At 51.1% G+C, this 230,686-nt stretch carries 208 protein-coding genes, 7 tRNA genes and 1 riboswitch (2 of these 216 only partly in view); of the genes, 92 read left to right on the forward strand and 123 right to left on the reverse strand.

Going from position 1 to position 230,686, the window contains the following annotated elements; all coding sequences use genetic code 11:
* Window positions 1-124 carry the final stretch of a MalY/PatB family protein gene (locus GBAG_RS05025; RefSeq protein WP_034493928.1) on the forward strand. Its footprint begins 1,058 nt before the window's first position, so only the last 124 of its 1,182 coding nucleotides appear in the window; its start codon lies beyond the left edge, outside the window; its stop codon occupies window positions 122-124.
* Between the two features lie 65 nt (window positions 125-189).
* Here the strand turns inward: GBAG_RS05025 and GBAG_RS05030 are convergent.
* Window positions 190-266: transfer RNA gene (locus GBAG_RS05030), tRNA-Arg, on the reverse strand.
* A gap of 187 nt (window positions 267-453) precedes the next feature.
* Between GBAG_RS05030 and folD the strand changes: the two genes are divergently transcribed.
* The 6 genes from folD (at window position 454) to GBAG_RS05060 (ending at window position 10,867) form a co-directional block, all read left to right on the forward strand.
* Window positions 454-1,320 (forward strand): bifunctional methylenetetrahydrofolate dehydrogenase/methenyltetrahydrofolate cyclohydrolase FolD, encoded by an 867-nt coding sequence (folD, locus tag GBAG_RS05035; RefSeq protein WP_034493929.1) that lies wholly within the window; start codon window positions 454-456, stop codon window positions 1,318-1,320.
* 1 nt (window position 1,321) lies between these two features.
* Window positions 1,322-1,534 carry a ribosome-associated protein YbcJ gene (gene ybcJ / locus GBAG_RS05040; RefSeq protein WP_034493931.1) on the forward strand — a complete coding sequence of 71 codons (213 nt, stop codon included), beginning with the start codon at window positions 1,322-1,324 and terminating at the stop codon, window positions 1,532-1,534.
* 89 nt (window positions 1,535-1,623) lie between these two features.
* Window positions 1,624-2,151: a metal-dependent hydrolase gene (locus GBAG_RS05045; RefSeq protein ID WP_034493933.1), complete on the forward strand. Its 528-nt coding sequence runs from the start codon at window positions 1,624-1,626 to the stop codon at window positions 2,149-2,151.
* Window positions 2,152-2,348: 197 nt separating this feature from the next.
* On the forward strand, window positions 2,349-3,848 hold the full coding sequence (locus GBAG_RS05050) for a PTS transporter subunit EIIC (protein ID WP_034493934.1): 1,500 nt from the start codon (window positions 2,349-2,351) through the stop codon (window positions 3,846-3,848).
* A gap of 86 nt (window positions 3,849-3,934) precedes the next feature.
* Window positions 3,935-4,951 carry a Mal regulon transcriptional regulator MalI gene (malI, locus tag GBAG_RS05055; protein ID WP_034493936.1) on the forward strand — a complete coding sequence of 339 codons (1,017 nt, stop codon included), beginning with the start codon at window positions 3,935-3,937 and terminating at the stop codon, window positions 4,949-4,951.
* Window positions 4,952-5,299: 348 nt separating this feature from the next.
* Complete coding sequence (locus tag GBAG_RS05060; protein WP_034493937.1) at window positions 5,300-10,867, forward strand: DUF3320 domain-containing protein; 5,568 nt, start codon at window positions 5,300-5,302, stop codon at window positions 10,865-10,867.
* A gap of 53 nt (window positions 10,868-10,920) precedes the next feature.
* Here the strand turns inward: GBAG_RS05060 and rnk are convergent, their stop codons facing one another.
* Together rnk and GBAG_RS05070 are read right to left on the reverse strand one after the other, a co-directional pair.
* Window positions 10,921-11,331: a nucleoside diphosphate kinase regulator gene (rnk, locus tag GBAG_RS05065; RefSeq protein WP_034493939.1), complete on the reverse strand. Its 411-nt coding sequence runs from the start codon at window positions 11,329-11,331 to the stop codon at window positions 10,921-10,923.
* Window positions 11,332-11,487: 156 nt separating this feature from the next.
* A complete protein-coding gene (locus GBAG_RS05070; protein WP_034493941.1) occupies window positions 11,488-12,864 on the reverse strand; it encodes a GntP family permease in 1,377 nt (458 codons plus the stop codon).
* 289 nt (window positions 12,865-13,153) lie between these two features.
* Between GBAG_RS05070 and GBAG_RS05075 the strand changes: the two genes are divergently transcribed.
* On the forward strand, window positions 13,154-13,984 hold the full coding sequence (locus tag GBAG_RS05075) for an alpha/beta fold hydrolase (RefSeq protein WP_034493942.1): 831 nt from the start codon (window positions 13,154-13,156) through the stop codon (window positions 13,982-13,984).
* 45 nt (window positions 13,985-14,029) lie between these two features.
* Here the strand turns inward: GBAG_RS05075 and GBAG_RS22900 are convergent, their stop codons facing one another.
* The 13 genes from GBAG_RS22900 to citC form a co-directional block, all read right to left on the reverse strand.
* A complete protein-coding gene (locus GBAG_RS22900) occupies window positions 14,030-14,179 on the reverse strand; it encodes a hypothetical protein (protein ID WP_167333330.1) in 150 nt (49 codons plus the stop codon).
* A gap of 181 nt (window positions 14,180-14,360) precedes the next feature.
* Window positions 14,361-15,071: an ArsR/SmtB family transcription factor gene (locus GBAG_RS05080; RefSeq protein ID WP_034493944.1), complete on the reverse strand. Its 711-nt coding sequence runs from the start codon at window positions 15,069-15,071 to the stop codon at window positions 14,361-14,363.
* Window positions 15,068-15,460: an amino acid-binding protein gene (locus GBAG_RS05085; RefSeq protein ID WP_034493945.1), complete on the reverse strand. Its 393-nt coding sequence runs from the start codon at window positions 15,458-15,460 to the stop codon at window positions 15,068-15,070. The genes GBAG_RS05080 and GBAG_RS05085 overlap by 4 nt, the downstream gene beginning before the upstream one ends.
* The gene (locus GBAG_RS05090; protein WP_034493946.1) at window positions 15,453-15,776 is read right to left on the reverse strand and encodes an antibiotic biosynthesis monooxygenase family protein; all 324 of its coding nucleotides are present in this window, start codon (window positions 15,774-15,776) and stop codon (window positions 15,453-15,455) included. Before GBAG_RS05090 ends, GBAG_RS05085 begins: the two co-directional genes overlap by 8 nt.
* Window positions 15,777-15,916: 140 nt before the next feature.
* A complete protein-coding gene (locus GBAG_RS05095; protein ID WP_034493948.1) occupies window positions 15,917-16,951 on the reverse strand; it encodes an aldo/keto reductase in 1,035 nt (344 codons plus the stop codon).
* A 334-nt stretch (window positions 16,952-17,285) separates the two neighbouring features.
* On the reverse strand, window positions 17,286-18,086 hold the full coding sequence (rna, locus tag GBAG_RS05100; RefSeq protein ID WP_034494568.1) for a ribonuclease I: 801 nt from the start codon (window positions 18,084-18,086) through the stop codon (window positions 17,286-17,288).
* Between the two features lie 96 nt (window positions 18,087-18,182).
* On the reverse strand, window positions 18,183-19,646 hold the full coding sequence (locus GBAG_RS05105; RefSeq protein WP_034493949.1) for an anion permease: 1,464 nt from the start codon (window positions 19,644-19,646) through the stop codon (window positions 18,183-18,185).
* Between the two features lie 26 nt (window positions 19,647-19,672).
* Window positions 19,673-20,563, reverse strand: coding sequence for a triphosphoribosyl-dephospho-CoA synthase CitG (gene citG, locus GBAG_RS05110; protein ID WP_051873640.1), 891 nt, complete (start codon window positions 20,561-20,563; stop codon window positions 19,673-19,675).
* Window positions 20,535-21,086 (reverse strand): citrate lyase holo-[acyl-carrier protein] synthase, encoded by a 552-nt coding sequence (gene citX, locus GBAG_RS05115; protein WP_034493951.1) that lies wholly within the window; start codon window positions 21,084-21,086, stop codon window positions 20,535-20,537. Before citX ends, citG begins: the two co-directional genes overlap by 29 nt.
* 3 nt (window positions 21,087-21,089) lie before the next feature.
* Entirely contained in the window at window positions 21,090-22,610 is a 1,521-nt protein-coding gene (gene citF, locus GBAG_RS05120; protein ID WP_034493953.1) for a citrate lyase subunit alpha, read from the reverse strand.
* A gap of 9 nt (window positions 22,611-22,619) precedes the next feature.
* Entirely contained in the window at window positions 22,620-23,528 is a 909-nt protein-coding gene (citE, locus tag GBAG_RS05125; protein WP_156104858.1) for a citrate (pro-3S)-lyase subunit beta, read from the reverse strand.
* A complete protein-coding gene (citD, locus tag GBAG_RS05130; protein WP_034493957.1) occupies window positions 23,525-23,821 on the reverse strand; it encodes a citrate lyase acyl carrier protein in 297 nt (98 codons plus the stop codon). Before citD ends, citE begins: the two co-directional genes overlap by 4 nt.
* A complete protein-coding gene (citC, locus tag GBAG_RS05135; RefSeq protein WP_034493959.1) occupies window positions 23,818-24,894 on the reverse strand; it encodes a [citrate (pro-3S)-lyase] ligase in 1,077 nt (358 codons plus the stop codon). Before citC ends, citD begins: the two co-directional genes overlap by 4 nt.
* A 381-nt stretch (window positions 24,895-25,275) precedes the next feature.
* On the opposite strand from citC, the gene dpiB reads away from it, so the two are divergent.
* Together dpiB and dpiA are read left to right on the forward strand one after the other, a co-directional pair.
* On the forward strand, window positions 25,276-26,937 hold the full coding sequence (gene dpiB, locus GBAG_RS05140) for a sensor histidine kinase DpiB (RefSeq protein ID WP_034493960.1): 1,662 nt from the start codon (window positions 25,276-25,278) through the stop codon (window positions 26,935-26,937).
* On the forward strand, window positions 26,906-27,586 hold the full coding sequence (gene dpiA, locus GBAG_RS05145) for a two-component response regulator DpiA (protein ID WP_034493962.1): 681 nt from the start codon (window positions 26,906-26,908) through the stop codon (window positions 27,584-27,586). The genes dpiB and dpiA overlap by 32 nt, the downstream gene beginning before the upstream one ends.
* Before the next feature lie 18 nt (window positions 27,587-27,604).
* Here the strand turns inward: dpiA and dcuC are convergent, their stop codons facing one another.
* On the reverse strand, window positions 27,605-28,987 hold the full coding sequence (gene dcuC, locus GBAG_RS05150; RefSeq protein WP_034493964.1) for an anaerobic C4-dicarboxylate transporter DcuC: 1,383 nt from the start codon (window positions 28,985-28,987) through the stop codon (window positions 27,605-27,607).
* Window positions 28,988-29,430: 443 nt separating this feature from the next.
* Between dcuC and GBAG_RS05155 the strand changes: the two genes are divergently transcribed.
* The 7 genes from GBAG_RS05155 to cspE all read left to right on the forward strand — a co-directional run bounded on the left by GBAG_RS05155 (window position 29,431) and on the right by cspE (window position 37,194).
* Window positions 29,431-29,784 carry a hypothetical protein gene (locus tag GBAG_RS05155; RefSeq protein WP_051873641.1) on the forward strand — a complete coding sequence of 118 codons (354 nt, stop codon included), beginning with the start codon at window positions 29,431-29,433 and terminating at the stop codon, window positions 29,782-29,784.
* Between the two features lie 66 nt (window positions 29,785-29,850).
* Entirely contained in the window at window positions 29,851-30,198 is a 348-nt protein-coding gene (locus tag GBAG_RS05160; protein WP_051873642.1) for a copper-binding protein, read from the forward strand.
* An 11-nt stretch (window positions 30,199-30,209) separates the two neighbouring features.
* Complete coding sequence (locus GBAG_RS05165) at window positions 30,210-31,466, forward strand: TolC family protein (RefSeq protein WP_034493968.1); 1,257 nt, start codon at window positions 30,210-30,212, stop codon at window positions 31,464-31,466.
* The gene (locus tag GBAG_RS05170) at window positions 31,466-32,920 is read left to right on the forward strand and encodes an efflux RND transporter periplasmic adaptor subunit (RefSeq protein ID WP_034493971.1); all 1,455 of its coding nucleotides are present in this window, start codon (window positions 31,466-31,468) and stop codon (window positions 32,918-32,920) included. Before GBAG_RS05165 ends, GBAG_RS05170 begins: the two co-directional genes overlap by 1 nt.
* Complete coding sequence (locus GBAG_RS05175) at window positions 32,917-36,036, forward strand: efflux RND transporter permease subunit (RefSeq protein WP_034493973.1); 3,120 nt, start codon at window positions 32,917-32,919, stop codon at window positions 36,034-36,036. The genes GBAG_RS05170 and GBAG_RS05175 overlap by 4 nt, the downstream gene beginning before the upstream one ends.
* Before the next feature lie 190 nt (window positions 36,037-36,226).
* Entirely contained in the window at window positions 36,227-36,784 is a 558-nt protein-coding gene (gene pagP, locus GBAG_RS05180) for a lipid IV(A) palmitoyltransferase PagP (protein ID WP_281629741.1), read from the forward strand.
* A 200-nt stretch (window positions 36,785-36,984) separates the two neighbouring features.
* Window positions 36,985-37,194 carry a transcription antiterminator/RNA stability regulator CspE gene (gene cspE / locus GBAG_RS05185; protein WP_004100146.1) on the forward strand — a complete coding sequence of 70 codons (210 nt, stop codon included), beginning with the start codon at window positions 36,985-36,987 and terminating at the stop codon, window positions 37,192-37,194.
* A 212-nt stretch (window positions 37,195-37,406) separates the two neighbouring features.
* Here the strand turns inward: cspE and crcB are convergent, their stop codons facing one another.
* Window positions 37,407-37,790, reverse strand: a complete 384-nt coding sequence (crcB, locus tag GBAG_RS05190; protein WP_034494575.1) for a fluoride efflux transporter CrcB — start codon at window positions 37,788-37,790, stop codon at window positions 37,407-37,409.
* A gap of 103 nt (window positions 37,791-37,893) precedes the next feature.
* Between crcB and GBAG_RS05195 the strand changes: the two genes are divergently transcribed.
* Entirely contained in the window at window positions 37,894-38,682 is a 789-nt protein-coding gene (locus GBAG_RS05195) for a deaminated glutathione amidase (protein ID WP_034493975.1), read from the forward strand.
* 127 nt (window positions 38,683-38,809) lie between these two features.
* Window positions 38,810-39,013, forward strand: a complete 204-nt coding sequence (gene tatE, locus GBAG_RS05200) for a twin-arginine translocase subunit TatE (protein ID WP_034493977.1) — start codon at window positions 38,810-38,812, stop codon at window positions 39,011-39,013.
* A gap of 97 nt (window positions 39,014-39,110) precedes the next feature.
* Here the strand turns inward: tatE and lipA are convergent, their stop codons facing one another.
* From lipA to GBAG_RS05255, 11 genes are all read right to left on the reverse strand, one after another.
* Window positions 39,111-40,076: a lipoyl synthase gene (lipA, locus tag GBAG_RS05205; protein ID WP_034493979.1), complete on the reverse strand. Its 966-nt coding sequence runs from the start codon at window positions 40,074-40,076 to the stop codon at window positions 39,111-39,113.
* A 224-nt stretch (window positions 40,077-40,300) separates the two neighbouring features.
* A complete protein-coding gene (locus tag GBAG_RS05210; RefSeq protein ID WP_034493981.1) occupies window positions 40,301-41,224 on the reverse strand; it encodes a YbeF family transcriptional regulator in 924 nt (307 codons plus the stop codon).
* A gap of 176 nt (window positions 41,225-41,400) precedes the next feature.
* Window positions 41,401-42,042, reverse strand: coding sequence for a lipoyl(octanoyl) transferase LipB (gene lipB, locus GBAG_RS05215; protein WP_034493983.1), 642 nt, complete (start codon window positions 42,040-42,042; stop codon window positions 41,401-41,403).
* Window positions 42,043-42,117: 75 nt separating this feature from the next.
* Window positions 42,118-42,381: a DUF493 family protein YbeD gene (gene ybeD / locus GBAG_RS05220; RefSeq protein WP_034493985.1), complete on the reverse strand. Its 264-nt coding sequence runs from the start codon at window positions 42,379-42,381 to the stop codon at window positions 42,118-42,120.
* A gap of 106 nt (window positions 42,382-42,487) precedes the next feature.
* Window positions 42,488-43,699, reverse strand: coding sequence for a D-alanyl-D-alanine carboxypeptidase DacA (gene dacA / locus GBAG_RS05225; protein ID WP_034493987.1), 1,212 nt, complete (start codon window positions 43,697-43,699; stop codon window positions 42,488-42,490).
* Window positions 43,700-43,842: 143 nt separating this feature from the next.
* Window positions 43,843-44,934 carry an endolytic peptidoglycan transglycosylase RlpA gene (gene rlpA, locus GBAG_RS05230; protein WP_034493989.1) on the reverse strand — a complete coding sequence of 364 codons (1,092 nt, stop codon included), beginning with the start codon at window positions 44,932-44,934 and terminating at the stop codon, window positions 43,843-43,845.
* A gap of 16 nt (window positions 44,935-44,950) precedes the next feature.
* A complete protein-coding gene (mrdB, locus tag GBAG_RS05235; protein WP_034493991.1) occupies window positions 44,951-46,063 on the reverse strand; it encodes a peptidoglycan glycosyltransferase MrdB in 1,113 nt (370 codons plus the stop codon).
* Between the two features lie 2 nt (window positions 46,064-46,065).
* Window positions 46,066-47,967 (reverse strand): peptidoglycan DD-transpeptidase MrdA, encoded by a 1,902-nt coding sequence (gene mrdA / locus GBAG_RS05240; RefSeq protein WP_034493993.1) that lies wholly within the window; start codon window positions 47,965-47,967, stop codon window positions 46,066-46,068.
* Between the two features lie 27 nt (window positions 47,968-47,994).
* Complete coding sequence (gene rlmH / locus GBAG_RS05245) at window positions 47,995-48,465, reverse strand: 23S rRNA (pseudouridine(1915)-N(3))-methyltransferase RlmH (protein ID WP_034456714.1); 471 nt, start codon at window positions 48,463-48,465, stop codon at window positions 47,995-47,997.
* 3 nt (window positions 48,466-48,468) lie between these two features.
* Complete coding sequence (gene rsfS / locus GBAG_RS05250; RefSeq protein WP_034493995.1) at window positions 48,469-48,786, reverse strand: ribosome silencing factor; 318 nt, start codon at window positions 48,784-48,786, stop codon at window positions 48,469-48,471.
* Between the two features lie 254 nt (window positions 48,787-49,040).
* Window positions 49,041-49,652, reverse strand: coding sequence for an adenosylcobalamin/alpha-ribazole phosphatase (locus GBAG_RS05255; RefSeq protein ID WP_034493997.1), 612 nt, complete (start codon window positions 49,650-49,652; stop codon window positions 49,041-49,043).
* 68 nt (window positions 49,653-49,720) lie between these two features.
* On the opposite strand from GBAG_RS05255, the gene cobD reads away from it, so the two are divergent.
* Window positions 49,721-50,815, forward strand: coding sequence for a threonine-phosphate decarboxylase CobD (cobD, locus tag GBAG_RS05260; RefSeq protein ID WP_034493999.1), 1,095 nt, complete (start codon window positions 49,721-49,723; stop codon window positions 50,813-50,815).
* On the opposite strand, the gene nadD is transcribed toward cobD, so the two are convergent.
* From nadD to leuS, 4 genes are read right to left on the reverse strand one after another with little or no spacing between them, the layout of a single operon-like run.
* A complete protein-coding gene (gene nadD, locus GBAG_RS05265) occupies window positions 50,787-51,440 on the reverse strand; it encodes a nicotinate-nucleotide adenylyltransferase (protein WP_034494001.1) in 654 nt (217 codons plus the stop codon). The genes cobD and nadD overlap by 29 nt on opposite strands.
* The gene (gene holA / locus GBAG_RS05270; protein ID WP_034494003.1) at window positions 51,433-52,464 is read right to left on the reverse strand and encodes a DNA polymerase III subunit delta; all 1,032 of its coding nucleotides are present in this window, start codon (window positions 52,462-52,464) and stop codon (window positions 51,433-51,435) included. Before holA ends, nadD begins: the two co-directional genes overlap by 8 nt.
* Window positions 52,461-53,078, reverse strand: coding sequence for an LPS assembly lipoprotein LptE (gene lptE, locus GBAG_RS05275; protein WP_034494005.1), 618 nt, complete (start codon window positions 53,076-53,078; stop codon window positions 52,461-52,463). Before lptE ends, holA begins: the two co-directional genes overlap by 4 nt.
* 14 nt (window positions 53,079-53,092) lie before the next feature.
* Window positions 53,093-55,675, reverse strand: coding sequence for a leucine--tRNA ligase (gene leuS / locus GBAG_RS05280; RefSeq protein WP_034494007.1), 2,583 nt, complete (start codon window positions 55,673-55,675; stop codon window positions 53,093-53,095).
* Window positions 55,676-55,925: 250 nt separating this feature from the next.
* Between leuS and GBAG_RS05285 the strand changes: the two genes are divergently transcribed.
* Complete coding sequence (locus tag GBAG_RS05285; protein WP_034494009.1) at window positions 55,926-56,408, forward strand: zinc ribbon-containing protein; 483 nt, start codon at window positions 55,926-55,928, stop codon at window positions 56,406-56,408.
* 27 nt (window positions 56,409-56,435) lie between these two features.
* A complete protein-coding gene (gene dctP, locus GBAG_RS05290) occupies window positions 56,436-57,482 on the forward strand; it encodes a TRAP transporter substrate-binding protein DctP (RefSeq protein WP_034494011.1) in 1,047 nt (348 codons plus the stop codon).
* Between the two features lie 56 nt (window positions 57,483-57,538).
* On the opposite strand, the gene GBAG_RS05295 is transcribed toward dctP, so the two are convergent.
* From GBAG_RS05295 to miaB, 9 genes are all read right to left on the reverse strand, one after another.
* Window positions 57,539-58,264 (reverse strand): amino acid ABC transporter ATP-binding protein, encoded by a 726-nt coding sequence (locus tag GBAG_RS05295; protein WP_034494013.1) that lies wholly within the window; start codon window positions 58,262-58,264, stop codon window positions 57,539-57,541.
* Window positions 58,264-58,938 (reverse strand): glutamate/aspartate ABC transporter permease GltK, encoded by a 675-nt coding sequence (gltK, locus tag GBAG_RS05300; protein WP_034494015.1) that lies wholly within the window; start codon window positions 58,936-58,938, stop codon window positions 58,264-58,266. The genes GBAG_RS05295 and gltK overlap by 1 nt, the downstream gene beginning before the upstream one ends.
* Window positions 58,939-58,940: 2 nt before the next feature.
* Complete coding sequence (locus GBAG_RS05305; protein WP_034494016.1) at window positions 58,941-59,681, reverse strand: amino acid ABC transporter permease; 741 nt, start codon at window positions 59,679-59,681, stop codon at window positions 58,941-58,943.
* 202 nt (window positions 59,682-59,883) lie between these two features.
* A complete protein-coding gene (locus GBAG_RS05310) occupies window positions 59,884-60,795 on the reverse strand; it encodes an amino acid ABC transporter substrate-binding protein (protein ID WP_034494018.1) in 912 nt (303 codons plus the stop codon).
* Window positions 60,796-61,153: 358 nt separating this feature from the next.
* Window positions 61,154-62,695: an apolipoprotein N-acyltransferase gene (gene lnt, locus GBAG_RS05315; RefSeq protein ID WP_034494020.1), complete on the reverse strand. Its 1,542-nt coding sequence runs from the start codon at window positions 62,693-62,695 to the stop codon at window positions 61,154-61,156.
* A gap of 7 nt (window positions 62,696-62,702) precedes the next feature.
* Window positions 62,703-63,581 (reverse strand): CNNM family magnesium/cobalt transport protein CorC, encoded by an 879-nt coding sequence (gene corC, locus GBAG_RS05320; protein WP_034494022.1) that lies wholly within the window; start codon window positions 63,579-63,581, stop codon window positions 62,703-62,705.
* Between the two features lie 100 nt (window positions 63,582-63,681).
* Window positions 63,682-64,149 carry an rRNA maturation RNase YbeY gene (gene ybeY, locus GBAG_RS05325; protein ID WP_034494024.1) on the reverse strand — a complete coding sequence of 156 codons (468 nt, stop codon included), beginning with the start codon at window positions 64,147-64,149 and terminating at the stop codon, window positions 63,682-63,684.
* The gene (locus GBAG_RS05330; RefSeq protein ID WP_034494025.1) at window positions 64,146-65,207 is read right to left on the reverse strand and encodes a PhoH family protein; all 1,062 of its coding nucleotides are present in this window, start codon (window positions 65,205-65,207) and stop codon (window positions 64,146-64,148) included. Before GBAG_RS05330 ends, ybeY begins: the two co-directional genes overlap by 4 nt.
* Window positions 65,208-65,415: 208 nt before the next feature.
* Window positions 65,416-66,843 carry a tRNA (N6-isopentenyl adenosine(37)-C2)-methylthiotransferase MiaB gene (gene miaB / locus GBAG_RS05335; protein WP_034494027.1) on the reverse strand — a complete coding sequence of 476 codons (1,428 nt, stop codon included), beginning with the start codon at window positions 66,841-66,843 and terminating at the stop codon, window positions 65,416-65,418.
* 135 nt (window positions 66,844-66,978) lie between these two features.
* On the opposite strand from miaB, the gene ubiF reads away from it, so the two are divergent.
* Entirely contained in the window at window positions 66,979-68,154 is a 1,176-nt protein-coding gene (ubiF, locus tag GBAG_RS05340; protein WP_034494029.1) for a 3-demethoxyubiquinol 3-hydroxylase, read from the forward strand.
* 112 nt (window positions 68,155-68,266) lie between these two features.
* Here ubiF and GBAG_RS05345 read toward each other — a convergent pair.
* The 11 genes from GBAG_RS05345 to nagB form a co-directional block, all read right to left on the reverse strand.
* Window positions 68,267-68,341, reverse strand: a tRNA-Gln gene (locus GBAG_RS05345).
* Between the two features lie 6 nt (window positions 68,342-68,347).
* A tRNA-Met gene (locus GBAG_RS05350) sits at window positions 68,348-68,424 on the reverse strand.
* Between the two features lie 40 nt (window positions 68,425-68,464).
* Window positions 68,465-68,539: transfer RNA gene (locus GBAG_RS05355), tRNA-Gln, on the reverse strand.
* 54 nt (window positions 68,540-68,593) lie between these two features.
* A tRNA-Gln gene (locus GBAG_RS05360) sits at window positions 68,594-68,668 on the reverse strand.
* 19 nt (window positions 68,669-68,687) lie between these two features.
* A tRNA-Leu gene (locus GBAG_RS05365) sits at window positions 68,688-68,772 on the reverse strand.
* 16 nt (window positions 68,773-68,788) lie between these two features.
* A tRNA-Met gene (locus tag GBAG_RS05370) sits at window positions 68,789-68,865 on the reverse strand.
* A gap of 250 nt (window positions 68,866-69,115) precedes the next feature.
* The gene (asnB, locus tag GBAG_RS05375) at window positions 69,116-70,780 is read right to left on the reverse strand and encodes an asparagine synthase B (protein WP_034494031.1); all 1,665 of its coding nucleotides are present in this window, start codon (window positions 70,778-70,780) and stop codon (window positions 69,116-69,118) included.
* Window positions 70,781-71,183: 403 nt separating this feature from the next.
* The gene (locus GBAG_RS05380) at window positions 71,184-71,936 is read right to left on the reverse strand and encodes an HAD-IIA family hydrolase (protein WP_034494033.1); all 753 of its coding nucleotides are present in this window, start codon (window positions 71,934-71,936) and stop codon (window positions 71,184-71,186) included.
* 75 nt (window positions 71,937-72,011) lie between these two features.
* The gene (nagC, locus tag GBAG_RS05385; protein WP_034494034.1) at window positions 72,012-73,232 is read right to left on the reverse strand and encodes a DNA-binding transcriptional regulator NagC; all 1,221 of its coding nucleotides are present in this window, start codon (window positions 73,230-73,232) and stop codon (window positions 72,012-72,014) included.
* 7 nt (window positions 73,233-73,239) lie between these two features.
* Window positions 73,240-74,388, reverse strand: coding sequence for an N-acetylglucosamine-6-phosphate deacetylase (nagA, locus tag GBAG_RS05390; protein ID WP_034494035.1), 1,149 nt, complete (start codon window positions 74,386-74,388; stop codon window positions 73,240-73,242).
* 25 nt (window positions 74,389-74,413) lie between these two features.
* Window positions 74,414-75,214 (reverse strand): glucosamine-6-phosphate deaminase, encoded by an 801-nt coding sequence (gene nagB / locus GBAG_RS05395; protein ID WP_034494036.1) that lies wholly within the window; start codon window positions 75,212-75,214, stop codon window positions 74,414-74,416.
* Between the two features lie 333 nt (window positions 75,215-75,547).
* Between nagB and nagE the strand changes: the two genes are divergently transcribed.
* The 4 genes from nagE (at window position 75,548) to chiQ (ending at window position 81,792) form a co-directional block, all read left to right on the forward strand.
* Entirely contained in the window at window positions 75,548-77,572 is a 2,025-nt protein-coding gene (nagE, locus tag GBAG_RS05400; protein WP_034494037.1) for an N-acetylglucosamine-specific PTS transporter subunit IIBC, read from the forward strand.
* A gap of 302 nt (window positions 77,573-77,874) precedes the next feature.
* The gene (glnS, locus tag GBAG_RS05405) at window positions 77,875-79,542 is read left to right on the forward strand and encodes a glutamine--tRNA ligase (RefSeq protein WP_034494038.1); all 1,668 of its coding nucleotides are present in this window, start codon (window positions 77,875-77,877) and stop codon (window positions 79,540-79,542) included.
* 472 nt (window positions 79,543-80,014) lie between these two features.
* Window positions 80,015-81,412, forward strand: coding sequence for a chitoporin ChiP (gene chiP / locus GBAG_RS05410; RefSeq protein WP_034494039.1), 1,398 nt, complete (start codon window positions 80,015-80,017; stop codon window positions 81,410-81,412).
* A gap of 47 nt (window positions 81,413-81,459) precedes the next feature.
* Window positions 81,460-81,792, forward strand: coding sequence for a ChiQ/YbfN family lipoprotein (gene chiQ / locus GBAG_RS05415; protein ID WP_034494040.1), 333 nt, complete (start codon window positions 81,460-81,462; stop codon window positions 81,790-81,792).
* 88 nt (window positions 81,793-81,880) lie between these two features.
* Here the strand turns inward: chiQ and fur are convergent, their stop codons facing one another.
* The 4 genes from fur to ybfF all read right to left on the reverse strand — a co-directional run bounded on the left by fur (window position 81,881) and on the right by ybfF (window position 84,494).
* Window positions 81,881-82,333, reverse strand: coding sequence for a ferric iron uptake transcriptional regulator (gene fur, locus GBAG_RS05420; RefSeq protein ID WP_034494041.1), 453 nt, complete (start codon window positions 82,331-82,333; stop codon window positions 81,881-81,883).
* A 285-nt stretch (window positions 82,334-82,618) separates the two neighbouring features.
* Complete coding sequence (gene fldA / locus GBAG_RS05425; protein WP_034494043.1) at window positions 82,619-83,149, reverse strand: flavodoxin FldA; 531 nt, start codon at window positions 83,147-83,149, stop codon at window positions 82,619-82,621.
* Between the two features lie 151 nt (window positions 83,150-83,300).
* Window positions 83,301-83,582, reverse strand: a complete 282-nt coding sequence (gene ybfE, locus GBAG_RS05430; RefSeq protein WP_034494044.1) for a LexA regulated protein — start codon at window positions 83,580-83,582, stop codon at window positions 83,301-83,303.
* 135 nt (window positions 83,583-83,717) lie between these two features.
* A complete protein-coding gene (gene ybfF, locus GBAG_RS05435) occupies window positions 83,718-84,494 on the reverse strand; it encodes an esterase (RefSeq protein ID WP_034494046.1) in 777 nt (258 codons plus the stop codon).
* Between the two features lie 184 nt (window positions 84,495-84,678).
* Between ybfF and seqA the strand changes: the two genes are divergently transcribed.
* Together seqA and pgm are read left to right on the forward strand one after the other, a co-directional pair.
* On the forward strand, window positions 84,679-85,227 hold the full coding sequence (gene seqA, locus GBAG_RS05440; protein ID WP_034494048.1) for a replication initiation negative regulator SeqA: 549 nt from the start codon (window positions 84,679-84,681) through the stop codon (window positions 85,225-85,227).
* Between the two features lie 25 nt (window positions 85,228-85,252).
* Complete coding sequence (gene pgm, locus GBAG_RS05445; RefSeq protein WP_034494049.1) at window positions 85,253-86,896, forward strand: phosphoglucomutase (alpha-D-glucose-1,6-bisphosphate-dependent); 1,644 nt, start codon at window positions 85,253-85,255, stop codon at window positions 86,894-86,896.
* 50 nt (window positions 86,897-86,946) lie between these two features.
* Here the strand turns inward: pgm and kdpE are convergent, their stop codons facing one another.
* From kdpE to kdpF, 6 genes are all read right to left on the reverse strand, one after another.
* Window positions 86,947-87,624 (reverse strand): two-component system response regulator KdpE, encoded by a 678-nt coding sequence (gene kdpE, locus GBAG_RS05450; protein WP_034494051.1) that lies wholly within the window; start codon window positions 87,622-87,624, stop codon window positions 86,947-86,949.
* Window positions 87,621-90,308, reverse strand: a complete 2,688-nt coding sequence (kdpD, locus tag GBAG_RS05455) for a two-component system sensor histidine kinase KdpD (RefSeq protein ID WP_034494053.1) — start codon at window positions 90,306-90,308, stop codon at window positions 87,621-87,623. Before kdpD ends, kdpE begins: the two co-directional genes overlap by 4 nt.
* Before the next feature lie 82 nt (window positions 90,309-90,390).
* Window positions 90,391-90,966, reverse strand: coding sequence for a potassium-transporting ATPase subunit KdpC (kdpC, locus tag GBAG_RS05460; protein ID WP_034494054.1), 576 nt, complete (start codon window positions 90,964-90,966; stop codon window positions 90,391-90,393).
* Window positions 90,967-90,978: 12 nt separating this feature from the next.
* The gene (gene kdpB / locus GBAG_RS05465) at window positions 90,979-93,027 is read right to left on the reverse strand and encodes a potassium-transporting ATPase subunit KdpB (RefSeq protein WP_034494055.1); all 2,049 of its coding nucleotides are present in this window, start codon (window positions 93,025-93,027) and stop codon (window positions 90,979-90,981) included.
* A gap of 13 nt (window positions 93,028-93,040) precedes the next feature.
* Window positions 93,041-94,729, reverse strand: a complete 1,689-nt coding sequence (gene kdpA, locus GBAG_RS05470; RefSeq protein WP_034494056.1) for a potassium-transporting ATPase subunit KdpA — start codon at window positions 94,727-94,729, stop codon at window positions 93,041-93,043.
* Window positions 94,729-94,818, reverse strand: a complete 90-nt coding sequence (gene kdpF / locus GBAG_RS22485; protein WP_081908377.1) for a K(+)-transporting ATPase subunit F — start codon at window positions 94,816-94,818, stop codon at window positions 94,729-94,731. Before kdpF ends, kdpA begins: the two co-directional genes overlap by 1 nt.
* Before the next feature lie 307 nt (window positions 94,819-95,125).
* Here kdpF and GBAG_RS05480 point away from each other — a divergent pair, with 307 nt between their 5' ends.
* The 8 genes from GBAG_RS05480 (at window position 95,126) to menE (ending at window position 102,986) form a co-directional block, all read left to right on the forward strand.
* The gene (locus GBAG_RS05480) at window positions 95,126-95,332 is read left to right on the forward strand and encodes a YbfA family protein (RefSeq protein ID WP_034494057.1); all 207 of its coding nucleotides are present in this window, start codon (window positions 95,126-95,128) and stop codon (window positions 95,330-95,332) included.
* Between the two features lie 177 nt (window positions 95,333-95,509).
* A complete protein-coding gene (elaB, locus tag GBAG_RS05485) occupies window positions 95,510-95,809 on the forward strand; it encodes a stress response protein ElaB (protein WP_034494058.1) in 300 nt (99 codons plus the stop codon).
* Window positions 95,810-95,974: 165 nt separating this feature from the next.
* Complete coding sequence (gene menF, locus GBAG_RS05490; protein ID WP_034494059.1) at window positions 95,975-97,276, forward strand: isochorismate synthase MenF; 1,302 nt, start codon at window positions 95,975-95,977, stop codon at window positions 97,274-97,276.
* A gap of 80 nt (window positions 97,277-97,356) precedes the next feature.
* A complete protein-coding gene (gene menD, locus GBAG_RS05495; protein ID WP_034494060.1) occupies window positions 97,357-99,027 on the forward strand; it encodes a 2-succinyl-5-enolpyruvyl-6-hydroxy-3-cyclohexene-1-carboxylic-acid synthase in 1,671 nt (556 codons plus the stop codon).
* Complete coding sequence (menH, locus tag GBAG_RS05500) at window positions 99,024-99,806, forward strand: 2-succinyl-6-hydroxy-2,4-cyclohexadiene-1-carboxylate synthase (protein WP_034494061.1); 783 nt, start codon at window positions 99,024-99,026, stop codon at window positions 99,804-99,806. Before menD ends, menH begins: the two co-directional genes overlap by 4 nt.
* Complete coding sequence (gene menB / locus GBAG_RS05505; protein ID WP_034494062.1) at window positions 99,803-100,660, forward strand: 1,4-dihydroxy-2-naphthoyl-CoA synthase; 858 nt, start codon at window positions 99,803-99,805, stop codon at window positions 100,658-100,660. The genes menH and menB overlap by 4 nt, the downstream gene beginning before the upstream one ends.
* The gene (menC, locus tag GBAG_RS05510; RefSeq protein WP_034494063.1) at window positions 100,660-101,625 is read left to right on the forward strand and encodes an o-succinylbenzoate synthase; all 966 of its coding nucleotides are present in this window, start codon (window positions 100,660-100,662) and stop codon (window positions 101,623-101,625) included. The genes menB and menC overlap by 1 nt, the downstream gene beginning before the upstream one ends.
* On the forward strand, window positions 101,622-102,986 hold the full coding sequence (gene menE, locus GBAG_RS05515) for an o-succinylbenzoate--CoA ligase (protein ID WP_034494064.1): 1,365 nt from the start codon (window positions 101,622-101,624) through the stop codon (window positions 102,984-102,986). Before menC ends, menE begins: the two co-directional genes overlap by 4 nt.
* Before the next feature lie 45 nt (window positions 102,987-103,031).
* Here the strand turns inward: menE and GBAG_RS05520 are convergent, their stop codons facing one another.
* The 3 genes from GBAG_RS05520 to GBAG_RS05530 form a co-directional block, all read right to left on the reverse strand.
* Window positions 103,032-104,549, reverse strand: a complete 1,518-nt coding sequence (locus tag GBAG_RS05520) for a tripartite tricarboxylate transporter permease (protein ID WP_034494065.1) — start codon at window positions 104,547-104,549, stop codon at window positions 103,032-103,034.
* Between the two features lie 93 nt (window positions 104,550-104,642).
* The gene (locus tag GBAG_RS05525; protein ID WP_034494066.1) at window positions 104,643-105,074 is read right to left on the reverse strand and encodes a tripartite tricarboxylate transporter TctB family protein; all 432 of its coding nucleotides are present in this window, start codon (window positions 105,072-105,074) and stop codon (window positions 104,643-104,645) included.
* A gap of 12 nt (window positions 105,075-105,086) precedes the next feature.
* A complete protein-coding gene (locus GBAG_RS05530) occupies window positions 105,087-106,067 on the reverse strand; it encodes a Bug family tripartite tricarboxylate transporter substrate binding protein (protein WP_034494067.1) in 981 nt (326 codons plus the stop codon).
* A 132-nt stretch (window positions 106,068-106,199) separates the two neighbouring features.
* On the opposite strand from GBAG_RS05530, the gene tctD reads away from it, so the two are divergent.
* The 4 genes from tctD (at window position 106,200) to GBAG_RS05550 (ending at window position 110,273) form a co-directional block, all read left to right on the forward strand.
* Window positions 106,200-106,874: a transcriptional regulator TctD gene (gene tctD, locus GBAG_RS05535; protein WP_034494068.1), complete on the forward strand. Its 675-nt coding sequence runs from the start codon at window positions 106,200-106,202 to the stop codon at window positions 106,872-106,874.
* Entirely contained in the window at window positions 106,861-108,267 is a 1,407-nt protein-coding gene (locus GBAG_RS05540; protein WP_034494069.1) for a sensor histidine kinase, read from the forward strand. Before tctD ends, GBAG_RS05540 begins: the two co-directional genes overlap by 14 nt.
* Before the next feature lie 165 nt (window positions 108,268-108,432).
* Window positions 108,433-108,975, forward strand: a complete 543-nt coding sequence (locus GBAG_RS05545) for a YfaZ family outer membrane protein (RefSeq protein ID WP_034494070.1) — start codon at window positions 108,433-108,435, stop codon at window positions 108,973-108,975.
* Between the two features lie 101 nt (window positions 108,976-109,076).
* Window positions 109,077-110,273 (forward strand): nicotinamide mononucleotide deamidase-related protein YfaY, encoded by a 1,197-nt coding sequence (locus GBAG_RS05550; RefSeq protein WP_034494072.1) that lies wholly within the window; start codon window positions 109,077-109,079, stop codon window positions 110,271-110,273.
* A gap of 3 nt (window positions 110,274-110,276) precedes the next feature.
* On the opposite strand, the gene glpC is transcribed toward GBAG_RS05550, so the two are convergent.
* The 3 genes from glpC to glpA are packed head-to-tail and all read right to left on the reverse strand — an operon-like array spanning window position 110,277 to window position 114,348.
* Window positions 110,277-111,476: an anaerobic glycerol-3-phosphate dehydrogenase subunit GlpC gene (gene glpC, locus GBAG_RS05555; RefSeq protein ID WP_034494073.1), complete on the reverse strand. Its 1,200-nt coding sequence runs from the start codon at window positions 111,474-111,476 to the stop codon at window positions 110,277-110,279.
* On the reverse strand, window positions 111,473-112,732 hold the full coding sequence (glpB, locus tag GBAG_RS05560; RefSeq protein WP_034494075.1) for a glycerol-3-phosphate dehydrogenase subunit GlpB: 1,260 nt from the start codon (window positions 112,730-112,732) through the stop codon (window positions 111,473-111,475). The genes glpC and glpB overlap by 4 nt, the downstream gene beginning before the upstream one ends.
* Window positions 112,729-114,348: an anaerobic glycerol-3-phosphate dehydrogenase subunit A gene (gene glpA / locus GBAG_RS05565; protein WP_034494077.1), complete on the reverse strand. Its 1,620-nt coding sequence runs from the start codon at window positions 114,346-114,348 to the stop codon at window positions 112,729-112,731. The genes glpB and glpA overlap by 4 nt, the downstream gene beginning before the upstream one ends.
* Window positions 114,349-114,585: 237 nt before the next feature.
* On the opposite strand from glpA, the gene glpT reads away from it, so the two are divergent.
* On the forward strand, window positions 114,586-115,944 hold the full coding sequence (gene glpT / locus GBAG_RS05570; protein WP_034494079.1) for a glycerol-3-phosphate transporter: 1,359 nt from the start codon (window positions 114,586-114,588) through the stop codon (window positions 115,942-115,944).
* 71 nt (window positions 115,945-116,015) lie between these two features.
* Here the strand turns inward: glpT and yfaE are convergent, their stop codons facing one another.
* From yfaE to ubiG, 4 genes are all read right to left on the reverse strand, one after another.
* Window positions 116,016-116,270: a class I ribonucleotide reductase maintenance protein YfaE gene (gene yfaE, locus GBAG_RS05575; protein WP_034494081.1), complete on the reverse strand. Its 255-nt coding sequence runs from the start codon at window positions 116,268-116,270 to the stop codon at window positions 116,016-116,018.
* Window positions 116,271-116,273: 3 nt separating this feature from the next.
* The gene (nrdB, locus tag GBAG_RS05580) at window positions 116,274-117,404 is read right to left on the reverse strand and encodes a class Ia ribonucleoside-diphosphate reductase subunit beta (protein WP_034494083.1); all 1,131 of its coding nucleotides are present in this window, start codon (window positions 117,402-117,404) and stop codon (window positions 116,274-116,276) included.
* A gap of 59 nt (window positions 117,405-117,463) precedes the next feature.
* On the reverse strand, window positions 117,464-119,749 hold the full coding sequence (gene nrdA / locus GBAG_RS05585) for a class 1a ribonucleoside-diphosphate reductase subunit alpha (RefSeq protein WP_034494085.1): 2,286 nt from the start codon (window positions 119,747-119,749) through the stop codon (window positions 117,464-117,466).
* A gap of 353 nt (window positions 119,750-120,102) precedes the next feature.
* Complete coding sequence (gene ubiG / locus GBAG_RS05590) at window positions 120,103-120,822, reverse strand: bifunctional 2-polyprenyl-6-hydroxyphenol methylase/3-demethylubiquinol 3-O-methyltransferase UbiG (protein WP_034494086.1); 720 nt, start codon at window positions 120,820-120,822, stop codon at window positions 120,103-120,105.
* Between the two features lie 149 nt (window positions 120,823-120,971).
* Between ubiG and gyrA the strand changes: the two genes are divergently transcribed.
* The 3 genes from gyrA (at window position 120,972) to rcsC (ending at window position 127,093) form a co-directional block, all read left to right on the forward strand.
* Window positions 120,972-123,620 carry a DNA topoisomerase (ATP-hydrolyzing) subunit A gene (gene gyrA, locus GBAG_RS05595; RefSeq protein WP_034494088.1) on the forward strand — a complete coding sequence of 883 codons (2,649 nt, stop codon included), beginning with the start codon at window positions 120,972-120,974 and terminating at the stop codon, window positions 123,618-123,620.
* Window positions 123,621-123,741: 121 nt separating this feature from the next.
* A complete protein-coding gene (locus GBAG_RS05600; protein WP_034494089.1) occupies window positions 123,742-124,128 on the forward strand; it encodes an ASCH domain-containing protein in 387 nt (128 codons plus the stop codon).
* Between the two features lie 112 nt (window positions 124,129-124,240).
* Complete coding sequence (gene rcsC / locus GBAG_RS05605) at window positions 124,241-127,093, forward strand: two-component system sensor histidine kinase RcsC (RefSeq protein WP_034494091.1); 2,853 nt, start codon at window positions 124,241-124,243, stop codon at window positions 127,091-127,093.
* A 151-nt stretch (window positions 127,094-127,244) separates the two neighbouring features.
* Here the strand turns inward: rcsC and rcsB are convergent, their stop codons facing one another.
* Together rcsB and rcsD are read right to left on the reverse strand one after the other, a co-directional pair.
* Window positions 127,245-127,895 (reverse strand): response regulator transcription factor RcsB, encoded by a 651-nt coding sequence (gene rcsB / locus GBAG_RS05610; protein ID WP_034494092.1) that lies wholly within the window; start codon window positions 127,893-127,895, stop codon window positions 127,245-127,247.
* Between the two features lie 16 nt (window positions 127,896-127,911).
* Complete coding sequence (gene rcsD, locus GBAG_RS05615) at window positions 127,912-130,569, reverse strand: phosphotransferase RcsD (RefSeq protein WP_072011144.1); 2,658 nt, start codon at window positions 130,567-130,569, stop codon at window positions 127,912-127,914.
* 865 nt (window positions 130,570-131,434) lie between these two features.
* Here rcsD and GBAG_RS05625 point away from each other — a divergent pair.
* The 9 genes from GBAG_RS05625 (at window position 131,435) to modC (ending at window position 141,475) form a co-directional block, all read left to right on the forward strand.
* On the forward strand, window positions 131,435-132,544 hold the full coding sequence (locus GBAG_RS05625; RefSeq protein WP_034494098.1) for a porin OmpC: 1,110 nt from the start codon (window positions 131,435-131,437) through the stop codon (window positions 132,542-132,544).
* 140 nt (window positions 132,545-132,684) lie between these two features.
* The gene (gene apbE / locus GBAG_RS05630; RefSeq protein ID WP_034494100.1) at window positions 132,685-133,725 is read left to right on the forward strand and encodes an FAD:protein FMN transferase ApbE; all 1,041 of its coding nucleotides are present in this window, start codon (window positions 132,685-132,687) and stop codon (window positions 133,723-133,725) included.
* 81 nt (window positions 133,726-133,806) lie between these two features.
* Window positions 133,807-134,877 (forward strand): bifunctional DNA-binding transcriptional regulator/O6-methylguanine-DNA methyltransferase Ada, encoded by a 1,071-nt coding sequence (ada, locus tag GBAG_RS05635; protein ID WP_034494102.1) that lies wholly within the window; start codon window positions 133,807-133,809, stop codon window positions 134,875-134,877.
* Window positions 134,877-135,518 (forward strand): DNA oxidative demethylase AlkB, encoded by a 642-nt coding sequence (alkB, locus tag GBAG_RS05640; protein ID WP_034494104.1) that lies wholly within the window; start codon window positions 134,877-134,879, stop codon window positions 135,516-135,518. The genes ada and alkB overlap by 1 nt, the downstream gene beginning before the upstream one ends.
* Before the next feature lie 84 nt (window positions 135,519-135,602).
* Complete coding sequence (locus tag GBAG_RS05645) at window positions 135,603-137,249, forward strand: multidrug ABC transporter permease/ATP-binding protein (RefSeq protein WP_034494106.1); 1,647 nt, start codon at window positions 135,603-135,605, stop codon at window positions 137,247-137,249.
* A 152-nt stretch (window positions 137,250-137,401) separates the two neighbouring features.
* Window positions 137,402-138,829 (forward strand): magnesium transporter, encoded by a 1,428-nt coding sequence (gene mgtE / locus GBAG_RS05650; protein ID WP_034494107.1) that lies wholly within the window; start codon window positions 137,402-137,404, stop codon window positions 138,827-138,829.
* A gap of 122 nt (window positions 138,830-138,951) precedes the next feature.
* On the forward strand, window positions 138,952-139,725 hold the full coding sequence (gene modA, locus GBAG_RS05655) for a molybdate ABC transporter substrate-binding protein (protein ID WP_034494109.1): 774 nt from the start codon (window positions 138,952-138,954) through the stop codon (window positions 139,723-139,725).
* The gene (gene modB, locus GBAG_RS05660; protein WP_034494111.1) at window positions 139,725-140,417 is read left to right on the forward strand and encodes a molybdate ABC transporter permease subunit; all 693 of its coding nucleotides are present in this window, start codon (window positions 139,725-139,727) and stop codon (window positions 140,415-140,417) included. Before modA ends, modB begins: the two co-directional genes overlap by 1 nt.
* Window positions 140,417-141,475 carry a molybdenum ABC transporter ATP-binding protein ModC gene (gene modC, locus GBAG_RS05665; RefSeq protein WP_034494112.1) on the forward strand — a complete coding sequence of 353 codons (1,059 nt, stop codon included), beginning with the start codon at window positions 140,417-140,419 and terminating at the stop codon, window positions 141,473-141,475. The genes modB and modC overlap by 1 nt, the downstream gene beginning before the upstream one ends.
* 50 nt (window positions 141,476-141,525) lie before the next feature.
* Here the strand turns inward: modC and GBAG_RS05670 are convergent, their stop codons facing one another.
* Window positions 141,526-142,344, reverse strand: coding sequence for a pyridoxal phosphatase (locus GBAG_RS05670; protein WP_034494113.1), 819 nt, complete (start codon window positions 142,342-142,344; stop codon window positions 141,526-141,528).
* Window positions 142,345-142,486: 142 nt separating this feature from the next.
* Here GBAG_RS05670 and pgl point away from each other — a divergent pair, with 142 nt between their 5' ends.
* Window positions 142,487-143,485, forward strand: a complete 999-nt coding sequence (gene pgl / locus GBAG_RS05675) for a 6-phosphogluconolactonase (RefSeq protein WP_034494114.1) — start codon at window positions 142,487-142,489, stop codon at window positions 143,483-143,485.
* A gap of 99 nt (window positions 143,486-143,584) precedes the next feature.
* Here the strand turns inward: pgl and GBAG_RS05680 are convergent, their stop codons facing one another.
* The 4 genes from GBAG_RS05680 to bioA all read right to left on the reverse strand — a co-directional run bounded on the left by GBAG_RS05680 (window position 143,585) and on the right by bioA (window position 147,543).
* A complete protein-coding gene (locus GBAG_RS05680; RefSeq protein WP_034494121.1) occupies window positions 143,585-144,883 on the reverse strand; it encodes a putative acyl-CoA thioester hydrolase in 1,299 nt (432 codons plus the stop codon).
* A 127-nt stretch (window positions 144,884-145,010) separates the two neighbouring features.
* Window positions 145,011-145,487, reverse strand: a complete 477-nt coding sequence (locus GBAG_RS05685; RefSeq protein WP_034494122.1) for a kinase inhibitor — start codon at window positions 145,485-145,487, stop codon at window positions 145,011-145,013.
* Window positions 145,488-145,502: 15 nt separating this feature from the next.
* On the reverse strand, window positions 145,503-146,183 hold the full coding sequence (locus tag GBAG_RS05690) for a type 1 glutamine amidotransferase domain-containing protein (protein WP_034494126.1): 681 nt from the start codon (window positions 146,181-146,183) through the stop codon (window positions 145,503-145,505).
* A gap of 70 nt (window positions 146,184-146,253) precedes the next feature.
* The gene (bioA, locus tag GBAG_RS05695; RefSeq protein WP_034494128.1) at window positions 146,254-147,543 is read right to left on the reverse strand and encodes an adenosylmethionine--8-amino-7-oxononanoate transaminase; all 1,290 of its coding nucleotides are present in this window, start codon (window positions 147,541-147,543) and stop codon (window positions 146,254-146,256) included.
* An 89-nt stretch (window positions 147,544-147,632) separates the two neighbouring features.
* Between bioA and bioB the strand changes: the two genes are divergently transcribed.
* The 6 genes from bioB (at window position 147,633) to GBAG_RS05720 (ending at window position 152,210) form a co-directional block, all read left to right on the forward strand.
* Window positions 147,633-148,673: a biotin synthase BioB gene (gene bioB / locus GBAG_RS05700; protein WP_034494130.1), complete on the forward strand. Its 1,041-nt coding sequence runs from the start codon at window positions 147,633-147,635 to the stop codon at window positions 148,671-148,673.
* On the forward strand, window positions 148,670-149,821 hold the full coding sequence (gene bioF / locus GBAG_RS05705; protein WP_034494132.1) for an 8-amino-7-oxononanoate synthase: 1,152 nt from the start codon (window positions 148,670-148,672) through the stop codon (window positions 149,819-149,821). The genes bioB and bioF overlap by 4 nt, the downstream gene beginning before the upstream one ends.
* Window positions 149,805-150,563 carry a malonyl-ACP O-methyltransferase BioC gene (bioC, locus tag GBAG_RS05710; protein WP_034494134.1) on the forward strand — a complete coding sequence of 253 codons (759 nt, stop codon included), beginning with the start codon at window positions 149,805-149,807 and terminating at the stop codon, window positions 150,561-150,563. Before bioF ends, bioC begins: the two co-directional genes overlap by 17 nt.
* Window positions 150,556-151,239, forward strand: coding sequence for a dethiobiotin synthase (gene bioD / locus GBAG_RS05715; protein WP_034494136.1), 684 nt, complete (start codon window positions 150,556-150,558; stop codon window positions 151,237-151,239). Before bioC ends, bioD begins: the two co-directional genes overlap by 8 nt.
* A gap of 171 nt (window positions 151,240-151,410) precedes the next feature.
* Window positions 151,411-151,674, forward strand: a complete 264-nt coding sequence (locus GBAG_RS22000) for a hypothetical protein (protein WP_072011145.1) — start codon at window positions 151,411-151,413, stop codon at window positions 151,672-151,674.
* A gap of 17 nt (window positions 151,675-151,691) precedes the next feature.
* Window positions 151,692-152,210 (forward strand): helix-turn-helix transcriptional regulator, encoded by a 519-nt coding sequence (locus GBAG_RS05720; protein WP_034494138.1) that lies wholly within the window; start codon window positions 151,692-151,694, stop codon window positions 152,208-152,210.
* Window positions 152,211-152,253: 43 nt separating this feature from the next.
* Here the strand turns inward: GBAG_RS05720 and GBAG_RS05725 are convergent, their stop codons facing one another.
* The gene (locus GBAG_RS05725) at window positions 152,254-152,964 is read right to left on the reverse strand and encodes an ABC transporter ATP-binding protein (protein WP_034494140.1); all 711 of its coding nucleotides are present in this window, start codon (window positions 152,962-152,964) and stop codon (window positions 152,254-152,256) included.
* 815 nt (window positions 152,965-153,779) lie between these two features.
* Between GBAG_RS05725 and uvrB the strand changes: the two genes are divergently transcribed.
* Window positions 153,780-155,795 (forward strand): excinuclease ABC subunit UvrB, encoded by a 2,016-nt coding sequence (uvrB, locus tag GBAG_RS05730; protein ID WP_034494142.1) that lies wholly within the window; start codon window positions 153,780-153,782, stop codon window positions 155,793-155,795.
* A 30-nt stretch (window positions 155,796-155,825) separates the two neighbouring features.
* Here the strand turns inward: uvrB and yvcK are convergent, their stop codons facing one another.
* Entirely contained in the window at window positions 155,826-156,734 is a 909-nt protein-coding gene (gene yvcK / locus GBAG_RS05735; RefSeq protein ID WP_034494145.1) for a uridine diphosphate-N-acetylglucosamine-binding protein YvcK, read from the reverse strand.
* A gap of 325 nt (window positions 156,735-157,059) precedes the next feature.
* A riboswitch (molybdenum cofactor riboswitch) is annotated at window positions 157,060-157,191 on the forward strand.
* On the opposite strand from yvcK, the gene moaA reads away from it, so the two are divergent.
* From moaA to GBAG_RS05765, 6 genes are all read left to right on the forward strand, one after another.
* Window positions 157,179-158,168, forward strand: coding sequence for a GTP 3',8-cyclase MoaA (gene moaA / locus GBAG_RS05740; RefSeq protein ID WP_034494147.1), 990 nt, complete (start codon window positions 157,179-157,181; stop codon window positions 158,166-158,168). Its footprint overlaps the riboswitch before it by 13 nt.
* Window positions 158,169-158,201: 33 nt before the next feature.
* On the forward strand, window positions 158,202-158,714 hold the full coding sequence (gene moaB, locus GBAG_RS05745) for a molybdenum cofactor biosynthesis protein B (RefSeq protein ID WP_034494150.1): 513 nt from the start codon (window positions 158,202-158,204) through the stop codon (window positions 158,712-158,714).
* A gap of 3 nt (window positions 158,715-158,717) precedes the next feature.
* Complete coding sequence (moaC, locus tag GBAG_RS05750; RefSeq protein WP_034494151.1) at window positions 158,718-159,227, forward strand: cyclic pyranopterin monophosphate synthase MoaC; 510 nt, start codon at window positions 158,718-158,720, stop codon at window positions 159,225-159,227.
* Window positions 159,220-159,465: a molybdopterin synthase sulfur carrier subunit gene (gene moaD / locus GBAG_RS05755; RefSeq protein ID WP_034494153.1), complete on the forward strand. Its 246-nt coding sequence runs from the start codon at window positions 159,220-159,222 to the stop codon at window positions 159,463-159,465. The genes moaC and moaD overlap by 8 nt, the downstream gene beginning before the upstream one ends.
* A 1-nt stretch (window position 159,466) precedes the next feature.
* Window positions 159,467-159,919, forward strand: coding sequence for a molybdopterin synthase catalytic subunit MoaE (gene moaE / locus GBAG_RS05760; protein ID WP_034494155.1), 453 nt, complete (start codon window positions 159,467-159,469; stop codon window positions 159,917-159,919).
* A gap of 87 nt (window positions 159,920-160,006) precedes the next feature.
* Window positions 160,007-160,717: a Bax inhibitor-1/YccA family protein gene (locus tag GBAG_RS05765; RefSeq protein ID WP_034494157.1), complete on the forward strand. Its 711-nt coding sequence runs from the start codon at window positions 160,007-160,009 to the stop codon at window positions 160,715-160,717.
* Here GBAG_RS05765 and GBAG_RS05770 read toward each other — a convergent pair.
* From GBAG_RS05770 to GBAG_RS05780, 3 genes are read right to left on the reverse strand one after another with little or no spacing between them, the layout of a single operon-like run.
* A complete protein-coding gene (locus tag GBAG_RS05770) occupies window positions 160,714-161,763 on the reverse strand; it encodes a lysylphosphatidylglycerol synthase transmembrane domain-containing protein (protein WP_081908379.1) in 1,050 nt (349 codons plus the stop codon). The genes GBAG_RS05765 and GBAG_RS05770 overlap by 4 nt on opposite strands.
* Window positions 161,763-163,049: a cardiolipin synthase ClsB gene (clsB, locus tag GBAG_RS05775; RefSeq protein ID WP_051873644.1), complete on the reverse strand. Its 1,287-nt coding sequence runs from the start codon at window positions 163,047-163,049 to the stop codon at window positions 161,763-161,765. The genes GBAG_RS05770 and clsB overlap by 1 nt, the downstream gene beginning before the upstream one ends.
* Window positions 163,046-163,804, reverse strand: a complete 759-nt coding sequence (locus tag GBAG_RS05780) for an endonuclease/exonuclease/phosphatase family protein (RefSeq protein ID WP_034494159.1) — start codon at window positions 163,802-163,804, stop codon at window positions 163,046-163,048. Before GBAG_RS05780 ends, clsB begins: the two co-directional genes overlap by 4 nt.
* A gap of 132 nt (window positions 163,805-163,936) precedes the next feature.
* Here GBAG_RS05780 and GBAG_RS05785 point away from each other — a divergent pair, with 132 nt between their 5' ends.
* Window positions 163,937-164,347 (forward strand): YbhQ family protein, encoded by a 411-nt coding sequence (locus tag GBAG_RS05785; protein WP_034494161.1) that lies wholly within the window; start codon window positions 163,937-163,939, stop codon window positions 164,345-164,347.
* Here the strand turns inward: GBAG_RS05785 and GBAG_RS05790 are convergent.
* The 5 genes from GBAG_RS05790 to cecR are packed head-to-tail and all read right to left on the reverse strand — an operon-like array spanning window position 164,309 to window position 169,978.
* Window positions 164,309-165,415, reverse strand: coding sequence for an ABC transporter permease (locus tag GBAG_RS05790; RefSeq protein ID WP_034494163.1), 1,107 nt, complete (start codon window positions 165,413-165,415; stop codon window positions 164,309-164,311). The two genes, GBAG_RS05785 and GBAG_RS05790, sit on opposite strands and share 39 nt — an antisense overlap.
* Window positions 165,416-165,424: 9 nt before the next feature.
* Window positions 165,425-166,564: an ABC transporter permease gene (locus tag GBAG_RS05795; protein WP_034494165.1), complete on the reverse strand. Its 1,140-nt coding sequence runs from the start codon at window positions 166,562-166,564 to the stop codon at window positions 165,425-165,427.
* Window positions 166,551-168,299 (reverse strand): ATP-binding cassette domain-containing protein, encoded by a 1,749-nt coding sequence (locus GBAG_RS05800; protein WP_034494167.1) that lies wholly within the window; start codon window positions 168,297-168,299, stop codon window positions 166,551-166,553. The genes GBAG_RS05795 and GBAG_RS05800 overlap by 14 nt, the downstream gene beginning before the upstream one ends.
* The gene (hlyD, locus tag GBAG_RS05805) at window positions 168,292-169,293 is read right to left on the reverse strand and encodes a secretion protein HlyD (RefSeq protein WP_034494169.1); all 1,002 of its coding nucleotides are present in this window, start codon (window positions 169,291-169,293) and stop codon (window positions 168,292-168,294) included. The genes GBAG_RS05800 and hlyD overlap by 8 nt, the downstream gene beginning before the upstream one ends.
* Window positions 169,283-169,978, reverse strand: a complete 696-nt coding sequence (gene cecR / locus GBAG_RS05810) for a transcriptional regulator CecR (RefSeq protein ID WP_034494171.1) — start codon at window positions 169,976-169,978, stop codon at window positions 169,283-169,285. Before cecR ends, hlyD begins: the two co-directional genes overlap by 11 nt.
* Window positions 169,979-170,230: 252 nt before the next feature.
* Between cecR and rhlE the strand changes: the two genes are divergently transcribed.
* The 5 genes from rhlE to GBAG_RS05835 all read left to right on the forward strand — a co-directional run bounded on the left by rhlE (window position 170,231) and on the right by GBAG_RS05835 (window position 177,016).
* Window positions 170,231-171,598, forward strand: coding sequence for an ATP-dependent RNA helicase RhlE (rhlE, locus tag GBAG_RS05815; RefSeq protein ID WP_034494173.1), 1,368 nt, complete (start codon window positions 170,231-170,233; stop codon window positions 171,596-171,598).
* 68 nt (window positions 171,599-171,666) lie between these two features.
* Window positions 171,667-172,605: a tRNA dihydrouridine(16) synthase DusC gene (gene dusC, locus GBAG_RS05820; protein WP_034494175.1), complete on the forward strand. Its 939-nt coding sequence runs from the start codon at window positions 171,667-171,669 to the stop codon at window positions 172,603-172,605.
* 152 nt (window positions 172,606-172,757) lie between these two features.
* The gene (gene bglG / locus GBAG_RS05825) at window positions 172,758-173,600 is read left to right on the forward strand and encodes a transcriptional antiterminator BglG (RefSeq protein WP_034494177.1); all 843 of its coding nucleotides are present in this window, start codon (window positions 172,758-172,760) and stop codon (window positions 173,598-173,600) included.
* Window positions 173,601-173,751: 151 nt separating this feature from the next.
* Window positions 173,752-175,638, forward strand: coding sequence for a PTS beta-glucoside transporter subunit IIABC (gene bglF, locus GBAG_RS05830; protein ID WP_034494179.1), 1,887 nt, complete (start codon window positions 173,752-173,754; stop codon window positions 175,636-175,638).
* On the forward strand, window positions 175,622-177,016 hold the full coding sequence (locus tag GBAG_RS05835) for a glycoside hydrolase family 1 protein (RefSeq protein ID WP_034494181.1): 1,395 nt from the start codon (window positions 175,622-175,624) through the stop codon (window positions 177,014-177,016). The genes bglF and GBAG_RS05835 overlap by 17 nt, the downstream gene beginning before the upstream one ends.
* Window positions 177,017-177,031: 15 nt before the next feature.
* On the opposite strand, the gene GBAG_RS05840 is transcribed toward GBAG_RS05835, so the two are convergent.
* The 6 genes from GBAG_RS05840 to GBAG_RS05860 all read right to left on the reverse strand — a co-directional run bounded on the left by GBAG_RS05840 (window position 177,032) and on the right by GBAG_RS05860 (window position 183,743).
* A complete protein-coding gene (locus tag GBAG_RS05840) occupies window positions 177,032-177,955 on the reverse strand; it encodes a LysR family transcriptional regulator (RefSeq protein ID WP_034494183.1) in 924 nt (307 codons plus the stop codon).
* A 148-nt stretch (window positions 177,956-178,103) separates the two neighbouring features.
* Window positions 178,104-178,187 carry a small membrane protein YohP gene (yohP, locus tag GBAG_RS23160; protein ID WP_072011146.1) on the reverse strand — a complete coding sequence of 28 codons (84 nt, stop codon included), beginning with the start codon at window positions 178,185-178,187 and terminating at the stop codon, window positions 178,104-178,106.
* A 106-nt stretch (window positions 178,188-178,293) separates the two neighbouring features.
* Window positions 178,294-179,031, reverse strand: a complete 738-nt coding sequence (locus GBAG_RS05845) for a class I SAM-dependent methyltransferase (RefSeq protein WP_034494185.1) — start codon at window positions 179,029-179,031, stop codon at window positions 178,294-178,296.
* A 99-nt stretch (window positions 179,032-179,130) separates the two neighbouring features.
* Window positions 179,131-180,714, reverse strand: a complete 1,584-nt coding sequence (locus tag GBAG_RS05850; protein ID WP_034494187.1) for a carbohydrate porin — start codon at window positions 180,712-180,714, stop codon at window positions 179,131-179,133.
* 50 nt (window positions 180,715-180,764) lie between these two features.
* Entirely contained in the window at window positions 180,765-182,144 is a 1,380-nt protein-coding gene (locus GBAG_RS05855) for a glycoside-pentoside-hexuronide (GPH):cation symporter (protein WP_034494189.1), read from the reverse strand.
* 24 nt (window positions 182,145-182,168) lie between these two features.
* Entirely contained in the window at window positions 182,169-183,743 is a 1,575-nt protein-coding gene (locus tag GBAG_RS05860) for an alpha-L-rhamnosidase-related protein (protein WP_034494191.1), read from the reverse strand.
* Window positions 183,744-183,955: 212 nt separating this feature from the next.
* On the opposite strand from GBAG_RS05860, the gene GBAG_RS05865 reads away from it, so the two are divergent.
* From GBAG_RS05865 to GBAG_RS05875, 3 genes are all read left to right on the forward strand, one after another.
* Window positions 183,956-184,780, forward strand: coding sequence for a helix-turn-helix domain-containing protein (locus GBAG_RS05865; protein WP_425591292.1), 825 nt, complete (start codon window positions 183,956-183,958; stop codon window positions 184,778-184,780).
* Window positions 184,781-184,967: 187 nt separating this feature from the next.
* A complete protein-coding gene (gene mdtQ / locus GBAG_RS05870) occupies window positions 184,968-186,416 on the forward strand; it encodes a multidrug resistance outer membrane protein MdtQ (RefSeq protein ID WP_051873645.1) in 1,449 nt (482 codons plus the stop codon).
* 64 nt (window positions 186,417-186,480) lie between these two features.
* Window positions 186,481-187,254 (forward strand): SDR family oxidoreductase, encoded by a 774-nt coding sequence (locus GBAG_RS05875; RefSeq protein ID WP_034494194.1) that lies wholly within the window; start codon window positions 186,481-186,483, stop codon window positions 187,252-187,254.
* Here the strand turns inward: GBAG_RS05875 and GBAG_RS05880 are convergent.
* Together GBAG_RS05880 and GBAG_RS05885 are read right to left on the reverse strand one after the other, a co-directional pair.
* The gene (locus GBAG_RS05880) at window positions 187,251-187,820 is read right to left on the reverse strand and encodes a DedA family protein (RefSeq protein ID WP_034494195.1); all 570 of its coding nucleotides are present in this window, start codon (window positions 187,818-187,820) and stop codon (window positions 187,251-187,253) included. The genes GBAG_RS05875 and GBAG_RS05880 overlap by 4 nt on opposite strands.
* 71 nt (window positions 187,821-187,891) lie before the next feature.
* The gene (locus tag GBAG_RS05885) at window positions 187,892-189,118 is read right to left on the reverse strand and encodes an MFS transporter (protein ID WP_034494196.1); all 1,227 of its coding nucleotides are present in this window, start codon (window positions 189,116-189,118) and stop codon (window positions 187,892-187,894) included.
* Window positions 189,119-189,402: 284 nt separating this feature from the next.
* Here GBAG_RS05885 and GBAG_RS05890 point away from each other — a divergent pair, with 284 nt between their 5' ends.
* Window positions 189,403-189,990 carry a Yip1 family protein gene (locus GBAG_RS05890; RefSeq protein ID WP_034494197.1) on the forward strand — a complete coding sequence of 196 codons (588 nt, stop codon included), beginning with the start codon at window positions 189,403-189,405 and terminating at the stop codon, window positions 189,988-189,990.
* Window positions 189,991-190,122: 132 nt separating this feature from the next.
* Window positions 190,123-191,073, forward strand: coding sequence for a D-alanyl-D-alanine endopeptidase (pbpG, locus tag GBAG_RS05895; protein WP_034494198.1), 951 nt, complete (start codon window positions 190,123-190,125; stop codon window positions 191,071-191,073).
* Window positions 191,074-191,210: 137 nt separating this feature from the next.
* On the opposite strand, the gene GBAG_RS05900 is transcribed toward pbpG, so the two are convergent.
* Together GBAG_RS05900 and dld are read right to left on the reverse strand one after the other, a co-directional pair.
* Window positions 191,211-191,762, reverse strand: coding sequence for a GNAT family N-acetyltransferase (locus tag GBAG_RS05900; RefSeq protein ID WP_034494199.1), 552 nt, complete (start codon window positions 191,760-191,762; stop codon window positions 191,211-191,213).
* 119 nt (window positions 191,763-191,881) lie between these two features.
* On the reverse strand, window positions 191,882-193,627 hold the full coding sequence (gene dld / locus GBAG_RS05905) for a D-lactate dehydrogenase (RefSeq protein WP_051873646.1): 1,746 nt from the start codon (window positions 193,625-193,627) through the stop codon (window positions 191,882-191,884).
* 193 nt (window positions 193,628-193,820) lie between these two features.
* On the opposite strand from dld, the gene bglX reads away from it, so the two are divergent.
* From bglX to GBAG_RS05930, 5 genes are all read left to right on the forward strand, one after another.
* Entirely contained in the window at window positions 193,821-196,118 is a 2,298-nt protein-coding gene (gene bglX, locus GBAG_RS05910) for a beta-glucosidase BglX (protein WP_034494581.1), read from the forward strand.
* A 191-nt stretch (window positions 196,119-196,309) separates the two neighbouring features.
* Window positions 196,310-197,221: a glycine betaine ABC transporter substrate-binding protein OsmF gene (osmF, locus tag GBAG_RS05915; protein ID WP_034494200.1), complete on the forward strand. Its 912-nt coding sequence runs from the start codon at window positions 196,310-196,312 to the stop codon at window positions 197,219-197,221.
* Window positions 197,222-197,266: 45 nt separating this feature from the next.
* Window positions 197,267-198,424, forward strand: coding sequence for an ABC transporter permease (locus tag GBAG_RS05920; RefSeq protein ID WP_034494201.1), 1,158 nt, complete (start codon window positions 197,267-197,269; stop codon window positions 198,422-198,424).
* Complete coding sequence (locus tag GBAG_RS05925; protein WP_034494202.1) at window positions 198,421-199,365, forward strand: ABC transporter ATP-binding protein; 945 nt, start codon at window positions 198,421-198,423, stop codon at window positions 199,363-199,365. Before GBAG_RS05920 ends, GBAG_RS05925 begins: the two co-directional genes overlap by 4 nt.
* Window positions 199,349-200,080, forward strand: coding sequence for an ABC transporter permease (locus tag GBAG_RS05930; protein WP_034494203.1), 732 nt, complete (start codon window positions 199,349-199,351; stop codon window positions 200,078-200,080). The genes GBAG_RS05925 and GBAG_RS05930 overlap by 17 nt, the downstream gene beginning before the upstream one ends.
* Here GBAG_RS05930 and GBAG_RS23060 read toward each other — a convergent pair.
* The 3 genes from GBAG_RS23060 to GBAG_RS05945 form a co-directional block, all read right to left on the reverse strand.
* Window positions 200,061-200,168, reverse strand: coding sequence for a membrane protein (locus GBAG_RS23060; RefSeq protein ID WP_034494204.1), 108 nt, complete (start codon window positions 200,166-200,168; stop codon window positions 200,061-200,063). The two genes, GBAG_RS05930 and GBAG_RS23060, sit on opposite strands and share 20 nt — an antisense overlap.
* 69 nt (window positions 200,169-200,237) lie before the next feature.
* Window positions 200,238-200,993, reverse strand: coding sequence for a MerR family transcriptional regulator (locus GBAG_RS05940; protein WP_034494205.1), 756 nt, complete (start codon window positions 200,991-200,993; stop codon window positions 200,238-200,240).
* 92 nt (window positions 200,994-201,085) lie between these two features.
* The gene (locus GBAG_RS05945; protein ID WP_034494206.1) at window positions 201,086-202,207 is read right to left on the reverse strand and encodes a ribosomal protein uL16 3-hydroxylase; all 1,122 of its coding nucleotides are present in this window, start codon (window positions 202,205-202,207) and stop codon (window positions 201,086-201,088) included.
* A 165-nt stretch (window positions 202,208-202,372) separates the two neighbouring features.
* On the opposite strand from GBAG_RS05945, the gene dinG reads away from it, so the two are divergent.
* Both dinG and ybiB read left to right on the forward strand, forming a co-directional pair.
* The gene (dinG, locus tag GBAG_RS05950; RefSeq protein WP_034494207.1) at window positions 202,373-204,532 is read left to right on the forward strand and encodes an ATP-dependent DNA helicase DinG; all 2,160 of its coding nucleotides are present in this window, start codon (window positions 202,373-202,375) and stop codon (window positions 204,530-204,532) included.
* 14 nt (window positions 204,533-204,546) lie between these two features.
* Window positions 204,547-205,515: a DNA-binding protein YbiB gene (gene ybiB / locus GBAG_RS05955; protein ID WP_034494208.1), complete on the forward strand. Its 969-nt coding sequence runs from the start codon at window positions 204,547-204,549 to the stop codon at window positions 205,513-205,515.
* Between the two features lie 128 nt (window positions 205,516-205,643).
* On the opposite strand, the gene ybiJ is transcribed toward ybiB, so the two are convergent.
* Window positions 205,644-205,904: a DUF1471 family protein YbiJ gene (gene ybiJ, locus GBAG_RS05960; protein WP_034494209.1), complete on the reverse strand. Its 261-nt coding sequence runs from the start codon at window positions 205,902-205,904 to the stop codon at window positions 205,644-205,646.
* A 359-nt stretch (window positions 205,905-206,263) separates the two neighbouring features.
* On the opposite strand from ybiJ, the gene GBAG_RS05965 reads away from it, so the two are divergent.
* Window positions 206,264-207,085 carry a helix-turn-helix domain-containing protein gene (locus tag GBAG_RS05965; protein WP_034494210.1) on the forward strand — a complete coding sequence of 274 codons (822 nt, stop codon included), beginning with the start codon at window positions 206,264-206,266 and terminating at the stop codon, window positions 207,083-207,085.
* Here GBAG_RS05965 and GBAG_RS05970 read toward each other — a convergent pair.
* From GBAG_RS05970 to GBAG_RS06010, 9 genes are all read right to left on the reverse strand, one after another.
* A complete protein-coding gene (locus tag GBAG_RS05970) occupies window positions 207,082-207,387 on the reverse strand; it encodes a PTS sugar transporter subunit IIB (RefSeq protein WP_034494211.1) in 306 nt (101 codons plus the stop codon). The genes GBAG_RS05965 and GBAG_RS05970 overlap by 4 nt on opposite strands.
* On the reverse strand, window positions 207,362-208,831 hold the full coding sequence (locus tag GBAG_RS05975) for a leucyl aminopeptidase (RefSeq protein WP_034494212.1): 1,470 nt from the start codon (window positions 208,829-208,831) through the stop codon (window positions 207,362-207,364). The genes GBAG_RS05970 and GBAG_RS05975 overlap by 26 nt, the downstream gene beginning before the upstream one ends.
* Window positions 208,828-209,796: a glycosylasparaginase gene (locus GBAG_RS05980; protein WP_034494214.1), complete on the reverse strand. Its 969-nt coding sequence runs from the start codon at window positions 209,794-209,796 to the stop codon at window positions 208,828-208,830. Before GBAG_RS05980 ends, GBAG_RS05975 begins: the two co-directional genes overlap by 4 nt.
* A gap of 8 nt (window positions 209,797-209,804) precedes the next feature.
* Entirely contained in the window at window positions 209,805-211,112 is a 1,308-nt protein-coding gene (celB, locus tag GBAG_RS05985; RefSeq protein ID WP_034494216.1) for a PTS cellobiose transporter subunit IIC, read from the reverse strand.
* Window positions 211,113-211,275: 163 nt separating this feature from the next.
* Window positions 211,276-212,577 carry a TRAP transporter large permease gene (locus tag GBAG_RS05990; RefSeq protein ID WP_034494218.1) on the reverse strand — a complete coding sequence of 434 codons (1,302 nt, stop codon included), beginning with the start codon at window positions 212,575-212,577 and terminating at the stop codon, window positions 211,276-211,278.
* Window positions 212,577-213,074, reverse strand: coding sequence for a TRAP transporter small permease (locus GBAG_RS05995; protein ID WP_051873647.1), 498 nt, complete (start codon window positions 213,072-213,074; stop codon window positions 212,577-212,579). Before GBAG_RS05995 ends, GBAG_RS05990 begins: the two co-directional genes overlap by 1 nt.
* 72 nt (window positions 213,075-213,146) lie before the next feature.
* The gene (locus GBAG_RS06000; RefSeq protein ID WP_034494220.1) at window positions 213,147-214,133 is read right to left on the reverse strand and encodes a TRAP transporter substrate-binding protein; all 987 of its coding nucleotides are present in this window, start codon (window positions 214,131-214,133) and stop codon (window positions 213,147-213,149) included.
* Between the two features lie 365 nt (window positions 214,134-214,498).
* Window positions 214,499-214,759, reverse strand: a complete 261-nt coding sequence (mcbA, locus tag GBAG_RS06005; RefSeq protein ID WP_034494222.1) for a DUF1471 family periplasmic protein McbA — start codon at window positions 214,757-214,759, stop codon at window positions 214,499-214,501.
* A gap of 178 nt (window positions 214,760-214,937) precedes the next feature.
* The gene (locus GBAG_RS06010; protein WP_034494224.1) at window positions 214,938-215,564 is read right to left on the reverse strand and encodes a flavin reductase family protein; all 627 of its coding nucleotides are present in this window, start codon (window positions 215,562-215,564) and stop codon (window positions 214,938-214,940) included.
* A 92-nt stretch (window positions 215,565-215,656) separates the two neighbouring features.
* Between GBAG_RS06010 and rlmF the strand changes: the two genes are divergently transcribed.
* Window positions 215,657-216,598, forward strand: a complete 942-nt coding sequence (gene rlmF, locus GBAG_RS06015; protein WP_034494225.1) for a 23S rRNA (adenine(1618)-N(6))-methyltransferase RlmF — start codon at window positions 215,657-215,659, stop codon at window positions 216,596-216,598.
* On the opposite strand, the gene ybiO is transcribed toward rlmF, so the two are convergent.
* From ybiO to rhtA, 6 genes are all read right to left on the reverse strand, one after another.
* Complete coding sequence (gene ybiO / locus GBAG_RS06020) at window positions 216,599-218,851, reverse strand: mechanosensitive channel protein (RefSeq protein ID WP_072011147.1); 2,253 nt, start codon at window positions 218,849-218,851, stop codon at window positions 216,599-216,601.
* Between the two features lie 227 nt (window positions 218,852-219,078).
* Window positions 219,079-219,801 carry a glutamine ABC transporter ATP-binding protein GlnQ gene (gene glnQ, locus GBAG_RS06025; RefSeq protein WP_034494230.1) on the reverse strand — a complete coding sequence of 241 codons (723 nt, stop codon included), beginning with the start codon at window positions 219,799-219,801 and terminating at the stop codon, window positions 219,079-219,081.
* Window positions 219,798-220,457, reverse strand: a complete 660-nt coding sequence (gene glnP, locus GBAG_RS06030) for a glutamine ABC transporter permease GlnP (protein WP_034494231.1) — start codon at window positions 220,455-220,457, stop codon at window positions 219,798-219,800. Before glnP ends, glnQ begins: the two co-directional genes overlap by 4 nt.
* Window positions 220,458-220,542: 85 nt before the next feature.
* Window positions 220,543-221,289: a glutamine ABC transporter substrate-binding protein GlnH gene (glnH, locus tag GBAG_RS06035; RefSeq protein WP_034494585.1), complete on the reverse strand. Its 747-nt coding sequence runs from the start codon at window positions 221,287-221,289 to the stop codon at window positions 220,543-220,545.
* A gap of 383 nt (window positions 221,290-221,672) precedes the next feature.
* Window positions 221,673-222,176: a DNA starvation/stationary phase protection protein Dps gene (gene dps / locus GBAG_RS06040; protein ID WP_034494233.1), complete on the reverse strand. Its 504-nt coding sequence runs from the start codon at window positions 222,174-222,176 to the stop codon at window positions 221,673-221,675.
* Window positions 222,177-222,481: 305 nt separating this feature from the next.
* Window positions 222,482-223,369 (reverse strand): threonine/homoserine exporter RhtA, encoded by an 888-nt coding sequence (gene rhtA / locus GBAG_RS06045; protein ID WP_034494235.1) that lies wholly within the window; start codon window positions 223,367-223,369, stop codon window positions 222,482-222,484.
* 369 nt (window positions 223,370-223,738) lie between these two features.
* Here rhtA and ompX point away from each other — a divergent pair, with 369 nt between their 5' ends.
* The gene (ompX, locus tag GBAG_RS06050) at window positions 223,739-224,242 is read left to right on the forward strand and encodes an outer membrane protein OmpX (protein ID WP_034494237.1); all 504 of its coding nucleotides are present in this window, start codon (window positions 223,739-223,741) and stop codon (window positions 224,240-224,242) included.
* Window positions 224,243-224,310: 68 nt separating this feature from the next.
* Here ompX and GBAG_RS06055 read toward each other — a convergent pair whose 3' ends face one another.
* Complete coding sequence (locus GBAG_RS06055) at window positions 224,311-225,897, reverse strand: phosphoethanolamine transferase (protein ID WP_034494238.1); 1,587 nt, start codon at window positions 225,895-225,897, stop codon at window positions 224,311-224,313.
* A gap of 318 nt (window positions 225,898-226,215) precedes the next feature.
* On the reverse strand, window positions 226,216-226,344 hold the full coding sequence (mntS, locus tag GBAG_RS22010) for a manganase accumulation protein MntS (RefSeq protein WP_034456469.1): 129 nt from the start codon (window positions 226,342-226,344) through the stop codon (window positions 226,216-226,218).
* 190 nt (window positions 226,345-226,534) lie between these two features.
* Here mntS and mntR point away from each other — a divergent pair, with 190 nt between their 5' ends.
* Window positions 226,535-227,002 carry a manganese-binding transcriptional regulator MntR gene (mntR, locus tag GBAG_RS06060; protein WP_034494239.1) on the forward strand — a complete coding sequence of 156 codons (468 nt, stop codon included), beginning with the start codon at window positions 226,535-226,537 and terminating at the stop codon, window positions 227,000-227,002.
* Window positions 227,003-227,004: 2 nt separating this feature from the next.
* Window positions 227,005-228,123, forward strand: coding sequence for an SLC13 family permease (locus GBAG_RS06065; protein ID WP_034494242.1), 1,119 nt, complete (start codon window positions 227,005-227,007; stop codon window positions 228,121-228,123).
* Between the two features lie 31 nt (window positions 228,124-228,154).
* Here the strand turns inward: GBAG_RS06065 and GBAG_RS06070 are convergent, their stop codons facing one another.
* Both GBAG_RS06070 and GBAG_RS06075 read right to left on the reverse strand, forming a co-directional pair.
* Complete coding sequence (locus tag GBAG_RS06070) at window positions 228,155-228,970, reverse strand: Cof-type HAD-IIB family hydrolase (RefSeq protein ID WP_034494243.1); 816 nt, start codon at window positions 228,968-228,970, stop codon at window positions 228,155-228,157.
* Window positions 228,967-230,190, reverse strand: coding sequence for an MFS transporter (locus GBAG_RS06075; protein WP_034494244.1), 1,224 nt, complete (start codon window positions 230,188-230,190; stop codon window positions 228,967-228,969). The genes GBAG_RS06070 and GBAG_RS06075 overlap by 4 nt, the downstream gene beginning before the upstream one ends.
* Window positions 230,191-230,296: 106 nt before the next feature.
* Between GBAG_RS06075 and GBAG_RS06080 the strand changes: the two genes are divergently transcribed.
* Window positions 230,297-230,686: the 5' portion of a TetR/AcrR family transcriptional regulator gene (locus tag GBAG_RS06080; RefSeq protein WP_034494587.1), read on the forward strand. 156 nt of this gene lie beyond the right edge of the window; 390 of the gene's 546 nt are visible here — the first part of the coding sequence; its start codon is at window positions 230,297-230,299; its stop codon lies beyond the right edge, outside the window.

A 230,686-nucleotide genomic window follows, 5' to 3' on the forward strand; every position in this document is an offset into this window, starting at 1 on the left:
CGCGCCTTCCATGGGTTGTGGATTTGGCCCTGGTGGTTCTGGTTTTATCCGTATCAATCTGGGGTGCCCGCGCAGCTATCTTGAACAAGCAATTAACGGGTTGTTGAGGATTGGGGCGCAATAATTGTTGCTGTGAATTTCAGACATAAAAAAAGACGCCTTCGGGCGTCTTTTCTCTTCGAATCGAAATGGTACGCCCTACAGGGCTCGAACCTGTGACCTACGGCTTAGAAGGCCGTTGCTCTATCCAACTGAGCTAAGGGCGCACTGTATTCCTTTCGGAAGCATTGCGGACTCGGATTATACGGTCAGTACCTTTTGAGTCAATGGCTTTTCAATCACCTGCCGGACATTTGAGCATAAAGGCTTAACAATGCCTGACAGCGAGCCTGGCTTCTGACAAAATAGAAACAATCCCCCTCCTTTTTGATTACAGACGGAATCCTCTGACTGATGGCAGCAAAGATTATTGACGGTAAAACGATTGCGCAGCAGGTACGGCTTGAAGTTGCTGAAAAAGTAAAAGCCCGAATTGCCGCTGGAAAACGTGCTCCTGGACTCGCTGTTGTACTGGTTGGCGAGAACCCTGCATCGCAAATTTATGTGGGTAGCAAACGTAAGGCTTGTGAAGAAGTGGGCTTTATTTCCCGCTCTTACGATTTGCCGGATTCCACTTCCGAAGCAGAACTTCTGGAATTGATTGATACGCTCAACGCGGATAACGAAATCGACGGCATTCTGGTGCAGCTGCCGTTGCCTGCGGGTATCGACAACGTAAAAGTGCTGGAGCGTATTGACCCGGATAAAGACGTGGATGGTTTCCATCCGTACAACGTAGGCCGCCTGTGCCAGCGTGCGCCGCGTCTGCGTCCTTGTACGCCGCGCGGTATCGTGACGCTGCTTGAGCGTTACGGCATTGATACTTACGGCCTGAACGCCGTGGTGATTGGCGCATCCAACATTGTCGGTCGCCCGATGAGCATGGAACTGCTACTGGCGGGTTGCACTACAACCGTCACGCACCGCTTCACCAAAAACCTGCGTCAACACGTCGAGAACGCCGATTTAGTCATCGTCGCGGTTGGCAAACCTGGCTTTATTCCGGGTGAGTGGATCAAGGAAGGGGCGATTGTCGTGGACGTCGGTATTAACCGTCTGGAGAGCGGCAAGGTGGTTGGCGACGTAAATTATGATGAAGCCGCCGTCAAAGCCTCGTATATTACGCCGGTTCCGGGTGGCGTTGGCCCAATGACCGTCGCCACTCTTATCCAGAATACCTTGCAGGCTTGCGAGGAATATCATGATGTCGATGGAGAGTAATATGACAACCTTCTCATTAGGTAAACACCCACACGTTGAATTATGCGATCTGCTGAAGCTGGAAGGCTGGTGTGAAAGCGGCGCACAGGCGAAAGCGGTGATTGCCGAAGGTCTGGTGAAAGTTGACGGTGTTGTTGAAACCCGCAAACGCTGCAAAATCGTTGCAGGTCAGACGGTGGTTTTTGAAAGTCTGAGTATTACGGTTCAAGCGTAATTTCTCACCGAAACCGGCCCTTTACGGGCCGTTTCTTTTTGGCAAATCTGATCTATTCTCCATTTCTCACTCACAAACCTACGCAACTTATGCCAACCATAATTACCCACGCAGCCGTTCCCATTTGTTTAGGATTGGGGTTTGGCAAAAAAATTATTCCACCTCGTTTGTTGCTCGGCGGTATTGTGCTGGCGATGTTGCCTGATGCCGACGTACTGGCGTTCAAATTTGGGGTGGCATATGGCAATGCTTTTGGGCATCGAGGTTTCACTCATTCATTATTGTTTGCGTTCGTGGTGCCTTTGCTGTGTTTATTCGGTTATCGCTGGTTCCGGGCGGGCATTTTGCGTGTCTGGTTATTCCTGACCGTTTCGCTGCTTTCGCATAGCTTGCTGGACTCGGTAACGACCGGTGGCAAAGGTGTTGGCTGGTTGTGGCCGTGGTCAGATGAACGCTTTTTTGCCCCCTGGCAGGTGATTCGTGTCGCACCTTTTGCGCTTTCACGCTATCTCCAGCCGAGCGGGCAGGCCGTCATCTGGTCAGAAATTCAGTGGGTCTGGCTGCCGGGATTGTTGATGGCATTTTTAATTTTCGTTCTGCGTAAAAATCTTCGCTAAATCCCCACAACTGCGCAGGTTAAAACCTGCGCAACTTCAAATATTCGATAACAGTATGGCTACAACTCAGATTTTAGTTGCCGGACAAAAAACGTTTCGCCAGTATAGGTAGAACGTTCTAGTAGAACGTTCTACCTAGCATAAAAACGCGTAAATTCAGAAAACGCGATAGCGGCGTCAACACCGGGGGATTGTCTATGAGTTTGTTATCCAGTATTACAAAATCGTTATCTAAGTTGTCGATGATAGGCCGCGCATTAATGTTGCCTATCTCATTGCTACCGGCTGCGGGTCTGTTGCTGGCCTTTGGCGATAAATTCCATTTACCGTTAATGATGAACGCGGGCGGGGTGATTTTCGACAACCTGCCGATGCTGTTTGCCATTGGTTCGGCGGTCGGTCTGGCGGCGGAATCTGGGATTGCCGCGCTGTCGGCGGCGGTGTCGGTGTTTATCATTAACGTGACTATTGGCACTGTTTTACACATCACGCCGGAAATGGCGGCGGCGGGTGGAAAATACGCCATGGTGGTCGGTATTCCGACCTTGCAGATGGGCGTATTTGGTGGCCTGATTTCCGGCATTCTGGCGGCGTGGTGCTACAACAAATTCCACACCATGCAGTTGCCTGAATTCCTCGGCTTCTTCTCGGGTAAGCGCTTTGTGGCTATCGCGACCGCATTCTTGTCGTTCCTACTGGGTATGGCGCTGCCGTGGGTCTGGTCATACATTCAGTCGGGGATTGATTCGCTGTCGGTAATTGTCAACGGAGACAATCAGGCACTTTCCACGTTTATCTTTGGGCTGGTTGAACGCGCGCTGATCCCGCTGGGTTTGCACCATATCTGGTATCCGTCATTCTGGTATTCGTTTGGTGAATACACCACAAACGCAGGCCAGGTCATTCACGGCGATCAGACAATCTGGTTCAAAATGTTGGAGGAGGGTGTGAAATCCTTTAGCAGCGATAGCTACCACAACGCCGGTAAATTCATGCAAGGTGAGTTCCCGTTGATGTTGTTCGCGCTGCCGGCGGCATGTCTGGCGATGTACCATGAAGCGAACACCAAAAATAAGAAAATTGCCTCCGGTATTTTGTTCTCTGCGGCGCTGACCTGTTTCCTGACGGGCATCACCGAACCGGTAGAATTTACCTTTATCTTCGTTGCGCCAATTCTGTATGTGTTCAACGCGATTATGGCCGGGCTGTCTTATATGTGTATGTATTTGCTGCATGCGCATATCGCCAAGTCGTTCTCCGCAGGGATGATTGACTACATTTCCTTTGGTATTTTGCCTTCGTTCAACGGTTATCAGACTAACTTCCTGTCGGCTGTGATTGTCGGTATCCCAATGGCGTTGATTTACTACTTCACATTCCGCTACGTGATTCGCCGTTTCGACGTGAAAACGCCGGGCCGTGCGGATGTTACCGCTAACGCGAATGACAAAACGGACACCGAACTGGCGGGGGATATTATCGGCCTGCTGGGGGGCGCGGAGAACATTAACTCCGTCGGTTCTTGCATCACACGTCTGCGTCTGGAAGTGGAAAAAAGCGAGCATGTCGATAAAGACGGCCTGAATAGTCTCGGTGCGCGCGGCGTGGTGTTTGTCGGTGATTCGGGTATTCAGGTGATATTTGGTGCTCGAGCGCAGTTTATCGCACAGACGATGTCCACAATGATTGGCAAATAATTTCCCCGTCATCCTTCAAGCCGCCGATATGTTTATGGGCGGCTTTATGGTATTGATAACAAGGATATTTGGTGCAAAGGAACGGGATGAAAAAGGTCAATATTATTGATGTAGCACAACTGGCTGGAGTTTCTGTCTCCACCGTTTCTTTGGTGCTGCGCCAAAAAGGGAAGATCTCCGAGGCGACCATCGAAAAGGTCAATGCTGCGATTAAACAACTTGGCTATGTCCATAATGTCGCGGCGGCGAATCTGCGTTCCAGCACCTCCAATCTCATCGGCCTGATCATCCGCGATTTTAACGATTCTTTCTGCGTTAATGTGATGGCAAGTGTAGTTCACTACCTTGAGAAACAAGGTTATATGGTGTTTCTCGGCCATCCGCAGGATGACACGCAACAGCTTCAACAATGCTTAACGTCGTTCACGCAACAAGGTGTGGCTGGGGTGATTTACCTGGATGCCAACCACCGTTTAGCCTCGATTCCGTCACTTATTTCTGAATGCCCGTTGCCGACGGTGATTATCGCGGAGTCCACGGTGAGCAGCCATCGCGACGTGATTGGGCGAGACAATCGCCAGGCCGGGAACCAGGCGACGCGCTATCTGCTCGATCGCGGCCACCGCAATATCGCTTATCTGGGCGGTACGGCGGCAAATCTCATGCGCGAGGAACGCTTGCTCGGTTATCGCAACGCGCTGGCGCAGTACGATTTACCGTTCCGTGAAGAGTGGGCGCCAGTTTGTGAAAATGATACGGAAGCGGCGGCCCGTTTAACGCGCCAGTTGCTTGAGAAAAACAGCAAAATCACCGCCATGCTTTGCCATTCCCCCTCGGCCATTATTGGCTGCCTGAATGGGATTGCGCAGGTTGGGCGTACCGTCGGTAAAGACGTGTTTTTAACGCAGCAGGTTTCGTTGATTGGTTTTGAAGACATGATGAACATTAATCTTACTTCGCCACGGTTTACCTACGTTTCGGCATCCAGTGAAGAAGCGGGAAGACAAGCCGCAACGCTGATTGTGAACAAGATTAAAGAGCCGACGTTACCGCCGCAGAAGATTATTATTTCCGGGGAGTTGGTTCAGCGGGAATCGGCTTAACTAAATGAGCAAAAAACACATCCTCCAAAGCATCGTTTAGCATAAGGTAGTGAGGGGGTTATATGATAATGCCTTTCACTACTTATTCAGAAAAAGATGTTGTTGGATACAAAAATGTGAGTCATGTTGCATTCATGTAATAAAAGTTTTTGTTAAGTCAAATTTAAAACCTATATGAAATTCTTTATAAACTAGATGTCAATTAAGGATATGTATTCTAATTTTCCTTGAGTAAGGAGAAGGAGTAAGATAGATAAATCATAAAAAAACACTTCAAATGGCCACTCACTACACCGAGTGGGGGATGATTTTGTCATCCACTAAAACAACGTACTGGAATCTATGTATATGTCTGATAATGAAAGTTCACCTTTTCAAAATGGCAGCTTATCGTTAGAACAAAAGCTTGACCGAGCACGTACAGAACTTCTTGACCTAACAGCACGTAACAAACTTCTCAATATTCCACGGACTAAAACAGCTAAGCAACTTGAGATCGTGGATGAGCGTTCTGATGAAATCTATCGGTTGCTGGTGAAAGAAGGACGAGCGTTTACTTTTCTTCCTGGCCGAGCAGGAAAAAAAGGTGAAGTGATTGACGATAACGATGCTGAAGGCAGTAATGAAGAGTCGGATGAACAGACATATGATTTTGACGTCAACTACGATAATTATGAACTAAAAGCTGAACATCAAGATACAAAATTCCAGACTCGCCTAACGTCAAAGGGCTTACAGAAGCGGTTGCTCGATCTGTACCATGACTCAAGGACTCTTGAGGAAGATCAGGGTGTAAACATTCTGTTCCTAACTCTGGGTTCTCTCAAATGGATCGATCCTAACAATAAAGAAAATCTTCGGTATGCACCGATAGTTTTGTTGCCTGTAAATCTCGAACGTGGCACAGCCAGAGAAAGATTTAAACTAACAATTAGGCAAGACGATATAATTCCAAATTTATCATTGGAAACTTATTTAGAGCGGGTACATGAAATTATTTTACCTGAAATGAATATGGATGATGATTTTGATATCTCTAGTTATATGTCCCAAGTTGCCGACTCTATTGTTATAAAAAAAGATTGGGAAGTATTGGAGAATGATATCACTCTTGGTTTTTTCTCCTTCTCAAAATTTCTAATGTATCGCGACCTTGATCCTGCAAACTGGCCTGAGAACGAACGCATAACAGATCAACCAATTATCCAATCTCTTATGGTTAATGGTTTTGATTGTAGAGATGAAATGTTCCCGGATGATGCACCAATAGATTCGTTAATTCCACCGCGTGATATGCTGCATATCATGGATAGCGATACATCACAAACATTAGCTATACATGATGTTCGTAAAGGTAAAAGCCTTGTTATTCAAGGTCCTCCGGGAACGGGGAAGTCTCAGACAATAGCAAATGTGATTGCTTCAGCAATTGCTGATGGGAAGACAGTTCTTTTTGTTGCTGAAAAATTAGCGGCACTTGAAGTAGTAAAACGTCGTTTAGATCAGGCTGGTGTAGGCGATGCATGTCTGGAATTACATAGTAATAAAGCCAATAAACGTGGTTTTCTTGATGAATTAAAACGAGTTTGGGAGTTAGGATCACCCAGAGGTGAATTTCCTGATGTCCTTGTAGAGAATTTAACTGCTATAAGGGACACTCTAAATCAGCACCCAACAAGACTTCACAAAGTTTATCATCCTGCAGAGTTATCACCTTACCAAGTCATGGGGCATCTTGTACGCTTGCGTCAGGCAGGCCAGGCACCCACTGATTTAAAACTGCATCATTTTGAAGAATGGAATCAAAACGATTTTGTCAAAAGGATTGATTTGGCTAAAGAGATTGTTGAGAGGATCACTGATATTGGTTTACCAGACCAACATCCATGGAACGGTGTGAATCTTGAGGAAATTTTACCAGTAGAAGTTGAAAGACTAGTTCCTCGATTAAGCGGTTTGCAAAATAGTGTGACAAAACTACAGTCAGATACTATTTATCTAGCTGGTGAACTAGCAACTACTCCGCCACTTGTATTATCCGATCTCGAAAGTCTTGTTGAAATTACTGAATTTGTAATAGATGCCCCTAAAATTTCCACAGATGCACTGAGTTCTCCTATTTGGCAGGAAAATTTAGCTCCTGTTAAAAAGCTTATTAATAATGTTAGAGAGTATCAACAGGCTTATCAGAGTGTTGAGTCGTATATCGTTTTAAGTGAAATAGAAACACCACTCGGTGAGTTGGGTGATGCACTCGCTAAGTTGCCTCAAGATTTTGATTCAAATGGGTTTTCTGCATCGAGAAACTTACTTAGTCTGTTACAGAAGCTTTCTCAAGACGCGATGCGCCTGCATGAAGAACTCGGTACTCACGAGGGATTTAGTACTATTCAGGAAATAGAGAGGCTTGTTGCATTAGGTGAAAGAGTTGCGGAAGCCCCGGATGCCTGCCCAGATGCCTTTATTGCTTCTGTATGGGATCACGGCGTAGAAAAAGCTGCAGAGCTAGTAGATTCAATATCAACATTCACTTCCATATATAGCGCAATTGAAAATCAGATAAACGAGTCATCATGGGGAATGGACTTACTGGCGACCAGAAATACTCTTGCAAGCCATACAGGGATCTTCCGCTTTTTCAATTCTGATTGGCGGAAGGCAAAAGCATTAGTCGGTTCTCTCCTCAAAAATTCAGCATTGCCAATTGAACAACAAATACAGTTGTTAGATGAACTAATCCGCGGCCAGGCAGCGAAGAAAACTATCAAAGAAAATAATGAATTTGGTAATTCAGCCTTCGGCACTGATTGGCGAGGAGAAAAGAGTAATAGTTCATCTTTAATGGCATTAGTTGAATGGATGAGAACATTACGTGGAGTTGGAGCCGAGGCCCGGCAATTGGCCGGTCGCCTTGCTGACAGGGAAGGTATTAAGCTCAGAACTCAACAATTAAACAATTTACTGCAACAAGTTCGAACAGAATTGGATGTTCTTTGGTATTCCTTTGGACACTCGCCCGAAGAGTATTTTTCAAATCAGCTCTCTATCTCACGTGTCTCGCTAATTTTCATTGAACAGCGTGTCCAAAAGTTAAATTGGATCGATGTAATATCGCGAAAAGTTTTGCTTAATCCTTCTTCACGCATCGACGAGCGAAGCCAGATGATCATGAAGATTATTGAGCTTCAGCAACGTGCTGCACAGATCAATTCTGAAAGTCAAGTTGGTGAGCATGCATTTGGCACCGATTGGAAAGCACAGCATTCCGATTTGCAGATACTTTGTCATGCATTTGACTGGATTGAAAAACATTCAGATTTACGTTTTGTGGCTGCGAAAATAACGGATTGCAATGCAGTGCTTCAATCAGCAAAAGATGCTGTGGATTCTGGTGAGCAAATATCAAATCAAATCACTCAGATAGCAAATGAATTTTGCTCTGAGCCTGAGACATTATTTGGAGTGACAACCGTTGCCCAGATATCTTTAAAATCTCTGGATGAGAAGTTACAAACTTGGATATCTCATTCGGAGCAGCTTTCCAAGTGGGTTGCTTATAGGCATCGTATTTCTCTGGCGCATAAATTTGGATTGGGTGACGTTGTTGAAAGCCTGGCAAATGGGAAACTTAGTTTAGATTCATGTATCTCATCAGTAGAGCGGTCGTATTTTGAGTCATTACTAAAAATGATGGTATCTAAAGAGCCTGAGTTAGCTCGTTTTGATGGTGAGCTACATTCTCGCCAGGTTGCAGGCTTTGCTGAATTAGATCTCAAGCGAATCAAGGCTGCAAGCCTTGAAGTAGTACGAACACATCATAGACAAATCCCATCTAAAAATGCTGGATTCGGTCCTGTAGGGATTCTGCGTGCTGAGATGGTTAAGAAAAGAGGTCATATGCCTATTCGACAATTAATGTTGAAGGCAGGATCTGCTATTCAGGCACTAAAACCTGTAATGATGATGAGTCCATTATCTGTCGCTCAATTCCTAATCCCCGGAAAACAAAAGTTTGACCTTTTAGTTATGGATGAAGCTAGTCAAATACAACCAGTAGATGCAATCGGTGCAATAGCACGTTGTAAACAAGTTGTCGTTGTAGGTGATGAACGCCAACTTCCACCAACACGCTTCTTTGCCAAAATGACAGAGTCCGTAAACGATGATGAGGATGATATTGCTCAAGTCTCTGATATTGAAAGTATTCTTGGGTTGTTTGTTGCCCGTGGGTTACCGCAGCGAATGTTAAGATGGCATTACCGCAGTAGGCACGAATCTTTGATAGCCGTATCAAATACTCAATTTTATGAGAATAAACTTTTTATTGTGCCGAGTCCTTACACGCAGGAAGCAGGGATGGGACTGCAATTTCGTCCGGTTGTAGATGGTATTTTTGAAACAGGGAAAGGCATAAACGCAGTAGAGGCTAAACAAGTTGCTTTGGCAATCATGGAACATGCCCGTAAATACCCAGAGCAGTCTTTAGGTGTGGCTACATTTTCAGTTTCTCAACGTAAAGTGATTCAGGATGAACTCGAACTTTTGCGCCGACTGAATCCAGATTTAGAAGAGTTTTTTAACGCCCATCTTAGTGAGCCATTCTTTGTAAAAAACCTTGAGAACGTTCAAGGTGATGAGCGTGATGTTATTATGATATCAGTAGGATACGCCAGGAATCCTCAGGGATATATGGCTATGCGGTTCGGTCCCCTCGGCTCAGAGGGCGGGGAGAGAAGACTCAATGTTTTGATTAGCCGTGCGAAACGACGTTGTGAGGTATTCGCTTCAATTACTGACGAAGATATTGATTTGGAAAGAGCAAAGGGCAAAGGGGTAGTTGCGTTCAAACTCTTTTTGCAATATGCCCGAACCGGCAAAATTTCCTTAGCTCAGCGTACAGAAAGAGAAATGGACAGCATCTTTGAAGAACAAGTAGCTGACGCTATCCAAAAAGCTGGTTTCCAGGTTCATCCGCAGGTTGGTATTGCTGGATTCTTTATTGACCTGGGGATTGCCGATCCTGAAATGCCGGGTCGATATTTGCTGGGTATCGAATGCGATGGACGAGCTTACCATTCCTCCCGTTCTGCGCGAGAACGAGATCGCTTACGCCAGGCTGTCCTCGAAGATCATGGATGGATTATTCATAGGATCTGGAGCACTGATTGGTTCCAACGGCCAGCGGAACAATTGCAGCGAACATTGCAGGCAATTGAATCTGCAAAAAGAGAATTGTCAGAACGTTCAGAAAGAACTCAAAATCGTTCCCGCGCAGTTCCTGTCGATATTATAACGGTCGATCGAGGTCCCGTCGTTGAAATTGGACTGGTTGATGCTGATGTTATTGCTACTGCTTCGCTGGATTACGTTGAAGCTAAACCAGTCGCACACCTAAATTATGAACTGCATGAAACACCTTTAGGGATCCTGACCGAATTAGTTGAACAAATAATTGAAATCGAATCACCGGTGCACTTCAGTGAAGTTGTTACGAGAATTAGAACCGCTTGGGGATTACAGAGAACAGGCGCAAGGATTGAGTCTGTAGTCGACCGAGCGGCCAATCTTGTGTGTAAAAAAGGGGACATTATCAGAGACGGTCAGTTTTTAATTCACCAGAAATCGATAATTGCTCTTCGAAACCGCCAGAATGTCGAGTCTTTAGGGCTGCGAAAGATTGAAATGCTTCCTCCAAAAGAAATTGCCGTCGGAGTGGTCCAGGTAGTTAAGAATAATTTGGGGGCTACTGATGATGAGATTGTTGTATCAATTTCGAGAATGCTAGGTTTTAAATCGACCAGTAGTGTATTGCGTAAAGCAATATTAGATATTCTTGAGGGCCTTCTCGAAGACAGTCTTCTATTGCGGGATGAAGCAATGGTTGTGGAAAATAAATTAATATCTACGACTGAGTAACTTACTGTTTTGATGTGTTTAAGGGCTTAATGAAAATTAAGCCCTTATTTTCATTAACGGTGATATTCACCCGCCGCTTCTGGCTGGTACTGCACCTCTAGCACTTCGAGATGTGTCTGGTTGCCGTTTGGCAACGTCCAGTTAATCGTCGCACCGGCACGTAAACCCAAAAGCGCTGCTCCAACGGGCGCCATCACTGAAAGCTGGTTATCGCTGTCTGTCAGGTTTGCCGGGTAAACCAGTGTGCGCACATGCTCTTCTTTCGAGGACAAATCGCGGAATTTCACGCGGCTGTTCATCGTCACAACATCAGCCGGAATATCTTCAGGCTTACGCATTTCCGCTCTGTCCAGTTCGGCATTCAGCACGGTTGCTACCGGCTGGTTGGCAAATTGTGGCTGCTCCAGCAAACGGTCAATACGCTCGGCATCGAGTTCATTAATGATAATGGCTGGTCTGGACATAATTCTCGTTTCTCTCCGTGTAAATAGCAGGCAGTCATATGCCTGATGAGGACCTTACAAAAGAAAACCCTCACCGGTAAGAGTGAGGGTTTGGTCTGTAGTGATGATACTGAGCTTAGCCCATAGTTTAAAGTGACATCAGTCACAAACTACCGTTTACAGAATAATGCTGCCGACCAAAGCGAACAGGAAGGCGATAGTCCCGATAAGCGTTTCCATCACGGTCCAGGTCTTCAGCGTGGTTTTCTCGTCCATTTCAAGGAAACGGCCGACCAGCCAGAAACCGGAGTCGTTCACGTGAGACAGCACGGTTGCGCCGCCAGCAATCGCCACCACGATAAAGCACAGGTCGAACTGGCTAAGGCCAGGAGTTGCTGCGACCATCGGGGAAATCAGTGCCGCAGTGGTGGTCAGCGCAACTGTTGCCGAACCTTGTGCCACACGCAGAGCGGTAGAGATAACGAATGCGGCAACAATCACCGGCATACCGGTATCAGACAAAATACCTGCCAGCGCATCGCCAATGCCGCTTGCACGCAGAACGCCGCCGAACATACCACCCGCACCGGTTACCAGAATGATGCCGCAGATTGGGCCAAGCGCGCCATCACACACTTTTTCCAGATGCTGACGGCTATGGCGGCCGCTAAACACTGCCAGGGCGAAGAACACGGTAATCAGCAAGGCGATAGGGGTTTTACCTAACATACGCAGGAACTGAACCACGGTGTTATCGGCAGTTACCCAACCGAGCACGGTCGCGGTGTTCAGGCCGGTATCGAGGAAGATCAGAACCAGTGGCAGCATCAGGATGGATAAAACGGTACCAAACGCTGGCGGCTGGTGGTTAGGATCGGCTTCAACGCTTCCGAGGAAAGAAGAAGGCAGAGGAACTTCGAATTTTTTACCCGCGTACAGGCCAAACAGGTAAGCACCGAGATACCAGGTTGGGAGCGCGATCACCAGACCGACAATCACCAGCAGGCCGATGTTTGCACCCAGTAATTCACTGGCAGCAACCGGACCCGGATGCGGTGGCAGCAAGGCGTGCATGACGGCAAACGCACCCGCAGCAGGCAGCGCATATTTAAGCGTGGAACCACCAAACTGTTTTGCCACACTGAAGATAATCGGCAGCATGACGACCAGACCCGCATCGAAGAAGATCGGGAAGCCAAACAGCAATGAGGCCACGCCGAGCGCCAACGGAGCGCGGTGCGAACCAAATTTACCAACCAGCGTGTCAGCCAGTACTTTTGCGCCGCCGGAAATTTCCAGCAGACGGCCAATCATTGCTCCGAGGCCAACCAGCAGTGCAACGCCCGCCAGCGTGCTACCAAAACCGCCCAAAATAGTCGGGACAATTTTGTCGAATGGCACGCCAGTGACCAGGGCTACGACAACGCTCACCAGTGTTAATGCTAAGAATGCATGCACCTTGAAGCGCATGATGAGAAGAAGCAGGAGTAGAACTGCACAGGCTGCGATCCCTAGCAGGGTTCCTGCACCGTAATGGGCTGTAAGTTCGGTCATATGTTTTCCTCTGCGCCGACTTTATAAGTGAAAAAGGCTTTAAGCATAATTCACCAGATTGCTGATACCGGTAACATGATATCGGTAACATGACGCTGTCGGGAATGGACTACCTCATGTTTATTAACATTTTGGGAGCAAGGTCAAACTATCGAAATAAACCCTCACAAGCCGCAGTAGAACAATTGCTGACCGTAAATAAACCTGCCTGGTGAGAAAATTGAATTACGCTGTATATGCACCTTTCAATTGGGCACATCGTACGACCATCACCTGAACAGGAGTTATCATGAGCCATTTCGACAAACTCAAGTTAAAGGACGGCAGTTCTCTTTATTTTAAGGATTGGGGAGAAGGGCAACCGGTAGTATTCAGCCACGGCTGGCCATTAACGGCGGATGCGTTTGAAGATCAGATGTTTTTCCTTGGGCAGAAAGGATTTCGGGTCATCGCTCATGACCGGCGCGGGCATGGTCGCTCGTCGCAAACCTGGGACGGTAATCATATGGATCAATATGCTGACGACCTGGCCGAACTGACGGCGCACTTAAATTTGAAAGATGCGATTCATGTCGGGCATTCAACTGGCGGCGGTGAAGTTGCCCGTTACATTGGGCGTCACGGTACGAGTCGCGTGGCGAAAGCGGTTTTGATCAGTGCCGTTCCGCCGATTATGGTGAAAACCGATTTTAATCCCAACGGTGTGCCCATTGACGTTTTTGATGGTATCCGCGAAGGCGTGCGTGCCAACCGTGCAGATTTCTTCAAAGAGCTGACGCTGCCGTTTTACGGTTACAACCGTTCAGGGGCAGAAATCTCGGAAGGGGTCAGAGAGAGTTTTGTAGAACAAGGCATGCAGGGCGGGATTAAAGCGCTTTACGACTGCATTAAAGCGTTTTCTGAAACCGACCTGCGCGAAGATTTAAAGAAAATGACCATCCCGACGCTGGTGATTCATGGTGATGACGATCAAATAGTGCCGTTTGAGACCTGCGGCAAAGTCACGGCGGCGACATTGCCAGACTCTATCTTCAAGGTTTATGAAGGCGGTTCGCACGGTATTTGCACCACGGAGAAAGACCGGGTCAATGCGGATTTGCTGGAGTTTCTGAAAGGCTAGCGTCATACGGCGGGTAAATCAGTTTTACCCGCCGTTCAGTTATTTTCATTTCGCCGCGACCGGCAACATAATTTCTTTCAAAATTTCATAACGTTGCTGTGGTGAAAGCCAAATCAAACCTAACAATTTATGCGCCTGGTCTTCGCGTTCGAACTGCGTTTTTAACTGCATTAAAAAACGTTTTGTTGTGTTCATAGTCACCTCCACTTTTGATAAACAAAGCATATGACTACAAACCCGGAACTAATAGTGAACTGATTGTTTTTTGTGTTCAGTGTTTGTTGGAACTGTCGGCCGCCAGTGCGGCGGCCTCAATAATGGGAGCATTTTTGAGTAGAAGCAGTTTTTAGGTATAAGCGCGATTTAAAAAGAGCGGCTAAGGCAGATTCAGGCTGAACAATTTCTTCATGGCAATCGCGCCGCTACCGGTCATATTCACTTCACGATATCCCGGCGTGCGGGTTATCCAGCCTTTGTGTAGAAGAAGCGTCATTAATGCTGAACCTGCATCTCCTCCCAGATGGAAACGTCTTTCGCTCCAGTCCAGGCACGGGCAGCAGGCCTTGCGGCGTGGATGTGGATCGAGCACGGCCCCGAGATTCTGGAGCTGAGATTTTCCCTCTGGTGTCAGCGCGTTGCCATCCGCCTCAAGCCATTTTTCCCGCAGCATGAAGTCGTAAATTTTCACCGCCAATTCTCCCGCCAGATGGTCATAGCAGGTACGTGCATAACGCATGTTTACCGGCGTGCGGGGCGTAGGAGAAATGCGTGGGTGCATGGAAACCCCCATCAGGTTTTCCAGCAGCCCGGCAATATGTTGCCCCGCAAGGCTGTAATAGCGATGGCGGCCCTGTGTCAGGCAGATAATCAGCCCACTGTTGAGAAGCCGGGTCAGATGCCCGCTGGCAGTCGACGCGGCAATCTCTGCTACCGCGCTCAGTTCTGTCGCTGTCCACGCCCGTCCATCCATCAGCGCGCACAAAATACTGACCCGCGAGGGGGCAGATATTGCGGAAGCCACCAGCGACATAGACTTTTCAAGTGAATCAGCCAGGTTGTCGTCAACTTCAGTTTTCAGAAGACTCATTGAGTCGGTATTTCCCATTTGCGTGTTGCCTCGGCGGCACGGGTATTATCATCGGTAAGGAGAATAAGCTGATTATTGTGATCGCTATACTGTACCAGAATGTTTATGCCACATTGAGCAATGGCCGCCGCTATTTCCCCCAGTTCCCCAGGCCTCTCCTGAAGTAATTTTCTTATCAGTGGGCGACACACATTCCGAACGTCGAAACCGGCTTCGGTCAGAACTTTACGGGCTTTCTCGCCGTCTTCCACCAGGAAATGAGCATGGCTTGCGTCGGGCACAGAGAAAACACCGCCGCCCTCAAGACCGACGCCATTCATACCCAGTAATTTGCCGAGCGAGGCGAGTGAACCGCAGGAGTTGGTGAAGATGACGTGAATATCAAACATGCGCCTGCTCTCCCTTTTCAGACGAGTAATCTCTGACTACGTTGGCAATGCGTATTCTGTAAAACGAAAAAATCGACTGCTTGCCTTCCTGCTGCGCCGCTCGATGCATGGCATTGCATTTCCACTGGAGTACCGCGTCCTCGTTTTCCCACCATGAAAGCGAAAGAATTTTTCCAGGCGTGCTGATGCTCTGGAATCGTTCAATAGAAATAAATCCGGGGATGTCTGCCAGCAAGGGCTTCAGTTCTGCGGCAAGCTGAAGATATCGTTCCTGCGTCTGAGGTTGGGTGTCTGCTTCAAAAAGTACGGCAATCATTGGCTCTCTCCTGTGTCAAAGTTCAGCCAGGTTATTACCGATAAAAGTGAGATGCTTCGGCAGACACCGAAATATGAATGCGTTACCGTCTGAACCCGCAGGCGGTAACTTAAATACATGGCGTTTATTCCTGCGTGAAATTAACGGACGGTTCGAATGGCTGTATCAATCAGCTCATGCTTTCCACCGCCCAGCGACGGGGCAGAAGCCGCGACCATGTCATGCGGGAAACCAAGCGAAATTGCGCTTGCGGCGTCCAGGCGTGATAGTTGTTCCCCCGTCAGTTGAACATTTACCGATGCGAGATTATCCGCAAGTTGTTCCGCTGTCCGTGGGCCAATAATCGGTAGCGTTCCCTTAGCGAGCACCCACGCGATGGCGATTTGCCCTGGGGGATATCCCGTTTCATCAGCAATCGCCAGTACTGCATCCACCGTGGCAGTTTTTATTTGATTGCTCTCATCATGAATGACCGCGCCCAGACCTTGTGCACGCCCGGATTCACCTTTGCGATATTTGCCGGTAAGCAAACCGCCGCCTAAAGGTGACCAGCTCACCACACCCAGGTTAAAAGCCTCCGCCATAGGCAACAGCTCGCGTTCTGCCGAGCGTTCCACCAGACTGTATTCCAACTGCACCGCGGATACAGAAGACCAGCCGCGAAGTTCAGCCACGGTGGCAGCGGTTGCGACACGCCATGCCGGGAAATCAGAAAGCCCGGCGTAGAGAATTTTACCTGAACGTATCAGGTCATCGAGGGCTCGCGCGATTTGATCGACAGGTGTGACTCCATCAGGCATATGCACCCAAAGTAAATCGATGTGATCCGTCTTTAAGCGTTTGAGACTTGCCTCAAGGGAATTCACCATGGATTTGCGGCTATTACCGGAGCGTTGAAGGCCCGCTTCAAGCGAGTCGCCGAGGGAAAATTTGGTCGCCAGCACAATATCATCGCGTTCGGTAGCGATGAAATCGCTGAGCATCGTTTCTGATTGACCAAACTGATATTGGTCAGCCGTATCAATAAAGTTGCCACCGGCTTCACGGTAGCGGGTGTAGATATTACGGGCTTCTTCTTTGTCAGCGCCATAACCCCAACCGTTGCCGAAATTACCCGTGCCGAGGGCGAGGGTTGAGACTCTAAGACCTGTATTTCCAAAGATGCGGTAACGCATGGCTTCACCTCTTAAAGGTTGTTTCGCGAACATATCTGTATATGAGAGAACCGCGATTGGTCAGACAGCGGTAACCTCAGAAGTAGACTCAACGTCCGTGAAAACTGTAGCCATCAGCTGAAAACTATCGAAAGGAGGGAATGCAGAGGAGATTTTTAATTTCACTAGAGTGTAGTGCATAGGTTGCAACTCACCATTTCCCCCATATGTCTTACGGGGGTTGCCGGAGCGGGTCGGAGTAGGAACTCGAATCGGAGATCCTGACCGACGAAAACGTGAAAGAACGGGTTTTGTAGGGTGGATAAGCCGCAGGCGTCATCCACCGCTTTGGTGATTAATAACCTACCGCATCCAGGCGGAATTGCTTCGCGCAGTTGCCCGGGTTTTTCTGTTTAGCGAATGAATCTTCGTTTAAAGGGCCGTTAATTTTTGCTGCATCCAGAGAGATTTGCATTTCAGTCAGGTAAGCCGGATTCCCGTTGCAGGTCAGTTTTACCGCTTTTACCGCATCGTCTCCCCAGCTTTTTTCCAGCGCTTTATTGAAGGCTTTTCGCGTCACGATTTTGCCGTAGTTTTCAGCCAAAAAGTTTCCAAAAGCGCTTTGTTTAAATTCACTATTCAGGCGCACCATGGTGCCGAAATAGGCATTAGGGTTGAAACCAAAACAGACGCCATGTTTGGCAAATTCATAACGATCCAGGCATGACTGGCCGCCTGCGCCCGGCATGACTCCGGCGAGCTGGCTGGCGATATCTGGGGTTAATGCAGGCGCAGGTGCCTGGCATTTTTGCGAGCCGCGTACCTCGGCCATGTTAGGAACCGGGCGTGTAGAGCAGCCGTAACGCATCCAGCGCTTTTCATCTACACCCCTTGCTGCCACTGACTTTGGCAAACCAGGCCACAGACCATGCACCGTCAAAAAGGCACGTTTATCATTTTGTTCTTGCTGCGTTTTACACTCGGCAGGCTCATTGCGATTGCGTTCATGCATGCTTTGGCAAAAGCCCGTTTGCCAGGATAGCGCCAGGACATAACGATCAAAATCGCCATATTGCCTGGCGGTCAGCGGCTGCGCTTGCAGCAGGGAGCTGGTGGACAGTAAAGAGGTCAGAATTAGCGTGTTTTGCCACGTCATTTTCATGCGTTTTCTCGCTCGGGCTTCCAGAAGTCATCATATTTAACCATAAAAAAAGCGCCTCACAGAGACGCTTGTTTCCAGAATGACTGACCGTTAGCTCCAGAGGGCCAGAATCGGCCAGCCGACGCACAACAACAGGCTGATATAGATCACGCCAAAAATGGCACCTAATCGCCAGTAATCTTTGGATTTCACATAACCGCAGCCATAGATAATCACGCCAGGGCCGGTGGCATAAGGCGTCAGGCAGCCCATTATGCCGATGGACAGCACCAGAAGGATGCACAAGTGCTCCATGGGTACGCCCGGAATACCTTTACCTACGGCGAGGATCATCGGCAGCATAGTAGCCGTGTGGGCCGAAAGGCTGGCGAACAGATAGTGCGCAAAGTAGAACACCAGAACCAGCACGATCACCGTGGCGTTAGGCGAGAATCCTTCAAGGTGCGAGCTCATGGTATTGGCAAACCAGTCGATGAAACCGGACCGGCTCAGGCCGCTTGCCATAACGACCAGCGTGGCGAGGTTCACCAGCGTGTTCCAGGCACTGTGATATTTGGTGATGTCTTTCCACGGCACGACGTGCAGCGCCAGCATCAGCGACACCGCCAGTAAACCCACCGCGGTGGCATCAATGATTTCACCGCCGAACACCCATAACCCGAGGCTCAGTAACACTAAACAGATTAAAATCATCTCTTTGCGTGTTAATGCACCCATCTCTTTTAATGCGCTGCTGGCCCAGCCAGACACCTCCGCGCTGTGCGTCACTTCTGGTTTATACAGCACATAAGAAAGCCATGGGGCGACAATCAGCAAGATGATCCCCACGGGCAGGAAACTTAAAAACCACTGCATCCAGCTTATCTGGATACCGGCAATTTTGCTGACGAACTCCAACCCCAGCACGTTAGGTGCTGCCCCGGTGATAAACATCGAGGAGCTAAGACTGGTACTGATCACCATCATCCACATCAGGTAACTCCCGATGCGGCGCGATGAAGGATCGTTGGGGAAGGACTGGAACAGCGGCGGCAGGTTTTTGATTACCGGGAATACGGTGCCGCCGGTTCGTGCGGTGTTTGACGGGGTAAACGGTGCCAGCAGCACATCGATGATGACAATCGCGTAGCCGAGCGTCAGCGTCCGCTTGCCCATGAATTTCACCATAAACAGCGCGATACGGCGACCCAGCCCGGTGACTTCATAACCCAGCGCGAAGATAAACGCCCCGAATACCAGCCAGACCGTGGTGCTTGAGAAGCCCGCTAGCCCCCATTTCAGCGCCTGTTTTCCGGCGTCAAATGCAGGGTCTGCCAGTTCTTTAGCGTCGAACAGCAGGTAATCGCTGCCGATGACGCAAATCGTCACGGCGATAAAGCTGATTGCCGTTGCTGGAATCGGCTCCAGAATCATGCCGACAATCATGGCGACAAAGATTGCAAAGTAGTGCCACGCCTGCGGAGGCATGCCGTCGGGCACTGGAATAAGCAGCATCACGGCCATCACCACTAGCGGGGCCAGTAACTTCCATATTTTATCTTTTGAAACAGACATAACTGATTCTCCAGTAAGGATTTTTATTAATTCGTGTTGAGTGTGTAGGGCATTAGTTCGCTTAAAAAATGGGTGACGATCAGCAGATCTGCGCTGCCGCCAGGGCTGAGATTGCGTTCGATACATTGCTGGTTAAATTCGTGCAGGTGGCTCAGATCGGCGGGTTGACGAATACCACCCCGGCGTAACAGTGTTTGGGCGTGTTGTTGCAACCATTGAAGGCCGGCGCTTCCGCCGCGCGAGGCGACGTTGGTGTCGTTGTTGACGGACATCAGCACCAGCAAAGTGTCGAGCAACGCGAGTTCGGAGTCACTTCCTGCCGCCAGGCGTGTGCGGTAATGGGGAAGGGCGAGTCTGAGCACCAGCGGATAGCCAGCCTCGGCTTCTCCGCGTGCCCCTGTTAGCCCCATCTGGCGGTAAAGGCGTTGCCCGGCGGTGTGTTGGGCGTTGCCGTTTTGCAGTTCGCGACCGGTTAAACCCTGGCAATAATTGGCGACGGTTTTACCGACAGCTGCTGGCGAAATAACTTGCCGCTGCTGATACAAGCGCCCGATGGCGGCACACAGCAATCCCAGGGAAAAAATGGTGCCTTTATGGGTGTTGACGCCAGCCGTTGCGCGGAACATATCGGCTTCACAACCCATGCCAATCACGCGCAGGTCCGCGAGCGCTTCATGTGCTGGACAGTTGGCGTGACGGGCACCTGACGCCATAAAACGCGGCAACCAGTGGCGGATGGCTTCGGCGCTGCGATGAAAATCCTCCAGCGCCATGTCTTTGTGCGCCCCGCAGTTAAAGCTGTCGACCAGGCCTGGTTTTGGGGAGAGGTTGACTTCAGTCAGCATCGCGCGCCATGCGAGGTCACAGCAGCCCGCGACGATATCGGCATCAAGCGTGGGCAGCGTTTTCGGCAGCATCTAACAGTGCCTCCATGCGGGTGTGCAGCTCAGAAAGCGAGTGGGTTTGCTCCCGAGCACACAGGCTGGCATTACGCTGGCAAATCAGGCAATCGCGTGGCGGCTGGTCAAAGTCGCTACGCGAAAGAATTTGCCCGTGCGCAGTGAGCACATCCAGATCCCAAAGCCTGCCCAGCGGGTGCGACTGCTCAAGCCCGATGGTCGCCAGTTTCACACTCATGGCTGGCGCATCTATTGCCAGTAATCCTTCCGGCCCGGTGGCTAAAGGCAGGCAAGTCTGTTTTTTGATTTCCCAGCCGGAAAGCTCTGCCAGGTGGCGTAACTCCCTAAGACCATGATTAAAGATACGTCGCGTCAGTTCTGTGTCTTTTACAGGCCCAGGCGCAACGATGGTAAACGAAACCAGCGTTACACCATGGCGTTCCAGCCAGGACTGTTGGCGGGTCTGGCGTGCATCACGGCTGGCGATGATTTCCGGCACCGTAACAACGGCGTGGGTTGCAGAGGTAAGATACAGCGGCATCGTTTACTCCTTTACCTGGCGAACGACGTCGATAACCGAGCCGTCGCGGTAGCGCACCACCGCAATCACGCGGTCGGTAAATTCAATCGGCTGCGGTTTTCCGGTGAGGAGTCCGGCGCGTTCGCGTAACCATTCGATGGAGACGACTTTCATTCCCGCTTCTTTGAGGGTTTCCGCCAGTTCCGGGCGCGCCGGGTTGACGGCGATACCGTGGTCTGTGACCAGAATATCGACGCTTGAGCCAGGCGTAACGCAGGTTGTCACTTCATCTACCAGAGTAGGAATGCGTCCACGAACCAGCGGCGCGACGATAATCGACAGCGCGGCGGCCACGGCAGTGTCGCAGTGGCCGCCGGAGGCGCCGCGTAGCACGCCGTCCGAACCGGTCAGCACGTTGACGTTAAAACGCGTGTCCACTTCCAGCGCGCTGAGCACGACGACATCCAGTCGGTCTACAGATGCACCTTTCGAACCCCAGTTGGCATACTGGTTGGCGCTAATTTCGATGTGGTTCGGGTTGTGCGCCAGCGATTCGGCTGCGATGCGGTCAAAGCTCTGCACGTCGAGTAACTTTTTGATTAACCCTTTTTCATGCAGATCAACCATTGTGGAGGTGATGCCCCCCAGCGCGTAAGCCGCGTGAATGCCACGGCTGCGCATTTTGTCTTCCAGAAAACGGGTGACGGCAAGGGATGCGCCGCCGGTGCCGGTTTGCAGGGAAAAGCCTTCTTTGAAATAACCGGAGTTCACCACCACATCGGCCGCACTTCGGGCAATCAACAACTCGCGAGGATTGGAGGTCATGCGGGTGGCGTCTGCGCCGATCTTGTCGGCATCGCCGACGCGGTCGATCTGAACGATCAAATCCACATGATCCTGCGGGATGCTGGCGGGATTGTGCGGGTAGGGCTGCAGGGCTTCGGTCAGCAAAACCACCTGGCGGGCATTTTCTGCGTCTACTTTCGCGTAACCCAGCGAGCCGCAGCAGGCTTTGCCGGTGTAGCCGTTGGCGTTACCGAAGGGATCGCAGGAAGGAACACCGAGAAATGCGACGTCAATTTTCAGCTCGCCGCTTTTGATCAGTTGCACGCGGCCACCGTGGGAGTGGATTTGCACCGGTTCGGCCAGCAATCCGCGAGAGATCTCTTCAGCAAGCTCGCCGCGCAGCCCGGAGGTATAAATACGGCTGACGACGTTGTTGCGGATATGCTCGACCAGCGGCGCATGGCAATCGGTTAATGAGCTGGAAGCCAGCGTCAGATTTTTAAAGCCCATCCGGCCGATAGCTTCCATCACGGTGTTTAGCGTCAGATCGCCGCCGCGAAACGCGTGGTGAAAGGAGATTGTCATCCCGTCGTGTAGCCCGGAACGGCGAATGGCTTCATCAAGCGAGGCGCACAGTTTTTTGTCGCGTGGCTTTTGCGTTTGCTGGTTCAGTTTGGACGCGTTCTGGAAAGCCTGGATATCGCTTTCGCTGCGGCGTTGCCAGGCGTTGAGGCGTTCCTGTCGTTGAGTGTGAGTCATTGTGGTTCCTTATTCTTCACGAAGGCCAGAAAGCGCTGCCCGGGCGAGTACCAGACGTGCGCGTTCGATTACCGGGCTGTCTACCATTTTGCCGTTGAGCGAAACGACGCCGCGCCCTTCGCGAGCGGAGGCTTCGGCGGCTTCCACGACGCGTTGTGCATGGTCGACCTCTTTGCGGGTCGGGGCATAAAGGTTATGCAGGAGTTCAATCTGGCGCGGGTTGATCAGTGATTTGCCGTCAAATCCCAACTGTTTGATGTGGGCCGCTTCATGTAAAAATCCGGCTTCGTTATTGGCATCGGAATAGACGGTATCGAACGCCTGAATCCCTGCTGCGCGCGCCGCCTGAAGGATTGAACAGCGAGCGAACAGCAGTTCAACGCCCTCAGGTGAACGTTCGGTGCGCAGGTTGCGCACATAGTCTTCTGCGCCTAACGCAATACCGATAAGCCGGGGCGAGGAATGGGCAATGGCCACCGCCTGCGTAATGCCCTGTGCGGATTCAATTGCCGCCAGCAGACCTGTGCTTCCGGCTTCGCGACCGCACTGGGTTTCAATGCGCGCAATTTCAGTCTCGATGTCGATAACATCCTGAGCAGAATCGGTTTTCGGCAGACGAACAATATCGGCACCACCGCGCACGACCGCTTCCAGGTCAGCCAGACCGTATTCAGAGTCCAGCGCGTTAACGCGTACGATGGTTTCGATTTCCTGATACAGCGGGTGCTGTAGGGCGTGGTAGACGAGACGGCGCGCTGCGTCTTTCTCGCGCAAAATCACCGAGTCTTCGAGATCAAACATCAGCGCGTCGGCGCGGTAGATAAAGGCGTTGCTGACCATGGCAGCATTCGCACCGGGGACGAACAGCATGCTGCGGCGGGTGCGGGTTTTCCGCTGCTGGGCGATAGGGGCAATCACTGGCATTCCTCCCACGGCAGAGCACCAACGTCGCTGGCACGAACCAGTAACGTTTCAAGACGTGCGCGAAGAATGCAGTCCAGCGCGCCTTTATCATCCACGTTCAGTTGAACGCCACGCACGTCATAGCGCGTGAGAATTTCCATCAGCGTGGCGCGGATCGCTGCGCCAAACTGCTTTTCAACGCTGCTGTTGATTTGCAGGTCAATTTCCTGGGTATCGAGCGGGATAATGCGAATCATCACATCTCCCGACTCAAGCGTGCCGGCGACGGCGGGGCGGGTAATTTTCATTTTTCACCTGTTTGTAATGCGGGTTCCGGTTGCCTGTCAGCGGCGCTTTCTGATCGCGTGGCAAGCAGGTTTTGCAAATATTCTCGGGTCGCTTCCGGGACGAGGTGCTCAATGGCTGCGAAATCTTTTTTCACCAGCAATTGCCGCACGAGGGAGGCGGAAATGGATACGCCGCGATAGCGCAGGCGCTCAATTTCCACCAGTTCAATGGGCGGGGAGCTGTCGGCTGGCGAGGTCAGGCGTTGGCACATATCGGCGTTGTATCCGGCGGTGACTTTGCAGAAGGGTTCGGTGCCAACAAATCGGTGCGTGATACCCAGTGCGGGAGCGAGGTGTTGGCGGAAAATCTGTAAGTCGATTTCGGTGTAGCAGTGGTTAATCACGCTCTGCTCTTTGATGAAGTAGCAGGGGAAAGTGGCGCGAGAAATCATGTACTCCGAGCCACGATGAACGGTGATTTTGGCGATGTCGGCGGTGCCAGCTCGCACCAGTGCGAGGCGGTCTTCGTAAGGGAAGCGCGAGGTGTCTTCTTTCACCATAAATACATGCAGCCAGTCGCATTGTGCGGCCGCTTTTTGAATCAGATAGCGGTGGCCGAGAGTGAACGGGTTGGCGTTCATCACGATGCAGCCGATTTTATTGCCGTCATGGCGCAGTGTGGTGAGGTAACTGGCGTAACGTTGCAGGCGCGTGGCGCTATTTTCCATCAGCACCATGACGCCAGGCACGCTGGCGAGAGTATAAAAGCCGCACTGTTTAAATAGCGCTTCGTTGTGACTTTTGGTGTAGATGAAAAGATGGGTGCTTTGTCGCTCAAAGGCTAAATTGATTAATTCAGTTGCGAGCGTCAGGGCTAAACCTTCACCGCGGGCAGATTCACTGATGGCGACACACTTAATGATATTTCCGGCAATTCCCCCGCAGGCAATAAGCTGTTCGTCACGGGTTAGGGTAATAAAGATTTCTACCGTGGTATCGATGCTCAGCGAGTTGGCACGGAGAAAACGCGTAATCTCAGCCATCTTTTTATTTTCTGCGCGTTTAACCCGGGCTAATACGGTATTACTGAACATGAAAATCCTTTTGCCACGCGAATAATTGAGTGGGTGGAAATTTGTTGAAATAAATGTGTTGCCGATTGTCGCAAATGAATAACATTTTGTTTTCAATCATTCCCATCGCGACATTGTTAAGGCTTCTGTGCGAATTTAACGATCGTACGGATAAATTGATTTTTTAATTTTGATATATTTCACAAAGGGTTAAGTGGTTTAAATAGACTTAATGGTTTTTATTTTCTTAATTATTTCCACTGTGAGTTGAGTAGCGCTTTTTATTTGTTTAATTGATTTAATGTACGGAATCTGTAACGATTTGAGCCGTTTTGATGGGCGCGTTTGAAAACAAATTGGTTACATTCGCCTGCTATTTAAGGTGCTAATAAAGGAATGGCAATGTTTGGCAAAACCCCCGCGAAAGAGTTTCGATTTCTACGTCACATTGCCTTTCCGCTACGCATTTTTTTATTACTCCTCCTGATTTCCCTTCTGTTAATGGCGGCACTTGGCCAGTATTTATCCGCCAGTTTTGAAGATTATCTGACCAACCATGTGCGTGATATGGCGATGCATCAGGCGAAAATTATTGCGTCTAATGACAGCCTGGTTGAGGCGGTAAAAAACAGAGACAGTCAGCGTCTGTCCGAAATTGTCGGCAAGATGGCAACGGGTTCTGATTTTGATTATGTGGTCATTGGCGACCGCAACTCCATCCGGCTTTATCATCCCAATCCTCAACAAATCGGCCGGCCGATGCAGTGGACAAAACCCGGAGCGCTGGAAAAGGGTGAAAGCTACTTTATTACCGGCAAAGGCTCGATTGGCCTGGCGATGCGTGCCAAAACGCCAATTTTTGACGAGCAGGGGAAAGTCATCGGGGTGGTGTCGCTGGGGTATCTGGTCAGCAAAATAGATAGCTGGCGACTTGATTTTCTCCTGCCGCTGGTTGGGGTGTTTGTCCTGATTCTGGTGATTTTACTGCTGTTGTCGTGGTTTTTTGCCGCCCATATCCGCAGGCAGATGTTAGGCATGGAACCGCAGCAGATTGCTCAGGTGGTGCGCCAGCAGGAGGCGTTATTCGGCTCGGTATTTGAAGGGTTGATCGCCGTCGATCCCGACGGTGTTATCACGGCGATTAATCGCAATGCGCGTAAAATGCTGGGGTTAAGCTCACCGGGAAGGCAGTGGCTGGCAAAACCTATCGCCGAAGTGGTGCACCCTGCATCCTTTTTCACGGAACACATCGAACAAGAACGGCGGGATGTGCTGTGTACTTTTAACGGTTTGAATGTGATTGCCAATCGCGGGGTGATTTGGTCCGGCGATGAACTGTTAGGCGCGATTATCAGCTTTCGCAGTAAAGATGAAATCAGCGCTCTCAATGCACAATTGACGCAGGTTAAACAATACGTTGATAGCCTGCGTGCGTTAAGGCACGAACACCTTAACTGGATGTCTACGCTCAGTGGTCTGCTGCAAATGAAAGAATACGACCAGGTGCTGGCGATGGTGAAAGGCGAGTCGCAGGCACAGCAGGATTTAATTGATTTCCTGCGCGGTTTCTTTGATGACCGACAGGTCGCGGGGCTGCTGTTCGGTAAGTGGCAGCGTGCCAGGGAGTTGGGACTGATCCTCAACATTACCCCAGGCAGCCAGCTTCGCCATTTGCCGGAAGGGCTGGACAGCACCGAGTTTGCCGCCGTAGTGGGTAATCTGCTGGATAACGCTTTTGAAGCCTGCCTGAATTATCCCGAGAGTGATAAGAGCATTGAGCTTTGGTTAAGTGATGAAGGCAATGAAGTGATTATTGAGGTGGCTGACAGCGGTTGCGGGGTGCCTGAAGCCTTGCGCGAAGTGATTTTTGACCAGGGCGTCAGCACCAAAACTGATGCGCCCGGAGAACACGGCATCGGGCTGTATCTTATTGCCAGCTATGTGGAGCGGTGCGGCGGTATTATTACGATTGAAGATAATGAACCGTCCGGCTCTTTATTTACTGTTTTTATTCCGAAAGTGAAGATCATTTATGGCTCAAGCTCTAACGATTCTGATTGTTGAAGATGAAACTCCACTGGCAGAAATGCATGCCGAGTTTATTCGTCGATTCCACGGTTGTGGGCAGGTGTGGCTTGCGGGCAATTTAGCGCAGGCACGAATGATGATTGAGCGTTTTAAACCTGCACTGATTCTGCTGGATAATTATTTACCCGATGGCAAAGGCATCACGCTTTTGCACGAGCTGACCCAGGCGCGTTTTGCTGGTGGCGTGGTGTTTACTACGGCTGCAAGCGATATGGAAACTGTGGCGGAGGCGGTGCGTGGGGGTGTCTTTGATTATCTGGTGAAGCCGATTGCTTATGAGCGCCTGAGCCAAACGCTCGAACGTTATCAGCAGCGAATGCAATTGCTCGTCAGCCATGCGAGCGCCAGCCAGCGGCAGATTGACGACATGTTTAATGCTTATGCGCGTGGCGAGCGCAAAGAGGAATTGCCCGCGGGTATTGATGCGTTAACTCTGGCCAAAGTGCAGCTGTTATTTGCTGACCCGGATGCGCGGCATACCGCAGAAACCGTGGCCCAGGAGTTGAAACTGAGTCGTACTACAGCGAGGCGTTATCTTGAGTTTTCCGCAGGGCGACAGCAGATTATGGCGGAGATTGTTTATGGAAAAGTAGGACGCCCACAGCGCACATATAGATCGCTGTGAGCGGGTATGCGAACGGGTTTAACCGCCAATAACTGCCGCGGCAGAAGGCACCAGGATTTCGGTGGCAATAATCACCACAATCAGCCCGACAGCAACCGGCACTGAAGTACGTTTCACGACTTCAAATGGTGAGATTTTTGCCATACCTGCCACCGCGACGACCACACCGGATACCGGAGAAATGGTACGGCCAAGGTTTGAGGCTTGCAGCATAGGAATCGCCAGATACGCCGGGTTAATGCCGGAGGAATGAGCCAGTTTCGGGATCATCTCTACAAAGGCATAGAACGGCGCGTTACCGGAACCGGTGGTCATTGCAGCCAGCATGGTCAGCACGACCAGCACCAGCATCAGAATGATGCTTGCGGAACCGAACGACGTCGCAATGGAAATCAGGCTCTGGATAAAGCCAATGGTGCTCAGTCCTTGTGCGAATACGCCTGCGGCAACCAACAGCATGACCACGTTAGCAAAGGCATCAGCCATGCCGCGGTAGCAGACTTCCAGACCGGAGAAGACGGTTTGTGCTTTGAAACTACGGAAGAACTCAATGACCGCAGCAATCAGAATACAGATAACCAAAATGGCGATGATATGCAGCTGCGGACCCCATTTACCGTCGAAAATCAGCACGCCAATAATGGGTGTAAACGGCAGAATGGCATAGAAAGACGGTGCGGTAGTCTGGATTTCGCTGACATCGAGCATTTCATGGCTGACGTTTTCTTTTTTATCCAGGTAACGTTGCCAGAAGAAGTGGGCAATCGCCATGGCAATAATGGCAGCGATAGAAATTGGCACGGTGGTTTTAAAGGCAAAATCAACCAATGACATTTCCGCAGCTTTCGCGGCTAACACCACGTCGCCTGAAGTCGGGGAGAGGATGATTGCAGCAGGGGAGGCGCAAATTGCAGCCGCCGCACCACGGCTAATACCCACGTTGACCATGACCGGGAACAGGGTCGCCATCAACAACACGCCCAGGCCAGTCGCTGAGGAAACTGCCAGAGACATCAGACACGCCACAAAATAGGCGGCAATCATCAGAATGTACGGTGAGTTAATTAACTTCAGTGGCTTAGAGGCAAGCTTAACCACCATATCGTTAGCGCCGATGTGCGTCATGTACGATGCGAAACCGCAAAGCATCATGATCATCATGCCGAGATCGCCACCACGGCTCATCAGCAGGATTTTGACATATTCGACGATGTCAGTTGCGGTATAGCCTGTGCTTTCAGCGCTGGCAGGTAAAACTTTGTGGCCCATCAAGGCACTAATAATCAGTAACGTTAAGCCGCCGACGAATAACACGCCGGTAGCGGAGTAGCCTTTGATGATGTAGCGAGCTACACCAACAATAACCACAACCCCAATAAGTAATTCAATAGTTGTCAGCATTAAAGCCCCCTGTTGCGTTCAGGTATCTCAACGCAACGCCATGCCAGAAATAAAATAATAAGACGCTTTGCAGTCGTCAGCGAAAACGGTGCCAATCTGCCTGAATCATTGGCGCAGATTTCTGATGAGCATCAAATTTAGTCAGCTTCGTACTGCCGTCATGACACTTTTGTCGACAGCATTGCAATTATGACATTTACTTATTGATTAGCGGTATATATTTATATCGCTTATTGCTTTGTTAATAATCATTTGGAGGGTGTTTAATTAAGATTATATTACGTAATTGTTAATTATTTAGCTAAATGTAAAACAACTAAAAATCCCTTTAAATTAAAAAGCTATGATGCTTATACTGCCGCCTCGCATATTTCAGGGGCAATACCTTGCAATCCACTTTCTGGTCGACAAGCCGTTTACGCTTTTTCAGGAAGCATCTTTTGATGCTGCTGTTGGCGTTTGGCTGGCTGTTTGTCAACAGCCAGGTCGCGGTGGCATCGCACGACTGCCCGGTAGAAATTAGCGCGTCCTCACTTTCTGTTCAGCATAGCGAACATATGCTGATGGAAAACCAGTGGGATAGGGTGAAAGCAAAAGGAACACTGTGTGATAAGCACTGCATTCCGGACGTGATGCAAAAAGATAATGGCTATAGTTCGTTGGTCGCATTGCCGGTCACTGACACTCTGGCCTTAGTGATCCCTGAATGTCAGGAAGTGGTCACTTCCGTTGCGCTGTTAACCCCACCTGCAACCGGCCCTCCCGCCACAATACGGTTTTGTCGTTTTAGAGAATAACTCCAGCACTGTCTTGGTTCATCCCTTACGGATTTCATCCTTTGACTTTGGTTCTGGAGATTTTTTATGTCTGCTATTTTTGCACGTTCCTTTGCAGCCGCTGCGCTGTCCGTTTTTGCTTTCTTTTCTGTGGCTCACGCCGCTTCCCACGAGATGTCTCATGAGATGTCGATGACTCCGGCTGGGGCCGCCGAAATTTATCACGGTCACGGTGTCATAAAGAAAGTGACCGCCGATTCCATTTCTATCGCCCACAAACCTATCGCTGCTCTTAACTGGCCCGCAATGACGATGACCTTCAGCCTGCCTGATGCGGGTTCATTGCCGACGGTGAAAGCAGGTGACACGGTTGATTTCACTTTTAGCCAGCAGGCTGAAGGGTACCAACTCGCCTCCGTTACGCCGACTAAGTAACCGAGGCCGCCATGAAACAACATTCCCTGAGCTTATGGCTCGGCGGGGTGCTGGTTGCTGCGTCTGTCTCTGCCGCTCATGCGGCAGAGTTCAGCCTGCAACAGACCCTGGCCGCGGCCGTTCACTATTCCGCAGAACTTTCTGCTAACCGTAATCAGAGTAATGCCCTGAATGCGATGGCGGATTCTGCTCGCCAGTTACCCGACCCAAAACTGAAATTTGGCATTGAAAACGTCCCGGTACAGGGCAGCAACAGCCACCGTTTTACCCGAGAAGGCATGACCATGCAGCGTATCGGTATCATGCAAGATTACGTCAGCGAGGATAAACGCGACCGCAAAGCAGAAACGATTCTGGCTCAGTCAGCCAGCAGTGTCGCAAAAGCTGAGGTGATTCGCGCGACGCTGCAAAGATCGGCCGCCCAGGCGTGGCTGGATTTAGCGTTGTCACAAAAGGTCCTGACGGCTGCTCAAAAACTGGTCGCAGAAACCGAGCGCCAGATTGGCGTGCAAAAAGCCACGGTGGCCAGTGGCAGCTCACCGGCATCCAGCGTCATGGATATTCGTATGACGCTTTTAGGCATGCAGGACAAAGTGACCCTCGCACAGCGTGATGTGACGCTGGCTCAGACTCGTTTACTGCAATTAACCGGCGAACAAATTGATAACGCACGTGGCTCGTTACCCCGTTATCAGCGCCTGCCTGCGGACCCTGCTGTTCTTGAGCAAAGCGTCGGGCTGCATCCTGAAGTGATTGAAGCGGCGCGCGAGGCTGATGTTGCCAAAGCGCGTTCGGCTCAGTCTGCGGTAGCCGCGAAGCCGAATGTTGGCGTTGAGGTGTACTACGCCCATCGCGCTGATGATTACGACGACATGGCGGGCGTGATGTTTACCGTTGATTTACCGATGTTTAAATCTCAACGCCAGGACAAAGATCTGGCGGCTGATATGTCGCGATCAATGGAGGCTAACGATCAATTGGCTTTAGCGAAACGCGAGCGCGTGGCTCTGGTTCGTACGCTGGTGGCGCAATATCAGGCCGCTCAAACCCTCTGGCAGCGCCAGCAAGAAGAAATTCTACCCCTGCAACGCCAGCGCCTTTCACTGATTGAAGCGCAATACCGCTCCGGGCAATCCACGCTTTCCGATTTGCTCAATGCCCGCCGCACGCTACTTGATACCGAACTGACCGCGAATAGCGCGGAGAAATCCGTGGCTGAAACCTGGGCCGCTATTCGCTATCTGACGCCACAGGATGAAAACCAATAATGAAAACAATAACCAAGCTCTCTTTAGTCGCACTCGCCATTGCGGGCGCACTCGGCGCGGGGTATTACGCGGGCAAGCAAAGCCACGGTACCCTCGCTCCAGCGGCTCAATCTGAACGGAAAGTTCTCTATTGGTATGACCCGATGACGCCCGGTCAGCGTTTTGATAAACCCGGAAAATCACCGTTTATGGATATGGACCTGGTGCCGCGTTACGCGGGTGAAGCCACGGAAGAAGGTGGGGTGACAGTAAGCGCTCGCCAACAGCAGAATCTGGGTATTAAAACGGCGCAGGTTGAGAAGAAAGTGCTGGATTATCAGTTTGATGCATTTGCTACGGTTTCAACGGACGAACGCAGCGTGCAGATAATCCCGGCCAGCGCTAATGGCGTGGTTGAGAAGCTGTTTGTCAATGCGCCACAGCAATTCGTTAAGGCAGGTGAGCCGTTGGCTCAATTATGGATACCAGAGTGGACGGCGGCTCAACAAGAGTATCTGGCCGTGCGCCAGTTGGGCGACAGCGCGTTAACGTCTGCCGCGCGTGAACGCCTGCAACTCCAGTTTATGCCTGCGGAGATTATTCGCCTGGTGGAGAAAACGGGAAGGCCGCAGACGCGTGTCACCGTGCGGGCAAAACAGGCGGGTTATATCAATAAGCTGGATACGCGAGAAGGCGCGCAAGTTGCGGCCACCGCGCCGCTATTTGAAATTGCCAGTCTCGAGTCGGTGTGGATTGTGATTGATTACCCGCAAACTCAGGCACAGGTGCTGCAAGTGGGAAGCGAAATTCAGGCTTCATCGGATAGCTGGCCGGGAGAGACTTTCCACGGGCGTGTGAGTGAGTTGCTCCCCAATATGGAAACCACTACGCGCACGCTGAAAGCGCGCATTGTGTTGGAAAATTCGCAAATGAAACTCAAGCCGGGCATGTACCTCAATGTCACGCTGGCGAACTCGCCTGCCCTGCCGCCGGTGTTGGCGATTCCTGAAGAAGCACTGATTGAAACCGGAAGTGCCAGCCGGGTGTTAGTGACACAGAATGACGGCCATTTTAACCCGGTTAACGTGGTGGTGGGTACGGCTCAAAATGGCTGGGTGGAGATTAAACAGGGGCTGAAAGAGGGCGACAAAGTTGTGACTTCCGGGCAGTTCCTGATTGATTCCGAAGCCAGCTTGCGCAGTGCTTTACCAGAGGAAAAAGCGGCATCCTCTACCGCGCAGGAATACGAGGGAGAGGCTGTGGTGAAAGGGATCGCTGATGACGCAATCACGCTTTCGCATAAGCCTATTCCAGCGCTCAAATGGAGTGCAATGACGATGGATTTTGCGTTGAAATCCGCAACGGATGCTAAGGGCATTAAAGTCGGCGATAACGTGATGTTTAGTTTCACCATGGATGACGAAAATGGTGCAGCTATCACTCATCTGATGCCAATGGCGGGGGCGATGAAATGATTGCTACCGTGATTCGTTGGTCACTCAAAAACCGGCTGCTGGTTTTACTGGCGGCAATCATGATGGCGGCGTGGGGGATTTGGTCACTGCAACGCGCGCCGCTTGATGCGCTGCCTGATCTCTCTGATGTGCAGGTGATTATTCGTATCAACTACCCAGGTAAAGCGCCGCAAGTCGTTGAAGATCAGGTTACTTATCCACTCACCACCACCATGCTTTCAGTCCCCGGGGCTAAAACGGTACGTGGCTTTTCGATGTTTGGGGATTCGTATGTTTACATTTTATTTGAAGATGGCACCGACCCTTACTGGGCGCGTTCACGGGTGCTCGAATATTTAAGCCAGGTGCAATCGCAGCTTCCCGCAGAGGCCAAAGCGTCGTTGGGACCAGATGCCACGGGCGTTGGCTGGGTGTATGAATACGCGCTGGTGGACCGAAGCGGGAAACACAGTTTGGCAGATTTACGGGCGCTGCAAGATTGGACGCTTAAGTTCGAGCTAAAAACGGTGCCGAACGTGTCGGAGGTCGCAAGTGTTGGCGGCATGGTGCGGCAATACCAGATAGTGCTCGACCCACAACGGATGCGGGCGCTGAATATCACGCATCAACAGGTGATAGATGCGGTGCAAAGTGCCAACCAGGAAGGGGGCGGTTCGGTCATCGAAATGGGCGAAGCTGAATACATGGTTCGCACCGCAGGATATTTAAAAAACCTCAATGACTTCAAACAAGTCGTTATTACCACACGTGAAGGCATCCCTGTGTTACTGAGCGATGTGGCCACGTTGCGTATGGGGCCGGAAATACGCCGGGGTGTAGCTGAGTTTAACGGTGAAGGTGAAGTCGCTGGCGGCATTATTGTCATGCGCTATGGCAAAAATGCGCTGGATACCATCAATGCGGTAAAAGCCAAACTTCAGCAAATCCAGAAAAGTTTGCCCACGGGTGTCGAAATTGTTCCGGTCTACGACCGCTCGCATCTGATTGAAAACGCAATTGAAACGCTTTCGCATAAGCTTCTGGAAGAGTTTATCGTGGTAGCGATTATTTGTGCCTTGTTCTTATTCCACTTCCGCTCAGCGCTGGTGGCGATGATAACGTTGCCGCTGGGCATATTGGGTGCATTTATTGTCATGCATTACCAGGGCGTGAATGCCAACATCATGTCGCTGGGGGGGATCGCGATTGCCATAGGCGCGATGGTCGATGCGGCCATCGTGATGATCGAAAACATGCACAAAGTGCTGGAGCAGTGGCGGCACGACAACCCGGATAAACAGCCAACAGGCGCTGATTACTGGCGTCTGTCTGAACAGGCTGCAGTGGAAGTCGGGCCTGCGCTGTTTTGTAGTTTGCTGATTATCACGCTGTCGTTTATTCCGGTGTTTTCCCTTGAGGCGCAGGAAGGGCGAATGTTCTCGCCGCTGGCGTTTACTAAAACCTACGCCATGGCGGTGGCCGCAGGCCTGGGGATCACTCTGGTGCCAGTGCTGATGGGCTATTTTATCCGTGGAAAAATCCCGGATGAAAAGGCGAACCCTATTAACCGCTGGCTGATTGCGGCTTATGAACCGCTTCTCGACAAAGTGCTGGTGCGCCCAAAAACTACGTTGGTCATTGCCGGGTTAGTGCTGGTGGCGACGCTATGGCCGCTCAGTCGACTCGGCAGCGAATTTATGCCGCCGCTTGATGAAGGTGATTTGCTGTACATGCCTTCGACATTACCTGGTATCTCTGCCCGTGAAGCCGGACATTTACTGCAACAAACCGACAGGCTCATCAAAACGGTGCCCGAAGTGGCGACGGTTTTTGGTAAAGCAGGGCGGGCAGATACTGCGACCGATCCCGCACCGCTAACGATGATTGAAACGACGATTCGTTTTAAACCGCGTGACCAATGGCGACCAGGAATGACGATGGACAAACTGGTGAGTGAACTCGATAGCGTGGTGAAAGTACCGGGCATCGCCAACGTTTGGGTGCCACCGATCCGTAACCGCCTGGATATGCTGGCAACGGGCATCAAAAGCCCGGTGGGTATCAAAGTTAATGGCAACAATATCGCTGCTATTGAGCAAGTTGCCGAGCAAATCGAACGGGTGGTGAAACAGGTTCCGGGTGTGACTTCCGCGCTTGCGGAAAGATTAGGTGGCGGACGCTATGTGGATATCAATATCGACCGACTGAAAGCGGCTCGTTATGGCGTGTCGGTCAAAGAGTTGCAGTCGTTAGTGGCGACGGTGATTGGCGGGCAAAACATTGGTGAAACAATAGAAGGACGTGAGCGCTATCCCATCAATGTTCGTTACCCTCGAGAAATGCGTGATAACGTCCAAAAGCTGAAAAACCTACCTGTTATTACGGCAAATGGCAGCCAGATTGCACTCTCTGAACTGGCCGATATCAGCATTACCGACGGACCGCCAATGCTGAAAAGTGAAAACGCGCGTTTATCTAATTGGGTTTATGTCGACCTGCGTGGGCGAGATTTAAAATCGGCGGTGGAAGATATGCAACGTGCCGTTTCACAACAAGTTAAATTACCGGAAGGTGTTTCATTATCCTGGTCAGGGCAATTTGAATATTTAGAACGAGCGAGCGCTAAATTAAGAATAGTCCTACCATTTACGCTTGTTATTATTTTTGTCTTACTTTACGTGACATTCTCGCGCGTGAGCGATGCATTATTAATAATGGGTACCTTACCATTCTCACTTATCGGCGGAGTCTGGTTGCTTTATTTACTGGGATATAATTTGTCGGTCGCGGGCGCTGTAGGGTTTATTGCTTTGGCGGGAGTCGCCGCTGAATTTGGTGTCATTATGGTGCTTTATTTGAATCAGGCGATTGCACGGCATAAAGCACTGGACCCTTTGGGTGGCAAGCCGATGTTAATGCGGGCATTGCATGAAGGTGCGGTGCTGCGCGTAAGGCCAAAAGTGATGACGGTGGCGACGATCATGGCGGGTTTACTGCCTATCATGTGGGGTGACGGTACTGGTTCTGAAGTGATGCGCCGAATTGCTGCGCCGATGATTGGCGGAATGATCACGGCACCGCTATTGTCGATGCTGGTGATTCCTGCAATGTATGTTTTATTAAAAAGAGATAAATAATAGTAAGTTACCCCACCATCTTTTGATTTTCAGATAATGGCTGGGGTAATGTTTTTATCGGCCATTAATTCGACGAAGTTAAACATCTTTAGGAATTTACTACGCGTTTATTTAACTATTGTTCATATATAATTTGTTAGGTTGTATATTGATTTTTGAAGTGGAAATTAATGTGACTCTAACAAAAAGAATTGTCATTTCCTGTATTGTTTTCTTTTCATCGCTAATGATAATGCCAGTCGCACTGGCTAATCAAAGTAGCGTTTTAGGTGATGCCTGGAATACTTTAACGGATAACGTTTCACAAACGTGGAATGAACCGCAACATTATGATTTATACGTGCCTGCCATCACCTGGCATGCGCGATTTGCCTACGATAAAGAAAAAACCGATCGCTATAACGAGCGCCCGTGGGGGATTGGTTTTGGTCAGGATCGTTGGGACGATAGCGGAAATTGGCACGGTTTGTATCTGATGGTATTTAAAGATTCCTATAACAAATGGGAACCGATTGGCGGCTACGGCTGGGAGAAAATCTGGCGTCCGTTGGCTGATGATAACTTCCGTCTGGGGCTCGGCTACACGCTGGGCGCCACCGCGCGCGACAACTGGAATTACATTCCGATCCCAGTGATATTGCCGTTGGCCTCTGTGGGTTATGGCCCGGCGACGTTCCAGATGACCTATATCCCAGGAACCTACAACAACGGTAACGTTTACTTTGCCTGGTTACGCTTCCAATTCTGATGCGCGGTAATGGCTGAAATCATGCACAACATGTATCGCTATTATCTGACTTTCAAAAATAAGGTCTACTGCACAGTTTTTAAAAGAGGTAGCAATTTTTAGCACTTTTTCTCAAATCGGGACTGGACAAAATCCACCACAATTGGTGTACTGATGTCCGACACAGCATTTGTGTCGTTTTTCATGTAAAGGTAATTTAGATGTCTAAGATTAAAGGTAACGTTAAGTGGTTTAACGAGTCAAAAGGCTTTGGCTTCATTACTCCGGAAGATGGTAGCAAAGACGTGTTCGTACACTTCTCTGCAATCCAGAGCAATGGTTTCAAAACCCTGGCTGAAGGTCAGCGCGTTGAGTTTGAAATCACTAACGGTGCCAAAGGCCCATCTGCTGCAAACGTAATGCCTATCTAAGGCTTTACCAGTAGAATATAAAAACCCGCTAAGGCGGGTTTTTTTTGTTTTAAATTCAGGAAAATAGATAAATTTTCACAAAGCACATCACGATCAGCGTGCTCATCAGCACAGCCGTCCACCCTGCAACACGTTCTTTCATTATTATGCCCCACGCTAATTTTCAACCAGAGTGGCAGACATAAATTAAGCTAACCTTAACGCGAGGTTAATTATTGGCCGTATGCGAGAGAAACTATCCAAAATGCGAGAGCGGTCATGGTGAGTGAGCCTGCGAGATTTAGCAGTATGTTTAGCGCAGCCCATGCAAGTCGACCATCCTGAAGCAAGAAAACCACTTCTGCGGAGAAGGTCGAAAAGGTGGTCAAACCGCCACAAAAGCCGGTAGTGATTAACAATTTCCAGACGGGATCGAGGTGTGTCATGCGAGTAAACAGCGCCAGACCCAATCCGATAATAAACGCGCCCACCAGGTTTGCGGTCAAAGTTCCAATCGGAAGGGCAGCATGCACAGGGTTAAGTCTCATACTCAAAAGCCAGCGCACAACGCTCCCCGTTCCGCCGCCAATGAATACGGCTAATAGCATTTGCAACACAGTAGTTTCCTGTTCGTTCTTATTAAAGTGTTTGAGTGTAACGTCAGCACGGAAAATTTCACACTGGGTATAATGATTTATTCGCAGCCTGGAGAGAAACCACATGAAAGTTGCAATAGGGCAATTTGCCGTGAGTCACCTTTGGCAGGAAAACGTGCAAACATGTCTTCACTATATGGACACAGCTCAGGCTGATGGGGCAGATTTACTTGTTTTACCTGAGGCGGTACTGGCGCGTGACGATAATGACCCCGATTTGTCGGTGAAATCTGCGCAGGCAGTCCATCATGAGTTTATTCAGCCACTTTGCGAGCAAAGCCGCAATAATCAATTGACGACGATTCTGACTCTGCACGTCAAAACGACAGCAGGGCGGGCTGCAAACACCTTACTGGCGATTCGTAAGGGCGAAGTCATTGCCCGTTATCAGAAACTTCATCTTTATGATGCGTTTAATGTACAGGAATCGCGTCTTGTTGATGCCGGTAATGCGTTGCCACCGTTGATTGAAGTTGCAGGATTTAAAGTGGGATTGATGACCTGCTACGATCTGCGTTTTCCAGAGATGGCATTAAACCTGGCGTTGGCGGGGGCGGAGGTTTTAGTCCTCCCCGCAGCCTGGTTGCGAGGGCCTAATAAAGAAATGCACTGGTCAACGCTTCTGGCAGCACGCGCGCTCGATACAACATGCTATGTTGTGGCCTCTGGCGAGTGCGGTAATAAGAATATCGGGCACAGCCAAATTGTTGATCCGCTTGGTGTGGTGATGGCGGCAGCCAATCAGCGACCCGCTTTGTTTTATGCTGAACTGGAAAGCCAATATTTAAGTGAAGTACGAGCTATGTTGCCGGTGCTAAAAAATCGGCGTTTTGCTTTACCGCATTTGTTATGAGTGATTTTTAACCTGATCTTGATCCAACTTGTTACAGGTTGCTATTGTATCGCACGAGAAAATGACCGTTAATTGTCTCAGTGTATTATTCGCCGTATTCACGGCACGCATGATTAAGAAGGTTGTTATGGGCGAGATTAGTATTACAAAGTTGTTGGTTGTCGGTGCGCTGATTGTTTTGTTATTTGGCACCAAGAAGTTGCGCACCCTCGGTGGTGATCTTGGCGCGGCAATCAAGGGCTTTAAGAAAGCGATGAATGAAGACGAAGCAGGTGCAAAGTCTGCCACCAATACTGATGCAGTCTCTGATCGTATTACGCATAAAGACTGATCAAAACACAGCTTTCGAACAGATATAAAAAAACCGGCATCTCAAATGCCGGTTTTTTTTGCGAGCTGCAAATTAAAAGTAACGATTTGTTACATCGTTATTTTACTTCCATCCCCTTTGCCTGCAGATCCGCATGGTAAGAAGAGCGAACAAACGGGCCACAAGCTGCGTGAGTGAAGCCCATCGCCAGCGCTTCGGCTTTCATCTCTTCAAACTCGTCAGGGCTGACATAACGCTGAACAGGTAAGTGGTGACGGCTTGGCTGCAAATACTGCCCCAGCGTCAACATGGTGACGCCGTGGCGGCGTAAATCACGCATGACTTCTACGATTTCAGCATTTGTTTCGCCTAAACCGACCATCAAGCCTGATTTAGTCGGGATATCCGGATGCGCTTCTTTAAAACGCTCCAGTAGCTTCAGCGACCAGTTATAGTCAGCGCCAGGACGAACCTTACGATAGATGCGAGGTACGTTTTCCAGGTTGTGGTTGAACACATCTGGCGGCGTAGCTGTCAGAATTTCCAGAGCTTTGTCCATCCGCCCACGGAAATCCGGGACTAATGTTTCAATTTTAATGCTCGGATTTTTTTCACGGATTGCGCTGATGCAATCAGCAAAGTGTTGCGCGCCACCGTCGCGTAAATCATCACGGTCAACAGACGTGATAACCACATAGCGTAACGCCATGTCAGCGATAGTTTGAGCAAGCTTGCCGGGTTCGTTGGCATCGGGTGCGACAGGGCGACCATGAGCAACATCGCAGAACGGGCAGCGGCGGGTACAGATTGCGCCAAGGATCATAAAGGTCGCGGTGCCGTGGTTGAAACATTCTGCCAGGTTAGGGCAGGAAGCCTCTTCACACACCGAATGCAGACCATTCTTGCGCATCGCCGCTTTGATACCCTGAATTCGGGTCGAATCAGATGGAAGTTTGATCTTCATCCATTCTGGTTTTCTTAACAGCTCCTGGCGCTCAGTCACCACGTTTTTCACCGGGATCAGAGCCATTTTATCGGCGTCGCGGTACTTAACGCCGCGTTCCATTACAATAGGTTTACTCATATCGTAGAAATTCCAGTTGCTAGTAACGAAATCAGGCTAATCGAATGTTTTATTTATCAACTATTTTTTAATAGCGCGCGCAGTATACCATCACTGGAGGGGAGAAATCAGCCTGACAGAGCAGTAAACGGGGAAAGAATTGTAAATGAGTTGTTGGTTTGTGCGCTTTTCTACGTTAACGAACTGAATGTCGACCTCATGCCGGAAGGCGAGAGGTCGATTTCCTATGCTTGCTCAAACTCATCAATGATAGTGTCTATAACTTCCTGCAACACCGCATCACGTGAACTGAGTTTATTGATATGCATGGTAGTCGTGACACTGATTCTGGTAAGCGCTTCACATTCAATCTTCTGAAGCTCGAAGATGTGAGAGTACATTTCATAAATTTTCATTGGCATGAAACCAATGAGGTCACTGGTACTTAACATTGAAGCAATGGTTAAGAAATTATAACTGCTAAAAGTGATGTGGCGATTCGGTAAAATTTCGTTAATTAACTGGCGTAAATCTATTAATAGAGCATCCTGCATAATTAAAAAACTGTAATTCATGTTGTGAATATCACCACCTTTAACTATTGACGAAGCAGTAGGGTGATTCTGACGGCAAACCGCCACAATTGAATCGGTATAAAGTTTATAACTGCTAATACCAGAGCTGTGATGGGAATGCGTATCGATGGCGATATCAGCCTGAAATTGTGATAATTGAAGCTCTGTTACAGGGACATTGCGAATGGTTAATTTAGGATTGACTTTCAGAATAGCGGAATAAATTCTCGGCATGAGCAGTGCGCCTACTGACGGGGTGCTCGCGATGGTGATGGTGCGCTCTTTATTGTAGTTATTGTTCACATCTAACGCGCACAGAATCGATTCAAACCCCTGGCTAATGTATTCATGCAAATGAGCCGCGTATGCAGTCGGCGTGACGCCTTGCCCTTTACGGATAAATAATGGGTCAGGAAACGTTGATCTCAGTTTCTGGATAGACTGGCTAATAGCGGAAGGTGTTAAATTTAACACCCTGGCCGCATTAACAATCCCTTTATGGATGTAGACTGCTTCGAAGACGGTCAACAAATTAAGATCGATATTGCGTAGTGCTTTGAATGTTGGGTAATTGTCTTCTTGATTTCTTTCCATGATACAAAACTCCATAGCCAGCAAATAACCAGTAAAACTGAATATATATATTCAAAATTTGATGTATATTTATCCGAGTGAAATTATACAAAAGAAGAAATAAAGTAAAGAAATGTTAGCCAGATTAGCATTAAATAACTGCACCTAAAAAGATGCAGTCATCAATAAAATATATATTAAACTTGAATGTATTTGATTGGTGGATTGTTCAATAATTCAATGAATTTATCAATAAGTAGTGGTTGAACATCACTCAGTGAAACCCCCGATCGTAACGAGCTGACTTGCGTCATTTCCAGACCGGCATAGCCGCAAGGGTTGATGCGTAAGAATGGGCTGAGATCCATATCGATATTCAATGCTAATCCGTGGAATGAGCAACCTTTGCGGATGCGCAAACCGAGCGAGCAAATTTTACGCCCGTCAACATAGACACCGGGGGCATCCGCGCGCGGATAAGCATTGATATTTAATTCCGCCAGAGTGTTAACCACGGTTTGCTCAAGAATAGTCACCAGTTCCCGAACCCCGAGTTTACGGCGCTTGAGGTTGATCAGCACGTACATTACTTGCTGGCCTGGGCCGTGATAAGTCACCTGGCCGCCTCTGTCGCTCTGAATCACGGGGATATCACCGGGCACCAGAACATGTTCAGCTTTCCCTGCCTGGCCCTGGGTAAATACGCGTTCGTGCTCCACTAACCAGATTTCATCTAGAGTGGTTTCATCGCGGGTATCGGTGAATTCATGCATCGCCCGCGAAACAGGTTCGTAGGGTTGCAGGCCAAGTTGGCGGATTTGAATAGTATCTTGAGACAAAACATCGTCTCCGGCAGGTTGAAAAGTGAAGGGAATATATCACATGCCCGACCAGAAGGCCGGGCGCGGTGTGAATTACAGCACCATACGAACGATTTCGATGTTACCCAGTTCTTGATACAGGGTTTCAACTTGCTCGATATGGGTCGCATTAATGGTAATAGAGACAGAATGGTAGTTACCTTTGCTGCTCGGTTTTACCTGAGGGGTGTAGTCACCTGGTGCGTGGCGCTGCACCACCTCGACGACCAAATCAACCAGCTCGGGCTTCGCCAGACCCATCACTTTGTAAGTAAAGGAAGTCGGGAATTCGAGCAATTCTTTCAGATTGGTTTGCATGGTAGCTCCAGCGTTACGGCATTAAAAATAATAACTCCCGCTGAGCGGGAGTTGCTTTGATTCTTAGTATATGGGGATGGCTTCCACTCTTTCAAGTGTTTAATTATTAACCAAACCAATGATGGAACATCAATTTGATATAATCAATGATTCGGCTGAAGAAGTTACCCTCTGGCATTTCCTGAAGCACGACCAGCGGACGCTGTTCAATAGTCTTGCCATCCAGCTGGAAGTTGATGGTGCCGACCACCTGGTTTTTCTGCAAAGGAGCGTGCAGTTCAGTGGTGTTAAGCACATAGCTGGCTTTCAAATCTTTCATACGACCACGTGGGATCGTCAGGTAAACGTCTTTATCCACACCCAGCGATGCACGGTCGTTGTCGCCAAACCAGGCTGGCTCTGAAGCAAATTCTTTACCGGCTTTCAGCGGCGATACAGTTTCAAAGAAACGGAAGCCCCAGGTCAGCAGTTTTTTACTTTCGGTTTCGCGGCCTTTATAAGTGCGTCCGCCAAGTACGGCAGAAATCAGGCGCATTTGCCCTTCGGTTGCCGAAGCCACCAGGTTGTAACCCGCAGCGTCGGTATGACCGGTTTTGATGCCGTCAACTTGCAGGCTGGTATCCCACAGCAAGCCGTTACGGTTTGTCTGGCGAATATTGTTAAAGGTAAATTCTTTTTCTTTATAGATAGAGTATTCGTTCGGTACATCACGAATTAATGCCTGACCAATCAAGGCCATATCGCGCGCTGAGCTGTACTGACCTTCAGCATCCAGGCCGTGCACAGTCTGGAAGTGCGTGTTTTTCAGTCCAAGAGCGGAAACATAGCTGTTCATTAGGCCAACGAACGAATCCTGGCTACCCGCTACGAAATCGGCCATTGCCACGCAAGCATCGTTGCCGGATTGCAGGTTGATACCACGAATCAGCTGAGAGACAGGAACTTGCATACCTGGCTTCAGGAACATCAAAGAGGAGCCTTTAAATACCGGATTACCGGTTGCCCATGCATCCTGACCAACAGTCACAATCGAGCTTTCGTTAAATTTACCGGCTTTCATGGCCTGGCCGATGACGTAGCTGGTCATCATTTTGGTCAGGCTGGCAGGATCACGGCGGGTGTCAGCGTTGGACTCAGCCAAAACCTTACCTGAGTTGTAATCAATCAGGATATACGCTTCTGCGTCAATCTGCGGCACACCTGGAATCATAGTTTTGATATTCAGGTCGTCAGCGTGTGCGGCGGTTATTGCCGTAAGGGTCAGGGCCGTAGTAAGCGCCAGGCGTTTAACAAAACGAAAAGAAGGGGCTGTATTCATGATTAGAACAACGACATCCGTGATGGGAATAAAAAAAGTGCCTTACTATAGCAAAAGCGGTTTTTACTGGCATCCGTCTTTGCGCATCATTTGTTAATGAAATTGACATTAACTGACGCAGAGAGGATGCCAGACACAACCGCTTACATAGCGGTTGCGTTAGTGATGAAGGATTGCTGTTGGGCTTCACTCATCAGGCGTTGTTGAAGCGCGCTTGCTTCAGTTTTGCTGGTAAATGGCCCAAGCTGAACACGGTACATCGTCCCATTACTGGAAACCTTGCCCGGTACACCAAATTGCTGGCTCAGTTTTTGCTGCCACTGCGCGGCGCGAGCCTGGTCGCTTACGGCTCCAACTTGCACCACATAGCGCCCGGAGGCAGCTGCGGCTGGTGCGGTAACAGGAGCGTTTTGCTGCACAGGAGTTGCGACAACAGCAGGAGTTGGCGCAACTGCTGGAGGGTCATTTTCAATCACGCCCGGAGCCAGTGGCGTTGCTGCACCTAAGAAGCCGCTGCTGCTGACAGGCGCTCCCGTGGTGTCTTCGCTTTGCAAAGTGGAATTGCTAATGGCGCGAACATCACCCTGAGGCGCGTCAACGGGCGCAGATGTTGCGCTTCCCATTCCGGTGTTTAAATCCGGACGAGCTGGCAGGGCGTAGGTTTGCTTCGCGATAGTGGTACACACTGTACCAAGACCGGACATTGTTCCATCCTGCGCCACAATAATTGGGTCGATACGCACTTTGGTGTTGTTGGAATTGTTCAGACGATCGGCGGCGGCGCGAGACAATGAAATCACACGGTCATTGCCGTAAGGGCCACGGTCGTTGATGCGCACCACAATCATGCGACCATTCGCGAGGTTTGTGATTCGCGCATAGCTTGGAATAGGCAGCGTAGGGTGCGCCGCGGTTAAGGCTGACGGGTCGAAGGTTTCGCCAGAGGCCGTCAGGTTGCTACCCGGTTCGGCATCGTAAATCGCAGCAAGACCTGCCTGGCTGAAGTTCGCCGGGTTTTGCACGATTTTGTAGCTCTTACCGTTATTTTCGTAATCCTGGTTAACCGAAGGATTTAACGGTTCAAAGCGCGGGTCTGCGCCGCTTATTTCAACCACCGGGCCATTACACACCGCCGGTTGCGGTTGCTGGTTTACCTGCTGTTGGTCGCCGTCATCAGACGAGCAGCCAGCCAGTATTGCAGCCACTACACAGATCCCTAGCCAACGCTTAACCATTACGCACCTCATCCACTTACACGCTTTTTGATAACATTTTTCTGTGGGTATGTATCGACATGACGATACCAAACCCAGCCATTAGAACGATTAAGGCCGAGCCACCGTAACTTACCAGCGGCAAAGGTACGCCGACCACCGGTAAGATACCACTAACCATGCCAATGTTAACAAACACATATACGAATAAAATCAACATTAGCCCACCAGCCATCACTCGGCCAAATGTGGTTTGCGCACGAGCCGCAATCACCAGGCCACGCATAATCAGCAGCAGATAGAGCGCCAGTAACACCAGAACCCCTACCAGGCCGAGTTCTTCGGCAAGAACCGCAAAGATAAAGTCCGTATGGCGTTCGGGTAAAAACTCAAGTTGCGACTGCGTACCATGCAGCCAACCTTTGCCGCGTAAACCACCAGACCCAATCGCAATTTTAGACTGAATAATGTGATAACCCGCACCGAGTGGGTCAGTTTCGGGATCAAGCAGCATCATTACGCGTGCACGTTGGTAATCGTGCATCAGGAAGAACCACAAAATCGGAATGAAGGCGGCGACCAGTAAAACGGCAATACCGATTAACTTCCAGCTCATACCCGACAAGAACAGCACAAACAGGCCGGATGCAGCGATAAGAATCGACGTACCCAAATCGGGCTGAGCGGCAACCAGCAGGGTCGGCATGAAAATGAGTATCAGCGCGATACCGGTATTTTTCAGCGTTGGAGGACAAACATCGCGGTTGATGAAACGTGCAACCATCAACGGGACCGCGATTTTGGCGATTTCAGATGGCTGGAAACGTACGATACCGAGGTCGAGCCAGCGCTGCGCACCTTTGGATATCGCCCCAAACGCATCCACCGCTACCAGTAATATGATGCAAACGATGTACAAATACGGCGCCCAGCCTTCATAAACGCGAGGCGGAATCTGCGCCATTACGATCATCACGACCAGGCCCATCAGGATCTGGCCAATCTTACGCTCCATCATGTCCATATCCTGACCACTGGCGCTCCAGATAACCAGCGCACTAAAGATAAGCAGCGCCAGGATGGTCACGAGGAAGATCGGGTCGATGTGGATTTTGTCCCAGAACGACTTTTTATTTGGATTATCAGTCATGGTTATTGATCCTCTGCACCTGCTGGTGCCGGCGCTTCAGTAGGCAGTACCGTATTGTCATCCCCGAGCATAATGTGGTCGAGGATTTGGCGCATGATGGTGCCTACAGCGGGGCCTGCACCGCCGTTTTCCAGAATCATGGTGACGGAAACCTTTGGATTATCGTAAGGGGCAAACGCGGTCATCAATTTATGATCGCGCAGGCGTTCAGCGATTTTGTGGGCGTTGTAGGTTTCGTTGGCTTTCAGGCCAAAGACCTGCGCGGTCCCTGATTTCGCTGCGACTTTGTACGGTGCGTTGGCAAAGTATTTGTGCGCGGTACCGTTAGGGCGGTTGGCAACGCCGTACATGCCGTCTTTGGCAATTTCCCAGAAACCAGAGTGGATATCGCCAACAGGTGGCTGTACAGGTTGCTGCCACGGAACCTGCTTACCATTCTCAACGGTGCTCATCAGGAAATGAGGAACGCGAACGATGCCGTCGTTAATCAGGATCATCATCGCCTTGCTCATCTGAATCGGTGTTGCGGTCCAGTAGCCCTGGCCGATGCCCACAGGAATGGTGTCACCCTGATACCACGGCTTTTTAAAGCGTTTCAGTTTCCATTCACGCGTCGGCATGTTACCGGCTCGCTCTTCGGAAAGATCGATACCCGTATAATGCCCGTAGCCAAACTTGCGCATCCATTCGCCCATGCGGTCAATACCCATGTCATAGGCGACCTGGTAGAAGTAGGTATCTGCAGATTCTTCAAGCGCTTTGGTGACATTCAGGCGGCCATGGCCCCATTTTTTCCAGTCACGATACCGTTTTTCTGAGCCTGGTAATTGCCACCAGCCTGGGTCAAACAATGAAGTGTTTTTGGTGATAACACCTGCGCTCAACGCCGAAACGGCCATATACGGTTTCACCGTCGAAGCCGGAGGATATACCCCCTGGGTTGCACGGTTGATAAGCGGCGTATTCGGGTCGTTAAGCAAACCGGAATAGTCTTTGCTTGAGATACCGTCGACGAACAGGTTTGGGTTATAACTCGGCATTGAAACCAGCGCCAGAATGCCACCCGTACGCGGATCAGTCACAACGACTGCGGCGCGACTACCCGCCAGTAAAGTTTCAATATAATTCTGTAGCTTAAGGTCGATAGTCAGATAAATATCGTGCCCGGCCTGCGGAGGAACTTCTTTGAGCTGACGAATCACGCGGCCACGGTTGTTGACTTCAACTTCCTCATAACCGGTTTGACCGTGCAGAACTTCTTCGTAGTAGCGTTCGATTCCCAGCTTGCCAATGTCGTGCGTGGACGCGTAGTTTGCCAGTTTGCCGTCTTTATCCAGACGTTCAACGTCTTTATCGTTGATTTTGGAAACGTAGCCAATAACGTGGGTCAACGCCGAGCCGTATGGGTAGAAACGGCGTTTATAGCCTTTCACTTCAACGCCGGGGAAGTGGTACTGATTCACGGCAAAACGCGCAACCTGCACTTCTGTGAGGTTAGTTTTGACCGGAATGGAGGTGAAGCGATGGGAACGCGCGCGTTCTTTCTTAAAGTTAACAATATCTTCGTCGGTTAAATCAACCACCGAGCGCAGGGCTTCAAGCGTAGCCTGAACGTCATCCACCTTTTCCGGCATCATTTCCACCTGGTATATGGTGCGATTGAGTGCCAGTGGTGTGCCATTGCGGTCGTAGATAATACCGCGGCTAGGTGGGATTGGGACCAGTTTGATTCGGTTTTCGTTGGAGCGAGTCTGGTAGTCGGTGTAACGGACGATTTGCAAATTATAAAGGTTGGCGACCAGCACACCGCTTAGCGCCAAAATACCAAGAAACGCGACTAACGCCCGGCGCACAAATAGCGCAGACTCAGCTGAATAGTCGCGAAAAGAATTCTGTAATTTCATCCGCAGCTTTGTTCTACCTGACGATATCTACTCACGGTGATAGGGATGGTTGGTCGTAATGCTCCACGCGCGGTACAGGCTTTCGGCAACCAGCACCCGCACTAAAGGGTGAGGCATTGTCAGATTCGAAAGCGACCAACTTTGTTCTGCGGCAGCTTTGCATGCCGGGGCAAGACCTTCCGGGCCGCCAATCAGCAGGCTGACATCTCGACCATCCTGTTTCCAACGTTCAAGCTGCACGGCAAGGTGCGGCGTATCCCAAGGTTGACCTGGGATATCCAGCGTGACAATACGGTTGCCCTTGCCGGCGGCAGCCAACATCATTTCGCCTTCTTTTTCGAGAATGCGTTTGATATCGGCATTTTTGCTACGTTTGCCCGCAGGAATTTCTACCAATTCAAATGGCATATCCTTTGGAAAACGACGCAGGTACTCGGTAAAGCCGGTTTGTACCCAGTCAGGCATTTTAGTGCCGACTGCGACTAGTTGCAGCTTCACGCATTAACCCCAGAGCTTTTCCAGTTCGTACAGTTGACGGCTTTCTTCTTGCATCACATGAACGATAACTTCGCCAAGATCAACAACTACCCAGTCAGTCGCGTTAATGCCTTTCACACCCAGCGCGTCAAAACCTGCTTTGCGGGATGATTCTACGACGTGTTCTGCGATAGACATAACGTGGCGATTAGAAGTACCGGTACAGATAATCATGCAATCAGTGATGCTTGATTTACCCTGAACATCCAGAGCAACGATGTCCTGGCCTTTGAGGTCGTCGATTTTATCGACGATGAAATCTTGAAATTCTTTACCCTGCAAGTGTTCCCCCTGGGAGAAGTAGAGTGTGTTCGATGGTGCCCGCATAAAAACCCATTGAATAGGGCAGTTTTACTGATAAGTCGGCAATGCGGCGCTCAAAGCGGGGTATCATCCCACCGAGTGGCCTGGTTTGCATCGCCATTTTTGTAAAACTATTTTGGAAAGTCATGCTTGCGGGCAGGAAATTATGGCAGCGGAGCATAACAGCCTGGACTGTAGTGTCAATGGTTGACGACAACTGTAACCCATTCAACTCACGATGATGGGTAATAAACAGCACGATTATTAAGGGTTCTGAGCGTCGTGAAGCTATCGTTAATCTCTATGCAACTCCATGCTCCTTGCTCAATGACAAAATGCCACAGGGAGGCAGGCGGCATGTTGAGCAACGTCGCGATAAACAAACTTAGCACGCCCTGATGGCTCACAATCAGAACATTCTCTTCTGTTGGCTGCACTAAAAGAGAGGATGCGAATCCGCAAACACGCTGCGAGAAACGCTGGAAACCTTCGCCATTATTTGGCACCACGTTCTGCCAGTCATTGCACCATGCGGCGTAGTTTTCTGCATCCAGGCGTTGTAAATCGCGATGGTGGCGCATTTCCCAATCGCCAAAATTCATCTCATTGAGTCGAGGTTCGGTAATGACGGGGAGTTCGCGCTGCTGGAGAATCAACTGTGTCGTATGTTGTGCGCGGCAAAGTTCACTGCAAAGCACTTTATCGAACGCAACATCATTTAACATATTGCCGACTGCTTCAGCTTGCGAGATGCCTCTCTCCGTCAGCGGAGTTTCGGAAATACCGCTGTATAAACCCTCTAAATTTGCCTGGGTTTGCCCATGGCGCACTAACCATAATTTCATCTCATCCTCCGCAGGCATCAGTGTATCATTGCGTTTCTTGTTTTGAGGTCAGTTTTATTGGGGGATATATGGCATTGAGTAGCCAGCACGGTGGCAATATTATACAAGCGGCTGCCGCGATTGGCGTGGATGCAAACTCGCTCACTGACTTTAGTGCGAATATCAATCCGTTAGGTATGCCTGATTCCTTAAAACGGGCGATTACCGAAAACCTGGCATTGGCTGAGCGCTACCCCGACGTTGAGTATCGTGCTCTGCATCAGGCGTTGGCTCATCATCATAAAATCCCGGCAGAATGGGTGCTGGCAGGAAATGGTGAAACGGAGCTGATTTTTAATCTGGCTCAGCAACTTTCTCCGCGCACAGCATTATTGTTGACGCCCGGATTTGCCGAATATCGCCGGGCGTTAACTCGGGTCGGCTGCGAGATAGTCGGTTTTCAGCTTTCTGAAGAACAGGGCTGGCAGCCTGATGAATCCTTACTCAGCGCATTAACGCCCGATCTCGATTGCCTGTTTCTGTGCACGCCTAATAACCCAACCGGACTTTTGCTCGATAACGTTTTGCTTCTGGCTATCGCGCAGCGTTGCCGTGAAAACAGTATTGCGCTGATCGTTGACGAGGCCTTTCTCGACTTTTTGCCTGATGAACCCGGTTTAATTCCCCGGCTTTCAAACTTCCCTCAGCTTTATGTGTTGCGTTCTCTCACCAAATTCTTTGCCATCGCCGGGCTGCGTCTTGGCTATCTGGTCAGCGCGGATACCGCAACCGTTGGGCGGATTCGTGCACTCAGAGAACCCTGGACGATTAATGCGTTTGCCGCATTAGCCGGAGAAGTGATCCTCAACGATCGTGATTACATTGAAGCGAGTTATCGCTGGTTGAGTGCTGAACAACCCCGGCTGTATAACGGGTTGAGTGAATTACAGGGGATTACGGTCTGGCCGCCAAGGGCGAATTATATCTTCCTGCGTTGCGATATTGACGGGTTAGAGTTGCAACGGGTGTTGCTGGAAAAGAATATTTTGATTCGCCATTGCGCAAATTACCCAGGCCTGGATGCACGTTATTACCGGGTGGCAATTAAAAGCCAGATGGATAACGACAAGTTACTGAATGCGTTGCGGCGCGTACTTAGCGATAAAGCTGGTGCTGGCGAATAAATTCAGCCACGGCCGGGGGGAGGAGGTCATCGCAGGGAAGGTGTTGCTCAAGGCGCTGGCGAATGGCAGTCGCAGAAATATCCACCATTGGCGTCTGCGCGAGGTAAATTTTACCTGCAGGATGGCTGTGGAGTTGTTCAACGGAGGTGGTCTGATGTTCATCCAGCCATTGTTGTTCTGCGGGAGTCTTCATCGACAAAGAATATCCCGGACGCTGGCAAACTAATAAATGGCATAACGTCAGCAAAGTTTCCCAGCGGTGCCAGCGTTGCAGACTTAGCAACGAATCCTGACCCACAATAAATGCCAGCGGCTGCTCAGCGCCAATTTCTGCGCGCAGTTGTTCGAGCGTTTCTACTGTGTACGAGGGAGTTTCACGCCTGAGTTCGCGGTCATCGAGCCTGAACAGGGGATTTCCCTCGATGGCGAGTTCGACCATTTTTTTGCGCTGTTGGCTGTTTGCCAGCGGCTGCGGGCGATGTGGCGGCACGTTGTTTGGCATGATGGTCACTTGCTGTAACACGACCTGTTTTGCCAGTGCTTCAACCGGTTTTAAATGCCCGTAATGAATGGGATCGAAAGTCCCGCCATACAGGGCAGATAAACGCGATTCATTGTTAGCCATCAATAAAAATTTCCGGCAAAGCTTTATGACAAAGCAGCAGGGAAAGCCCTTCAAGCTCAGCCCAGACGGATTGCCCGTAATCTTTTTTCAACGTCATTTCGATTTGGCTGAGCAAGCGCACAGCCTGGAAAAGCTGCTCTGCCGACAAACGATTGAGTGATTCGGTGACGAGTGCGCGGCGGTTTTGCCATACACGTTGCTGATCAAACAAAGTCCGCAGCGGTGTCTGCGCCGACTGGCGTTTAAGATTAACCAGTTGCAGCAATTCACGCTGGATAGTGCGCAGCAAAATGACCGGCTCACTGGCTTCGAGGCGCAACTGTTGCAGGATATGCAACGCACGCTTACTTTTACCCGCAAGAATCGCATCTACCCAATGGAACGGGGTGAAATGCGCGGCATCATTAACTGCCTGCTCGACGCGAGGCAGTGTCAACGTTCCATCCGGCCAAATTAATGAAAGACGTTCCAGTGCCTGCGACAGCGCCAGCAAGTTGCCTTCATAGCAGTAGCAAAGTAGCTGGTTGGCAGCCTCATCCAGATTCAGGTTCATCTGTTTGGCTCGTTGGGCAACCCAACGCGGCAATTGTGCTTGTTCAGGCGTCTGACAAGTGACTATCACACTACGGTCAGTCAGTTTCGTCAGCCACGCGGCATTTTCCTGCGCTTTGGTGAGTTTGTTACCGCGCACCATCAGCAATATGTCGTCGTGCAGCAGGGAAACCAGCATTTCGAGTTGCGTGTTAATCGCCGCGTTGGGGCCATTTTCTGGCAACAAAAGCAGGAGTGTTTGACGGCTGGCAAACAGGCTTAACGCCTGGCAAATGGAGAACAGATCTTGCCAGTCGGTACTGGCATCAATCTGAACAGTATGATGTTCTTCAAAAGCCTGAGTACTTGCCGTTTGACGAATAGCATCCTGGCTTTCCTGAAGTAATAGCGGATCGTTACCGAGCAGCAGATACGCCGCGCGCAGCCCTTCGTTGAGCTGCGCGCGGAGTTGTTCAGGGTACAACCGAATCATTTGCTACCAGATGTGGCCGGAAGCGTTGCCGACGTACGCCCGGTGGATGCTGCAGGAGTTGAAGTTGTATCTTTAACCGGTTTTTCGGCCTCTTCAGTCTCAGCAACATCAGCCACGCGCACGCTCATCAGCTTACGGATCAGCTGTTGCGCGGCAGTGGTATACATCTCTTTGATAAGCAAATCTTGCTCAGCATCTTTTGCCAGAGCAGTCAGTGGGTTATCGAAGAATGATTTATACACTTTGGCACTGATCGGATAAATGTCGTGGCCCGGGATCAACACTTGTGCTGAAACCGTCATGACCATTTGATACTCCGCAGTACGCCCATCCTGGAAGATAGATGCGGTATCCTGGCCAATCCCACTGCCCAGCAAACGCAGCGATGGAATATCCTTGCGAACACCAGTACCGGTATCTTCCACAATCGTGACGCCGTTCAGGCGTAACTGAGAGCGAACTTCACGTGCCAATGGGCCGTTGGGATCACCTGAGTTCAGGATCAATGTTTTCATTTGATCCGGAACCTGCGTGCTGCCACGCAGATGAAAACCACACCCGGCGGTGACAAGCACCGCCAAAGTAAATAACAAGCTGACAAAGGGATGTCGCACGGTTCCTCCTGCGCTTAGCCCACAACCAGATTGAGCAGTTTGCCCGGAACGTAAATCACTTTACGTACGGTCACACCCTCAAGATATTTCGCAACCAGATGTTCCTGACCTGCGCGCTCCTGCACTTGTTCCTGCGTAGCATCTGCTGGAACAGTGATTTTGCCGCGAACTTTACCATTCACTTGCACCACAACCAGCAGTGAGTCTTCAACCATTGCTGATTCATCAGCCTGCGGCCACGGTGCATTGTCGATATCGCCTTCACCACCCAGAGATTGCCACATATCGAAGCAAACGTGCGGGGTGAACGGATAAAGCATGCGAACGACCGCTAACAGAGCTTCGTTCAGCAATGCACGATCCTGATCGCCATCCTGCGGTGCTTTCGCCAGTTTGTTCATCAATTCCATGATGGCAGCGATAGCGGTGTTAAAGGTCTGACGACGACCGATATCATCAGTCACTTTTGCGATAGTTTTGTGAACATCGCGGCGCAATGCTTTTTGATCTTCGCTCAGTGCTGCAACGTCAAGCGTTGGAGAAGCACCACGGCTAGTGTGTTCATATGCCAGTCTCCAGACACGTTTCAGGAAGCGGTTTGCCCCTTCAACGCCGGATTCTTGCCATTCCAGAGTCATATCAGCAGGTGATGCAAACATCATGAACAAGCGAACAGTATCGGCGCCGTAACGTTCAACCATGACCTGCGGGTCGATGCCGTTGTTTTTCGACTTCGACATTTTGCTCATGCCAGCATAGACCAGTTCATTGCCCTGCGCGTCAGAGGCTTTGATAATACGGCCTTTCTCATCACGCTCTACAATCGCATCAACCGGGGAAACCCAGTTCCGCTCACCGTTAACACCGGTGTAATAGAAGGCGTCAGCCAGTACCATACCCTGACACAGCAGCTGTTTGGCAGGCTCGTTAGACGTCACCATGCCCGCATCTCGCATCAGTTTGTGGAAGAAGCGGAAGTAGAGCAGGTGCATGATGGCGTGTTCGATGCCACCAATGTAAATATCAACTGGCAGCCAGTAGTTAGCCGCTTTCGAGTCCAGCATGCCTTTGTCGTACTGCGGGCAGGTATAACGCGCGTAGTACCAGGAAGATTCCATAAAGGTATCGAAGGTATCGGTTTCACGCAGCGCAGGTTTGCCATCAACGGTGGTTTTAGCCCACTCAGGATCCGCTTTAATTGGGCTGGTGATGCCGTCCATCACAACATCTTCAGGCAGGATAACCGGCAGTTGATCTGCAGGCGTTGGCATTACGGTGCCGTCTTCCAGAGTCACCATTGGAATTGGTGCGCCCCAGTAACGCTGACGGGAAACACCCCAGTCGCGCAGACGATAGTTAACTTTACGCTCACCCACACCTTTAGCTGCCAGTTTATCGGCAATTGCGTTAAAACCGTTCTGGAAGTCCAGACCGTCAAACTCGCCAGAGTTGAACAGCACGCCTTTTTCGGTCATTGCAGCAGCGGTCAGGTCCGGCTCGCTGCCGTCAGCATTCAGAATAACCGGTTTGATTTGCAGCCCGTATTTGGTTGCAAATTCCCAGTCGCGCTGGTCGTGGCCTGGAACTGCCATTACCGCGCCTGTGCCGTATTCCATCAAGACGAAGTTAGCGACCCAAACTGGAACAGCTTCGCCAGTCAATGGGTGAATAGCGTTAACGCCAGTCGCCACGCCTTTCTTCTCCATGGTTGCCATTTCAGCTTCGGCAACCTTGGTGTTACGGCATTCATCAACGAATTCAGCCAGTTCAGGGTTGTTCAACGCCGCTTGTTGCGCGATGGGATGACCCGCAGCCACAGCCAGGTAAGTCACACCCATGAAGGTGTCCGGGCGCGTGGTGTAAACAGTCAGTTTTTCAGCACTGTTTTCAACGTCGAAAGTAATTTCAACGCCTTCAGAACGGCCAATCCAGTTACGTTGCATGGTTTTGACCTGATCAGGCCAATGGTCAAGTGTATCCAGATCGTTTAACAGTTCGTCTGCGTAGGCAGTGATTTTGATAAACCACTGTGGGATTTCTTTGCGCTCAACTTTGGAGTCACAACGCCAGCAGCAACCGTCGATAACCTGTTCGTTTGCCAGAACAGTCTGGTCGTTCGGGCACCAGTTAACCGCGGAGGTTTTTTTGTAAACCAGGCCTTTGTTGTAAAGCTGAGTGAAGAATTGCTGTTCCCAACGGTAATATTCCGGGGTACAGGTCGCCAGCTCGCGGCTCCAGTCATAGCCAAAGCCCAGCGTTTTGAGCTGGTTCTTCATATAATTGATGTTGTCGTAAGTCCACGGCGCAGGTGCGGTGTTATTTTTTACCGCCGCCCCTTCAGCGGGCAGACCGAACGCATCCCAGCCGATTGGCTGCAGAACGTTTTTGCCCAGCATGCGCTGATAACGCGCGATAACGTCACCGATGGTGTAGTTACGAACGTGGCCCATGTGTAGTCGACCAGAAGGATAGGGGAGCATCGAGAGGCAGTAATACTTCTCTTTGCCTTCGTCTTCGGTTACTTCAAAAGTACGCTTCTCTTGCCAGTGAAGCTGTACGTTGGATTCTATCTCTTCCGGGCGATATTGCTCTTGCATGGCAGCCAGTGGTCCTGTGATGAAAGACAGCTACAGGTTGTAGCTTTAACTATTAATTTCAGATCGGCATAGCATAGCCGATAAGACAGCGGCAAAACAGCCTTTCGACAGCCTGTGTGGGCATTTCTCATTTGCAGTTATTTACCTTGCTTGTGGGCAAACTAACAAAGTGTAAGCCGATTAAGGTCTACTATTAGAGTAGGTTACACGACACTGAACGCAGGAATCTCTTCAAGGAGGCAGGCAGACGATGAACAAGGTTGCTCAATTTTACCGTGAACTGGTGGCCTCACTCACCGAACGGTTACGTAATGGAGAGCGCGATATTGACGAACTGGTCGCCAGCGCGCGTAAACGCATGAACGAAACCGGGGAGTTGACCCGTACCGAAGTTGATGAAGTAACGCGCGCAGTACGCCGTGATTTAGAAGAATTTGCTCGTAGTTACAATGAAAGCCAGGGTGAATTTACCGACAGCGTTTTTATGCGCGTCATTAAAGAAAGTCTGTGGCAGGAACTGGCGGATATCACCGACAAAACGCAGCTTGAGTGGCGTGAGGTTTTTCAGGATCTGAATCATCACGGTGTTTATCACAGCGGTGAAGTGGTGGGATTGGGGAACCTGGTCTGCGAAAACTGCCATTTCCATCTGGCGATTTATACTCCCGATGTTTTGCCCGTTTGCCCGAAATGCGGGCATAACCAGTTCAGCCGTCGGCCATTCGAGCCTTAATTCTCACGAACCAGCGAAGGAACCGCAATGCAACGTCCGTTTCTGGCCAGAAAAATACTGGCCCTTTTCCTCACCACGCTGCTGATGCCAACGACGGTATCAGCAGTTCAAATCCTCAAATACTCCGATCACGAACCGCTGGGCGGAATGCGCACCAGCTTCATTAAAGATGTGTTCTTTGCCGAAATTGAGAAGGAATCGCAGGGCCGCCTGAAAGTTGACGCTCACTGGAACAGTGAACTGGCTCGTAGTTATGATGCTCTGGGCGTTGTAAAAGAAGGGACGGTTGCTGATATGGCAATCGTGGTGCCTGAATACACGCCGAAAGAATTCCCCTTGCAGCAGATATTCAAAAGTTTCCCCGTTGGGCCAACGGGCGCTCGTCAGGTTGAATTTTTCCGCAAGGCTTATGCCACCATTCCTGCCTTTCAGGCGGAAGTTGCCCGGCAAAATGTGGTTAATCTCTTTTTGGCAACCGGCTATCCCGTCGCATTCTTTAGCACTAAACCGCTGAATAAACTCGACGATATTACCGGTCAAAAGTGGCGTTCAGCCAGTTTCTGGCATCAGGACTTCCTGAAAAATAGCGGTGCAATTCCCGTTTCTATGCCGTGGGGTGAGGGGATTTATGATGCGCTTAAAGCGGGGAGCCTGGATGGGCTAATGGTCAACGTAGACAGTGGATATGAACTCAACGTCCATAAAACGGCTCCAAATGTTTTGATTTCTAAAGATCTGTGGCTTGGGCACGTTTATCTGCTGGTGATGAATAAAGATACGTGGAACAAGCTTGCCGACGAGGATAAACAAGCGATTCAGCGAGCAGCGTCCAAAGCTTATCAAACCCTGGGCTCGGTAATGGACAGCAGTTTCGACAGTATGGTGGATGAACTTGCTCACAATGGCGTGAAAATCCGTCAACTGAGTTCAACTGAAGTCGCTCATTGGGAGAGTGCAACCCAATACCAGCAAGTGCAGGAAAAGTGGGTTAAAGAACAAGAGAGCAAGGGCGTGAAAGAGGCTGGTCGGACGATGGATAAAGTCACTGCGCTACTGAAAGAATCGATGAAATAAAAGTGTTTTACGCAATGCCTGCACAATCACCAAGGGTTGTGCAGGCATCTCAATGATTAATGCAGGATTTTAGCCAGGAAGTCTTTCGCACGTTCGGACTGCGGATTATTGAAGAAATCCTCTTTATTCGAGTCTTCGACGATTTTCCCTTCATCCATAAAGATCACGCGGTTCGCCACTTTACGGGCAAAGCCCATCTCGTGCGTTACTACCATCATGGTCATCCCTTCGTGCGCCAGCTCAACCATCACGTCCAACACTTCGTTGATCATCTCAGGGTCAAGTGCCGAGGTGGGTTCATCAAACAACATCGCTACTGGGTCCATACACAACGCACGCGCAATGGCGACACGCTGCTGCTGGCCGCCGGACAGCTGTGCCGGGAACTTATCGGCATGAGCCGTCAGCCCAACACGCTCCAGCAGTTTCAGACCTTTTTTACGTGATTCATCTTTGTTGCGTTTCAGCACTTTCACCTGCGCTAACGTCAGGTTTTCAATAATCGACAAATGTGGGAACAGCTCAAAGTGTTGGAACACCATACCGACGTGCGAGCGTAACTCAGCCAGATTGGTTTTCTTATTATTCACCTGGGTGCCGTTCACCACAATTTCGCCTTTCTGCACAGGCTCCAGCCCATTCACAGTTTTAATCAGCGTTGATTTACCCGAGCCAGACGGTCCGCAAACCACTACGACTTCGCCTTTTTTCACTTCGGTTGAGCAGTCGGTTAGCACCTGAAAGTGGCCATACCATTTAGAAACATTTTTCAGGGAGATCATTACACTGTCCTTTTCTTCAAATAGCTGACCAAAAGCGAAGCGCTCAAACTGATTGCGAAATATACGGCACCGGCGAACAAGATCATTTCAACTTGGGTCCCGTCGCGCTCGCCAATCGTCGATGCGGTACGGAAGAAATCAGCCAGGCTCAACACATAAACCAGCGACGTATCCTGGAACAGTACGATGCCTTGAGTTAACAGCAACGGCACCATGGCGCGGAACGCTTGCGGCAGGATGATCAATTTCATTGACTGCCAGTGCGTCATCCCCAAAGCCAGCGCGGCGTTGGACTGCCCACGCGAAACGCTCTGAATACCCGCGCGGATAATCTCTGAATAGTAAGCGGCTTCAAACATAGAAAACGCCACCATCGCGGAAATTAAGCGAATGTCGGTTTGAGGTGAAAGCCCCAATACTTTCTGCAAGAATCCAGGCACCACCAGGTAGAACCACAGCAGAACCATGACGAGCGGAATAGAACGGAAAACGTTGACGTACGCACTTGCAAACCAGGCGACGGGCTTAATTGGCGATAGGCGCATCACCGCGAGCAGCGTTCCCCACACAATACCGAAGATAACCGCCGTCACCGTGATCTTCAGGGTGATGATCAGCCCCTGCATCAGGTAAGGCATGGCGGGAAGAATGGACGTCCAGTCAAAATCGTACATTATTATTTGCCTCCCATATTGCCAGGCAGGCGAACTTTGCGTTCAACCACATACATCACCAACATAATCACGGCATTAATCAGCACATACGCCAGCGTGATGGCAGTAAAGGACTCATAGGCGTGCGCGGAATAATCCAGCAATTTACCCGCCTGAGCGGCCATGTCGACCAGGCCAATGGTTGACGCGATGGCCGAGTTTTTCACCAGGTTCATCATTTCAGACGTCATTGGCGGCACAATCACGCGGTAGGCATTCGGCAACAGAACATAACGATAGGCTTGCGGCAGCGTGAGGCCCATCGCCAGTGCGGCATTTTTCTGCCCGCGTGGCAGCGATTGAATCGCGGCGCGAACCTGTTCGCAAACACGAGCGGCGGTAAACAAGCCAAGGCAAATCATCGACGACAAGAAGAATTGGACATTCGGGTCGAGTTCAGACTTAAACCACATGCCGAGATTTTCGGGCAGTAACTCAGGCACCACTAAGTACCAGGTAAAGAACTGCACGATAAGCGGTACGTTACGGAAGAGTTCAACATACAGCGTGCCAATCCCCGACAACCATTTATTCGGGACAGTACGCAAGATGCCGAATAATGATCCGACGAGGAAAGCGATGATCCATGCGCAGATGGACAGGGCGACGGTGACCTGGAAACCATTCCAGATCCAGCCCAAATAGGTGGTATTGCCGAACGGGGCGGGCTGTAAAAATATTCCCCAGTTCCAGTCTATAGACATAACGTACTCCGAGAAAAAATTGAGGGTAGCGAGTTACGCTACCCTCGAAGATTGATGAGAAGCTTGTACCCGTATTTCAGGTCGTTGCCTGAAATTTTTGGGTACTTTCACGCCGGATGGGGAACGGCCATCCGACGCATAGTCTGTCCGAGCTTCAGTTCGTCAATCGGGAGGGCTGGGTCATCCCGGCCCCTGATTCTAGTTAGTTTAGTGCTTTATCGTTTGGTGCTTTGAACAGAGCTTTCATGTCGTCAGAAAGTGCAAAGTTCATGTTGATGTTTTTCGGTGGAATTGGATTCATAAACCACTTATCAAACCATTTCGCCGCTTCACCAGAAGTCTGTGCCTGAGCGATGGTGTCATCCATCAACTTCTTAAACTCTGCGTCGTCTTTACGCAGCATACAGCCGTATGCTTCGCGGGATTGCGGAGTGCCTAGAATTTCCCAGTTATCCTGTTTCTTCGCTTTAGCACGTTCACCCGCCAGCAGAGCATCGTCCATCATAAAGGCAACGGCGCGACCGCTTTCCAGAGTACGGAACGAGTCACCGTGGTCTTTGGCGCTGATAATGCGCATGTCCATTTTCTTCTCTTCGTTCAGCTTGTTGAGCAGAACTTCAGAAGTGGTACCGGAAGTCACAACGACCGCTTTACCTTTCAGGTCAGCGAAATCTTTGATCGGGCCGCCTTTCTTAACCAGCAAACGCGTACCGACGACGAAGATAGTGTCAGAGAATGAGGCTTGTTTCTGGCGCTCGAGGTTGTTAGTGGTGGAACCACACTCAAAATCAAAGGTGCCGTTTTGCAGCAATGGAATACGGTTCTGAGAAGTAATCGGGATCAACTTAACGTGCAGGTCAGGCTTGTTGAGCTTTTTCTTTACGGCTTCAACGATAGCGTTGGAGTAATCCTGAGAATAGCCGACCACTTTCTGTTGGTTATCGTAGTAGGAGAAAGGAACGGAAGACTCACGGTGGCCGACCACAATAACGCCGTTAGCAGCGATTTTCTCAAGCGTACCTTGTTGAGCCGCCGGTTTAGCATCTTCGGCATGTGCGATACCTGCACCTAAACCTAATACCAGCAACGCTGAGGTTAGTTTACGTAATTGCATTACCAACTCCTTTTTTATGCCACAGGGCATTGATACCTGATGTGTGTTGTTTGTTGTTGTGTGTTACTAAAACAGGGTGAAACTTGTTCTTTTGTTAACATTTAACCTAGCTGAATGTAAAGATTTTGCTATCCAGATGTTTGTTTTTGCGAAGCGTGCCGCACCGTTTAAAGGCAAAAATGTTCCGTTGCACTACTTTGGTGCTCGTAATGTCATTGTTTGGTGCAGCTCAATGCTTCGTGCTGTCCATAGGGCGCAGGCTCAGCATTTTGTAGGCTTCTGAGGGATAATTATTTGCAAAGGTTGTGCCAGAAATGAAAAAGGCCAGCAATGGCTGGCCTTTTTAGGTGATGCAGAATCAGGATTTACGACGGGTACGAAGTGCCAGTAAAACAGAGGCAAAGCCAAATATTAACGTCAACCCCCACAGCGGCCAGTCGCCAAAGCGTGCATATGGCGTAATACCACGAGTTGGCGTGACCTTCGCTTCCAGAACCTGACGAGTAAACTGCGGGATCATCGCATCAATGTCGCCATTAGCGTTAATGACCGCAGTAATACCATTATTTGTGCTACGCAACAGTGGACGACCCAATTCCAGCGAACGCATACGCGCCATCTGGAAATGCTGCCACGGGCCAATAGACTTACCAAACCATGCATCGTTTGAAATGGTCAGCAGGAAATCGGTGTCCGGGCGGAAATTATCGCGCACCTGTTCGCCAAGAATAATTTCATAACAAATTGCTGGCGTGAGCTTGATACCGTTGGAAGAAAGCTGCGGCTGTAAATACGGTCCACGGCTGAATGACGACATCGGCAAATCAAAGAATGGAGCCAGTGGGCGCAGGATAGATTCCAGCGGAACAAACTCGCCAAACGGCACAAGGTGATTCTTGTTGTAACGGTCGGCGCTGTTGTAGCTGTACTGATTCCCTTCGCCGAGTGTGATAATGGTGTTGTAAGTATCGTAACGGTTCTGCTTATTCAAACGTGCATCAACAATACCGGTGATCAATGAGCTGTGCTTAGAGCGCAGCAGGTCGTCCATCATCGTCAGGAATTGCTGCTGGTTTATCTCGAGATCCGGAATGGCGGATTCAGGCCAGATAATCAGCTGGGATTTACCCATCTGCGGCTGAGTTTTATCGAGATAAATTTTCAGCGTATTCAGCAGCTGGTTCTCATCCCATTTCAGAGATTGCGGAATATCGCCCTGAACCATCGCCACGTCTACGGTGCGCTCAGTTTGCGGCTGATACCACTGAATTGAGCGCAACGGCCATGGCAGGAGCAGCAGGGCCGCGGCAATCACCGCCGGGCGCCAGTTACGTTCGTGCAGCGCAAACACCAGCAGACCGCTAATAATCATCAGCAGGAAGGTGACACTTTCGACGCCCAGAATCGGCGCGATGCCTTTTAGCGGGCCATCAATCTGGCTATAACCAAACTGTAGCCACGGGAAGCCAGTCAACACCCAACCGCGCAGGAACTCGGTGAGTTGCCATAACATCGGAGCGGCTATTGCAACACGCCACCACGTTGTTTTTGGGCAAAGTTTACTGAGGAATCCGCCAAACAAACCGGTATATAACGAGAGATAAGCGGCAAGCAGGACGACTAAAAAGACGTTAATCGGGCCTGGCATACCGCCAAACTGCGCGATACTGACGTATACCCAGTTAATGCCTGAGCCAAATAGCCCCAGTCCCCAGAAGAAACCAATCCACGCACTTTGAATCGCACGACGATTAAGAGTCAGCCCCTGAAGCCCTGCTAAAGAAACTATCGCAGCAGGCCAAAAATCGTAAGGGGAGAAAGCCAGCGTTCCGCAGGCACCAAAAAGCAGCGCCAGCAGCAGACGCACGCGCTGGCGTTGAAGGAGTAGGGCTATAGCCATCTTTGAATTAATCTTCCAGTTTCGGTTGTGGCGAGTCGTCCGGAATTCTGACATGAACCTGAATCACGCGGCGGCTATCTGCCATCGCGACTTTGAACTGATAACCATCTATTTCAATGGTTTCGCCACGAGCAGGTAGGTGGCCAAAGGCCTGCATAACGAGTCCACCAATGGTGTCCACTTCGTCATCATTGAAATGGGTAGCAAAGGTGTCGTTGAAATCTTCGATTGAGGCCAGGGCGCGAACCGTCCAGGTATGGCGGCTTAGCTGGCGGAAATCGCCGTCTTCTTCGTCGTCGTACTCATCTTCGATTTCCCCGACAATCAGTTCGAGAATATCTTCGATGGTGACAAGCCCGGAGACGCCGCCAAACTCATCAATCACTATCGCCATATGGTAGCGCTGCTGACGAAACTCTTTGAGCATCCGGTCAACACGCTTACTTTCCGGCACAACAACTGCCTGTCGTAACACTTTTTCCATGCTAAATGGCTCAGTATCGCTGCGCATAAACGGCAGCAGATCTTTAGCCATCAGAATCCCTTCGATATGATCTTTGTCTTCACTGATCACCGGGAAGCGGGAGTGTGCGGATTCGATGATCACATCGAGGCATTCGTCCAGCGTCTGGTTGTGTTTGAGCGTTACCATTTGAGAGCGAGGGATCATGATGTCGCGGACGCGTTGGTCGGCGATATCCATGACGCCTTCGAGCATGTCGCGGGTATCTTGATCGATAAGATCGTTTTGCTCAGAATCACGGATGAGTGTCAGCAGATCGTCACGGTTTTTAGGTTCACCGTGGAATAGCTGGTTGAGAATCAGGGAAAAGAATCCCTTCTTACTGGCAGGTGTGTCACTGTTTTGGGAATTGTCGTCGCTCATGGCGTTAGGTTTGTGGCCCCTCGGTTAATTAATAGATAGCAGGCAGTTAATGGCTCGCTGCCTGCACTTGATGCGTTACGGTAATCATTTACCGTAGCGACTATTCTTTCTCGGCAATGTACGGATCAGCATACCCAAGAGCAAGCATTATCTCTGTTTCCAGGGATTCCATCTCTTCGGCTTCTTCATCTTCAATGTGATCGTAGCCAAGCAGATGCAGACTGCCGTGGATAACCATATGCGCCCAATGCGCATCCAACGGTTTTTGTTGTTCTTTCGCTTCTTGTTCCACGACTTGACGACAAATAATCAGATCGCCCAGTAACGGAAGTTCAATACCTGGAGGGGCTTCAAACGGGAACGAAAGCACATTTGTGGATTTATCTTTCCCACGGTAAGTGAGGTTCAAATCGTGGCTTTCAGCGTCGTCAACCAGGCGAATCGTGACTTCTGATTCTTCCTGGAATTGCGGAATGACCGCATCAAGCCATGTCTGAAATTGCACTTCCGTTGGCAAGCCGCTTGCTTCTTCACATGCGACCTGTAAATCCAGTATTACCTGACTCATTTACTCTCCTGGGCGGCGGCGTTTATCGCCATCGCTTCTCGCTTGCGAACTGCAGCGAGTTCATCTTTACGCACCTGTTCAGCGTTTTCCCACGCTTCATAGGCATTAACAATACGTGCCACAACCGGGTGGCGCACAACGTCTTCACTATTAAGGAAGTTAAAGCTGATTTCATCGACTTCAGCCAGCACTTCAATGGCGTGGCGCAGGCCTGATTTAAGATTTTTTGGCAAGTCGATTTGGGTTACGTCGCCGGTAATTACCGCTTTGGAGTTAAAACCAATACGCGTCAGGAACATCTTCATCTGTTCGATGGTGGTGTTCTGGCTTTCATCCAAAATGATGAACGCGTCGTTGAGCGTACGGCCACGCATATAAGCCAGCGGGGCGACTTCAATCACGTTACGTTCTATGAGCTTCTCAACGCGCTCAAAGCCGAGCATTTCAAACAAAGCGTCATATAACGGGCGCAAATAAGGGTCAACTTTCTGGCTTAAATCACCCGGTAGGAAACCAAGTTTTTCACCGGCTTCAACCGCTGGACGAGTTAGCAAAATACGGCGAATATCCTGACGCTCCAGCGCATCCACAGCGGCTGCAACCGCGAGGTAAGTTTTACCCGTGCCCGCAGGACCAACGCCGAAAGTAATGTCGTGGTCCAGAATGTTCGCGATGTATTGCGCCTGGTTCGGCGTACGCGGCTTGATAACACCACGTTTGGTTTTGATATTTACCGCTTTGCCGTAGTCAGGAACACTTTCAGCAGACTGTTCAAGAACGCGTATTTCTTTTATGGCGAGGTGAATTTGCTCAGGCGTGATGTCCAGAATTTCGCCACGCATTGGCGCGGTATCAACATACAGATTGCGCAGAATATCTGCGGCTGCATTGACCAGAATCGGGCGACCCGTGAGCTTGAATTGATAGTCACGACGGTTGATCTCGATCCCCAGCCGACGTTCAAGCTGCTTGATGTTGTCATCAAATGGGCCACACAGGCTTAGCAGACGCGCATTGTCTGCGGGTTCTAGCGTAATTTCACGTGTTTCGATATTCAAACTTATCCTCGGGGTCGCAAAGGGCCAGTTGAAGGTGTCGCTGCAAGAGTGCAGACCATAAAAAGATTATTTACGGCGAGGGCAGATGGCGCAAGCCTGCTTTTCGATATTTGGGTGGATGCTTCCGAATGCAAGTGCAACACAAGTGCAAAAAATGAAAATGCCCACGGGTTCACGGCGTTAGCGAACCCTCGGGCATTGAGTGGAATTATGGCTGATAAATCCCGACGCCGATTTCGTTCTCTTTACGTGTGCGGGCAATCACTGACTCTGGAGATTGCGCAATACGCAGCCCCATCTCATCTTCGGTGCGTACGACTTTTCCGCGTAGGGAGTTATTCGTCGCAACTTCAGTGATTTCCACATCAACAAATTTACCGATCATATCCGGGGATCCTTCAAAGTTCACGCCACGGTTGTGTTCGGAACGTCCGGTCAGCTCCATAATGTTTCTGCGTGAGGTACCTTCGACAAGGACACGCTGGATAGTGCCAACCATCTTACGGCTATATTCCATGGCCTGTTGGTTGATACGCTCTTGCAGAATATAGAGGCGCTGCAATTTCTCTTTTTCTGGCACGTCATCCACCATATCGGCGGCTGGTGTGCCCGGGCGAGAAGAAAAGACGAAGCTGTAGCTCACGTCAAAATTCACATCGCCAATAACCTTCATAGTTTGCTCGAAGTCCTGCTGGGTTTCGCCAGGGAAGCCGACGATAAAGTCAGAGCTAATCTGGATGTCAGGACGAACCGCCCGCAGCTTGCGGATAATCGATTTGTATTCCAGTGCTGTATGGGTACGCCCCATCAGATTTAATACGCGATCGGAGCCGCATTGAATAGGCAGGTGCAGGAAGCTCACCAGCTCAGGCGTATCACGATAAACTTCGATGATATCGTCAGTAAATTCAATTGGATGGCTGGTGGTGAAACGAATGCGGTCAATACCGTCAATCGCAGCAACCAGGCGCAACAATTCAGCGAAGGAACAGATGCCGCCATCAAAAGATGGGCCACGATAAGCATTCACATTCTGGCCGAGTAAGTTAACTTCACGTACACCTTGTGCGGCGAGCTGTGCGATTTCAAACAACACATCATCACATGGGCGGTTCACTTCCTCACCGCGCGTATAAGGCACCACGCAGTAAGTACAATACTTGTTACAGCCTTCCATAATAGAAACGAATGCTGTCGGGCCGTCAGCTTTGGGTTCTGGCAGGCGGTCAAACTTCTCGATTTCCGGAAAGCTAACATCAACAATTGGGCTGCGGTTGCCGCTCACTTTATTGATCATTTCCGGCAGACGGTGCAGTGTCTGCGGCCCGAAAACGATATCAACATAGTGCGCACGGCTACGAATCAGCTTGCCTTCCTGGGAAGCAACGCAGCCGCCAACGCCAATAATGATATTGGGATTTTTGCGCTTTAAGAGTTTCCAACGGCCAAGCAGATGGAACACTTTTTCCTGGGCTTTTTCACGGATAGAGCAGGTATTGAGCAGCAATACATCTGCTTCTTTTGGGTTATCCGTAAGCGTATAGCCATGCGTGCTATTCAGCAGATCGGCCATCTTCGATGAATCGTATTCGTTCATCTGACAGCCCCAGGTTTTGATATGGAGTTTTTTTGTCATCGACTTGCCATTGCTCAGTTAAAGCCAGGAATTCAGGCGGCGTATTGTAATGCTTTGGCCTTGATGTGACCAGCCTACGAAACTTGCGTAAAAATCCGGTAGAATCAGCATAGACAATTTAAGGACTAAATCATCATGTTGAACCAGTCAATTGACGTCGCGATAGTCGGCGGAGGCATGGTCGGTGCGGCCGCAGCTCTTGGTCTCGCGCAAAATGGTTTCCGGGTCGCGGTGATTGAGCATCAGGCTCCGGCAGCCTTTGACGCAACAAGCCAACCCGATGTGCGTATTTCGGCTATCAGTAGTGCCTCGGTCGGGTTGTTGAAATCACTTGGCGTTTGGGATGTGATTCGCTCAATGCGCAGCCATGCTTATCGCCAGCTCGAAACCTGGGAATGGGAAAGCGCTCATGTGAGTTTTAAGGCGCAGGAGCTTGGGTTGCCGGAACTTGGCTATATGGTGGAGAACTCGGTGCTGCAACTCGCGCTGTGGCAGGCGCTGGAGGCACATTCTAACGTCACATTACTCTGTCCGGCGCAACTGGCCGGTATGCACGGCGAGGCGGGGCAGTGGACGCTACAGTTCGCTGATGAACAGACTTTGACGGTGCCGTTGGTGATTGGCGCAGATGGCGCGAACTCGCAGGTTCGTCGCTGGGCGGGAATCGGTATTCATGCCTGGGAATATCGGCAGTCTTGCATGTTGATTACCGTGAAATGCGAGCAATCTCCAGGCGACAGTACCTGGCAGCATTTTACGCCGAGCGGGCCGCATGCGTTTTTACCGTTATTTGATCATTGGGCTTCGCTGGTGTGGTATGACTCGCCGGCCCGAATTCGCCAGTTGCAGAATATGACGATGCCGCAATTGCAAAAAGCGATTGAAACGAGCTTCCCTCAACGTTTAGGAAAAGTCACTCCGGTTGCCTGCGGCGCATTCCCGCTGACGCGCCGCCATGCATTGCAGTATACGCAGCAAGGTCTGGCGTTGATTGGTGATGCCGCTCATACCATTCACCCGTTAGCCGGTCAGGGCGTTAATCTCGGTTATCGTGATGTGGAAGCATTGCTTGATGTGATGATTGATGCGCGTAGTTATGGCGAAAACTGGGCGCAAGCACGTGTATTAAAACGCTACCAGACACGTAGGCAGGCAGATAATTTCCTGATGCAAAGCGGCATGGATCTTTTCTATGCGGGATTCAGCAACAGTTTAGGGCCGCTGCGAGTGATTCGTAATCTGGGACTTATGGCCGCCGAGCGCGGTGGTGTTCTTAAACGTCAGGCGTTGAAGTATGCGTTAGGGTTATGAGTTAGCGGCTGTATAGTTTTACCCAGGTCGGATTAGCGCAGCGACATCCGACTTATCTATATTTACCAAACGCAGAAAAGCAAAAAGCTCGCCGAAGCGAGCTTTTCATTTTTGGCTGGGGTACGAGGATTCGAACCTCGGAATGCTGGTATCAGAAACCAGAGCCTTACCGCTTGGCGATACCCCAAAAATATGGTGGCTACTACGGGAATCGAACCTGTGACCCCATCATTATGAGTGATGTGCTCTAACCAGCTGAGCTAAGTAGCCTAATTTTAAAACTATTTCTTCGACTGAATGCTTTTTCGACTGGCTGGGGTACCTGGATTCGAACCAGGGAATGCCGGTATCAAAAACCGGTGCCTTACCGCTTGGCGATACCCCAACTTAGGGCGCACAAAACTAACGTGCTATGTCGAAAACTGCTATATCAAAAAATTGGCTGGGGTACCTGGATTCGAACCAGGGAATGCCGGTATCAAAAACCGGTGCCTTACCGCTTGGCGATACCCCATCCGTGCAACGCGTTAAAATGGTGCGGGAGGCGAGACTTGAACTCGCACACCTTGCGGCGCCAGAACCTAAATCTGGTGCGTCTACCAATTTCGCCACTCCCGCGCTAAAAAAAGAATAATGGTGGCTACTACGGGAATCGAACCTGTGACCCCATCATTATGAGTGATGTGCTCTAACCAGCTGAGCTAAGTAGCCTTCTTTTTTCTGCGTAACCTTATCGGCGTTGCGGGGCGCATTATGCGTAGTTGGCCTTCTAGCGTCAACAATTTTTTCCCGAAAATTGGTGTAAATTGTCTGTTTGATTAGCTTACGAACAGCTTGGTGCAATATTCGTCAATTATCGGTTATTTCGTGGTTTTATCTGAGGGAAAAGCCCGGATAAGCGGTGAGGAATCTTGCAGAAACAAAAACGGGCCCGCAGGCCCGTGTCGTTAATTTTGTTCGCTTATTTGTAAGCTGACTGGTGAACACCCACCGCACGGCCTGATGGATCATTCATTGTTTTGAAGGCTTCATCCCATTCAATGGCCTTAGCAGAAGAACAGGCAACAGATGGGCCACCAGGAACGCAATGGGCAGCACTTGGCAGTGGGAATAACTCTTCAAAGATTTCACGATACAAATACGCTTCTTTAGAACCTGGCGTGTTGTACGGGAAACGGTAGCTTGCGGTTTCCAGTTGTTGATCGGTGACCTGAGCCGCAGCCACTTCTTTTAACGTGTCAATCCAGCTGTAACCTACACCATCAGAGAATTGCTCTTTCTGACGCCATGCAACGCTTGCTGGCAGATAAGATTCAAAACATTCACGCAGGATATGTTTTTCCATTTTGCCGTTGCCGCACATTTTGTCTTTCGGGTTGATGCGCATTGCAACATCGAGGAATTTCTTATCCAGGAACGGTACGCGAGCTTCCACGCCCCAGGCTGACATCGCTTTGTTGGCACGAGCGCAGTCAAACATATGCAGAGATTGCAGCTTACGTACGGTTTCTTCGTGCAGCTCTTTATCGTTTGGCGCTTTATGGAAGTACAGGTAGCCGCCAAACACTTCGTCAGAACCTTCACCAGACAGCACCATTTTAATGCCCATTGCTTTAATTTTACGGGACATCAAATACATTGGAGTCGAGGCACGAATAGTGGTCACATCGTAAGTTTCGATGTGATAGATAACGTCACGAATTGCATCCAGACCTTCTTGCACTGTGAAATGGATTTCGTGGTGAACGGTACCCAGATGGTTTGCCACCTCTTGCGCAGCTATCAGATCAGGCGAACCGACCAGACCGACCGCAAAGGAGTGCAGCTGCGGCCACCAGGCTTCAGAGCGTTCTTCATCTTCTACACGGCGGGCGGCAAATTTCTTGGTGATAGCGGAGATAACAGATGAATCCAGACCACCAGAAAGCAAAACGCCGTACGGTACGTCAGACATCAGATGGCTTTTTACGGAATCTTCCAGCGCCTGACGCAATTCGTTTTTGTCAGTAACGTTGTCTTTGACCGCATCATATTCAAACCAGTCACGCTGATAATAACTGCGGATTTCACCGTCTTTGCTCCACAGGTAACTACCTGCAGGGAATTCTTTGATGGTACGACAAACCGGCACCAGCGCTTTCATTTCAGAAGCCACATACATGTTGCCGTGTTCGTCATGGCCCATATACAACGGGATGATGCCGATATGGTCGCGGCCAATCAGATAAGCGTCCTGCACTTCGTCATACAGAACGAAAGCAAACATACCTTGCAGGTCATCCAGAAACTCTGGGCCTTTCTCCTGATAAAGCGCCAGGATAACTTCGCAGTCAGAACCGGTCTGGAATTCGTAACGGTCGCTGTATTCCGCGCGCAGGGCCTGATGGTTGTAGATTTCGCCGTTAACCGCTAATGCGTGAGTTTTTGCTTTGTTGTAAAGCGGCTGAGCGCCTGCGTTTACATCAACAATAGAGAGACGTTCGTGAGAAAGGATGGCTTTTTCATGTGCATAAACACCGGACCAGTCTGGCCCACGGTGGCGCATCAGGCGTGATAACTCGAGCGCTTTCTTACGCAATTCGACCGCATCGGTCTTGATATCCAGAACACCAAAAATTGAACACATAGAACTCTCTCCGTAATGCTTCTTTGAGCCATTAAATTGTTTTTACCCTTCATACTTCAAGTTGCAGATGCGTTGTCTGCATTCAGTCACCCGAATCACTTACTCCAGTAAGCTCATCGGGATTCCTTCACTTGCCGCCTTCCTGTAACTCGAATTATTTTGGGTAATAGCTGCGTTGCATGAATATGAAAATGCGCAATCATTGACGGGAATGCAAGCCCTTTAGTCTTTATGGGATAAATAGTTCAATGGCGATTGTTGATTACTGAAAAATGATGATGAAATAAGCGAAATTATTAGTGGATCGACAATTTTTGATGAAATCGCCAGGCAGGCATTCAGAGAGAAGAGAAAAGAGTGTTGAATCGGCAAAACGCCCGGCGAAAACCGGGCGAATCATTAATTAGATGATATCGACTTCTGCAACCGACGGGTAAATCCAGGAAGGGCGGAACGGCATAGCATCAATGTCGTTGAGCGTCGAAACACCCGAAAGCACCAAAATGGTTTCCAGGCCAGCCTGGAAGCCAGCAAGAATATCGGTACGCAGATTATCGCCAACAATCACGGTATGTTCCGAATGCGCCTGCATTTTATTGAGGGCAGCGCGAATGATCCATGGGCTTGGCTTGCCCACGCAGAACGGTTTGCGGCCCGAAATTTTCTCTATACCGGCGCAGAGCGCACCACAAGCCGGATAATAACCACGGCCATGGGTGTCGGGGTTAGTCGCAATAAAGCGTGCGCCATTCGCCACAAAATAAGCGGCTTTGTGCATCATTTCCCAATTATAGGAACGTGTCTCGCCAACAATAACAAAGTCTGGGTTGATGTCAGTGATAGTGAAGCCTGCTTTATACAGCTCATGAATCAATGCACCTTCACCTACCACGTAGGCTTTTTTCCCTTCCTGGCGACGCAAGAAATCGGCAGTTGCCATTGCTGAGGTATAAAAAACGCTATCCGGGACATCAATACCGGCAGAAGCAAAACGGTTTGCCAGATCCTGCCCTGTTTGCGACGGGTAATTCGTCAGCAGGACGAGCGGCATACCCTTTTCCATGATGCGGCCCAGGAATTCATTCGCACCGGGTACGGCAACGTTGTCGTGCATCAGCACGCCGTCAATATCACAAATTACATTCTGAATGGTCATTGATTACTCTGGCTCAAATTTCTGGCTCACATTTCAGGAAGGCGTAACTATAGCGCAAAAAGCACAGCGACTGGATTAACTCTCCAGCAACCGCTGAAGCAATACGCCATTGAGCATTGAGCGTTTTACTAGCGCAAAGGCGCCAATCGCTGAACGGTCATCCAATTTTGAGCACACGACAGGCAGGTTTTTGCGGAAGGCTTTCAACACCTGCGTATTAATGCAGCCTTCAATAGCCGGGAGAAGCACTTTTTCGGCTTCTATGATTTCCCCGGCAATTACGACTTTCTGCGGGTTGAACAGGTTAATCGCAATTGAAATGGCTTTACCCAGGTGACGTCCAACATGTTCAATGACTTCACAGGCCAGCGCATCGCCTTTATTAGCGGCTTTGCAAATCGCCTTAATGTCACACTCTTCAAGCGTCAGGCGGCTGTTATAGCCTTGTTCAAGCAAATGGCGCACACGATGTTCAATCGCAGCATTGGCGGCAATGGTTTCCAGGCAGCCAAAGTTCCCGCAATGGCAACGTTCACCTAAAGGATCGACCTGGATGTGACCAATTTCGCCGACGTTACCGTTACGACCAATAAAAATGCGACCGTTTGAAAGAATACCGGCTCCCGTACCACGGTGAACACGCACCAAAATGGAGTCATCGCAGTCGTGAGTTGCACCAAAGTAGTGCTCTGCAAGCGCCAGGCTGCGGATATCGTGGCCGACGTAACAGGTGACTTTGAACTGTTTCTCAAGGCTATCGACCAGCGACCAGTTGTTGACCTCGATATGCGGCATATAGCGAATCACGCCGCTATCAGGATCCACCAGGCCCGGCAGAATCACGGAGATAGCAATCAGTTCACGCATTTTGCGCTGATATATTTCGATAAACTGAGAAATGGCGTTCAGTAGCGCGTGCTCGAGCGTTTCCTGGGTGCGTTCTGGCAGAGCGTAATGCTCTTCGGCCAACGGTTTTGCGCTGAGATCGAACAGGGTGATGGTGGCATCATGGCGGCCAAGGCGCACGCCAATCGCATTGAAATTGCGGGTTTCGGTGATAATGGAGATAGCGCGGCGGCCCCCGGTGGAAGCCTGTTGATCCACTTCTTTGATCAGTCCGCGCTCAATTAACTGGCGAGTAATTTTTGTGACGCTGGCCGGTGCAAGCTGGCTCTGCTCGGCAATCTGAATACGAGAGATTGGCCCATGTTGGTCAATCAGGCGATATACCGCCGCGCTATTCAGCTGTTTTACCAGATCGACATTACCAATTTGAGCCTGTCCGCCAGTCGTCATGCCTTAATTACTCAGTTACGACCTCGTTACCATTAACAAAGGTCTTGGTGATTTTAAAATCGCGGGTAAATGTCGTCAGGTTGGCGACTTTCCCAGCTTCGATAGTCCCTAATTGCTGGTCTACACCCATCGCACGGGCAGGGTAGAGCGTCGCCATCCGCAAGACTTCGTCTAAGGCGATACCGGCATGCTCGACCAGGTTACGTACCCCTTCAATCATCGTCAGGGCAGAACCGCTCAGCGTACCGTTCTCATCTACACATAAACCATCACGGTAGTATATTGTTTTTCCTGCGAAAATGAACTCATCTATATTTGCACCCGCCGGAGCGGTGGCATCAGTCACCAGGCACAGCTTGTCGCCTTTGACCTTTTTCGCAGTACGAATGTTCGCATAATCCACATGTAAACCATCGGCAATGATACCGCAGTAAACATCTGGCTCATCAAAAATTGCACCTGCAAGCCCGGGTTCGCGGCCAGTAATGTACGGCATGGCATTGAAAAGGTGGGTTGCGAAGGTGATACCTGCACGGAAACCGACTTTGGCTTCTTTAACCGTCGCATTGGAGTGCCCGGCGGAAACGATAATGCCGGATGCAACCAGTTTACTGATGACTTCTGGCGCAACCATTTCGGGTGCCAGAGTCACTTTGGTGATGACGTCTGCATTCTCGCAGAGGAAATCGAGCAGTTCTGCATCTGGTTTACGCACGAAACTTGGGTTGTGCGTGCCTTTTTTCACCATGTTCAGCCATGGGCCTTCAAGATGCAGACCGAGCGCCTGGTTCTGATACTTCGCCAGGTATTCGCGCATGACTTTCACGCCTTGCTTCATCAGGTCATCGCTGGCGGTGATAAGTGTTGGCAGGTAGCTGGTGCAGCCAGAACGCTCGTTGGCTTTCTGCATGATTTCCAGCGTTTCAACCGTCACCGCATCAGCGGAATCGTTGAACTGCACACCACCGCAGCCATTCAATTGCACATCAATAAAACCGGGGGCGATGATTGCACCACCCACATCACGAGTCTCTATACCCGCTGGGAGATCTGAGCGCGGGCAAACGCGTTCAATCAGGCCGTTCGCGATAACAATCGCGTGATCATCAAGAATTTCATGGCCGGTATGAATCCGACCGTGAGTTAATGCAAACATAGTTACCCCCGGTTATGACTATTACTTAAAGATCTTTGATATTTTCTGCTTCAAGTTCATTGAAGTACTTCAGCGTTTTCACTTTGAGTTCCATCGTGGATGGCTCATCACAAACAACCACTGCTTTAGGGTGCAGTTGCAGACAGCTAATGGTCCACATGTGATTCACGTTACCTTCCACAGCCGCTTGCAGCGCTTGCGCTTTCAAATGGCCCAGAACCAAAATCATCACTTCTTCGGCGTCGAGCAGAGTACCCACGCCAACGGTCAGTGCGTATTTTGGAACTTGAGAAACATCACCATCAAAGAAACGGGAGTTTGCTACACGAGTGTCATGAGTCAGGGTTTTGATACGGGTACGAGATGCCAGAGAAGAAGCAGGTTCGTTGAATGCGATATGACCGTCGTTGCCCACACCACCCATGAACAGGTGAATTTTGCCGTATGAACGAATTTTCTCTTCATAACGACGGCATTCTGCGTCAACATCTTCGGCGTTGCCATTCAGCAGATTGATGTTTTCTGCTGGGATATCAACGTGGTCAAAGAAGTTGCGGTGCATAAAGGTGTGATAGCTTTCTGGATGCTCTTTTGGCAAGCCAACGTATTCATCCATGTTAAAGGTGACGACGTTTTTAAAGCTAACCTGGCCCGCTTTGTGCATCTCTACCAGCGCTTTATACGCTTCAAGAGGCGTACCGCCAGTTGGCAGGCCCAGCAGGAAAGGACGATCTGCGGTTGGGTTAAACGCATTGATACGTTTAACGATATGGCGCGCTGCCCATTTGCCAACTTGAGCTGGGGTAGCCAGGGGAATCAGTCTCATCATTCACCTCATAAGTTAATAAAAACGATATTAGCCAAATTGATTGCCCGAACCCTTAAAGGGTAACTCAGTTTCAAACCTGCGATGACGGGATCAATCTGCCTTGATTTTTCGGATGATAAAATAAGTTTTAGTCGATAGCTAGCCAAAGGGGAGTGCAATAACAATATTTGGTGATTTTAATCACAAAAAAAGGGTGTTTAATTTGCGATACGAATTAATTTTTCACACACTCAGAAGGTTGGTGAATCTTCGCCATGCTTTCAAGGTTTGTTAAACAATAATAAAACTGCTTTGAACGAGCCTTAACGGGGTCTCATAGGGGGAATTGACGTGAGTATTCTAGGTTATATGCAAAAGGTTGGCCGTGCGCTGATGGTGCCGGTAGCCACGCTACCAGCCGCAGCCATATTAATGGGTGTTGGTTACTGGATTGACCCGGTTAGCTGGGGTGGTGATAGCGCATTAGCTGCGTTGTTCATCAAATCTGGTGCTGCAATTATTGATAACATGGGTGTGCTGTTTGCCATTGGTGTGGCTTACGGTATGTCTAAAGATAAAGATGGTGCTGCTGCACTAACCGGCTTTGTCGGTTTCCTGGTTTTGACAACGCTCTGCTCTCCAGCCGCTGTTTCCATGATCAAACATATTCCGTTAGATCAGGTGCCGTTTGCGTTCTCTAAAATCCAAAACCAATTTGTCGGTATTCTGGTCGGGATTATTTCCGCCGAGTTGTACAACCGCTTTAGCAGCGTTGAGCTGCCGAAAGCATTGTCCTTCTTCAGCGGACGTCGCCTGGTGCCGATCATCACTTCCTTTGTGATGATCGCGGTTGCCTTCATCATGATGTTTATCTGGCCGGTCGTGTTTAGTGGCCTGGTGAACTTCGGTGAGCACATCCAGAAAATGGGTTCTATCGGCGCAGGTGTGTATGCGTTCTTTAACCGTTTACTGATTCCAGTTGGTCTGCACCACGCCCTGAACTCCGTGTTCTGGTTCGATGTTGCCGGTATCAACGACATTCCTAAGTTCCTTGGCGGTGCTAAATCTATCGCTGAAGGTACGGGTATTGTTGGTATTACTGGTCGTTACCAGGCTGGTTTCTTCCCAATCATGATGTTCGGTCTTCCAGGTGCTGCGCTGGCAATTTACCACTGCGCACGTCCTGAAAATAAAGCCAAAGTATTGGGTATCATGATGGCAGGTGCGTTTGCTGCCTTCTTTACTGGTATCACTGAACCGTTGGAATTCTCCTTCATGTTCGTGGCTCCAGTTCTGTATCTGATTCACGCAGTGCTGACCGGTATTTCCGTATTCATCGCAGCAAGCATGCATTGGATTGCAGGTTTCGGCTTCAGTGCGGGTCTGGTGGATATGGTGCTTTCTTCCCGTAACCCACTGGCAACTCACTGGTACATGCTGATTCCGCAAGGCCTTGTGTTCTTCGTGATTTACTACGTTGTGTTCCGCTTTACTATCAACAAATTCAATCTGTTGACTCCAGGTCGTGAACTGGCTGTTGCAGGTGATGAAGCTGATGGTCAGGACGTGAATGTCAGCACCAACACCAATCAGGATGTTTCAGAGCTGGCTCGTCAGTACATTGCGGCTGTAGGTGGTTCTGCAAACCTGACAGGTATCGACGCGTGTATCACTCGTCTGCGCCTGAACGTGAAAGACTCTTCACTGGTGAACGAATCTCTGGCTAAACGCCTGGGTGCCACCGGTGTTATCCGTCTGAACAAAACCAGCGTGCAAATCATCGTCGGCTTTGTGGCTGAGAAAATTGCTAACGCAATGAAAACAGTAGGCGATGTTGCTGCTGCTCCGGCTGCCGCTTCAGCGACCGCTGCGCCAGTCGCTGCTGCAAAACCACAGGCAGTTCCAAACGCTGTCACTATCGCGGCACTGGTTTCACCAGTAACGGGTGATGTGGTAGCGCTGGAGCAGGTTCCTGATGAAGCTTTCGCCAGCAAAGCGGTAGGTGATGGTGTTGCTGTTAAGCCAACTGAGAAAACAGTTGTCGCGCCAGCTGCCGGTACTATCGTAAAAATCTTTAATACCAACCATGCGTTCTGTCTGGAAACCGAAAAGGGTGCTGAGATCGTTGTCCATATGGGCATTGATACCGTCGCGCTGAACGGACAAGGCTTTACTCGCCTGGTAGAAGAGGGTGCTGAAGTGGTTGCTGGCCAGCCGATTCTGGAAATGGATCTTGATTTCCTGAACGCCAATGCTCGCTCCATGATTAGCCCAGTTGTTTGCAGCAATATCGACGACTACAGCGGTCTGGTTATCCAGGCGCAAGGTTCCGTCGTTGCAGGCCAAACGCCTCTGTATGAAATTAAAGGCAAATAATCGCTCCTGAGTTATGTACCCAAAATAATGCGAGTTGCATCGCGGCGGCAAGAGAACGAGTCCCGATGAGCTTAGTGTACTAAGTGATTCGGGTGAGTGAACATAACCAACAAAGATGCAACTTGAAGTATGAAGGGTAAGATTGTGCCTTTAGCGGCTGGGGAGTCTTTTCTCCAGCCGCTTTTTTATGGCTTCCGCCGACCCTTCCCAATCCCCTTATTTATTCAACAAAAGGTTGTTTCCGACGCTTGCTTATAAGATCATGGGCGGATAACTAAAGTTTTTGCACAGAGGAACCCGCGATGAGTGAGGCCGAAGCCCGCCCAACTAACTTTATTCGCCAGATTATTGATGAAGATTTGGCCAATGGTAAGCACACCAGCATTTGCACCCGTTTCCCGCCAGAGCCAAACGGCTATCTGCACATCGGCCATGCAAAATCCATCTGCCTGAATTTTGGTATCGCGCAAGATTATCAAGGCCAGTGCAACCTGCGTTTCGATGACACCAACCCGGTAAAAGAAGACATCGAATACGTTGATTCCATTAAGCACGATGTTGAATGGCTCGGTTTCCAGTGGTCCGGCAACATCCGTTATTCCTCTGATTATTTCGACCAGCTGTTTAACTACGCGGTTGAGCTTATCAATAAAGGTCTGGCGTATGTCGATGAACTGACTCCGGAACAAATCCGTGAATATCGCGGCTCATTGACCTCTCCTGGCAAAAACAGCCCATATCGCGACCGCACCGTTGAAGAAAACCTCGCGCTGTTTGAGAAAATGCGTAACGGTGAGTTTGCTGAAGGGACTGCGTGCCTGCGTGCGAAAATCGACATGGCTTCGCCGTTTATCGTCATGCGCGATCCGGTTATTTACCGTATCAAGTTTGCCGACCACCACCAGACCGGCAGCAAGTGGTGCATCTACCCGATGTACGACTTCACCCACTGCATTTCCGATGCGCTGGAAGGCATTACGCACTCCCTGTGTACGCTGGAATTCCAGGACAACCGTCGCCTGTACGACTGGGTGCTGGATAACATCACTATTCCTGCGCACCCGCGTCAGTACGAGTTCTCACGCCTGAATCTCGAATACTCCATCATGTCCAAGCGCAAGCTGAACCTGCTGGTGACTGAGAAGGTTGTAGAGGGTTGGGATGACCCACGTATGCCGACCATCTCTGGTCTGCGTCGTCGTGGTTACACTGCCGCTTCTATTCGTGAATTCTGTAAGCGCATTGGTGTGACCAAGCAAGACAACACCGTTGAAATGGCTGCCCTGGAATCTTGTATCCGTGACGACCTGAACGAGAACGCGCCGCGTGCGATGGCGGTTCTGGATCCGGTAAAAGTTATCATTGAAAACTTCCCGCAGGGCGAAGTTGAAATGGTCACGATGCCTAACCATCCTAACAAACCAGAGATGGGTAGCCGTCAGGTGCCGTTTAGCCGTGAAATCTACATCGACCGCGCTGACTTCCGTGAAGAAGCCAACAAACAGTACAAGCGTCTGGTGCTGGGCAAAGAAGTTCGTCTGCGTAATGCATATGTGATTAAAGCCGATCGTGTTGAGAAAGATGAAGCAGGGAACATCACCGTGCTGCATTGCTCCTACGATCCGGACACATTAAGCAAAGACCCTGCTGATGGACGTAAAGTGAAAGGTGTAATTCATTGGGTCAGTGCTGAACATGCATTGCCGGTTGAAATCCGTCTTTACGACCGTTTGTTCAGCGTGGCGAACCCTGGGGCTGCTGAAGATTTCTTGGCCACAATTAACCCGGAATCTCTGGTCATCAAGCAAGGTTTTGTCGAGCCAAGCCTGAAAAATGCCGAAATCAGCAAAGCGTATCAGTTCGAGCGCGAAGGTTATTTCTGCCTGGATAGCCGTTATACAACAGCTGAAAAACTGGTGTTTAACCGTACCGTCGGGCTGCGTGATACCTGGGCCAAAATGGGAGAATAACCCTAAGGTTACATGGTCAATGTATGACAAAAACGCCGCAAATCGCGGCGTTTTTTTTTCGCTTTAGAATCATCTGGTTAAACATTTCTTCACATTCGCGTTGCGAATTAATGTTATTTACACTCCTCACTGCAAATTTTTCACGGTCAATATCGGAACATTAATAATTCTTTGTTTAATTATGTGAGCGCTCTCATGTAGAGTTTTGTATGTTAATAATTTCAATTATCCAGATAAAACTCTTGAGTCGTCATTTGTTACAAATACTCATAAATTATGTGCTCTCTGTCATAATATCGGAATGAACTCTTACAAAGTCGTTGATAATTCGCGTCGCGAAAAATAGTCTTAAGGAAGCAGTAATGCGGGCAAATATTCATAACCGCTTTAGCCGTTAGGCATTTTTACTTTTTTCGCTACATGACGTCTTTTAACGTCCAGCGATTATTTATTCGTCAAAGAGGAATTTTCTATGCGTACGTTTAGTGGCAAACGTAGTGCGCTGGCGCTTGCAATCGCAGGTGTTACGGCTCTTTCAGGATTAGTGGTCATCCCTCAGGCAACGGCAGCAGGTTTTATTGATGATTCAACGCTGACCGGCGGCGTTTATTACTGGCAGCGTGAGCGTGACCGTAAAGACGTCACAACGGGTAAATACGAAACTAACCTTGCGCACTCCACATGGAACGCAAACCTGGACTTCCAGTCAGGTTATGCCGCAGACATGTTTGGTCTGGACGTTGCGGCCTTTACTGCTATCGAAATGGCAGAAAACGCTAACAGCGGTCACCCAAACGAAATCGCATTCTCCTCTTCTAACAAAGCTTATGACGAAGATTATTCCGGCGATAAGAGCGGCATCAGCCTCTATAAAGCAGCGGCTAAATTCAAATACGGCCCGGTATGGGCGCGTGGTGGTTACATTCAGCCAACCGGTCAAACTCTGTTAGCACCACACTGGAGCTTCATGCCAGGCACTTACCAGGGCGCAGAAGCTGGTGCAAACTTTGACTATGGCGATTCTGGTGCGTTGAGCTTCTCCTACATGTGGACCAACGAGTATAAAGCTCCGTGGCACCTGGAAATGGACAAGTTCTATCAGAACGATAAGAACACCAAAGTTGAATACTTACATTCACTTGGCGCGAAATATGACTTCAAAAATAACCTGATTCTTGAGGCCGCATTTGGCCAGGCTGAAGGTTATGTTGATCAGTATTTCACTAAGGCGAGCTACAAATTTGATATCGCGGGCAGCCCGTTAACCACCAGCTACCAGTTCTACGGCACGCGTGACAAAGTTTCTGACGGTAGTGTGAACGATCTGTACGACGGCACCGCATGGTTGCAGGCATTGACTCTCGGATACAGAGTCGGCCAGGTTGATTTGCGCCTTGAAGGAACCATGGTTAAGGCTGATGGCCAACAGGGCTACTTCCTACAGCGTATGACGCCAACCTACGCCTCTTCCAACGGTCGTCTTGATGTGTGGTGGGATAACCGCTCTGACTTCAACGCCAACGGTGAAAAAGCGGTATTTGCAGGCGCGATGTATGACCTGAGCAACTGGAATCTTGCGGGTTGGGCGGTGGGCGCCTCTTATGTTTACGCATGGGATGCTAAACCAAGCTCCAAACCAACCACAGACGGTTACTACGATGCGGATAACCGCCTGAAAGAATCTGCGTACAGCCTTGATGCGTTGTATACCGTTCAGGATGGCCGTGCGAAAGGCACTCTGTTCAAACTGCACTTCACTCAGTACGACAACCATTCCGACATCCCAAGCTGGGGCGGTGGTTACGGCAACATCTTCCAGGATGAGCGTGACGTGAAATTCATTGTTATCGCACCGTTCACCATCTTCTGATTCGAATCCGGGCGTGAAAACGCCCGGTTTTCTTAAGGATATCAAGCATGAAAAAAATCGTTCTGACAGTGGTGATGGCGTTAGGTTTGAGTGCGTGTGCGCAGCAACAACCTAAAACGGCTCCGGAAGATACGAAACTAAAACAAGCGTATAGCGCCTGTATTAACACCGCAGAAGGTAATCCGGATAAAATTCAGGCCTGCCAAAGCGTGTTGAATGTACTGGCTCAGGAAAAAGAGCATCAGGATTTCGCGAAGAAAGAAACGGTTCGTACCCTGGATTACCAGAACTGTATTCAGGCGACCCGCACGGGTAATGATCAGGCGGTAAAAGCTAAATGCGATAAAATCTGGCAAGAGATTCGCGCTAACAACAAATAATGGTAGTGCGTAAGCCATAAAAAAACCGGTGAGTGTCCTCACCGGTTTTTTATGCATGGCTCCTGAATCAGAAGCCAGAATATACGGATTACCTTTCGCTGATTTCGTGTGCGTTTTCATCAGTACGGCAATCACCTTCAGCGCAGTGACCGTAAAGGTACAGGCTGTGGTTAGTCAGACGAATGCCATGACGTGTTGCGATTTCGCGCTGGCGGGCTTCGATAGAATCATCACTGAATTCAATAACCTTGCCGCAATCCAGACAGATCAGATGGTCATGGTGATGCTGCTGCGTCAGTTCGAATACGGATTTGCCGCCTTCGAAATTATGACGAGTTACAATGCCTGCATCATCAAACTGGTTGAGTACACGATAAACGGTGGCGAGACCAATCTCTTCACCCATATCAATCAGACGTTTATAGAGGTCTTCCGCACTGACGTGGTGGTTCACCGGCCCCTGCAACACTTCAAGGATTTTTAATCGCGGAAGCGTGACTTTCAAGCCGGCTTTCTTTAATGCGGTATTATTGTCAGTCATGCGGAAATTGTCCTGTTGCTTAACGATTCGCTCGGACTCAGGGTGAGCGTTAAGATGAATGCGTCTCATTATAGAACTGCCACTTCTAAATGGGAACCGCAAGTATTATGCATAATCAAGCTAAAAAATGGCGGCTGAGTCGCGATTTGTTTGCCTTGCTAGCTTTTTGATCAGGAGGTCATTGTACAGGGACAAACTGAAAAGTTAAAAATTTGTAGCAATTATTTTAATCGATAATATCTATCAATGTGACGCAACCCGTTTAAAGCTGCGTCACATCCAGAATCAGGCGTTGATGATATCAGCCAGGTTCAGCTCGTCAGAAACTTGCTTGACCCATTTCTGAACGCGTTCAGCCGTCAGTTCTGGTTGACGATCTTCATCGATAGCCAGACCGACAAAGTGATCGTCGTCAGCCAGGCCTTTAGAGGCTTCGAAATGGTAGCCCGCAGTTGGCCAGTGACCGACGATAGCTGCGCCGCGTGGCTCAATGATGTCGCGGATAGTGCCTAACGCGTCACAGAAGTATTCTGCGTAATCTTCCTGGTCGCCACAGCCGAACAGAGCAACCAGTTTGCCATTGAAATCAACTTCTTCCAGCGTCGGGAAGAAATCATCCCAGTCGCATTGTGCTTCACCGTAATACCACGTTGGGATGCCGAGAAGCAGAATATCGAAGCCTTCCAGGTCTTCTTTGCTGCTCTTAGCAATGTCATGCACCTCAGCAACTTCTTTACCGAGCTGTTTTTGAATCATTTTCGCGATATTTTCGGTGTTACCAGTGTCGCTGCCGAAAAAAATGCCTACGATTGCCATGAGTAAAATAACCTCTTGATACTTAATGGTATGGTGGCTGCTATTTGGCCACAGATAGGGCAATCATAGCAGAACACTTCGTGGTGCGGAAACTGCTATCGCCCCGGTGTGCACAGACTGCAACATTGCATACCAGGACATAGAACTAAAACTAACTGAGATGCTGCTTCAGTTGTGCGAGTAGTATCTCTTCAATCAGCTCACTACGGCTGATATTGCGCGCTTCAGCCAGTTGGTTGAGAGCATCTACCGCATCGTTATTGAGCTTTAGCTCCACTCGCTTCAGGCCGCGTACTTTATCGCGCTTGAGTTGATTGCGTTTGTTGATACGCAATTGCTCATCACGCGTTAGCGGATTTGTTTTTGGTCGCCCCGGGCGACGCTCGTCCGCGAACAGATCTAATGTAGTACGGTCCGTTTGTTCTTTTGCCATGATTAGACTACTGACAGGGAATTCAGGTGGCACTGAGCGGGGTGCTCTGGCGCAATTTAGCGCGCAATCATACATCAGCATGGCTTGCGCGCCAACGCGTTAGCCGCAACTTGCGGCCAGTCGGTTTGTTTTTAATCAGTTTGCAGCGGATTCATCAATATAACGATGAATTGCGCGCAAAACAGCATCAGGTTTTTCGGCGTGAACCCAATGACCAGCACCGGCAACCACATGCGCACGGGCCTGTGGGAACTGCGAAAGCAGCTGTTCGCGGTGAGATTCGTCAACATAAGGAGATGCACCCCCGCGAATAAACAGCGCCGGTTCGTTCCAGGCAGGGATGTTTTTCCATCCGACAATATTCTCATATTGCTCCCACAGCACCGGCACATTGAATTTCCATTCGCCATCGGCAAAGGATTTCAGCAAAAACTGAATCACGCCCTCTTCATCAAGATGCTCGCGCATAATGACGGCGGCTTGCTGGCGAGTTTTAACGTCTGCCTCGGTAACTGCATTAATCGCTGCAAAAATCTCATCGTGGCGACGCACTTGATAATCCACCGGGGCGATATCAATCAGCACTAATTTATCAACACGTTCCGGGGCGATGGCGGTTAACGCCATTGCCACTTTCCCGCCCATAGAATGGCCGATAATAATGGCTTTCTTAATGCCATATTCATCAAGCGTTTCAACCACATCCTGCGCCATCGCAGAGTAGTTCATTTCTTCGCTACGCGGCGATAACCCATGATTGCGCAGATCAATCTGCAGTAACGAATGATCCTGCCCAAGGTCACGGGCCAGCACGCCGAGGTTATCAAGGCTACCAAAAAGACCGTGAATAAGGACGATGGGAGAATTACTAGTCAATTGTTGCGCAGTTTGCAGGCGAGCATTCAATTTCATGGCAAAGTTCTTTTTTTTTACTTCGTGAGGTTAGGGTATCATAACGGCATTCTGCCGCACTGCCGCAAATTTCCAGTTTAGTCTGACTTTGTGGGGTGACAAAAGCTTGGCGCTACCCGAGGTTGGGATTTGTCCTTATAATCCCAACAACTTGTATTCAGAAAAGATATCGCACTGGATTAAGATGAAAACAATTGAAGTTGATGACGAGCTCTATCGCTACATTGCCAGCCACACGCAGCACATTGGTGAAAGCGCGTCCGATATTTTACGGCGCATGTTGAAATTTACCGCCGGTCAAACTCCTGCTACACCTGCATCTACCGGCCAGACGGCGGCAACTGCTGCACCTGCCCCGGAAGCCAAACCCGTAAACAAAGCACGCGATCGTGTTCGTGCGGTGCGTGAATTGCTGCTGTCTGATGAATATGCGGAGCAAAAGAAAGCCGTTAACCGTTTCATGATGGTGCTTTCGACTCTGTATACCTTAGATGCTCATGCTTTTGGTGAAGCGACCGAGTCGCTGCACGGTCGCACTCGTGTCTACTTTGCAGGCAACGAGCAAACGCTGCTGCAAAACGGCAACCAGACCAAACCTAAGCATGTCCCAGGTACGCCATACTGGGTTATCACCAATACCAATACAGGCCGTAAATGCAGCATGATCGAACACATCATGCAATCAATGCAATTCCCGGCGGAATTGATTGAAAAGGTTTGCGGCACAATTTAACACCTCGCGTCAGAAGGAAAGGCCAATGGCTAACCACCCTCGTGCAGGACAACCGGCACAACAGAGCGATTTGATTAACGTAGCCCAACTGACGGCCCAGTATTACGTGCTGAAGCCTGAAGTGGGGAATAGCGAACACGCGGTGAAGTTCGGAACTTCCGGCCACCGTGGTAGTGCGGCACGTCATAGTTTCAATGAACCTCACATTCTGGCGATTGCTCAGGCGATTGCTGAAGATCGTGCAAAAAATGGCATTACCGGGCCGTGCTACGTTGGCAAAGATACCCACGCGTTATCTGAACCTGCGTTTATCTCCGTGCTCGAAGTGTTGGCTGCAAACGGTGTGGATGTCATTGTGCAACAGGCAAATGGCTACACGCCAACGCCTGCCATCTCGCACGCTATTCTGACGCATAACAAAAACGGTGGCGCACTGGCCGATGGTATTGTCATCACGCCTTCGCACAACCCGCCGGAAGATGGTGGTATCAAATACAATCCGCCAAATGGTGGTCCGGCTGATACCAATGTCACCAAAGTGGTTGAAGATCGCGCCAACGCATTGTTGGCCGCGGGTCTGAAAGATGTAAAACGTATCTCTCTGGATAAAGCCTGGGCAAGCGGTCACGTACAAGAACAAGATCTGGTGCAGCCGTTTATTGAAGGGCTGGTGGACATCGTTGATATGGCCGCCATCCAGAAATCGGGTCTGAAATTGGGTGTTGATCCGCTCGGCGGCTCCGGTATCGAATACTGGCAGCGCATCGCGAAACACTACAATCTGGATCTGACGATTGTTAACGATCATGTCGATCAAACCTTCCGCTTTATGCATCTGGATAAAGATGGCGCTATCCGCATGGATTGCTCCTCCGAATGCGCAATGGCGGGTTTGCTGGCGCTGCGTGACAAATTCGATCTGGCATTTGCTAACGACCCGGATTACGACCGCCACGGTATCGTCACGCCTGCTGGTCTGATGAATCCGAACCATTATCTTGCAGTTGCGATTAACTACCTGTTCCAGCATCGCCCACAGTGGGGCAAAGACGTTGCAGTCGGTAAAACGCTGGTTTCTTCAGCAATGATTGACCGCGTGGTCAACGATTTAGGCCGTAAACTGGTAGAAGTACCGGTTGGTTTCAAATGGTTTGTTGATGGTTTGTTTGATGGCAGCTTCGGTTTTGGCGGCGAAGAGAGCGCCGGGGCATCATTCCTGCGTTTCGACGGCACTCCGTGGTCTACCGACAAAGACGGCATCATCATGTGCTTGCTGGCGGCCGAAATCACTGCCGTTACCGGCAAAAATCCGCAGCAGCATTATGACGAACTGGCAGCCCGTTTCGGCGCGCCTAGCTACAACCGTCTGCAAGCTTCTGCCACTTCTGCGCAGAAAGCGGCGTTGTCTAAACTCTCCCCAGAAATGGTGAGCGCCAGCACCCTGGCAGGCGACCCGATTACCGCACGCTTAACGGCAGCTCCGGGTAACGGCGCATCCATTGGCGGTTTGAAAGTGATGACCGACAACGGCTGGTTTGCAGCCCGTCCGTCTGGTACTGAAGATGCCTACAAAATCTATTGCGAAAGTTTCTTAGGCGCGGAACACCGCCTGCAAATTGAGAAAGAAGCGGTAGAGATTGTCAGTGAAGTGCTGAAAAACGCGAAGTAATTCGTAGAACTGAAAAAGGCGCCGAAAGGCGCCTTTTTTGTTTGTAGAATCTACAACATAAACCGATAACCAATCCCCGTTTCCGTCAACAAATGCGCCGGGCGCGCCGGATCGCTTTCCAGCTTCTGGCGCAAATGTCCCATATAAATGCGCAAATAGTGACTGTGTTCCACGGCATTTGGCCCCCAAACCTGGTTGAGCAGCTGGCGCTGTGTCAGCACTTTTCCATGGTTATTGAGCAGGGTAGCAAGCAGGCGAAATTCAATAGGTGTGAGGTGGATTTCGGTGCCATCGCGGGTAATGCGACGGTTGGCGAGATCAACGCTGATATTTGAAAACTGATAAACCGGATCGGGCTGCGCAAGGCTTGCATGGCGACGTAAGACGACACGCAGTCGCGCTTGCAGTTCGCCAATCCCAAACGGTTTGCTGAGATAGTCATCAGCTCCGGCATCCAGCGCGTCAATCTTCACTTGCTCATCGCTACGCGCGGAAAGCACCACAATCGGCGTCTGGCTCCACTGGCGGAAATCACGGATAAAATCAATGCCGTCGCCATCGGGTAAACCGAGGTCGAGAATCACCAAATCCGGTTTGCGAGTGGCGGCTTCAAGCAAGCCGCGTTGCAGCGTCTCGGCTTCGTGGACGCGTAACGACTCGGCCTCCAGCGCGGTACGCAAGAAACGGCGAATCTCTTTTTCGTCTTCAACTATCAGAACGGATATCACAGCGTCTCATTCATCTCAGCAAGTTCGGGCGGCGGGGGAAGGGGTAAAATAACATGAAAACTGGCTCCGCCTTCCACCCGATTAGCCGCAATAATTTTTCCGTCGTGGACTTCAACAATCGCCTGGCAAATTGCCAGCCCTAAACCTACGCCTGGGATTGCCGACTCTTTGTTACCCCTGGAGAATTTATCAAAAATCTTTTGTTCCTGGCCAACAGGAATACCTGGCCCGCTGTCCCAGACTTCAACGTCCAGCTTATCAGCCAGAGCTTGCGCGCGAATGCCAATTTTGGCCTGGTAGCCTGCGTATTTTGCCGCATTCTCAAGCAGGTTTATCAGCACCCGTTCAAAGAGCGGGCCATCAACATGAATCAATAGCAGAGGTTCAGGCAAGTCCAAATCAATATGTCGCCCGCCCAGTCCAGGCTCCAGCATTTTTAACGCGCTGCCGACCACCTCTTCCAGCGTTAACCACTCTTTGCGCAGATTAAATCCACCGGACTGAATCCGCGCCATATCCAGCAAATTGTTGACCAGGCGCGTGGTATTGAGCACATGCTGGCGAATATCGTTGGCTTGCGGTGCATGTTTAGAGCCTTCAGATGCCAGATCCAGAGTCAGAATTTCCGCCTGCCCAAACAACACTGTCAGAGGTGTACGCAAATCGTGCGAAAGGGCGGCGAGCAGCGAGTTACGAATTTGCTCGCGTTCGCTCGAAAGCCGGGCTTGTTCTTCACTTGCGGTCAGCAAAAATCTTTCCAGCGCCGTCGCCGTCAGCAGGGTGAAAGTTTCCAGCAGCCGCTGCTGCTCAGGAATCATCAACTGGCGTAAATTATTGGGTTCGACGATAAGCAAGCCGAGTGTTTTTTCCGGCGTTTTCAGCGGCAGAATTTGATACGGCACGCCGGGTAAAGTATCGGTCCCAGCACCTGCGGGCTGGCCTTTATCAAAGCTCCAGCGGGCAATGGCTTCGTCCCAGTTTTGCGGTTCACTCTGCCCATTAGCACGCACTAACACGCCGTTCTCATCCGGCAGTAATAGTTGGGCGCGGGCGTGAAAACTATTTTTGATAAACAGCTCGCTGGTCGCGGCTATATCTTGCGGCGTACGTTCTGCGGCGAGGGCTTTAGACATCTCATAAAGATGGCGTGTGCGCTGCTCGCGATAACGAGCGATGCGCGCCTGATAGCGCACGCCCGCCGTGAGATTCCCGATAACCAAGCCAACGGTCAGCATAACGGCGAACGTTAACAGGTACTGGATATCAGAAACCGCTAGTGTGCCGTGAGGAGCAATAAAGAATAAATCGAAACTCAGTACGCTAATGACGGTGGCAAGAACCGAAGGCCAGCGACCATAAAACAGCGCCACAATCACCACACCCAGCAAATAAAGCATCACCAGGTTAGCGGCATCGAAACCCATCAGCCATTGATTCGCGATAAACGTCGTTACCGCGCAAAGGGCGACGGCGACGCCACAGCCGCGCAATTGCGCACGCCATTTTTCGCTAAAGCTGCGAGTGTCCTGGGCGGAAGGAGAGACGGCAGAGGGTTTATCGTCAAGGGCGACAATCACCAGATCAAGGTCTGGCGCACGGCGGGCTAAACGATCGGCAAAGGATTCCCGGCTCCAGAAGCGTCGAGTAGTGCGTCTACCGATAATAATCTTGCCGAGATTATGCTCGCGCGCGTAACGCAAAATCGCTTTATCTTCTGCCGGATCGGCAAGCGTGGTGGTTTCAGCCCCCAACTCTTGAGCGAGGCGAAGCGAGGCCAAAATAGCGCGACGTTGATGTTCAGGTAACCGATGAAGCTGCGGGGTTTCGACGTAAACGGCGTGCCAGACGCTGCCTAGTTTTGCCGCCAGGCGCGCGGCGGTGCGCACCAGTTTTTCATTGCCGGAACTGTGGCCGATACACAGCAAAATGGCATCTCGCGTGTGCCAGACTTTTTCCTCGCCCTGGTTATCACGCCAGGCACGCATTTGATCATCAACGCGGTCGGCGGTGCGGCGCAGGGCCAGTTCGCGTAAGGCAATCAAATTCCCCTTACGGAAGAAGTGCTCGATGGCGCGTTCGGCCTGGCCTGAAATATACACTTTCCCTTCGTGCAGGCGCTGGCGTAAATCATCAGGCGGCAAATCGACCAGCACGATTTCATCGGCGGCGTCAAAAATCGGGTCGGGTACCGTTTCGCGCACCTGAATTCCCGTCACGCCACCAACAATATCGTTCAGGCTTTCAAGATGCTGAACGTTGACGGTGGTAAACACATCAATCCCGGCGTCGAGCAACTCTTCCACATCTTGCCAGCGTTTAGGGTGGCGCGAACCGGGCGCATTGCTGTGCGCCAATTCGTCCATCAGGATCAGCGCCGGGTTACGTGCCAGCGCCGCGTCGAGATCAAACTCCTGAACCCAGCGCCCACGATGGTGTATCCGCTTTGCAGGCAGAATATTCAGCCCGTTCAGCAGCGCGGCAGTTTCCTGGCGGCCGTGAGTTTCTACCACGCCAATCAGGATATTTAGCCCTTGTCCTCGCAACCGCTGCGCTTCCTGAAGCATGGCGTAAGTTTTCCCTACGCCTGCACACGCGCCGAAGAAAATCTTTAACTTGCCGCGCGATGGGCGGTTGACCTGCTCCAGCAATTTATCTGGATTAGGGCGCAGCGGTTCCTGAGACATATCAAATCCTTTTTGGTGGATGACGCTGGCGCTTGCTCGCGACCGGGTAGGTCGTACAGCAGCGTCATCCGGCAGTTTTCTCTTATGGTGCCTGGAGAGCATCCAGCGCCAGGTTAACCAACAACACATTCACCACTGGTTTACCGATAAAACCAACCAGCGGGTGAGTGGTATTTTCTGCTACCAGGCGTGCCACTTGTTGAACGGGCAAATTGCGCGCATTAGCGATACGAGGAATTTGCCAGGCTGCGGCTTCTGGTGAAATTTGCCCGTCCAGACCACTGGCCGACGCAGTAACCAGCTCAACGGGAACCGCCGGGTTGGCTTGCGGATTTGCCTGTCTTAATGCCGCGACACGTTCGGTAATTTGTTTATCTAATTCTGGATTGCTTCCTGCCAAATTACTGCCGCCAGAGGCCATTGGATTATAAGGTGTTTCTGCGGTTGCAGAAGGGCGACCTTGCAAATACTTAGCCTCGGTGAAGTTTTGCCCAATCAGCCTGGAGCCGCGTACTTCGTTGGCCTGAATAATCAACGAACCATTGGCCTGCTCATGGAACCACCACTGGCCTAAAAGTGTGGTCAAAAGCGGGTAAAGTCCGCCTGTAATCAGGGTCAGCAAAATCAGTAACAGTATAGCGGGACGTAAAATAGTCATTTGTTTTTCCTCTTAAACCAGGCCACACACGGTCAGCACCAGGTCGATAGCTTTGATGCCAATAAACGGCACAATTAAGCCGCCGAGCCCGTAAATCCACAGATTGCGGCGCAACATGGCAGCGGCACTTAGCGGTTTGTAGCTCACGCCACGTAATGCCAGTGGAATCAAAAAGATGATGATCAGGGCGTTGAAAATCACCGCGCTTAAAATCGCCGAAGTCGGGGAGTGCAGGTGCATCACGTTCAGCGCATTCAACTGCGGGTAAGTCGCGGCAAACGCGGCGGGAATGATCGCGAAATACTTCGCTACATCGTTGGCGATACTGAATGTGGTCAGCGAGCCACGGGTCATCAGCATCTGTTTGCCGATATGCACCACTTCAATCAATTTGGTCGGGTTGGAGTCCAGGTCCACCATGTTGCCGGCTTCTTTCGCCGCCTGGGTGCCGGAATTCATCGCCACCGCCACGTCTGCCTGCGCCAGCGCCGGGGCATCGTTGGTGCCGTCGCCGGTCATCGCCACTAAACGGCCTTCCGCCTGATACTGGCGAATTAGTGCCAGTTTGGCTTCCGGTGTCGCTTCCGCGAGAAAATCATCGACACCCGCTTCGGCGGCAATCGCAGCTGCGGTCAGACGGTTATCACCGGTAATCATCACGGTTTTAATCCCCATCTGGCGTAACTGCGCAAAGCGCTCTTTAATGCCACCTTTAACAATATCTTTCAGGGCAATCACACCGAGTACGTTGGCACCTTCCGCGACAACCAGCGGCGTGCCACCAGTGCGCGCAACACCTTCGACGAGAGTATCCACCTGCGGCGGGAAATGACCACCGTTGGCCTCAACGTGGCGACGAATAGCATCGACAGAACCTTTGCGAATCATGCGGTCCTGAATATCAATGCCGCTCATCCGGGTCTGCGCGGTGAATGGTACAAAGGTGGCATGCAGGTTTTGTACATCACGTTCGCGCAGGTTAAAGCGCTGTTTTGCCAGCACCACAATGCTGCGGCCTTCAGGTGTTTCATCGGCAAGCGACGAAAGCTGCGCCGCATCGGCCAATGTTTTTTCATCAATACCGGGAGCCGGAAGGAAATCTGAAGCCTGGCGGTTGCCAAGCGTAATGGTGCCGGTTTTATCCAGCAGCAAAACATCTACGTCGCCAGCCGCTTCTACGGCACGCCCGCTGGTGGCAATCACGTTTGCACCCAACATACGGCTCATACCCGCCACGCCAATGGCTGAAAGCAGCCCGCCGATAGTGGTCGGAATCAGGCAAACCAGCAGGGCAATCAGCACCGTGACGCTCACCGCCACGCCGCCATATTGCGAGAATGGCCAAAGCGTTGCCGTTGCCAGTAAGAAGACGATGGTGAGTGCGACCAGTAAAATCGTCAGCGCGATTTCGTTCGGCGTTTTACGGCGCTGGGCGCTTTCCACCATCGCTATCATGCGGTCGAGGAAGGTTTCACCAGGGTTCACACTGCACTGAATCACCAGCCAGTCGGAAAGAATGCGCGTCCCGCCAGTCACGGAGGCAAAGTCACCGCCTGACTCACGAATCACCGGCGCGGACTCACCGGTAATCGCGCTTTCATCCACCGATGCGCCGCCTTCCAGCACCTCGCCATCACACGGGATAATATCGCCCGCTTCAACCAGCACGATATCGCCTTTGCGTAAATCTGCGGCAGGCACATGGTCTATCTGCGCGTCATGATGCGGGGCGCGTAACTTACGAGCAAAACTGGTTTTCTTCACCCCTTTCAGGCTATTAGCTTGAGCCTTGCTACGGCCTTCAGCCAGCGCTTCGGCGAAGTTTGCGAACAGCACCGTAAACCAAAGCCATACGCTAATGGCGGCGGTGAATGGCGCATCGCCGGGAAGTTTTCCACTGAACATGGCAATCGCCAGAGCGGTAGTCATCACGCTCCCCACCCAAACAATAAACATCACCGGGTTGCGCCATTGCACTTGTGGTGTGAGCTTTTTAACGGAATCTATCAGCGCCTGACGAATCAGCGATGGTTCAAATAGCGCCTGTTGCTTGCGACTCATGGAAGCCTCTTAATCACAAATTCACAAAGGAAAGGTGTTCCGCAACCGGGCCTAAAGCGAGGGCGGGAATAAAGGTCAGCGCACCGACTAACAGCACCGTGCCAATCAGCAAGCCGATAAACAGCGGGCCGTGGGTGGGTAAGGTGCCGATGCCTGCCGCCTGCGACTTTTTAGTGACAAGCGAACCCGCAATAGCCAGCACCGGGATAATCACCGCAAAGCGGCCAAACCACATGCACACCGCCAGCAGCACGTTCCAGAAAGGGGTATTGGCGCTTAGACCGGCAAACGCGCTGCCGTTGTTATTGGCCGCAGAAGAGACGGCATACAACACTTCGCTAAAGCCATGAATGCCGGGGTTGAGCATTCCCGCGCGACCCGCGTCCGTCATCATCGCAAGTGCGGTGCCGAGCAGCACTAAAGTAGGCGTAACCAAAATCGCCATGGCGGTCATTTTCATCTCGGCAACATCAATTTTTTTACCGAGATATTCAGGCGTGCGGCCAATCATCAACCCGGCGATAAACACCGTCAGTAAGACGAACAGCAACATGCCGTACAGACCGGAGCCAACGCCGCCGAACACTACTTCGCCAATTTGCATCAGCCACATTGGGATCATGCCGCCAAGTGCCGTGAAGGAATCATGCATCGCGTTAACGGCACCACAGGAAGCAGCGGTGGTAATCACAGAAAACAGGCTACTGACCAATATCCCGAAGCGGCTTTCTTTGCCCTCCATGTTGATATTGCTGTCCGCGCCGAGCAGCGTGAAATGCGTATTCCCGCTAGTTTCGGCCCACATCACCACCACTACGCAAATCACAAAAATTACCGCCATCGCCCATAAAATGGCGCGTCCCTGGCGTTTGTCGCTGACGGCTTCGCCAAAGGCAAAACACAGCGCGGTGGGGATCAGGAAGATCGCCAGCATCTGTACAAAGTTGGTCAGGGCGGTTGGGTTCTCGAACGGGTGCGAAGAGTTGGCATTAAAGAACCCGCCGCCGTTGGTGCCGAGCATTTTGATAGCCTCTTGCGAAGCGACCGGGCCCATCGGCAACACGTGCTGCACGCCTTCAAGTGAGGTGAACGGCTGATACGCCGCGATGTTTTGCAATGTGCCCTGGCTGATAAAGAACAGCGCAATCAGCAGTGAAATCGGCAGCAAAACGTAAAGCGTGATGCGAGTCAAATCGACCCAGGCGTTACCGAGCGTGTGAGTGCTTTGACGGGAAAATGCGCGGATCAGCGCAAATACCACGGCAATACCGGTGGCCGCGGATAAGAAGTTTTGCACCGTCAAACCGACCATCTGGCTGAAATAGCTCAGCGTGGTTTCACCGCTGTAGGACTGCCAGTTAGTGTTGGAGACAAAACTGACGGCGGTGTTTAACGCCAGATGCCAGGAAAGCCCAGGCAATTGCTGCGGGTTAAGCGGCAAACTCCCTTGCGTTAGCAAAATGACGAACAGCAGCGCCAGACCAAAAACGTTAAAGGCAAGGATCGCCGCCAGATACCGCTTCCAACTCATCTCCTGGCTGGCGTCGGCTCCCAGTAGTTTTATGAGCAGCGAGTCCATTTTCCCCAGAACAGGCAACGGCTCGCCATTAATGAAGCGCGTCAGTACGTTACCCAGTGGTTTTGCCAGGGCAAAAAGCACCAACAGGAAACTGGCAATCAGTAAAAATGCGGAAGCGGCCATCAGAACGCCTCCGCATTGATCAGGGCATAAATTAAATATCCCAACAGCATAAAGACCAGCACCACACCGGCTATCAGACCTGCACTCACAATCCACCTCGGTAGTTATAAGGAATTGGAATCAGTGTGAAAGTTTCAGTGCAAAGATGTCGTAAAAGTCGCAGGGCAGGGTGTAAAAAAAGTATAAAAATGGCGAAAGCCATTAATTAACTAATGGTTAGTATTTATTTAACCTTTTTGTAACTTAATTACAGCCGGGATTGTAAATTAGTGGCAAAAAGTGACTTTAAGTGGTCGGAGGAGTAGTAAACTTTCAGGCAATGCGATACTATTTTAGCCAGATGACAAGTTCTATTTTCCCGGTGTTTGCTACCGGTCACAATTTAAGGGAGGCATTATGAGCTTATACAAAGACTATCCACTGCATCAGGTCTTCCTGCGTCGCACTTTCGTGGTTCTGGCAGGTGTCCTGGCGTTGCCAGTGATGCTGTTCTGGAAAGATCGTTCCCGCTTTTACAGCTACCTGCATCGCGTATGGTCAAAAACCAGTGAAAAACCAGTCTGGATGGCGCAAGCCGAAGCCGCATCCGGTGATTTTTACTGAGTTTGCCGAAATGAGAAGAAACCGCCACTTGTTGGCGGTTTTTTTATGGCTGAAGATAAGTTGGATTCGGCATCGGCATTACACATCCATGTTTAGCGAATCATGAATCAATGAGCGAAAAGCATTAGCATTGTCTATAGTTAGCGGACGAGCATTTTTTAAACACGGAGAACAGTAATGCAACCGTATGAATCTCGTCTTGATGATGATTTAACTTTGCTGAGTGAAACGTTAGAAGAAGTGCTGCGTTCCTCAGGTGATCCGGCAGACCAAAAGTACATTGAGTTGAAAGAACGAGCCGAACAGGCGCTCAGTGAGGTCAAAGCGCGGGTGAGTAGTGCTTCTGATAATTACTACTATCGTGCAAAAAAAGCTGTTTATCGCGCTGATGATTATGTCCATGAAAAACCATGGCAAGGAGTGGGTGTGGGGGCGGCGGCAGGCCTGATACTAGGGCTTTTATTAGCCAGGCGCTAGATACCCTTCGCCCTTCAAGCTGCAGGGGCGTTGGCTGCTTTTGCAGCAACCTGGGTATAATAATTGCGTCGAGTGCCAGCAGAAAAATCTTACCCATTGGGTGGGATTTTTTTTTGCCGCCATGACCACGTATAATCAGGGGTTTTCAGGGAAGGTGAGGTAAACGTGAATTCAGTTGTCGTCGCGCTGCAACAGTTACAGCTTGCATTGAACGCAGAATTTGCGGATGCGCCGGGCTTAGAACAACTTTCCGTTGCTATAAGTCTGAGTGATGCCTCGGATGCTCTCGCGTGGTTGACCAGCCAACGCCTGTATCCCCAATTTTACTGGCAACAGCGCAATGGTGATGATGAAATTGCGGCACTTGGCGCGTTGCGAAACTTCGAAACCTTAGATGCTGCCAGCGCATTTCTCAACGATTATGCTGACCAGCCCACACTTCGTATCACTGGCGTAAATGCGTTTTCGCCCACGACAAGCTGTTTATTCCTCCCACGTCTTGAGTGGCGACGCATTGGTGGCAGTGCTTATCTTTATCTTCATTTGTATAGTGAAACTTCCTTACAAGATGATGCACGTGAGGCGCGACACTTCCTCGAACAACTGTTGCCTGCCAAACTGCTGCCTTCGCAGCGTTTAAACTGCGTGGGCGAACAACACATTCCGACTCAGCCCGAATGGCATCAGCTTATCGAGCGAGCGACGACGGCGATAGAACAGCACGAACTCGATAAAGTGGTGCTGGCGAGAGTCACCGATTTGCAATTTACCTCGGCAGTTTCTGCGGCGGGTTTTATGGCGGCGAGTCGGCGGGTAAACCTGAACTGCTATCATTTTCTGATGGTATTTGATGCCAGCCATGCGTTCCTCGGCTCAAGCCCGGAGCGGCTTTGGCGGCGAATCGATTGCGCATTACGTACCGAAGCATTAGCGGGCACCGTCTCTAACCATCCGGATGAACATCGCGCCTGGTCGCTCGGGCAATGGCTGTTAAAAGACGATAAAAATCAGCGTGAAAACATGCTGGTTGTGGAAGATATTTGCCAGCGCCTGCAAAAATCCGTGGGCGCGATTGATGTTCTCCCCCCGCAAATTGTGCGGCTGCGAAAGGTGCAGCATTTGCGTCGCTGCATCTGGACGGAACTTGCGAAGCCTGACGATGCGCAATGCCTGGCTTTGTTGCAACCCACCGCCGCCGTTGCAGGTTTGCCTCGGGATGTGGCGCATCAATTCATTACCCAATACGAACCGTTTGAACGTGAATGGTATGCAGGATCCGCCGGGTATATATCGCAACGTCAGGCGGAATTCTGTGTCGCCTTACGCTCGGCAAAAGTCACCAATAACATGGTGCGATTATACGCCGGAGCGGGCATTGTCGCGGGTTCAGACGCGGCGGAAGAATGGCAGGAAATAGAAAATAAAGCGGCTGGATTACGAACACTACTGACGAAAACAACGTTCTAAATGCTATTACCGACCCACATCAAAATATTCATCTCAACAATAATTATAATGAGTCAGCAAAATTGACTCAGGACTGAACTATGTCGATAAGCTCGTTTAACCGCCGTTGGGCTACGGTAATCCTTGAAGCGCTAACTCGCCACGGCGTGCGCCATGTGTGCATCGCACCGGGTTCGCGTTCTACGCCGCTGACGCTTGGCGCGGCCGAAAACCGGGCTTTTATTTGCCATACGCACTTTGATGAGCGGGGTTTAGGGCATCTGGCATTAGGCCTGGCAAAAGCCAGTCAGGCTCCCGTCGCCATCATTGTGACCTCCGGCACGGCAGTTGCAAACCTCTATCCGGCCATCATTGAAGCCGGTTTGACGGGTGAAAAACTGGTGGTTCTCACCGCCGATCGCCCGCCTGAGCTTATTGATTGCGGTGCTAATCAGGCCATCCGCCAGCCTGGAATTTTTAGCTCCCATCCCACTGACTCGATTAACTTACCGCGTCCAACGCAGGATATTCCCGCTCGCTGGTTGGTTTCGACGATAGATCACGCACTCGGCCAGCAAACGGGCGGTGCCGTTCACATCAATTGTCCCTTTGCCGAACCGTTATACGGCGAACCTGATGAAACCGGCATGAGCTGGCAACAGGCGCTGGGTGACTGGTGGCAAAGTGATAAACCCTGGCTGCGCACCAGCTCCGCACAAGAAGCGGTGAAACAACGCGACTGGTTTTTCTGGCGGCAAAAACGCGGTGTGGTCGTAGCTGGGCGTTTGAATGCCGAAGAAGGAAAACACGTTGCCGCATGGGCAAAAATGCTCGGCTGGCCGCTGATTGGCGATGTGCTCTCGCAAACGGGTCAACCGTTGCCCTGTGCGGATTTATGGTTAAGCAACAGCCAGGCGGTGACTGAACTTGCCGAAGCACAAATTATTATCCAGTTCGGCAGCAGCCTGACCGGAAAACGCGTGCTGCAATGGCAAGCGACCTGTGAGCCTGAAGAATACTGGCTGGTGGATAATCTACCCGGCCGACTCGACGCGGCAAACCATCGTGGCCGCCGCTTATCGTGTGATATTAGCGAGTGGCTGGAGCTGCATCCGGCTGAGAAACGCATGGCGTGGGATGAAAAATTAACCACGCTGGCAAAAATCGCGCAGCAGGCGGTGAAGAAAGGCACGACTGAATTTGGCGAAGCGCAAGTCGCCGCGCGCCTGCCTGAATTGTTACCCGATGCCGGGCAACTGTTTGTCGGCAATAGCTTGATTGTTCGCCTGGTGGATTCTTTCGCACAATTGCCTGCGGGCTATCCGGTTTACAGCAACCGTGGCGCAAGCGGCATTGATGGTTTGCTCTCAACGGCGGCGGGGGTGCAACGCGCGACGGCACGCTCGACGCTGGCCATTGTGGGCGATCTCTCAGCGCTTTACGACATGAACTCGCTGGCACTTTTACGTGAAGTCTCCGCGCCGTTTGTGCTGCTGATTGTGAATAACAATGGTGGGCAAATTTTCTCATTGTTGCCAACGCCTGCCGCTGAACGCGAGCGCTTCTACTGCATGCCGCAAAACGTCAACTTTGCCCACGCCGCGGCAATGTTTAGTCTCAGTTACCATAACCCGGCAAGCTGGGACGAATTACAAACTGCCGTAGACCATGCCTGGCGTATGCCTCACGCGACAGTTATCGAGCTGACGGTGGGTGAAACTGACGGTGCGCAAACGTTGCAGCATTTGCTGGCGCAGGTCAGCCAGGCATGATTTTACATGCGGTTTTTCGTGAAGGGCGGGATGCAAATTTGCCATGCCTGGTCTGGCTGCACGGCTTTTTAGGCTGCCAGCAAGAGTGGCAACCTCTCAGTGACAACTTCACCGACTGGCCGCAACTGCACATTGATTTACCCGGTCACGGAAAATCTGCGGATATTTCGGTCGAAAACTTTCAACACGTTGATGAATTACTGCGTAAAACTCTTGTTAGTTACAACATCCTAAAATACTGGCTGATTGCTTACTCACTTGGCGGGCGAGTGGGAATTTACCACGCCTGTCAGGGTGAAAATGCGGGTTTGCAGGGTCTGATTGTTGAAGGGAGTCACCCCGGCCTTGCGGATGAAAATGCGCGTGCTGAAAGGCAATCCAGCGACCGGCGTTGGGCGCAGCGATTGCGTACCGCCCCCCTAAAAGACGTGCTTGCAGACTGGTATCAACAGCCGGTATTTCAGTCGCTCAATGATGAGCAACGTCATGAACTCATTGCGGTTCGCAGCCAGAATAATGCGTTAAGTCTCGCTGCTATGCTTGAAGCAACGTCATTAGGAAATCAGCCCAATTTGCAGGCCGCGCTACAACAATTACCGCAGCCTTTTTACTACATCTGTGGTGAGTGGGACGACAAGTTCCGTGCCGTGGCGCAAAGCTCAGGCCAGACACCACATCTTATTACTGCCGCAGGCCACAATGCGCACCGGGAAAACCCGGCCGCATTCAGTGCTTGCCTGCTCAACTTATTGCGAAAACCTGGCGAGGAAACACCATGATTTATCCAGATGAACAAATGCTCTATGCCCCAATTGAATGGCAGGATTGCTCGGAAGGTTACACCGATATTCGTTATCACAAATCTACCGATGGCATTGCGAAAATCACCATCAACCGCCCGGAAGTCCGCAACGCATTCCGTCCGCTGACCGTGAAAGAAATGATCAATGCGCTGGCTGATGCTCGATATGACGACAATATCGGCACCATCATTCTGACCGGCGAAGGCGAAAAAGCCTTCTGCGCAGGCGGCGACCAGAAAGTACGTGGCGATTACGGCGGCTATCAGGACGCAAGCGGCACTCACCACCTGAACGTGCTCGATTTCCAGCGCCAGATTCGTACCTGTCCAAAACCGGTTGTGGCGATGGTTGCTGGTTACTCCATCGGTGGCGGTCACGTGCTGCACATGATGTGCGACCTGACTATTGCAGCTGAAAACGCGGTCTTCGGCCAGACTGGCCCTAAAGTCGGTTCGTTCGATGGCGGTTGGGGGGCCTCTTACATGGCGCGTATCGTCGGCCAGAAAAAAGCCCGTGAAATCTGGTTCCTGTGCCGCCAGTACGACGCGAAAGAAGCGCTGGATATGGGCCTGGTCAACACCGTGGTGCCGAATGCCGACCTGGAAAAAGAGACCGTGCGCTGGTGTCGTGAAATGTTGCAAAACAGCCCTATGGCTCTGCGTTGCCTGAAGGCTGCGCTGAATGCCGATTGCGACGGCCAGGCGGGTCTGCAAGAACTGGCGGGTAACGCCACTATGCTGTTCTACATGACCGAAGAAGGTCAGGAAGGCCGCAACGCGTTCAACCAAAAACGCCAGCCGGACTTCAGCAAATTTAAACGGAATCCGTAATGCGTCGCGTCGAACTGTGGCGCTTTCAGGTGCCGATGGATGCGGGTGTGGTGCTGCGTGATCGGCGCCTGAAAACGCGTGACGGTCTGCTGGTGCGCCTGACAGACGGCGACAAACAAGGCTGCGGTGAGATTTCGCCGTTGCCGGGTTTTAGCGCAGAAACGCTCGAAGAGGCGCAAAACGTGGCGCAGGCCTGGCTACAGACCTGGCAAACGGGCCACAACGACGAATTGCCTGAAATGCCGTCGGTGGCATTTGGTCTGAGTTGCGCGCTGGCGGAAATCAGCGGTGAATTGCCACAGCAGGCGGATTACCGCGCCGCGCCGTTGTGTACCGGCGATCCAGACGAACTATTTGCCATGCTTGCCGCTATTCCCGGCGAGAAAATCGCCAAGGTGAAAGTGGGTCTGTACGAAGCCGTGCGCGATGGCATGGTGGTCAATTTGTTGCTCGAAGCGATCCCTGATTTGCGTTTGCGTCTTGATGCGAACCGTGGATGGACACCGCTCAAAGCGCAGCAGTTCGCCAAATATGTGAACCCGGATTTCCGCCCGCGCATCGCGTTTATCGAAGAACCGTGCAAAACACGCGAGCAGTCGCGCGAATTTGCTCGTGAAACCGGTATCGCCATCGCCTGGGATGAAAGCCTGCGTGAACCTGATTTTGAATTTGCCGCCGAACCGGGGCTGAGTGCGGTCGTTATCAAGCCCACTTTAACCGGCAGCCTGGCGAAAGTTCGTCAACAGGTCGAGCAAGCCCATGCGCTGGGGTTGACGGCAGTCATCAGCTCGTCGATTGAATCAAGCCTCGGCCTGACGCAACTGGCGAGAATTGCCGCGTGGTTAACGCCGCAAACTTTACCTGGCCTGGATACGCTGTCGTTGATGCAGGCGCAGTTAGTGCGCGAATGGCCAAATAGCCCGCTTCCGTGCTGGTCACTGGAATCCCTTGAGCGAGTGTTATGAGTTTTCAAGATTTTCCGTGGCAACATTGGGCGCAAATTCGCGGTAGTCAACTCGCGCTGACATTAGGGCATGAAAGCCTGACCTGGCGCGAGTTGTGCCAGCGTGTTGATCGGCTGGCAGGCGGTTTCCAGCAACAAGGTGTGCGTGCGGATCAAGGCGTCGTGCTGCGCTCGAAAAACAGCCCGGAAATGGTGCTGGCGTTCCTCGCGTTATTGCAATGTGGGGCGCGTGTTTTACCGCTTAATCCGCAATTACCAGATTCATTACTTGAGCAATTACTTCCTGAGCTGACCATTAGCCATGCGCTTACTTTCGGCTCACCGCTCACCGTTGCGCATATCAATGCGTTAACGTGGGTGGAAGGCGAGGGTTATCATGCCGAGTGGCAGCCCTCGCGATTTGCCTCGATGACGCTGACCTCTGGCTCCACGGGTTTGCCAAAAGCTGCGGTGCATACCGTTGCGGCGCATCTTGCCAGCGCCGCTGGGGTGTTGGCGGTAATGAACTATGGTGCGAGCGGTAGCTGGTTGCTTTCGCTGCCGCTGTTCCATGTCTCCGGGCAGGGTATTTTGTGGCGCTGGTTGTTGGCAGGCGGTTGCATGGTGGTGCGTGATTTACACCCGTTGGATGAAGCGCTGCAAGGCTGCACTCACGCTTCTCTCGTCCCGACACAACTCTGGCGTTTGCTGGAGCGCTCATCTCGCCTGGCGTTGCGCGAAGTATTACTGGGTGGGGCGGCTATTCCCGTTGAACTCACCCAGGCGGCACAGGAAAAAGGGATCAATTGCTGGTGCGGTTATGGCTTAACAGAGCTGGCATCAACGGTGTGCGCTAAACGCGCTGACGGGTTGCCGGATGTTGGCGAAGCGTTGCCGGGCCGCGAAGTTAAAATAGTTGATGGCGAAGTGTGGATTCGTGCCAGCAGCCTGGCTTCAGGTTACTGGAAATCAGGCGTTGTGCAGCCGTTGGTGAATGCGGAAGGCTGGTTTGCCACCCGCGATCGTGGCGTTTTACATGGCCGTCGGCTGACAATTATTGGCCGTCTCGACAACCTGTTTTTCAGCGGTGGAGAAGGGATCCAGCCGGAAGAAATTGAAAGCGTTATCGCGCAGCACCCGGCAGTCAGACTGGTGTTTGTCGTCCCGGTTGATGATCCCGAATTCGGCCATCGCCCGGTGGCGGTCGTTGAAGCCGATGAAGATTTTGATATATCGCTGCTGACCGAATGGCTACAGGGCAAAGTGGCGCGTTTTCAGCAGCCCGTGCGCTGGCTGCGTTTGCCGGATGAGATGAAGCAGGGCGGGATTAAGATTTCGCGTTTGCAATTAACGTTATGGGTAAAGCGGGTGGCTAAAATTTAGACCCACCCGCTTGATTTAATGTCGGGGACGCTGCGTTTGCCCGACCTACAAACCTGATTCTAATACTGATTTATTACGATGGCGGCGAATCAAACGCAGAACCGGCGGCACAACGATAACCACAATCGCCATAATCAACAGGCTTTTCGCCACGCCACTTTCCCACAGAATGCTCAACCCGCCGTTGCTGATAGACAGCGCGCGACGCAGGTTTTGCTCGAGCATTTCCCCGAGAACAAAACCCAGAATCAGCGGCGACATCGGGAAGTGCATCTTCCGCAGGATATAACCCAGCACACCCAGCCCGACCATCAACAGCAAGTCGAAAGTGGTGCTGTGTACCGCATAAACGCCCACCGCAGAAACGGCAGCAATTGCAGGCACCAGGAACCACAGTGGAATACTCAACATCTTCGTAAAGAAGCCAATGAGCGGGATATTCATAATCAGCAGCATCACGTTGGCAATCAGCAGTGACGCAATCAATCCCCAAACGATATCCGGCTGCTCGGTAAACATGGCCGGGCCTGGCGTGATGTTGTAAAGCGTCAGCGCGCCCATCATCACCGCCGTGGTGCCGGAACCTGGAACACCCAGCGTTAACATCGGGATAAACGAACCGCAGGCCGAAGCATTGTTTGCCGCTTCCGGCGCGGCCACGCCGCGAATATCGCCTTTACCAAAGGTTTCGCTATTACCGCTGATTTTCTTCTCGGTCATATAGGCAATGGCACTGGCGATGGTGGCTCCCGCGCCCGGCAGAATGCCGACGAAGAAACCGATAACCGAAGAACGCAACGTTGCCCCGGTGCATTGTGCGGCTTCCTTCATGTTAAACATCATGCGCCCGGTTTTGCGGACCAGAACCTGCCCACTGCTGGTGCTCTCGAGCATTAACAGAATTTCTGAAACCGAGAACAGGCCAATAACTACCACAATAAATTGCACACCGTCGGAGAGGTGAACGCTATCAAATGTGAAGCGATATACCCCGGTGTTGGCATCCACTCCGACGGTGGCAAGACCCAGACCAATCAACGCTGCAAGGAACGACTTCAGCGGATTTTGCGCCATCATGCTACCAAGGCAGGCAATGGCAAAAACCATTAAGGCAAAGTATTCCGCAGGGCCAAATGCCAGCGACCACTGCGCCAGTGCTGGAGCAAAAAGGATGATGCCGGTGATGGCCAGCAATGAACCGATAAACGAACTCACCGCAGAAATGGACAACGCCACGCCACCGCGACCTTCTTTTGCCATCGGGTAGCCATCGAGCGCGGTCATGATGGCAGCCGCATCCCCCGGCACGTTAAGCAGTATTGATGAGATACGCCCTCCGTATTCGCATCCAATGTAGACCGTAGCCAGCAGAATCAGCGCGGACTCCGGTGGTAATTTCAGAGCGAACGCCAGCGGCAGCAAAATCGCTACGCCGTTAATTGGGCCGAGGCCCGGTAGCAGCCCGACGATGGTGCCAACAAAGCAGCCAATCAGGGCAATCATCAGGTTTTCCGGCGTCAGGGCAACGGCAAAACCTTGCGATAAATAGAACCAGGTATCCATAAGTACTCCGTTCGCCCCGTCATCTTTCAAGTTACAGGTGCGTGAGTTTGCCGCCTTCCTGCACCTCGAAATCTAAAGGGGCTAGATCGTAGGTCAGTTCAGCCAAACACCGAGAGGCAGCGTCACATCCAACAGGCGGTCAAAGGAGTAAAACAACACTCCTCCCATCACCACGCCGGAAATTAATGCCGCCGGAATTGTCGCGCCAAACAACATGCCGAAACAGGCGGTGAGGAGCGTCGTTGCCAGTGGGAAACCGAGCCATTCAAACGTCCAGGCATACAGCGCCAGGCTGATGACCATAATCACCAGGCGTTGCAACGTTCGGCGATGCGGCCATTCCACAACATCCGGGTGGCGTAAAATTAACAGCACCGCGCACATCAACATCAGGCCGAGAATAGCCATGGGAAACGGGCGTGGCCCAACGGGTTCGTAGCTGTATTCGCTCTGAATTTGCCAGCCGACAAACAGGCCGCCAATGCACAGAACAATCCAGATCCCGGCAAAAATACGATCGCTCATCATCGCCTCCGGTTACTTAGCAAGCCCAAACGCTTTGGCTTGTTCGCGATAACCCGTCACTTGTTTCTTCACGTAGTCATCCAGTTCTTTGCCGCTCATGTTGAACTCGAACAGGCCGCGCAAGTCACGTTGCTTTTTGAAATCTTCGGTTTGCTGGAGCTTGTTAAAGGTGTTGACCCACCACTGATATTCCGCATCAGTCACTTTCGGGCCGACGTAGAAGCCGCGAATAATCGGCCATACCAGGTCAAAACCTTGCTCTTTTGCGGTAGGGATTTTTGCCAGTTCGCCAGGCAGACGCTCTTCAGAGAACACTGCCAGCACGCGCAGTTTGTCGCCGTTGAGATATGGCACCATTTCGCTCAAATCGCCCGATACCGCTTGCACATGGTTGCCCATCAACGCGGTAACCGGCTCGCCGCCGCCCTCAAAGGCGACGTAACGCATCTTGTGCGGATCGACATGGGCTTTTTGCGCAAGCAGCGCGGTTTTCATCCAGTCCTGGCTGCCGATTGATGCACCCGCACCAATCACCACGCTGTTAGGATCTTTTTCCATCGCCGCGAGCAGCGATTTCAAATCTTTCCACGGCGAATCAGCCCGCACCGCAATCATGCCGTAATCGGTGCCCACACTTGCCAGCCAGCGCACATCATCCACGCCATAACGGCCAAACTTACCTTGCGACAGGTTCAGCAGTGAACCGCCGGAAAATGCGACCACCGTTCCCGCTTCGGCAGGGCGCTGGGCAACAATCGCGTTATAGGCCACCGCGCCAACGCCGCCTGGCATATAAGTGACGCGCATCGGTTTTTCAAGCACGCCGGTTTCTTGCAGGCTGACCTGAATCAGTTTGCAGGTCAGGTCAAAACCGCCGCCGGGTTTAGCAGGAGCGATACATTCGGTACGAGAAGGGACTTCTGCTGCCAGCGTATTAAAAGCAGTTAACAACAAAGCTGAAGCGGTAAGGGCAGAGAGTAGGGTTCGTTTCATTTTCATCCTCACGTTAAACCGGTAGATGTTTCTCATTATGTGAGCCGCCTTGCAGTAGCTCGGTTGCGTGATTGTTAAGTCATTAACCTTTCATTTACCTTTCATGCGTACCGAAACTTTACAGGATGTGATATGCGTCTCTTACTGGCTGAAGATAACCGTGAGCTGGCTCACTGGCTGGAGAAAGCCCTGATACAAGCGGGCTTTGCCGTAGATTGTGTGTTTGACGGCCACGCCGCCGACCATCTATTACAAAACGAACGTTATGCGGTCGCGGTGATGGATATCGGGATGCCGAGAATGGATGGTCTTGAGGTTTTACAGCGTTTGCGCAAGCGCGGGCAGACGCTGCCGGTACTGTTGCTGACGGCGCACAGCGCGGTGAGTGATCGAGTGAAAGGGCTGAACACCGGAGCCGACGATTATTTGCCGAAACCGTTTGAATTAGAGGAACTCGATGCGCGACTGCGGGCGCTGGTGCGGCGCAGCGAAGGACAAATCCATGAGCAGCAGCAATTGGGGCAGCTCGGTTTACATGATGACGGCTATTTTCTGCTGGAGAATAAACCGCTGGCATTAACCCCGCGTGAACACGCCATTTTGACGGTGCTGATGTACCGCCGCACGCGCCCGGTTCCCAAACAGCAACTGTTTGAACAGGTGTTTAGTTTGAGCGATGAAGCCAGCCCGGAAAGCATCGAGCTATATATTCATCGGCTACGTAAGAAATTGGCCAGCAGTAATGTGCAAATCACCACGCTGCGCGGGCTTGGCTACGTGCTGGAGTGCAGCGATGCAAACCATTAAGCCGCAATCGTTATTCGGACAATTGCTGCTTTTTCTCGGTTTACCGCTGTTTATTTTGTGGGGGTTTTCTGCGGTCAGCAGTTATTTGAGCGCGATGAATGCCGCGACTCAAGCCTACGACCGCACTTTGCTGGCCTCGACCCGCACCGTCGCAGAACAGTTGGTTGTGCATGATGGAAAGCTTGACGTGGATGTGCCCTGGGTGGTGCTCGACAGCTTTGAGCGCAACATGAATGACCGGCTGTATTACAAAGTCACCGACACGCAAGGCAAGGTGATTTCGGGTTATGACGATTTACCCGACATGCCTGAAAACACGCCCGGCACTGAACTTTACCCGGCATTGGCGTGGTTCTATAACGCCACCTATCGCGGGCAAGAATTGCGCGTGGCACGTCTGCTCCAGCCGGTTAACGAGGGTGGGGTAAACGGTATGGCGCAAATTATCGTTGCCGAAACCGTTCAATCAAGGTACTACCTGGCGGTACGTTTATTGGCTTCTGCCACGCTCACTCAGGGCGGCCTGGTGTTACTGACGTTAACGCTTGCCTGGCTATTATTACGACGCGTACTCAAGCCGATGCGCCAGCTTTCGGTGCAAATGGTGCGCCGTGACCCAGGCGATTTAACGCCATTGCCCGATTTATTGCCCTGGTCGGAAACCCGCTTATTGATTGTTTCGTTTAACCGCTACATCGAAAGCCTGCGCGGCGTACTGGCCCGGCAATCGCGGTTCAGCGCAGATGCTTCTCACCAGTTGCGAACGCCATTAACCGTGCTAAAAACCCAGGCCGCCGTTGCGCTCAGTAGCCCTGATCCGATGCAGTGGCGCGAAAGCCTGGTCGCGATGCAAACCACGCTCGATAGCACCATCCACTTAACCGAACGTTTATTACAGCTTTCACGTTTAAGCCGCCTTGACCAGACAGAGAGGCAGGCTATGGAGCTGGTGGATTTGGTGAAAATCGCCCAGGCGTGCTGTTTCTCGAGCATGGCGCAGGCGAGAAGTAAAAATATCGATCTGGGGTATGAAGGATTAGACGAGGAATGGATAACAGGTGAGCCTGTGTTGCTGGCTGAGATGTGCATTAACCTGCTGGATAACGCGCTGAAATATACGCCCGAAAATGGCGTGGTGACGATTCGGGTAACTCGTGATGAAACGCAATTTGCCTGTCTGGAAATCGAGGATAGCGGCCCAGGCATTGAGAGCGGGCTGGTTCGCCATGCGCTGATGCCGTTCCATCGTTTAGATAATAGTGCTGCGCAAAGTGGGGCGGGAATTGGACTGGCGCTGGTGAATGATATTGCGCGTTATCACCGGACGAGACCTGAGTTATTGCGCGCAGAATCGGGCGGATTGCTGGTGAAAATTAAACTGGCTGCGGTTTAACAACAGCCGGGGGAAAAATCCATCGACTCTCGCCTTGGCCTTTCATTTTCATTTTCTTACAAACGAAAGACAAAAAGCATTTCTAACAGATTGATTACATCAATACTGGCTGTAAAATCGGCCTCTTTTCAGGGACATCCCTTTTTACTGCTTAGGATTGAAAGCATGAACAAATTATTAATAGCAACTGTTGCCGGTTTGGCTCTCGTTTCAGCATCAGCAAGCGCGATTAGCATCAGTGGCCAGGCGGGTGAAAAATACACCAACGTGGCAGTTGGCTTTGGTCAAGATTCTGCAGGCCTGACGATGAACGGCAACTACGCACATAACGATGACGACGGCGATACCGCTGGTTTAGGCCTGGGTCTGAATGTGCCATTGGGTCCATTTATGGGTACCGTGGGTGGCCGTGCGGTATATCTGAATCCAAAAGATGGCGATGAAGGTTACGCCGTTGCCGTCGGCGGCGGTTTGAGCTGGGAAATCTTCAATAGCTTCTCTGTGTTTGGTGATTACTACTACTCCCCAGACTCTCTCTCAAGCGGCGTAAAAGATTATCAAGAAGCTAGCGCTGGCGCACGCTGGACCATTATACGTCCAATTACCGTAGAAGCCGGTTATCGCTATATTGGTGTTGATGGCAAAGATGGCAACCGCGATAACGCCATTGCAGACGGCCCGTACGTCGGCGTTTCCGCCGGTTTTTAATTTATCCAGGCCGCAGCAGCTCTGCTGCGGCTTACTCATTTCCCGCCGATCTTCATCCGCTTGAGTTATAGTAATTCGTTCCCTTCCCGCGGAGTTTAACAATGATAAAAGTGGAAATGCTGTCTACCGGCGACGAAGTGCTGCATGGTCAAATTATTGATACCAACGCAGCCTGGCTTGCTGATTACTTTTTTAACCAGGGTTTACCGATGTCTCGCCGTAACACGGTGGGTGACAGTCTTGACGATCTCATTGCAGTGCTCAAAGAGCGCAGCGAGCAGGCCGATATTCTGATTGTGAACGGTGGACTTGGGCCAACCAGCGACGATCTCAGTGCGCTTGCCGCCGCCACTGCCGCAGGTGTGGAACTGGTGATGCATCAGGAATGGCTTGCGCAAATGGAGCGTTTCTTTGCCGAGCGTGGGCGTGAAATGGCACCGAGCAATCGCAAACAAGCGCTGATTCCTGCAACCAGCGAAATGGTGGATAACCCGGTCGGCACCGCGTGTGGTTTTGCGCTGCAACTCAACCGCTGCCTGATGTTTTTCACTCCCGGCGTGCCTTCTGAATTTAAAGTGATGGTCGAGCAACAAATCATGCCGCGCTTGCGCGAACGCTTTGTTCTGCCTGAACCTCCAGTTTGCCTGCGTCTGACGACGTTTGGGCGCTCTGAAAGTGAACTGGCACAAAGCCTTGAACCGATCCCGTTGCCGGAAGGCGCAGTGATGGGCTATCGCTCATCCATGCCAATTATCGAGCTAAAACTGACCGGCCCTGCCACGCAGCGCGCAGCAATGGAAGCCATCTGGCCTGAAGTTCAGCGCGTGGCCGGTGAAAGCACCATTTTTGAAGGGACTGAGGGTTTGCCTGCGCAGTTGGCGCAACGTCTGCGCGACCAATCGCTCAACGTGGCGGTCAGCGAGCAATTCACCGCTGGGCTGCTGTGTTTGCAACTCTCCAGCGCACAAGCGCCGCTGGGTAACAGTGAAGTGCTTTCCGCGCGCCCTGAAACCCTGATGCAAATCACTGAGCGTGCAAAGGCCTTCGCGCTGCAAGCGGGGAGTGCGGTGGCGCTGGTGGTCGGGTGCCTCGATGACGAGCATCTGAATTTCGCCCTGCATACGCCAAAAGGCACTTACGGTCTGCAAGTGAAGTTTAGCGTGACCCGCCACGCCCTGCGCATCCGCCAGGAAGTCTGCGCGATGATGGCATTAAACATGCTGCGCCGCTGGCTCAATGGGCAGGATGTTGCCGCCGAGCATGGCTGGGTTAACGTTGTTGACTCACTAGAAATCTAAAAGCTAAGCGAGCGCTCGGGCTAATAGCGTAATCGGGTGCTCGCATTTTTTACTGGTAGACATCTCAATCTGCCATTTACAGGTTTCGCAATCCGTCACGACTAAATCGACCCCGCTTTCTTCTATTTGCTGGAATAACGGCGCTCCAATGCTTTGCGACGTATTATAGTTTTCCTTTTTAAATCCATAGGTTCCGGCAATTCCGCAGCATAGAGACTCCAGTATTATCAGCTCCACGCCTGGCAGACGGCGTAATAAATCGAGCGTATATAACGACCAACCCATTTTCTCCATGTGGCATGGCGTGTGGTAGGCGATTCGTAACGGCAATGCTTTAAGCTTTAGCTCTTTCCCGCTTTCCAGCTGCTTCCAGATAAAACGTGTCGCCAGTTCTATATGGTCGCGCATCGGGCGAGTGTCGATGTCCAACACCTGCGGGTATTCGTCGCGTAAAGTAAACGTGCAGGTAGAAGACGTGGCAATGACTGGAAGCCCTTGCTCAATCACCGCTTTCTCCAGAGAGGCAGCATTAATCGCGGCCTGCTTTTTAGCTTTGTCGATAAAACCGTTGGCAATCAATGGCACGCCACAGCATTTTTCCCGCTCCAGCAATTGCACACCAAATCCCATGGCGTTCATCACGCGGACTAAATCTTTGCCGAGATCGGAGTGGTTGTAATTAACGTAGCAGCCGTGGAAAAACGCGACCTGTTCCGCAAAAGCTTTTTGAGCGGCGGCTTGTTTGCGATACCAGCCGCGAAACGTGCCGGAAGAGTATTTGGGTAATTCGCGATGACCGTCAATGCCGAGGGTTTTATCGAGCAAATTGCGCACCGGTTTGAGCGACGTCGCAGTGTTGACCAGCGGTGCAAACGGCGTCGAGAGCGTGCCCATTAAATCGGTATGGCTGAGAATGGCATCTCTTAGATTGAACCTGGATTTACCGTAGCGAGCCTTAGCGCGTTGAATAATATCGCCAATTTTCACATCAGACGGACAGGCCACTTCGCAACGTTTGCAGTTGGTGCAATATTTCAATGCATCATCGTAAAGCGCTGCATCTTTCAGGCGCAGGCGTTCGCCATCTGGCCCGGATTGCTTCGGGCCAGGATAATCAGGATTGACCCGGCTCACCGGGCAAACGGTGGTACAAACGGTGCATTTAATACAGTTTTCGAAACTCTTTTCATCAAGCAGATTCATTGGTTTCTCCCCTGAGTCTCAAGAATTTGCCGGGCGACATGCAGTGCGCCCATCATTGAAACACCTGCGCCACATCCTTGCTCAATGGGGTCGAAGCCCGCGAGCACCGAGCCGATAGCAAACAGATTTTCAATGCGCTGCCCGTCACGAGAAGGGTGAAAGTGTTCATCAACGATAACGCCCGCCTGCAAATAAGGTTGCGGGCTGAAAAAATCCTCTTTGCTCCAGCCTTCACGCTGCGTCGGGGCACGAACATCAAGACCAAAAATAGCTTCACGGATGCCGTCAAATTTCGCTTGCAGGCCATTACTGAAAAAGCTGCCGCTGGCGAGCACAACATGCCTGGCTCGTAGAGGGACTTCGCCGTGATTGCGGGTGAACAGTGCGCGGACGTTATGATTCTCTACTTCCGTGTTCACGACGGCATCACCGGGCATGATGATTCCGCCCAGTTGCTGGAAACGGCGGCGCAATTGTTGGGACATGCGCATGCCGAGCACTGACGGTGGGAGTGTGGGCAACAGGTGCAGCGGGCAGGATAACTGGCGGCTGATGTTCTGCCAGGCGAGTGAGTTTTCGCTTCCCAGACAAGCCGGAAGGAAGAGGGCGTCGGTGTTGTTCGCCAGCGCTTTTAACTCCTCAATAAGCAGGCGCTGCTGCTCTTGCATATCCAACACGCGGGCGATGTTGGCGGCGCGAAATTCGCTGGGGTTGTTACGCAGCGTGTCTAAGGCAGGAAGCGTCAGCTCGGCTACTTGAACCTCAATATTATTATCAGCAAGCGAACCGGCGACCAGCTCAGGCTGGAAATCAAGAAAACCGGCAATCCCGACCACCGTAATGCGCTGCCACGCGAGGGGGGCAACGGGAATTTCTTCCGGGCTTAACCACGTTGCCCGTTGTGTTCCCAGCGGTGTAATGCGCTGATGATTTTGCTGATAACTCCCTGTGAGCGTGATATTGCACCGGGCCAGCAGCGCCTCGCTTTCGGCCGCATAACGGCAGACGTTATCTGCACCCATCAGGCTGTAAGGGTGTTCAGGGGCTTGTTGTTTCAGGGCTTCGAGTGCGCTTAAAGGTGAGTTTACCGGGCTGCCGTCGGGCAATTGCGCCAGCAAATCCAACGAACCTGACGAAAAATGCAGGGCGCTTTGCCCACGACTGACGATGGCGCAATGAAGACCCACCTCCGCCAGACGAATCCCGCATACCAGTCCGGCTAAACCACCGCCAATAATCAGACTATCGAATTTCATTGTGGTGATCCTTTTTTTAGCCCGCACAACCCCTGGTACACCCAGGCGGTGAACTCGCTTTCCCTCAGTGCATCATCCCAGGCTATCGGGCGAATACCTTTCCAGCGTTCATTGAGAAAAGTGGACAGCTGCTCGAGCGATTGCGCGGGTGTTGAGGTGCCAAAACGTTGTAATAAACCCGCGGCGCGACAGGCGCAAAGTTCCCCCTGGCAAGTCCCCATTCCCACGCGGGTGCGGCGGCGCAAATCACCAAGATTACTGACGGCCAGATTGTTAACCGCGTAACGGACTTCGCCTGCGGTGACCGCTTCACACTCACAAACCAGACTGTTGCTCAGACGATCCCCAGCCAACAACTGCCCGGCGCGGTCGCCATGACGCCAGACCGCCGATCGCCGGATAGTGAGGGGTAAAGAAATGACTTTGCTCAGGGTTTCTTCCGGAGAACTTCCTGAGCCTGGAAGCGGCTCCGTTGCGGTGGAGCAAGCCTGGGTATTACCGAGCTTTTCACAAACTGCGTTCGTCGCCCATTCGGCCATCAGACGATAAGTCATTAGCTTGCCGCCGGTGATGGTGATAAACCCGTCCATCCCGTCGCGCTTTGCGTGATCAAGCAGCACGATCCCTCGGCTGGCGTTGCGCCCGGTCGGATCGTTGTCGCTTGCTACCAGCGGGCGCACTCCTGCGTAAGCGCGCAGAATACGAGTCGCCGCGAGTTTTGGCGCCAGTTTCGAGCCTTCACGAATCAGGATATCGACCTCTTGCGGCGTGACGCGCATATTGTCGATTTGGTCGTATTCAATGGGCGTAGAAGTGGTGCCAATCAGTGAAATGGTATCGCCGGGCACCAGAATATCGGCGTCAGCAGGTTTGCGGCAGCGGTTGATCACCATGTTATTGATGCGATGGCCAAGAATGAGCAGCGAGCCTTTTGCGGGCAGCATTCGTACCCGCAAATCAGCATATTCCGCGATGTGCTGGCCCCAAATCCCGGCCGCATTCACCACTACGCTTGCGTATAAATCGTGCTGTTGTTGGGTTTTGTGGTTATAGACGCGCACCCCACAAACCCGATCGCTGTTGCGAATCAGGCCAGTGACTTCCTGGCCGGTGAGAATTTCAGCGCCGTGCTCTCTGGCATCCAGCATGTTGGCGGCGGTCAGGCGGAAGGGGTCGACGGTGCCATCAGGCACGCGCACCGCACCAATCAACTCAGGGTTTGCGGCCGGTTCCAGGCGTAATGCTTCTTTGGGTTCGATACGCTGAGCATCAATTCCCGCGTCCAGGCAGGAGGCGATGAATATACTCTGGAGGGATAAATCGTCTTCGGGAAGGGTGATAAACAGGCCGTCTGTGCGTTCGATGCAATGGCGAGCGACGCGTTTAAGGATGCGGTTTTCTTCAATGCATTCTCTGGCCGATTCGCTGTCCGTCATGGCGTACCGCGCGCCGCTGTGGAGTAAGCCGTGGTTTCGCCCCGTCGCCCCGGTGGCGATATCGTGTCTTTCGAGCAGCAGCGTTTGCAACCCGCGACGGGCGCAGTCGCGGGCAATTCCCGCACCGGTTGCGCCACCGCCGATAATAATGACATCCCTCTCTTTGCGTCCCGTCGCCATGCTCTGCTCCTGAAAAATTCTCTTGAACACAATTGAGCCACAAATCAATTTTCAAATGTTTGATATCGAGCAAATTCGAGCATAAATCGAAAATAAAGTGTGATGTTATGCACCTTTTCGATAGTTTGTAATAAAAATGTAATATGTTGTGGGGTGTTTCACACTAACTCACCCCGATAATCCTTAACATGCGCTCGCAAATGAACATGGCTTATAAACCCTGCCACGGAGGCATTTATGCTAAGCATTTTCAAACCTGCCGCACACCAGCCACGGCGTGAGAGCGAGCACATTGACCCAACTTATAAACGCCTGCGCTGGCAAATTTTTATGGGGATTTTCTTCGGTTACGCCGCCTATTACCTGGTGCGTAAAAACTTCACGCTGGCGATGCCGTACTTGATTGAGCAAGGTTTCTCGCGGGGGGATTTAGGATTCGCGCTTTCCGGTATTTCTATCGCCTACGGCTTTTCAAAATTCATCATGGGGTCAGTCTCTGACCGCTCGAACCCACGCGTTTTCTTACCTGCCGGTTTGATTCTGGCGGCAGCCGTGATGCTATTTATGGGGTTTGTGCCATGGGCGACATCCAGCATCGCGGTGATGTTCGTGCTGCTGTTTTTATGCGGTTGGTTCCAGGGCATGGGCTGGCCGCCGTGCGGGCGCACCATGGTTCACTGGTGGTCGAAGAAAGAGCGTGGCGGAATTGTTTCTGTCTGGAACTGCGCCCATAACGTAGGCGGTGGCTTGCCGCCGTTGCTGTTCTTACTTGGGATGGCGTGGTTTAACGACTGGCACGCAGCTCTTTATATGCCAGCCTTTGCGGCGATTCTGGTGGCGCTGATTGCTTTTGCATTAATGCGCGACACCCCGCAATCCTGCGGCTTGCCGCCCATTGAAGAGTACAAAAACGATTATCCGGACGACTACACCGAAAAAACGGAAGAGGAACTGACGGCTAAACAGATTTTTATGCAGTACGTATTCCCTAACCGCCTGCTGTGGTACATCGCCATTGCGAACGTTTTTGTCTACTTGCTGCGTTACGGCATTCTCGACTGGTCGCCAACGTATCTGAAAGAAGTGAAGCACTTCGCGCTGGATAAATCTTCCTGGGCTTATTTCCTTTATGAATACGCCGGGATCCCAGGGACGCTGCTGTGTGGCTGGATGTCGGATAAAGTGTTCCGCGGCAACCGTGGCGCAACCGGTGTGTTCTTTATGATTCTGGTGACGATTGCGACCATTGTTTACTGGCTGAACCCGCCGGGAAATCCGGGTGTGGATATGGCATGTATGATTGTGATTGGCTTCCTGATCTACGGCCCGGTGATGCTGATTGGCCTGCATGCGCTGGAACTGGCACCGAAAAAAGCAGCGGGAACGGCTGCGGGCTTCACTGGCTTGTTCGGCTATCTCGGTGGGTCGGTCGCAGCGAGCGCCATTGTGGGTTATACCGTTGATTTCTTCGGCTGGGATGGCGGCTTTATGGTGATGATCGGCGGCAGTATTATGGCCGTGATTCTGCTGCTGGTGGTGATGGTGGGTGAAAATAAACATCACCAGGAAATGAAAGCGCGGGAAGAGAAAGGCTAAAAACGTCAAAGGAATGCCGGATGACGCTGCGCTTATCCGACCTATAACAGCGGTTGTAGGCTGGATAAGCGTTACATCTCGATTTCAATATCGCCATGCGCCTGGCAGCAACAGGGAAGTATTTCACCGGGCTGGATAAACGCCAGCGGTTCGGTAAGCCACTTAACCTGACCCGCAATTAAGCGAGTCCGGCAGGAGCCGCAATAACCTTCCCGACACTGATACTCGACGGTGACCTGATGTGATTCAAGCGTCGCCAGCAGGGAAGGGTGTTCTTCCCCACATAACAGTTGTGCGCCGGATTTGCGTAATGTAATGCGGGTCATGGCTTAAAGCTGGAAATTGCTCAGGTCGTCAGCATCGACATTAGAGTCAATCTGGCCAACAAGATAAGAGCTGACTTCCACTTCCTGCGGTGCTACCTGCACGTTATCCGACACCAACCACGCGTTGATCCACGGGATTGGGTTTGAACGTGTCTTGAATGGCAAATCCAGGCCGACTGCCTGCATACGGATGTTGGTAATGTAATCAACATACTGGCAAAGAATGTCTTTGTTCAGGCCGATCATCGAACCGTCGCGGAACAGATAGCTTGCCCACTCTTTTTCTTGTTCAGCAGCTAACACGAACAGGTCGTAACATTCCTGGCGGCATTCCACGGCGATTTCTGCCATTTCCGGGTCGTCTTCGCCGGAACGCATCAGGTTCAGCATATGCTGAGTCCCGGTTAAATGCAGCGCTTCGTCACGGGCAATCAGTTTGATGATTTTGGCGTTGCCTTCCATCAGTTCGCGCTCGGCGAAAGCGAAGGAGCAGGCGAAGCTGACATAGAAGCGAATTGCTTCCAGCGCGTTCACGCTCATTAGGCACAGATAAAGTTGGCGTTTCAGGGCGCGCAGATTCACGGTCACGGTTTTTCCGTTGACGTTGTGCGTGCCTTCACCCAGCAGATGCCAGTAGCTGGTCATTTCAATCAAGGTATCGTAGTAACCGGAGATATCTTTCGCACGCTTTAAGATTTCCTGGTTGGTCACGATATCGTCAAACACAATCGCCGGATCGTTAACGATGTTGCGGATGATATGGGTGTAAGAACGCGAGTGGATCGTTTCGGAAAACGCCCACGTTTCAACCCAGGTTTCCAGCTCAGGGATGGAAATCAGCGGCAGCAGCGCCACATTCGGACTACGGCCCTGAATGGAGTCCAGCAGCGTCTGGTACTTCAGGTTGCTGATGAAGATGTGTTTTTCATGATCCGGCAGCGCCTGGTAGTCGATACGATCGCGTGAAACGTCAACTTCTTCCGGACGCCAGAAGAAAGAAAGTTGCTTTTCGATCAGCTTTTCGAAGATGTCATATTTTTGCTGATCGTAGCGTGCCACGTTAACCGGCTGGCCAAAGAACATTGGCTCAGCGAGTTGATCGTTTTTCGTCTGTGAGAAAGTGGTGTATGCCATGAAATCAAATCCTGTAATGCGTCGAAAAAATCCCCTCAACAAGGTGAGGGGATTTTAAGTTAGATTTTACATGCGCCGCTTTCGCAGCCATCGTCCTGGATAGAAGGTGCCAGGTCGTCTTGCGCATCTTCTGCGCCGTCTCGGGTGTTCTGATAGTAAAGCGTTTTGACACCGAATTTGTAGGCGGTGAGCAAATCTTTGAGCAATTGCTGCATCGGCACTTTGCCTGACGGGAAGCGCGATGGGTCATAGTTGGTGTTAGCAGAGATCGACTGGTCGATAAATTTCTGCATCAAACCCACTAATTGCAGGTAGCCGTCGTTGTTTGGCAGGTCCCACAGTAGCTCATAATTATCTTTCAGTTTTTCATAATCCGGAACGACCTGGCGCAGAATACCGTCCTTCGACGCTTTAATGCTGATATGGCCGCGTGGTGGCTCGATACCGTTAGTCGCGTTGGAAATCTGCGATGAGGTTTCAGACGGCATCAATGCAGAAAGCGTTGAGTTACGCAGGCCGTGGGTCTTGATTGACTCACGCAGTGCTTCCCAATCCAGATGCAGCGGCTCGTTGCTGATCACATCCAGGTCTTTCTTATATGTGTCGATTGGCAGAATGCCTTGTGCATAGGTGGTTTCGTTGAACCACAAGCAAGGGCCTTGCTCTTTCGCCAGTTCGTTCGACGCTTTCAGCAGGTAATACTGAATGGCTTCGAAGGTTTTGTGCGTCAGGTTGTTGGCGCTACCGTCGGAGTAACGAACGCCATTTTTCGCCAGGTAGTAGGCGAAGTTAATCACGCCTACGCCCAGAGTACGGCGGCCCATCGCACCACGTTTCGCGGCAACAATTGGGTAATCCTGGTAATCAAGCAGCGCATCCAGAGCGCGTACTGCCAGAATCGCCAGCTCTTCGAGTTCATCGAGGCTTTCGATTGCACCAAGGTTGAATGCCGACAGCGTACACAGTGCAATTTCACCGTCTTCGTCGTTGATGTCATTCATTGGTTTGGTCGGCAGCGCGATTTCCAGGCACAGGTTAGACTGGCGAACTGGCGCGATAGCCGGATCAAACGGGCTGTGGGTGTTGCAGTGGTCAACGTTCTGAATATAGATACGACCCGTTGACGCACGTTCTTGCATCATCAGCGAGAACAGCTCAACGGCTTTCACGCGCTGTTTGCGGATGCTGTTGTCTTTCTCGTATTTGGTGTACAGCTGCTCGAATTTTTCCTGGTCGGCAAAGAATGCGTCGTACAGGCCTGGGACGTCAGACGGGCTGAACAGGGTGATGTCTTCGCCTTTCAACAAACGGGTGTACATCAGTTTGTTGATTTGCACGCCGTAATCCATATGGCGCACGCGGTTGCCTTCAACACCACGGTTGTTTTTCAGTACCAGCAGGCTTTCAACTTCCAGATGCCACATTGGGTAGAACAGTGTCGCAGCACCGCCACGCACGCCGCCCTGAGAGCAGGATTTCACTGCGGTCTGGAAGTGTTTGTAGAACGGGATACAGCCGGTGTGGAACGCTTCACCGCCGCGAATCGGGCTACCCAGCGCACGGATACGACCGGCGTTGATACCGATGCCTGCACGTTGGGAAACGTATTTCACAATCGCGCTGGAAGTGGCGTTGATGGAATCCAGGCTGTCGCCGCACTCGATCAGGACACAAGAGCTGAACTGGCGAGTTGGGGTACGCACGCCAGACATAATTGGCGTCGGCAGAGAGATTTTGAACAGGGAAACCGCATCGTAAAAACGCTTCACATAGCTCAGACGCGTTTCACGCGGATAACCAGAGAACAGGCACGCTGCAACCAGAATGTAGAGGAACTGGGCGCTCTCGTAGATTTCACCGGTGACACGGTTTTGAACCAGGTATTTACCTTCAAGCTGTTTCACCGCGGCGTATGAGAAGCTCATGTCGCGATCGTGGTCGAGGTAATCGTCCATCTGCTTGAACTCTTCTTCCGTGTAGTCTTCCAGCAGATGTCTATCGTATTTGCCCATCTCAACCATTTTCACAACATGGCTGTACAGTTTTGGCGGCTCAAACTCACCGTAAGCTTTTTTACGCAGATGGAAAACCGCCAGGCGTGCAGCCAGATACTGGTAATCAGGTGCTTCACGAGAGATTAAATCGGCAGCGGCTTTGATAATGGTTTCATGAATATCAGAAGTTTTGATGCCGTCATAAAACTGAATGTGTGAGCGCAGTTCAACTTGCGATACGGATACGTTGTTTAAGCCTTCGGCGGCCCAATCCAGAACTCGGTGGATTTTATCCAGATCGATGCGCTCAGTGCGACCGTCACGTTTTGTAACCAGCAGACTCTGATTCATGTGAGTGTGTACCTGTCCGTGAAATGAAAAATACCCCGGTTATCCACAGTTAGCGACTTGTGGCTAACCTTGTGGATAAATACTATATGTAGGGGGTTATGGATTACTTGATCACTATATGGTGAGTATTCTAGTAACTAATCGGCTGAGAACAAGTATTGATTTCGAGATGAATTTAAGGTTGTGACAAGCAGAATTTCGCTAAGTCCACGTCACATAAGGCCTGTGACAATTGTCAATGGGATGCAAAAAAATGATATTTTTGATCGAGTGCTGATTTCTTAAACTTAATGGATAATTGCGCAACTTGATGTTGCGCAAAAACCATAAGATTCACCTATGAGAAAGCAGGTTTATGCTTCGGTATGCAGCATGTAGTTAACATCAACACCTGGCGCGAGTTTGAAGGTGTTGGTCAGCGGGTTGTAATGTAACCCGGTCATGTGACGTTCGCGCAGTTGAGTCTCATCAACCCAGGACAGTAATTCCGCAGGTTTGATAAACTTTTTAATATCATGCGTGCCTTTTGGCACCATGCGTAGAATGTATTCCGCGCCAACGACCGCCATCAGCCAGGATTTGCCATTACGGTTGAGGGTCGAGAAAAAGACATGGCCACCTGGTTTGACGAGTTTTGCACAGGCCGCAACGACCGATTTCGGATCGGGCACATGTTCCAGCATTTCCATGCAGGTCACAACGTCGTACTTTCCAGCAAATTTTTCGGCGTGCTGTTCAACAGTTTCCTGAACGTAATCCACCTGAATACCGCTTTCCAGGGCATGAAGTTTAGCCACTTGTAACGGTTCGAATCCCATATCCAGGCCAGTCACATTCGCCCCTTCGCGCGCCATGCTTTCTGCCAGAATTCCGCCGCCGCAGCCAACATCAAGCACCGTTTTACCGAATAACCCACCCGCACGCTGGCTGATATATCCCAAACGCAGCGGATTAATACGGTGAAGCGGTTTAAATTCGCCTTCTAAATCCCACCAGCGTGAGGCAACGGCTTCGAATTTAGCGATTTCATCATGGTCGACGTTCTGGATTACCGGTTGGTTTTCGGCATTCATGGGGCTGCTTACTCCTTGCTTGTTTCGTGGCGGAAGTATACGAATTATTTAGGGTAGATGTGTAGTTCTTCTGGTTTCCCCACAGTCGGGCGATTGTGTTATAATTTGCGACCTTTGAATCCGGGACACAGTAGAGGGATAGCGGATACATGAGCGACCTTGCCAGAGAAATTACACCGGTCAACATTGAGGAAGAGCTTAAGAGCTCATATCTGGATTACGCGATGTCGGTTATTGTCGGCCGCGCACTGCCAGATGTCCGCGATGGACTCAAGCCGGTACACCGTCGCGTACTTTACGCCATGAACGTATTGGGCAATGACTGGAATAAAGCGTACAAAAAATCCGCCCGTGTTGTTGGTGACGTAATCGGTAAGTATCACCCTCATGGTGATACCGCTGTTTATGACACTATCGTGCGTATGGCGCAGCCATTCTCATTGCGTTACATGCTGGTAGATGGCCAGGGTAACTTCGGCTCTGTAGATGGTGACTCCGCCGCGGCGATGCGTTATACGGAAATCCGTATGTCGAAAATCGCTCACGAGCTGATGGCCGATCTCGAAAAAGACACGGTAGACTTCGTCGATAACTACGACGGCACCGAGCGAATTCCTGATGTTATGCCAACAAAAATACCTAACCTGCTGGTAAACGGTTCATCCGGTATCGCAGTCGGTATGGCAACTAACATCCCGCCTCATAACATTACGGAAGTGATCAACGGTTGCCTCGCGTTTATTGAAGACGAAGACATTACCGTTGAAGGGCTGATGGAACACATCCCAGGCCCGGACTTCCCAACAGCTGCAATCATCAATGGCCGTCGTGGCATTGAAGAAGCGTACCGTACTGGCCGTGGCAAGATTTACATCCGCGCTCGCGCAGAAGTAGAAGCTGATGCTAAAACCGGTCGCGAAACCATCATCGTTCATGAAATTCCATATCAGGTTAACAAAGCACGCCTGATTGAGAAAATCGCTGAACTGGTGAAAGACAAACGCGTTGAGGGCATTAGCGCTCTGCGTGACGAGTCTGATAAAGACGGCATGCGCATTGTCATCGAAATCAAACGCGATGCAGTGGGCGAAGTGGTTCTGAATAATCTTTATTCTCAGACTCAGCTTCAGACTTCCTTCGGGATCAACATGGTTGCGCTGCACCAGGGCCAACCGAAGATCATGAACCTGAAAGACATTCTTTCTGCGTTCGTGCGTCACCGTCGTGAAGTTGTTACGCGTCGTACTATTTTCGAACTGCGTAAAGCACGCGATCGTGCGCACATCCTTGAAGGTCTGGCGATCGCTCTGGCGAACATCGACCCAATCATCGAACTGATCCGTCATTCTCCAAATGCGGCAGAAGCGAAAGCAGGTCTGATCGCCCGTTCATGGGATCTGGGCAATGTTTCCGCGATGCTGGAACGTGCAGGCGATGACGCTGCGCGCCCTGAATGGCTGGAACCAGAGTTCGGTATTCGTGATGGTCAATATTTCCTGACCGAGCAACAAGCACAGGCGATTCTGGATCTGCGTTTGCAGAAACTGACTGGCCTTGAGCACGAAAAACTGCTCGACGAATACAAAGAGCTGCTGGAGCAGATCGCTGAGTTGCTGCACATTCTGGGCAGCGCTGAACGTCTGATGGAAGTGATCACTGAAGAGCTGGTTGCGATGCGCGATCAGTTTGGCGACAAGCGTCGTACAGAGATCACTGCGAATACCTCTGATATCAACATTGAAGATTTGATCAACCGCGAAGATGTGGTTGTGACGCTGTCCCATCAGGGCTATGTGAAATATCAGCCGCTGACCGACTACGAAGCACAACGTCGTGGTGGTAAAGGTAAATCCGCAGCACGTATTAAAGAAGAAGACTTCATCGACCGCCTGTTGGTTGCCAATACCCACGATACCATTCTGCTGTTCTCCAGCCGTGGTCGTCTGTACTGGATGAAGGTTTATCAGTTGCCGGAAGCGAGCCGTGGTGCGCGTGGCCGTCCAATTGTTAACCTGCTGCCACTGGAAGCAAACGAACGTATCACCGCGATTCTGCCGGTTCGTGAGTATGCCGAAGGCATTAACGTATTCATGGCGACCGCAAGCGGCACCGTGAAGAAAACTGCGTTGACCGACTTCAGCCGTCCACGTTCAGCAGGCATCATTGCCGTTAACCTCAACGAGGGTGACGAGCTGATTGGTGTTGATTTGACCGACGGTAGCAACGAAGCCATGTTGTTCTCGGCTGCGGGTAAAGTGGTGCGCTTCAAAGAAGACGCCGTTCGTACTATGGGCCGTACTGCAACAGGTGTTCGCGGTATTAAACTGGCGGGCGAAGACAAAGTCGTTTCCCTGATTATTCCGCGCGGTGAAGGTTCAATCCTGACCGTGACGCAGAATGGTTACGGTAAGCGTACTGCGGCTGAAGAATATCCGACCAAGTCGCGTGCGACTCAGGGCGTTATCTCCATCAAAGTGACCGAGCGCAACGGCAGCGTTGTGGGGGCGGTGCAGGTGGAAGATACCGACCAGATTATGATGATCACCGATGCCGGTACTCTGGTTCGTACTCGCGTTTCTGAAGTGAGTGTCGTTGGCCGTAACACCCAAGGCGTTATCCTCATCCGTACCGCGGACGATGAACACGTAGTGGGCCTGCAACGTGTTGCAGAACCGGTAGACGAAGAAGAGCTGGATGCTATCGACGGCTCAGTTGCGGAAGGTGATGATGAAATCGCACCAGAAGCAGACACTGATGAAGCTGTTGATGATGAAGCCTCCGACGACGCGGACGAATAATCCGAAATTTGTCGTTTGATGTGACTTAAAACGCCTGATGCATTCTTTGCATCGGGCGTTTTGTATTTTAATACCATGTATTATTCTAATGAATTGATGGCTCAATTAATAAGGTGAAGCAATGGCTATTCCTGAAAAGTATGAAGACATAGAACGTTGGGCATTCGGTGATACCGAAAAGCAGGCGGATGAACTTGCCAGGCTGGTGCTGGATGGCGTGAAAACGGCCACCTGTTCTAACCTGGATGGCGAGGGTATTGCCCAACCTGGTGATATCTTCGTGGTGGTAGATGGCAAGAATGAGCCGGTTTGTGCGATTGAACTGACGACCGTTGAGATGACCACTTATGAGCAGGTCAATGAAGCTCATGCTCTGGCTGAAGGCGAAGGCGATAAATCGCTGGCTTACTGGCGTAAAGAGCATAAACGCTTTTTTGAAGAATATGACTTATTCTCACCGGATATGACCCTGGTGCTGATGCATTTCAAGGTTATCGAGAAGTTCTGACAGTAATCCTTTGTGGTCAGTGTCATCCACGCTGTTTGCCGTTGCGGGCTACCATTTTTGCGACTACCTTAACGGCATCTAAAGTTTTGTTATTTCCACGACCAGGCTCAATTTGAAATATCTTGTCTCCTTTCGTACCACACTCAAAGTCTCCCGCTACATGTTTCGGGCGCTGGCTTTATTGCTCTGGCTGCTGATTGCGCTCTTTTCGGTGTTCTACATCGTTAATGCATTACACGAAAAAGAGTCAGAAATTCGTCAGGAATTTAATATCAGCTTCGATCAGGCGCAGCGTTACATTCAACGCACCTCTGATGTGGTGAAAGAACTCAAGTACATCGCCGAGAATCGCCTGACTGCGTCGAATGGCGTGTTGCCGGTCGTGGAAAATGATGACAACAAAGTTGATCCGCCGAATTTCATGCCGTTATTCCCCGACTCTGACTGCTCCGCCGTCAGTGCCTCCTGGCGTTCTTCGTTGCAATCGCTGGCGTGGTTCTTGCGCTACTGGCGCGATAATTTTTCTGCAGCTTACGATCTCAACCGCGTCTTTTTGATTGGCGGTGATAATCTGTGCATGGCCGATTTCGGCCTGCGTGAAATGCCGCTTGAGCGCGAAAAAGCGCTGAAAACGTTGCACGAACGTATCATGAAATATCGTAATGCCCCGCAAGATGAGCGCAGCAACAGTATTTACTGGATTGGGCAGGGGTCGCGTCCGGGTGTTGGTTACTTTTATACGCTGACGCCGGTGTATCTTGCTAACCGCTTGCAGGCGCTGCTGGGTGTTGAACAAACCATCCGCATGGAAAATTTCCTGTCACCGGGTTCTATGCCCATTGGCGTGACCATTCTGGATGAAAATAGCCGACCGTTGATTTCACTGACCGGGCCGGAAACACGTATCGAGCCTGAAGGTAAATGGGTGCAGGAACGTTCGTGGTTTGGTTACACCTCAGGTTTCAAACAATTCATTCTCAAGAAAAACTTGCCGCCATCGTCAATGAGCGTGGTGTACTCCGTCCCGGTGGATATGGTGCTGGAGCGGATTCGGATGCTGATCCTCAACTCGGTACTGTTGAATATCCTGGTGGGCGTCGTGCTGTTTACGCTGGCGCGGATGTACGAGAAACGGATATTTATCCCGGCGGAAAACGATGCCCAGCGTCTGGAAGAACACGAACAGTTCAACCGTAAAATTGTGGCTTCGGCCCCGGTAGGGATTTGTATTCTGCGTACTCAGGACGGCACAAATATTCTGAGCAACGAACTGGCGCACAATTATCTCAACATGCTGACTCACGAAGACCGGCAACGGCTGACGCAAATCATTTGCGGGCAGCAGGTTAATTTTGTTGATGTGCTGACCAGCAGCCATACCAACTTGCAGATAAGCTTTGTCCATTCGCGCTATCGTAATGAAAACGTGGCGATTTGCGTGCTGGTGGATGTGAGTGCGCGTGTGAAAATGGAAGAGTCACTCCAGGAAATGGCGCAGGCCTCAGAGCAGGCGAGCCAGTCAAAATCCATGTTCCTTGCCACCGTCAGCCATGAACTGCGTACGCCGCTGTACGGCATTATCGGCAACCTGGATTTATTGCAAACCAAAGAGTTGCCGAAAGGCGTTGATCGCCTGGTGACGGCGATGAATAACTCTTCCAGTCTGCTGCTGAAAATTATCAGCGATATTCTCGACTTCTCAAAAATTGAATCTGAACAGCTCAAAATCGAGCCGCGTGAGTTCTCTCCGCGTGAAGTCATGAGCCACATCACCGCCAACTATTTACCGCTGGTGGTGCGCAAACAGCTCGGCCTGTACTGTTTCATCGAGCCCGATGTGCCGCTGACACTGCAAGGCGACCCGATGCGTTTGCAGCAGGTGATTTCCAACTTGCTGAGCAACGCCATTAAATTTACCGACGTGGGCTGCATTGTTTTGCATGTCAGCGTGGAAGGGGATTATCTCTCGTTGCGAGTGCGTGACACGGGCGTGGGCATTCCTGCAAAAGAGGTCACGCGCCTGTTCGACCCGTTCTTCCAGGTGGGCACTGGCGTGCAGCATAACTTCCAGGGCACCGGGCTGGGGCTGGCCATCTGTGAGAAGCTAATCAGCATGATGGATGGCGATATTTCGGTTGATACCGAAGTAGGCATGGGCAGCCAGTTTACGATTCGCATCCCTTTATACAGTGCCAATTATGCCGGGCAATCTGAGGTAGAAGGCTTGCTGAGCAAGCGCTGCTGGCTGGCGGTGCGCAACGCGTCACTGAGCCAGTATCTGGAATCGATGCTTGCCAAAAACCATATCGACGTTCGGCAGTATCAGGGTGAAATGCCCGGCAGCGACGATATTTTGATTACTGACGATGAGCTGGAAAACGAGTGGGAAGGGCGTGCCGCGATTATTTTCTGTCGTCGTCATATCGGTATTCCAATTGAGATGTCACCGGGTTGCTGGTTGCACAGCCTTGCCGCCCCGCATGATTTATTGCTGCTGTTGGGCCGTATTTACAGCGTTACCGTGACGTTACCGGGTACGGATGTGGAACTCCCGGCGCTCACTGGCAACAATGAACGAAACGATGACATGATGATCCTGGTGGTTGACGATCATCCTATCAACCGACGTTTGCTGGCCGATCAGTTGGGATCTCTCGGGTATCAATGCAAAACGGCGAATGACGGCGTGGACGCACTCAATGTGCTGAGTAAAAATCATATTGATATCGTGCTGAGCGACGTCAACATGCCGAACATGGATGGATACCGTCTGACGCAACGTATTCGACAGTTAGGTTTAACGCTGCCTGTTGTGGGGGTCACGGCGAATGCGCTGGCTGAAGAGAAGCAGCGTTGTATTGAATCAGGAATGGATAGTTGCCTGTCGAAACCGGTGACGCTGGATATTCTTAAAAAGACTGTCGATCTCTATGCCGCAAGGGTGCGCAGCAGTAGGGAGTTGTAGTTCTGCAAAGCAGGATTAGGGTTTATGTCCGAATAATTCGAGTTACAGCCAGGCGGCAAGAGAACTCATCCCCAGGAGCTTACTAAAGTAAGTGACTGGGGTGAGTGAGTGCAGCCAACACAGCTGCAACGTGAAGTATGACGGGTAGAAATTATTCTTTGTCAGCCGGGGACAGGCTCACTGACGAAAGATAGTTCAGCAACGCAATGTCATTTTCCACACCCAGTTTCATCATCGCTGATTTCTTCTGGCTGCTGATGGTCTTAATGCTGCGGTTCAGTTTGCGGGCAATTTCAGTCACCAGGAAACCTTCCGCGAACAGGCGCAATACTTCGCTCTCTTTTGGAGACAAACGTTTGTCGCCGTAACCGCCCGCGCTGATTTTTTCCAGCAGACGTGAAACGCTTTCCGGGGTGAATTTTTTGCCTTTCTGCAATGCGGCCAGGGCTTTTGGTAAGTCGGTTGGCGCGCCTTGCTTCAATACAATTCCTTCGATATCAAGTTCTAATACTGCACTTAAAATCGCCGGGTTGTTATTCATCGTCAGAACGATGATGGAGATATTTGGGAAATGGCGCTTAATGTATTTGATAAGCGTAATGCCATCGCCGTATTTGTCGCCAGGCATTGAGAGATCGGTTATCAAAACATGAGCATCAAGTTTTGGCAGATTATTGATAAGCGCTGTGGAGTCTTCAAATTCACCGACAACATTCACCCACTCGATCTGCTCGAGAGATTTACGAATGCCGAACAGGACAATCGGATGGTCGTCGGCAATAATTACGTTCATACTGTTCATGTAATAGGCTACCTTGCTACAGCAAACTCTTGACGTAAGCGTCAATATCGCTGGTATATTTTTGTATGTTGGTAGCATCACTTTCACGAATGTGATGCTCTAACGTTTCACATAACTGCTTGCCGGGTACCAGATTGAGCATTGCAAACACCCCCTTTAAGCGGTGAGCTGTCTGCGCTAACGCTGCGAAATCGTGCGCCGCAGATTCAGTATACAATCTCCTAACATCTTCCGGTACTGTGTCAACAAACAGCGCGTAATAGCCGCTGGCATGAAGTTGCGCATTTTCGTCACCACCTAACGGGGATTCGGATGCACCTTCTTGCGCCAGTTGCTCCTCTATCAGTTGTAGCACCGCATCCTGCATGGCATTGCTGATATTAAAATTAACGCGGAATTGGCCTGGCCCTATTTTCCGCATTCCGTTCTCATCATCGCTTAAAAGCAAACCAGAAGATGTAAGATTAGACGGATTATCTGTCAGGAAGATATCAAACTCTTGACTTGCCAGTCTTTCATCAGGGGTGATGCATTGTGCTCCCCAATTCTCCAGCAGACGAGTGACGATATTTCGCACTTCGTTCGAGGTGATATCAATCATCGCCACGACATCATCGAGCAATTTCTCTTCCTGTTCTTCGTGCTGCGGCTCTGCCGTCATTTTGATGTGCAGGTTATAGCGCGTACCAATCCCCTCACGGGTTTTAATATTCAGATGCCCGCCTAATTTGCGTGACAGCTGGTTGCACAAATAGAACGTTAAACCGTTGGCTTGCCCGTAACGATCCTCGCTGGTTTCGTTAAGGAAAGGGAAGTGGAGATTATCGACTTCGCCGTGACTAATGCCTTCGCCGGTGTCCAGAATACGGAACAACAAACGGTCAGGACCGGATTCTTCTTCGGTGATGTCCAGGGTGATTTTACCAATCTGCGTCGTCGTCACCGAGTAATTGAGCAGTAATTGTAAGGCTTTGCGCAACGCTTCGCGGTCGCCATGGCGCTCTTCATCGGTTGCCAGGTGATTATTTATCAGCAGCTGCAAGCCTTTGCGTTTGATAATCGGCAGCATTTCCAGCGCGACTTTATCAATCAAAGGTTGGATGGCAAACTTTGTTGCATTGGTTTTCCATGCGTCGGTTTCGAGCATATTCAGCAACTGAATTTCATCCACCAGACGCGCAATACTTTGCGCTTCATTAGCGACGACACGCGCCTCTGGAGTGTTTAACGCGCTGGCGTGCTCGGCAATGCTTTTCATCGGAAGCTGTAACGCCTCTCCGATATTGCGCATGAACGCGATGCGTCCTTGCTGATTTTTCTCATATAAACGTTGCGCTTGTTTAAGCTTTTTATTCACCAGAATTTCGCGGTCCTGATCGCGAATCACAAAAATCTGCGTGCGCGGAGCAATTTGACTACGGAACTGCCGGATTTCATACAGTTCGTTATTGATCGTGGCCTGAATCACACCCTGATGCTGATCGGCCATCGCAATAATGTTTTGCAGATTCAGGTGCGGCAGCAGATGGTCGGCAATTTTATTGCTGATGACCGTACGATTAGAGTCCAGATCATGCACCAGCAGGCCAAGTGGCAGTTGCGCGACAATCTCTTCATTTAAGGCTCGCAGGATTTGTAACTCGCCATTGCCGCTTTGGGTTTCAACCGGGCGCGCAGCCTGTTGGCGGAAAGTCGTAAAGCCAAACAGTGCGAGTGCCAGCAGGCCGATATTAAGCAGCAGTGGCAGCAAAATATTTTGCAAGGTGTCCATCAACAACGTGCCAAGCGGAACCTGCCATACCAAACGCAAATCGGTAGTGGCAAGCGGTGAAGCAATTTCGATTTTCGCGCCGTTAAAGTTAATGGTGATGCTATCTGGTCCCTCTTTATCGGCACTCTTGGCCGGAAGTTGGGCATCATTATTTTCCAGACGGAAACTATCCAGTGGCATCGTTGGCGGAATTAAATCGTTAATCGGCAAATCAAACGCGACGACGGTTGCCAGATGCCCCGGCTGGTTAAAGGTCGTGCGCAGGGTGAAGTAGTGGCCGTTTTGCCAGGCCAGATGGCGTAATGAAGAAAAACTCTCACGTTCATCAAGCGCGTTTGCTTGTTGCAACATCTCAGCGCGACGTGAATCGACAATTGAGCCTACGCCACTTTCCTTCAGGCCGGATGAGAGATCTTTAAGCGGCAGGGTGGAAACCAGGATCATGCTGTTGTCCTGGCCGTTTAAATAATACATCGACCACGGGCTATTTTCGGCACCCCACAGCGTATCGAGATAGGTCGAAATACGTTGGGTCATGTCCAGGGTGGAGCTGTCGTGGGAGCCAAAAATCAGGGCTTCGGTTTTGCGGCGAGGTTTCTCTAAATAATAAACGTCCTGGCGCAGACGCGTTTCTTGCAGGCCTTCACTTGCCGGAGATGTCGACACGGCAATGTTGTCATAGATTTGCCAGGTGGCGTAACGGTAGGTATCGATGCGTTTATGCAGCGCATGCGTGATATCTACAATTTGATAGCTCTTATCTTTCAGCCAGGTATTGACGGCACTTTGCACCATGACGCCCATGGCAATGAGCAATATCACGATCAATAGCAGAAAGAAGCGCGTGATATTGCCGGGGATAAGCGAAAATTTATTAGGGATCATACTGTCTGACTGACTCATTGTTAGCGCGCAACCCGGCGAGCATTCGCCACTTTAATAAAAACCACTGTTCTGTTCTACCCGCAGACATAAGCCTGACAGGCGGTAGAACTGTCACCAAAAAACCAGCGCTAAGAATACCTTTATCAGGCACTGGCGTCATCGACTCTCTTTGAAACCCAACGAGTATAATTCCAAATGGGTACATTTCCAGGTTACTGAAAATTAGCCAGAATGGGAACGGCAAACGGATCGTATTTTGTACGATTGAGATGGGGTGTTTTTGTACAAAATGATTTCATCTGTACAAATATTATATTTGAAATGATATTTTATTTGGATTTTCTTCTTTGAAAAACTTCCGGCTAAGCGAAGCGGCATTAATCGTGTTGAGGGCGGATTTCTTAATAGTCATTACATTTTTGAAGGGAGTAGCACAGAATGATTAAAGTTACGTAAAGAAGCGTAAAAAAAACCGGATGCAAGCATCCGGTCCAAAATAGGGGTAAACAGACATTCAGAGATGAATGACGGTAATAAATAAAGTTAATGATGATAGCGGGAGTTATTTTATATATAAATCAGCAGTATGTTTTATCATTCAGTGCTACTGATTTTATTTTGCATTAAGTGGTTGATTTTGCTTTGTGTTTTATTTGTTTTAACTTTTAGTGCTTATATAATTGTCTTTTCGTGCTGAAAAAAGTTCCGTCATATTTACATTTTGAAACACCTATATGGATAAATGAAACATCTCTATGGTTTTAGTATCATATTCGGATTGGATTAATCTGTATTTGTTTTGGACAATGGGTTCGCCGACTGATTGGAAAAACAATCAGTAAGCAGTGGCATATAAAAAGGCATATAACAGAGGGTTAATAACATGAAAGTTAAAGTACTGTCCCTCCTGGTTCCAGCATTGCTGGTAGCAGGCACCGCTCATGCGGCCGAAATTTATAACAAAGACGGCAACAAATTAGATCTGTACGGTAAAGTAGATGGCTTACATTACTTTTCTGACAACGATGGTCAAGACGGTGACCAGTCTTATGTTCGTATCGGTTTCAAAGGCGAAACTCAGATTAATGACCAACTGACCGGTTACGGCCAGTGGGAATACAACGTTCAAGCAAACAACACCGAAGGCAGCAGCGATCAGGCGTGGACTCGTCTGGGCTTCGCAGGTGTGCGTTTTGCTGACTACGGTTCATTCGACTACGGTCGTAACTACGGCGTTGTATACGACGTAACTTCATGGACCGACGTTCTGCCAGAATTTGGCGGCGACACTTATGGTTCTGATAACTTCATGCAATCTCGTGCAAACGGCGTTGCAACTTACCGTAACACCGACTTCTTCGGTCTGGTTGACGGCCTGAACTTTGCTCTGCAATACCAGGGTAAAAACGGCAGCGTTTCTGGTGAAGGTTCTACCGCTAACGGCCGTGGCGCTCTGAAACAGAACGGTGACGGCTTCGGCGGTTCCCTGACTTATGATCTGGGCGAAGGCTTCAGCATCGGTTCAGCGATTTCTAGCTCCAAGCGTACTTCCGATCAAAACAGCGATCGTTACTTGGGTGAAGGCGATCGCGCTGAAACTTACAGCGGCGGCATGAAATATGACGCTAACAACATCTACCTGGCAGCGCAGTATACCCAGACTTACAATGCGTCTCGCTTCGGTGGCAGCGACTCTCTGGTTTCTGGCTTTGCTAACAAAGCTCAGAACTTTGAAGTTGTAGCACAGTACCAGTTCGACTTCGGTCTGCGTCCTTCCGTTGCTTACCTGCAGTCTAAAGGCAAAGACATCGAAGGTTACGGCGACCAGGATCTGGTTAAATATGTTGATGTTGGCGCGACTTACTACTTCAACAAAAACATGTCTACCTACGTTGATTACAAAATCAACCTGATGGATGACAACAACTTCACCCGTGATGCCGGTGTTAATACCGATGACATCGTAGGTGTTGGTCTGGTTTACCAGTTCTAATACCTGCCTACGCAGTGTTAGTTGTAAAAGGCGCCTTTAGGGCGCCTTTTTTACGTCTGAACCCTCAACAACCTTTACTTTTAAGGCAATTTTTTTGCCAGTTGGTGTACCCTTTTGCGCTCAAACAGGAGAGAGAAACAATGGACTTACGATTACTACGCTATGGCCTGTTTGCCATAGTTCTGGGCGCTTTAGCAGGCTGTGATAACCCAACGGTCAAAGGTAATTCCGGTATGGTGCTGGAAGGCAAAACCATGGGCACCTACTGGCGTGCCAGTGTTGCGGGAGTGGACAACGCCCGTCAGACGGAACTGCGTGAAAAAATCCAGGCGCAGTTAGACGGTGATGACCGCCTATTGTCGACCTATAAAAAAGATTCTGCGCTCTCGCTTTTCAATCAGTCGGTATCAACCCAACCCTATCCGGTTGCCGAAGCGATGAGCGATATTGTGACCATGGCCTTGCGAATCGGGGCGAAAACGGACGGCGCGATGGACATTACCGTTGGGCCGCTGGTAAATCTGTGGGGATTTGGCCCGGATAAACAACCCGTCAAAACGCCGGATCAGGCACAAATTGACGCCGCCAGAGCGCTAACCGGTTTGCATCATCTGACGGTGATTAACCAGGCCGGGAATCAGTTCCTGCAAAAAGATCTGCCTGGCTTGTATGTGGATCTTTCCACGATGGGCGAAGGTTACGCGGCCGATCATCTGGCGCGTTTAATGGAACAAAACGGTATTAGCCGTTATCTGGTTTCCGTCGGTGGCGCCGTGGTAACGCGTGGCACTAACGCTGATGGCAAAGCCTGGCGAGTCGCTATCCAGAAACCTACCGACCGTGAAAACGCGGTACAGGCGGTGGTTGATCTCAATGGCCACGGAATCAGCACATCCGGAAGCTATCGCAATTATTACGAACTCGACGGCAAGCGCCTGTCGCACGTGATTGATCCCAAAACCGGCCAGCCAATTCAGCACAAACTCGTTTCGGCAACCGTGATTTCCCCGACCGCGATGGAGGCTGATGGATGGGACACCGGCCTGATGGTGCTCGGTACGGAAAAAGCGAAACAGGTCGCAGAAAAAGAGGGGCTGGCAGTCTATTTGATCACCAAAGAGGGCGATAGTTTTACTACGTGGATGTCGCCGCAGTTTAAAACCTTCTTACTCAGCGAGTAAAATTAGAAAGCAAGATTGCGGGTTTCTCAGCACACCTATGCTGTCAAAGTCATACCATGACAGCAAAAACAGGAGCCAGTCATGAAACAATTTTTTGACGAAGTCAGCGATGAAAGCCGCTGGCAGGCCGTGGAAACCCGCGATAATCGCGCCGATGAGCAGTTTGTTTTTGCCGTGAAAACGACAGGAATTTGCTGCCGCCCCTCTTGCAGCGCACGCCACCCATTACGCAAAAATGTCCTGTTCTTTGAAAATGTTGCCGCTGCAGTCGATGCTGGTTTTCGGCCATGCAAACGCTGCCAGCCTGATAAACCGGCGCCAGAGCAGCAGCGTATTGACCGTATCACTGAGGCTTGCCGAATTCTCGAAGCCAGCAGCGAGCCGATTGTGCTGGCTGAACTTGCGGTACGTGTGGCTATGAGCCCATTTCACTTTCACCGCCTTTTCAAACAGGTCACTGGCTTAACGCCCCACGCCTGGCAAAAAGCGCTTCGTGCCAAACGCCTGCGCGAGCAACTTAATGAAGGTGAAGGAGTGACTCGCGCTGTTTTCGAGGCGGGCTATCAGTCCGGGAGCAATTTTTATCAGCAGGCAAATGAGGTTCTCGGGATGACGGCAAAGCAATATCGTCGGGGGGGAGCGCGCGCTACCATTCAATTTGTGGTCGGTTCTTGCCGATTGGGCGAATTCCTGGTTGCCCAGAGTGAGCGCGGGATTTGCGCCATACTGTTAGGTAACGATGCACAAAGTTTGATTCACGAGCTGGAAACGTTGTTCCCGAATTCTTCACTTGATGTGGGCGATGAATCATTTGCCCGACGAGTGGCGCAGGTGGTGAGCGTGCTTGAACATCCGGGCCAGCAGGTTGCTTTACCGCTGGATATTCAGGGTACCGCATTTCAGCAACAAGTCTGGCAAGCCTTGCGTCAAATCCCGGCGGGGCAAACGGCGAGCTATAGCGATATCGCCCAGCGCATCGGTAAACCGCAGGCCGTTCGTGCCGTTGCGGGAGCATGCGCGGCCAACAAACTGGCGGTTGTTATTCCTTGCCATCGTGTAGTGCGTAACGACGGAGCGCTTTCCGGGTACCGTTGGGGTGTGGACCGTAAGCGTCAGTTACTTGAGATTGAAGCCAAACAGCGGGAGGAGTGATGCTTGATTTATTTGCCGATGAAGCGCCCTGGCAGGAGCCACTGGCGGAAGGGGCGGTGATTCTGCGCCGCTTTGCCTGTGCCGATGCGCGACAGCTTCTCGGGCAAATTTCTCTGTTGGCTGACCGTTCTCCGTTTCGCCAGATGGTCACACCCGGCGGATACACCATGTCCGTGGCGATGACCAACTGCGGTGATGTTGGCTGGACAACCGACAGCCACGGCTATCTCTATTCACCCATTGACCCACTCACTTCGCAGCCTTGGCCCGCAATGCCGACGATTTTTCGTGAGCTATCGGATGCCGCATCAAAAGCGGCTGGATATCCTGGCTTTGCGCCTGATGCCTGCCTGATTAACCGCTACGCCGTGGGGGCTAAACTTTCGTTGCATCAGGACAAAGACGAGCTGAACTTGCAACAGCCGATAGTCTCTGTCTCGCTTGGTCTCCCGGCTGTGTTTCAGTTTGGCGGCCTTAAACGCAATGACCCGCTTAAGCGTGTGATGCTCGAACACGGCGATGTAGTGGTGTGGGGCGGCGCTTCTCGCCTTTTTTACCACGGTATTTTGCCGCTTAAAACTGGCCAACACAGCGCAACTGGCGAGTTTCGTTACAACATTACTTTCCGCCATACCCGTTAACACGAATATTAATAAGAATTATTCTTGCTGTTGGATGCCAGCCGTTTAAACTGCTCGCTGTTTTCGTTTTACGGGTTGTGAGTAATGGAACTTTTGCGTGTGGTTTTCCGGCAGTACCGCTGGCCTTTCTTGATAGTCATGGCGCTGAGTTTGCTCAGCGCGGCGCTTGGTATTGGCTTAATTGCCTTTATCAACCAGCGCTTGATTGAAACGCCTGATATTTCCCTTTCGGTTTTGCCTGAATTTCTGGGTCTGTTACTGCTATTAATGGCGGTGACGTTAGGCTCACAATTAGCGCTGACCACACTCGGCCACCATTTCGTTTTCCGTCTGCGCAGCGAATTTATCAAACGCCTGATGGACACTCACGTTGAACGCGTTGAACAACTCGGTAATGCGGCGCTGCTCGCAGGTTTAACCAGCGATGTACGCAACATTACCATTGCTTTTGTACGCCTGCCGGAACTGGTTCAGGGGATTATTTTAACCTTCGGTTCAGCGGCTTATCTGGCGTGGCTGTCGCCAAAAATGCTCGGTGTCACGGCGATTTGGGTGGCGGTGACTATCTATGGCGGCTATGTACTGGTGGCGCGGGTTTACAAACACCTGGCGCAACTGCGTGAAATTGAAGACCAGCTTTATAACGATTATCAGACCGTTATTGAAGGACGCAAAGAACTGGCGTTAAACCGTGAGCGTGCGGAACGCGTCTATGAAGACACCTATATTCCTCATGCCAACGATTATCGCAGCCATATTATTCGCGCTGATACCTACCATCTGAGCGCGGTGAACTGGTCGAATATTATGATGCTCGGCGTGATTGGCCTGGTGTTCTGGATGGCAAACAGCCTCGGCTGGTCTGATACCAACGTGGCGGCAACATTCTCCCTGACGCTGCTTTTCTTACGCACGCCTATGCTTTCGGCGGTTGGCGCATTGCCAACATTATTAACGGCACAAGTCGCATTCAACAAACTCAACAAATTCCACCTGGCGCCTTACGATGCGGCATTCCCGCGCAGCAAAGAGCCGGTTCGCTGGCAAACGCTGGAAATGCGTGATGTGGTGTTCCAGTACGGCGACAATACTTTCTCTGTCGGGCCGCTGAACCTGAAAATTGAACGTGGCGAACTGCTGTTCCTGATTGGTGGCAATGGTAGCGGTAAATCCACCATGGCGATGCTGCTGACCGGACTTTACCAGCCGGTGTCTGGCGCAATCTATCTGGATGGGCAAAAGATTGATGCCAGCAATCAGGATGATTATCGCAAACTCTTTTCAGCGGTATTTACGGATGTGTGGCTATTTGACCGCCTGCTTGGCCCGCAGGGCGAACAGGCGAATCCTGAGCTGGTGGCGACCTGGCTTGAGCGCCTGCAAATGAGCCACAAGCTGGAATTGGATAACGGCACAATCCTTAATCTGAAACTCTCGAAAGGGCAGAAAAAACGCGTGGCGTTACTGCTGGCGTTAGCAGAAGAGCGTGACATCATTCTGCTCGATGAATGGGCCGCCGATCAGGATCCTCATTTCCGCCGCGAGTTCTACCAGACGCTGTTGCCACTTATGCAGCAAATGGGTAAAACCATTTTTGCTATCAGCCATGACGATCACTACTTTATCCATGCCGATCGTTTGCTGGAGATGCGCCAGGGTCAGTTGAGCGAGTTAACCGGTCACGATCGTGATAACGCTTCGCGAGATGCCGTCGCCCGAACCGGTAACTGATCTTTTCCAATGGGTGGATGACGCTATCGCATATCCACCCCACAACACCGAACCCGTAGGTCGGATAAGCGCAAGCGTCATCCGACAAAATCTGGTTATCTGTTCCCCGACAGGCTATAACTTAGCTCGTCGTTCACAGGGAAAACTGCCAGATGTCTGTCACTCCAAAGTACAGCACAAAACAGCGTGCGCAAGACCGAGCCAGAATCCTCCAGATTCTGTTAACCAATAAAGCCGTTGCTACCGGCATTCTCGATAAAATCCCACAGCCGGACGCTCATACCCCCGAGCAGGATATTGCCGAAATCGTGACCCTGGTGGCGCGATTGCCCGCCGCCGATCTCGCCGATGTGCTCGAAGCGTTACCGACGGAAGAGCGCCACGCATTGTGGAGCCTGGTGAAGGAAGAGAAGCGCGGCAAAGTGCTGATCGAAGCCTCGGAAACCGTCTGGGATGACCTGATTGAAGATATGAGCGACAAAGCGTTGCTCAATATTATTCGCCCGCTGGATATCGACGACCAAATTTACCTCGCGCAATATCTTCCCCGCGACTTGATGGGCCGCTTGCTGGCGACATTGCCGCAAGAACAGCGCACTCGCGTCAGACAAGTGCTGCATTACGAAAAGCACAGCGTCGGCGCAATTATGGATTTCGAAGTGATCACTGTACGGGCCGATGTCACGCTCGCCGTGGTGCAACGTTTTCTGCGTTTGCGTGGCAAAGTGCCGCAAAACACCGATAAAGTTTTCGTCACCACGCGGGATAAAACCTTGTTGGGCGAACTCGGTCTTACCACCATTTTGCTGCATGCGCCGCAAACGCTGGTGATTAACGTCATGGACGACAACCCGACCTGTTTTGCCCCGGAAGATAATGATGAAGTTGCGGCGCGAACGTTTGAGCGTGATGACTTAGTCAGTGCGGCGGTTATCGACAGCAGCGGCAAACTGATTGGTCGCCTGACCATCGACGAAATCGTCGATGTGGTTTATGAAGAAACCGATAACGATTTGCGCCGTATGGGTGGTTTGAGCGCCGAAGAAGATGTGTTTGCCCCCGTCAGCAAAGCGGTTAAAGCACGTTGGGCGTGGCTGGCGCTAAATTTGTGTACCGCCTTTGTCGCCTCACGCGTTATCGGCCTGTTTGAACATACCATTTCGCAACTGGTGGCGTTAGCGTCGTTGATGCCGATTGTTGCGGGAATTGGCGGTAACACGGGCAACCAGACCATCACCATGATTGTGCGTGCGCTGGCGCTCCAACACATTCAGCCGGGAAACTTCTCGTTTCTGGTGTTGCGCGAACTGGGCGTCGCCCTGATTAACGGCATTATCTGGGGCGGTGTGATGGGTGGCGTAACGTGGCTTCTCTATGACGATCTCGCATTGGGCGGGGTAATGACGCTGGCGATGATACTCAACCTGCTGGTGGCGTCACTGATGGGCGTGTTGATCCCCATTTTCATGATTCGGATGGGCAAAGACCCGGCAGTCGGTTCCAGCGTGATGATTACTGCGATTACCGACACCGGCGGTTTCTTTATTTTCCTCGGCCTCGCGACGATATTTTTGCTTTAGCCAGAGCGACTTGCATGCAGTTCGTGAATAAACTTTCCGCCAAATGTGCCGATAAGTTCTGTAATTTCTTTGCTTGCATCGTTATATTACACACTACATAACGAAACTCAGTGGAGTAAAACATGGCTAAGCAGTGGGTACGTCTCGCATTAGGCGCGGCATTGAGCGTCACATTGGTCGGGCAGGCATTTGCCGATAACAGCAAAATTACCGTCTTTGCAGCGGCGTCATTAACTAACGCGATGCAGGATATTGCCACGCAATATCAGAAAGGCACCACGGTTCAGATCGCGTCTTCTTTTGCTTCATCTTCAACGCTTGCGCGCCAGATTGAAGCCGGTGCTCCTGCGGATTTATTCATTTCTGCCGACCAGAAATGGATGGATTACGCCGTCAGCAAAGACGCGATTAAAACCGATTCTCGCGAAACGCTGCTCGGCAACAGCCTGGTAGTCGTTGCACCGAAAGCCAGCAAAATTGGCGATGTTGCTATTGACGCTAAAACTGACTGGGCTTCATTGCTCAACGGTGGCCGTCTGGCCGTTGGCGACCCGGACCACGTTCCAGCAGGCATTTATGCCAAAGAAGCGCTGCAAAAATTAGGCGCATGGGATACGCTCTCACCAAAATTAGCGCCGGCAGAAGATGTGCGTGGCGCACTGGCTTTGGTTGAACGTGATGAAGCGCCGATGGGTATCGTTTACGGTTCCGATGCGGTGGCGAGTAAAGGCGTGAAAGTGGTTGGCACATTCCCGGAGGTTTCCCACAAGAAAGTGGAATATCCGATTGCGATTGTGAAAGGCCACGATAACCCAACCGTTAGCGCGTTTTACACTTATCTGAAAGGACCGGAAGCGGCAGCTATCTTCCAACGTTACGGATTTACGACTAAGTAATGATATTGACCGATCCCGAATGGCAGGCGGTACTGCTGAGCCTGAAAGTCTCGACCCTTGCGGTGCTATTTAGCCTCCCTTTTGGGATCTTCTTTGCCTGGGTGCTGGTGCGTTGCCGGTTCCCCGGCAAAGCCCTGCTCGACAGCATCATCCATCTCCCATTAGTTCTCCCCCCTGTAGTCGTTGGTTATTTATTGCTGATTGCGATGGGCAGACGTGGCGTAATTGGTGCCTGGATTTACGACGTTTTTGGAATCACCTTTGCGTTTAGCTGGCGCGGCGCAGTATTGGCGGCGGCGGTGATGTCCTTCCCGCTGATGGTGCGAGCGATTCGCCTTGCGCTCGAAGGTGTGGATATGAAACTCGAACAGGCTGCACGCACGCTCGGTGCCGGGCGCTGGCGAGTGTTCTGCACCATCACCTTACCGCTCACGTTGCCGGGAATTATTGCCGGCACCGTACTGGCATTTGCCCGCTCGCTCGGTGAATTCGGCGCCACAATCACCTTCGTTTCCAATATTCCTGGCGAAACCCGCACCATTCCTTCGGCGATGTACACCCTGATTCAAACCCCTGGCGGCGAAAGTGCGGCAGCGCGTTTGTGCGTGATTTCCATTGTGCTGGCGTTGGCGTCTTTGCTGGTGGCGGAATGGCTGGCCCGCCAGAGCCGTAAACGGATAGGGGCACTCTGATGCTGGAGCTAAATTTCGTTCAGACGCTGGGAGAGCATCGTTTAGCCATAAATGAAACGTTGCCGGGGCAGGGGATTACTGCGGTATTTGGTGTTTCTGGTGCGGGTAAAACCTCGCTGATTAATGCCATTAGCGGCCTGACTCACCCGCAACAAGGGCGAATTGTCCTGAACGACCGCGTACTGAGCGATGCCGAGAATAAGCGTTTCCTGGCCCCTGAAAAACGCCGAATTGGCTATGTGTTTCAGGATGCGCGCCTGTTCCCACACTACCGCGTGCGCGGCAATCTAAAATACGGTATGCCGCGATCCGCTGCCGGGCAGTTCGATAAACTGGTGGCGCTGTTAGGTATTGAGCCGCTGTTAGAACGTTTCCCATGGAGTTTGTCCGGTGGGGAAAAACAGCGCGTGGCGATTGGTCGCGCTTTATTAACTTCGCCTGAACTGCTGCTGTTAGATGAACCGCTCGCCTCGCTGGATATCCCCCGCAAGCGCGAACTGCTGCCGTATCTGCAACGTCTGGCGCGGGAAATTAATATCCCGATGCTTTACGTCAGCCACTCGCTGGAAGAAATTCTGCATCTGGCGGATAAAGTGCTGGTGCTCGATGGCGGTGAAGTCAAAGCTTTTGGCAATCTGGAAGAGGTTTGGGGCAGCAGTGTGATGCATCCGTGGTTGCCTAAAGAGCAGCAAAGTAGCGTGCTGAAAGTGACGGTGCTCGAGCATCATCCACATTACGCCATGACGGCACTTGCGCTCGGCGATCAGCATTTATGGGTCAACAAACTCGATAAACCGTTGCAGGCGTCGTTGCGTATTCGCATTCAGGCATCAGACGTTTCGTTGATTCTCCAGCCGCCGGTCAACAGCAGTATTCGTAACGTGCTGCGTGCCAAAGTGGCTCAGTGTTATGACGATGAAGGGCAGGTAGAAGTGCAACTGGAAGTGGGTTCGCGAACGCTGTGGGCGCGGATTAGCCCGTGGGCAAGAGATGAGCTAATGATAAAACCGGGCCAGTGGTTGTACGCCCAAATCAAAAGCGTGTCGATAACGGCATAGCGGGATCGGTAGGGTGGATAAGCACAGCGTCATCCACCATTTTCACCGTTTTAAATCAAATGCTTATAAATCGTCTCAGCGATACCGGTTTCCAGATTGGTGCCAATCACCAAATCGGCACGTTCTTTAATGGCATCATCGGCATTACCCATCGCCACGCCAAGTCCGGCACTTTCCAGCATACTTAAATCGTTAAAGTTATCGCCGAAAGCCATCACATCGCTCATAGATAAGCCTTGCGATTCAACCCAGCGCGCCAGACGCATGCCTTTGCTGTTACCGCTTTGCGCAACATCAACCTGATCATGCCATGACCATTCGCACGCCAGTCCCAATTCATGTTCAACCACCCGGGTGAAGTTTTTCAGCTTCACGGTGTCTTCATCCGTCAGCGCAAACTTCCAGATAGACTCGACATCATGCGCCGCTTCACGCAGCGAGTTCACATGGCGGAACACCGGACGCTGGGATTCTGGCAGCGATTTCGCCCAGTTTTCGGTACGTAAAACGTGCCCGGTGGTTTCCTGATACAGCATTGCTTCATCGACATACATCAGCCCATGAACATTGTGGGCATCCAGTAAATCAAGCAGCTGGTTTGCTTGCGCGGGCTGCAACGGATCGGACTCAAGCACCTTTTTCGCATGATAATCATACAAATAAGTCCCATTACAGCAAATTGCAGGTGTTTCTAAAGCCAGTGCCTGATAAAAAGGATGAATGGCAACGTGATGACGTCCCGTCACAATGACAACTTTCACGCCAGCGTCACGTGCGCGTTGTAAAGCTGTCAGTGATTCAGGAAGAATAGTTTTTTGCGGCGTGAGTAACGTGCCGTCGAGATCAAGGGCGATTACGCGATAAGTCATTTAGGGTTCCAGTCAAATTCAGAATCATAAGGCCTGTGCCGATGTTACACCGCTTGCGGCGTTGTTCAAAATGACAACACGAGTCGGTAAAACGCACTACCCTTGTGACTATTACTCAAGACGTTGGGAGGAGAGAGATTTCATGAAACAAACAGTCTATACCGCCAGCCCGGAAAGCCAGCAAATTCACGTCTGGCAACTTAACCAAAATGGTGAACTGACTCTGGTGCAGGTTGTTGATGCCCCAGGCCAGGTTCAGCCAATGGTAATTAGCCCGGACAAACGTTACCTGTATGTGGGCGTGCGCCCTGAGTTTCGCGTTATTGCATACCGCATTACGCCGGATGACGGCACGCTAACGGAAGCGGGTGTGACGGCAATACCGGGAAGCCCAACGCATATCTCTACCGACCATCAGGGCCGTTTCCTGTTCAGCGCGTCTTATAATGCCGGAAGTGTCAGTGTTGTGAGTCTGGCTAACGACGGCCTGCCGGGTGATGTTGTGGATGTGGTTGAAGGCCTGGAAGGTTGCCATTCCGCTAACATTTCGCCTGATAACCGCACGCTATGGGTGCCTGCGCTCAAGCAAGACCGCATTTGCCAGTTCACCTTGTCTGACGACGGTCATCTGGTCGCTCAAACCCCAGCGGAAGTGACCACCGTTGAAGGGGCTGGCCCGCGCCATATGGCATTCCACCCGAATCAGCAATACGGTTACTGCGTCAACGAACTGAACGGCTCTGTAGATGTCTGGGAGCTGAAAAATGCTTACGGCAAAATTGAATGCGTGCAAACGCTGGATATCATGCCTCCAGGTTTCTCAGACACCCGTTGGGCGGCTGATATTCACATCACGCCGGATGGCCGCCATCTGTATACCTGCGACCGTACCGCCAGCATCATCACCGTATTTAGCGTCTCGGAAGACGGCAGCGTGCTTGCGGTGGAAGGCTACCAGCCAACGGAAAATCAACCACGCGGCTTTAACGTTGACCACAGTGGTAAATATCTGATTGCCGCAGGGCAGAAATCGCACCATATCGCGGTTTATCAGATCACCGGTGAGCAAGGTTTACTCGAAGAGAAAGGCCGTTATGCCGTAGGGCAAGGCCCGATGTGGGTTGTTGTTAACGCCCATTGATTTTTAAGCATAAAAAAACCTCGCCTGGGCGAGGTTTTTTGTTTTGTTGCGATGTAGGGTGGATAAGCGTAAGCGTCATCCACCGTTTCGACGCTGATTTTACTCAGTAACCACAGAACTACCTACACCGCGGTTGTTGAATTCCCACATGCGGTTCGCGTTGGCATCATTCAGATCTCGCTGAATTTCGCCTTTCTCGCCTTTGGTTCCGGTATTGCCGGTAAACGGACGCTTAGAACCTGCGGCATCACCCCACGGTTTCGCATTGTTGAAGCCTTCGTTAATCACGCTGTCACGGATAACAACCTGGCCGTTAGACGTCTGGCCTGCGCTGTAACCGTTTTCGCTCGCTTCAACATCCCAGGCGCGACCCAATTGTGCGGTGTTATCGCCAGCAGCGCTAAAGCGGCTGTTGATGGCCAGGAAACCGTAATAAATATTTGGCAGAGTGGCAGGTGCGAACACCGAACCTTCTGGAGTACGGCTATTGACCAGACGGAAATCAGTGTTATCAAACACCACCGCGCCACGGCCGGCCACCACATCCACATCACCCTCGATATAGCTGTTCGTCACCAGAGTACGCGGCTGGCGATCGGTCAACAGGCGGTTTTGTACATCGCTGTTGGTCACGAAGAAAGTATTCTGACGGCCCAGCAGGTGAACATTGTTCAACTGAACTTTATCGCCATCGGTACGCAGCGCCACTGCCTGATGATTAGACGCATCAACGCTGTCACCCAGGGTGTTGGCGATAGTCAGGTTTTGCATCTGCAAGCCATTGTTCTGTGACCACACTACTGCGGAACACATAATGCCAACGGTCGCGCTACGCTTGCTCTGGCAATTATCGAACATATACCAGGCTGGTTTACCCGGCATATATTTGCCTGATGGGTTAACCGCACGACGCCAGGTATTCACGTCAATTTCTGAGTCCAGAGGCATCGTGATTTTGACATCGCTTGCGTTATCGGTGGTGCCGTACAGCGTGACGCTACCGGAGCCTGCTGGCACATAAACCGTACCGGCATATTCGCCCGGCTGAATAGCAATGTACTGGCGCGCGTTGCTGTGCTTAATCATGGCTGCATCGACGGCGGCCTGAATCGAAGTATGCGTCACACCTTCGCCACCAGCGGCACCCACAACAAAGTCAGGTTGCGCAGGAATGCGAATAGAAGACGGTGTCCACGGGGCTTCATCTTTATTCTTAGACGAGAAGTAGCGCGCCTGAACAAAGTTCTGCGCTTCATCCCCAGAAAGAACCGGACGGGATTGGGTGCCAGGCGCCACTTGTGTTGAAGGGCGGTCTTCCGGAGGCGTTGAGCTACAGGCAGACAAAGCCATAGCAAAAGCGAGCACGGCTGCCCGACGAGTAACCGAAATTGTGTTCAAGGCTTGCTCCTTGCAGTGCAAATTAAAAAGAATGCAATTTTAAAAGGGGATCTGAAAGCCTGCTTTTTTATACTAAGTTGAGCAAAACAGGAAGCCGATTGTGCAAATCGGCTTCATAAAAAGTGGATTAACTGAACATCGCGGTAATCGAGGCACTGCCTAAAGAGTGGAAGTGAACGTTAAAACCGACCATCGCCCCTGATGCATTCTCATCAACTTCAAGGGTTTCAACATCAATGGCGTGAACGGTAAAGATATAGCGATGTGTCTCACCTTTTGGTGGTGCGGCACCGCCGTAGCCCGCTTGTCCGAAATCGGTTCGCGTCTGAACGGCGGGTTCTGGCAGGGCGGCTAACCCCGAACCCGCGCCTTGCGGCAATACGCGCGTATCGGCAGGTAAATTCGCCACAACCCAGTGCCACCAGCCGGAACCCGTCGGTGCGTCCGGGTCATAACAAGTCACGACAAAACTTTTGGTTCCCTCAGGAACATCATCCCAGGCCAGATGCGGCGAAAGGTTATCGCCTTCGTAACCCATGCCATTAAACACATGGCGGGCGGGCAATTTGTCACCTTCTTTAATATCCTGACTAATGAGTTTCATGACCGCTCCCTTTAACTATAGATCGAGTAGTTTTAGCAATTCCTGGGCAGCAATAGCCGAAGACGCTGGGTTTTGCCCTGTGACTAAATGCCCGTCAACCACCGCATATTCGCCCCAGTCGTCGGTGCGCTCATATAACCCCCCGGCATTTTTCAGCTCATCTTCCACCAGGAAAGGCACGACAGCGGTTAAACCCACGCCATCTTCTTCGCTATTGGTAAAACCGGTCACCCGTTTACCTTTGACCAGCGGCGTGCCGTCGGGTTTTGAAACTTTGCGCAAAACGCCCGGTGCATGGCAGACCGCGCCGACAGGTTTACCCGCAGCCCAGAATTGCTCAATCAGCTTGATGGAGTTTTGATCTTCGGCCAGATCCCATAATGGCCCGTGGCCGCCGGGATAAAACACAGCGTCAAAATCATCAGCGTTGATGCTCTCAAGTTTTTGGGTATTCGCTAATAATTTCTGGGCGGCGGAATCGCCACGGAAACGGCGGGTGTCGTCAGTTTGTGCATCCGGCTCATCACTTTTGGGATCAAGCGGCGGTTGCCCGCCTTTTGGAGAAGCGAGTGTCACGTCCAGACCGGCGTCATGGAAAACATAATAAGGCGCGGCAAACTCCTCAAGCCAGAAGCCTGTGGGTTTGCCGGTGTTGCCGAGTTTATCGTGCGAAGTTAAAACCATGAGGATTTTCATCTAAATCTCCCTGTTGGGCGCATGAAAAGATCCTCGAAGTGTAGTGCAAACTCGCGCGGCTTGCTGGTGCTCAGCTCTTGAAAAACGCCGGGTTTTCTACCGCAAGTGCTACGGCGTTGATCAATTTTGCCAGTTGCTCATGGCTGATAACGTATGGCGGCATCAGGTAAATCAGGCGGCCAAATGGACGAATCCACACGCCTTGCTCGACAAAAAATGCCTGAAGGGCGGCCATATTCACCGGTTGGTGAGTTTCGACCACGCCAATTGCACCCAGCACGCGCACATCAGCCACTTGCTCACTGTCCAGCAACGGTTTCAGCCCCGCAGACAACTGTTGTTCCATGGCGCTAACTTGTTGTTTCCAGTGACTTTCTTCCAGCAAGGCGAGGCTTTCGGTGGCAACGGCACAGGCCAGGGGGTTACCCATAAACGTCGGGCCATGCATAAAGCAACCGGCTTCGCCGTCGCTGATGGTTTCGGCGACCAGACGCGTCGTCAGCGTGGCGGAAAGCGTCATCGTGCCGCCGGTCAGAGCTTTGCCGAGACACAGAATATCGGGTGAAATTCCCGCGTGTTCGCAGGCAAAGAGTTTCCCGGTGCGCCCAAAGCCCGTGGCGATTTCATCAGCAATCAGCAAAATACCTTCGCGGTCACACATGCGGCGAATGCGCTTAAGCCATTCAGGATGATAAAAACGCATTCCGCCAGCGCCCTGAACAATAGGCTCAAGAATAATTGCGGCAATTTCATGGCGATGCGCGGCCATTAAACGGGCAAATGGCACGATATCCATCTCGTCCCATTCATCGCCGAAACGGCAGTTTGGTGCGGGTGCGAATAGATGCTCCGGAAGATACCCCTGCCACAAACTATGCATGGAGTTATCCGGGTCGCAGACCGACATCGCGCCGAAGGTATCGCCGTGATACCCATGACGGAAGGTGAGGAAACGCTGGCGCGGCTCGCCTTTTGCGTGCCAGTACTGCAACGCCATTTTCATTGCCACTTCAACGGCAACAGAACCGGAGTCAGCGAGGAACACGCACTCAAGGTTTTCTGGCGTCATGGCAACTAATTTACGGCACAGCGCGACCGCAGGTGGATGCGTGATACCGCCAAACATCACGTGCGACATCTGGTCAATCTGGTCTTTCATCGCCTGATTTAAGCGTGGATGATTGTAGCCATGAATTGCCGCCCACCAGGACGACATCCCGTCAACAAGGGCTTTACCATCAGCAAGTTGTAGTTCGCAGCCCGACGCCGAAACCACCGGATAAACCGGTAACGGTTGGGTCATGGAAGTATACGGGTGCCAGATATGTTGTCGGTCGAACGCTAAATCAGCAGGGGTCATAGGGTGACTTGTAAACCATTTAAAAAAGATTTAGGTTTACAAGTATAACGTCAATCAATGCCTAACAACACCCTTTTTGGAGACGCCCAATGGCTCACCACGCACGCTGGTCAATGTCGCAGGTTACTGCTTTATTTGAAAAACCTTTCCTCGAACTGATGTTTGAGGCCCAACAGGTGCATCGCCAGCACTTCGATCCTCGCCATGTTCAGGTCAGCACGCTGCTGTCGATTAAAACCGGCGCTTGCCCGGAAGACTGCAAGTATTGCCCGCAAAGCGCGCGTTATAAAACCGGTTTGACGTCTGAACGCCTGATGGAAGTGGAGCAGGTTCTTGACTCGGCGCGTAAAGCGTTGAATGCCGGTTCGACCCGTTTTTGCATGGGCGCTGCCTGGAAAAACCCTAACGATCGCGATATGCCGTACCTCGAGCAAATGGTGCAGGGTGTGCGCGAAATGGGGCTGGAAACCTGCATGACGCTCGGCACATTAACCGGTGCGCAAGCCGAACGTTTAGCGGCGGCGGGGCTTGATTATTACAACCATAACCTCGATACCTCGCCAGAATTTTACGGCAATATTATTACCACCCGCACCTATCAGGAACGCCTTGATACGCTCGACAAAGTGCGCGGCGCAGGCATTAAAGTCTGCTCCGGCGGCATTGTCGGTTTGGGCGAAACGGTGACAGATCGCGCCGGATTATTGCTGCAACTGGCTAACTTACCGACTCCACCAGAAAGCGTGCCAATCAACATGCTGGTGAAGGTAAAAGGCACCCCGATGGCCGATAACGAAGATGTCGATGCGTTTGATTTTATTCGCACAATTGCCGTCGCGCGCATCATGATGCCAGGGTCTTTTGTGCGTCTTTCCGCCGGGCGCGAACAGATGAGTGAGCAAACTCAGGCCATGTGTTTCATGGCGGGGGCGAACTCCATTTTCTACGGCTGCAAACTGCTGACCACGCCAAATCCAGAAGAGGACAAAGACCTGCAATTGTTCCGCAAACTGGGGCTTAACCCGCAGCAAACCACCACCCATGCGGGCGATAACGAACAGCAGCAGCAACTCACCGATCAACTGCTCAACGCGGATACGGAGACTTACTACAACGCGGCGGCTGTATGACCTGGCAGCAACGCATCGACGGCGCGCTTGAACAACGGCGTGCCAGCGGCAGTTTCCGAACCCGTCAGGCTAACGAGCACGGCAGTGGCCGTTATCTGGTGCAAGACGCCCATCGCTATCTGAATTTTTCCAGTAATGATTATCTGGGAATAAGCCAACACGCCAGAGTCATAACCGCCTGGCAGCATGGGGCAGAAATTTACGGTGTTGGCAGCGGCGGTTCCGGGCATGTCACCGGCTACAACGAAGCCCATCAGCAATTTGAAGAACAACTGGCGGATTGGCTCGGTTATCCGCGTGCGCTGCTGTTTATTTCAGGGTTTGCGGCTAATCAGGCGGTGATTGCGGCGCTGAGTGAAAAACCAGACCGTATTCTTGCGGATAAACTCAGCCACGCGTCGCTTCTGGAAGCAGCGATGCATAGCCCGGCACAACTTCGGCGCTTTGCCCATAACGATGTCGCTTCTCTGCAAAAACTGCTTGCGCAGCCAACAGAAGGGCAGCAATTGGTGGTGACGGAAGGCGTATTCAGCATGGACGGTGATGAAGCACCGCTGGCTGATATTGCACAAACCACCCGGCACGCCGGAGGCTTGTTGATGGTTGACGATGCTCACGGCATCGGCGTAATCGGCGATGAAGGGCGGGGCAGTTGTGACCAGCAAAACGTTAAGCCCGATTTGCTGGTGGTGACGTTTGGTAAGGCGTTCGGTGCCAGTGGTGCCGCTGTGTTGTGCAGTGAATCAATGGCAGATTATTTGCTGCAATTCGCTCGCCATCTTATTTACAGCACCGCCATGCCGCCCGCGCAGGCATATGCGTTATCGGCGTCATTAAATGTCATTCGCGAGGATAATTTCAGGCGGTCGCAATTACACGCCAACATCGCCCGGTTTCGTATGGGGGCAGCACGCTTGCCGCTGGAGTTAAGGGCCTCGCAAACGGCCATTCAACCGCTAATTGTGGGCGAAAATCAGGCGGCGATTCATCTTGCTGCCACTTTGCGTGAGCGGGGATTCTGGCTGACTGCGATTCGCCCTCCCACTGTGCCGCAGGGTACTGCGCGGCTGCGTATTACGCTCACCGCCAGCCACACCTTTGAGGACATCGACAGGCTGCTGGAGGCTTTGCATGACGCGACTTGTTAACAAAACGGCTATCGCTTCTGCATTTGGCCGTGCAGCAACCACCTACGACAGCCACGCGCAATTACAGCGTGAGAGTGGAACATTGCTCGCAAAAATGATTGAAGGCCGGGAAATCTCAACCGTGCTGGATGCCGGTTGTGGCACCGGTTGGTACAGCCGCGCATGGCGTGAAAAAGGCTGCCATGTGACGGCCCTGGATCTCTCACCTGCAATGTTGAAACATGCCGCACTCAATGGTTGCGCTGATTGCTATCTCGAAGGCGATATCGAAGCCATAGCGCTTTCGCAAAAGCAGGTTTCCCTCGCCTGGAGTAACCTTGCTGTGCAGTGGTGTAGCGACTTACGAAGTGGTTTGAGCGAGCTTTACCGCGTCACGCGTGTGGGCGGGTGTGTGGCATTCACCACCCTTGCAGCCGGTTCATTAAGTGAATTGCACACGGCCTGGCAGGCGGTGGATGAACAATCCCATGCCAACCATTTCCTGCCTTTTACGCAGATTCAGGAAGCGTGTCATGGCTGGCGGTGTTCTCTGCAAATTCATGAGATTACCCAGTATTACGACAGCGTGATAAGTGCCATGCAATCGCTGAAGGGCACTGGCGCTACGCATCTTCATGACGGGCGCAAAACATCGTTGATGACCCGTCAACAATTGCAAAAATTAAGTCTCGCCTGGCCGCAAAAAGAGGGGCAATTCCCCCTGACCTGGCAACTCGTTTGTGGAGTTATTGAGCGTGATTAAAAAATGGTTTGTCACCGGAACCGATACAGAAGTAGGCAAAACTGTTGCCAGTTGCGCACTGCTACAGGCGGCTACAGCGGCGGGTTATCGTGCCGTGGGATATAAGCCGGTAGCGTCGGGAAGCGAGATGACGGCGCAGGGCATTCGTAATAGCGATGCGCTGGCCCTTCAGCGCAATAGCAGCGTTGAATTAGGCTATGAACAAGTCAATCCGTTTGCATTTCTGGAACCCACGTCGCCGCATATCGTGAGCGCGCAGGAACAACGGCCTATTGATTTTTCGCAAATGTCGGCGGGGCTTGAGGCACTTTCAACGAAGGCAGACTGGTTGCAGGTCGAGGGCGCAGGAGGTTGGTTCACACCACTTTCAACAACCACAACTTTTGCTGACTGGGTGATACAAGAACAACTGCCGGTAATTCTGGTGGTAGGGGTGAAACTGGGCTGTATCAACCACGCCATGTTGACGGCACTGGCAATTCAGAACTCAGGCTTAAAGTTCGCAGGCTGGATTGCCAACGACGTTCAGCCAACGGGCAAACGGCATGAAGAATACATCGCGACGCTGCGTGATGTTTTAAAAGCCCCGATGCTGGGTGAAATTCCTTTCTGCCCGGAAATCAATGATCAAACAGTATTGGGTAGTCACCTGAATATTTCCCTTCTTTCGGCATAGCTCGCATTTCCCTCGCACATTTTTGCAACGCCCGATAAATCTTTCGGGCGCTCTTCCTGTTGCTATTAATCGTTTGAATTTCTTGTTGTAGAAAACCAGGCCTGGAGTAAATTGCCTCTCAATTTATGTTGTCATGTGACAACTTTTTTGAGAGTATCGACTGGAGGTTTTATGACGCGGCGGTTACACCCGAATAAAGATATCGAGGCAGCATTGACCTATGCCGAATGTCAGGGCTGGAAAGTGCGGCCTGGCGGTTCGCACTGTTGGGGAAAGATGTATTGCCCATGGAATGATAAAGCCTGCCGCTGCGGTGAGTTTTGTATTAGCTGCATCTGGAGTACACCGCGTAGTGCGTATAACCACGCGCGGCAAATCCGCCGTGTTGTCGATAACTGTAGTCAACAGGGTACGCCACCTATCATCAGGCATTGAGTTGCAAGGAGCAGGACATGTCAGAGTTTAGTTTTACAGTGATTTTCACGCTGCCAGAAAAGAGCCAGAATCCGGAGCAATGGGTTGAAGCCTTAGGGGCTCAGGGGTGTGATGACGCGCTCGTTGGCGTGGGAGTGACCGGGCGCATTGCATTGAATTTTATTCGCGAAGCGCAAGATGCAAAGCAGGCGGTGGTTTCAGCGATTAAAGACGTTAAGCGCATTATTCCAGGGGCGGCATTGGTTGAAGTGATGCCCGACCTGGTGGGGCTTACTGATATCGCTGAACTGCTGGGGTTTTCACGCCAGTATATGCGCAAAGTGATGGTGAGCCGGGATGCATTTCCTCAGCCTGTGCATGACGGTAAAACAGCCATCTGGCACCTGGAGCCTGTGCTGCGTTGGATGCGTGAAGCGGGTGTGTCGAAAGTCCCTTTGCCGCTGGTGGAATTATCAGCCATCACCCGCCAATGTAATTTGCAGAGGGAACTGGCAGATGTTGATGCAAACATACAGAAGCAACTGGGCCAGTTGTGACGGCAGAACTTGTGTTCTGTTCTTGCCGTCGAATGGTACACCATCATGGATCTATCCAACTGGAAACCAGTTTGTCATCCAGTAAAGCCACGTTCCCCTGGGCCACATTTCGCCCACGATGAAGCAAACAGAAGCGGTCTGCGACACGGCGAATAAACGACAACCGTTGTTCTACCAACAGGATAGTCAGCCCAAAGTCACGGCTTAGCCTGCGGATGATATTTCCCAGATCGTTGATAAAACGCTGGCCGCTGCCAAAAGTCGGTTCATCAAGAATCAACAGTTTCGGTTCAGTCACTAGCGCCCGTGCCAGAGCTAACTGCTGCTGAAGGTAGTCAGAAAGCTCTCCGCCCCGCATGTGGCGCAAGCTGTAAAGTTCAGGGAAAAGCTCATAGATCATATTGGGTATTGCGCGTGACGGTATACGAGCTGCTAAAAGCGCAATTTGGAGGTTCTCCTCAACGCTTAATTGAGAAAATATTCGTCTGTCCTGCGCAACGTAGCTCATTCCTAGCGCAGCCCGGCCTTCAATGGGTTGAGTCAGTAAATCTTGCGGAGGATGGCCTGCTTCAAGCCAGGTCATACTGCCACTTTGCACTGGCAGATAACCCGTGATGCAGTTGACCAGAGTCGTTTTACCCATTCCTGGTGCGCCCAGAACGCAGGTGCATTCGCCTGGCGCGAGTTCGAGATCCAGATTCCACAGCACATGGCTTTCGCCATAAAACTGATTAACAGCACGAAGACTCAACATCGATACTCTCCTTCTGGCAGGCTGAACAACGTAGGCTACTTCAGCGATTTGAAGCATGGCGTCTATCATCACTGCAATTCTCCTGCCATGAACCGATGTCGGAGCCAGAACAATGCAACTTTGAGAAAAGACTCATAAAAAAGGGTGAATAAGTGTTCGGCTTCTACGACTTTAAAAAGGGCATGCACTTTGTCAGTGCCTGGCTGTTTACGTGTTTGGTGCAAGTCTGTGACACTATTTTCTCAAATGCGTAATCCGTGAGCAGGATCAAAAGAAATATCGACCTCAGGACGAGCAAAAAAAAGCCAAAAATAATCTGGAAAAATATTTTTAGCCTCCCGCACATAGAATTTAGGGTTTTTTGCGGTCTGCGCTGCAAAAGGCCTGAGAGCAGTTATCCACTATTCCTGTGGATAACCATGTGCATTAGAGTTAGAAAACTTACGGTAAGCGAGAGCGGACGCGGGTTGCGCATGAATTGGCGCGAAACCAGACTTTCTTAAATAACCTTTAAAAATTAACGAGTTGAATAAAATCAATTGCTGCAATAAAAGTGCCACAGATGTTCCTTACGCTTTTATGACACTGCTTGACAAATGTTAAAAGGTAAAAAAATCTGGGGATAACCATTTTGGTCAGCGTAAACCGCTAAGAGTTGTATGTTTTACATGCAAACCTGGCGGTAAATCGTGTCGGTATCATAAACGTGACGGCAAGTAACTGGTTTTTCATCCAGTATCTTTTTCTGGCAAAATTTCCTGTGCCGAGTAAAATTATCCTCCGGCCCGCTCGTTTCTTCATCAGGTAGCCTCTTCATGAGTAAAGCGTTCAAATTAAATTCAGCATTCAAACCTTCTGGCGATCAGCCTGATGCCATTCGTCGCCTGAAAGAGGGTCTGGAAGACGGACTTGCGCACCAGACTTTGTTAGGTGTAACCGGGTCCGGTAAAACCTTCACCGTGGCAAATGTGATTGCTGATTTACAACGCCCCACTATGGTGCTGGCTCCAAACAAAACGCTGGCGGCGCAGTTGTATGGCGAGATGAAAGAGTTCTTCCCGGATAACGCTGTGGAGTTCTTCGTTTCTTATTACGACTACTACCAACCCGAAGCTTATGTGCCAAGCTCTGATACTTTTATCGAAAAAGATTCCTCAGTGAACGAGCACATCGAGCAAATGCGTCTGTCAGCAACCAAGGCTTTGCTCGAGCGGCGTGATGTCATTGTGGTGGCGTCGGTGTCGGCGATTTACGGTCTGGGCGACCCGGATTTATATCTGAAGATGATGCTTCACCTGACCAAAGGGATGATCATCGATCAGCGTTCTATAATACGGCGCCTGACGGAGCTGCAATATACCCGCAACGACCAGGCATTCCAGCGCGGTACTTTCCGCGTGCGCGGTGAAGTGGTTGATATCTTCCCGGCCGAGTCGGACGACCTCGCATTACGCGTTGAGCTTTTCGATGAAGAAGTTGAACGGCTTTCGCTGTTTGACCCGCTGACAGGGCAAGTTGACCAGGCTATCCAGCGTTTCACTGTCTACCCTAAATCGCACTACGTCACACCGCGCGAACGTATTCTGCAAGCGATGGAAGAGATCAAAGTTGAACTGGCTGACCGCAGAAAAGTGCTGCTCGCCAACAACAAATTGCTTGAAGAGCAGCGCCTCACGCAGCGAACTCAGTTTGATTTAGAAATGATGAACGAATTGGGCTATTGCTCTGGCGTTGAAAACTACTCGCGCTTCCTTTCTGGCCGTGGGCCTGGCGAGCCGCCGCCGACGCTATTCGATTATCTGCCCGCCGACGGCTTGCTGGTGGTTGACGAATCCCACGTCACTATTCCGCAAATCGGTGGGATGTACAAAGGTGACCGTTCGCGTAAAGAAACACTGGTGGAATATGGCTTCCGTCTACCTTCGGCGCTTGATAACCGCCCTTTGAGATTTGAAGAGTTTGAAGCACTCGCGCCGCAGACTATTTATGTTTCGGCAACACCGAGCAATTACGAATTAGAAAAATCGGGTGGTGATGTTATCGATCAGGTCGTCAGGCCGACCGGCTTGCTGGATCCGATCATCGAAGTTCGCCCGGTGGGGACGCAGGTCGATGATCTGCTTTCTGAAATCCGTAAACGTGTCGAAATTAACGAGCGTGTGTTGGTGACTACGCTGACCAAACGAATGGCCGAAGATTTGACGGAGTATCTCGAAGAGCATGGCGAGAGGGTGCGCTATCTGCACTCGGACATTGATACAGTCGAGCGTATGGAAATCATTCGTGATTTACGCCTTGGTGAGTTTGATGTGCTGGTGGGTATCAACTTGCTACGTGAAGGCCTGGATATGCCTGAAGTGTCGCTGGTGGCGATTCTGGACGCCGATAAAGAGGGCTTCCTGCGCTCCGAACGTTCACTGATTCAGACTATTGGCCGCGCGGCACGTAACATTAACGGTAAAGCGATTCTGTATGGGGACAAAATCACCCCGTCGATGGCCAAAGCGATTGGTGAAACGGAGCGCCGCCGTGAGAAACAGCAGCGTTACAACGAAGAAAACGGGATTACGCCGCAAGGGCTCAATAAGAAAGTGGTGGATGTCCTTCAGCTTGGCGAAGGCATGGCAAAAACCAAAGGCCGGATGAAGAGCAAAGCGCGTAGCGTGATTGAAGATGATGAAATCATCCTGACGCCAAAAGCGTTGCAGCAGAAAATCCATCAACTCGAAGGGAAGATGCTGGAGCACGCGCAAAATCTGGAATTTGAAGAAGCCGCACAAATTCGTGACCAGCTTCATCAGTTACGGCAGTTGTTTATTGCAACGTCATAATGAAAACGCCTTCATTAAGAAGGCGTTGTTTTATCCGAGCTGCTGAATAGCTTTTTCAAGTGCCTGGCGAAGCAGATGCCTGTCGTGGCGATACCGAACGTCACTCGCCTCCAGCGGTTCCTGAATCACCACGCGGTCGGTAATCTCAGAAACATCTGTCTGCGGGCCAACCACTACCGCATCCACAATACGTTTACCGATTCGCTGTTCCATGATGCCCAGCGTCTGTGCAAGCGACAGGCTGGCTGCGGCGGTGCTCAATTCCTTGCCCAGATTGCCAATGAAAACGACCGGGGCCGGAGTGCGGCGTAGCGCCTGGTCCATATCCTCAAGCAAAAGTATCGGCATTAAGCTGGTGTAAAAACTGCCGGGGCCAATCAAAATCAGGTCGGCTTCTGCAATCGCTTGCACTGCTTCACGCGTGGCGTGGGCTTTCGGATATAACGACAGCTCCTGCGGCGGCGAAGAAAGCTGGTCAATATTCACTTCACCATAAATAAAATGGCCATCTGCATCCGTTGCCATCAAATCTACCGGCTGCTCGGACATTGGAATCAGAAATGCGTCCACTTTAAGCAGGTTGCGAATAAGATTGATGGCTTCCAGAGGCCGCACACTCAGGTGATCCAGCGCCTTTAACATCAAGTTTCCGAGGTTATGACCTGAAAGTTCGCCATTACCGCCAAAACGATACTCAAACATTGCTGAAGCAACGCTTTGTTCGGTAATTAATTGATTTAAACAGTTGCGCATGTCACCCCAGGCGATGCCTCCTTCAGAGCGTCGAATGCGCCCCGTAGAACCGCCGTTATCGGTAGTGGTAACAATGCCGGTTAAACGTGAACCCAAAGAGGAGAGGGACGACATGACCCTGCCCAGACCGTGCCCACCGCCAAGGGCGACCACCCGGTCCAAATCCGCAAACGTGCGATTGCGCATAGCTATTCCTTATGACGAACTATCGAAATAAGGTAGCGCAAATGCAGTCAAAATACGATTCAGCTCCGGTTGTTAATGATGTATATCAAAGCAAAAGTTCACTTTTCGCGTAGTCTGTGGCGAAATTGAACGATTAGTTCGCTATGTATGTACTTATATAGCGAAAGCTGTTATGGCGAATAAGACCATCACGCGCTACTATCGCCGTAGTCGTTAGCATTCAAGGGGCAGGTAGGCGGCAAGGGAGTGAGTCCCCTGGAGCTTACTAAAGTAAGTGACCGGGGTGAACGAGCGAAGCCAACACCCCTGCAGCTTGAATGATGACGGATATAAAACACACTAAGCCTCTGGACCTAAGTCGAAAGATACGGTGCTTTGGCCGTGACCTTGAGTCACCAGGGTGCAGTAAGAAATGACTGCATCTCCCGTATTTGGAAGGTGTACATGGCTACCCAACTTACCGATGCATTCGCGCGTAAGTTTTTTTACCTGCGTTTGTCAGTTACCGACGTTTGCAATTTCCGTTGCAACTATTGCCTGCCGGATGGCTACAAGCCTCACGGTGTGGCGAACAAAAGTTTCCTCAACGTTGATGAAATTCGCCGCGTCACGCGCGCATTTGCTGCCCTGGGTACTGAAAAAGTACGCCTGACCGGTGGCGAACCCTCTTTGCGTAAAGATTTTACCGACATCATTGCCGCCGTGCATGAAAACGCCAGTATTCGCCAGATTGCTGTGACGACTAACGGCTATCGTCTGGCGCGTGATATCCAGCAATGGCGTGACGCCGGGCTGACCGCGGTGAATGTCAGCGTCGATAGTCTTGATGCTCGCCAGTTCCACGCTATTACCGGGCAGGATAAATTTCGCCAGGTAATGGATGGCATCGACGCTGCTTTTGCCGCCGGTTTTGAGCGCGTAAAAGTGAACACCGTCCTGATGCGTGGCGTAAACCACCATGAACTCGATACCTTCCTTGCGTGGATCAAACCGCGCCCGATTCAGCTGCGTTTCATTGAACTGATGGAAACCGGCGACGGCGGCGAGTTATTCCGCAAACATCATATCTCCGGCAAAACCATCCGCGACCAGTTACTGGCGCGTGGTTGGGTTCACCAGCTACGCAGCCGCAGCGATGGCCCGGCGCAGGTCTTCTGTCACCCTGATTACGCGGGTGAAATCGGCCTTATCATGCCGTATGAAAAAGACTTCTGCGCCAGCTGCAACCGCCTGCGTGTCTCATCGGTTGGAAATCTGCATCTATGCTTATTTGGCGAACAGGGCATTTCCCTGCGTGATTTGCTGGCAAGCGACGAGCAAATTGACGAACTGGAAGCGCGCATAGCCGAAGCCTTAACGCATAAAAAACAGACTCATTTCCTGCATGACGGTGATACCGGAATCACTCAAAACCTGTCTTATATTGGCGGGTAAACCAGATAAAATCAGACCAAAAGGAAGAATTTCATGAGCCAGGTAAGCAGTGAATTTATCCCGGTACATATTGCTATTCTGACCGTTTCGAGCCGTCGCGGTGAAGAGGACGACACTTCAGGGCATTATCTGCGCGAAGCCGCCACTGAAGCGGGCCACCACGTGGTAGCCAAAGCTATCGTCAAAGAAAATCGCTACGCCATTCGTGCTCAGGTTTCCCAATGGATTGCTGATGATGAAGTCCAGGTTGTGTTGATTAACGGTGGCACAGGCTTCACCGAAGGCGACCAGACTCCCGAAGCGTTACTCCCGTTGTTTGACCGGGAAATCGAAGGTTTTGGTGAAGTGTTCCGGATGCTCTCGTTTGAAGAGATCGGCACTTCTACGCTGCAATCACGCGCCCTTGCGGGAATGGCAAACAAAACACTGATTTTTGCCATGCCCGGTTCCACCAAAGCATGTCATACCGCGTGGGACAACATCATTGCGCCGCAACTGGATGCCCGCGTGCGCCCTTGCAATTTTCACCCTCATCTCAAGAAATAAACTATGTCGCAACTCACTCATATTAATGCCGCTGGCGAAGCGCACATGGTGGATGTTTCTGCCAAAGCAGAAACGGTGCGCGAGGCGCGAGCAGAAGCGTTTATCACCATGGAAGCCGCTACGCTTGCCATGATTATTGAAGGCAGCCATCACAAAGGTGATGTGTTCGCCACGGCGCGTATTGCAGGTATTCAGGCGGCAAAACGCACCTGGGATTTGATTCCCCTTTGCCACCCGCTGATGCTCAGTAAAGTCGAAGTCAATTTAGCTGCCGAACCCGAGCACAACCGCGTGCGCATCGAATCAGTCTGCCGTCTGACTGGTAAAACCGGCGTGGAAATGGAAGCGCTGACTGCCGCATCGGTCGCAGCATTAACCATTTACGACATGTGCAAAGCGGTGCAGAAAGATATGGTGATTGGCCCGGTGCGTTTGCTGGCGAAAAGCGGCGGCAAGTCTGGCGACTTTAAGGTGGAAAGTAAGGCGCAGAGCAAGGTGGTTGAGCATGATTAACGTTCTTTTTTTTGCTCAGGTGCGTGAGCTGGTCGATTGTGACCGTCTGCAACTGGACGCTACTTTCAGTGATGTCGAAGAGTTGCGTGCTGAACTGGCAAACAGAAGCGAGCGCTGGGCGCTGGCGCTGGAGTCTGGCAAATTGCTGGCTGCGGTAAACCAGACGCTGGTGAGTTTTGATAGCCCACTGACTGACGGTGACGAAGTCGCTTTCTTCCCGCCGGTTACCGGAGGCTAAAATGGAAAATACCCGAATTCGTGTTAGCCACGAAAACTTCAACGTTGGCGAAGAATACCAGTGGCTTGCGCAGTGCGATGAAGACGGTGCAGTAGTGACATTTACGGGCAAAGTTCGTAATCACAACCTTGGTGACAGTGTCAGCGCCTTAACGCTTGAGCACTACCCGGGGATGACGGAAAAAGCACTGGCGGAAATTATCGAAGAAGCTCGCCAGCGCTGGCCGCTGCAACGCGTTAGCGTGATTCATCGCATCGGTGAGTTGTGGCCTGGTGACGAAATTGTTTTTGTCGGCGTAACCGGCGCGCACCGCAGTTCTGCATTCGAATCCGCACAATTCATCATGGATTATCTGAAAACGCGCGCGCCATTCTGGAAGCGTGAAGCCACGGCTGACGGGGATCGCTGGGTCGAAGCACGCGAAACAGATAAGCAAGCTGCGAAACGCTGGTAACAGGCACCTTCATGTAGTTGTGTTAATCTTAAGGTACAGGCCTTTGAGCCTGATATTCGGTCAACGTAATTCACTTAAGGAAGCATCATGGATCGATTCCCACGTTCCAATGACACCATCGTGCAGCAGGCCCGTACCGGTTTGCAGGCATACATGGCACAAGTTTATGGCTGGATGACCTGCGGCCTGTTACTGACGGCATTTATCGCATGGTACGCCGCAAATACGCCAGCGGTGATGGAATTTGTCTTTTCCAGCAAGATCACCTTCTTTGGGCTGATCATCGTGCAATTGGGGCTGGTGTTTGTGCTCTCTGGCATGGTGCATAAGCTCAGCGCGGGTATGGCAACCAGCCTGTTCATGCTCTATTCGGCACTGACGGGTCTGACGCTTTCCAGTATTTTTATCGTCTACACCTATTCGTCTATCGCCAGCACGTTTGTAGTGGCAGGCGGGATGTTTGGCGCGATGAGCCTCTACGGCTACACCACTAAACGCGACCTGAGCGGCTTTGGCAATATGCTGTTTATGGCGCTAATCGGTATTGTTTTAGCTTCACTGGTCAATATGTGGCTGAAAAGCACCGCGTTGATGTGGGCGGTGACGTACATCGGCGTCATCGTGTTTGTCGGTCTGACGGCCTACGACACGCAGAAGCTGAAAAACATCGGCGAGCAAATTGATACTCGCGATACGCAAACCATGCGCAAGTATTCGATTCTTGGCGCGTTGACGTTGTATCTCGACTTCATCAACTTGTTCTTGATGCTGCTGCGTATTTTCGGCAACCGCCGCTAAGTTCTTTCGCCCTCATCCTGGCCTTCTCCCCCTGGAGAAGGGGAAAAGCGTGCTCCCTCTCCCTCAGGGAGAGGGCTGGGGTGAGGGTTGTTTAGCTTCTTCTCGTTCTTCACTCGTATTTTCTTCGCCCGACTCTCAAGCCCCAAATAGCACACAATCGCCAGCAGCAGCGGGGCGATAAAATAAAGCATTCGGTAGGCAATCAGTGCCGCAATAATGGTGCCGTTGCTGGCATGCTCCCCGGCAAGCAGTGCGATAAATACGGCTTCCAGCACGCCGATTCCGGCAGGAATATGCACAATCACCCCGGCGATACTGCTCACTAACAACACGCCCAGCACGAAGAAATAATTCACCTGCTGACCCAATAACAGCCAAATAATTGCGCCCATCACCATCCAGTTACTGCTGGAAATGACGAGCTGCATCAGCGCAAATTTGAACGATGGCAACACCAGACGCTGGCCTCTAATCGTCATATGGCGATGTTTGGCAAACGCGCAGAACCACAGATAAACCGCAATAATCGCCAGCAATACGGCACCTAAAATCCGCAGCGTGGTTTCGTCGATGTACCAGTGATCCGGTAACTGCACCACACCCACGGTAAAAATCACCCCGGCCAGCAGAATGTAACCCAGCCAGTTTGTTGAAATACTCAGGGAAAAGATGCGCGTAATAGTGGCGCTGGGTAGCCCAAGCCGTGAATAAAGCCGATAGCGCATGCCAATGCCACCCACCCAGGTACTGAGCGTAAGGTTGAATGCATAGCAGATAAACGACACTAGCATCACCTGTCGTTTTGCGAGTTTGTGCCCACAATACGAGCGCGCCAGCAGGTCATAACAGCCGTAAATCAGATAGCTCAGGATAACCAGTCCGACCGCGCTAAACAGCGCCAGGCGGTTATAGTTGCTAATAACCTTCCAGACCTCCTGCCAGTCAACCTTTGTGGCATACACCACCAGCAATACGATAACGGCGATAAAAAATAACCATGTGAGGATTTTCTTTGCTTTGCGCCATTTAGGATGAGAGTGCGACATCAGTATTTCACTCCCTGGTTTTCCGTTTCAGCGTCGCTCTCAATACCGGCGGAAGCCGGATTACCCATATCAACTCTGTCCTGAGTTTCCATATGTGGCTGCGCCGGGGGCATGACTTGCGCAAGTTTGGGCGTGTGAGCGGGCAACCAGCCGACCATGGCCGGGAAGTGGCGCAAAAAGTGGAATGCCAGCACGCTTTTACCCAAATTCCACCAGGTTCGTTTTGGCAACATTGACTCAACGACTGGATGGCAGTCTTTGGCAATCAACGAGGTCAGATTGGCACGCAGCGTGTCATTAAACGTGCGGTCATAAATAATCAGATTCGCTTCGAGGTTTAGCGACAAACTCAGCGGGTCAAGATTACTGGAGCCGACGGTGGCCCAGTGGTCATCCATAATAGCGACTTTGCCGTGCAGCGGGCGGCGGTGGTATTCGTAGATTTTCACCCCGGAGCGCACCAGGTAGTTGTACAGCAGACGAGCACCGACTTTGACTATCGGCATATCCGGCTCGCCTTGCACGATGAGCTTCACCGAAACCCCACGCCGCGATGCGTTACGCATCGCATGTAGCAACCTGTAACCAGGGAAGAAATACGCGTTAGCAATAACCACTTCGCGTTTGGCTTTACTGAGCATTTTCAAATAATAACGCTCAATATCATCGCGATGCTGGTCGTTATCACGCCAGACGAACAATGCCTGCGCTTCACCAGGTGTGAGGTTTTCTTGTGCAGGATTCCGGCGGCGTCGCCACCACTGGCGCTTGTGGTCATTGCCCGGCAAGTTAGAAATCACATACTGACAAATATCGTCCACCACCGGGCCTTCGACTTTTACCGAATAATCCTGCTTGGCTTCCGGGCCGTAATCGCTCATCTGTTCTGCGGAATAGTTAATCCCGCCGACAAACGCCACCGAACCGTCAACCACCACGATTTTTCGGTGCATACGGCGGAATAAATTCGTGCGCATCCCGAACACCAATGGGCGAGGGTCGTAATAGCGGAATAGCACCCCAGCCGTTGTCAGCTGTTCAACGAATTCGTCGCTTAAATCGGGTGAACCGTAGCCATCAAGCAGAACTTCAATGCTAACGCCGCGCTGTGCCGCATCGAGTAAGACTTTATGTAACTGCTTGCCGACATCGTCTTCAAACCAGATAAATGTCTCGAGGAGCACTTTACTGCGCGCATGTTCAATGGCTTTGAATACCGCAGGGAAAAACTGATCACCGTTTTCAAGTAATGAAATCCGGTTCCCGTCGCGCCAGTTATTTTTCATAGATGAATCTCCACGGCGAGTGGCGCATGGTCCGAGAGATGCCGCCATTGCTGCAACGGCAGGGCTGTTGGTGCGCTTGCGGAAGCGTTTTTCACATAAATTCGGTCAAGGCGCAGCAGTGGGAAGCGGGCAGGGAAGGTGCGAGCCGGACGGCCAGATGCGCGAGTAAACACCTCATCCAAACCCGTTTGCTTTAATTGCCTGTTGGCGCGTTGCTGCCAGTCATTGAAATCCCCGGCAACCACCACCGGCTCGCCTTCCGGAAGATTATTCACCAGCTGACACAGCATATTGAGCTGCGCCTGACGGTGTGCATCACGCAAACCGAGATGCACGCAAATCACGTGTACGCGCACATTTTTGTCCGGCACATTCATCTGGCAATGCAGCATGCCGCGCTTTTCGTGGCCTTCGACCGAGATATCACGATTTTCGAAATGATGGATAGGGAAGCGAGACAGCACCGCGTTCCCGTGATGCCCTTCGGGATAAACCGCGTTGCGGCCATAGGCGAAATCGCTCCACATCGTATCGGCGAGGAACTCGTAATGACTGGTTTCCGGCCAGTTTTCAAAACGCACCGAATGCGCTTCGTGGGCACCCATGACCTCTTGCAAGCAGACGATATCGGCGGAAACCGCGCGCACCGCATCACGCAACTCCGGCAAAATAAAGCGCCGGTTGAGTGCGGTGAAACCTTTGTGTGTATTAATTGTGAGCACTTTGAAGGAAAAGTGCTGAGACTTGTTACCCATGCTTCTCCCGGCATTGTTAACATCCTGATGAAAATAAAGTGTAGTCTCTGTCACAAATAGGTGCCGCGTTACGGAATTTTCCGCATACTGCGGTACTCTGAAAGACAGGAAATAGCGGCCAGGAGAGAAATAATGAAATGGCAACAACGTGTACAAGTGACGACAGGCCTAAGCTGCTGGCAGATAATGCTGCATCTGGGTGTGGTCTGTGCGCTGCTCGTTGGCTGGAAAACTGCCACCCTCATACCGGTCGGCATAGGGCTATGTTTGCTGTATGCAGCAACAGTAATTTTGATGTTCGCCCTGCACCGTGTGCGGACAGGGCGGTTACGTGATATCGGAGATTTTCTTGAAGAGCTGACTACCACCTGGTATTTCGGCAACGCGATGATTGCCCTGTGGCTGTTGTCACGCGTCGTCGAAAACAAGTTTCTGCTCGTTGGTGCGGGTATTGCGATGATTGCCGGGCCGATTATTTATTCGCTGCTCGCCAAAGATAAAACCTCAGGCAATTTTGCGCCGAAACATCCAGTACGCCGCTGAACCCGTGGTGGCCGCGATAACCAATAGCGGCCACACACTTCCCCAGACAATATCAAAACTCGCGTTCTTCAAATAAATCTGCTTGGTGATATCGGTGAAATGCCGAATCGGATTCGCCCACGTCAGGTTTTGCAGCCACACCGGCATATTTTCTACGGGTGAAACATACCCCGAGAGCAAAATCGCGGGCATCATAAAGACGAACACGCCGATAAATGCCTGCTGTTGCGTTGAGCACAGCGCTGAAATCAACAAACCAAATCCCACCAGCGACAACCCGTAAATCAGCATCGTGAAGTAAAACAGCAAAAGCGAGCCGGAAAACGGAATGTGATAACCCCAGATCCCCACGCCCAGCACAATGGTTGCCTGGCCAATCGCCACAATTTGCGCAGGCACTGCTTTGCCCACAAAGATTTGCCAGGTTGCCAGCGGAGAAACCAGTAGCTGATCAAGCGTACCTTGCTCGCGTTCACGGGCGACCGAAAGTGACGTCACAATCATCACGCCGATAGTGGTGATCATTGCAATCAATGACGGCACTACGAACCATTTGTAATCCAGATTCGGGTTATACCAGTTGCGCACCACCAGTTCGCTGTTATTCGGTTTTGGCTGCCCGGACACCAGTTCCTGCTGGTAATTCTTCACAATCTGTTGCAGGTAATTTGCGGCAATTTGCGCACTGTTTGAATTACGCCCATCGAGAATAATTTGCAGTTTGGCTTGCTGCTGGCTTGCGATATCACGTGAGAAATCGGCCGGGAAGCGAATCAGCAGCAGTGCTTTTTGGTTGTCTATGGTCGGCTGGATTTCCTGGGGGCTTTTTAGCAGCAACACATGGCTAAACGCTTTGGCGCGTGCAAAACGTTGAGTCAGTTCCACCGAGTGGCTGCCGTTATCTTCGTTATAAATTGCGATAGTGGCGTTGGTAACTTCAAGTGTGGCGGCAAACGGGAACAGCACCACCTGCAACACCACGGGCAGAATCAAAATCGCGCGGGTTTGCGGCTCGCGCAGCAGGGATTGCAGCTCTTTGCGAATTAAAGTCCAGAGTCGATAAAACATCGCGTTCCCCTAGTCGAGACGGCGTTTAGTTTTTAGCGCCGTCAGGCCGATAAACATCACCGCCGAAGCAATTAAAAACAGCACGTTGATAATCAATACAGTCGAAATATTCCCCGCCAGAAACAGGCTTTGTAGCGTGCTGACAAAATAACGGGCAGGAATCACGTAAGTCACCGCGCGGATAATCGCCGGCATACTGTCAATCTGGAAGATAAAGCCGGACAGCATGATAGACGGCAAGAATGCGGCGTTGAGCGCCACCTGGGCGGCATTAAACTGGTTGCGGGTAATCGTCGAAATCAACAGCCCCATACCCAATGTGCTGAGTAAAAACAGGCTGGTTACCAGAAACAGAATCAGCAGAGAGCCGCGATAGGGCACGCCGAGAATAAATACCGACACCAGCATACACAGCAGCATCGCCAGCATTCCGAGCACGTAATAGGGCAGAAGTTTGCACAGCAGCAGTTCGGTGCGCGTGACTTGTGTCGAGAGTAACGCTTCCATGGTGCCGCGCTCCCATTCCCGCGCCACCACCAGGGACGTCAGAATCGCGCCAATCACCGTCATAATGATGGTGACTGCGCCGGGGATAATAAAATGCTGGCTGATAGCCGCCGGGTTAAACCAATAACGGAGCTGCACGTCGATCAGCGGTTCAAATTTTTCGCCCCGGTCTTCCGCGCGTTGCTGCTGCCATATTTGCCAGATACCCTCCATGTAACCTTGCACAAAGTTGGCGGTGTTCGGCTCGCTGCCATCGGTAATAACCTGCACCGGAGCCGTCGCGCCTGCGCGTGCCATGTTTTGCGCGAAGTCGGTTGGGATCACCACCAGACCGCGAATCTTACCCGCCTGCATCAACTGAATAAGATGCTGACGGTTATCGCTAATGGTTGGGTCGATGTAAGGCGATGCGGTAATGGTATGGGCGAAATCCAGCGCTTCCTCGCTTTGCTGTTCCAGTAACACGCCTACGCGCAGGCGGCTGGAGTCCAGGTTGATGCCGTAGCCAAAAATAAACAGCAGCAGTAACGGAATTACCACCGCAATCAACCAACTGCTGGGGTCGCGTACAATCTGGCGAGTTTCTTTCACGCACAGGGCGCGCACGCGCCGCCAGGAAACGGCCTGATTATGTTCGCTCATGCTCGTGATCCTTATCCCATTGATGAATCAGCGTAATAAACGCCTGTTCCATCGTCGGGTCAGTTTGCTCGTCATCGGCCGCTTGCTCTTTCAGGTCGTCTGGCGTGCCGCTGGCAATCAGTTTGCCGCGATACACCAGCCCAATACGGTCGCAGTATTCCGCTTCATCCATAAAGTGCGTCGTCACCATCACCGTGACGCCTTTTTCCACCATGCTATTGATGTGCAACCAAAATTCGCGGCGCGTAATCGGGTCAACGCCTGAAGTCGGTTCATCGAGGAACAAAATGTCTGGCTCATGCATTAACGAGCACGCCAGCGCCAGGCGTTGTTTAAAACCGAGCGGCAGTGCATCCGTAGCGCTGTTCATAATCGGTTGCAGGCTGAAGGCTTCGCTCATGCGATTGATTTTTTCCTCCTGCGCTTTGCCACGCAGGCCGTACACGCCGGAGAAAAATCGCAGGTTTTGCGCCACGGTTAAGTTGCCGTAGAGCGAAAATTTTTGTGCCATATAACCCAGATGCTGGCGTGCCTTGCCGGAACTGGTTTTTAAGTCCATATCCAGCACCAGCGCTTTGCCAGAAGTGGGCACCAGCAAGCCGCACATCATTTTAAAGGTGGTGGATTTCCCGGCGCCGTTCGGCCCCAGCAGGCCGAAGATCTCACCGCGCTGGACGGTAAAATCCACGTTGTCCGTCGCCGCAAAATCGCCGAATTTCTTGGTTAATGATTCCGCCCGGATAACCGTTTCGCCTGGCGTCCCTTCTACCGTATGCAGGATTTTCCCCAGCGGCGATTCCTGAGTGGCGGCACCGCCGAGCAGGTCGATAAAGGCATCTTCAAAACGGGGCTCGGTTTGTGAAATGCTGTCGGGTGGCACATCAAGCGCGTGGCTGAGATCTTCAAGAGAGGCGTCTTTGGCGAGGATCAGGCGCACCGAGCGCCCCTGAATCACACCATCGCTGACCTGCGGCAATTTCAGCGCACGTTGCAACAGCTTGCGATTATTTTCCTCACCGTGACTCACCAGCAGCGAGCGCCCGGCCATTTGCTGCGTCAGCTCTTTCGGCGCGCCATGGTAGAGCAGTTCGCCTTCGTTCATCAGCAACACGTCGCGGCACTGCTCGGCTTCATCGAGATACGACGTGCTCCACAGAATCAGCATGCCGTCACCGGCCAGTTCGTGCACCATTTGCCACAGTTCGCGGCGCGAAATCGGGTCGACGCCGACACCGGGTTCATCAAGCAGCAGCACTTTTGGCTGGCCGACCAGGGTGCAGGCGAGGCCGAGCTTTTGCTTCATGCCGCCGGAGAGCTTCCCGGCAAGCCGGGTGGTAAACGGCCCAAGGGCGGTGAATTCCAGCAGGCGCTTAAAGGTGTTTTTGCGTTCCTCGCCCGTTACGCCACGTAAATCGGCGTACAAATTCAGGTTTTCCATTACCGTTAAATCTTCATACAGGCCAAATTTTTGCGGCATGTATCCCAGAACGGCGTGCAGAGCGCGGTCGTCTTCTACCGGATCAAGCCCAATCACGCTGGACGTGCCTTCTGTAGGTTTTAATAAACCTGCCAACATGCGCATTAGCGTGGTTTTTCCGGCACCGTCAGGGCCGACCAGACCAGTAACCGAGCCGGTATGAATCTCGCATTCAAGGCGTGCGACCGCAGGCTTTTCCTGCCCCGGAAATTGTTTCATTAACCCGTGCAGGGCAATGATGCCGTCCTGGCTACTCATGCGCGTTCTCATCGTTGAATTTCACCGTGACCGGCATTCCCTGGCGCAGAGAATCATCGGCATCGGTGACGATAATGCGCAGGCGATACACGAGATCGGTGCGCAAATCCGGCGTTTCGACGGTTTTCGGCGTGAACTCAGCGGTTGGTGAAACGAAACCGATTTTGCCGTGATACGGCTTATCCGGTCGGCCATCGGTGTAAACCAGCAACTCGGTGCCGGGTTTCGCCTGATTCAGACTCACTTCGCTGACGTAAGCTCGCACCCAAACCGGGCGAGTCAGAGAAAGCGTTAGCACGGTGCTTCCGGCGTTCAGCATGCTGCCAGGTTCAACCGCGCGGGTCAGCAATGTGCCGTCGGAGGGCGCAACCAACGTGGTGTCCTGTAAATCTAATTGTGCCTGAGCAAGTTGGGCTTTCGCCTGTTGCAGGCTGGCCTGCGCCTGGGCAATTTCTTGCGGACGGTTCCCGGTGCGGTACTGGCTTAATTTGTCGCGCGCCGCTTTCAGCGTGGCTTTAGCCTGGTCACTGGATGAACGCGCATTTTCCAGTTCGTTGGCAGAAATAACCCGGCGTGCCCATAAACCCTGCTGGCGCTGATAAAAGTTCTGCGCGTAATCAAATGCCGCCTGGGCTTGATTAACCTGCGCTGCGGCCTGGGCAATTTCTTCATCGCGATATCCGGCGATGATCAAATCAAACTTAGCCTGTGACGCGGCGACGTTAGCTTGTGCCTGAAGCAGGGCATTTTGGTATGGCCCCTGGTCCAGCTCACCCAGCGGTTCGCCAGCTTTAATCGCATCACCTTCGTCAACCTGTAACGCCGCAAGACGCCCGCCAACGCGGAAACTCAAATTGACGGTGCGAATATCCACGTTGCCGTATAGCGTCAGCCCTTGCTCTTGTTGGCTTTTGTACCACATCCAACCGCCTGTCCCTGCGGCGATAAGCGCGATAACCACCACGGCGATAACGATCGGCTTTTTACTTTTCATTGCTGGCATTTCCTCGTTGGCTCGATAACCCCTGCAAAATGAAATCGATATGGCTGCGCACCACATCGCTGATTTGTTTCACGCTTTCTTGATCAAACGTTGTCCACCCGGCCCGCAGCAAAATGGTTTCCCGCCCGAGACGAAATGCCAGCACCTGCCCAAGCAGCGCATGGGTATGAAGAATCGTGGCGGTGTCATCGGGGCTGCGACCCGTATAGCGGCCGACGAGCGTGGTGAGATGCGTGTGCATCGGCGCAATCACTTGCTGGTGAATCAGCTGATAGGCCGGAGTGGGCGAAAGCTGTTCGCGGGATATAAATTTGCTCAGGTTCAGCGTTTCATCGGCGGTCAGCAGGATAATCATGTGCTCGCACGCGGTATGAATCAGCTCGCGTATCTGCGGTTTATCCGGATTTTCCTGGCTGAGAATAGCTTTGGCACGTTTGACGTGAGGCTGGAAATTGTGGGTGATGAAATCAGCAATCCATTGCGCGGACGCCATATACAGCTCTTCTTTTGAGCCGAAGTAGTAGGTGATGGCGGCAATGTTTTGCCCGGCGAGTGCGGCGATATCGCGGGTCGTGGCGTGCAAGCCATATTCACCAAATTGCGCGATGGCGGCTGTAATTAGCGTGTTTTTTGCCTGCTCACCACGGGAAGTGACCGGCGTCGGTGTCGCGTTCATACCGACCTCTTAAAAAGTTAATCAATCGATTGATTAAGAGTAGGCTCTCGATATCGCAGTGTCCAGTTCCAAACATTTATCTTGTGAATGCATCGAAAAATAGAATTTGTGCGCAAAGTCACAAAACCTGTTACACTGCGCGGCTTACGGCACCGTGGTTTGTGCCCCTCTCTTGCGCCAGAATGACTGGCGTCATACGAACCCCTGGAAACTACACCGCACCTCGCGGTCAGGGCGATTCTGGAGTTCCAAATGTCTTTTGATTCTCTCGGCCTGAACGCCGATATTCTGCGTGCAGTGGAAGAGCAGGGCTATCGTGAGCCTACCCCTATTCAACGTCAGGCGATTCCGGTTGTTTTAGCTGGTCGTGACCTGATGGCCAGTGCCCAAACCGGCACCGGAAAAACCGCTGGTTTTACCTTGCCGCTGTTGCAGCGCCTGGTAGACAAACAGCCGCATGCGAAAGGCCGTCGCCCAGTGCGCGCCCTGATCCTGACGCCAACCCGTGAGCTTGCTGCTCAGATTGGTGAAAACGTCAGCGACTACAGCAAATATTTAGATATCCGTTCGCTGGTGGTTTTCGGCGGCGTGAGCATTAACCCACAGATGATGAAACTGCGTAGCGGTGTCGATGTGCTGGTGGCAACACCGGGCCGTCTGTTGGATTTAGAACACCAGAACGCAGTTAAACTCGACCAGGTAGAAATCCTGGTACTGGATGAAGCTGACCGCATGCTGGACATGGGCTTTATCCACGATATCCGTCGCGTGCTGGCAAAACTGCCTGCTCGTCGCCAGAACCTGCTGTTCTCCGCGACCTTCTCTGACGATATTAAAGGTCTGGCTGAAAAGCTGTTGCACAACCCGGAAGAAGTTTCCGTGGCGCGTCGCAACACCGCTTCTGAGCAAGTGACTCAGCACGTTCATTTCGTTGATAAAAAACGTAAAAGAGAACTGCTGTCACAGATGATTGGCGAAGGTAACTGGCAGCAAGTGCTGGTGTTTACCCGTACCAAACATGGTGCAAACCACCTGGCAGAACAGCTGGGCAAAGACGGTATCACTGCTGCGGCCATCCACGGTAACAAGAGCCAGGGTGCGCGTACTCGTGCATTGGCTGACTTCAAAAACGGTGGCATCCGTGTGCTGGTAGCAACGGACATCGCCGCGCGTGGCCTTGATATCGAAGAACTGCCACACGTTGTGAACTACGAATTGCCAAACGTACCGGAAGACTACGTGCACCGTATCGGCCGTACTGGCCGTGCTGCGGCAACGGGTGAAGCGCTGTCTCTGGTGTGTGTTGATGAACACAAACTGCTGCGTGACATTGAACGCGTGCTTAAACGTGAAGTGCCACGTATGGCGATTCCAGGGTACGAAGTGGACCCATCCATTCCTGCTGAGCCTATCGTTAACGGTCGCCAGCAGCAGCGTGGCGGCGGTCGTGGCAACGGCGGTGGTCAGGGCCAGGGTCAACGTCGTGGCGGCAATGGCGGCGCATCATCAGATCGCAGCAGCGCTCCACGTCGCCCATCACGCCCACAGGGTGATGGTGCCGCTAAACCTGCTGGTGCAAACGGCCGTCGCCGCCCAGCTCGTAAGCCTGCATCCGCATAATTAATTAGGCTTTGCCAACTCATACAGAGGCGCTAACATAGCGCCTCTTTTTTTACCGGAAAAACGCTATGCGTGTACTGCTCGCGCCGATGGAAGGGGTTCTCGACTCGTTGGTTCGTGAACTGCTGACAGAGGTCAATGACTACGACTTGTGTATCACCGAGTTCTTGCGCGTGGTCGACCAGCTTTTGCCGGCAAAATCCTTCCATAAACTTTGCCCGGAACTTCATCAGGCGAGCCGTACATCGTCCGGTACGTTAGTCCGTATTCAACTCCTGGGGCAACATCCACAATGGCTGGCTGAAAACGCGGCCCGCGCGGTGGAACTTGGCTCCTGGGGGGTAGATCTCAACTGCGGTTGTCCCTCTAAACTGGTGAACGGCAGCGGCGGCGGCGCCACTCTACTCAAAGATCCCGACTTAATTTACCGTGGCGCGAAAGCGATGCGTGAAGCGGTGCCTGCGCACTTACCTGTCACCGTTAAAATCAGGCTGGGTTGGGACAGCGATTCCCGGCAGTTTGAAATTGCTGACGCAGTACAGCAGGCTGGTGCAACCGAACTTGTCGTTCATGGGCGCACCAAAGAAGACGGTTATAAAGCCGAGCGGATAAACTGGGCGGCGATTGGCGAAATCCGCCAGCGTTTGTCGATTCCGGTGATTGCTAATGGCGAAATCTGGGACTGGCAAAGCGCGCAAGATTGCATGGCGGCAACAGGCTGTGATGCGGTAATGATTGGCCGTGGCGCGCTTAATGTGCCGAATTTAAGCCGCGTGATTAAATACAATGAGCCGCGGATGCCATGGACGGATGTGGTGAAATTGCTGCAAAAATATAGCCAGCTCGAAAAGCAGGGCGACACGGGGATGTATCACGTGGCGCGTATCAAACAGTGGCTGGGGTATTTGCGTAAAGAATATGTTGAGGCAACGGACTTGTTTACTGAGATTCGTACACTTAAGCATTCTGCGGACATTGCCCGCGTGATTTGTAACCCGGTACGTTAAGCCGCGATCTTCGTCACGATTTTCAATTCATTCGTTTGAGTGATGTTTCGAAGCTGATAGAGTGTCATTGTTGGATTGTTACTGCTGCGGCAGGCAAAACCTGATTTTCTGGCTTCTGCCGGAGGTCAGGTTTTTTTGTTTCTGGGGTACTGATGAAAATCGCCAAAATACTCAATAACAATGTCGTGGTGATTATTGACGAACATGGACGTGAACAAGTGGTTATGGGGCGTGGCCTGGGCTTTCAGAAGCATATTGGCGACACCCTGGAAAACGACAAGATTGAGAAAGTGTTTGCCCTGAAAAGTGACGAACTGGTTGCGCGGTTAAGCGAATTACTTAGCCAAATCCCGCTGGAAGTGATGACCACCTGCGATCGTATTATTGAGCTTTCGCGTCAGCGCCTGGGTAAGTTACAAGAAAGCCTGTACATCACGCTGACCGATCACTGCCATTTTGCTATAGAGCGGCAAAAGAAGGGAGTGGTGATTCGCAACGTCTTGCTGTGGGAAATTAAGCGCCTTTACCCTAAAGAATTTTTGCTCGGCCAGGAAGCGTTGACCATCATCGAAAAGCGCCTGAATGTTCAATTAGCGGAAGATGAGGCCGGGTTTATTGCTCTGCATCTGGTGACTGCGCAGTTGAATAGCGAAATGCCGGAAGTGATGCACGTGACCCGGGTGATGCAGGAAATCTTGCAGATCGTGAAGTACCAACTGCGGTTTGAGTATGACGAAGAGAGTCTGAGTTATCAGCGCTTTGTTACGCATCTGAAGTTTTTTGCCCAACGAATGCTGAGCCGCAACGTGGTGGCAGATGACGATGTCACGCTACATGCGGCGGTGAAAGATAATTATCCGCAAGCCTGGCGTTGTGCTGAAAAACTCAGTCGCCATCTGATGACGGAATATCAACGAGAGTTAACGACAGAAGAAATTATGTTCCTCGCAATTCACATTGAGCGGGTGCGCAAAGAGAGTCTTAAAGTTTCATAACGACGTGCCGAAAGGCCGACGAAAACAAAAACGGATTGTTACTGCTGCGGCAGGCAAAACCTGAGCACTGGCTTCTCCTTGAGGGAAGTCGGTCTCAGGTTTTTTTTTACTTTACTCAGTCATATATGCCGAAAGGTGAAAGGAAAGAATGATGGGATATCAAGATGTTGCAAGAGATATTCTGACCCATGTCGGTGGGAGAGAAAATATTATCAGCCTGGTCCACTGTGCCACGCGCTTACGTTTTAAGCTCAAAGATCAGAAACAGGCTGATGCGCAGGCGCTGAAAAATAACCCTGGCGTGATTATGGTGGTGGAAAGCGGCGGGCAGTTCCAGGTGGTGATTGGTAATCATGTTCACGATGTTTACAACGCGGTGTGTGCTGAGGCCGGAATTGTTGAAGATGGCGTTCAGCCAGCGTCTGAACCGGGTGAAAAGGTTAATATTCTCAGCCGCTTGATTGATATTGTATCAGCAGTATTTACGCCGTTTATCGGTGTGATGGCGGCCTCCGGTATTCTCAAAGGCTTGCTCGCCGTGGCGGTGGTTTTTGGCTGGCTAACGACCGAAAGCGGGACATATAAACTGTGGTTCGCCGCCAGTGATTCGCTGTTTTACTTCTTCCCTCTGGCGCTGGGCTACACGGCAGGTAAAAAATTTGGCGGGAATCCATTCGTTACCATGGCTATCGGTGGGGCGCTGACGCATCCGGTGGTGATGCAGGCCTTAGAGGCCAGTAGCCAGGCGGGTGCCGCCACCGAATACTTCCTCGGTATTCCTGTCACTTTTATTAACTACAGTTCTTCAGTTATCCCGATTATTTTAGCCGCGTGGGTGAGTTGCTGGCTGGAAAAACAGGGCAACAAGCTGTTGCCCTCTGCGATGCGTAACTTCTTCTCCCCGCTGTTTTGTCTTGCCTTCACGGTTCCACTGACCTTTCTGTTGATTGGCCCGGTCGCGACATGGCTAAGCCAGATGTTAGCTCATGGGTATCAGGCAATTTATGCCCTGGCACCGTGGCTTGCAGGCGGTGTGATGGGGGCTATCTGGCAGGTGTGCGTCATCTTCGGACTGCACTGGGGATTAGTCCCGCTGATGATTAACAACCTGAGCGTGCTCGGTCACGACACGATGATGCCGCTGTTATTGCCCGCCGTTATGGGACAAGTGGGCGCGACCTTAGGTGTATTCATTCGTACCCGCGATAAGAAGCTTAAAGTGCTGGCAGGCTCCGCGTTCACCGCAGGGATCTTCGGTATAACTGAACCTGCTGTGTATGGGGTGACGCTGCCTAATCGCCGCCCGTTTATCTTCGGCTGTATTGCCGGTGCCGTTGGCGGCGTGATTGTTGGGTTCAGCCAGACAAACGTCTATTCGTTTGGCTTCGCCAACATCTTTTCCTTCGCGCAAATGATTCCGCCAGGCGGCGTGGATGCAACCGTGTGGGGCGCTGTTTTCGGAACGCTGTTGTCGCTGGTATTAGCCTGCGTTCTGACATGCATCGCGGGTTTACCCCGTACAGAAGTTAACGCGCCTGTTGTGACGAAACCGCGCGAGAACGAAATCCTTGCGCCGATGAGCGGAACGGTACTGGCGATGGATCAGGTTCCAGATTCCACTTTCGCCAGCGGTTTGCTTGGCGAAGGAGCAGCGATAATCCCGCTGACCGGCAAAGTTATCGCACCGTTTTATGGTGAAGTCGCCTCGTTATTCCAGACCCGCCACGCCATTGGTTTGCTTAGCGATAGCGGCATCGAAGTGCTGATTCATATTGGTATTGATACGGTAAAACTGAATGGTCAGTACTTCACCACCCATGTGAAAGTGGGGGACAAAATTAAGCCCGGCGATTTGCTGATTGAGTTCGACAGGCAAGCGATTCTGGATGCCGGATACGACCTCGCAACCCCCGTCATTATCAGCAATAGCGACGAGTACGCGAGTGTGATGCGAAATACTAATGACCATGTAATTGATTCAGGTATGCCGTTCCTGACGGTTCTAAACAAAGGAGAAGTAAATGAAAGCATTTCCTAAAACGTTTCTGTGGGGCGGCGCGATCGCTGCAAATCAGGTAGAAGGCGCATGGCTTGAGGATGGGAAGGGTGTTTCCACTTCTGACCTGCAACCGAATGGCGTATTAAGCGACACCGTTGAGCGCAAGCCGGGTGATTTTGGCCTTAAAGATATCGCGATCGATTTCTATCATCGCTACCCGGAAGACATCGCGTTGTTTGCGGAAATGGGGTTTAGCTGCCTGCGCGTGTCCATTGCCTGGACACGTATCTTCCCGAACGGTGACGAAACGCAGCCTAACGAGGCGGGTCTTGCATACTATGACCGTCTGTTCGATGAGCTGGCGAAACACAACATCACGCCGATGGTCACGCTTTCGCATTACGAAATGCCGTGGGGCCTGGTGAAAAACTACGGTGGCTGGGGCAACCGTGAAACCATCACCTTCTTTGAGCGTTATGCGCGTACCGTATTCACACGCTTCAAAAGTAAAGTGAAGCTGTGGCTGACGTTCAACGAAATCAACATGGCGCTGCACGCGCCGATGACGGGCGTTGGGATCTCTGAAACCAGCAGTAAAGCTGAAATTTACCAGGCGATTCACCACCAACTCGTTGCCAGTGCGCTGGCGGTAAAAGCCTGCCACGAAATCATTCCTGATGCGCGTATCGGCAACATGCTGCTGGGCGGCCTGGTGTATCCGTTGAGCTGCAAGCCAGAAGATGTGCTGGAAACCATGCAGGAAAATCGCAACTGGTTGTTCTTTGGCGACGTGCAATGTCGCGGTGAATATCCGGGGTATATGCTGCGCTATTTCCGCGACAACGGCATCAAGCTGGAAATCTCTGAGAGCGACCGCGAAGCGCTGAAAGCGACCATCGACTTTATCTCCTTTAGTTACTACATGTCCGGATGTGTCACTGCTGATGAAGAACTCAATGAGAAAGCGCGTGGCAATATTCTAAACATGGTGCCAAACCCGCACCTGGCGAGTTCCGAATGGGGCTGGCAAATCGACCCAATCGGCCTGCGTATTTTGCTCAACAAGCTGTGGGATCGTTATCAGAAGCCATTGTTTATTGTTGAAAACGGCTTAGGGGCGAAGGATAAACTCGAAGCCGATGGGACGGTGCATGATGATTATCGCATCAGCTATCTCAACGACCACTTAGTTCAGGTGCGCGAAGCGATTGAAGATGGTGTTGAGGTGCTGGGTTACACCTGCTGGGGACCGATCGACCTGGTGAGTGCATCGAAGGCGGAGTTGTCTAAGCGCTACGGGTTTATCTATGTGGATCGTGATGACAAAGGTAACGGTACGCTTGCACGTTCACGCAAGAAAAGCTTCAACTGGTATAAAGAAGTGATTGCGACCAATGGCGCGAGTTTGAAAGGATAATTGTTGGGGCGGGGGTTAACCCCGCTCACTCACCATTCGCTTAATAAACCCGCGCACCCACATCAGCGCCGCATCACTGTTATGGCGCTGATGCCACAACAACGCCACTTCAAATGGCGCAATATCCAGCGGCACCGGGCTGCAGCACAGTCCCCAGGTTTTCTGCCAATTTTCACACAACCCCTGCGGCACAGTTGCCAGTATCGGCATCATGCTTAATAGTCCCGGCAGAGCGGAAAAGTGCGGGGTGGTGTAGTTAATCTCACGTTTCAAATTTTGCCGGGCTAACACGGTGTCGATATGGCTGCTGGTCGCTTCGCGGTAGCTCACCAAAACATGCTGTTGCGCAGCATAAATCTCCGCAGAAAGCGGGGCGGCGAGTTGCAATTGCGACGGATGCCAGAGCGTCACGAACTCCATCGGCGTCAGAAGTTCGCGTTCCATCCACCGAGCGGACTGGTTTGCCACGCTGATGGCCATATCCAAATCCCCACCTTCCAGGCGCTGCGCGTCCGTAAAAGGGTCACTGGCGACGACATTCAGGCGCACGCCTGGCGCTTGCGCGCGCAGCGCTGGCAGCAGTTGTGGCATCAGCCACATTTCTACCCAGTCAGTCATGCCGAGGGTGATTGTCGCTTTTGCTGAAGCGGGGTGAAACTCCGCCTGCTGGAACAGTGCGCTTTGCAACTGTTCCAGCAATGGCATTAATTCTGTATGCAGCTCCGTTGCACGCGCCGTGGGCTGCATACGATGGCCGCTGCGAATAAAAAGCGGGTCATCAAACATTTCACGCAAACGTGCCAGCGAACCGCTGACTGCGGGCTGGCCGAGGTGCAGTTTATCCGCCGCCAGAGACACGCTCTGTTCGCGAAATAAAACCGCAAACGCAATCAATAAGTTGAGGTCTATTTTGCGAAAATCACTTTCTTTGATAGTCATTATTTCTCCAATCAATTGGAGTGATAATAAAGCTTCGCGGGCAGTGTCTGCAAGGTGAACCGGTTTTGACTGGAAATGAATACACAAGAGGAAGCGAGGGGACGACGCTAACAAAGGGGTGCCGCCATTGTGGTGGCACCCGCTGTTTTCAGAAAATCATCTTAAACACGCCAGTAACGACCAATAAGCCAATAATAAAGATAATCAAAATTGCCCAAAGAATAATTTTCATCACGACTCCCTATCTTATGGCTAGTGTTTAAACAGTATAGGCAAGGAAGTGCGGGGCGGGGGGAGTTGCCTCCCCATAAACGCAAATTGAGATAAATTGAAGTGAATTAGATTAGAGGCTTACGCGCAGCAAGCAGGAAAATCATCGGGCGTTCTTTTTCTTCATCAAGCGCCGGGTTCTGGGCGATTTGTTCAGCGTCTGGCCCCCATTCATCGAGTTTTTCGATAATAAAACCGCTGGCAATCAGCGCGTTTATCCAGCTCGAAAGTTTGCGATGTTGTTTCTTCACGCCGTCCGCAAACCAGTTGCTGATACGCACGCCTTCCAGCTGATAATGATTCACCGGCCAGGATTTTTGCCCGGTCTGATCGGTCATCCAGCCTTGTTGCAACGGGGCGGTATAAATCGGATGCTCTGCCGAAAACACCAGCATGCCACCGGGAACCAGCGCCTGATAAAGCGTGTTGAAAAGTGCCGGAATATTTTCCAGATAATGCAGCGCCAGCGAGCTGTAAAACAGGTCAACACTTTGTACTTCCGGCTGTAACTGCTCCAGATCTTCACGGCGATAAACAATGCCCGCGCCCGTGGTCATTTCCTGTGCTTTTTCGAGCATTTTCAACGAGACATCCAGGCCCAACACATTTGCTGCACCCTGGTCACGTGCGTAGCGGCAAAACCAACCGTATCCGCAGCCTAAGTCCACCACCGTTTTACCTTGTAACGGTGGTAAAAATGTTTGTATGGTTGCCCATTCCGGTGCGCCATCTAACCCTTTAATGGAGCGGTCAAGAGTGGCGTATCCTTCAAAAAATGCCGGGTTATCATAGATATTTTGTGTCATTGCAACTCCTGTTCGCAAAGCCGTGATTGGCAGAAGAAGTCTAATGAAGTTATTAACCTGGGGAAAGGGTTCCCCAGGTTAAGGGTGGAGCTTTTCCTGTCAGAACCAAATTTCCGACTGTACGCCGAAGTTCCAGTTCCCGCCTGCGGTGAAGCCCGTGCTGCCGAAATCATCATTGATGGCATAATGATCCAGCTCTTTTGACCAGTTCATATACGTGGCAAAGAAGCGAATTTCTGGGCGAGCTTTAATATCGAAGACATTGCCGACTTTAAAGGTTGGTGCGAAGGTCAGCTTGTAGAAGTCCCCTTTTACCGCCTGATAGTTATAGGTTGATCCGTCCGAGGTGTAGCTTCGGCCATTCGGATCTAAATCCATATATTGCCAGGAGGCCTCATAAAGCAGGGCGAAGTTTTGCGTAATGGCCTGTGAAGCGCGCAGGTTAAAGGTCGCCCAATCGTAACGATCGCCATCGCGATAACGGTCCTCACTGTGCTGGGCAATAACCGATGGAGCCAGTTCCCAGTTTTTACTCACCGGTACGATGCCGTAAGAGGCAAAGCGTAAGGATTTCGCATTCTCGGTTAAATCCCCGTCGCTACCAGGCTGGCGTGCTTCTGCGCCCAAGCCACCGCCATACTGTAGCGCTGTCTCAGAAACACCCGGGGCCAGGCCATAGAACCTGGATTTATCATGGTAGGCCAACATCGCGTAATAGCCATTTTTGGCGGTATTATCGCTGCGCAAAGCGTAGCTTCCGGTGGTTGAGGTGTTGTCTTTTAAGTCGTCATTTCCTTGCGCTGTCATGCCGGTTAACATCAATTGCCAGTTGTTGTAGAAGTTATTGGCCGTAAACATCAGGTTCTGAATGTCATTGTCGTTGTAATTATCGCTGCCGAGGTCGCCAAAATTACGCCCGTAAACGTTAAAGTCAGATTTTAATTTATCCGTCCACTGCACATCATTTATTCCTCCCCCGGTTCCACCGAGGAACATAATATCGCTATCCGTAAAGTGAATGTCGAAATTATCACGGTCAAAGCGCTTGCCTGCCCATAATATGGCGTGTTCCGCGACGCCACCGAAGCTTGCCAGATCACCCATTTCGACATAAAGCTGGCGAATATTGATATGATGGCTGTCATTATCCTGAACCCATGGGTCAGGGTTATTAGCCCCATCGGCCAACATGGTTTTGAAATGTGCCCATGAACCGTCATCAAAACTCATTTTCTTATTGAAACTTAATTCTACGTAATTATCTTTTTCATTGCCGAGGCGCCCGACATGTGCGTCCCCATTTAATGAACTTGCGGGTGAAACACCTGGTCCACCGCGACCACCTTTCCCATGCTCATTAATCAGCAGCCCTGAACGGGCGTAAGCGGAAAACTCAAAGCCATCATCACGTTTATTTTTTTCCACCGTTTCGATCTGTTGTGTTTGTTTTTCTTGTTTCTTCGTTACCTGCGCAAGCTGTTGTTCGGCGGCGAGGGTGCGCTTTTCTGCTTTATCAGCCCGGAGCCTGGCTTCACTCGCTTCTCGTTCGGCCAGATTTAATCTCGACTCCAACAATGCCAGTCTTTGTTCTATTGATAAGGGAGTTGAAGCCTGAGCTGAGGAGTAATAGCCCAGCCCAAAAAAGGCGCAGAGAATCCCTGCGCGAATCTTTGTGATACGCATGAATTAATTCCTTGTAAAAACCAGAGGTGTTTTTTAATTAAACTTCTTGATTACATCGCACGACTCTTATTTAAATTAAATGCAGGGTCTGAATTGGCTGCGTTAATACCAGAATCTAAATCGGCACGGATTTGTTCGTAATGGTCATCGAGGCGATAAAATTTACCTATCCACAACATTGAGACGATAATTAGCGCCGCAGGAATATAGAGATAGCAGGCTTTGATCGCGAATAAAGCATCAACACTTTGTGCGTGATTAGCCACATAACCGCTGGCGGAGAGCATAATTCCGGTAATAGCGCCCGCACCGGCCATCGCCACTTTACCCAGGAAACCATTAATGGAGGTTAAAATTCCGGCGGTATTAATTCCGGTTTTCCAGACGCCGTAATCAACCGGGTCCGCCTGCATTGAGAAATAAATCGCGGTACGTTGCCCGGCGCCAAGTGACAAAATAACTGCCCCTGCGACCAGTGCCATCACGTTCACACCTGCGAAAATCATCACCGCCATACCCGCCAGGTTTATAGCAGAGGCGACAAGATAGACGTGGCGTTTTTTCATGCGTTTTGCCAGCAACGGAACCGTCAGCGTACCCAATAATGGTACGAAGGTGGAGATCCCGGCCACCAGCGCGGTTAATTCGCTATTGCCGACGTAGTAATTAAAGAAGTACACCAGTGCGCCCGTCTGGAAGAAAAAGGCACCCCACATCAGGAAGATATTCACTGCAAAAACAAACCACGGCGGGTTATTGCGCAGGCTGACCCAGGCACGTTTTAAGGTCATCTTTTCTGAGGTGATATTGATTTTCTCTTCGACATTGCGAAAGCTAATCAGCAAAAAGAAGGTCGCAATCACGCCAAATACCATCGCGGTATATAAGAAACCGTGCTCCTGATTGCCCTGGCCCAGCGCTTTTACCAGCGGCAATGTGGCGACGGCGACAATCGTCGAACCTAGCGAGCCCAGCAAGATGCGTACCGTTGAAAGTGTGGTGCGCTCTTTGGATTCACTGGTCAGGAAGGGCAGCATCGCGCAGAACGGGATGTTGACGATGGTATAGAGAAACGACAGACACAAATAGGTGATGAAGGCGTAAATCAGCCGGCCTGTGGTGCCAAAATCGGGTACGTAAAACGCCAGCACACACAGCAAGCCGAAAGGCACCGCACCAATCAGCAGATAAGGGCGGCAGCGGCCCCAACGGGTGCTGGTGTTATCAATCACCAGCCCCATCAGTACATCCGCGACGCCATCCACCAGACGTGCCACAAGGAACATCAGGCCAACATAATAGGCGGGTAGCCCCATCACATCGGTATAAAAGTACATCAGGTACAACGAGATCATTTGCCACACGAGGTTGCAGGACAAGTCCGCAATGCCGTAGCCGAAGCGTTGCCGCCATACAGTAGAGGTAGACATAAGTAGGTTCTCGACGTTGTTGTTTTACAGTAGGTACTTTCTAATGAACCACGAAGGAGTGCAGCTCCAGGCGTGGCAATAGCTGTTGATGAGCTTGCTGCCATAAGGGGAAAAATCAGGCCGTAGCGGATCAAAAAGCTCCCAGAAGGTATCGGCTCCGTGTTCCACCATCGCCCCCCAGTAGCGTTTGATCTCGTGAGTGGCTTGCTCTCGCTCATTCACCTGCAACAACGCCGCGACGTAATGATGCATCATGTAGGGCGTGTTCATCTGAATTTCCGGTGGATGAGTTAACAGATGGGCTAACAACTGGCGTTGGCTTTCCGGCGTACCGACATCTGCCAACACCAGCCAGACCTGCGAAGCGCAGGAAATTTGTCGCGATTCACCACTGACGAAAAAGCCGCTTTGTGGATCCCAAAGTTCGCGCAGTGCCGCACTTTTCAGCGTCGTAATCTGTGCTTCAAGCCATGTGACTTTGCTGCTGTCATAAGTACGCGCCAGCATTAATGCTTTGTTGAGGCAGTAGATCAGCACCCCCTGAGACGCCGCTTGCTTGTTGAGGTCTTCGTGCCAGTCAATAAATGACCACCAGTCGCTGCTGTCACGCACGATACCGTTTTCAGCGACTCGCGCCATGGCCAGCTCGATTTGCCGCCAGGCGAGCGGCCAAAGCTGCGCCAGTGTTTCGCTGTCATCAGTCACCGCGACGTACTCTTGCAGCACATCGACAAAAAACAGTGCGTAATCGAACAGGAAAGTATCGTCAGCAATGACTTGCGGCTTAACAAAAATATTCGCCGACACCATGCCATCTTCCCGCGTCATGGCAGCGAAAAGATAAAGACAGCGTTTGACCAGGGAGTAATTTTGCACCGTGACATCATTCACCAGCGCTTGCAGGCGCAAATCACCGAGCCACAAGCGGCGGTCGCGTTTGGGTCCGTCTTCAAATACGTCGTGCATGCAGTTTTTCAGGGTGTTAACGGCCACCTCATCAATGCGTTTTAACTGAAGATCCACGGTCTCGCAGGCGGGTAGGGTGGCAAGCGACGCGGAAGTGACGGTATCGAGCTTCAGAGAGGTAAAACGCAGTTGGAATTTGCGTGACAGCGCCAGAACGTTAATGCGCAGATAGCGGCAGCAGTAACGACGTGAAAGTCGCGTATGGCCTGGCAATTCATCCAGATAACAGTCCTGCTGCTGGAGCCAGCTGCTGCTCAACCAACCGTTATATTCAGAAAAAGGCTCAACCACTTCTGCGAGCGTTTCACCAAAGATAAATTGCAGATGCGCTGGAGCATCTGGCGGGCTGCCGACCGCTTCGCAGGTAAACTCCAGGTAACCGATGCAATGCTTGCCGAAATCAATAATGACGTGCTCGCCCTGCGCGAAATCGTATTGGAAGAAATCTTCTGCGCTGTTCACGACATCCGCTCGCCAACCGTGAATTTGCTGCGCATCCGGCTGCGCGCTAATCATCGCCTGGGGGAGAACATCATGGTGATAGAGTTCAGGAATGAGTTCCTGTGCTTTGGCCAACATATGTGGATGACGAACCATCTTTAGATGACCATTTTTCTGCAATGCCTGTGACATACCGAGCCCTTAATGATGAAGCAATGAGCCGAGTTTAGAGGGCAACTCTGTTTTTCATCTATTCTCAGGCTGCCAGTAATTGTTAGTGAATGGCATTTTCAGTGGGGTGCAGTGGTTGGTTGTCACAATTTAAAAAATCGGGATCGTTATTTAGGCCGGAGTGTTTTATTTTTCCCACAGTCCAGAGTGGTGGGTTTTGCGAGAACGTAATGATTAATAAGTTAGAAGTCAGTAAGTATTTTCCCGATGAGCAGACCAAGCTTTCTCTTTATGCCAGCGACCCGGAAGACAACAACTGCGAGCATAGCCATAGCTTTCAGGAACTGGTGATTGTTGAGGAAGGGCACGGCCTGCATGTGATTAATGGCAAGCCGATTTTTATCCAGCAGGGCGATGTGTTTTTTATTGGCGAGAACGATGTTCATTTTTACGATGAATTGGGCACCTTAAAGCTCATCAATATTTTAATTAATCCGCAGCTGGAGTTTGTTTATTTAACCGGAATAGAACAATTATTGAACCGTATTGCGGGCAACACGGCGGCAAATTACGGCTGGCTTACGCCGGAGACTAAAGCACACTGCAAACGGTTGATTAACGACATTTTCCATCAGCAGAGTTCGGGCGTTGAAAATCAGGCTTTAAAAGAGTCGCTGTTTTTTACCTTAGTGACGCAAATCATTTATGCGCAGTCGCAGGCTGAATACAGCAATACCCGCTACAAACTGCATAAGTTACTCAGCTATTTGCAAGAAAACTGCTTTAACGAGATTGACTGGCAGCAACTGGCAAATCAGTTTCACCTGACTCAACGTACCACGTCACGACATATTAAAGAGGTGACGGGGCTGACGCCGGAAAACTATCTGAAACGCCTGCGCCTGGTCTCGGCGCGAGTCAAGCTCAAAGAAACCGACATGACGATTACCGAAGTGGCTTTTTTGTGTGGCTTTGCCAACAGCAACCATTTCACCACCTCGTATAAGAAAGTTTTTGGCGTAACGCCGAGTGCTGAGCGCAAACGGGTGGAAAGGTGAAGCTATGTCAAAATTTAATCACCATAGTGATATTTGATTGTGATATTTTTATCACGGTAATAGTAATGTAGATAAACTAGTTTCAAATTGTATCCCTTATTAACCTCGTGTGTATTGCCACTGATACCTAAACTTTTGCGCTATGGAATGCGTAACCTGAGCACTTTCTTTTACTCTGTGGCTAATTATGACTTCCTCACGTTTCCCTCTCGCGGCGACTGGCGTCGCGTTAATGCTCGTTTTGTCCGGCTGTGCGCCAATGCACAATAACGATGCACCTCTCGCACAAAAAACTCCTCCACAACAGTTGGATACCAAACTACCTCCTGAACTGGCGCATGGTTGGCCGGGCAGTGACTGGTGGCGTGATTATCATGACAGCCAGATTAATACGCTGGTTGAACGTTCGCTGAAAGACTCTCCGGATCTGGCCGTCGTGCAGCAGCGCATTAAACTTGCGCAGGCGCAGACGCAAATGCAGGAGGCCAGTGACGGCCCGCAAATGGATTTCTCCGCCAATATTGAGCGTCAGAAAATGTCTCAGGAAGGGGTGATGGGTCCATTCGCATTGACTGACCCGGCGGCTGGCACCACCGGCCCGTATTACACCAACGGTACCTTTGGGCTGACGGCAAGTTGGGATCTGGATTTGTGGGGCAAAAATCGCTCGGAAGTGGAAGCGAAAGTGGGCGTCATGAGAGCGAAACAGGCTGAACTTGCCCAGGCCAAACAGGTGATTTCGGCAAACGTCGTGCGCTTGTATTGGGATATGCAAACGCTGCTGGCGTTAAAAGATGTCAAACAGCAAACCCTCGCAGCACAGAAAAATATCGTTGATGTCGAGACAAAACTTTATGCGCGAGGGATCAATTCATCGGTTGATAATGTTGAACCCAATATTGATTACGTGAAAACTCAGCAGCAACTCGATGACATCGAAGGGCGCATCAATATTGCTAAAGCGCAGCTTGCTGCAATTACCGGCGATGCGCATGCGGCTTCCAATATCCGACGTGTCGAACTGCCGAAAGTGAAATCGAGCGTGCCTGAAAATATGGGGTATGAACTGCTGGCTCGCCGCCCGGACCTTCAGGAAGCGCACTGGTATATCGAATCCTCATTGAGCAGTGTTGATGCCGCAAAAGCTGCGTTTTACCCGGATGTGAACCTGGGGGCGTTCCTGCAAAATGATGCACTGCACCTGAGTGATTTGTTCCGTGGCTCGGCTCAGCAAATGGGTATTATCGGCGGCTTCACGCTGCCTATCTTCGACAGTGGCCGACTGAACGCGAATCTCGATATTGTTCGCGCAGAAAGTAATTTGTCGATTGCCAGCTACAACAAAGCGGTGGTCGGTGCGGTGAATGACGTTGAAAAAGCGGCCAGCCAGTTGAATGCCGTAGCGGCTGAAAACCAGCATCAGAAGACGGTATTGCAAGCCACTCATAAACTCACAACTCTTGCTCAGGCGCGTTATAAAGCAGGTGTGATTTCAGGAGCCAGATTCAGTGCTGCAACCTTGCCGGAGCTGTCAGAACAGGCGAAAGCCATTCAACTCCACGGGCAGTGGCTCAATGCTGACGTGCAGTTAATCTCTGCGCTCGGTGGCGGTTATCATCAATCTGGTAAGGCATAACAGACGCGATTCTCTCGCCACCTCCTATAATTAAAAGCTGATTGAACTTAGCCTGGAGGTGGTGATGAGTACGGCGAATAAAGTGGTTATCGTCACGGCGTCGGATTCCGGTATCGGCAAAAAATGTGCGTTGATACTGGCTGAGCAAGGGTTCGATGTGGGCATCACCTGGCATTCTGATGAACAAGGCGCGCAAGAAACTGCGCGTCAGGTCAGAGGGTTTGGCAGGCGAGCGGAAACAATTCAACTCGATTTAGCCCATCTGCCAGACGGTGCTGCGGGTATTGATGAGCTGATTGCTCGCTTCGGGCGCGTCGATGCGCTGGTGAATAATGCCGGGGCGATGAGTAAAAATGCGTTTCTTGATGTCACTCTCGAAGAGTGGCGAGAGCTGTTTACTGTGGACGTGGACGGCGCATTTTTATGTTCACAAAAAGTCGCGCGGGCGATGGTTTCGCAGGGGCAGGGTGGGCGGATTGTGAATATCACCTCCGTTCACGAGCACACCCCGCTGCCGGATGCCTGCGCTTATACTGCCGCCAAACATGCACTGGGCGGGCTGACTAAATCAATGGCAATGGAACTGGTTCATCACAAAATTCTGGTGAATGCGGTGGCGCCAGGTGCTGTCGCCACGCCGATGAATAACATGAGCGAAGGCGACGGAGCCAAAAGCAAAATCCCTGAAATCCCGCTCGGGCGAGCAGGGGAAACGGAAGAAATTGCCAGCCTGGTCGCATGGCTATGTTCAGATAGCGCCAGTTACACCACCGGGCAATCGTTTATCGTAGATGGCGGTTTTATGTTCGCCAACCCTCATTTCAAACCCAAAGGCTAATCTTGCTGTTTGCTCTCGCGATGTTTAAACCAGTAACGCGCCAGCCAGACCACGGCAACCACGCCCAGCAGCCAAATCCAGTGCTTAATATGTTGGTCCAGGTTATGTAGCCATGGGCCAACCACTTCTCCTCCGACATACCCCAGTGTTGTAAACAGCATTGCCCAAAGAATGGCACCCAGAATGTTGAGCGGCAGAAATATCTTTGGCGGCAGGCGGCTGGCCCCAATCAAAATGGGACCAATCACACGAAAACCGTACATAAAGCGCGAGCCAATCACGAACCAATATGGATGGCGGTTGATCAGCCGCTGCGCTTTATTGATTTTCTTTTGATGTTTTTTGAAACGCTCTTTAATCGAGCCGCCGAAGCGGCGGCCAATCAGATACAACAATTGGTCGCCAATCATTCCGCCGAGCGCCACAGACAGTACCACCAGTGGGAATTTCAGCAGCCCCTGGTGAGCCGCAACGCCGCCTAGCAGCGTCACGGTTTCCCCTTCTGCCATACTGCCAATAATCAGTGCGGCATAACCGTAATGCTCAATCAGATTATTAATATCCACAGTGAATTATGTAACTCCTTGTTGTTGTTCAACAACAGTATAGCGCTTGCTGCTGTGTTCCTCCGTATTTGCTATTCAATCCTTAACGCGGCGGACTTTTGTTTTAACCAATGCCCGCTGAACGACAGCACAACAATCAGTGCAAATCCCGCCCCGCTGAACAAATAAAGTGCGTACACCACGCCAAAATATTGGGCGCTGTAACCTGCGCCAACGGAAACCACAGACGTGACGATCATCTGCCAGCGATAGCTTTTGGCTATGGCTCCGGGAACCAGATCTTCATTAAATTTTCTCAGTAGGGCATAAACCGCCAGCGAGGCAACGACATTCGAGAAAATGTGGGCGGTAAATACCAGTATCAGCGCCGGATATTGTGACGGCATGAAAGGAACCAGCCCGTAACAGGCGATAAAAATGAACAGGCATCCGAGCATCAGCAGATTGCTGTTGCTGTATTTTTCGAATTTTTCCGGATTCAGAATTAACGGTCCCACTAATTGCCCAAGACTGCGCGCGAAAAGTAAGGCCAGCGCCAGGCTTTGTGCTTCACGGGCAGAAAAAGTTGCTGGAACCAAACTCGGTAACAGCGCCATTGCCGGTGCTCCGGCACAAGCCAGCAGTGGTAAAAGCAAAATTGCCCGTCGCTGTGTGCCGGAAATCGATCGCCAACGGACTTTTGCCGCTGATACGGATACGACAGAAAAACTCTGGTGAAACTGTGACTTAGTCAAACCCAGCAGTATCAGTGCAACAGCGAAGCTTCCCAGGTCGATGAACAATAATGTGATAACGCTGATATGCCCCAGCAATATCAGCCCCAGCCCAACGCCAAAGATGACATTGCAGGCAAAAATTAGCGTTTCGAGTGCGGTCGCCGCCGGAAGCTCTTTCTCGCTAAGGCCCGTTTTAAATATTTTGCTGATGGCCGGGAAGGTCATGCCGATGGTAAATGCAGAGATGCTCTGTGCGACAAAAAATAGCGCCACAGAGCCATTCATCACCGCAATAAAAGGGGCTGCAAGCCCTAAAAGCCCGAGGCATTCACCGGCAATCAGAATTTGAAATGGGTTTGCCTTGCTGCAAAACCGTTCCCCAATTTTACTGCCGATTAAACCGGGTGCGGTGGATAGCACATAGGCGATAGCCAGCGATGCGGGTGGCACAGAAAGACGAATTAATTCACTGAAAATAACGATATAGGTCAGGCCGTTCCCGATAGAGGACACAATAAAAGACCAGCCGAGTAATTGCAGCCATGGCTTTCCAGCCAGCGCCTGGTGAAGTGCTTTTAACATGATGTTTTCCGTAAATTCCAATAAGTGTGCGTTTCTCACCAAGGGTGAGAAACAACAAGGTCATCTTGTGACGACAGGCTCATTGGTTACGGCACTACATCGGGAACAATCCTGGAAGGAATAAGTCGGTAGGTTATTTAAATATGACGCTTTTGCCGTTTCGTCAACGTAACGGTATTAAATTCGCTAACCCTCTCACCTTGGTTATTTTCAACTGATTAAAAAACAATCAAGCCGCTGTGCATTATACTTTGACTGTGCTCACTCGTTTGTCAGGAGGCGTTATGAGTCATGTCTGGGGACTATTCTCCCACCCGAATCGTGAAATGCAGACCATAAAACGCGAGAACGAAACGGTATCGCATCACTACACTCACCATGTGCTAATCATGGCGGCCATTCCGGTTATCTGTGCATTTATTGGCACAACCCAAATTGGCTGGAACTTTGGTGACGGTACGTTCGTTCAATTGTCGATGTTTACCGGATTCTATTTAGGCGTACTTTTTTATGCACTGATGTTGGCAGGCGTTGCCGTGATGGGGCGCGTTATCTGGTGGATGGCGCGAAATTATCCGCATCGTCCGTCACTGGCTCGTTGCATGGTGTTTGCGGGCTATGTCGCAACCCCGCTGTTTTTAAGTGGCCTGGTGGCACTTTATCCGCTGGTGTGGTTGTGTGTGCTGGTAGGGGCGGCAGCTTTGATTTATACCGGTTATCTGCTGTATGTCGGCGTACCTGAGTTCCTGGGCATCAATAAAGAAGAGGGGATGAGCTTTTCTAGCTCAACGCTCGCCATTGGTGTGCTGGTGCTGGAGGTGCTGTTAGCGCTCAGTGTGATTCTCTGGGGTTATGGATATCGCCTGTTCTGATAATTGTTACGAATCAATTGTGGCAGTTTTCCGGGGCGTCAGCGTATTATGCTGGCGCCTCATCTATTCATACGCGCTGTGAAGAGATTCGAAGGACACATTATTTTTTTGAATAATTACAGAAGTGTCACCATGCCGACAAAAATCCGTCTCTCATTGCTCAGCCTTGCGCTGATGATTGCCGTACCATTCGCATCTCAGGCCGCGAATAAAGCTTCCGTATCATCGACCGTACAACAGTCTGCCGGGCAGGAAATTGCTTCCGGTAGCGCCATGATTGTCGATTTGCAAACCAATAAAGTTCTCTATTCCAGCCATCCGGATTTGGTTCGTCCCATCGCATCCATTACCAAATTGATGACGGCGATGGTGGTGCTGGATGCCAAATTACCAATGGATGAAATGCTGAGTGTCGACATCAGCCAGACGCCTGAAATGAAAGGGATTTATTCTCGCGTTCGTCTGAACAGCAAAATTAATCGCAAAGATATGATGCTCCTGGCGCTGATGTCATCGGAAAACCGTGCAGCGGCGAGTCTCGCGCACCATTATCCTGGCGGCTACAACGCATTTATTCGCGCGATGAATGCGAAAGCGAAATCTCTTGGCATGACCCACACGCGCTATGTCGAGCCGACGGGGTTATCGATTAAGAACGTTTCCACGGCGCGTGACTTGTCCAAATTGCTGATTGCCTCGAAGCAATATCCGCTGCTTGGCCAGTTGAGTACCACCAAAGAAGATATGGCGACCTTCGCCAACCCGCCGTACACGCTGCCATTCCGTAACACCAACCATTTGGTTTACAACAACAAATGGAATATTCAGCTGACTAAAACCGGTTTTACGAACAACGCGGGCCATTGCTTAGTGATGCGCACCATGATCAACAATCGTCCGGTGGCATTAGTGGTGCTGGATGCATTCGGGAAATATACGCACTTTGCGGATGCAAACCGTCTGCGTAATTACCTGGAAAGCGGCAAAGTGACGCCAGTTCCAGGTTCCGCTCTGGCTTATAAAAAGCAAAAAGCGGCGCAAATGGCGAGCAATAGCACGCAGGGCAATGCCTTAGACGATTAAGGCAAATCAAACGAGACCCTAAATAATTCGAGTTACAGCAAGGCGGCAAGTGAATGAGTCCCGATGAGCTTAGTGAACTAAGTGATTCGGGCGAATGAGCGTAGCCAACAAAGCTGCAACTTGAAGTATGACGGATATCAGGGAAGCGTCCGGTCGCCATCATTGAGCGGACGCTGCATAATCAACGTATCGCGCCACGCCCCAAGCTTAAACCCAACACTTCGCAACTGCCCGGCCACTTCAAAACCTAACTGCCTATGCAGACGACATGAACCCGTGTTGTTTTCACCGTCGCCAATAATGGCCACCATTTGTCGCCATGGGCCTTGCTCACAGATAGCGATCAATTGGGTTAATAACTCGCGCCCGACACCTCGCCCGGTCATGCTGGCATCAATGTAAACGGATTCTTCCAGGGTAAAACGGTACGCCGGACGCGGGCGATAAGCGGTTGCGTAGCTATAACCCACCACAATGCCGCTATGCAAGGCGACCAACCAGGGAAGTTCCTGGGAACGAACGGCTTGCAAGCGTTCAGACATTTGAGCCTGCGTGGGCGGCGTTTCCTCAAAAGATCCACGGCCATGCAATACATGCCACTCATAAATAGCGGTGATGGCCGGGATATCATCAGGCGTTGCGTCACGAACCTGCAACCGTGCTATTGGCAATGTTTCGAGCACTGACATTTCTCGCTCCTGTACGCAAAGAACCAAAGTGGCATGTGGTCACACCACTTTGCGATAGTCTAATCTAGTACGAAAAGTAAGCGAGGAATAGCCCCCGATCTGGTGGTTGACACCCAAACTTAATGGGGATCGTGGTGATGAGTATGGCTACAGGTTTGCTCCTCCCACCATTTATGCTTCGTGGTTTTGCCAATGCCTGGGTTCATACTGTTTGTAGGGTCATTTGCCTTATAAAACTGTTTTAAGCTGTCTGGGGCTTCGTATAAATGTCCGACGTTATGTTCCGCCGGATATTGCGCACCCCGGGTGCGGAGCAGTTCGAGCATCTGCTCCTTCAACGCGTGAACATCCACCCCTTTTTTGACGATGTAATCCTGATGGAATACATGACACATAAAGTGGCCGTAATACAGGCTGTGACTAATCTGGTTGCTGATTTCCGCTGGTAATTGCTCGAACCATTCCTGGTCATTACGACGCAAGGCAATATCGAGCGCCAGAATATCTTCCACTTCATTGGCATGAACGGAGTGATAACGTACAGCGGCTCCGGCTGCGGCGAAACGGTGTAAAAACGCTTTCGCGCCTTCGGTTGGGGTACAGATAAAAAAGTCCCCTTCGGCCTGTTGGAAATAGCTCTCAAGCCAGTTGCGGGCTTCGCTAATACCGTCACCCGACATCTTCAACAGCAAATGATGTTCGTACTTACTACGCCACTCTTTCATGCGTGGAGGCAAATGGCTCGGACACCAGCCGCTCACGCGCTGTAGCACACGGTCAGTAAAGTGAGGTTTAACAAACGGGACTTTTTCAAACCAGGCGTCAGTACGGCCTTTCAGTGTGAAAAACAGCGGCATTTTGTCGGTGCCCAGCTTGTCGATCATCATGAAAGTGTCTTTGCCATACACTTCAGCAATATCGTAAATATCGCGGTGCATGTATTCGCCCGCCACCGGCAGGTTTTCAAAATTAGCCAGAATATGACGGCGGATTTCCGTCAGCACATCTGGTTGATTGGTGCCGATGTAAAAGACTTCATTTTGCTTTTCGGCGACAAACGTATCGAGGCGTACCGCAAAAACAGCCAATTTACCGGCACAACCTGAGGCTTCAAACAGGCGGCTTGGATCAGCGTTAAAGCGTGATGGCGTGTCGGCATCCACATCGCGTACACGTTCAGCATAATCTTTATCAGATGCCTGGCGCTGATCATGTAGCACGTTTTCAGGTTTGACGCGTTCATCATCGAGCTTGCCGAGAATTTGTTCCGGCGTAACACCAAGATCAATACCCAGATGGTTCACCAGCGTTAACTTACCTTGCTCATCAATGCGCGCATACAGCGCCATCTCGGTATACGCCGGGCCACGTTTCACCAGCGAGCCGCCGGAGTTATTACAGATCCCGCCGATCACCGACGCGCCAATGCACGACGAACCAATCACCGAATGGGGTTCACGTCCCAGCGGTTTGAGCGCTTTTTCCAGTTGATACAACGTGCTGCCAGGGAAGGCCAGCACCTGCTTGCCGCCATCCAGCAGCTGCAATTTATCCAGACGCAGGGTGCTGATAATGACAATTTCACGGTCGTAATCATTGCCGTTTGGCGTCGAACCTTCGGTCAGTCCGGTATTGGCGGCCTGCATCAAAATGATTTTGTCGGTGCTGACGCAGATGCTCAGTACGCGCCATAACTCAAGCAGCGTGCCGGGGAAAACCACGGCTAACGCGTCGCCCTGGCCGGAGCGAAAACCTTTACGATAGCGCGCGGTTTTAGCCGCATCCGTTAACACATGCTGGCTGCCCACCAGACGGTTCAGTTCGTTTATAAATGTTTGTTTTTGGGATGGGGTAGGGTTAGGCATTTATCCGCTCCTTGGGAAAATATTGACGACTACAAGCATAGCTCGCAAATCGATAATGAATCTTCTTAAACGTTCGGAAAATCAGCATATAACACCGGGGCGACTCTTCTTACCGCTTTAACCTTGTGGCACACTGCACGTCTTATCACTTCGTGCTGCCCACTGCGGCGGCCTGAGCAAGAGAGTAATGTCGATGAAATGGCTCTGTTCTGTAAGTATCGCAGTTAGCCTTGCGCTGCAACCTGCGCTGGCGAACGAAATGTTTGGCCCGCACCCGCTAACGCCAGAAGCGCGTGACGCCTTCGTCACTGATTTGCTGAAGAAAATGACCACCGATGAGAAAATCGGCCAGTTGCGTTTAATCAGTGTCGGTCCGGATAACCCGAAAGAAGCCATTCGCGAGATGATTAAAGACGGGCAGGTGGGCGCGATTTTTAATACCGTCACCCGCCACGACATTCGTACTATGCAAGATCAGGTGATGAGCCTTAACCGCCTGAAAATCCCATTATTCTTTGCTTATGACGTGGTTCATGGTCAACGTACCGTGTTCCCAATCAGCCTCGGTTTAGCCTCTTCATTCAACCGCGATGCGGTGAAAACGGTAGGGCGCGTTTCGGCTTATGAAGCCGCAGACGATGGCCTGAACATGACCTGGGCGCCGATGGTTGATGTCTCGCGTGATCCGCGCTGGGGCCGAGTTTCCGAAGGCTTTGGTGAAGATACTTATCTGACTTCAATTATGGGGCGCACCATGGTTGAAGCGATGCAGGGCAAAAGTCCGGCAGATCGCTATTCCGTGATGACCAGCGTGAAACACTTCGCGGCCTATGGCGCAGTCGAAGGTGGCAAAGAGTACAACACCGTTGATATGAGCCCGCAGCGTTTGTTCAACGACTACATGCCGCCGTACAAAGCCGCTCTGGATGCGGGCAGCGGTGGCGTAATGGTAGCGCTGAACTCACTGAACGGCACGCCAGCTTCTTCTGATTCATGGCTTTTGAAAGATCTTCTGCGCGATGAATGGAAATTTAAAGGCATCACTATTTCCGATCACGGTGCCATTAAAGAGCTGATCAAGCATGGTGTGGCAAGTGACCCGAAAGATGCGGTGCGTATCGCGCTGAACTCCGGCATCAACATGAGTATGAGCGACGAGTATTACAGCAAATACTTGCCGGAACTGGTGAAAAGCGGTGCAGTGCCGATGGCGGAATTGGATGATGCAACCCGCCACGTGCTGAACGTGAAATACGATATGGGCCTGTTTAACGATCCATACAGCCACTTAGGCCCGAAAGAATCAGACCCGGAAGACACCAACGCCGAAAGCCGTCTGCATCGTAAAGAAGCGCGTGAAGTGGCGCGTGAAAGCATGGTGCTGCTTAAAAACCGCCTGCAAACGTTGCCACTTAAAAAATCCGGCACCATTGCCGTGGTTGGCCCACTGGCTGACAGCAAACGCGACATGATGGGCAGTTGGTCTGCCGCAGGGGTTGCCGACCAGACTGTTACTGTATTGCAGGGCATTAAAACCGCGGTGGGTGACAACGCTAAAATCGTTGTCGCCAAAGGCGCTAACGTCACCGACGATAAAGGCATTGTTGAATTCCTCAACCAGTACGAACCTGCGGTTTCCGTGGATACACGTTCTGCAAAAGAGATGATCGACGAAGCGGTTAACACCGCAAAATCTGCTGATGTGGTTGTGGCGGTAGTGGGTGAGGCACAAGGTATGGCGCACGAAGCATCAAGCCGTACCGACCTGGTTCTGCCGCAGAGCCAGCGCGATTTAATCAGCGCGTTAAAAGCCACCGGCAAACCGTTGGTGTTGGTATTAATGAACGGACGTCCGCTGGCGTTGGTGAAAGAAAACCAACAGGCCGACGCGCTGCTGGAAGCCTGGTATAGCGGGACTGAAGGCGGTAACGCGGTGGCCGATATCCTGTTTGGCGATTACAACCCGTCAGGCAAACTGCCGATGTCCTTCCCGCGCTCTGTGGGTCAAATCCCGACGTACTACAGCCACCTGAACACTGGTCGCCCGTACAATCCGGAAAAACCGAACAAATATACTTCGCGTTACTTTGATGAAGCTAACGGCCCGCTGTTCCCGTTCGGTTACGGCCTGAGCTACACCACGTTCACCGTTTCGGATGTGAAAATGTCGGCACCTTCCATGAAAGCGGATGGCAAAGTAGAAGCCTCTGTTGAAGTGAAAAACACCGGTGACCGTGCGGGCGAAACCGTGGTGCAGATGTATTTGCAGGATGTGACGGCTTCTATGAGTCGCCCGGTTAAGGAGCTGAAAGGCTTTAAGAAAGTGACGCTGAAACCTGGCGAAACCCAGACCGTGAGCTTCCCGATTGACGTAGAAGCGCTGAAATTCTGGAACGCGCAGATGAAGCACGTCGCCGAGCCAGGCAAGTTTAACGTGTTCATCGGGCTGGATTCTGCGCGCGTTAAGCAGGGTGAGTTTGAACTGAAGTAATGGTGGTGTCGGATGCTTCGCTTATCCGACCGACAAACTGCGTCCGTACGCCTTGACGCAACTCCAAATCAAGAGCCGGTTTCCGGCTCTTTTCTTATTCTTCCCCGTTTCGTCCAGCCAACCTTCAAATTCTCAGCTAAACTTTTGCGACTCCATGATTTTTAAGCAAAGAAAAACAGTGAGGAAGCACGATGAACTTAGCAGCGCGTTGGAGCATGGCAGGGTTAGCATTGTTAGCCGCAGGGGCGCACGCCGCAGAGCCAGTCAAAGTCGGCTCTAAGATTGATACCGAAGGGTCGTTGCTCGGTAATATCATTTTGCAGGTACTGGATAGCCACGGCGTTAAAACCGTCAATAAAGTGCAATTAGGAACCACTCCCGTTGTGCGTGGAGCGATAACCGCAGGCGAGCTGGATATTTACCCGGAATACACCGGTAACGGTGCGTTTTTCTTCAAAGATGAAAAAGATGCGGCGTGGAAAAATGCGCAGCAGGGCTACGAGAAAGTCAAAAAACTCGATGCCGAAAAAAATCACCTTGTGTGGCTAACACCCGCGCCCGCAAACAATACCTGGACCATTGCGGTGCGCAAAGACCTGGCTGAAAAAAACAAACTCACCTCGCTTGACGATCTCAGCGCGTATCTGAAAAAAGGCGGTGAATTTAAACTGGCGGCTTCCGCTGAATTTATCGAACGCTCCGATGCGCTTCCTGCTTTTGAAAAAGCCTACGGATTTAAACTCGAACAGCCGCAATTATTATCGCTGGCAGGTGGCGATACGGCGGTCACCATCAAAGCGGCGGCGCAGCAAACTTCTGGCGTGAACGCGGCAATGGCCTATGGAACGGATGGCCCTGTTGCGGCACTCGGTTTGCAAACTCTGAGCGATCCGAAAGGCGTGCAGCCAATCTACGCGCCAACACCTGTCGTGCGTGAAGCGGTGCTAAAAGCCTACCCGGAATTGGACGCCTGGCTAAAACCTGTGTTTGCATCTCTGGATGAAAAAACGTTACAACAGCTTAACGCCAGTATCGCGGTGGAAGGGTTAGATGCCAAAAAAGTGGCGGCTGACTACCTGAAACAAAAAGGCTTCGTGAAATAGCTTTTGTGGAACAGGTTTTGTGAAATAAAAAAACAGGACGTTCGTTTGCCCAAAATTCATAATCGCGTCTTGCTACTGCTGGTTTTTTTGCTGGTAGTGGCGGGCGCAGTATTACCGTTTATCAACTTTGCGCCCAACCGCCTGGTTTCCGGGGAGCCTATCGCGCTCAGCCAACTCCCGGCGCAAACCTGGTTGCTGTTCTCTGTCCCGGTATTCGTTCTGGCAATCCTCGTGCTGACACCATGTCGGCCACTCCCATTGTTGCTGACTCTCATGGTGGGCGAGTTTCTGTTCATCGCCATTTTGTGGCGGCTTGGACAAACGGCGACGCAATTTGCTCAGCAAGGCAGCACGCTTGCGCGGACATCGCCCGGCAGCGGATTGTGGATGTCGTTAACGCTGTGCTTGCTACTGTGTGCCGATGTTATCAACCGCCTGACGGCAAAAGCGCTGTGGCGATTGCTGCTGAATCTGCAAATCTGGATTGTGCCTCTTGGTCTGTTACTCAGCGGGTACTTTGCCGATCTTTCTTTGCTAAAAGAGTATGCCAATCGACAGGAAGTTTTTGACGATGCTTTATTGCGCCACCTGGCTTTGCTGGTCGGAACGTTGTTGCCCGCATTATTGATTGGCGTGCCGTTAGGTGTGTTTTGTTATACCCGTTCGGCCTGGCAATCCTCGGTGTTTTCGGTGCTCAACGTCATTCAAACCGTGCCGTCGGTAGCCTTATTTGGTTTGTTGATTGCGCCACTGGCGGGGTTAGTCAAACTGGCACCATGGTTGGCTTCGCTCGGCGTGAGTGGGATTGGCATCGCTCCAGCGTTAATCGCCCTGGTGTTGTACGCGCTATTGCCCCTGGTGCGTGGTGTGGTCGCCGGGTTGCAGCAAGTCCCGCGCAATATCATTGAAAGTGCCGAAGGCATGGGCATGTCGCGCTGGCAGATATTCTGGCAGGCCGAAGTGCCACTGGCGCTGCCGGTTTTGTTGAGAAGCCTGCGCGTCGTCTGCGTGCAAACCATCGGTATGACGGTGATTGCCGCGCTGATTGGGGCCGGTGGTTTCGGGGCGATCATTTTCCAGGGGCTGCTCAGTAGCGCGCTGGATTTGGTGTTGCTCGGCGTGATTCCGGTTATTGCATTGGCGGTTGTTTTTGACGCACTTTTTAAACTGTTTATCTCATTGCTTGAGGAAAAACAGCCATGATTGAATTTGAAAATGTCAGCAAGTTTTTCCAGGGCGAGGCGGCGGTCAGTGATTTGTCGTTGAACATCAAAGAAGGGCAGTTCACGGTGCTGATTGGCACTTCCGGCTCGGGCAAGTCCACCACGCTGAAAATGATTAACCGCCTGGTGGAGCACGATACCGGGCGAATCCGCTTTGCCGGAGAAGAAATCCGTAATTTTGATGCGAAAACGCTGCGCCGCCGGATGGGGTACGCGATTCAATCTATCGGCCTGTTCCCGCACTGGAATGTGGCGCAGAACATTGCCACCGTGCCGCAATTGCTAAAGTGGCCGAAAGCGCGAATCAACGCGCGTATCGACGAATTGCTGGACTTACTCGGCCTTGAAGCCGCGCAGTTTCGTGACCGCTATCCGCACCAGCTTTCTGGTGGGCAACAGCAGCGTGTCGGCGTGGCACGGGCGCTGGCGGCTGACCCGGAAGTGCTGCTGATGGATGAGCCATTCGGCGCGCTCGATCCCGTCACTCGTGGGGCGCTACAGCAGGAAATTATCCGTATTCACCAGTTGCTCGGGCGCACGATTGTGCTGGTCACGCACGATATCGACGAAGCGCTGACGCTTGCCGACCGTATTGTGCTGATGGACAACGGGCAGGTGATTCAACAGGGCACGCCGTTGGAACTGTTAACCCGCCCGGCGACGGATTTTGCGCGTGATTTCTTCGGTCGCAGCGAGCTGGGCGTGCGGCTGCTTTCGCTGCGCCATGTTGCCGACCGGGTGAGAACTCATGAGCGAATAGAAGGTGAGCCGATAAGCGAATCCGTCACGTTACGTGAAGCGCTGTCATTGTTTGTCCATCGCCAGTGCCGGCAGTTGCCGGTGGTGAATCAGCACGGCGAACCCTGCGGCGTACTGCATTTTAGTGATTTAATTGAGGGTGAAAATGCGCCTGCTACGTGACCCCTTATTGTGGCTGATTGCGGTATTCATCGCATTATTGGCGGTGATGCCGTACAGCAGCACGTTGTTCAGCTGGCTGTTTCCAGAACTGGAAAGGCCGGTTTATCTTCAAGACAGTTTTATGGCGCTGGCATTTAAACATTTGATGCTGGTCGGTGTTTCCAGCGTGGTGGCGATTGTGATTGGCGTCGGGTTGGGTGTTGCGGTAACGCGCCCGGCGGGGCTGGAGTTTCGATCTCTGGTTGAAACTATTACCGCTGCCGGGCAAACCTTCCCGCCGGTGGCAGTGTTGGCGATTGCCGTTCCGGTGATGGGTTTTGGCCAACAGCCTGCCATTATCGCGCTCGTGCTTTACGGTTTGTTGCCCATTTTACAAGGGACGTTGGCAGGAATAGGGGCGGTGCCGGAAGCGACAAAAGAAATTGCGATGGGAGCCGGGATGAGCCGTTGGCAAATGCTGCGAAAAGTGGAGTTGCCACTGGCAGCACCGCTGATTCTGGCAGGCATCCGAACATCGGTGATTATTAATATTGGTACTGCGGCGATTGCGTCAACCGTGGGTGCCAGCACTTTAGGTTCACCGATAATCATTGGCCTGAGCGGTTTTAACACCGCATACGTGATTCAGGGCGCTCTACTGGTTGCGCTGGCGGCAATTGTTGTCGACCGCCTGTTTGAGCGCGTTTTGCGTCATATCACGCGCCATGCAGAATAACGATATAACCTACCAGCATCACGCCGCCAATTCCGCCGATAGCCATGACCAGCATGCCGCCCACGAGGGCAATTTTACTCAGTTTCATCTTCGCTCCTTATATTGCGGGGGAGATTATAAGATGAAGCCGGCTTGTTAATGAACCTTTAAATTTATCTCATGCGCGTTCGGTCGAATGGCCATTGCTCATCAGTGGGAAAATTTGCAGGCCCGCGCAGCGCCAAAGTTCCAGTTGGTCGAGCTGATGAGTGGTGGGTGTATCACCACACCAAACCAATAATGTCTGTTGGGCGAATATTTCCGGACGAAGCTGATGCAGCGGGTGCGCCAGAACATCAATCCGCCAGCCTTGTTGGATTGCCATCCATGCTGCCATCCACAAACGCGTGGTATCTGGCGTATCCCAGCCCACCAACAACGCATCTTTACCGCTACGCTTACGTGCCGATGAGAGGCATAACGCGATGTAATTAATCAGTGCGCCGTCCAGCAGGCTTAACAGGGTATTGAGGGTGACTTGTTGGCATTGAAGGCGACGACGCAGAGGGATGTAGAGTTGTTGAACAAGAGTTTCAGCCGGATAATCACGGCCCACATCCGCAATCCAGGCGCGAAGACGAGAAGGGTTACCGCTTCGCAAATGGTGAAGTAACAATTCCTGGCGTTCTCGCCAGCCACTTTCCATATCCTGAAGTTCGCCGCTCAGAAGGGCTTTCACCTTGCTGACCTGAACCCCATTTTCAATCCAGTGTTTGATTTCACGGATACGTTCGATGTCGGCATCATCAAACAGCCGATGGCCGCCATCCGTTCGCTGCGGTTTCAGTAGCCCGTAACGCCGTTGCCAGGCACGCAACGTTACGGGGTTGATATCACAAAGCACAGCCACTTCACCAATGGTAAAAAGTGCCATGTTATCCCCACAGTCTGCCCGGGAAGCCCCCGTATAACTGTAGTCAGTCGCATACACTCTGTGTAATTTTTAGTTAACAATGTAACTAAAAATTAATCATCAAAGTACCAGTAGCCCTGATTAACCAGTTCGGTCAATACGTTAACAAACTCGGGGTTTTGCAGCGCATCGCCCAATTCGTTTTGGCTTACCGTGGTGTAACGGCACAATGCATCAGCAGCCTCTGGAACAGGGGCTTCCATAGGTTCGCTATTAACGAAGAACTGACCATCAACATTGAGAACACGTAAACCACTTAAGCGCGTCAGACATTCGCCCCCGAGCAACGCATCGACGATTTCGTCTTGCTGATAGGGCGGTTCAGCCGGGGCGACATCGAGTTCGTGACGCGGAGTGGTGACGAAGCGGCCGAACCACTGTTTGAAATCTTCAGGCTGGCTGATGACTTCCATCATCATGTAGCGCAGGCGGTTGAGCTCATAGCTTTCAACTTTGCCAGGATGCTCGCGAACCGTTAAATCCGGGTCGCTGTAGTGCTCGCCGCCCAGATCGTTTTCCAGTGCGTAATCGGCAAAGCTGCTGATCAAATCGCGGCCATTTGGCCCACGGAAACCGACGGAATAGTTGAGCGCCGTTTCATGCGTGAAGCCATCGTGCGGGAAACCTGGTGGAATATACAGAATGTCGCCAGGTTCCAGATCTTCATCAATAATCGGCTCGAACGGATCAACGTGCAGCAACGCCGGATGCGGGCAGAACTGGCGCATTGGCAGTTTATCGCCCACACGCCAGCGACGGCTGCCCATCCCCTGAATGATAAACACATCGTATTGGTCGATATGCGGGCCCACGCCACCACCCGGCACCGAGAAGGAGATCATCAGGTCGTCTAAACGCCAGTCAGGCAAAACGCGGAATGGGCGCACCAGTTCCGCAGAGGGCGCATGCCAATGGTTTACGGCTTGAGCCAGCAGCGACCAACCGGTATCACCTAAATTGTCAAAATGCTCAAATGGCCCGTTAGCGGCTTGCCATTGGCCATTGGTATGACTGACCAGGCGGCTGTCCACTTCTGCTTCCATAGCAAGACCGGCTAATTCGTCCGGGGTAATCGGATCGACAAAATCAGGAAACGCATTTTTTAAAACGACTGGCTTTTTCTGCCAGTATTTCGCCATAAATTCAGGCCAGTCTAAATTGAGTTGATAATCCATTTTTTGATACCAGTGGAGGATAAACGGGCTCGATTATAGAGACGCTCGCCCACAGGCCGCCTTGTTGTGTATCAAGGCTTGCTCACAGTAGCGGCGAAAAAACAATACAGCCCTACAGCAAAAAGTGGGACAATAGTGGCTGTTTATACAGTAGAAGTGGTTCCCATGGCTTTGTCCTCCGCGCAAAAAGAGCAAATCGCCGCCTGGTATAAGGCGCTACAACAGCAGATCCCGGACTTTATTCCGCGCCCACCGCAACGGCAGATGATTGCAGAAGTGGCAAAAACACTGGCGGGTGAAGCGGGGCGTCATCTGGCGATTGAAGCACCGACTGGCGTGGGGAAAACCCTTTCTTACCTGATTCCGGGCATTGCGATTGCCCGCGGCGAACAAAAAACGCTGGTGGTCAGTACCGCTAACGTCGCATTGCAGGATCAAATATTTAGCAAGGATCTGCCCTTGCTCCGCAAAATTATCCCTGACTTAAAATTCACCGCCGCCTTCGGGCGCGGGCGTTATGTATGCCCGCGTAATCTTGCTGCACTGGCGACGGACAACCTGGCGCAGGGCGACTTGTTGGCGTTCCTCGAAGATGAAATGGCGCCGACCAGCAAAGACGAACAACAGCGCTGCGGCAAGCTGAAAACCGATCTTGATGCGTACAAGTGGGACGGACTGCGTAACCATGCCTCACAAAATATTGAAGATGATTTATGGCGGCGTCTGAGCACCGACAAAGCCAGTTGCCTGGGGCGAAATTGCCATTGGTATCGTGAATGCCCGTTCTTTGTGGCGCGGCGTGAAATAGACGATGCCGAGGTGGTGGTCGCGAATCATGCGCTGGTAATGGCGGCAATGGAAAGTGATGCTGTGCTACCGGAAGCCAAAAACCTGCTGTTGATTTTAGATGAAGGCCACCATCTGCCGGATGTGGCACGTGACGCGCTGGAAATGAGTGCCGAAGTCACGCCGGGTTATAGCCGTTTGCAGTTCGATCTCTTTACCAAACTGGTGGAAACCTGCATGGCGCAGTTCCGCCCAAAAAGTCCGCCGCCGCTGACCAATCCAGAGCGTTTGACCAACCATTGCGATGAAATTTACGAACTCTTAAGCTCGTTTAGCAGCATTGTGTCGTTATGGCTGGCGGGTGAACAAGAAGCCGAACATCGCTTTGAAATGGGCATTCTTCCTGAAGAACTGATGGTGATTTGCAAACGGCTGGCGAAGCTGATGGAAGGGCTGCGCAGCCTGTCAGAAGCGTTGCTTAACGATCTTGGCGAAAAAACCGGTAGCCACGATATTGTGCGTTTGCACCGCGCGTTACTACACATGAACCGCGCGCTGGGTTATTTCGAGACGCAGAGCAAACTGTGGCGGCTGTCAGCGATGGAACAGGCATCTGGTGCGCCGGTTTCAAAATGGGTGACGCGGGAAATCCGCGAAGGCCAGCCGCATCTGTTCTTCCATTGCGTCGGCATTCGCGTCAGCGATCAGCTCGAAAAACTGGTGTGGCGCAATGTGCCGCATGTCATCGTCACTTCCGCCACGCTGCGTTCATTAAATAAATTCGACCGCCTGAAAGAGATGAGCGGGTTAGACGAACATGCGGGTGACCGGTTTGTCGCGCTGGACTCGCCGTTTAATCATGTCGAGCAAGGCAAACTGGTCATCCCACAGTTAACCGTCGAACCAACGATGGAAAACGAAGCCCAGCATCTGGCTGAAATGGCAGCGTTTTTCCGTGCCGAACTGGCGAAAGGTGAACATAAAGGCATGCTGGTGCTGTTTGCCAGCAACCGTGCGATGCAGGTGTTTTTAACCCATGTCACCGATTTGCGTCTGACGTTGTTAGTGCAAGGCGATCAGCCACGTTATCGGCTGGTGGAGATGCACCGCAAACGCGTCGAACAGGGCGAAACCAGCGTGCTGGTTGGCCTGCAATCTTTTGCAGAAGGCCTCGATTTAAAAGGCGATTTACTCAGCCAGGTGCATATCCATAAAATCGCTTTCCCACCGATTGATAGCCCGGTTGTGCTTACCGAGGGCGAGTGGCTAAAAACCCTGAAACGCTATCCTTTTGAAGTACAGAGTTTACCGAGTGCTTCGTTTAATCTTATTCAGCAGGTTGGTCGCTTGATTCGTAGCCACGGTTGTTACGGTGAAGTGGTGATTTATGATCGCCGCCTGTTGACCAAAAATTATGGGCAGCGTTTACTGGGTGCATTGCCGGTGTTTCCGATCAGTCAGCCTGAAGCGCCATCAGCTAAACCGATTGATACCAAACCTAAAAAAACGGTGCGGCGCAAACGTGTGAGCAAGAAATAGAAAGGAGAGTCTGAATGGATTACCGTAAAATAATCAAAGAAATAGGGCGCGGTAAAAACCATGCCCGCTCCCTGAATTTTGATACCGCTCGTGGCTTATATGCCCATATGCTCAGAGGTGAAGTACCTGAACTTGAACTCGGTGGCGTGTTGATTGCGTTGCGCATCAAAGGCGAAGGCGAGGAGGAAATGCTCGGCTTTTATGACGCGATGAAGCACCATGTCATCTCCCTGACGCCTCCGGTCAACAAGCCGATGCCGATTGTGATCCCTTCTTATAACGGCGCGCGTAAACAAGCCAATCTCACGCCATTATTAGCGATGTTACTCAACCGCCTCGGTTTTCCGGTGGTGGTGCATGGCGTCAGCCACGATCCCACTCGGGTATTAACCGAAACCATTTTTACGCTGATGGGCATTGAACCCACGCTTCATGCGGGCCAGGCGCAAGCTAAACTGGACTCGCATCATCCGGTCTATATCCCGATCGGTGCGCTTTGCCCGCCGATGGAAGATCAGCTCGCCATGCGCTGGCGAATGGGGGTGCGTAATAGTGCGCATACGCTCGCCAAACTGGCGACACCGTTTGAAGAAAATTCCGCACTTCGTCTTGCCAGCGTTTCCCATCCTGAATATGTCCCGAAAGTGGCGAAGTTCTTTGCTGATATTGGCGGGCGTGGTCTGCTAATGCACGGAACGGAAGGGGAAGTTTATGCTAACCCGCAACGCTGCCCGCAGATTACGCTTATTGATAGTTTGGGATCACGTGTTGTGAGTGAACGTCAGACAGACGTCAATGAAGATGAAATCGTGTTGCCAGCGGGTAAAGATCCCGACGTGACCGCCCGTTGGATTGAGCGCTGTGTGGCGGGTGTTGAACCTATTCCGCAATCATTGAAAATACAAATGGCATGCTGTCTGATGGCGACGGGCGAAGTGGCTACGTTTGATGAGGGTTTACTTCGCGTTAATCAGACATTCTGAATAGCTGAATGCAAAGCAAAAAAAAAGCCCGCGGTAAATGGCCGCGGGCAACAAGGGTTAAAACAGGGTCAAGCAGGGTGGAGCATCGCTCCAAATATATGAGGGTAAATCAGGGCAATACCGCAGGGTTATTTATAGATAACCGCAGTACCGCTCATTTTGCCGTTGGTGTTAGCAGAAGTAATTGAGTACGCTTTTGCGCCAGCTTGTTCTGCTTTAGAAGCCAGTTGTGCTTCCAGGCCATCCAGAGTCGTTGCGTTATCAGCAGAAACCACACCAATTTTGTTCATGTTCTGTGCTTCAGATGGGCTGATAGATTGTGCAGCGAATGCGCCGAAAGAAAGAGTGGTCAGGGCGATAGCGGCTACAGCATATTTGATGGTTTTCATAGTATATTTCTCGCAGGTTATTCTGTTTAAGGTGACGTTGTTCCGTCGATGTGATTATGGTCACACTTTTAGGCAGAAGAATAAATCGAATAGAATTGACGGCCTTGTTCAAATTTTTTGAATTTAAGTTAAATCATTGAAATAAGTGATGATTAGCACACGAATCATCATTCCGGATTGTGTGATCCAGATCCCGCTTCGCTTTCCGCATTTTTTGCTACTTTTTTTCATAAGATAGAACTGGTCTGGCCTGCAATCGCTTGCGCGCTATTTTTACGATAATGTGTGGATTTGCTCTTTCCGCTGCGACACTTACTTTTATAATGAAGACCTTACTTAACTCATGATGAAGAGGTTCGATGGAGATCAAGCTGCACTCCAACGCCACCACCACGCCGCGTACCCGCAAATATATTCAAAGCTCTGACAAAACCGACAGTGAACTGGCGGAGGAGTTGAATATTTCTGTGGATACCGTCAGGCGCTGGCGTAAGCGAGATGACTGTTATGACAAATCTCATCGACCTAATACCATTCATCGTGCATTGAGCCATGAGCAGGAGGCGATGCTGGTCTTTCTGCGAGTACGTTTATCACTTTCCCTGGATGAGCTTGTGGAAGCCGCGCAATTGCTGGTCCAGCAGGGTATTTCGCGCGCCAGTGTCAGCAGAACATTGCAAAACTGGCAGCAATCCCGGCTCGCTAAACCTGATTTAAAGCAGCCGGTCGGACATTTGCGCCTTGATGTGTTTTCGCTTCCTGAAAGCATTAGCCATAAACACGGCTCGTTGCTGGCCTTTAGTTGTCCGGTTTCTGGGTTTTTGGCGGTGGCATTGCGTGAACGAGGCGAACAACAATCCCTTGATGCGCTGGTCGGTTTTTTGCAGCAGGGTTTACTATTGAAAGTGCGGTCATTAACGGCCTGTTCTACCACGCTGACCCAACAACTGGCGCAACAACTTGGGGTTCCCTTGCATGAAGCCCAGCCGGAAGCCTGGCTTGAAAGAGCCGCAAGCGGTGAGTGGACGCAAACGCTGGAACAGTTACTTAACGGTGAGCGTTACGATAGGCGTTTGGGTTTTGGCGCGGTGTTGCTGGAATTTGAAGATTTGCTGAATAAGAGGATTATCCGCAGCCGACTTAAAAACCTCTCGCCGGCTGCGTGGCTAAAAACTCGTTAATTAATCAGGCTCAACGCATGGTCAAGAATCTTCTCCCCGTTGACCATACCGTAATCCATCATATTAATGGTTTCCACTCGCTTATTAAGCGGCGCGGCAATCTGTTTGCAGTCTGCGAGCTTATAGGCGATTTGCGGGCCAAGCAGTGCGCAGTCAAAAGCAGTAATCGCGTTTTTAAAATCGCTCATTCCTTTCGCCTGAATCTCGACTTCAAGCTGGCGTTTCACCGCCGCTTCCTGCATGCGTTTGACGACCAGACTGGTCGACATGCCTAAATCACATACCAGTAGAATCTTTTTCATTTGTCTTTCCTTTGCAGATGTCGAGTAAGAATTGCGTCAGTAACAGAGCAGGGCGGCCGCTGGCCTGGGTGAATTTACCCCGACTCAACGCGGTGCCGCTGACATCTAAATGCGCCCACGGCGACTGGTGGCAAAACTTACTTAAGAATTGGGCGGCGGATACCGCGATGGCCGCGTTATTGGGCGGTGTGTTCGTGAGGTCGGCAATATGGCTTTTGACTTGCGAATCAAAGCTTTCGTCGAGCGGCAGCGGCCAGATTCGGTCCTGGGTTAAATCGGCTGCCTGCTGCAATTGGTGGCTAAGGGGGGAATCATTACTCATCAGCCCGGAGATGTCATACCCCAGGGCTTTGACTACCGCTCCGGTCAGGGTGGCGACATCAATTAGCGCTGCCGGATTAAAGCGCGTTGAGGCGTAGCTCAGCGCATCCGCTAAAACCAGGCGACCTTCAGCATCGGTATTTATAATTTCGACGCTATGACCGGCGTGCGATTTCACCACATCACCCGGCAGCATGGCGTTAACGCCAGGCATGTTTTCGGCCAGCGCCATCACGGCGACAACATTGAGCGGGAGTTGCAGCGTTTTGACGATTTCCATCAGCCCGAACACCACGGCAGCACCACACATATCGTATTTCATGGTGCGCATTCCTTCGCCTTCTTTCAGCCACATCCCGCCGGTATCGAAGGTAATGCCTTTGCCGACAAACGCGTAATACGGTGCGTTTTCCGCGCCACCTTGCCAGCGCAGCGTCACCAACCGGGGCGGGTTGTCGCTGCCTTTTCCTGTGGCATCAAGACAACCTAAACCCTGCTTGCGAATGGCGTGTTCATCAAGGATTTCACAGTGCGTTTGCGGATGCTCGCACGCCCAGCTTTCAGCTTGTTGGGCCACATCATGCGGGCGGCAGTCATTTGCCGGAGTGTCGGCCAGTTTGCGCGAAAGCAGCATACCTTGAGCAACTGCCTGCGTTTGCGCAGCCAGTTCTGACGATTGCGTGTTGTGTTCTGCCACCAGTAATAACAGTTGCCCGTGACTTTGCGCTTGCTGGGCGCGATATCCCAACTGCGGCAACTGATAGAAACGGTTCATCACTGCCACCAGGAAGGTGCGCAGGCGTGCAAAAACGACACGGTTTGCCAGGTCAAAACCTGAGATATCGACGGCGACAGGGTGTGAAAGCGGGCCTGGCAAAACGCTATTCAGGTATTCTGTTAACTGGCGCAGCACTTCAGGACGCTCAATTTTTGCCGCAGATAAAAGCGTCAGTTGCAGGCATTTGCTGCTTAAACCGAAAGTGGTGGTTTGCGATTCACTGGAGAGCGCCATTTCATCCAGCAGCGGGCGCAGCGTTTGCGGCCACGCGTTGGCGTGAGCTTTCCACAGTATTAAATGCGCATCAGCCGGACATTGCGTAAGGGGGGTTAACTGACATTTCATACGATCACCTCGGCGGTAATACGTTCGATATAGGCATCAAGCCACGCCTGGTCTGCCGGGCGAATCAGCGTGTGTTTTCCTTCGCGGGTTGTCAAAAATACCGCTGGCGTTTGCGCTGCCGTGGCGACTGAAAACGAGAAGTTATCAATGGTCGTGGCTGCACCGTATTCACCGCGGTTATTCATACACACCACCGACAAATCACCGGCGCGACCATAGCGGGCAATCAATTGGCTTTCGAGGTCGTAAACCGCTGATTCAGCCGCCTGTTGGGGTGACATTCCGCGCCCCATGCGGCTGACGATTTCGTAGCTGATGCAGCCTTTCATCAAGTCTTCGCCAAGGCCGGTGGCGGTGGCGGCACCAATCTGGCTGTCGGCATAAAAACCGGAACCCGATACCGGTGAATCGCCCACGCGCCCAGGGCGTTTCATAAACAAGCCGCTGGTGGAGGTGGCGACGCACATCTGTTGATTCTGATCGAGCGTAATCACACCAACGGTATCGTGGCCGGTGTACGGGCTGAGGCCGCGATCCAGCGTTTCACGTTTACGCTTGAGATAATGCTGATGGGCGCGATCGGTCAGCATGTTTTTGCGCTCAAAACCTTGCGCGAGCGCCCAGGTTTGCGCGCCTTCGCCGACCATAAAACTGTTGAAGCGCTCGCGGCTTAAGGCTTGTGCCACCAGAATTGGGTTAGCGATATCACGGATACTGGCCACCGCGCCGATGGCGAGCGTTGAACCGTCCATAAATGCAGCGTCCAGTTCAACCACACCTTGTTCGTTAGGCAAGCCGCCGTAACCAACTGATTTATAAAATGGATAATCTTCTACACAGGTGACTGCGCGAACCGCAGCACCACTGGCGTCGTTGTTCCCTTGCAATAACTGCGCGGCTTCACTGACCCCTTCCCAGGCCATACGCCAGGTCGCTATCACGCCCCAGTTTTTTGATAACGTCATGTTTTTACTTACTCCGTGGCGGGTTTAGTTGTGGCAGAAATTTCCGGGGTTTCATTCGCCCGGTATTGCTTGTCCACGACTTTAAGGAACGGCAGATAGATGATGGCGCCAATCAACAGATTGATGAGCTGAATTACAGCACCGCTGAGATGCCCGGTAACGATAAACCCGCTTAATACTGGCGGCAGCGTCCACGGGATATAGACCCCAGTGGTGGTGGCGACCCAACCTATAGACATGGTGATGTATTGCACCGTCACGAGGACCAGCGGGACCAGGTTGAATGGGATAAGCATTATCGGGTTCATGATGACCGGCAGGCCAAACAGCACCGGCTCGTTAATGTTGAAGATGGAAGAACCGGCAGCGAGACGCGAAACATTCTTAATGTGCTGGCTGCGGGCAAATAACAGCATAGCAATCACCAGAGACAAGGTGGCTCCCGCGCCGCCCATCCAAATCATGTCGTAGAACTGCTCGGTGACCACATGCGGAGGCAGCAAGCCTGCCTGCGTTGCGGTCAAGTTCTCCATTTGGTTTTCCATCCAGAATGGACGCAGGATGCCGTTGACCATCGAACCTGAGTTAATCCCTACTGACCACAGGCTGGTGATGCTAAAGCAAGTAAATAACGCGCCAACATAAGAAGTCCCGAAGTGGCGAATTGGCGTAGCCAGCACTTCGTAAACAAACTGGTGAATAGTGTGGTAATCCGTGCGGGCGAACAGCACGCGAATCGCGAGCGCAATCACCAGAATCAGCAGCGATGGAATCAAAGCCGCGAACGATTTTTGTACCGCGGGTGGTACGCCATCCGGCATACGGATCACCCAATTGCGGCTTAGCATCCAGGCAAATAATTCAGTGCTGGTAATTGCACCGAGCATCGCGACAAACAAACCCTTTGAACCCAACCATTCCATCGGAATGAGGTTGCCAATTTCCTGGGTTTTAGCGAAGGGGGTAAGAATCAGGAAGCAGGAGAGAGACAAAATCCCGGCGGACATTTTGTCGATGTCATAGCGCTCCGCCAGACGATAAGCGACCAGGAAACTAATGAACACCGCCATAGTCGAGAAGATGGCATTAAACGGGATTTCGATAGTGGCAGACCAACCTTCACCAAAAATCGACGCCATAAACTGTTGATAGGCAGTGCTTGGGAAAGAGGAGATAACCAGCAGGATTGAACCGACAATAATAAAAGGCATAAACGAGATATACGCATCGCGAATGGCCCCGAGGTGGCGTTGTTGCGCCATTCTTCCGGCAAGTGGCATCAGCTTTGCTTCTATTGCGGCCATCAGGTTTTTCATTGTTACCGCTCCGTAAGGAATCACAAGAGACAATTCTTGTGTTGTATACAGTAGACAGTGTTGGCAATGAAAAAAGTGAGAGGATTCACAAAAGTATCATGTGATTGCTTATTGATTTTGTCAGTCAGGCAACATTGCGTTTGCCTGACCGACCGTACTGCAATTACATCAGTCCCAACATCCGAGGAATGAAGAGGGAAATCTCAGGAATGTAGGTAATCATCATCAGTGAGACAAACAGCGCGGCATAGAAGGGCAGCAACGGTTTGATCAGATTCTGAATTTTAACGCCTGTGATGGAGCAGCCGACAAACAGTGCGCTGCCAACCGGAGGAGTCAGCAAGCCGACGCACAAGTTAGCCACCATCATGATGCCGAAGTGAACCGGATCCATCCCCAAATCTTGCGCGATAGGCAGGAAGATTGGCGTGAAGATAAGTACCGCTGGCGTCATATCCATAAAGATGCCGACAATGAGCAGCACGATGTTGATAAGCAACAGAATCACCAGCGGGTTATCTGAGACACCCATCAGCGCATCGCTAATCATGTAGGGAATATCCGCGTTGGTCATGGCCCAGGACATGCCAACCGAGAAACCAATGAGCAGCAGAACAATCGAGGTTGTCACCACCGAATCAAGGATGAGCTTTGGCAAATCACGCCATTTCACTTCGCGATAGATAAGCACCGAAAGGACGAAGGTGTAAACCACCGCGATGGCTGAGGCTTCCGTTGCGGTGAATACGCCGCCCAGAATCCCGCCCATGACGATAATCACCAGCAACAGGCTTGGCAACGCGTCGAGAAACGCTTTTGCCGCTTGTGCGCAGGTTGGACGTGCAGATACCGGATAGCCGCGGCGCCGGGAGATAATCCAACACACCAGCATGATTGACAGGCCCATTAAGATGCCCGGCAAATAACCGGCCATAAATAACGATGCCACCGATACGCCACCCGCCGTCAGCGAGAACACAATCAGCACGTTAGAAGGCGGAATCAGCAGCCCGGTAATGCACGATGAAACGTTCACCGCCGTTGAAAACGCCGGGTCATAACCTTCTTTATTTTGAATCGGGGAAAGTGTTCCCCCTACGGCTGCGGCAGCGGCAACAGCCGAACCGGAGATGGAGCCAAACATCATATTCGCCAGGACGTTGACGTGGCCCAGAGAACCGGGAATACGGCCCACCATAATTTGCGCGAGATTAATTAAGCGGATGGCTATTCCGCCGCTGTTCATTAGCGTTCCGGCAAAAATAAAGAACGGAATCGCCAGCAGCGCAAAGTTATCCAGGCCATTGGCGAGACGCTGCGAAACAGTGATGACCGCCACATCCCACGGGAACATCAGCAACATAGAGGAAACGGTGGCAATCCCAATCGCAAACGAAATAGGCACCCCGATAAACACCAGAACGAAGAACGCACCAAATAAGGTGAGGGCGATATAAGTTTCCATTATTTCCCTTCCTTGCTGACCAGAGTGTGAGCGTCGGTCAGGATAAAATAGAGCGAGTAAAACATCATAATTGCCCCGCTTAATGGCAGCACAATGTAGACATAACCCATCGGGATTTGTAACGCCGCTGAGAGCTGCGAAGTGGCTAATGTTTTTTCAATCAGTTTCAGGCCGCCGTTGACGATAACCGTCGCTGAAAACAGCAATATCAGCGAGTTGATAACGATGTTAAGCAGCGGTTTTTTATTATCTGGCAGCATCATCGAAAGGAAATCGATGGAAAGATGGCGTTGTGCGCCAACGGTATAAGATGCGCCCAGCAGTCCCACCCAGATCATCAGAAAACGTGCCAGTTCATCGGTGAGGGTACTGGGTTGATTGAGGATGTAGCGGCTGAAAACCTGCCACACCACGCAGACGACCAGAGCAACCATCACCAGTACGGAAAAAGTGGCAATAGTCCGGTCTACCGCAAGCTTTATGGGCTTAAGTATCATGTTTGCATACCTGAAATTTAACCTGGAAGAGCGGGCGATGACTGATCACCCGCTGAAACTTACCGCTCTAAATCACTCAACAGCGGATTCAAATTTAGCCAGCAACGCAGCCTGTTTAGGATCTTTGGCGAAGTCGTCATACAGCGGTTTTACTGCGGCGCGGAATGGGGCTTTATCAACGCTGACGATAGTCGCGCCCATGGCTTTAGCCTGAGCACGTGAGTCAGCATCGACTTTCTCCCAAAGCTTTTGTTGATACGCTTCGGAGTTTTTAGCCGCTTTCATCAGGATTTGCTGCTGTTCAGGTGACAGCTTTTGCCAGGTTTTCGTGGAGATAACGAGGAAGTCAGGGATGGAAGTATGTTCATCTTCGGAGAACACTTTAGCGATTTCGATATGGCGAGTCTGAACCCATGACGGCACGTTATTTTCTGCACCATCAACCACGCCTTGTTGCATTGCGGTATACACTTCACCGAATGAAATAGGAGTGGGTGAACCGCCCATCAATTCAACCATTTTTAATGTTGTAGGGCTTGCCTGGACACGAATTTTAAGCCCTTTTAAATCTTCTGGTTTGGTAATCGGTTTTTTAGCATAGAAACTACGGGTGCCGGCAACATAGGCAGAAATACCGAAGAACCCTTTATCTTTTGTTGATTCCATAATTTCTTTGCCGACTTCACCAAACACCACGCGATTAAAATGCTGCTGGTCTTTAAATAAATACGGCAAATTATAAATAGCGTAAGTATTGTCAAAAGATTCCAAATCACTGGCCGAACCTTTCGTCATATCCAGCGCACCGTTTTGCAAAAGCTCCAGTGTTTCGCGCGCGCTGCCCATTTGGCTGCTTGGGTAAATACGAATACGCATATTACCATCAGAAAGTTGTTGTACCTCTTTGGCTAATTCTTCAAATGCCAGATGCACAACATGGCTACGTTCCAGGTTATGTGCCAGTTTTAAGGTGATTTTATCTGCGGCATTTGCGCCAGTGGCACATAAAGTCATCAGTGAGGCACAGAGTATTTGGCGAGGTAGAGTTAAAAATTTCATAAATAATGCTCCCTGCATAAAATATTAAGTGAGGATGAGAGATTGTTATTGCTGTATGACAGCTTATTGTATTTGTCTGATAACCAGGGTGTGTCGAGGTCACATTTTTAATCGAATGGGATTGGTTTAGATCTTTTTTGTGCCCTTGCTCACCTTTCTGAATTTATTAATAAATGCAATTTTGATTGCGGGAGTGATTAATTTTCGGATTAAAGCGATGAATGCAAGGAAATACCGATGTTTTAATGCGGAATTACTATGACTTTTTATTAATATGTTAATTAGAACTTAAACTTAACAATAAAATAACGGTCTCCTGTTGTGGAAACCGTTATTATTGGAACCCCTCAGGGGATTTCTTGAGACTATTTATAAATAGTCGCGGTGCCGAACATACGTTCATTACCGCTAGCCGAGTTAACAATAAAACCTTTTGCTCCTTCTTCTTTCGCTTTCTCTCCAAGTTTGGCTTGCAGATCATCAAGGCTTGAAGCGCCAGTGACAGAAACGGTTCCTGCCGGACGTAGTTGGCCTGTGTTCATATCACTCATTTCTTGGGCTGCCATGGTAGCAAACGGTAATGCCGCAAGGGTGACAACCGCAGAAAAATACAGCAATTTTTTCATAATCACATCCTCATCGCTTTTAGGGGTCGATTAAAAAAACATCAACACTGAAAGTGTAGGTCTAATGTGATAATTAAAGGACGCAAAAAATTGATGAACTCATGCTCATTTTTTGAACGACATTACTTGACGAAATTCTTACAAATCATACAGATACAGGTTCATGATTTTGTTAGTTTTATCGTGCGTCCGGGCGAATCAGATCGAAGCGCTGCGTTTCATCAATGGTGTAATAAGCTGACGGGCCACCCGCGCGCAGCACAGGTTTCGCCAGCGCAGTCTGATAAATACCGTCTATCAGCAAGGCTTCATCAATATGCACCGCGACGACTTCGCCCAGTACCAGCCAGCTATCAATCGCTATACCGTCGGCACTCGTTAACTGAATGCATTGCGACAAACGACATTCAAAGTTAACCGGGCTTTCTGCGACCCGGCTGGCTTTAACTTTTTGACCAGGAACGGCAGTTAATCCGGCGCGGGTAAATTCATCGTCACCGTGTGGAATTGACGCTGAGGTTTCATTCATCTGCTCCGCCAGTTCGCGTGTCGCAAGGTTCCAGACGAACTCTTTAGTGTCGAGAATATTTTGCACGCTGTCTTTCCAGCCGCTGCTGGCAAAACCAATAATCGGTGGGCGATAATTAAAACAATTAAAGAAGCTATACGGGGCCAGATTACGGTTCCCGTGGCTGTCATATGAAGCAATCCAGCCGATAGGGCGAGGGCCGACGATCGCGTTAAGCGGATCATGTGGTAAACCGTGGCCATCGGCAGGTTCATAGTAATAGCGTTTCGCGGACATAAAACCTCTGCTTGCGTGATGAAATTGACGTGGCGTGTTTACGCCGCTGGCTTCACAGAGTATCTTACGCGCCCACACAAGGAGAAGCCGCAATGAAAACCTCTGACACCACCAAACCGGGTCTGCACCCTCGCAACCGTCATCGTAACCGTTATGATTTCCCGGCGCTGACGCAAAGTAGCCCGGCGCTGAGCGCGTTTTTACGCCCTGGCCCACACGGCGATACGACGGTTGATTTTGCCGATCCGCTGGCGGTGAAAGCATTGAACCAGGCGCTGCTGGCCCATTTCTACGGTGTGAAACATTGGGATATTCCAGAAGGTTTTCTCTGCCCGCCAGTGCCAGGTCGCGCTGACTATATTCACCATCTAGCCGATTTGCTGGCAGAAGGGAATGGCGGCGTGGTGCCTTCTCAGGCTTCTGTGTTGGATGTGGGCGTGGGCGCGAACTGTATTTATCCGCTTATCGGGCAGCATGAATACGGCTGGCGTTTTACCGGGACGGATGTTGACCCGGAAGCGATGCGCAGTGCGACCGCTATTATTGACGCCAATCCGGGGCTTTCGCGCCTGATTCGTGTGCGCCGCCAGAAAACCCCGACCGCGATTCTGCCAGGCGTGATTCATAAGAATGAAATGTTTGATGCTACGCTGTGCAACCCGCCGTTCCATGATTCAGCGCAGGCGGCACGCAGCGGCAGCGAGCGTAAACGCGTTAACCTCGGCCAGGCTAAAGACGGCGCACTGAATTTTGGTGGACGTGAACAAGAGCTGTGGTGTGAAGGTGGCGAAGTCGCATTCGTCAGCCAGATGGCGAAAGAGAGTAAAGAATTTGGCCGTCAGGTGCAGTGGTTCACTTCACTCGTATCACGTGGCGAAAACCTGCCGCTGATTTATCGCGCATTGCAGGAAGCGGGCGTGGAAAAAGTGGTGAAGAAAGAGATGGCCCAGGGGCAGAAACAGAGTCGTTTCATTGCCTGGACCTTTATGAACGACGCACAGCGCGCTCGTTGGGCCGCTACGCGTTATAAATAGTCACACCGTAGGATTTGCGGGTGGCAGCGTTCCCGCTGCTGCCTGCGCATCCTGTAGCGCTTGAACGCCATCGGCACCCGGTTGCATCACTTGCACCGTTTGTACTGGCGGGCGAATGCCTGCCGCATCAAAGTGCTTTTTCACCATCCCATCTAATGCAAATCGCACCGACCACTGCTTCAGCGGCTGGGTTGTAAACGATACGCGCACCGTAAATGCCTGATTAGTCAGCCCGACAATCCCGGCAAATGACGGTTCGCCAATCACCAGTTTGCGAATATCTTCCTGCTCCATCAATTCATGCACCGCCTCTTTCAGAATACGGTTAGCTTTGTCGACATCCTCCTGCCGGTCTACGTCATAGTTGGCGACAAACGAACCAATGCCGCGCACAAAGTTGGCGAACGTGGTTATCGATGACCATGGAATGATGTGATACGCCCCGGTATCCTGGCGCACACCAACCGAACGAATCGACATGCGCTCAACGCTGCCGGTAATCGGCCCGATAGTGACTAAATCTCCAGTGTTCATCCCATTTTCAAACTGAATAAACACCCCGGTAATAATGTCTTTGACCAGCGTTTGCGCCCCGAAACTGATGGCTAACCCCAGAGCGCCAGCCCCGGCGAGTAACGGTGCGATATTCACCCCAATTTCTGACAGTAAAATCATAATGGTTATGGTGCTGATAACGACCGCCAGCGCGTTACGGAACAAGGTGAGCAGCGTGCGGGTACGTGCGCTAGGCATCGGGCGACCATGAATATCAGATGCCAGGCGGTTTTCAATCAGGCTTGCCAGCAACGTCCAACCAACGGCTGAGAACAGCAAAATCAGCACAATGCGGATGATAATGTCGATAGTCTTCTCACCGGCGCCGTTAGTGAGCCATGCCCACATATCAAACAGTCCCCAGGCATTGAGCAGCATCATCACGGCAACGCAAACCGTCAGAATACGCGCCAGTTTCAATAGCGCTGAAATCCAGCCATTCAGCCGTTTTTGCAGTTCCGGGTAATTGCGCTGAACCTGGGGTGAAAGCGAGATGGTTTTCGCCAGCCAGCGTGACAGCATCCCTGAGATAAACGCCGCAATACTGATAATCGCCAGGCTATGCAGAGAAGCCGCCATCATCCATTTGAGGCTGTTACCAGGATCGAATAGCGAGAAGAAGAACAACACCACAAAGTAAGCGCTCGCCAGCCAGTGCCAGACCAGCGCGAAGGCGCGAATAAACAGGCTGAAAAACGCCATCGAGCGGTCAGCCAGTTGAATCAGGCTTTGTTGGATATGGCGTTTATTGGTGAATATCAGATACAGCGCCCAAAGCATAATGCACAGCATTATCAAAACATTGGTTATCGCGCCGACTTGTACGTTGACCTGGTTGGAGATAATCGGCACCGCGACCAGAATACCGTAGCCAATCAGGCTGCTTAAACCGGCGAGACGAATGTTCCAGTATCGCGCGTTCTGGTCACTGACCGGGAAGGGACGTAAATCGGGGAAACGCGGGCAGAATATTAATCGCAATATCGCTTTGAAGAATTCTATTAACGCAAAGGCATTCAGGAACAGCCCCTGCTGGCGGGCGATGGTGCGACTGCCTGCGTTCATCATGTCGCTAAATATTTGCCCGACGAAAATCGTTAATGCCAGGAGCAGCAAGTCGATGATAAATGCGCCAATGATCATCAGCGGCAGATGGAACCAGCTCGAGCGGTCGCGGTTCTTTTTGCGCCCCCATTTACCCATGCGCGTCCAGACCGGCGTCATACAGGTTCGAATCAACAAATAGAAAGCGAAAACGCTGACGGCGAGCATCGCAAAATGCGTGAGTGCGTTATAGAAAGTCTGTGGATTAAACGACTTATGCGGAGCACCGGTAATATTGCGGTGCAGTTGAGCAAAACGCTGGGCTAATTCACCGCCGTAATGGCGACTGACATCGGTGACATTTTCGAGCACCGTTTTGTCCTCGCTCAGTTGCTCAGGCGGCACAATGGCGGGAACCGGCTCTGGCGGTGGCGTGGCAGCCACTTTGCGTAGTTGTTCAATTAACTCATTGCGCGATTGCGAGTTATCCAGCACATCGGCCAGCGCGGAATAGGCTTTCTTTTTTTCTTCAAGATTAGGTTCGGCGGGTGGGGCGGTAGTGTTCTGTTGAGAGGAAGCCGCAGCCGCAGCGGGGAGGCTGACAGCCTGAGTTTGAAAGCTAAACATGCACAGCAGGAGCAAGAGTAGCGGCACGGCGTTCCTCCGGACTGAAAGTCAGACAAAGGAATAATTATAGAGGGGAGGGAGAAGGCGGCGAGAAAACGGGAATTATCTGGTGTGAACGTTGGACTGATGTCGGATGACGCTGCGCTTATCCGACCTACGCCGGGATTGGTTTTGTAGGGGGGATAAGCCGTAGGCGTCATCCACCAACTTTAAAGCGGCGGGGTCGCATTCGCTTACCCGCCCTGGACGTTATTTTAAGAAACGTGCTGCAAGAATTCCTGTAAACGCTGGCTTGGCGGGTTCTCAATCAACTCTAGCGGGTTGCCATCTTCAGCAATGCGGCCCTTATCAATAAAGATCAGGCGCGATGCGACTTTGGCAGCAAAACCAACTTCGTGAGTCACGATAACCATCGTCATGCCTTCTTCGGCCAGATCCTGCATAACCTTCAGAACTTCATGGCGCAGTTCCGGGTCAAGTGCAGACGTTGGCTCATCGAACAGCATCATTTTCGGCTTAACCGCCAGCGCACGGGCAATGGCCACACGCTGTTGCTGACCGCCGGAAAGCTCTGAAGGATAGTGATGCGCACGCTCGGCGAGGCCCACTTTTGCCAGCAGTTCTTTAGCCAGTTTATCGGCCGCGTCTTTTTTCAAACCACGGACACGAATCGGGCCAAAGGCGACGTTTTCCAGCGCAGTCAGGTGTGGGAACAGATAAAACTGCTGGAACACCATGCCTGCTTCCTGACGAATCAGGCGCTCATCAACTTTCGGATCGTTTACTTTCAGACCATCAACGAACAGGTCGCCGCTGGTGATATCTTCAAGTTTGTTAATGCAGCGCAGCAGCGTGGATTTACCCGAACCAGACGGCCCGATAATAACGACGACTTCACCTTGTTTAATATCGAGATCGATATTGTGCAGCACCTGGGTTTTGCCAAAGTGCTTAGAAACATTTTTAAATTCAATCACAGGATTTTCATCCTTCTTTCAAGGCGACGCAGCACGAAGCTCAGCACCAAAGTAATAATCAGATAGAAGACCGCAACGGCGCTCCAGATCTCCAGCGCACGGAAGTTTCCGGCAATAATTTCTTGCCCCTGACGGGTCAATTCAGCCACACCGATAACGATGAACAGCGACGTATCTTTGATACTGATAATCCACTGGTTACCCAATGGCGGCAGCATACGACGCAGCGCCAGCGGCATAATCACGTGGCGAATAGTTTCACGCTTAGACAAGCCCAATGCCAGGCCTGCTTCCTGAAAACCTTTATGAATTGACAGCACCGCACCACGGGTAATTTCCGCAATGTACGCGCCGGAGTTGATCATAATCGTTACGACGGCGGCGCTGAACGGGTCAATGCGCAGGTCGTTAAAGGCCATTGGCAGGGCAAAGTAAATAAACATGACCTGCACCACAATTGGCGTGCCGCGAATCACTTCAATGAATACTAATGCGATGTGGTTGGCAATCCAGCCGCCGTAAGTACGGGCGAAGCCTGCGACCAGACCAATTATCAGACCGCCGCAAAGCCCGAGGACCGAAATCCACAAGGTCATTTTGGCGCCTTCAATTAAAAGCGGGATTGCAGGCCAAATGGCACTCCAGTCGAACTCCATGATTAATTCCTATATGTTACCGTGGTTCAAAAATAGCAGGGGCGAAAGTCGCCCCTGAGGTCTTACTTAAATCATTTTAGAGTTATTATTTTGGCTCAGTGCCGAACCATTTTTTGTAGATTTCGTTGTATTTGCCGTTCTCTTTCAGGGTTTTCAGCGCGCCGTTAACTTTAGTGCGTAGGTCGTCGCTGCCTTTAGGGAAGGCGATACCATACTGCTGTGCTTCAAGAGAATCGCCCACGGCTTTGAATTTGCCCTGGCCCGCAGTCTTGATGAAGTACAGGATGTTTGGTGTGTCGTGCAGAACAGCGTCAGCACGGTTAGTGCCCAGTTCCATGTAGGCGTTGTCGATGTTCGGGAACTGACGCAGGTCTTTAGTTTTGATATTCGCTTTCGCGTAATCAACAGAACCGGTGCCGCCCTTAACTGCAACAACTTTACCATCAAGGTCTTTCACGCTTTTTACGCTGTCGTTGTCGGCTTTAACCATCACCAACAGGCCGCTTTTGTAGTAGCCATCAGAGAATTCGATCGCTTTTTTACGTTCTTCGGTGATGGTGATACCCGCCAGCGCGAGGTCAATGTTTTTGGTTTGCAGCGCAGGAATGATGCCGCTGAAATCCATAGGCTTAAGGGTATATTCCAGTTTTAATTCTTTTGCTACGGCATCCCACAAATCGATATCAAAGCCGACGTACTTATCGCCTTGTTTAAACTCGAAAGGAACAAATGCGGTATCGGTCGCAACGACCAGTTTCTTATCAGCGGCGTGGGAAGAAACCGCAAAAGCCAGAGTGAGTGCAGCCAGTGAAACTTTCAAAATCGACTTCATAGCATTTCCTTGTTTATCCATGGGGCAATCCCCTGCATCAGTAAGCCGCAGCATGGAAGAATCGTGCCAGATCTACAACATACTGTTTTGCAAGGATGTGAATTTGTAACATTGCACAAAAATGGTTGCAAGCCAGCTGCGGCGCACTGTTGTGGTGCCCAGTTTTGGTGCGAGATTGCGTGAGCAAGACCGATGTTTAGTTTTACCGCAGTTTAAGGTGGTAAAACAATCATCCGTTAACGATTGTGTGAAGTGATTATTACAAATGAGTAACTTATGCGGCAAGGATAAACAATTACGTGCGCTAAAATGGTGCAGGCATCCTCCCGAAAACGGGAGGATGAGATAACAATTTAATCCCCAGACAGGGATTTAAATGGCCATTAATCGATATTTGATTCGATAAACCACAGGAATTTATCCAGATCGCGTGAAGCGGCTGTCAGGATGTCTGCGGTATCTTCATCTTTAGCTTCGCTGATAGCTTTACGCACGTCGTTTGCCACAATCGCGTAACGATCGGCCAACTCTTTCAGGTGATCCTGAACGCTGTGGATGTCCAGCGGATAGCTTTTTAATGGTGTTTTGCTGTTAATGACTTGGGTGGTACCGAGAGCCACGCCTCCGAGTTGAACGGCGCGTTCTGCCATGGTGTCAAGATGGTCGGTAAGAGCTGTGCGGAACCCGTCCAGCATTTCATGAATGGCAATAAAGTTTGCACCACGCATGTTCCAGTGCGCTTGCTTGGTAATCAACGACAAATCAATGAACTGAATAACCTGGCGATTAAGCAGCTCAACGGTGGCTTTCTTTTCGCTGTCTGCAACATCATTACGGGTATGCAGTAAGGTAGTAGATTTGGTTTTTACCAGTTTAGCGGTAGTCATAATCTTTCGTCCTCTTGATGTTATGTCCAATGAATTACCGGAAATAAGTATAGCACCGGTTTTAATTCTTGTTGGAGCAGATAATACCTATCAGATTAATAGCAGAGTCCGGATGGATTTTAGTAACTCATTGTTAGTAAATTACTTTATATTATTTATGACGAGGTGTAACGATAATAGACAAAAGATGAACTGTGAATGGGAATTATTTTTATTTTAATCTAAGAGTAATCCTGAATATAAAGTCTTGATCGGTGATGAATATTTACCGTGATCGCAATAACCACGGTAAATAATGAAGAGAATTAATTTACGTCAACGCTGGTAATCTGCGGTTCGCGCTTAATCGTCAGGGTTGAGCCGATGGAAGCCGCGATGATGGAGAGCAGCGCCAGCCATTGCACCAGGGTCAGATGCTCACCGAGGAACAACATGCCAGACAACGCTGCAAGCCCCGGCTCCATGCTCATTAATGTGCCAAATGTGCGTGTTGGTAAGCGGGTCAATGCAATCATTTCAAGCGAGTAGGGAAGTGCTGTAGACAAAATCGCTACACCCAGGCCGAGCGGTAAAAGCGACCAATGCCAGAGCGCTTCACCAGCTTGCCATGCTCCAATCGGTACAAAAATAACGGCAGCAATCAGTGAACCGAAGGCAACCGTTGCTGGGCCATGGTCAGCACCTGCCTTTTGGCCAAACAGAATATAAATCGCCCAGCAAGCCCCGGCGCCCAGTGCAAAAGCGGCACCGGTTAAATCGACGCTCGAAATAGATTGCCCCAGAGGCAGCAAGAACCACAGTCCCAGCACGGCCAGAATCACCCAGACAAAATCCACCGCCCGTCGGGAAGAGAATAACGCGACGGCAAGCGGGCCTGTGAATTCCAGGGCAACGGCAATGCCCAACGGCACCGTCTGAATAGACAAATAGAAGAGGTAGTTCATCCCACCGAGCGCCAGTCCATACATTAACAATGGGAAGCGTTGTTCGGCTTTAAAGCGTAATCGCCAGGGTTTAAAAATTACCACCAGAATCAACGTACCCAGAGTCAGACGTAGTGCCGTCACACCGGGTGCGCCGACGAGCGGGAAGAGTGATTTTGCAAGTGATGCGCCACTCTGAATGGAAGTCATGGCAATCAAAAGAACAACAATGGGCAACCATACTGGGGTTTTACGGGGGGATAACGGCATCCTGCGTCCTGTCAGTCAGAGTCTGGTTTGGTCAAGAAATTAAAAGTAACCCCAGTGTAAATGATTAACTTATGGCTGGTTGAGAATTCATTGAAAAAAATAATAGTCTGATGCAGTAACATAACTGCGTGATTGCATAAGATTTGTTCGAATCTGTTTAAGAATTATCTGGATGACGATGTTGCGTTTCATGACAATAATTGCTGCGGTTTATGGCAAGAAGTCCATGAATTGAAGGGATTATGATGTAATGGAAATGTTCTGTTACATGAAAGGATTCTTTAGACAACGTAAATGTCGAAGAGTTTCTTACACAATTTTGATATATTAAAAACTTAGAAGTTACTTGAAGCACATTTGAGGTGGTTTATGAAAAAAATTGCATGTCTTTCAGCATTAGCTTGTGTTCTGGCCGTTTCCGTTGGTACCGCATCTGCAACTAGCACCGTAACCGGTGGCTACGCACAAAGCGATATGCAGGGCGTTGCTAACAAAGCTGGCGGTTTCAACTTGAAATACCGTTACGAAAACGACACTCAGCTGGGTTACATCGCTTCTTTCACTCACACTGAGAAAAGCCGTACCGAAGATGGCGTTTACAACAAAGGTCAATACTACGGCATCACTGCTGGTCCAGCTTTCCGCATCAACGACTGGGCAAGCATCTACGGTGTAGTCGGTGTTGGTTACGGTAAAGCATTAGCAACCGCATACCCAGATCACGATTCAACTAGCGACTACGGTTTCTCTTACGGCGCTGGTCTGCAGTTCAACCCAATCGAAAACGTTGCTCTTGACGTTTCCTACGAGCAGAGCCGCATCCGTAACGTTGATGTTGGCACCTGGATCGCAGGCGTGGGTTACCGCTTCTAATTTCACTCTTTAATCGAGTGAAAAAAAATCCGCCTCTCGGGGCGGATTTTTTATGCGCTGAATTTGAGTTAACGCGTTTGCGTTTCAAACACATCCGTCTGCAAATGAGTATAGTCCACCTTCTTGAGCTTAAAGTTGGTGATATAGATTGGCCCCGCTTTTTGCTCAGAGATGAACTTGTATTTCGGCGTTAACTCTTTGGTTTTAATCCCGGTCCACGCTGAGAAGAAGTTCAGGAAATCATTGGCTGAACGGCGCGCTTTAATCTGACGATGCGCGGTATCATCGCTTGAAAGCACCATAAACGGCACCTGGAAGTTTTGCTGGAACTCGTCATCATGTGCCAGATATTGCACATCGGTGCCACGTTCTTTGAACGCCAGTCCGTGGTCTGAAAAGTAAACCATCGAGAAACTGTCACCGGTATTTTTCAGTTGCTGATAGAGCTGTTTGAGCAAGTCGTCGGTCTGCGTCATGGTATACAGATAACAAGATGTCTCTTTCGACTGCACAAAATCTTTGTATTTGCCCTGAGTCCGGTCGCAGGCCTGGGGATGTGAACCCATCAAGTGCAGCACAATTAATTGCGGGGTAGTGTGCTGGGTGGCAAACACCTGCGCCGTCATCTTTAATAATGCTTCGTCACGGGTATTTTTATCCGCTTCAAAATCACCATTTTTCAAAAAATGCACTTCATCCGCACGCTTGGCGATGCTGGCAATGGCGGTATCGTATTCACCGATTTGCCCCTGGTTTGAGAACCACCATGTCTGGAAACCAGCACGGTTGGCGAGGGTGATAATGCTGTCCTGATATTGCGGTTTGCCATCAATAACCCGGTTGAGCGTCATCCCCAATGATTTCTGCGTTGAACCACTGGCGGCAACATAATCCATAAACAAGTTGCCATTGACCTGGCTGGCGAAAGGCGTGTTATCCCAGTGACCACCGAAAGCCCCCAGCGCATCACGCCGTGCGCTCTCACCAATCACCACCACATAAGTGTGATACTTCGGTTTAACCGCCAGCACATTCCAGGTGTCCTTCATCTGAGCGAAGGCCTGCATCCGCGTCTGTTCGTCGATCACTTCCTGGTTATTGACTACCACATCTTTGACGAACCGGAACACCGGATAACCGGAATCTTTGAATTTAAATACGCCACCGTAAGCCAGATTTTGCACCGGAGCCACAAAGAAACAAACCACGCTGACAACCAGACATAAACTGTCGAAATGACACCAGTTTCTTTTCTTCGGCGCGACTTTACGACGCACGGCAATAATGCCAAGCGCCAGAATAAATACCGACACCAAATAGCTGTACCACGGGAAGATAGTCATCAATTCCGTGGATTCTTCGAAGTTGGTCGAATGCAGGGCCAGCAAGGTATTAAAGTTGGGCGAACCGTAGGCCTGACCAAACGGGAAATACATCGCGGCTATCAAACTGCAAATTGCCAGCAAACCTTTCTGGAATTTAGGCGCGCTGCGCCAAAGCAGCAGCAATACGCAGCTAAAAGCCACCGCATACAGAATGCTAAATTCATAACCGAGAGCGAAGTTAATCAGCAAAGACTGAAGGAAATAAAAGCCAGTCCACGGATTGAGCGCAATTGCGCGGGTCGTCAGGGTTTCTTTAACCGTTAAATTCATGTTTACCGAGATCTACTAAACGCCATGCGAAAACCCTGGCGACGAGGGTAAGAACCTGCCTGACAGACGGAAAAGAAGGGGGAACTGGACCGCATCTGCGAGCCGCTTCATGTGCAGGGCTGCAAGAAGATAGAGCGGTACGATAAGAAGATCAACTGATAAGAGAAATGTGTTTTGCGAAGCAGGTAACAAAACCGACAAATGGTAGGGTTAAAGTGCGACTAAACGGTAATTTCAGGGAATCTAATGAAAGGAAAAACTAACAGCTGGGATAGCCGACGTGAGTCAGACTACTGGTGAAGAAGGCAGGGCGGCTGCCTATGACTTCGGTTTTTCGCCCTGCTGTGGTTTGCCGGAAACCCAATCACATAACATATTGAGCAGCATCAGCCGCACTTGAAACGGGGAATGTGTAAACACGCTCATGCACCTCTTAAATTCATTCATCTTGTCCTCCTAATAACATCTGCTGCCTTCAATTCCTTTTAAGGCTGACTGCATTACATACAGATATAGCACAGGCTATATTGTATAGCTATTGCTAATTCGTTAAATTTTTGTGCTTGGGTGATGCTGGTTTACAATGGGGCCAAAGCTCGTCATCGGACGATGCCGCACCCCTGCATGAGGAAGCATCATGAGCCGTACGCCAGGCCAAAAAAATAAACCAAAAATGACGCAGTTGGTAAACGTTGAAGAGCATGTCGAAGGCTTTCGGCAGGTGCGTGAAGCGCATCGCCGTGAATTGATTGATGACTACGTTGAGCTGATTTCTGATTTGATTCGTGAAGTGGGGGAAGTGCGCCAGGTTGATATGGCGGCAAGGCTTGGCGTCTCTCAGCCAACTGTTGCTAAAATGTTAAAAAGACTCGCCTCGGTGGGGCTTATTGAACAAATTCCATGGCGCGGCGTATTTCTGACGGCAGAAGGTGAGAAGTTGGCGCAAATGAGCCGTGAGCGTCATCAAATCGTTGAAAACTTTTTTCTCGCGCTGGGCATCAGCCCGGAAACGGCCAGAATTGACGCCGAAGGTGTTGAGCACCACGTGAGTGAAGAAACGCTGGAAGCCTTTCGCTTGTTTAGCGAGCAGCGGGGATTTAAGTAGCAATGTTACTGAACCTGGTGCGCCCGTTTGCTCGCGATCGCTTTCTTCATCTATTGCTTATCGTGGGCGTTATTCTGAGTTTTGCCGCGCCTTTTCAGCCGCAGCATTGGGTTCATGCCATTGACTGGCACACTATCATTACGCTTGCGGGCTTAATGATGTTGACCAAAGGCGTGGAACTGAGCGGTTATTTCGATGTGCTGGGCCGCCGCATGGTGAAGCGGTTTGATAATGAACGAACGCTGGCGATATTCCTCGTCAGCGCAGCGGCATTACTTTCAACGTTTCTGACTAACGACGTCGCGCTGTTTATTATAGTGCCGCTGACTATCACGCTGAAAAAATTGTGTGCGATACCGATTAATCGTCTCATCATATTTGAGGCATTAGCGGTCAACGCAGGCTCGATGCTCACGCCCATTGGCAACCCGCAGAATATTTTGCTGTGGGGACGCTCGGGCTTATCGTTCGGTGAATTTACCTGGCAAATGGTGCCGCTGGCGCTGGCGATAATGTTCAGCTTGTTGGTGCTGTGCTGGTTCTGTTTTCCGCATAAAAAGCTCACGTATCACGCTCACGATAAACTTCATGACTGGCAGCCGCGTCTGGTGATGAGTTGCGTCGCGTTCTACATCATCTTTATCGTCGCGCTGGAATTAAAGCAGGAAATATGGGGACTGGCCGTGGTGGCTGTGGGTTTTTTACTGCTGGCAAGGCGCGTATTGCTGAGTATCGACTGGAGTCTATTGCTGGTATTTATGGTGATGTTTATCGACGTCTACCTGATTACGCAGCTTCCGGTATTACAACAGGCTTTGTCAGGAATAAATCAACTCCCGGCCGGTGGATTGTTTGCGTTAGGAATAGGTCTCTCACAGTTTATCAGTAATGTTCCATCGACCATTTTATTACTGAATTACGTTCCTGCTTCCCTGTTACTCGCCTTTGCAGTCAACATCGGTGGTTTTGGGTTATTGCCGGGATCGCTGGCGAATTTAATTGCATTACGCATGGCAAATGACCGCCGCATCTGGATTCGCTTTCACTATTATTCACTGCCAATGCTGTTATGGTCGGCCCTGCTGGGCTACGGTATTTTGCTGTTGCTTAAGCAATTATAAAAGAAGGGGCTTTTCAGCCCCTTATTCAAGATTACGCGTTAAACGGCGCTTCTTTTTTCAGCGCTCGCTCAATCACATTCAACACACCTTGCTCATTGCAGTGCCCGGTCTGATAAGCGGCGATTTGCTTAATTTTTTCCGGCGCATTCGCCATCGCGAAACCATATTTTGCCTGGCGTAGCATTTCGATATCGTTCCCACCATCGCCAAACGTCACCACTTCGCTGTCATCAATGCCCCATTTTTCCTGCAATATTCGCAAGCCATTCGCTTTGTGAACACCGGGAATAATCAGGTCAATCGAGCCATGACCGCTGGTGACTGGCACCATAATTCCGTCGAATTGCGCAGCCAGAACATCCATGGTGTCGTCTAATAAATTATCTGGCAGATTCAGGGCGAATTTAAAGAACACGTCATCCAGATTTGAGAAGTTTTCGACCACTTCCAGGCGGTGATAATAACTGCGCGCCATTTTGATAAACGCGTCGTCATAGCTTTTCAGGGTGTAGCCGTTGCGTTTGCCACAAGCGATGATATCCACATGCGGCAACGTCAAAAGATGATCGATGACGGTGTTGAATTCCTGCTTTGTCAGCTCACCGTTAAAGGTATCTTTGCCTTCGCTGACTACCCAACCGCCATTATCGGCAACGAAAGAAATCTCGTGGGCGATCTCCGGGAAGAATGAAATGAGTTGGTAATATTGGTTGCCGCTGGCGACCACAAATCGAATGCCTTGTTCTTTCATCTGCGCGTAAAGCTCCGCAAAACGCGCACGGTTGTACTCTTTGTTATCGTCCAGGAACGTACCATCCATGTCGACGGCAATTAATTTCACACTCATCGAACTCTCCCTTCAAGCGAGTTGGTCACAAGATCGGTTGGTTTAGCGACGGCTTTCGCAACCAGTGCGGCGACCACCATTAAACTCAGTACCACTAACATAGCCAGGCGCAGGCCGTAATGTTCGCCTAAGAAGCCCAACAACGGCGGGCCAACTAAAAACGCGATATAGCCGGAAGCCGCCACCACACTGACGCGAGTTGCCGGATCCGGGCCGGTATCGCCCGCTGCGGAAATCGTTAATGGGAAACCGAGAGAGGTTCCCAGTCCCCATAAAATAACGGAAATACCCGCCACAAAGGTGTTATCCACAAAGATGATTAAGCCGATGCCTAAGATCCCCATCATTGCGCAGGCGCGAACCACGGCTACACGGCTGTAGCGATCGATAAACCAGCCGCCGGTAAAACGCCCTACGGTCATGCCCAGCGTGAAACCGACATAAATCATTGAACCTGAGGTTGGGCTAAAACCATGGCCATCGACCATCAGTAGTGGCAGCCAGTCGTTGGCAGAACCTTCAGCAAACGCCATTGCCAGTACAATCGTGCCAATTAAAATCAGCTGTAAATCTTTATAAAAGGGCGGATGAGGTTTGTGCTCATTATCTTTATTAGCATCGGCATTATTTTTCCCGACACCGTGTGGGATTGCAGTAATGGCAATAATAATCGGCGTGATAACCACCAGGCCAATCACTAAAAGATGCCCATACGCGGTGACGTTAAGGGCGGTCAGACTCATGCCAATTCCCGCGCCTGCTAATGTGCCGAGGCTATAAAAGCCGTGCATCATGGGTAATACGGTCTTTTTTAGCAGCCCTTCAACAATTGCGCCTTCGACGTTCATTGCCACTTCAGCCGAACCCAGTCCAGCCCCGAGGATTGCCAGGCCAGTTGCGAACAGAACAGGAGACGCCAGGAACAGCGCGGCGCCCATCACCAGCATGCCAGTGACCATCAGCGTCATGCCGCTGCGAATAATATTGCGCGTACCAAAACGTTTAACCAGCCAGCCGGAACATAAAATGCCGCTCATCGAACCAATCGACAGGCCAAATAGCACGATACCCATACCGGCAGTTGAAACGCTGAGTGTGTCACGAATGGCTGGAGTACGGGTGGCCCAGGAGGCCATGACAAGGCCGGGCAGGAAGAAAAAGGCGAACAGCGCCCAGGTGCGACGTTGAGTCGCTTTGCGATGACTAATGGCGGCAGACATGGAAGTACCGGTTGGCGGCGAATGGAAATTACACTAGCAAGTTTGTGTACATTTGTACACATTGCCTGGTAAACTCTTTTGAGCCTGTTTTTACCGAGCGAAAATGATGACGAAAGCTCCGCGACGCAACGACCCCGACCGCCGTTCACGTATATTGCACGCCACGTTGGATATGCTGGTGGAACACGGTATTAGCCATATCACGCACCGCAAAATTGCCGAAGCGGCAGGTGTCTCGCTGGGATCGATGACCTACTATTTCGACGGCATCGAATCGCTTTTGAGCGAAGCCTTTACACAGTTTGCGCATCAAATGTCAGACGATTATCGTTGTCGCATTGAGCAGGCCCGTAATCGCGATGAAGCCTGCGAAGCGATAGTCGACATGATTTGCGGTGAGAAAATCGCCACGTCATACAACCTGCAAGTGATGTATCAACTCTATGCTTACGCTAATCGCAATCCTGAACTAAAAATCATCATGCAGGATTGGATG

Origin of the sequence: Buttiauxella agrestis ATCC 33320, from assembly GCF_000735355.1 — a bacterium.
Taxonomy (GTDB): Bacteria; Pseudomonadota; Gammaproteobacteria; order Enterobacterales; family Enterobacteriaceae; genus Buttiauxella; species Buttiauxella agrestis.

Coding starts and splice junctions, on each gene's coding strand:
- GBAG_RS05550 (WP_034494072.1), top strand. CDS start 109,077: ATGATAAAAGTGGAAATGCTGTCTACCGGCGACGAAGTGCTGCATGGT.
- GBAG_RS05835 (WP_034494181.1), top strand. CDS start 175,622: ATGAAAGCATTTCCTAAAACGTTTCTGTGGGGCGGCGCGATCGCTGCA.
- GBAG_RS05285 (WP_034494009.1), top strand. CDS start 55,926: ATGAACAAGGTTGCTCAATTTTACCGTGAACTGGTGGCCTCACTCACC.
- GBAG_RS05305 (WP_034494016.1), bottom strand. CDS start 59,681: ATGTCTATAGACTGGAACTGGGGAATATTTTTACAGCCCGCCCCGTTC.
- folD (WP_034493929.1), top strand. CDS start 454: ATGGCAGCAAAGATTATTGACGGTAAAACGATTGCGCAGCAGGTACGG.
- pgm (WP_034494049.1), top strand. CDS start 85,253: ATGGCTAACCACCCTCGTGCAGGACAACCGGCACAACAGAGCGATTTG.
- GBAG_RS23060 (WP_034494204.1), bottom strand. CDS start 200,168: ATGAAACTGAGTAAAATTGCCCTCGTGGGCGGCATGCTGGTCATGGCT.
- kdpC (WP_034494054.1), bottom strand. CDS start 90,966: ATGACTATTTTACGTCCCGCTATACTGTTACTGATTTTGCTGACCCTG.
- cspE (WP_004100146.1), top strand. CDS start 36,985: ATGTCTAAGATTAAAGGTAACGTTAAGTGGTTTAACGAGTCAAAAGGC.
- GBAG_RS05310 (WP_034494018.1), bottom strand. CDS start 60,795: ATGCAATTACGTAAACTAACCTCAGCGTTGCTGGTATTAGGTTTAGGT.
- GBAG_RS05090 (WP_034493946.1), bottom strand. CDS start 15,776: ATGATTGCCGTACTTTTTGAAGCAGACACCCAACCTCAGACGCAGGAA.
- yvcK (WP_034494145.1), bottom strand. CDS start 156,734: ATGCGCAATCGCACGTTTGCGGATTTGGACCGGGTGGTCGCCCTTGGC.
- GBAG_RS05045 (WP_034493933.1), top strand. CDS start 1,624: ATGCCAACCATAATTACCCACGCAGCCGTTCCCATTTGTTTAGGATTG.
- bglX (WP_034494581.1), top strand. CDS start 193,821: ATGAAATGGCTCTGTTCTGTAAGTATCGCAGTTAGCCTTGCGCTGCAA.
- bioB (WP_034494130.1), top strand. CDS start 147,633: ATGGCTCACCACGCACGCTGGTCAATGTCGCAGGTTACTGCTTTATTT.
- fur (WP_034494041.1), bottom strand. CDS start 82,333: ATGACTGACAATAATACCGCATTAAAGAAAGCCGGCTTGAAAGTCACG.
- glnS (WP_034494038.1), top strand. CDS start 77,875: ATGAGTGAGGCCGAAGCCCGCCCAACTAACTTTATTCGCCAGATTATT.
- osmF (WP_034494200.1), top strand. CDS start 196,310: ATGAACTTAGCAGCGCGTTGGAGCATGGCAGGGTTAGCATTGTTAGCC.
- dcuC (WP_034493964.1), bottom strand. CDS start 28,987: ATGCTGACAACTATTGAATTACTTATTGGGGTTGTGGTTATTGTTGGT.
- rna (WP_034494568.1), bottom strand. CDS start 18,086: ATGACGTGGCAAAACACGCTAATTCTGACCTCTTTACTGTCCACCAGC.
- GBAG_RS05845 (WP_034494185.1), bottom strand. CDS start 179,031: ATGACACAAAATATCTATGATAACCCGGCATTTTTTGAAGGATACGCC.
- menE (WP_034494064.1), top strand. CDS start 101,622: ATGAGTTTTCAAGATTTTCCGTGGCAACATTGGGCGCAAATTCGCGGT.
- lipA (WP_034493979.1), bottom strand. CDS start 40,076: ATGAGTAAACCTATTGTAATGGAACGCGGCGTTAAGTACCGCGACGCC.
- mrdA (WP_034493993.1), bottom strand. CDS start 47,967: ATGAAATTACAGAATTCTTTTCGCGACTATTCAGCTGAGTCTGCGCTA.
- GBAG_RS05785 (WP_034494161.1), top strand. CDS start 163,937: ATGAAATGGCAACAACGTGTACAAGTGACGACAGGCCTAAGCTGCTGG.
- GBAG_RS05860 (WP_034494191.1), bottom strand. CDS start 183,743: ATGTCACAGGCATTGCAGAAAAATGGTCATCTAAAGATGGTTCGTCAT.
- kdpB (WP_034494055.1), bottom strand. CDS start 93,027: ATGAGTCGCAAGCAACAGGCGCTATTTGAACCATCGCTGATTCGTCAG.
- dusC (WP_034494175.1), top strand. CDS start 171,667: ATGCGTGTACTGCTCGCGCCGATGGAAGGGGTTCTCGACTCGTTGGTT.
- dpiA (WP_034493962.1), top strand. CDS start 26,906: ATGGCTCAAGCTCTAACGATTCTGATTGTTGAAGATGAAACTCCACTG.
- bioA (WP_034494128.1), bottom strand. CDS start 147,543: ATGACCCCTGCTGATTTAGCGTTCGACCGACAACATATCTGGCACCCG.
- GBAG_RS05670 (WP_034494113.1), bottom strand. CDS start 142,344: ATGACTTATCGCGTAATCGCCCTTGATCTCGACGGCACGTTACTCACG.
- ybcJ (WP_034493931.1), top strand. CDS start 1,322: ATGACAACCTTCTCATTAGGTAAACACCCACACGTTGAATTATGCGAT.
- GBAG_RS05295 (WP_034494013.1), bottom strand. CDS start 58,264: ATGATCTCCCTGAAAAATGTTTCTAAATGGTATGGCCACTTTCAGGTG.
- modB (WP_034494111.1), top strand. CDS start 139,725: ATGATATTGACCGATCCCGAATGGCAGGCGGTACTGCTGAGCCTGAAA.
- GBAG_RS05085 (WP_034493945.1), bottom strand. CDS start 15,460: ATGTTTGATATTCACGTCATCTTCACCAACTCCTGCGGTTCACTCGCC.
- dinG (WP_034494207.1), top strand. CDS start 202,373: ATGGCTTTGTCCTCCGCGCAAAAAGAGCAAATCGCCGCCTGGTATAAG.
- GBAG_RS05720 (WP_034494138.1), top strand. CDS start 151,692: ATGTCAGAGTTTAGTTTTACAGTGATTTTCACGCTGCCAGAAAAGAGC.
- GBAG_RS05855 (WP_034494189.1), bottom strand. CDS start 182,144: ATGTCTACCTCTACTGTATGGCGGCAACGCTTCGGCTACGGCATTGCG.
- GBAG_RS22900 (WP_167333330.1), bottom strand. CDS start 14,179: ATGAACACAACAAAACGTTTTTTAATGCAGTTAAAAACGCAGTTCGAA.
- menH (WP_034494061.1), top strand. CDS start 99,024: ATGATTTTACATGCGGTTTTTCGTGAAGGGCGGGATGCAAATTTGCCA.
- gltK (WP_034494015.1), bottom strand. CDS start 58,938: ATGTACGATTTTGACTGGACGTCCATTCTTCCCGCCATGCCTTACCTG.
- menC (WP_034494063.1), top strand. CDS start 100,660: ATGCGTCGCGTCGAACTGTGGCGCTTTCAGGTGCCGATGGATGCGGGT.
- citX (WP_034493951.1), bottom strand. CDS start 21,086: ATGCCGCTGTATCTTACCTCTGCAACCCACGCCGTTGTTACGGTGCCG.
- GBAG_RS05725 (WP_034494140.1), bottom strand. CDS start 152,964: ATGTTGAGTCTTCGTGCTGTTAATCAGTTTTATGGCGAAAGCCATGTG.
- moaB (WP_034494150.1), top strand. CDS start 158,202: ATGAGCCAGGTAAGCAGTGAATTTATCCCGGTACATATTGCTATTCTG.
- seqA (WP_034494048.1), top strand. CDS start 84,679: ATGAAAACAATTGAAGTTGATGACGAGCTCTATCGCTACATTGCCAGC.
- ybfF (WP_034494046.1), bottom strand. CDS start 84,494: ATGAAATTGAATGCTCGCCTGCAAACTGCGCAACAATTGACTAGTAAT.
- GBAG_RS05800 (WP_034494167.1), bottom strand. CDS start 168,299: ATGAGTAGCCAGGACGGCATCATTGCCCTGCACGGGTTAATGAAACAA.
- GBAG_RS05600 (WP_034494089.1), top strand. CDS start 123,742: ATGGCTATTCCTGAAAAGTATGAAGACATAGAACGTTGGGCATTCGGT.
- chiP (WP_034494039.1), top strand. CDS start 80,015: ATGCGTACGTTTAGTGGCAAACGTAGTGCGCTGGCGCTTGCAATCGCA.
- GBAG_RS05175 (WP_034493973.1), top strand. CDS start 32,917: ATGATTGCTACCGTGATTCGTTGGTCACTCAAAAACCGGCTGCTGGTT.
- modC (WP_034494112.1), top strand. CDS start 140,417: ATGCTGGAGCTAAATTTCGTTCAGACGCTGGGAGAGCATCGTTTAGCC.
- GBAG_RS05530 (WP_034494067.1), bottom strand. CDS start 106,067: ATGAAACGAACCCTACTCTCTGCCCTTACCGCTTCAGCTTTGTTGTTA.
- glnH (WP_034494585.1), bottom strand. CDS start 221,289: ATGAAGTCGATTTTGAAAGTTTCACTGGCTGCACTCACTCTGGCTTTT.
- GBAG_RS05980 (WP_034494214.1), bottom strand. CDS start 209,796: ATGACGTTATCAAAAAACTGGGGCGTGATAGCGACCTGGCGTATGGCC.
- cobD (WP_034493999.1), top strand. CDS start 49,721: ATGGCATTGAGTAGCCAGCACGGTGGCAATATTATACAAGCGGCTGCC.
- asnB (WP_034494031.1), bottom strand. CDS start 70,780: ATGTGTTCAATTTTTGGTGTTCTGGATATCAAGACCGATGCGGTCGAA.
- fldA (WP_034494043.1), bottom strand. CDS start 83,149: ATGGCAATCGTAGGCATTTTTTTCGGCAGCGACACTGGTAACACCGAA.
- GBAG_RS05940 (WP_034494205.1), bottom strand. CDS start 200,993: ATGGCACTTTTTACCATTGGTGAAGTGGCTGTGCTTTGTGATATCAAC.
- mgtE (WP_034494107.1), top strand. CDS start 137,402: ATGTCTGTCACTCCAAAGTACAGCACAAAACAGCGTGCGCAAGACCGA.
- glnP (WP_034494231.1), bottom strand. CDS start 220,457: ATGGAGTTCGACTGGAGTGCCATTTGGCCTGCAATCCCGCTTTTAATT.
- menB (WP_034494062.1), top strand. CDS start 99,803: ATGATTTATCCAGATGAACAAATGCTCTATGCCCCAATTGAATGGCAG.
- GBAG_RS06055 (WP_034494238.1), bottom strand. CDS start 225,897: ATGAATTTAACGGTTAAAGAAACCCTGACGACCCGCGCAATTGCGCTC.
- pbpG (WP_034494198.1), top strand. CDS start 190,123: ATGCCGACAAAAATCCGTCTCTCATTGCTCAGCCTTGCGCTGATGATT.
- yohP (WP_072011146.1), bottom strand. CDS start 178,187: ATGAAAATTATTCTTTGGGCAATTTTGATTATCTTTATTATTGGCTTA.
- nrdB (WP_034494083.1), bottom strand. CDS start 117,404: ATGGCATACACCACTTTCTCACAGACGAAAAACGATCAACTCGCTGAG.
- pgl (WP_034494114.1), top strand. CDS start 142,487: ATGAAACAAACAGTCTATACCGCCAGCCCGGAAAGCCAGCAAATTCAC.
- GBAG_RS05995 (WP_051873647.1), bottom strand. CDS start 213,074: ATGATACTTAAGCCCATAAAGCTTGCGGTAGACCGGACTATTGCCACT.
- GBAG_RS05840 (WP_034494183.1), bottom strand. CDS start 177,955: ATGACTATCAAAGAAAGTGATTTTCGCAAAATAGACCTCAACTTATTG.
- GBAG_RS05255 (WP_034493997.1), bottom strand. CDS start 49,652: ATGAAATTATGGTTAGTGCGCCATGGGCAAACCCAGGCAAATTTAGAG.
- GBAG_RS05060 (WP_034493937.1), top strand. CDS start 5,300: ATGTCTGATAATGAAAGTTCACCTTTTCAAAATGGCAGCTTATCGTTA.
- GBAG_RS05945 (WP_034494206.1), bottom strand. CDS start 202,207: ATGGATTATCAACTCAATTTAGACTGGCCTGAATTTATGGCGAAATAC.
- nrdA (WP_034494085.1), bottom strand. CDS start 119,749: ATGAATCAGAGTCTGCTGGTTACAAAACGTGACGGTCGCACTGAGCGC.
- ybiJ (WP_034494209.1), bottom strand. CDS start 205,904: ATGAAAACCATCAAATATGCTGTAGCCGCTATCGCCCTGACCACTCTT.
- ubiG (WP_034494086.1), bottom strand. CDS start 120,822: ATGAATGCCGAAAACCAACCGGTAATCCAGAACGTCGACCATGATGAA.
- GBAG_RS05875 (WP_034494194.1), top strand. CDS start 186,481: ATGAGTACGGCGAATAAAGTGGTTATCGTCACGGCGTCGGATTCCGGT.
- moaA (WP_034494147.1), top strand. CDS start 157,179: ATGGCTACCCAACTTACCGATGCATTCGCGCGTAAGTTTTTTTACCTG.
- GBAG_RS05520 (WP_034494065.1), bottom strand. CDS start 104,549: ATGGATACCTGGTTCTATTTATCGCAAGGTTTTGCCGTTGCCCTGACG.
- citF (WP_034493953.1), bottom strand. CDS start 22,610: ATGACTCACACTCAACGACAGGAACGCCTCAACGCCTGGCAACGCCGC.
- dps (WP_034494233.1), bottom strand. CDS start 222,176: ATGACTACCGCTAAACTGGTAAAAACCAAATCTACTACCTTACTGCAT.
- cecR (WP_034494171.1), bottom strand. CDS start 169,978: ATGAACGCGACACCGACGCCGGTCACTTCCCGTGGTGAGCAGGCAAAA.
- GBAG_RS06070 (WP_034494243.1), bottom strand. CDS start 228,970: ATGAGTGTGAAATTAATTGCCGTCGACATGGATGGTACGTTCCTGGAC.
- GBAG_RS05165 (WP_034493968.1), top strand. CDS start 30,210: ATGAAACAACATTCCCTGAGCTTATGGCTCGGCGGGGTGCTGGTTGCT.
- GBAG_RS05545 (WP_034494070.1), top strand. CDS start 108,433: ATGAACAAATTATTAATAGCAACTGTTGCCGGTTTGGCTCTCGTTTCA.
- kdpA (WP_034494056.1), bottom strand. CDS start 94,729: ATGGCCGCTTCCGCATTTTTACTGATTGCCAGTTTCCTGTTGGTGCTT.
- yfaE (WP_034494081.1), bottom strand. CDS start 116,270: ATGACCCGCATTACATTACGCAAATCCGGCGCACAACTGTTATGTGGG.
- bglG (WP_034494177.1), top strand. CDS start 172,758: ATGAAAATCGCCAAAATACTCAATAACAATGTCGTGGTGATTATTGAC.
- GBAG_RS05210 (WP_034493981.1), bottom strand. CDS start 41,224: ATGGAAAGAAATCAAGAAGACAATTACCCAACATTCAAAGCACTACGC.
- GBAG_RS05480 (WP_034494057.1), top strand. CDS start 95,126: ATGAGCTTATACAAAGACTATCCACTGCATCAGGTCTTCCTGCGTCGC.
- GBAG_RS06075 (WP_034494244.1), bottom strand. CDS start 230,190: ATGTCTGCCGCCATTAGTCATCGCAAAGCGACTCAACGTCGCACCTGG.
- GBAG_RS06000 (WP_034494220.1), bottom strand. CDS start 214,133: ATGAAATTTTTAACTCTACCTCGCCAAATACTCTGTGCCTCACTGATG.
- mdtQ (WP_051873645.1), top strand. CDS start 184,968: ATGACTTCCTCACGTTTCCCTCTCGCGGCGACTGGCGTCGCGTTAATG.
- moaD (WP_034494153.1), top strand. CDS start 159,220: ATGATTAACGTTCTTTTTTTTGCTCAGGTGCGTGAGCTGGTCGATTGT.
- GBAG_RS05965 (WP_034494210.1), top strand. CDS start 206,264: ATGGAGATCAAGCTGCACTCCAACGCCACCACCACGCCGCGTACCCGC.
- clsB (WP_051873644.1), bottom strand. CDS start 163,049: ATGAAAAATAACTGGCGCGACGGGAACCGGATTTCATTACTTGAAAAC.
- GBAG_RS05095 (WP_034493948.1), bottom strand. CDS start 16,951: ATGCGTTACCGCATCTTTGGAAATACAGGTCTTAGAGTCTCAACCCTC.
- GBAG_RS05925 (WP_034494202.1), top strand. CDS start 198,421: ATGATTGAATTTGAAAATGTCAGCAAGTTTTTCCAGGGCGAGGCGGCG.
- glpB (WP_034494075.1), bottom strand. CDS start 112,732: ATGAAATTCGATAGTCTGATTATTGGCGGTGGTTTAGCCGGACTGGTA.
- menD (WP_034494060.1), top strand. CDS start 97,357: ATGTCGATAAGCTCGTTTAACCGCCGTTGGGCTACGGTAATCCTTGAA.
- elaB (WP_034494058.1), top strand. CDS start 95,510: ATGCAACCGTATGAATCTCGTCTTGATGATGATTTAACTTTGCTGAGT.
- bioC (WP_034494134.1), top strand. CDS start 149,805: ATGACGCGACTTGTTAACAAAACGGCTATCGCTTCTGCATTTGGCCGT.
- rhlE (WP_034494173.1), top strand. CDS start 170,231: ATGTCTTTTGATTCTCTCGGCCTGAACGCCGATATTCTGCGTGCAGTG.
- corC (WP_034494022.1), bottom strand. CDS start 63,581: ATGAGCGACGACAATTCCCAAAACAGTGACACACCTGCCAGTAAGAAG.
- GBAG_RS05685 (WP_034494122.1), bottom strand. CDS start 145,487: ATGAAACTCATTAGTCAGGATATTAAAGAAGGTGACAAATTGCCCGCC.
- ada (WP_034494102.1), top strand. CDS start 133,807: ATGAAACAATTTTTTGACGAAGTCAGCGATGAAAGCCGCTGGCAGGCC.
- GBAG_RS05540 (WP_034494069.1), top strand. CDS start 106,861: ATGCAAACCATTAAGCCGCAATCGTTATTCGGACAATTGCTGCTTTTT.
- ompX (WP_034494237.1), top strand. CDS start 223,739: ATGAAAAAAATTGCATGTCTTTCAGCATTAGCTTGTGTTCTGGCCGTT.
- rlmF (WP_034494225.1), top strand. CDS start 215,657: ATGAAAACCTCTGACACCACCAAACCGGGTCTGCACCCTCGCAACCGT.
- ybfE (WP_034494044.1), bottom strand. CDS start 83,582: ATGGCAAAAGAACAAACGGACCGTACTACATTAGATCTGTTCGCGGAC.
- rcsD (WP_072011144.1), bottom strand. CDS start 130,569: ATGAGTCAGTCAGACAGTATGATCCCTAATAAATTTTCGCTTATCCCC.
- GBAG_RS05900 (WP_034494199.1), bottom strand. CDS start 191,762: ATGTCAGTGCTCGAAACATTGCCAATAGCACGGTTGCAGGTTCGTGAC.
- hlyD (WP_034494169.1), bottom strand. CDS start 169,293: ATGAAAAGTAAAAAGCCGATCGTTATCGCCGTGGTGGTTATCGCGCTT.
- GBAG_RS05080 (WP_034493944.1), bottom strand. CDS start 15,071: ATGAGTCTTCTGAAAACTGAAGTTGACGACAACCTGGCTGATTCACTT.
- apbE (WP_034494100.1), top strand. CDS start 132,685: ATGGACTTACGATTACTACGCTATGGCCTGTTTGCCATAGTTCTGGGC.
- GBAG_RS05930 (WP_034494203.1), top strand. CDS start 199,349: ATGCGCCTGCTACGTGACCCCTTATTGTGGCTGATTGCGGTATTCATC.
- rnk (WP_034493939.1), bottom strand. CDS start 11,331: ATGTCCAGACCAGCCATTATCATTAATGAACTCGATGCCGAGCGTATT.
- celB (WP_034494216.1), bottom strand. CDS start 211,112: ATGAAAAACCTGATGGCCGCAATAGAAGCAAAGCTGATGCCACTTGCC.
- dctP (WP_034494011.1), top strand. CDS start 56,436: ATGCAACGTCCGTTTCTGGCCAGAAAAATACTGGCCCTTTTCCTCACC.
- ybeD (WP_034493985.1), bottom strand. CDS start 42,381: ATGCAAACCAATCTGAAAGAATTGCTCGAATTCCCGACTTCCTTTACT.
- GBAG_RS05105 (WP_034493949.1), bottom strand. CDS start 19,646: ATGTCTGTTTCAAAAGATAAAATATGGAAGTTACTGGCCCCGCTAGTG.
- tctD (WP_034494068.1), top strand. CDS start 106,200: ATGCGTCTCTTACTGGCTGAAGATAACCGTGAGCTGGCTCACTGGCTG.
- mrdB (WP_034493991.1), bottom strand. CDS start 46,063: ATGACTGATAATCCAAATAAAAAGTCGTTCTGGGACAAAATCCACATC.
- ybiB (WP_034494208.1), top strand. CDS start 204,547: ATGGATTACCGTAAAATAATCAAAGAAATAGGGCGCGGTAAAAACCAT.
- GBAG_RS05075 (WP_034493942.1), top strand. CDS start 13,154: ATGAGCCATTTCGACAAACTCAAGTTAAAGGACGGCAGTTCTCTTTAT.
- GBAG_RS05770 (WP_081908379.1), bottom strand. CDS start 161,763: ATGTCGCACTCTCATCCTAAATGGCGCAAAGCAAAGAAAATCCTCACA.
- GBAG_RS05890 (WP_034494197.1), top strand. CDS start 189,403: ATGAGTCATGTCTGGGGACTATTCTCCCACCCGAATCGTGAAATGCAG.
- lnt (WP_034494020.1), bottom strand. CDS start 62,695: ATGGCTATAGCCCTACTCCTTCAACGCCAGCGCGTGCGTCTGCTGCTG.
- GBAG_RS05975 (WP_034494212.1), bottom strand. CDS start 208,831: ATGAAATGTCAGTTAACCCCCCTTACGCAATGTCCGGCTGATGCGCAT.
- uvrB (WP_034494142.1), top strand. CDS start 153,780: ATGAGTAAAGCGTTCAAATTAAATTCAGCATTCAAACCTTCTGGCGAT.
- citG (WP_051873640.1), bottom strand. CDS start 20,563: ATGCTGCCGAAAACGCTGCCCACGCTTGATGCCGATATCGTCGCGGGC.
- moaC (WP_034494151.1), top strand. CDS start 158,718: ATGTCGCAACTCACTCATATTAATGCCGCTGGCGAAGCGCACATGGTG.
- citC (WP_034493959.1), bottom strand. CDS start 24,894: ATGTTCAGTAATACCGTATTAGCCCGGGTTAAACGCGCAGAAAATAAA.
- bglF (WP_034494179.1), top strand. CDS start 173,752: ATGGGATATCAAGATGTTGCAAGAGATATTCTGACCCATGTCGGTGGG.
- GBAG_RS05885 (WP_034494196.1), bottom strand. CDS start 189,118: ATGTTAAAAGCACTTCACCAGGCGCTGGCTGGAAAGCCATGGCTGCAA.
- GBAG_RS05690 (WP_034494126.1), bottom strand. CDS start 146,183: ATGAAAATCCTCATGGTTTTAACTTCGCACGATAAACTCGGCAACACC.
- ubiF (WP_034494029.1), top strand. CDS start 66,979: ATGTTGAACCAGTCAATTGACGTCGCGATAGTCGGCGGAGGCATGGTC.
- rhtA (WP_034494235.1), bottom strand. CDS start 223,369: ATGCCGTTATCCCCCCGTAAAACCCCAGTATGGTTGCCCATTGTTGTT.
- GBAG_RS06065 (WP_034494242.1), top strand. CDS start 227,005: ATGTTACTGAACCTGGTGCGCCCGTTTGCTCGCGATCGCTTTCTTCAT.
- GBAG_RS05645 (WP_034494106.1), top strand. CDS start 135,603: ATGGAACTTTTGCGTGTGGTTTTCCGGCAGTACCGCTGGCCTTTCTTG.
- nagC (WP_034494034.1), bottom strand. CDS start 73,232: ATGACGACTGGCGGACAGGCTCAAATTGGTAATGTCGATCTGGTAAAA.
- GBAG_RS05380 (WP_034494033.1), bottom strand. CDS start 71,936: ATGACCATTCAGAATGTAATTTGTGATATTGACGGCGTGCTGATGCAC.
- GBAG_RS05790 (WP_034494163.1), bottom strand. CDS start 165,415: ATGTTTTATCGACTCTGGACTTTAATTCGCAAAGAGCTGCAATCCCTG.
- moaE (WP_034494155.1), top strand. CDS start 159,467: ATGGAAAATACCCGAATTCGTGTTAGCCACGAAAACTTCAACGTTGGC.
- glpA (WP_034494077.1), bottom strand. CDS start 114,348: ATGGCGACGGGACGCAAAGAGAGGGATGTCATTATTATCGGCGGTGGC.
- citD (WP_034493957.1), bottom strand. CDS start 23,821: ATGAAAATTACCCGCCCCGCCGTCGCCGGCACGCTTGAGTCGGGAGAT.
- GBAG_RS05990 (WP_034494218.1), bottom strand. CDS start 212,577: ATGGAAACTTATATCGCCCTCACCTTATTTGGTGCGTTCTTCGTTCTG.
- miaB (WP_034494027.1), bottom strand. CDS start 66,843: ATGACAAAAAAACTCCATATCAAAACCTGGGGCTGTCAGATGAACGAA.
- gyrA (WP_034494088.1), top strand. CDS start 120,972: ATGAGCGACCTTGCCAGAGAAATTACACCGGTCAACATTGAGGAAGAG.
- GBAG_RS05780 (WP_034494159.1), bottom strand. CDS start 163,804: ATGGGTAACAAGTCTCAGCACTTTTCCTTCAAAGTGCTCACAATTAAT.
- kdpD (WP_034494053.1), bottom strand. CDS start 90,308: ATGTCTCAGGAACCGCTGCGCCCTAATCCAGATAAATTGCTGGAGCAG.
- GBAG_RS22000 (WP_072011145.1), top strand. CDS start 151,411: ATGACGCGGCGGTTACACCCGAATAAAGATATCGAGGCAGCATTGACC.
- mcbA (WP_034494222.1), bottom strand. CDS start 214,759: ATGAAAAAATTGCTGTATTTTTCTGCGGTTGTCACCCTTGCGGCATTA.
- dpiB (WP_034493960.1), top strand. CDS start 25,276: ATGTTTGGCAAAACCCCCGCGAAAGAGTTTCGATTTCTACGTCACATT.
- holA (WP_034494003.1), bottom strand. CDS start 52,464: ATGATTCGGTTGTACCCTGAACAACTCCGCGCGCAGCTCAACGAAGGG.
- mntS (WP_034456469.1), bottom strand. CDS start 226,344: ATGAATGAATTTAAGAGGTGCATGAGCGTGTTTACACATTCCCCGTTT.
- tatE (WP_034493977.1), top strand. CDS start 38,810: ATGGGCGAGATTAGTATTACAAAGTTGTTGGTTGTCGGTGCGCTGATT.
- rcsB (WP_034494092.1), bottom strand. CDS start 127,895: ATGAACAGTATGAACGTAATTATTGCCGACGACCATCCGATTGTCCTG.
- GBAG_RS05195 (WP_034493975.1), top strand. CDS start 37,894: ATGAAAGTTGCAATAGGGCAATTTGCCGTGAGTCACCTTTGGCAGGAA.
- GBAG_RS05970 (WP_034494211.1), bottom strand. CDS start 207,387: ATGAAAAAGATTCTACTGGTATGTGATTTAGGCATGTCGACCAGTCTG.
- bioF (WP_034494132.1), top strand. CDS start 148,670: ATGACCTGGCAGCAACGCATCGACGGCGCGCTTGAACAACGGCGTGCC.
- GBAG_RS05765 (WP_034494157.1), top strand. CDS start 160,007: ATGGATCGATTCCCACGTTCCAATGACACCATCGTGCAGCAGGCCCGT.
- GBAG_RS05850 (WP_034494187.1), bottom strand. CDS start 180,714: ATGCGTATCACAAAGATTCGCGCAGGGATTCTCTGCGCCTTTTTTGGG.
- GBAG_RS05160 (WP_051873642.1), top strand. CDS start 29,851: ATGTCTGCTATTTTTGCACGTTCCTTTGCAGCCGCTGCGCTGTCCGTT.
- mntR (WP_034494239.1), top strand. CDS start 226,535: ATGAGCCGTACGCCAGGCCAAAAAAATAAACCAAAAATGACGCAGTTG.
- modA (WP_034494109.1), top strand. CDS start 138,952: ATGGCTAAGCAGTGGGTACGTCTCGCATTAGGCGCGGCATTGAGCGTC.
- malI (WP_034493936.1), top strand. CDS start 3,935: ATGAAAAAGGTCAATATTATTGATGTAGCACAACTGGCTGGAGTTTCT.
- ybeY (WP_034494024.1), bottom strand. CDS start 64,149: ATGAGTCAGGTAATACTGGATTTACAGGTCGCATGTGAAGAAGCAAGC.
- dacA (WP_034493987.1), bottom strand. CDS start 43,699: ATGAATACAGCCCCTTCTTTTCGTTTTGTTAAACGCCTGGCGCTTACT.
- GBAG_RS05170 (WP_034493971.1), top strand. CDS start 31,466: ATGAAAACAATAACCAAGCTCTCTTTAGTCGCACTCGCCATTGCGGGC.
- GBAG_RS05070 (WP_034493941.1), bottom strand. CDS start 12,864: ATGACCGAACTTACAGCCCATTACGGTGCAGGAACCCTGCTAGGGATC.
- chiQ (WP_034494040.1), top strand. CDS start 81,460: ATGAAAAAAATCGTTCTGACAGTGGTGATGGCGTTAGGTTTGAGTGCG.
- GBAG_RS05525 (WP_034494066.1), bottom strand. CDS start 105,074: ATGAGCGATCGTATTTTTGCCGGGATCTGGATTGTTCTGTGCATTGGC.
- nadD (WP_034494001.1), bottom strand. CDS start 51,440: ATGGCTAACAATGAATCGCGTTTATCTGCCCTGTATGGCGGGACTTTC.
- alkB (WP_034494104.1), top strand. CDS start 134,877: ATGCTTGATTTATTTGCCGATGAAGCGCCCTGGCAGGAGCCACTGGCG.
- glpT (WP_034494079.1), top strand. CDS start 114,586: ATGCTAAGCATTTTCAAACCTGCCGCACACCAGCCACGGCGTGAGAGC.
- nagB (WP_034494036.1), bottom strand. CDS start 75,214: ATGAGACTGATTCCCCTGGCTACCCCAGCTCAAGTTGGCAAATGGGCA.
- GBAG_RS05795 (WP_034494165.1), bottom strand. CDS start 166,564: ATGAGCGAACATAATCAGGCCGTTTCCTGGCGGCGCGTGCGCGCCCTG.
- GBAG_RS05625 (WP_034494098.1), top strand. CDS start 131,435: ATGAAAGTTAAAGTACTGTCCCTCCTGGTTCCAGCATTGCTGGTAGCA.
- dld (WP_051873646.1), bottom strand. CDS start 193,627: ATGCCTAACCCTACCCCATCCCAAAAACAAACATTTATAAACGAACTG.
- nagA (WP_034494035.1), bottom strand. CDS start 74,388: ATGTTTGCATTAACTCACGGTCGGATTCATACCGGCCATGAAATTCTT.
- GBAG_RS06010 (WP_034494224.1), bottom strand. CDS start 215,564: ATGTCCGCGAAACGCTATTACTATGAACCTGCCGATGGCCACGGTTTA.
- rlpA (WP_034493989.1), bottom strand. CDS start 44,934: ATGGTTAAGCGTTGGCTAGGGATCTGTGTAGTGGCTGCAATACTGGCT.
- leuS (WP_034494007.1), bottom strand. CDS start 55,675: ATGCAAGAGCAATATCGCCCGGAAGAGATAGAATCCAACGTACAGCTT.
- GBAG_RS05050 (WP_034493934.1), top strand. CDS start 2,349: ATGAGTTTGTTATCCAGTATTACAAAATCGTTATCTAAGTTGTCGATG.
- glpC (WP_034494073.1), bottom strand. CDS start 111,476: ATGAATCTGCTTGATGAAAAGAGTTTCGAAAACTGTATTAAATGCACC.
- GBAG_RS05155 (WP_051873641.1), top strand. CDS start 29,431: ATGCTGCTGTTGGCGTTTGGCTGGCTGTTTGTCAACAGCCAGGTCGCG.